This window comes from Pseudomonas sp. GQ91 (assembly GCF_059758795.1).
In genome coordinates, this window is record NZ_JCAXED010000004.1 from 57672 (window position 1) to 286960 (window position 229289).

The 229289-nt window shown below is 60.3% G+C and carries 210 protein-coding genes, 1 tRNA gene and 7 pseudogenes (2 of these 218 cut by a window edge); 98 read left to right on the forward strand and 120 right to left on the reverse strand.

Features of this window, described 5'->3' with window-relative positions; genetic code table 11:
• Positions 1-438, forward strand: the 3' portion of a protein-coding gene (locus AC6CIA_RS07125) for a MarR family winged helix-turn-helix transcriptional regulator (protein WP_498311249.1). Its footprint begins 51 nt before the window's first position; only the last 438 of its 489 coding nucleotides appear in the window; its start codon lies off the left edge, out of view; the stop codon is at positions 436-438.
• A 21-nt stretch (positions 439-459) separates the two neighbouring features.
• Here the strand turns inward: AC6CIA_RS07125 and AC6CIA_RS07130 are convergent, their stop codons facing one another.
• Positions 460-1782 (reverse strand): OprD family porin, encoded by a 1323-nt coding sequence (locus AC6CIA_RS07130; RefSeq protein ID WP_498311250.1) that lies wholly within the window; start codon positions 1780-1782, stop codon positions 460-462.
• A gap of 331 nt (positions 1783-2113) precedes the next feature.
• Here AC6CIA_RS07130 and mhpT point away from each other — a divergent pair, with 331 nt between their 5' ends.
• The gene (mhpT, locus tag AC6CIA_RS07135; protein ID WP_498311251.1) at positions 2114-3331 is read left to right on the forward strand and encodes a 3-(3-hydroxy-phenyl)propionate transporter MhpT; all 1218 of its coding nucleotides are present in this window, start codon (positions 2114-2116) and stop codon (positions 3329-3331) included.
• A 132-nt stretch (positions 3332-3463) separates the two neighbouring features.
• On the opposite strand, the gene AC6CIA_RS07140 is transcribed toward mhpT, so the two are convergent.
• The gene (locus tag AC6CIA_RS07140) at positions 3464-3859 is read right to left on the reverse strand and encodes a RidA family protein (RefSeq protein WP_498311252.1); all 396 of its coding nucleotides are present in this window, start codon (positions 3857-3859) and stop codon (positions 3464-3466) included.
• Between the two features lie 115 nt (positions 3860-3974).
• Between AC6CIA_RS07140 and AC6CIA_RS07145 the strand changes: the two genes are divergently transcribed.
• Positions 3975-4913 carry a LysR family transcriptional regulator gene (locus tag AC6CIA_RS07145; RefSeq protein ID WP_498311253.1) on the forward strand — a complete coding sequence of 313 codons (939 nt, stop codon included), beginning with the start codon at positions 3975-3977 and terminating at the stop codon, positions 4911-4913.
• A 75-nt stretch (positions 4914-4988) separates the two neighbouring features.
• Here the strand turns inward: AC6CIA_RS07145 and hpaR (AC6CIA_RS07150) are convergent, their stop codons facing one another.
• Complete coding sequence (gene hpaR / locus AC6CIA_RS07150; protein ID WP_498311254.1) at positions 4989-5411, reverse strand: homoprotocatechuate degradation operon regulator HpaR; 423 nt, start codon at positions 5409-5411, stop codon at positions 4989-4991.
• 185 nt (positions 5412-5596) lie between these two features.
• The gene (gene hpaA, locus AC6CIA_RS07155; protein WP_498311255.1) at positions 5597-6499 is read right to left on the reverse strand and encodes a 4-hydroxyphenylacetate catabolism regulatory protein HpaA; all 903 of its coding nucleotides are present in this window, start codon (positions 6497-6499) and stop codon (positions 5597-5599) included.
• Positions 6500-6688: 189 nt separating this feature from the next.
• Here hpaA and AC6CIA_RS07160 point away from each other — a divergent pair, with 189 nt between their 5' ends.
• The 8 genes from AC6CIA_RS07160 (at position 6689) to hpaI (ending at position 13988) form a co-directional block, all read left to right on the forward strand.
• Positions 6689-7345 carry a fumarylacetoacetate hydrolase family protein gene (locus AC6CIA_RS07160; RefSeq protein ID WP_498311256.1) on the forward strand — a complete coding sequence of 219 codons (657 nt, stop codon included), beginning with the start codon at positions 6689-6691 and terminating at the stop codon, positions 7343-7345.
• Between the two features lie 11 nt (positions 7346-7356).
• Positions 7357-8127, forward strand: a complete 771-nt coding sequence (locus AC6CIA_RS07165) for a fumarylacetoacetate hydrolase family protein (protein ID WP_498311257.1) — start codon at positions 7357-7359, stop codon at positions 8125-8127.
• Between the two features lie 5 nt (positions 8128-8132).
• A complete protein-coding gene (gene hpaE / locus AC6CIA_RS07170) occupies positions 8133-9593 on the forward strand; it encodes a 5-carboxymethyl-2-hydroxymuconate semialdehyde dehydrogenase (RefSeq protein WP_498311258.1) in 1461 nt (486 codons plus the stop codon).
• Between the two features lie 108 nt (positions 9594-9701).
• Positions 9702-10559, forward strand: a complete 858-nt coding sequence (gene hpaD / locus AC6CIA_RS07175; protein WP_498311259.1) for a 3,4-dihydroxyphenylacetate 2,3-dioxygenase — start codon at positions 9702-9704, stop codon at positions 10557-10559.
• 49 nt (positions 10560-10608) lie between these two features.
• On the forward strand, positions 10609-11001 hold the full coding sequence (locus AC6CIA_RS07180) for a tautomerase family protein (protein WP_339529971.1): 393 nt from the start codon (positions 10609-10611) through the stop codon (positions 10999-11001).
• A gap of 50 nt (positions 11002-11051) precedes the next feature.
• Complete coding sequence (locus tag AC6CIA_RS07185; RefSeq protein ID WP_498311260.1) at positions 11052-12356, forward strand: MFS transporter; 1305 nt, start codon at positions 11052-11054, stop codon at positions 12354-12356.
• A 12-nt stretch (positions 12357-12368) separates the two neighbouring features.
• Complete coding sequence (hpaH, locus tag AC6CIA_RS07190) at positions 12369-13172, forward strand: 2-oxo-hept-4-ene-1,7-dioate hydratase (RefSeq protein ID WP_498311261.1); 804 nt, start codon at positions 12369-12371, stop codon at positions 13170-13172.
• Between the two features lie 15 nt (positions 13173-13187).
• On the forward strand, positions 13188-13988 hold the full coding sequence (gene hpaI, locus AC6CIA_RS07195) for a 4-hydroxy-2-oxoheptanedioate aldolase (protein ID WP_339529967.1): 801 nt from the start codon (positions 13188-13190) through the stop codon (positions 13986-13988).
• Positions 13989-14079: 91 nt separating this feature from the next.
• Here hpaI and hpaR (AC6CIA_RS07200) read toward each other — a convergent pair whose 3' ends face one another.
• Positions 14080-14502 (reverse strand): homoprotocatechuate degradation operon regulator HpaR, encoded by a 423-nt coding sequence (hpaR, locus tag AC6CIA_RS07200; RefSeq protein ID WP_339529965.1) that lies wholly within the window; start codon positions 14500-14502, stop codon positions 14080-14082.
• Between the two features lie 284 nt (positions 14503-14786).
• On the opposite strand from hpaR (AC6CIA_RS07200), the gene AC6CIA_RS07205 reads away from it, so the two are divergent.
• The 6 genes from AC6CIA_RS07205 to AC6CIA_RS07230 all read left to right on the forward strand — a co-directional run bounded on the left by AC6CIA_RS07205 (position 14787) and on the right by AC6CIA_RS07230 (position 19659).
• Positions 14787-16085, forward strand: coding sequence for an NAD(P)/FAD-dependent oxidoreductase (locus AC6CIA_RS07205; protein ID WP_498311262.1), 1299 nt, complete (start codon positions 14787-14789; stop codon positions 16083-16085).
• Positions 16086-16116: 31 nt separating this feature from the next.
• Complete coding sequence (locus tag AC6CIA_RS07210) at positions 16117-16482, forward strand: cupin domain-containing protein (RefSeq protein WP_498311263.1); 366 nt, start codon at positions 16117-16119, stop codon at positions 16480-16482.
• A gap of 54 nt (positions 16483-16536) precedes the next feature.
• A complete protein-coding gene (locus AC6CIA_RS07215; protein ID WP_498311264.1) occupies positions 16537-17196 on the forward strand; it encodes a helix-turn-helix transcriptional regulator in 660 nt (219 codons plus the stop codon).
• A gap of 85 nt (positions 17197-17281) precedes the next feature.
• Positions 17282-18103, forward strand: a complete 822-nt coding sequence (locus AC6CIA_RS07220; RefSeq protein WP_498311265.1) for a molybdenum cofactor biosynthesis F family protein — start codon at positions 17282-17284, stop codon at positions 18101-18103.
• A complete protein-coding gene (locus tag AC6CIA_RS07225) occupies positions 18096-18896 on the forward strand; it encodes an SDR family NAD(P)-dependent oxidoreductase (RefSeq protein ID WP_498311266.1) in 801 nt (266 codons plus the stop codon). The genes AC6CIA_RS07220 and AC6CIA_RS07225 overlap by 8 nt, the downstream gene beginning before the upstream one ends.
• Complete coding sequence (locus tag AC6CIA_RS07230) at positions 18889-19659, forward strand: SDR family oxidoreductase (RefSeq protein ID WP_498311267.1); 771 nt, start codon at positions 18889-18891, stop codon at positions 19657-19659. Before AC6CIA_RS07225 ends, AC6CIA_RS07230 begins: the two co-directional genes overlap by 8 nt.
• Before the next feature lie 52 nt (positions 19660-19711).
• On the opposite strand, the gene feaR (AC6CIA_RS07235) is transcribed toward AC6CIA_RS07230, so the two are convergent.
• The 3 genes from feaR (AC6CIA_RS07235) to AC6CIA_RS07245 all read right to left on the reverse strand — a co-directional run bounded on the left by feaR (AC6CIA_RS07235) (position 19712) and on the right by AC6CIA_RS07245 (position 22851).
• Positions 19712-20674 (reverse strand): transcriptional regulator FeaR, encoded by a 963-nt coding sequence (feaR, locus tag AC6CIA_RS07235; RefSeq protein WP_498311268.1) that lies wholly within the window; start codon positions 20672-20674, stop codon positions 19712-19714.
• A 115-nt stretch (positions 20675-20789) separates the two neighbouring features.
• Positions 20790-21410, reverse strand: a complete 621-nt coding sequence (locus AC6CIA_RS07240) for a DUF3156 family protein (protein ID WP_498311269.1) — start codon at positions 21408-21410, stop codon at positions 20790-20792.
• Positions 21355-22851 carry an APC family permease gene (locus tag AC6CIA_RS07245; RefSeq protein ID WP_498311506.1) on the reverse strand — a complete coding sequence of 499 codons (1497 nt, stop codon included), beginning with the start codon at positions 22849-22851 and terminating at the stop codon, positions 21355-21357. The genes AC6CIA_RS07240 and AC6CIA_RS07245 overlap by 56 nt, the downstream gene beginning before the upstream one ends.
• A 305-nt stretch (positions 22852-23156) precedes the next feature.
• Between AC6CIA_RS07245 and AC6CIA_RS07250 the strand changes: the two genes are divergently transcribed.
• Positions 23157-24485, forward strand: a complete 1329-nt coding sequence (locus AC6CIA_RS07250) for an alginate export family protein (protein ID WP_498311270.1) — start codon at positions 23157-23159, stop codon at positions 24483-24485.
• A 39-nt stretch (positions 24486-24524) separates the two neighbouring features.
• On the opposite strand, the gene AC6CIA_RS07255 is transcribed toward AC6CIA_RS07250, so the two are convergent.
• From AC6CIA_RS07255 to AC6CIA_RS07265, 3 genes are all read right to left on the reverse strand, one after another.
• Positions 24525-25430 (reverse strand): methyl-accepting chemotaxis protein, encoded by a 906-nt coding sequence (locus tag AC6CIA_RS07255; RefSeq protein WP_498311271.1) that lies wholly within the window; start codon positions 25428-25430, stop codon positions 24525-24527.
• A 147-nt stretch (positions 25431-25577) separates the two neighbouring features.
• The gene (locus AC6CIA_RS07260; RefSeq protein WP_498311272.1) at positions 25578-26534 is read right to left on the reverse strand and encodes a p-hydroxyphenylacetate 3-hydroxylase reductase component; all 957 of its coding nucleotides are present in this window, start codon (positions 26532-26534) and stop codon (positions 25578-25580) included.
• Positions 26535-26601: 67 nt separating this feature from the next.
• Entirely contained in the window at positions 26602-27771 is a 1170-nt protein-coding gene (locus AC6CIA_RS07265; protein WP_498311273.1) for a p-hydroxyphenylacetate 3-hydroxylase oxygenase component, read from the reverse strand.
• A gap of 272 nt (positions 27772-28043) precedes the next feature.
• On the opposite strand from AC6CIA_RS07265, the gene AC6CIA_RS07270 reads away from it, so the two are divergent.
• Positions 28044-29531 (forward strand): aldehyde dehydrogenase family protein, encoded by a 1488-nt coding sequence (locus AC6CIA_RS07270; RefSeq protein WP_498311274.1) that lies wholly within the window; start codon positions 28044-28046, stop codon positions 29529-29531.
• A 177-nt stretch (positions 29532-29708) separates the two neighbouring features.
• Here AC6CIA_RS07270 and AC6CIA_RS07275 read toward each other — a convergent pair whose 3' ends face one another.
• From AC6CIA_RS07275 to AC6CIA_RS07290, 4 genes are all read right to left on the reverse strand, one after another.
• Positions 29709-31187, reverse strand: a complete 1479-nt coding sequence (locus AC6CIA_RS07275) for an amidase (protein WP_498311275.1) — start codon at positions 31185-31187, stop codon at positions 29709-29711.
• A gap of 16 nt (positions 31188-31203) precedes the next feature.
• Positions 31204-32451 (reverse strand): MFS transporter, encoded by a 1248-nt coding sequence (locus AC6CIA_RS07280; RefSeq protein ID WP_498311276.1) that lies wholly within the window; start codon positions 32449-32451, stop codon positions 31204-31206.
• Between the two features lie 10 nt (positions 32452-32461).
• On the reverse strand, positions 32462-33394 hold the full coding sequence (locus AC6CIA_RS07285) for a SphA family protein (protein WP_339529941.1): 933 nt from the start codon (positions 33392-33394) through the stop codon (positions 32462-32464).
• Between the two features lie 77 nt (positions 33395-33471).
• On the reverse strand, positions 33472-34455 hold the full coding sequence (locus AC6CIA_RS07290; RefSeq protein ID WP_498311277.1) for a helix-turn-helix domain-containing protein: 984 nt from the start codon (positions 34453-34455) through the stop codon (positions 33472-33474).
• Positions 34456-34729: 274 nt separating this feature from the next.
• On the opposite strand from AC6CIA_RS07290, the gene AC6CIA_RS07295 reads away from it, so the two are divergent.
• Together AC6CIA_RS07295 and AC6CIA_RS07300 are read left to right on the forward strand one after the other, a co-directional pair.
• Positions 34730-36535 (forward strand): asparagine synthase-related protein, encoded by a 1806-nt coding sequence (locus AC6CIA_RS07295; RefSeq protein ID WP_498311278.1) that lies wholly within the window; start codon positions 34730-34732, stop codon positions 36533-36535.
• A 30-nt stretch (positions 36536-36565) separates the two neighbouring features.
• Complete coding sequence (locus AC6CIA_RS07300) at positions 36566-37891, forward strand: CapA family protein (protein ID WP_498311279.1); 1326 nt, start codon at positions 36566-36568, stop codon at positions 37889-37891.
• Here the strand turns inward: AC6CIA_RS07300 and AC6CIA_RS07305 are convergent.
• The 8 genes from AC6CIA_RS07305 to AC6CIA_RS07340 form a co-directional block, all read right to left on the reverse strand.
• Positions 37820-40096: a S9 family peptidase gene (locus AC6CIA_RS07305; protein ID WP_498311280.1), complete on the reverse strand. Its 2277-nt coding sequence runs from the start codon at positions 40094-40096 to the stop codon at positions 37820-37822. The genes AC6CIA_RS07300 and AC6CIA_RS07305 overlap by 72 nt on opposite strands.
• Positions 40086-41237 carry a radical SAM protein gene (locus AC6CIA_RS07310; protein ID WP_498311281.1) on the reverse strand — a complete coding sequence of 384 codons (1152 nt, stop codon included), beginning with the start codon at positions 41235-41237 and terminating at the stop codon, positions 40086-40088. The genes AC6CIA_RS07305 and AC6CIA_RS07310 overlap by 11 nt, the downstream gene beginning before the upstream one ends.
• Positions 41238-41246: 9 nt before the next feature.
• Entirely contained in the window at positions 41247-41879 is a 633-nt protein-coding gene (locus AC6CIA_RS07315) for a TIGR02466 family protein (protein ID WP_498311282.1), read from the reverse strand.
• Entirely contained in the window at positions 41876-42763 is an 888-nt protein-coding gene (locus tag AC6CIA_RS07320; protein WP_498311283.1) for a cupin-like domain-containing protein, read from the reverse strand. Before AC6CIA_RS07320 ends, AC6CIA_RS07315 begins: the two co-directional genes overlap by 4 nt.
• A gap of 128 nt (positions 42764-42891) precedes the next feature.
• A complete protein-coding gene (locus tag AC6CIA_RS07325; RefSeq protein WP_498311284.1) occupies positions 42892-43113 on the reverse strand; it encodes a hypothetical protein in 222 nt (73 codons plus the stop codon).
• Positions 43114-43593: 480 nt separating this feature from the next.
• Positions 43594-44541: a SphA family protein gene (locus AC6CIA_RS07330; RefSeq protein ID WP_498311285.1), complete on the reverse strand. Its 948-nt coding sequence runs from the start codon at positions 44539-44541 to the stop codon at positions 43594-43596.
• Positions 44542-44624: 83 nt separating this feature from the next.
• On the reverse strand, positions 44625-45392 hold the full coding sequence (locus tag AC6CIA_RS07335; protein WP_498311286.1) for a coniferyl-alcohol dehydrogenase: 768 nt from the start codon (positions 45390-45392) through the stop codon (positions 44625-44627).
• Positions 45393-45449: 57 nt separating this feature from the next.
• The gene (locus tag AC6CIA_RS07340; RefSeq protein ID WP_498311287.1) at positions 45450-46925 is read right to left on the reverse strand and encodes a benzaldehyde dehydrogenase; all 1476 of its coding nucleotides are present in this window, start codon (positions 46923-46925) and stop codon (positions 45450-45452) included.
• 281 nt (positions 46926-47206) lie between these two features.
• On the opposite strand from AC6CIA_RS07340, the gene AC6CIA_RS07345 reads away from it, so the two are divergent.
• The gene (locus tag AC6CIA_RS07345; RefSeq protein ID WP_498311288.1) at positions 47207-48997 is read left to right on the forward strand and encodes a sigma 54-interacting transcriptional regulator; all 1791 of its coding nucleotides are present in this window, start codon (positions 47207-47209) and stop codon (positions 48995-48997) included.
• A 64-nt stretch (positions 48998-49061) separates the two neighbouring features.
• Here AC6CIA_RS07345 and AC6CIA_RS07350 read toward each other — a convergent pair whose 3' ends face one another.
• The 5 genes and pseudogenes from AC6CIA_RS07350 to AC6CIA_RS07370 all read right to left on the reverse strand — a co-directional run bounded on the left by AC6CIA_RS07350 (position 49062) and on the right by AC6CIA_RS07370 (position 51898).
• A complete protein-coding gene (locus AC6CIA_RS07350; RefSeq protein WP_498311507.1) occupies positions 49062-49559 on the reverse strand; it encodes a flavin reductase in 498 nt (165 codons plus the stop codon).
• Between the two features lie 11 nt (positions 49560-49570).
• Positions 49571-50530 (reverse strand): PDR/VanB family oxidoreductase, encoded by a 960-nt coding sequence (locus tag AC6CIA_RS07355; RefSeq protein WP_498311289.1) that lies wholly within the window; start codon positions 50528-50530, stop codon positions 49571-49573.
• A 62-nt stretch (positions 50531-50592) separates the two neighbouring features.
• A pseudogene (locus tag AC6CIA_RS07360) lies at positions 50593-50802 on the reverse strand (SDR family NAD(P)-dependent oxidoreductase); the annotation flags it as partial.
• Positions 50803-50813: 11 nt separating this feature from the next.
• A pseudogene (locus tag AC6CIA_RS07365) lies at positions 50814-50912 on the reverse strand (aromatic-ring-hydroxylating dioxygenase subunit beta); the annotation flags it as partial.
• A 362-nt stretch (positions 50913-51274) separates the two neighbouring features.
• On the reverse strand, positions 51275-51898 hold the full coding sequence (locus AC6CIA_RS07370; RefSeq protein WP_498311290.1) for an NIPSNAP family protein: 624 nt from the start codon (positions 51896-51898) through the stop codon (positions 51275-51277).
• A gap of 184 nt (positions 51899-52082) precedes the next feature.
• On the opposite strand from AC6CIA_RS07370, the gene AC6CIA_RS07375 reads away from it, so the two are divergent.
• Positions 52083-52559 carry a MarR family winged helix-turn-helix transcriptional regulator gene (locus tag AC6CIA_RS07375; RefSeq protein WP_498311291.1) on the forward strand — a complete coding sequence of 159 codons (477 nt, stop codon included), beginning with the start codon at positions 52083-52085 and terminating at the stop codon, positions 52557-52559.
• A 139-nt stretch (positions 52560-52698) separates the two neighbouring features.
• Positions 52699-54183 (forward strand): aldehyde dehydrogenase family protein, encoded by a 1485-nt coding sequence (locus tag AC6CIA_RS07380; RefSeq protein WP_498311292.1) that lies wholly within the window; start codon positions 52699-52701, stop codon positions 54181-54183.
• Between the two features lie 95 nt (positions 54184-54278).
• Here AC6CIA_RS07380 and feaR (AC6CIA_RS07385) read toward each other — a convergent pair whose 3' ends face one another.
• Positions 54279-55178 carry a transcriptional regulator FeaR gene (gene feaR / locus AC6CIA_RS07385; protein WP_498311293.1) on the reverse strand — a complete coding sequence of 300 codons (900 nt, stop codon included), beginning with the start codon at positions 55176-55178 and terminating at the stop codon, positions 54279-54281.
• A 1367-nt stretch (positions 55179-56545) separates the two neighbouring features.
• Here feaR (AC6CIA_RS07385) and AC6CIA_RS07390 point away from each other — a divergent pair.
• The 3 genes and pseudogenes from AC6CIA_RS07390 to AC6CIA_RS07400 form a co-directional block, all read left to right on the forward strand.
• Positions 56546-56701 (forward strand): annotated as a pseudogene (locus AC6CIA_RS07390) (HAMP domain-containing protein); the annotation flags it as partial.
• Positions 56702-56833: 132 nt separating this feature from the next.
• Positions 56834-57559, forward strand: coding sequence for a methyl-accepting chemotaxis protein (locus AC6CIA_RS07395; protein ID WP_498311508.1), 726 nt, complete (start codon positions 56834-56836; stop codon positions 57557-57559).
• Positions 57560-57709: 150 nt separating this feature from the next.
• The gene (locus AC6CIA_RS07400; RefSeq protein ID WP_498311294.1) at positions 57710-58210 is read left to right on the forward strand and encodes a hypothetical protein; all 501 of its coding nucleotides are present in this window, start codon (positions 57710-57712) and stop codon (positions 58208-58210) included.
• Between the two features lie 6 nt (positions 58211-58216).
• Here AC6CIA_RS07400 and AC6CIA_RS07405 read toward each other — a convergent pair whose 3' ends face one another.
• The 6 genes from AC6CIA_RS07405 to AC6CIA_RS07430 form a co-directional block, all read right to left on the reverse strand.
• Positions 58217-59428, reverse strand: a complete 1212-nt coding sequence (locus tag AC6CIA_RS07405) for an MFS transporter (protein WP_498311295.1) — start codon at positions 59426-59428, stop codon at positions 58217-58219.
• Between the two features lie 408 nt (positions 59429-59836).
• Positions 59837-61033, reverse strand: coding sequence for a multidrug effflux MFS transporter (locus AC6CIA_RS07410; protein WP_498311297.1), 1197 nt, complete (start codon positions 61031-61033; stop codon positions 59837-59839).
• Positions 61030-61878 (reverse strand): alpha/beta fold hydrolase, encoded by an 849-nt coding sequence (locus AC6CIA_RS07415; protein ID WP_498311298.1) that lies wholly within the window; start codon positions 61876-61878, stop codon positions 61030-61032. The genes AC6CIA_RS07410 and AC6CIA_RS07415 overlap by 4 nt, the downstream gene beginning before the upstream one ends.
• A gap of 146 nt (positions 61879-62024) precedes the next feature.
• Positions 62025-63317, reverse strand: coding sequence for an NAD(P)/FAD-dependent oxidoreductase (locus AC6CIA_RS07420; RefSeq protein ID WP_498311299.1), 1293 nt, complete (start codon positions 63315-63317; stop codon positions 62025-62027).
• 57 nt (positions 63318-63374) lie between these two features.
• Positions 63375-63797, reverse strand: coding sequence for a RidA family protein (locus AC6CIA_RS07425; RefSeq protein WP_498311300.1), 423 nt, complete (start codon positions 63795-63797; stop codon positions 63375-63377).
• A gap of 33 nt (positions 63798-63830) precedes the next feature.
• Positions 63831-64970, reverse strand: coding sequence for an ornithine cyclodeaminase family protein (locus AC6CIA_RS07430; protein WP_498311302.1), 1140 nt, complete (start codon positions 64968-64970; stop codon positions 63831-63833).
• A 184-nt stretch (positions 64971-65154) separates the two neighbouring features.
• Here AC6CIA_RS07430 and AC6CIA_RS07435 point away from each other — a divergent pair, with 184 nt between their 5' ends.
• Positions 65155-65982 (forward strand): AraC family transcriptional regulator, encoded by an 828-nt coding sequence (locus tag AC6CIA_RS07435; RefSeq protein ID WP_498311509.1) that lies wholly within the window; start codon positions 65155-65157, stop codon positions 65980-65982.
• 84 nt (positions 65983-66066) lie between these two features.
• Here AC6CIA_RS07435 and AC6CIA_RS07440 read toward each other — a convergent pair whose 3' ends face one another.
• The 9 genes from AC6CIA_RS07440 to AC6CIA_RS07480 all read right to left on the reverse strand — a co-directional run bounded on the left by AC6CIA_RS07440 (position 66067) and on the right by AC6CIA_RS07480 (position 75536).
• Entirely contained in the window at positions 66067-67008 is a 942-nt protein-coding gene (locus tag AC6CIA_RS07440; RefSeq protein ID WP_498311303.1) for a helix-turn-helix domain-containing protein, read from the reverse strand.
• A 49-nt stretch (positions 67009-67057) separates the two neighbouring features.
• Positions 67058-67864, reverse strand: a complete 807-nt coding sequence (locus tag AC6CIA_RS07445) for a 2-keto-4-pentenoate hydratase (RefSeq protein WP_498311304.1) — start codon at positions 67862-67864, stop codon at positions 67058-67060.
• Positions 67861-69468 carry a bifunctional 3-(3-hydroxy-phenyl)propionate/3-hydroxycinnamic acid hydroxylase gene (locus AC6CIA_RS07450; protein WP_498311305.1) on the reverse strand — a complete coding sequence of 536 codons (1608 nt, stop codon included), beginning with the start codon at positions 69466-69468 and terminating at the stop codon, positions 67861-67863. Before AC6CIA_RS07450 ends, AC6CIA_RS07445 begins: the two co-directional genes overlap by 4 nt.
• Positions 69469-69530: 62 nt before the next feature.
• On the reverse strand, positions 69531-70133 hold the full coding sequence (locus tag AC6CIA_RS07455; RefSeq protein WP_498311306.1) for an amino acid synthesis family protein: 603 nt from the start codon (positions 70131-70133) through the stop codon (positions 69531-69533).
• A 15-nt stretch (positions 70134-70148) separates the two neighbouring features.
• Positions 70149-70607, reverse strand: coding sequence for a VOC family protein (locus tag AC6CIA_RS07460; RefSeq protein ID WP_339529894.1), 459 nt, complete (start codon positions 70605-70607; stop codon positions 70149-70151).
• 11 nt (positions 70608-70618) lie between these two features.
• The gene (locus tag AC6CIA_RS07465; RefSeq protein ID WP_339529892.1) at positions 70619-71659 is read right to left on the reverse strand and encodes a YCF48-related protein; all 1041 of its coding nucleotides are present in this window, start codon (positions 71657-71659) and stop codon (positions 70619-70621) included.
• A gap of 12 nt (positions 71660-71671) precedes the next feature.
• Positions 71672-72466, reverse strand: a complete 795-nt coding sequence (locus AC6CIA_RS07470; protein WP_339529891.1) for an SDR family NAD(P)-dependent oxidoreductase — start codon at positions 72464-72466, stop codon at positions 71672-71674.
• A 26-nt stretch (positions 72467-72492) separates the two neighbouring features.
• Positions 72493-73983: an aldehyde dehydrogenase family protein gene (locus tag AC6CIA_RS07475; protein WP_498311307.1), complete on the reverse strand. Its 1491-nt coding sequence runs from the start codon at positions 73981-73983 to the stop codon at positions 72493-72495.
• 11 nt (positions 73984-73994) lie between these two features.
• Positions 73995-75536, reverse strand: coding sequence for an acetolactate synthase large subunit (locus AC6CIA_RS07480; protein ID WP_498311308.1), 1542 nt, complete (start codon positions 75534-75536; stop codon positions 73995-73997).
• Positions 75537-75844: 308 nt separating this feature from the next.
• On the opposite strand from AC6CIA_RS07480, the gene AC6CIA_RS07485 reads away from it, so the two are divergent.
• On the forward strand, positions 75845-76603 hold the full coding sequence (locus AC6CIA_RS07485) for an IclR family transcriptional regulator (protein ID WP_498311309.1): 759 nt from the start codon (positions 75845-75847) through the stop codon (positions 76601-76603).
• Positions 76604-76629: 26 nt separating this feature from the next.
• Here the strand turns inward: AC6CIA_RS07485 and AC6CIA_RS07490 are convergent, their stop codons facing one another.
• The 3 genes from AC6CIA_RS07490 to AC6CIA_RS07500 all read right to left on the reverse strand — a co-directional run bounded on the left by AC6CIA_RS07490 (position 76630) and on the right by AC6CIA_RS07500 (position 80975).
• Positions 76630-77952, reverse strand: a complete 1323-nt coding sequence (locus tag AC6CIA_RS07490; protein WP_498311310.1) for an alginate export family protein — start codon at positions 77950-77952, stop codon at positions 76630-76632.
• 69 nt (positions 77953-78021) lie between these two features.
• Entirely contained in the window at positions 78022-79443 is a 1422-nt protein-coding gene (locus AC6CIA_RS07495; RefSeq protein WP_498311311.1) for an aldehyde dehydrogenase family protein, read from the reverse strand.
• 83 nt (positions 79444-79526) lie between these two features.
• The gene (locus AC6CIA_RS07500; protein WP_498311312.1) at positions 79527-80975 is read right to left on the reverse strand and encodes an APC family permease; all 1449 of its coding nucleotides are present in this window, start codon (positions 80973-80975) and stop codon (positions 79527-79529) included.
• An 887-nt stretch (positions 80976-81862) separates the two neighbouring features.
• On the opposite strand from AC6CIA_RS07500, the pseudogene AC6CIA_RS07505 reads away from it, so the two are divergent.
• Both AC6CIA_RS07505 and AC6CIA_RS07510 read left to right on the forward strand, forming a co-directional pair.
• Positions 81863-82870: pseudogene (locus AC6CIA_RS07505) on the forward strand (methyl-accepting chemotaxis protein); the annotation flags it as partial.
• Between the two features lie 342 nt (positions 82871-83212).
• Positions 83213-83728: pseudogene (locus AC6CIA_RS07510) on the forward strand (methyl-accepting chemotaxis protein); the annotation flags it as partial.
• A 187-nt stretch (positions 83729-83915) separates the two neighbouring features.
• Here AC6CIA_RS07510 and AC6CIA_RS07515 read toward each other — a convergent pair.
• Complete coding sequence (locus AC6CIA_RS07515; protein WP_498311313.1) at positions 83916-84878, reverse strand: helix-turn-helix domain-containing protein; 963 nt, start codon at positions 84876-84878, stop codon at positions 83916-83918.
• A 216-nt stretch (positions 84879-85094) separates the two neighbouring features.
• On the opposite strand from AC6CIA_RS07515, the gene AC6CIA_RS07520 reads away from it, so the two are divergent.
• The 3 genes from AC6CIA_RS07520 to AC6CIA_RS07530 all read left to right on the forward strand — a co-directional run bounded on the left by AC6CIA_RS07520 (position 85095) and on the right by AC6CIA_RS07530 (position 88639).
• Complete coding sequence (locus AC6CIA_RS07520; protein WP_498311314.1) at positions 85095-86471, forward strand: aspartate aminotransferase family protein; 1377 nt, start codon at positions 85095-85097, stop codon at positions 86469-86471.
• A gap of 43 nt (positions 86472-86514) precedes the next feature.
• The gene (locus AC6CIA_RS07525) at positions 86515-87969 is read left to right on the forward strand and encodes an aldehyde dehydrogenase family protein (protein WP_498311316.1); all 1455 of its coding nucleotides are present in this window, start codon (positions 86515-86517) and stop codon (positions 87967-87969) included.
• Between the two features lie 106 nt (positions 87970-88075).
• A complete protein-coding gene (locus AC6CIA_RS07530; RefSeq protein ID WP_498311317.1) occupies positions 88076-88639 on the forward strand; it encodes a cytochrome b in 564 nt (187 codons plus the stop codon).
• A 117-nt stretch (positions 88640-88756) separates the two neighbouring features.
• Here AC6CIA_RS07530 and AC6CIA_RS07535 read toward each other — a convergent pair whose 3' ends face one another.
• Positions 88757-90094 (reverse strand): alginate export family protein, encoded by a 1338-nt coding sequence (locus AC6CIA_RS07535; protein ID WP_498311318.1) that lies wholly within the window; start codon positions 90092-90094, stop codon positions 88757-88759.
• Between the two features lie 237 nt (positions 90095-90331).
• On the opposite strand from AC6CIA_RS07535, the gene AC6CIA_RS07540 reads away from it, so the two are divergent.
• The 12 genes from AC6CIA_RS07540 (at position 90332) to AC6CIA_RS07595 (ending at position 99599) form a co-directional block, all read left to right on the forward strand.
• A complete protein-coding gene (locus AC6CIA_RS07540; protein ID WP_498311319.1) occupies positions 90332-90724 on the forward strand; it encodes a DUF6152 family protein in 393 nt (130 codons plus the stop codon).
• A 62-nt stretch (positions 90725-90786) separates the two neighbouring features.
• A complete protein-coding gene (locus AC6CIA_RS07545) occupies positions 90787-91548 on the forward strand; it encodes a hypothetical protein (protein WP_498311321.1) in 762 nt (253 codons plus the stop codon).
• 39 nt (positions 91549-91587) lie between these two features.
• Positions 91588-93096 (forward strand): alpha/beta hydrolase domain-containing protein, encoded by a 1509-nt coding sequence (locus tag AC6CIA_RS07550; protein ID WP_498311322.1) that lies wholly within the window; start codon positions 91588-91590, stop codon positions 93094-93096.
• A gap of 21 nt (positions 93097-93117) precedes the next feature.
• Positions 93118-93606, forward strand: coding sequence for a DUF6644 family protein (locus AC6CIA_RS07555; protein ID WP_498311323.1), 489 nt, complete (start codon positions 93118-93120; stop codon positions 93604-93606).
• A gap of 32 nt (positions 93607-93638) precedes the next feature.
• Positions 93639-94127, forward strand: coding sequence for a DUF6644 family protein (locus AC6CIA_RS07560; protein WP_498311324.1), 489 nt, complete (start codon positions 93639-93641; stop codon positions 94125-94127).
• Positions 94128-94216: 89 nt separating this feature from the next.
• A complete protein-coding gene (locus AC6CIA_RS07565) occupies positions 94217-94894 on the forward strand; it encodes a DUF6162 family protein (protein ID WP_498311325.1) in 678 nt (225 codons plus the stop codon).
• Positions 94891-95823, forward strand: a complete 933-nt coding sequence (locus AC6CIA_RS07570; RefSeq protein WP_498311326.1) for a metal ABC transporter solute-binding protein, Zn/Mn family — start codon at positions 94891-94893, stop codon at positions 95821-95823. Before AC6CIA_RS07565 ends, AC6CIA_RS07570 begins: the two co-directional genes overlap by 4 nt.
• Positions 95820-96518 (forward strand): metal ABC transporter ATP-binding protein, encoded by a 699-nt coding sequence (locus AC6CIA_RS07575; protein WP_498311327.1) that lies wholly within the window; start codon positions 95820-95822, stop codon positions 96516-96518. The genes AC6CIA_RS07570 and AC6CIA_RS07575 overlap by 4 nt, the downstream gene beginning before the upstream one ends.
• On the forward strand, positions 96515-97420 hold the full coding sequence (locus AC6CIA_RS07580) for a metal ABC transporter permease (RefSeq protein WP_498311328.1): 906 nt from the start codon (positions 96515-96517) through the stop codon (positions 97418-97420). The genes AC6CIA_RS07575 and AC6CIA_RS07580 overlap by 4 nt, the downstream gene beginning before the upstream one ends.
• A complete protein-coding gene (locus AC6CIA_RS07585; protein ID WP_498311329.1) occupies positions 97417-98412 on the forward strand; it encodes a metal ABC transporter solute-binding protein, Zn/Mn family in 996 nt (331 codons plus the stop codon). Before AC6CIA_RS07580 ends, AC6CIA_RS07585 begins: the two co-directional genes overlap by 4 nt.
• A 210-nt stretch (positions 98413-98622) precedes the next feature.
• The gene (locus AC6CIA_RS07590; RefSeq protein WP_339529856.1) at positions 98623-98766 is read left to right on the forward strand and encodes a hypothetical protein; all 144 of its coding nucleotides are present in this window, start codon (positions 98623-98625) and stop codon (positions 98764-98766) included.
• Positions 98767-98774: 8 nt separating this feature from the next.
• Complete coding sequence (locus tag AC6CIA_RS07595) at positions 98775-99599, forward strand: DUF4198 domain-containing protein (protein WP_498311330.1); 825 nt, start codon at positions 98775-98777, stop codon at positions 99597-99599.
• A gap of 121 nt (positions 99600-99720) precedes the next feature.
• Here AC6CIA_RS07595 and AC6CIA_RS07600 read toward each other — a convergent pair whose 3' ends face one another.
• The 15 genes from AC6CIA_RS07600 to AC6CIA_RS07670 form a co-directional block, all read right to left on the reverse strand.
• Positions 99721-101673 (reverse strand): hybrid sensor histidine kinase/response regulator, encoded by a 1953-nt coding sequence (locus AC6CIA_RS07600; protein ID WP_498311510.1) that lies wholly within the window; start codon positions 101671-101673, stop codon positions 99721-99723.
• Positions 101674-102451: 778 nt separating this feature from the next.
• Positions 102452-105370 (reverse strand): type III effector HrpK domain-containing protein, encoded by a 2919-nt coding sequence (locus tag AC6CIA_RS07605; RefSeq protein WP_498311331.1) that lies wholly within the window; start codon positions 105368-105370, stop codon positions 102452-102454.
• A gap of 203 nt (positions 105371-105573) precedes the next feature.
• On the reverse strand, positions 105574-106620 hold the full coding sequence (locus tag AC6CIA_RS07610) for an EscU/YscU/HrcU family type III secretion system export apparatus switch protein (RefSeq protein WP_498311332.1): 1047 nt from the start codon (positions 106618-106620) through the stop codon (positions 105574-105576).
• A gap of 24 nt (positions 106621-106644) precedes the next feature.
• Positions 106645-107457 carry a type III secretion system export apparatus subunit SctT gene (gene sctT, locus AC6CIA_RS07615; RefSeq protein WP_498311333.1) on the reverse strand — a complete coding sequence of 271 codons (813 nt, stop codon included), beginning with the start codon at positions 107455-107457 and terminating at the stop codon, positions 106645-106647.
• A 5-nt stretch (positions 107458-107462) separates the two neighbouring features.
• Positions 107463-107732 (reverse strand): type III secretion system export apparatus subunit SctS, encoded by a 270-nt coding sequence (gene sctS, locus AC6CIA_RS07620; protein WP_498311334.1) that lies wholly within the window; start codon positions 107730-107732, stop codon positions 107463-107465.
• Complete coding sequence (gene sctR, locus AC6CIA_RS07625) at positions 107732-108391, reverse strand: type III secretion system export apparatus subunit SctR (protein ID WP_498311335.1); 660 nt, start codon at positions 108389-108391, stop codon at positions 107732-107734. Before sctR ends, sctS begins: the two co-directional genes overlap by 1 nt.
• Positions 108388-109443 (reverse strand): FliM/FliN family flagellar motor switch protein, encoded by a 1056-nt coding sequence (locus tag AC6CIA_RS07630; protein ID WP_498311336.1) that lies wholly within the window; start codon positions 109441-109443, stop codon positions 108388-108390. The genes sctR and AC6CIA_RS07630 overlap by 4 nt, the downstream gene beginning before the upstream one ends.
• A complete protein-coding gene (locus tag AC6CIA_RS07635) occupies positions 109440-109916 on the reverse strand; it encodes a hypothetical protein (RefSeq protein ID WP_498311337.1) in 477 nt (158 codons plus the stop codon). Before AC6CIA_RS07635 ends, AC6CIA_RS07630 begins: the two co-directional genes overlap by 4 nt.
• Before the next feature lie 16 nt (positions 109917-109932).
• Positions 109933-111246 (reverse strand): FliI/YscN family ATPase, encoded by a 1314-nt coding sequence (locus AC6CIA_RS07640; RefSeq protein ID WP_498311511.1) that lies wholly within the window; start codon positions 111244-111246, stop codon positions 109933-109935.
• Positions 111247-111251: 5 nt separating this feature from the next.
• Positions 111252-111845: a type III secretion system stator protein SctL gene (gene sctL / locus AC6CIA_RS07645; protein WP_084378705.1), complete on the reverse strand. Its 594-nt coding sequence runs from the start codon at positions 111843-111845 to the stop codon at positions 111252-111254.
• Complete coding sequence (locus AC6CIA_RS07650) at positions 111842-112483, reverse strand: type III secretion protein (protein ID WP_498311339.1); 642 nt, start codon at positions 112481-112483, stop codon at positions 111842-111844. The genes sctL and AC6CIA_RS07650 overlap by 4 nt, the downstream gene beginning before the upstream one ends.
• Positions 112480-113262, reverse strand: coding sequence for a type III secretion system inner membrane ring lipoprotein SctJ (gene sctJ / locus AC6CIA_RS07655; RefSeq protein WP_498311341.1), 783 nt, complete (start codon positions 113260-113262; stop codon positions 112480-112482). Before sctJ ends, AC6CIA_RS07650 begins: the two co-directional genes overlap by 4 nt.
• Positions 113263-113266: 4 nt before the next feature.
• Positions 113267-113719: a hypothetical protein gene (locus tag AC6CIA_RS07660; RefSeq protein ID WP_498311342.1), complete on the reverse strand. Its 453-nt coding sequence runs from the start codon at positions 113717-113719 to the stop codon at positions 113267-113269.
• Positions 113720-113728: 9 nt separating this feature from the next.
• A complete protein-coding gene (locus tag AC6CIA_RS07665) occupies positions 113729-113941 on the reverse strand; it encodes a hypothetical protein (protein WP_186653841.1) in 213 nt (70 codons plus the stop codon).
• Between the two features lie 65 nt (positions 113942-114006).
• Positions 114007-114606 carry a type III secretion protein gene (locus AC6CIA_RS07670; RefSeq protein WP_498311344.1) on the reverse strand — a complete coding sequence of 200 codons (600 nt, stop codon included), beginning with the start codon at positions 114604-114606 and terminating at the stop codon, positions 114007-114009.
• A gap of 166 nt (positions 114607-114772) precedes the next feature.
• Between AC6CIA_RS07670 and AC6CIA_RS07675 the strand changes: the two genes are divergently transcribed.
• Positions 114773-115555 carry a tetratricopeptide repeat protein gene (locus AC6CIA_RS07675; RefSeq protein WP_498311346.1) on the forward strand — a complete coding sequence of 261 codons (783 nt, stop codon included), beginning with the start codon at positions 114773-114775 and terminating at the stop codon, positions 115553-115555.
• An 11-nt stretch (positions 115556-115566) separates the two neighbouring features.
• Here AC6CIA_RS07675 and AC6CIA_RS07680 read toward each other — a convergent pair whose 3' ends face one another.
• The 11 genes from AC6CIA_RS07680 to AC6CIA_RS07730 all read right to left on the reverse strand — a co-directional run bounded on the left by AC6CIA_RS07680 (position 115567) and on the right by AC6CIA_RS07730 (position 128715).
• Positions 115567-115992 (reverse strand): hypothetical protein, encoded by a 426-nt coding sequence (locus AC6CIA_RS07680; RefSeq protein ID WP_498311348.1) that lies wholly within the window; start codon positions 115990-115992, stop codon positions 115567-115569.
• A gap of 13 nt (positions 115993-116005) precedes the next feature.
• Complete coding sequence (locus AC6CIA_RS07685; protein ID WP_498311350.1) at positions 116006-117340, reverse strand: type II and III secretion system protein family protein; 1335 nt, start codon at positions 117338-117340, stop codon at positions 116006-116008.
• Complete coding sequence (gene sctV, locus AC6CIA_RS07690) at positions 117340-119478, reverse strand: type III secretion system export apparatus subunit SctV (RefSeq protein ID WP_498311512.1); 2139 nt, start codon at positions 119476-119478, stop codon at positions 117340-117342. The genes AC6CIA_RS07685 and sctV overlap by 1 nt, the downstream gene beginning before the upstream one ends.
• Positions 119475-119810 carry a type III secretion apparatus assembly chaperone SctY gene (sctY, locus tag AC6CIA_RS07695; protein ID WP_498311351.1) on the reverse strand — a complete coding sequence of 112 codons (336 nt, stop codon included), beginning with the start codon at positions 119808-119810 and terminating at the stop codon, positions 119475-119477. Before sctY ends, sctV begins: the two co-directional genes overlap by 4 nt.
• On the reverse strand, positions 119807-120169 hold the full coding sequence (locus AC6CIA_RS07700) for a hypothetical protein (protein WP_165447467.1): 363 nt from the start codon (positions 120167-120169) through the stop codon (positions 119807-119809). The genes sctY and AC6CIA_RS07700 overlap by 4 nt, the downstream gene beginning before the upstream one ends.
• Positions 120166-121113 carry a SctD/MshK family protein gene (locus AC6CIA_RS07705; protein WP_498311352.1) on the reverse strand — a complete coding sequence of 316 codons (948 nt, stop codon included), beginning with the start codon at positions 121111-121113 and terminating at the stop codon, positions 120166-120168. Before AC6CIA_RS07705 ends, AC6CIA_RS07700 begins: the two co-directional genes overlap by 4 nt.
• Positions 121114-121242: 129 nt before the next feature.
• Complete coding sequence (locus AC6CIA_RS07710) at positions 121243-121404, reverse strand: hypothetical protein (RefSeq protein WP_163006721.1); 162 nt, start codon at positions 121402-121404, stop codon at positions 121243-121245.
• Positions 121405-121850: 446 nt separating this feature from the next.
• The gene (locus AC6CIA_RS07715) at positions 121851-125207 is read right to left on the reverse strand and encodes a type III effector HrpK domain-containing protein (RefSeq protein ID WP_498311353.1); all 3357 of its coding nucleotides are present in this window, start codon (positions 125205-125207) and stop codon (positions 121851-121853) included.
• A 298-nt stretch (positions 125208-125505) separates the two neighbouring features.
• Positions 125506-125970: a hypothetical protein gene (locus tag AC6CIA_RS07720; protein ID WP_498311354.1), complete on the reverse strand. Its 465-nt coding sequence runs from the start codon at positions 125968-125970 to the stop codon at positions 125506-125508.
• Positions 125971-126148: 178 nt separating this feature from the next.
• Positions 126149-126508 carry a response regulator gene (locus tag AC6CIA_RS07725; RefSeq protein ID WP_498311355.1) on the reverse strand — a complete coding sequence of 120 codons (360 nt, stop codon included), beginning with the start codon at positions 126506-126508 and terminating at the stop codon, positions 126149-126151.
• A 2-nt stretch (positions 126509-126510) separates the two neighbouring features.
• Positions 126511-128715, reverse strand: a complete 2205-nt coding sequence (locus tag AC6CIA_RS07730) for a PAS domain-containing sensor histidine kinase (RefSeq protein WP_498311356.1) — start codon at positions 128713-128715, stop codon at positions 126511-126513.
• 347 nt (positions 128716-129062) lie between these two features.
• On the opposite strand from AC6CIA_RS07730, the gene AC6CIA_RS07735 reads away from it, so the two are divergent.
• Together AC6CIA_RS07735 and AC6CIA_RS07740 are read left to right on the forward strand one after the other, a co-directional pair.
• On the forward strand, positions 129063-129896 hold the full coding sequence (locus tag AC6CIA_RS07735) for an oxidoreductase (protein ID WP_498311357.1): 834 nt from the start codon (positions 129063-129065) through the stop codon (positions 129894-129896).
• A 22-nt stretch (positions 129897-129918) separates the two neighbouring features.
• Positions 129919-130857, forward strand: coding sequence for an AraC family transcriptional regulator (locus AC6CIA_RS07740; protein ID WP_498311358.1), 939 nt, complete (start codon positions 129919-129921; stop codon positions 130855-130857).
• Positions 130858-131092: 235 nt separating this feature from the next.
• On the opposite strand, the gene AC6CIA_RS07745 is transcribed toward AC6CIA_RS07740, so the two are convergent.
• Positions 131093-134071, reverse strand: a complete 2979-nt coding sequence (locus AC6CIA_RS07745) for an autotransporter family protein (protein ID WP_498311513.1) — start codon at positions 134069-134071, stop codon at positions 131093-131095.
• A gap of 450 nt (positions 134072-134521) precedes the next feature.
• Between AC6CIA_RS07745 and AC6CIA_RS07750 the strand changes: the two genes are divergently transcribed.
• Positions 134522-134668 carry a hypothetical protein gene (locus AC6CIA_RS07750; protein ID WP_498311359.1) on the forward strand — a complete coding sequence of 49 codons (147 nt, stop codon included), beginning with the start codon at positions 134522-134524 and terminating at the stop codon, positions 134666-134668.
• A 4-nt stretch (positions 134669-134672) separates the two neighbouring features.
• Here AC6CIA_RS07750 and AC6CIA_RS07755 read toward each other — a convergent pair whose 3' ends face one another.
• The 3 genes from AC6CIA_RS07755 to AC6CIA_RS07765 form a co-directional block, all read right to left on the reverse strand.
• The gene (locus AC6CIA_RS07755) at positions 134673-136865 is read right to left on the reverse strand and encodes a TonB-dependent receptor (protein WP_498311360.1); all 2193 of its coding nucleotides are present in this window, start codon (positions 136863-136865) and stop codon (positions 134673-134675) included.
• Between the two features lie 494 nt (positions 136866-137359).
• On the reverse strand, positions 137360-138418 hold the full coding sequence (locus tag AC6CIA_RS07760) for a Rieske 2Fe-2S domain-containing protein (protein WP_498311361.1): 1059 nt from the start codon (positions 138416-138418) through the stop codon (positions 137360-137362).
• Positions 138419-138446: 28 nt separating this feature from the next.
• Entirely contained in the window at positions 138447-139406 is a 960-nt protein-coding gene (locus AC6CIA_RS07765) for a PDR/VanB family oxidoreductase (protein WP_498311362.1), read from the reverse strand.
• Between the two features lie 173 nt (positions 139407-139579).
• Between AC6CIA_RS07765 and AC6CIA_RS07770 the strand changes: the two genes are divergently transcribed.
• Positions 139580-140350: a helix-turn-helix transcriptional regulator gene (locus AC6CIA_RS07770; RefSeq protein WP_498311363.1), complete on the forward strand. Its 771-nt coding sequence runs from the start codon at positions 139580-139582 to the stop codon at positions 140348-140350.
• A gap of 111 nt (positions 140351-140461) precedes the next feature.
• Here the strand turns inward: AC6CIA_RS07770 and AC6CIA_RS07775 are convergent, their stop codons facing one another.
• Positions 140462-140761 (reverse strand): hypothetical protein, encoded by a 300-nt coding sequence (locus AC6CIA_RS07775; protein ID WP_498311364.1) that lies wholly within the window; start codon positions 140759-140761, stop codon positions 140462-140464.
• A 655-nt stretch (positions 140762-141416) separates the two neighbouring features.
• Here AC6CIA_RS07775 and AC6CIA_RS07780 point away from each other — a divergent pair.
• Positions 141417-142364, forward strand: coding sequence for an EamA family transporter (locus AC6CIA_RS07780; protein WP_498311365.1), 948 nt, complete (start codon positions 141417-141419; stop codon positions 142362-142364).
• 21 nt (positions 142365-142385) lie between these two features.
• On the opposite strand, the gene AC6CIA_RS07785 is transcribed toward AC6CIA_RS07780, so the two are convergent.
• On the reverse strand, positions 142386-143000 hold the full coding sequence (locus tag AC6CIA_RS07785) for an FMN-dependent NADH-azoreductase (RefSeq protein ID WP_498311366.1): 615 nt from the start codon (positions 142998-143000) through the stop codon (positions 142386-142388).
• 139 nt (positions 143001-143139) lie between these two features.
• On the opposite strand from AC6CIA_RS07785, the gene AC6CIA_RS07790 reads away from it, so the two are divergent.
• Together AC6CIA_RS07790 and AC6CIA_RS07795 are read left to right on the forward strand one after the other, a co-directional pair.
• Positions 143140-144039: a LysR family transcriptional regulator gene (locus tag AC6CIA_RS07790; RefSeq protein ID WP_498311367.1), complete on the forward strand. Its 900-nt coding sequence runs from the start codon at positions 143140-143142 to the stop codon at positions 144037-144039.
• Positions 144040-144180: 141 nt separating this feature from the next.
• Positions 144181-145026: an AraC family transcriptional regulator gene (locus AC6CIA_RS07795; RefSeq protein ID WP_498311368.1), complete on the forward strand. Its 846-nt coding sequence runs from the start codon at positions 144181-144183 to the stop codon at positions 145024-145026.
• 48 nt (positions 145027-145074) lie between these two features.
• Here AC6CIA_RS07795 and AC6CIA_RS07800 read toward each other — a convergent pair whose 3' ends face one another.
• From AC6CIA_RS07800 to AC6CIA_RS07815, 4 genes are all read right to left on the reverse strand, one after another.
• A complete protein-coding gene (locus AC6CIA_RS07800; RefSeq protein ID WP_498311369.1) occupies positions 145075-145581 on the reverse strand; it encodes a YkgB family protein in 507 nt (168 codons plus the stop codon).
• Positions 145582-145783: 202 nt separating this feature from the next.
• On the reverse strand, positions 145784-147016 hold the full coding sequence (locus tag AC6CIA_RS07805) for a nucleoside permease (protein WP_498311370.1): 1233 nt from the start codon (positions 147014-147016) through the stop codon (positions 145784-145786).
• 42 nt (positions 147017-147058) lie between these two features.
• A complete protein-coding gene (locus AC6CIA_RS07810; protein ID WP_498311371.1) occupies positions 147059-148162 on the reverse strand; it encodes a sugar phosphate isomerase/epimerase family protein in 1104 nt (367 codons plus the stop codon).
• Entirely contained in the window at positions 148159-149325 is a 1167-nt protein-coding gene (locus tag AC6CIA_RS07815) for a Gfo/Idh/MocA family protein (protein WP_498311372.1), read from the reverse strand. The genes AC6CIA_RS07810 and AC6CIA_RS07815 overlap by 4 nt, the downstream gene beginning before the upstream one ends.
• Before the next feature lie 182 nt (positions 149326-149507).
• Between AC6CIA_RS07815 and AC6CIA_RS07820 the strand changes: the two genes are divergently transcribed.
• Complete coding sequence (locus tag AC6CIA_RS07820) at positions 149508-150509, forward strand: LacI family DNA-binding transcriptional regulator (RefSeq protein WP_498311373.1); 1002 nt, start codon at positions 149508-149510, stop codon at positions 150507-150509.
• 222 nt (positions 150510-150731) lie between these two features.
• Here AC6CIA_RS07820 and glcC read toward each other — a convergent pair whose 3' ends face one another.
• The gene (gene glcC / locus AC6CIA_RS07825; protein WP_498311374.1) at positions 150732-151499 is read right to left on the reverse strand and encodes a transcriptional regulator GlcC; all 768 of its coding nucleotides are present in this window, start codon (positions 151497-151499) and stop codon (positions 150732-150734) included.
• Positions 151500-151730: 231 nt separating this feature from the next.
• Here glcC and glcD point away from each other — a divergent pair, with 231 nt between their 5' ends.
• The 4 genes from glcD to AC6CIA_RS07845 are packed head-to-tail and all read left to right on the forward strand — an operon-like array spanning position 151731 to position 155934.
• The gene (gene glcD, locus AC6CIA_RS07830) at positions 151731-153230 is read left to right on the forward strand and encodes a glycolate oxidase subunit GlcD (RefSeq protein WP_498311375.1); all 1500 of its coding nucleotides are present in this window, start codon (positions 151731-151733) and stop codon (positions 153228-153230) included.
• Positions 153230-154291, forward strand: a complete 1062-nt coding sequence (gene glcE / locus AC6CIA_RS07835) for a glycolate oxidase subunit GlcE (RefSeq protein WP_498311376.1) — start codon at positions 153230-153232, stop codon at positions 154289-154291. Before glcD ends, glcE begins: the two co-directional genes overlap by 1 nt.
• Before the next feature lie 3 nt (positions 154292-154294).
• A complete protein-coding gene (glcF, locus tag AC6CIA_RS07840) occupies positions 154295-155536 on the forward strand; it encodes a glycolate oxidase subunit GlcF (RefSeq protein WP_498311377.1) in 1242 nt (413 codons plus the stop codon).
• On the forward strand, positions 155533-155934 hold the full coding sequence (locus AC6CIA_RS07845) for a heme-binding protein (protein ID WP_498311378.1): 402 nt from the start codon (positions 155533-155535) through the stop codon (positions 155932-155934). Before glcF ends, AC6CIA_RS07845 begins: the two co-directional genes overlap by 4 nt.
• Before the next feature lie 142 nt (positions 155935-156076).
• On the opposite strand, the gene AC6CIA_RS07850 is transcribed toward AC6CIA_RS07845, so the two are convergent.
• Positions 156077-157429 carry an MFS transporter gene (locus tag AC6CIA_RS07850; protein ID WP_498311379.1) on the reverse strand — a complete coding sequence of 451 codons (1353 nt, stop codon included), beginning with the start codon at positions 157427-157429 and terminating at the stop codon, positions 156077-156079.
• A gap of 180 nt (positions 157430-157609) precedes the next feature.
• A complete protein-coding gene (locus AC6CIA_RS07855; protein ID WP_498311380.1) occupies positions 157610-158647 on the reverse strand; it encodes a LacI family DNA-binding transcriptional regulator in 1038 nt (345 codons plus the stop codon).
• Positions 158648-158915: 268 nt separating this feature from the next.
• On the opposite strand from AC6CIA_RS07855, the gene AC6CIA_RS07860 reads away from it, so the two are divergent.
• From AC6CIA_RS07860 to AC6CIA_RS07870, 3 genes are read left to right on the forward strand one after another with little or no spacing between them, the layout of a single operon-like run.
• On the forward strand, positions 158916-160700 hold the full coding sequence (locus AC6CIA_RS07860; protein ID WP_498311381.1) for an IlvD/Edd family dehydratase: 1785 nt from the start codon (positions 158916-158918) through the stop codon (positions 160698-160700).
• Positions 160701-160727: 27 nt separating this feature from the next.
• Entirely contained in the window at positions 160728-161945 is a 1218-nt protein-coding gene (locus tag AC6CIA_RS07865; protein ID WP_498311382.1) for a fumarylacetoacetate hydrolase family protein, read from the forward strand.
• Positions 161946-161962: 17 nt separating this feature from the next.
• The gene (locus AC6CIA_RS07870) at positions 161963-163546 is read left to right on the forward strand and encodes an aldehyde dehydrogenase (NADP(+)) (protein ID WP_498311383.1); all 1584 of its coding nucleotides are present in this window, start codon (positions 161963-161965) and stop codon (positions 163544-163546) included.
• An 814-nt stretch (positions 163547-164360) separates the two neighbouring features.
• Here the strand turns inward: AC6CIA_RS07870 and kdgD are convergent.
• A complete protein-coding gene (gene kdgD / locus AC6CIA_RS07875) occupies positions 164361-165272 on the reverse strand; it encodes a 5-dehydro-4-deoxyglucarate dehydratase (protein ID WP_498311384.1) in 912 nt (303 codons plus the stop codon).
• 378 nt (positions 165273-165650) lie between these two features.
• Between kdgD and AC6CIA_RS07880 the strand changes: the two genes are divergently transcribed.
• From AC6CIA_RS07880 to AC6CIA_RS07900, 5 genes are all read left to right on the forward strand, one after another.
• A complete protein-coding gene (locus tag AC6CIA_RS07880) occupies positions 165651-166157 on the forward strand; it encodes a TRAP transporter small permease (protein WP_498311385.1) in 507 nt (168 codons plus the stop codon).
• A complete protein-coding gene (locus AC6CIA_RS07885; RefSeq protein WP_498311386.1) occupies positions 166157-167440 on the forward strand; it encodes a TRAP transporter large permease subunit in 1284 nt (427 codons plus the stop codon). Before AC6CIA_RS07880 ends, AC6CIA_RS07885 begins: the two co-directional genes overlap by 1 nt.
• Positions 167441-167468: 28 nt before the next feature.
• Complete coding sequence (locus AC6CIA_RS07890) at positions 167469-168467, forward strand: TRAP transporter substrate-binding protein (protein WP_498311387.1); 999 nt, start codon at positions 167469-167471, stop codon at positions 168465-168467.
• A gap of 81 nt (positions 168468-168548) precedes the next feature.
• Positions 168549-169352: a carbon-nitrogen hydrolase family protein gene (locus tag AC6CIA_RS07895; RefSeq protein WP_498311388.1), complete on the forward strand. Its 804-nt coding sequence runs from the start codon at positions 168549-168551 to the stop codon at positions 169350-169352.
• Between the two features lie 37 nt (positions 169353-169389).
• Entirely contained in the window at positions 169390-170190 is an 801-nt protein-coding gene (locus tag AC6CIA_RS07900; RefSeq protein ID WP_498311389.1) for an HpcH/HpaI aldolase family protein, read from the forward strand.
• Positions 170191-170276: 86 nt separating this feature from the next.
• On the opposite strand, the gene AC6CIA_RS07905 is transcribed toward AC6CIA_RS07900, so the two are convergent.
• Positions 170277-171176 carry a LysR family transcriptional regulator gene (locus tag AC6CIA_RS07905; protein WP_498311390.1) on the reverse strand — a complete coding sequence of 300 codons (900 nt, stop codon included), beginning with the start codon at positions 171174-171176 and terminating at the stop codon, positions 170277-170279.
• A gap of 112 nt (positions 171177-171288) precedes the next feature.
• On the opposite strand from AC6CIA_RS07905, the gene AC6CIA_RS07910 reads away from it, so the two are divergent.
• From AC6CIA_RS07910 to AC6CIA_RS07925, 4 genes are all read left to right on the forward strand, one after another.
• Entirely contained in the window at positions 171289-171960 is a 672-nt protein-coding gene (locus tag AC6CIA_RS07910; RefSeq protein ID WP_498311391.1) for an RraA family protein, read from the forward strand.
• Between the two features lie 73 nt (positions 171961-172033).
• The gene (locus tag AC6CIA_RS07915; protein WP_498311392.1) at positions 172034-173089 is read left to right on the forward strand and encodes a TRAP transporter substrate-binding protein; all 1056 of its coding nucleotides are present in this window, start codon (positions 172034-172036) and stop codon (positions 173087-173089) included.
• Positions 173090-173151: 62 nt separating this feature from the next.
• A complete protein-coding gene (locus AC6CIA_RS07920) occupies positions 173152-173769 on the forward strand; it encodes a TRAP transporter small permease subunit (protein ID WP_498311393.1) in 618 nt (205 codons plus the stop codon).
• Positions 173770-175050 (forward strand): TRAP transporter large permease, encoded by a 1281-nt coding sequence (locus AC6CIA_RS07925; protein ID WP_498311394.1) that lies wholly within the window; start codon positions 173770-173772, stop codon positions 175048-175050.
• 16 nt (positions 175051-175066) lie between these two features.
• Here the strand turns inward: AC6CIA_RS07925 and AC6CIA_RS07930 are convergent.
• Positions 175067-175288 (reverse strand): annotated as a pseudogene (locus AC6CIA_RS07930) (Arm DNA-binding domain-containing protein); the annotation flags it as partial.
• A gap of 551 nt (positions 175289-175839) precedes the next feature.
• Between AC6CIA_RS07930 and AC6CIA_RS07935 the strand changes: the two are divergent.
• Positions 175840-176226, forward strand: coding sequence for an IclR family transcriptional regulator domain-containing protein (locus tag AC6CIA_RS07935; RefSeq protein WP_498311395.1), 387 nt, complete (start codon positions 175840-175842; stop codon positions 176224-176226).
• Positions 176227-176367: 141 nt separating this feature from the next.
• Here the strand turns inward: AC6CIA_RS07935 and AC6CIA_RS07940 are convergent, their stop codons facing one another.
• Genes AC6CIA_RS07940 through AC6CIA_RS07970 form a run of 7 tightly spaced genes read right to left on the reverse strand, consistent with a single transcriptional unit; the run spans position 176368 to position 181862 of the window.
• On the reverse strand, positions 176368-176862 hold the full coding sequence (locus AC6CIA_RS07940) for an acyl-homoserine-lactone synthase (RefSeq protein ID WP_498311396.1): 495 nt from the start codon (positions 176860-176862) through the stop codon (positions 176368-176370).
• Positions 176850-177758, reverse strand: a complete 909-nt coding sequence (locus tag AC6CIA_RS07945; RefSeq protein WP_498311397.1) for an alpha/beta fold hydrolase — start codon at positions 177756-177758, stop codon at positions 176850-176852. The genes AC6CIA_RS07940 and AC6CIA_RS07945 overlap by 13 nt, the downstream gene beginning before the upstream one ends.
• Entirely contained in the window at positions 177745-178650 is a 906-nt protein-coding gene (locus tag AC6CIA_RS07950) for a DMT family transporter (protein WP_498311398.1), read from the reverse strand. Before AC6CIA_RS07950 ends, AC6CIA_RS07945 begins: the two co-directional genes overlap by 14 nt.
• Positions 178651-178655: 5 nt before the next feature.
• Positions 178656-179267: a flavodoxin family protein gene (locus AC6CIA_RS07955; protein ID WP_498311399.1), complete on the reverse strand. Its 612-nt coding sequence runs from the start codon at positions 179265-179267 to the stop codon at positions 178656-178658.
• Between the two features lie 3 nt (positions 179268-179270).
• Complete coding sequence (locus tag AC6CIA_RS07960) at positions 179271-179954, reverse strand: iron-containing redox enzyme family protein (protein WP_498311400.1); 684 nt, start codon at positions 179952-179954, stop codon at positions 179271-179273.
• Between the two features lies 1 nt (position 179955).
• On the reverse strand, positions 179956-180501 hold the full coding sequence (locus tag AC6CIA_RS07965; protein WP_214509251.1) for a GNAT family N-acetyltransferase: 546 nt from the start codon (positions 180499-180501) through the stop codon (positions 179956-179958).
• 8 nt (positions 180502-180509) lie between these two features.
• On the reverse strand, positions 180510-181862 hold the full coding sequence (locus tag AC6CIA_RS07970; protein WP_498311401.1) for a phenylacetate--CoA ligase family protein: 1353 nt from the start codon (positions 181860-181862) through the stop codon (positions 180510-180512).
• Positions 181863-182507: 645 nt separating this feature from the next.
• Between AC6CIA_RS07970 and AC6CIA_RS07975 the strand changes: the two genes are divergently transcribed.
• The 3 genes from AC6CIA_RS07975 (at position 182508) to AC6CIA_RS07985 (ending at position 185451) form a co-directional block, all read left to right on the forward strand.
• On the forward strand, positions 182508-183989 hold the full coding sequence (locus AC6CIA_RS07975; protein ID WP_498311514.1) for an anthranilate synthase component I family protein: 1482 nt from the start codon (positions 182508-182510) through the stop codon (positions 183987-183989).
• Positions 183986-184570 (forward strand): anthranilate synthase component II, encoded by a 585-nt coding sequence (locus AC6CIA_RS07980; protein ID WP_498311402.1) that lies wholly within the window; start codon positions 183986-183988, stop codon positions 184568-184570. Before AC6CIA_RS07975 ends, AC6CIA_RS07980 begins: the two co-directional genes overlap by 4 nt.
• Before the next feature lie 80 nt (positions 184571-184650).
• Positions 184651-185451 (forward strand): helix-turn-helix transcriptional regulator, encoded by an 801-nt coding sequence (locus AC6CIA_RS07985; RefSeq protein WP_498311403.1) that lies wholly within the window; start codon positions 184651-184653, stop codon positions 185449-185451.
• Here the strand turns inward: AC6CIA_RS07985 and AC6CIA_RS07990 are convergent.
• Entirely contained in the window at positions 185433-186050 is a 618-nt protein-coding gene (locus AC6CIA_RS07990) for a nucleotide sugar dehydrogenase (RefSeq protein ID WP_498311515.1), read from the reverse strand. The two genes, AC6CIA_RS07985 and AC6CIA_RS07990, sit on opposite strands and share 19 nt — an antisense overlap.
• Complete coding sequence (locus AC6CIA_RS07995) at positions 186051-186326, reverse strand: hypothetical protein (protein ID WP_498311404.1); 276 nt, start codon at positions 186324-186326, stop codon at positions 186051-186053. It lies immediately after the preceding gene.
• A gap of 50 nt (positions 186327-186376) precedes the next feature.
• Between AC6CIA_RS07995 and AC6CIA_RS08000 the strand changes: the two genes are divergently transcribed.
• Positions 186377-187063: a 3-phosphoshikimate 1-carboxyvinyltransferase gene (locus AC6CIA_RS08000; RefSeq protein WP_498311405.1), complete on the forward strand. Its 687-nt coding sequence runs from the start codon at positions 186377-186379 to the stop codon at positions 187061-187063.
• A gap of 142 nt (positions 187064-187205) precedes the next feature.
• On the opposite strand, the pseudogene AC6CIA_RS08005 reads toward AC6CIA_RS08000, so the two are convergent.
• The 6 genes and pseudogenes from AC6CIA_RS08005 to AC6CIA_RS08030 form a co-directional block, all read right to left on the reverse strand.
• Positions 187206-187334, reverse strand: a pseudogene (locus AC6CIA_RS08005) (Arm DNA-binding domain-containing protein); the annotation flags it as partial.
• Positions 187335-187547: 213 nt separating this feature from the next.
• A tRNA-Gly gene (locus tag AC6CIA_RS08010) sits at positions 187548-187623 on the reverse strand.
• A 63-nt stretch (positions 187624-187686) separates the two neighbouring features.
• The gene (gene pgsA, locus AC6CIA_RS08015; protein WP_084378800.1) at positions 187687-188247 is read right to left on the reverse strand and encodes a CDP-diacylglycerol--glycerol-3-phosphate 3-phosphatidyltransferase; all 561 of its coding nucleotides are present in this window, start codon (positions 188245-188247) and stop codon (positions 187687-187689) included.
• Between the two features lie 32 nt (positions 188248-188279).
• On the reverse strand, positions 188280-190103 hold the full coding sequence (gene uvrC, locus AC6CIA_RS08020) for an excinuclease ABC subunit UvrC (RefSeq protein ID WP_498311516.1): 1824 nt from the start codon (positions 190101-190103) through the stop codon (positions 188280-188282).
• A 16-nt stretch (positions 190104-190119) separates the two neighbouring features.
• Positions 190120-190761 carry a response regulator transcription factor GacA gene (gene gacA, locus AC6CIA_RS08025; protein ID WP_084378801.1) on the reverse strand — a complete coding sequence of 214 codons (642 nt, stop codon included), beginning with the start codon at positions 190759-190761 and terminating at the stop codon, positions 190120-190122.
• Positions 190762-190913: 152 nt separating this feature from the next.
• The gene (locus tag AC6CIA_RS08030) at positions 190914-191279 is read right to left on the reverse strand and encodes a helix-turn-helix domain-containing protein (protein ID WP_498311406.1); all 366 of its coding nucleotides are present in this window, start codon (positions 191277-191279) and stop codon (positions 190914-190916) included.
• A gap of 82 nt (positions 191280-191361) precedes the next feature.
• On the opposite strand from AC6CIA_RS08030, the gene AC6CIA_RS08035 reads away from it, so the two are divergent.
• A complete protein-coding gene (locus AC6CIA_RS08035) occupies positions 191362-191631 on the forward strand; it encodes a DNA-binding protein (protein ID WP_084378803.1) in 270 nt (89 codons plus the stop codon).
• Positions 191632-191657: 26 nt separating this feature from the next.
• Here the strand turns inward: AC6CIA_RS08035 and AC6CIA_RS08040 are convergent, their stop codons facing one another.
• Entirely contained in the window at positions 191658-192104 is a 447-nt protein-coding gene (locus AC6CIA_RS08040; protein WP_498311407.1) for a GNAT family N-acetyltransferase, read from the reverse strand.
• A gap of 15 nt (positions 192105-192119) precedes the next feature.
• The gene (locus tag AC6CIA_RS08045) at positions 192120-192869 is read right to left on the reverse strand and encodes a carbon-nitrogen hydrolase family protein (protein ID WP_498311408.1); all 750 of its coding nucleotides are present in this window, start codon (positions 192867-192869) and stop codon (positions 192120-192122) included.
• Positions 192870-193485: 616 nt separating this feature from the next.
• Here AC6CIA_RS08045 and AC6CIA_RS08050 point away from each other — a divergent pair.
• The 12 genes from AC6CIA_RS08050 (at position 193486) to AC6CIA_RS08105 (ending at position 209153) form a co-directional block, all read left to right on the forward strand.
• Entirely contained in the window at positions 193486-194574 is a 1089-nt protein-coding gene (locus AC6CIA_RS08050; RefSeq protein WP_498311409.1) for a 3-deoxy-7-phosphoheptulonate synthase, read from the forward strand.
• A gap of 49 nt (positions 194575-194623) precedes the next feature.
• Entirely contained in the window at positions 194624-194905 is a 282-nt protein-coding gene (locus AC6CIA_RS08055; protein ID WP_032861429.1) for a peptidylprolyl isomerase, read from the forward strand.
• A 135-nt stretch (positions 194906-195040) separates the two neighbouring features.
• Complete coding sequence (locus AC6CIA_RS08060) at positions 195041-196915, forward strand: extracellular solute-binding protein (RefSeq protein WP_498311410.1); 1875 nt, start codon at positions 195041-195043, stop codon at positions 196913-196915.
• Positions 196915-197976, forward strand: a complete 1062-nt coding sequence (locus AC6CIA_RS08065) for a microcin C ABC transporter permease YejB (RefSeq protein WP_498311411.1) — start codon at positions 196915-196917, stop codon at positions 197974-197976. Before AC6CIA_RS08060 ends, AC6CIA_RS08065 begins: the two co-directional genes overlap by 1 nt.
• On the forward strand, positions 197976-198998 hold the full coding sequence (locus AC6CIA_RS08070) for an ABC transporter permease (RefSeq protein ID WP_498311412.1): 1023 nt from the start codon (positions 197976-197978) through the stop codon (positions 198996-198998). The genes AC6CIA_RS08065 and AC6CIA_RS08070 overlap by 1 nt, the downstream gene beginning before the upstream one ends.
• A gap of 10 nt (positions 198999-199008) precedes the next feature.
• Complete coding sequence (locus AC6CIA_RS08075) at positions 199009-200580, forward strand: ABC transporter ATP-binding protein (RefSeq protein WP_498311413.1); 1572 nt, start codon at positions 199009-199011, stop codon at positions 200578-200580.
• Between the two features lie 14 nt (positions 200581-200594).
• On the forward strand, positions 200595-202001 hold the full coding sequence (locus AC6CIA_RS08080) for a sigma-54 interaction domain-containing protein (RefSeq protein ID WP_498311414.1): 1407 nt from the start codon (positions 200595-200597) through the stop codon (positions 201999-202001).
• 276 nt (positions 202002-202277) lie between these two features.
• On the forward strand, positions 202278-203669 hold the full coding sequence (locus tag AC6CIA_RS08085; RefSeq protein WP_498311415.1) for a GntP family permease: 1392 nt from the start codon (positions 202278-202280) through the stop codon (positions 203667-203669).
• Between the two features lie 7 nt (positions 203670-203676).
• Positions 203677-204450, forward strand: a complete 774-nt coding sequence (locus AC6CIA_RS08090) for a 3-hydroxybutyrate dehydrogenase (RefSeq protein WP_498311416.1) — start codon at positions 203677-203679, stop codon at positions 204448-204450.
• A gap of 116 nt (positions 204451-204566) precedes the next feature.
• The gene (locus AC6CIA_RS08095) at positions 204567-206519 is read left to right on the forward strand and encodes an acetoacetate--CoA ligase (RefSeq protein WP_498311417.1); all 1953 of its coding nucleotides are present in this window, start codon (positions 204567-204569) and stop codon (positions 206517-206519) included.
• A gap of 143 nt (positions 206520-206662) precedes the next feature.
• Complete coding sequence (locus AC6CIA_RS08100; RefSeq protein WP_498311418.1) at positions 206663-208837, forward strand: hybrid sensor histidine kinase/response regulator; 2175 nt, start codon at positions 206663-206665, stop codon at positions 208835-208837.
• A gap of 40 nt (positions 208838-208877) precedes the next feature.
• Positions 208878-209153 carry a peptidylprolyl isomerase gene (locus AC6CIA_RS08105; protein ID WP_007898282.1) on the forward strand — a complete coding sequence of 92 codons (276 nt, stop codon included), beginning with the start codon at positions 208878-208880 and terminating at the stop codon, positions 209151-209153.
• Positions 209154-209206: 53 nt separating this feature from the next.
• Here the strand turns inward: AC6CIA_RS08105 and AC6CIA_RS08110 are convergent, their stop codons facing one another.
• The 8 genes from AC6CIA_RS08110 to AC6CIA_RS08145 all read right to left on the reverse strand — a co-directional run bounded on the left by AC6CIA_RS08110 (position 209207) and on the right by AC6CIA_RS08145 (position 215884).
• Positions 209207-210139 (reverse strand): sugar kinase, encoded by a 933-nt coding sequence (locus tag AC6CIA_RS08110; RefSeq protein ID WP_498311419.1) that lies wholly within the window; start codon positions 210137-210139, stop codon positions 209207-209209.
• A 40-nt stretch (positions 210140-210179) separates the two neighbouring features.
• Positions 210180-211388 (reverse strand): amino acid deaminase, encoded by a 1209-nt coding sequence (locus AC6CIA_RS08115; RefSeq protein WP_498311420.1) that lies wholly within the window; start codon positions 211386-211388, stop codon positions 210180-210182.
• 17 nt (positions 211389-211405) lie between these two features.
• Entirely contained in the window at positions 211406-212170 is a 765-nt protein-coding gene (locus tag AC6CIA_RS08120; RefSeq protein ID WP_498311421.1) for an IclR family transcriptional regulator, read from the reverse strand.
• Positions 212171-212449: 279 nt separating this feature from the next.
• Positions 212450-212836, reverse strand: coding sequence for a RidA family protein (locus tag AC6CIA_RS08125; RefSeq protein ID WP_084378816.1), 387 nt, complete (start codon positions 212834-212836; stop codon positions 212450-212452).
• Between the two features lie 28 nt (positions 212837-212864).
• Positions 212865-213650, reverse strand: coding sequence for an amino acid ABC transporter ATP-binding protein (locus AC6CIA_RS08130; RefSeq protein WP_498311422.1), 786 nt, complete (start codon positions 213648-213650; stop codon positions 212865-212867).
• Positions 213647-214309 carry an amino acid ABC transporter permease gene (locus AC6CIA_RS08135; RefSeq protein WP_339532313.1) on the reverse strand — a complete coding sequence of 221 codons (663 nt, stop codon included), beginning with the start codon at positions 214307-214309 and terminating at the stop codon, positions 213647-213649. The genes AC6CIA_RS08130 and AC6CIA_RS08135 overlap by 4 nt, the downstream gene beginning before the upstream one ends.
• A gap of 11 nt (positions 214310-214320) precedes the next feature.
• Positions 214321-214983: an amino acid ABC transporter permease gene (locus AC6CIA_RS08140; RefSeq protein ID WP_498311423.1), complete on the reverse strand. Its 663-nt coding sequence runs from the start codon at positions 214981-214983 to the stop codon at positions 214321-214323.
• Positions 214984-215035: 52 nt separating this feature from the next.
• Entirely contained in the window at positions 215036-215884 is an 849-nt protein-coding gene (locus AC6CIA_RS08145) for a transporter substrate-binding protein (protein WP_498311424.1), read from the reverse strand.
• Positions 215885-216234: 350 nt separating this feature from the next.
• On the opposite strand from AC6CIA_RS08145, the gene AC6CIA_RS08150 reads away from it, so the two are divergent.
• The gene (locus tag AC6CIA_RS08150; RefSeq protein ID WP_498311425.1) at positions 216235-216597 is read left to right on the forward strand and encodes a thioredoxin family protein; all 363 of its coding nucleotides are present in this window, start codon (positions 216235-216237) and stop codon (positions 216595-216597) included.
• Between the two features lie 16 nt (positions 216598-216613).
• On the opposite strand, the gene AC6CIA_RS08155 is transcribed toward AC6CIA_RS08150, so the two are convergent.
• The 3 genes from AC6CIA_RS08155 to rpiB form a co-directional block, all read right to left on the reverse strand.
• Positions 216614-218176 carry a TerC family protein gene (locus AC6CIA_RS08155; protein ID WP_498311426.1) on the reverse strand — a complete coding sequence of 521 codons (1563 nt, stop codon included), beginning with the start codon at positions 218174-218176 and terminating at the stop codon, positions 216614-216616.
• Positions 218177-218445: 269 nt separating this feature from the next.
• Positions 218446-219426 (reverse strand): sugar-binding transcriptional regulator, encoded by a 981-nt coding sequence (locus tag AC6CIA_RS08160; RefSeq protein ID WP_084378823.1) that lies wholly within the window; start codon positions 219424-219426, stop codon positions 218446-218448.
• A 63-nt stretch (positions 219427-219489) separates the two neighbouring features.
• Positions 219490-219951, reverse strand: a complete 462-nt coding sequence (gene rpiB, locus AC6CIA_RS08165) for a ribose 5-phosphate isomerase B (protein WP_084378824.1) — start codon at positions 219949-219951, stop codon at positions 219490-219492.
• 274 nt (positions 219952-220225) lie between these two features.
• On the opposite strand from rpiB, the gene AC6CIA_RS08170 reads away from it, so the two are divergent.
• The 7 genes from AC6CIA_RS08170 to dhaL all read left to right on the forward strand — a co-directional run bounded on the left by AC6CIA_RS08170 (position 220226) and on the right by dhaL (position 227526).
• Complete coding sequence (locus AC6CIA_RS08170) at positions 220226-221713, forward strand: sugar ABC transporter ATP-binding protein (RefSeq protein WP_498311427.1); 1488 nt, start codon at positions 220226-220228, stop codon at positions 221711-221713.
• Positions 221710-222714 carry an ABC transporter permease gene (locus AC6CIA_RS08175; protein WP_084378826.1) on the forward strand — a complete coding sequence of 335 codons (1005 nt, stop codon included), beginning with the start codon at positions 221710-221712 and terminating at the stop codon, positions 222712-222714. The genes AC6CIA_RS08170 and AC6CIA_RS08175 overlap by 4 nt, the downstream gene beginning before the upstream one ends.
• Positions 222715-222769: 55 nt before the next feature.
• Positions 222770-223780, forward strand: a complete 1011-nt coding sequence (locus AC6CIA_RS08180; RefSeq protein WP_339532319.1) for a substrate-binding domain-containing protein — start codon at positions 222770-222772, stop codon at positions 223778-223780.
• Between the two features lie 152 nt (positions 223781-223932).
• Positions 223933-224688 carry an SDR family oxidoreductase gene (locus tag AC6CIA_RS08185; protein ID WP_498311428.1) on the forward strand — a complete coding sequence of 252 codons (756 nt, stop codon included), beginning with the start codon at positions 223933-223935 and terminating at the stop codon, positions 224686-224688.
• 26 nt (positions 224689-224714) lie between these two features.
• Positions 224715-225830 (forward strand): MDR/zinc-dependent alcohol dehydrogenase-like family protein, encoded by a 1116-nt coding sequence (locus AC6CIA_RS08190; RefSeq protein WP_498311429.1) that lies wholly within the window; start codon positions 224715-224717, stop codon positions 225828-225830.
• Between the two features lie 46 nt (positions 225831-225876).
• Positions 225877-226878, forward strand: coding sequence for a dihydroxyacetone kinase subunit DhaK (locus AC6CIA_RS08195; protein ID WP_498311430.1), 1002 nt, complete (start codon positions 225877-225879; stop codon positions 226876-226878).
• Positions 226879-226881: 3 nt separating this feature from the next.
• Positions 226882-227526: a dihydroxyacetone kinase subunit DhaL gene (gene dhaL, locus AC6CIA_RS08200; RefSeq protein WP_498311431.1), complete on the forward strand. Its 645-nt coding sequence runs from the start codon at positions 226882-226884 to the stop codon at positions 227524-227526.
• Positions 227527-227764: 238 nt separating this feature from the next.
• Here dhaL and sohB read toward each other — a convergent pair whose 3' ends face one another.
• Positions 227765-228787 (reverse strand): protease SohB, encoded by a 1023-nt coding sequence (gene sohB, locus AC6CIA_RS08205; protein WP_498311432.1) that lies wholly within the window; start codon positions 228785-228787, stop codon positions 227765-227767.
• A 193-nt stretch (positions 228788-228980) separates the two neighbouring features.
• On the opposite strand from sohB, the gene AC6CIA_RS08210 reads away from it, so the two are divergent.
• A protein-coding gene (locus tag AC6CIA_RS08210; protein ID WP_339532325.1) for a histidine phosphatase family protein crosses the window boundary here: on the forward strand, positions 228981-229289 show its start. It continues 402 nt past the right edge of the window; only the first 309 of its 711 coding nucleotides appear in the window; the start codon lies at positions 228981-228983; the stop codon falls past the right edge of the window.

Here is a 229289-nt window from a genome sequence, read left to right on the forward strand (position 1 = left end):
AGCGAAGCGCAGCCGCCGCTGAATTCAGCCCTGGACGAGCTGATCGGTTATGCCATGCGTCGCGCCCAGCTCAAGCTGTTCCAGAACCTGATCGGTCGCCTCTCGGCCCACGATCTGCGCCCCGCGCAGTTCTCGGCCCTGGCGATCATCGAGCAGAACCCCGGCCTGATGCAGGCCGATCTGGCCCGGGCCTTGGCCATCGAGCCGCCCCAAGTGGTGCCCTTGCTGAACAAACTGGAGAGCCGCGCCCTCGCGGTACGGGTGCGCTGCAAGCCGGACAAGCGCTCCTACGGGATCTTCCTCAGCAAGACCGGCGAGACCCTGCTCAAGGAGCTAAAGGAAATCGCCGTGCAGAGCGACCTCGACGCCACGGCTGCGCTGGATGGCCAGGAACGTGAAGAACTGCTGCGCTTGCTGAAGAAGGTGTATCAGGACTGACCGCCGCTCAACCCACGACGTTTACCAGATCGGCAGGGTGTAGAGCACCAGGAAGCGGGTCTGGTTTTCATCGCGAAAGGCTGCGCCGCCAGGAAAATCGTTACGGTAGATCGACTTGCGCGCCAGCAGCCCGAGGTTCTTCAAGGGGCCACTCTGGATCACATACCCCAGCTCCATCTGGAACTCGCGCTCCTTGCGGTCGTCGGCATTGAAGGCCGCCAGCTCGATATTGTCGCCGCGCACGTAACGCAACCGCCCCTTCAGGCCCGGCACGCCGGCCGCCGCGAAATCATAGTCGTAGATGGCTTGCCAGGTGCGTTCCTTGGCGTTGAGAAAGTCCGAACTCATGGTCAGCTCGCTCATGCCCATCAGCTCGGTTCCGGAAATGTACGGCGTCGCCGTATCCCCGCTGGAATGCATGTAGCCCACGCTGAATCGGTGCCCGCCCAGGCGGTAGCCGAACAGTGCCGAGAGATTACGGTTATCGACCGGCCCGGCCTTGGCGCTGCCATCCTCGCGGCTGAAGAAACTGCGCAGATCGCTGGTCAGCACGCCATCGCCCAGCGGCAGGTCATGCAGCAGCGCAAAGGTGTCCTGCTGGTAGAGGTCAGCGACTTCTGAGTGATAGACGCGCAGACTGAGGTGCTTATCGACCTGATAATCACCGCCCACGTAAGCCAGGTGCGAGGTGGTTGCCGTGGCGTTGAAGCGCCGGTTCGGCGAGGCAATGCCCATCGCTTGATAGTCTGTGGAATCACGCCTGTTGATGCGATCGATATAGCCGGTATTGAGGGTCAGGCCATCGATGTCCTTGGAGCTCAGGGTGATGCCACGAAAGGTCTGCGGCAGCAGGCGCGACGGGCTGGCAAAGGCGAATGGCAGAAAGATCGAGACGTCGCCGGCCTTCACGGTGGTTTGCGCGAACCGCAACTTGGCGGTGGGCGCCAGGCGCGAGTACTCATCGGCGGCGCGCTTGTCGCTGGTCGACACCGGCAACAGCTCAGTGCCGCTGCGCTCGGGCGCGGAATCGAGCTTGACCCCCAGCAACCCGCGCACATCCAGGCCAAACCCCAGCGGGCCTGGGGTATATCCCGACTCCAGGTTCAAGATGAACCCCTGGGCCCATTCCCGCGCGGCGGTCTTGGCCCCATCATCCTTGTAGTCGCGGTCCAGATAGTAATTGCGCAGGGTCAAGGTGCCGTGGCTGTCTTCGACAAACCCCGCGGCCCACGACTGGTCGGGTAGAACACTGCACCCCAGCAGTGCCAGGACCAGACCCGGGAGAGTGTTCGATACGCGAGAACCTGACGCAGCCGCAACGGCGTCCGTGGGTAGTTTTGGCATGTTCGATGTCCATTTTTTGTTGTTGTTTTGGGTATGGCTTCCGCGCAGCAGCAGTGGCTGCGCGAACAAAGAATGGAAACAGCCAAGGGCTGTCGTCAACTGTACCTGATCGATAATCGAACATTAATAACATTATCTATTTTTACAATCCTTCCGAATAAAACGCCCAACCCATTGTATTAAATACAGTTATTGTATTTTTTAAGCACATTTATCATGAAATTCACTTTTTAGTTATTTTTGTTATCTTAATATCCAGCCACCAGAGTAGCTCGCACCCACCGACGGTTCTGGTTTGCCACCACAACAAAAACAACAATGAGGTTTGCCCATGGACAGTCCATCGCGTCGTTCGACGCTGACCATCGCTTTGTGCTTTATCGTGGCCTTGATCGAAGGATTCGATCTGCAGGCCGCGGGAACGGCCGCCGCCGGGTTGCGCCAGACCTTTGCCCTGGATCCCAGGATGCTCGGATGGGTGTTCAGCGTCGGGATCATCGGCCTGCTGCCCGGGGCGTTTTTCGGCGGTTGGTTCGCCGACCGTATCGGCCGCAAGAAAATCCTGGTCGGCGCGGTGCTGCTGTTCGGTGTGTTCTCGTTGTGCACGGCCTTTGTCGAAAGCTATTCCAGCCTGCTGCTGGTGCGTTTCATGACCGGCCTCGGACTTGGCGCCGCATTGCCCAACCTGATCGCCCTGTGTGCCGAAACCGTCAGTGAGCGCAACCGCGGCACCGCCATCAGCGTGATGTATTGCGGCGTGCCGCTGGGCGGCGCACTGGCGGCGGTGGTGGCGATGTTTTCCAGTGAGCATTGGCAGACCACCTTTATCATCGGTGGCCTGGCGCCCCTGCTCGTGGCCCCCCTGATGATCCTGCTGCTGCCGGAGTCCACGGACTTTCGCCAACAGCACCAAAACCCCGGCAGCCCTCGCCCGTCCACCCGTCAGGCACTCTTCAGCGACGGTCGCGCACGCACGACCCTGGCGTTGTGGCTGAGCTATTTTTTCACCCTGACGGTGATGTACATGCTGCTCAACTGGCTGCCGTCGCTGCTCCTGGAACAAGGTTTCAGCAAACCCCAGGCAGGCATGGTGCAGATGCTGTTCAACATCGGCGGCGCCCTCGGTTCGCTGCTCGGTGGTCTGCTGTTGGACCGCTGCAATGGCCTCAAGGTGGTGCTGTTCGTCTATAGCGGATTGCTGGCGGCATTGGCCGGGGTCGGCTTGTCGGTGGGCATTGTGCCCATGGCCATCGCGGGCTTCGCCGCCGGCCTGTTTGTAATGGCCGCGCAACTGGTGCTCTATGCCCTCGCGCCACCCTCCTACCCCACTGCGGTGCGCGCCACCGGCGTCGGAGCGGCGGTGGCCATCGGTCGGCTGGGCTCGGTGGCCGGCCCGTTGGCTGCGGGACAGATTCTGGCGGCCGGGGCCGGCACCACTGGCGTGTTGCTGGCGACTTCACCGGGCCTGGTGATTGCAGCACTGGCCATCCTTAGCGTGATCACCCGTGCGACCCCGATGACCGTCGCCATGAAAAAGGCCAAGGCATAATGTCGATCATGGGAGCGGCTGCAGACAGTCGCTGCGCATCGGTCGACGCTGGGTGAAGGCCGCGGTTGATCCAGGATTTTGCGTCAAGATCACCCTACCGATTCGGGTGTCTTGACGTGAACTGGCATGGATTCAAACCTCAGGCAGTTTAGCCACAACCTTGATCTCAAAATCGAAACCGTACAGCCAGGTCACCCCTACCGCCGTAATCGTTGGAAAAGGCGCCTCGCCCCAATACTCAGGCACAACCTCCCAGACCTGCTCGAAGATCGTCTGCGGCTCAACCATGAATACGGTTACATCCTGGACATCATCAAAGCTGCAACCGGCGGCGGCCAGCACCGCGTTGAGATTCTCGAAAGCGCGTCGAACTTGTGCCTTGAGTTCCGGTTCCGGAGATCCATCTTCACGGCTGCCCACTTGGCCGGAAACGAAGAGCAAGCCATTGCTGCGCACCGCCGGTGAATAACGGTTGCGCTGGTAAAGAGCCTGCCGGCCCACAGGGAATACAACATCTCGTTGGTTCATGAAAAACTCCAGCGGTTAGAAGGCGACGTGGACACTTTATGCCGCTTGCCCGGGACGGATAAACAGGCAATGCTGACCATGACTGTTTGTGATTCCCAAACAATACGGAGTCCCCATGGATCGTTTCGATGCCATGCAAGCCTTTGCGCGGGTGGTAGAAACCGGCAGCTTTACCCGAGCCGCTCACACCTTGCACATGAGCAAAACCACGGTTACCCAGCTCGTCCAGCAACTGGAGGCGCGCTTGCGTGTGAAGTTGCTCAATCGCACGACCCGCAAAGTCAAGGTCACCGCCGATGGCGCGGTCTACTACGAGCGGGTGCAATCCTTGCTGGCAGCTCTGGATGACGCTGAAACCGCGCTATCGAGCGCCGCGGCAGCACCGCGCGGGCGGCTGCGGGTGGACGTGCCCAGTCCATTGGCGCGTTTTATATTGATTCCGGCGTTACCGGACTTCCAGCAGCGATACCCGGACATCCAGTTGGACTTGGGCGTGAGCGACCGTCACGTGAGCCTGATAGATGAGAGCGTTGATTGTGTGATTCGCGGCGGAGAGATCACCGACACCTCCCTGGTGGCGCGGCACATCGCCGACCTGCCGCTGGGCGTGTATGCAGCGCCCGCGTACCTGGCTCGCTACGGTGTGCCAGCACATCCGCGCGAATTGCAGGAAGGTGAGCACCGTGTCGTGGGATATCGTTGGGCACGAACCGGTAAAGCGCTCTCTTATGCCTTGCGGCGCCTGGGCGAGCAGTTGGAGGTGCATGGCCGGCATGTGCTGACCGTCGACGATGGCAATGCTTATCTGGCAGCCGGACAGGCAGGTCTGGGGATACTGTGGCTACCGCGATATATGACCTTGCAACCCGTGGCGAACGGCGAACTGGTGCCGCTGTTCGAAGACTGGCACATCGCGTCGATGCCGCTCTACATGGCCTATGCGCCGAACCGCCATGTCAGTCGAAAATTACGGGTATTCATGGACTGGGTGGTGGAGTTGATGACCACGCATGTACCACAGATTGCTCTGCCCACACGCCCTGACACTCCATAGACCCGCGAAAAGGTCGCGTTTGATCCTGTGAACAGCGGCCAGCGAGGTCGGTGAACACCTCAAGCAGTGCGCCGCTCAGGGTTTGATGTTCTTGAGCTGGTTGAGCAACTCCAGCAACTGCGCAAGCGACTCCTCGCCGAACTGTTCCTGAATCTTCAGGTAGTTGCTTTCCATTCCCGCGCTCATATCGACAAAACGCTGCTGCCCCTGTTCGGTGAGGGCGACAAACACCCGGCGCTGGTCTTCGGACGACTTCCTGCGCCGCACGATGCCGTCGCGTTCCAGCCGGGACAGAACGCCGGTCATGCTCGGCTTGAGGATACAGGCCAGATGGGCCAGTTGATGGCTTTCCAGTTCGCCGTGCTGACGCAAGATGCGAATCACCCGCCACTGCTGTTCAGTCAGAGCATGTTCGTTGAGCAGCGGCCGGAAAAACGCCATGGTCGCTTCACGGGCCTGTAGCAAGGTGAGCGTAAGGGACGGTCTGGGAGTCTGCATGGTTCACGCACAAGAGAGGTCGAAGCGTCGAAGCTTAGAGTCGGCATCGTGTGTATGCAACACGGTGGCGCTGAGCCGCTGTGAAAAGTGCAATCGGTTCCCTGTAAAAGCCATTTTTCAGCGTGTCGACAGCGGCCATGATTGCTTCACAACAGCCGACGCCTATCGAGAAGAAAATGGCTGCCTCACCGCAAACCCGATTGTCGCTGACGGTATTCCCCTGGCGTCATCTGCGCATAACGTTGGAAGAACCGGCTGAAATAGGCCGGGTCCTTGAAACCCAGCTGGTAGCAGATTTCATTCGCCGAACTGCCGGTGAACAGCAGCAGGCGCTTGGCTTCCTGCATCATGCGCTCAAGGATCAGGCGTTTCGAGGGCAGGTCGGCAATCCGCCGGCAGACATCGTTGAGCCGCGCCTCGGTGACCCCAATCCCCTCCGCATAGCGCGCCAGCGGCCAATGCTGCAGGTAATGGTGTTCGATCAACTCGTTGAAACGGTGGAAAATCCGCAAATCTTCATGGCGGGCCGGGCGAGCTTGCAGCGAGTTGGCGCACAGCCGGAGCAGGCTGATCATGATCAATCGCGTCAGGCTGTCGAGTGCCGAACCTCGTCCAGCGCCCTCGGCGTTGATTTCGCTGCACAGCTCTTCGAACAGAAATTCGAGCCTGCGGATCTCCGGCTGAAATGCCGGTGCGAGCCGCGCCAGCGCGACGCAAGCGGCCGGCAATTGCGAGCCGGGTGCCAGGCTCGGATCAGCCTCGACCAACTGCCAGACCAATTGCTGTCGCACTGTCAGCACATGGCCGTCAGCATCTGCTTCAGTCACGAAAGAATGAGCCACCGTCGGGGGCGTCAGGAAAAACATCGGCCCCGAGTCGAGGTACTGCTGGTCATCCAGATAGACCCGCACCGTGCCGCTCTTCACGTAGTGCACTTGGAAGAACCGGTCGTGTCGATGCACCGGCATGTTGCGGCCGAAGAATTCCGCCAGATTGCCGAGTTTGTCGTAATGCACTTCGGCATCGCTGTAGCGCTGGTCGTAGACCTGCCCGATGTTGATGTTAGGGATCGGCTGACGATCGATCATCGCTGCATTCTCTTTCTTATTTGGGTGTTGGCCGTGCCAGGGATTTCAGCCTGCGCCGGTTTGCGATGGTTTACCACGGCCGGAAGATTTTGCCACGCTTGACGATAGTTAACATATTAATTATAACGTTAATAGGTTAACGAATATTTTACGGAGCAGTCACTGCTCTGCCACTGCCAGGAGAAAAGCATGAGCCGTGCCCTGCATGATGTTGCGAACGGCACCCTGTTCGGCGTCGCGCTGAACTACCAGGGGTTGCTGAACCAACGTATCGCCGAATTCGAGCAAGCGCCTTACCAGAAACCGCCGGTCAAACCGGTGTTGTTCATCAAGACGCCCAATACGCGCAGCAGCCATGACCGCGTGGTGGTTCATCCGCACGGTGAACGTCTGCAACCGGGCCCGGCGCTGGGGGTGGTGATGGGCAAGTCGGCCAGCCGCGTCAGCGCCGCAGACGCACTGGACTACGTTGCCGGCTACACCATCGTCAATGAGTTCAGCCTGCCGGAAGACAGCTATTACCGCCCGGCGGTGAAAGCCAAGTGCCGTGACGGCTTCTGCTCGCTGGGCCCTGAACTGGTGGCCCGTGACCAGATTGCGAACCCGCATCAGTTGAGCCTGAAACTGTTCGTCAACGGAGAACTGCGCCAGCAAAACTCCACGGCCAACTTGGTGCGCAGCATTCCCCAGCTGATCGCCGAGATCAGTGAGTTCATGACCCTGCACGAAGGTGATGTACTGATCACCGGCACCCCGGAAGGTCGTGTCGATGTGCAACCGGGCGACACCGTCGAAGTCGAAATCAGCGGCCTGGGCCGCCTCGTCAACCACATCGTGGTCGAGTAACAGGAGCCTCCATGAAACACGCCCGTATCCACTTTGAAGGCGAAGTTCACCGCGTCCAGGTAGAAGAGCACAACGCCGTGCGCCTGACCGATGGTCGCCTGCTGGCCGAAGACCAAGTGCAGTGGTTGCCTCCGGCCACCGGCAGCATGTTCGCCTTGGGCCTGAACTACGCCGATCATGCCGCCGAACTGGCGTTCAAGCCGCCGACCGAGCCTTTGGCGTTCATCAAGTCCCCCGGTACTTACACCGGGCATAACCAGACCACTTGGCGTCCGGATAACGTCGCCTACATGCATTACGAGTGTGAACTGGTGGCTGTCATCGGCAAGCCAGCGCGTAACGTCAAGCGTGAAAATGCCCTGGAATACCTGGCCGGCTACACCGTGTGCAACGACTACGCGATCCGTGATTACCTGGAAAACTACTACCGGCCCAACCTGCGGGTGAAAAATCGCGATGCCACAACACCCGTCGGGCCGTGGATCGTTGACGTCGCCGACGTGCCGGATCCGAGCAACCTGAAGCTACGCACCTGGATCAACGGTGAGTTACGCCAGGAAGGCAGCACCAAGGACATGATTTTCGATATCCCTTACCTGATCGAATACCTGTCCGGTTTCATGACCCTGCAACCCGGCGACATGATCGCCACGGGCACGCCGGAAGGTCTCGCCGATGTAGTACCAGGCGATGAAGTGATTGTGGAAGTGGAAGGCGTCGGTCGCCTGGTCAATCGTATTGTCAGCGAAGCGGAGTTCTTCTCCGCCCGTAAAGAGGCTTGAGCAGCATGATCAAACACTGGATCAACGGCCGCGAGGTCGAAAGCAAAGACACCTTCGTCAACTACAACCCGGCTACCGGCGAGGCCATCGGCGAAGTCGCCAGCGGCGGCGCCGAAGAAGTCGCGCAGGCGGTGGCAGCGGCCAAGGAAGCCTTTCCGAAGTGGGCCAACACCCCGGCCAAAGAGCGTGCCCGGCTGATGCGCAAGCTCGGTGAACTGATCGAGCAGAACGTGCCGAAGCTGGCCGAACTGGAAACCCTCGACACCGGCCTGCCGATCCACCAGACCAAAAACGTACTGATTCCACGCGCCTCGCACAACTTCGATTTCTTCGCCGAAGTCTGCACCCGCATGGACGGTCACAGTTACCCGGTCGACGACCAGATGCTCAACTACACCCTGTACCAACCGGTGGGTGTCTGTGCGCTGGTATCGCCCTGGAACGTACCGTTCATGACCGCGACCTGGAAGACCGCGCCATGCCTGGCGCTGGGCAACACCGCCGTGCTGAAGATGTCCGAGCTGTCGCCGCTGACCGCCAACGAACTGGGTCGCCTGGCCGTCGAAGCCGGCATTCCCAAGGGCGTGCTCAACGTTATCCAGGGCTACGGCGCCACCGCCGGTGACGCGTTGGTTCGCCACCCGGATGTACGGGCGATTTCCTTCACTGGCGGCACCGCCACCGGCAAGAAAATCATGCAGACCGCGGGCCTGAAAAAGTACTCCATGGAACTGGGCGGCAAATCGCCAGTACTGATCTTCGAAGACGCCGACCTGGAACGCGCCCTCGATGCGGCACTGTTCACCATCTTCTCGCTCAACGGTGAACGCTGCACCGCCGGCAGCCGGATTTTCATTCAGGAAAGCGTCTACCCGCAGTTTGTCGCCGAGTTTGCCGCACGCGCCAAACGCCTGATCGTCGGTGACCCGCAGGACCCGAACACCCAGGTCGGCTCGATGATCACCCAGGCTCACTACGACAAGGTCACCGGCTACATCAAGATCGGCATCGAAGAAGGCGCCACCCTCCTCGCTGGCGGCCTGGAACGCCCGGCCAGCTTGCCGGCACACCTGAGTCGCGGCCAGTTCATCCAGCCGACGGTGTTTGCCGATGTGAACAACAAGATGCGCATCGCCCAGGAAGAAATTTTCGGCCCGGTGGTGTGCCTGATCCCGTTCAAGGACGAAGCCGAGGCCCTGCAGCTGGCCAACGACACGGAATACGGCCTGGCGTCCTATATCTGGACTCAGGACATCGGCAAAGCCCATCGTCTGGCCTACGGCATCGAAGCCGGCATGGTGTTCATCAACAGCCAGAACGTCCGGGACCTGCGTCAACCGTTCGGGGGCGTGAAAGGCTCCGGTACCGGGCGCGAAGGCGGCCAATACAGCTTCGAGGTATTCGCCGAGATCAAGAACGTATGCATTTCCATGGGCAGTCATCACATCCCGCGTTGGGGCATCTAAACCGCGGGTAATAGCCGCCGAAGGCCGCGATGGGCCGCACATCGGCCCGTTGCTGGCGTCCACCGGCAACCGACTGAAGCAAACAACAACAATTTCAGGAGAATCATCATGGGCGAAGTCGTCCTGGCCGCGAAGATCTGCCACGTACCTTCGATGTACCTGTCGGAACTGCCCGGCAAGCATCACGGTTGTCGCGAAGCAGCGATTGCCGGACACAAGGAAATTGGCCGCCGCGCCCGTGAACTCGGGGCCGATACCGCCGTGGTGTTCGACGTTCACTGGCTGGTGAACAGCGGTTATCACGTCAATTGCGGCGAGCATTTCAAGGGTATCTACACCAGCAACGAACTGCCGCACTTCATCAAGGACATGCAGTACGAATACCCGGGTTGTCCGGATCTGGGTCAATTGATAGCGACCGAAGCCAACCTTGCCGGGGTCCGCACCATGGCTCATGACATCCCGAGCCTGGAGCTGGAATACGGCACGCTGGTGCCGATGCGCTACATGCACATGAACGTTCCCGACGAGCAGAAATTCAATGTGATTTCCATTGCTGCCTGGTGCGCCTGGCATCGCCTGGAGGACAGCTTCGCGTTCGGCGCTGCGGTACGCCGCGCCATCGAGAAGAGCGACCGCAAGGTGTTGGTACTGGCTTCGGGCTCATTGTCCCATCGTTTCTCGGACGACCGCGAAGCCGAAGCCAACATCCACAACTGGACCCGCGAATTCGACAAGCAGATGGACTTGCACGTGGTGCAGATGTGGAAGCAAGGCCGCTTCAAGGAGTTCTGCGCGATGCTCCCGGATTACGCCGAGCATTGCTTCGGCGAGGGCAAAATGCACGATACCGCGATGTTGCTGGGGCTGCTCGGCGGGCCGGACTACAACCAGCCTGCCGAAATTATCACCGAGCCTTTCGGCAGTTCCGGCACCGGCCAGATCAACGCCATTTTCCCCCTCTGACATACGCTCGCGGGCAACCTGGAGGTTGCCCGACGCCCCGGAGACTCATATGCCGCATTTCCTCGCCGAATACACCGACAACATCGAACAGCAGGCGAACTTGCCCGAGCTGTTCGAAAAGGTTCACACCGTACTGGGAGACAGCGGGGTGTTCCCCCTGGGCGGCATTCGTAGCCGCGGGGTGCGCCTGGACACCTGGCGCATGGCCGATGGCAAGCACGACTACGCCTTTGTCCATATGACGCTGAAGGTCGGCCATGGTCGTGATCTGGCAACGCGCCAGAAAGTCGCCGAACGCCTGTTCGAGGTCATCACCCAGCACTTCGCGGCACTTCAGGCCCAACGCCTGCTGGCGCTGTCATTCGAAATGATCGAACTGCACGAGCACCTCAACTTCAAGAACAACAACGTACACGCCTTCCTCAAGGCCCAGGCCCGCTAAGGCAGTTGTCCGTTCGTTTTATCGGCCTCTCAGACAAAAAGTATAAAACCATGAGCACAGCCAGTTCTGCCGAAGCAATCGATACCGTCGCCCGCGACCGTACCCATAGCCTCATCACTTGGCGGCTGATGCCGCTGCTGTTGATCTGCTACCTCTTCGCCCACCTCGACCGGATCAATATCGGCTTCGCCAAGATGCAGATGAGCGCTGACTTGAATTTCAGCGACACGGTGTATGGTCTTGGCGCCGGGCTGTTCTTCGTCGCCTACGCGCTGTTCGGGGTGCCCAGCAACATGGCGCTGGATCGCGTGGGCCCACGGCGCTGGATTGCCACGTTGATGGTGGTGTGGGGCGTGCTGTCGACTGGCATGTTCCTGATCGAAAGCGCTGTCGGTTTCTATGTGTTGCGCTTCCTGCTGGGGGCTGCCGAGGCGGGTTTCTTTCCCGGGATCCTGGTGTTCCTGAATCGCTGGTATCCGGCCGGCCGGCGCGCGCAAATCACTGCATTGTTTGCGATTGCCGTACCGATGGCGGGCGTGGTGGGCGGTCCGTTGTCCGGCGGCATCCTCGAAAGCTTCCACGATTTTGCGGGACTGCGCGGCTGGCAGTGGATGTTTGTCATCGAGGGTGTGCCGGTGATCCTGCTCGGGCTGGTGGTGCTCAAGTGTCTGCCGGACAGCTTTGAAACGGTGAAGTGGCTGGCCCCCGGGCAGAAACAAGCGTTGCGCGAACAGTTACACCAAGAAGAGCAGCGCAAATCGATCACCTCATTCTCCGCCATTCTACGCAACCCCCAGGTGTGGCTGCTGGTGGCGGTGTATTTCGCGGTGATGCTGGCGGTCAATACCCTGGCGTTCTGGATGCCGACGCTGATCCACACAGCGGGGGTTGGCAGCGACGGCAAGGTCGGCCTGCTCAGCGCCGTGCCGTACCTGGCCGGGTGTTTTTTCATGATCGGCTGCGGGCGCTCTTCCGATCGTCATCGTGAACGCCGTTGGCACCTCTGCGTGCCGTTGCTGATGTCGGCCGCCGGTATTGCCATCGCCGGGCTCTCACCCACCAGTCCGACGCTGGTTCTGGGCGGACTGATCGTCGCCGGCATGGGTGCCAGTGCTGCGTTGCCGATGTTCTGGCAGTTCCCACCGGCCTTTCTTTCCACCAGCACCCAAGCCGCGGGGATTGCCCTGATCAGTTCCTTCGGCAGTATCGCCGCGTTCTTCGCGCCCTATCTGATCGGCTGGATGCGCGACACCACCCAGAGTGCCAGCCTGGCCCTCTACGTCCTGGCGCTGCTGATCGCACTCGGTGGCTTTCTGGTGCTGCGCACCCGGGCCGCCATCGTCAACCCACAGTAAGAGATTATTGTCATGCTTGATCAATCACTCATTCAGCAAGCTGCTGCCCGCCTCGACCGCGCCGAACGCTCACGCGAGCAAATACCTCAGTTTTCCCTGGAGCACCCAGAGATCACCCTCGAAGACGCGTATGCCATTCAACGCGCCTGGGTAGAACAGAAGATCAAGGACGGTCGCAAGTTGGTGGGGCATAAGATCGGCCTGACCTCCAGGGCCATGCAAGTGTCGTCGAACATCACCGAGCCGGATTTCGGCGCGCTGCTGGATGACATGTTCTTCGACGAAGGCACCGACATTCCCTTCGAGCGCTTCATCGTGCCGCGAGTCGAGGTTGAGCTGGCGTTCATCCTGGGCAAGCCCTTGAAAGGTCCGAACGTGACGGTTTTTGACGTGCTGGACGCCACCGAATGGGTGATCCCGGCGCTGGAAATCATCGATGCGCGCATCCAGCAAGTTGACCCACGCACCAAAGCGACCCGCAAAGTGTTCGACACCATCTCCGACAATGCCGCGAATGCCGGCGTCGTCATGGGTGGTCGCGCGGTGCGCCCCACCGAGATCGACCTGCGCAAGGTGCCTGCCGTGCTTTATCGCAACGGCGTGATCGAGGAGTCCGGCGTTTCCGCGGCCGTACTCAACCACCCGGCGAAGGGCGTGGCCTGGCTCGCAAATAAGCTGGCGGCGTATGACGTCACCCTGCAACCTGGGCAAATCATCCTCGGTGGTTCCTTCACCCGCCCTGTGGCCGCCAACCCTGGCGATACCTTCCATGTCGATTACGACATGCTGGGTTCCATCGCCTGTCGTTTCGTTTAACCGGAGAGCTTTTCGATGGAAATGCCTATCAACACGTTCAAGCTTCGCCTGCAAAGCGGTGAAACGCAGATCGGCCTCTGGCTGGGCCTGGCTGATGCCTACTGCGCCGAACTGGCCGCCAACGCCGGATTTGATTGGCTATTGATCGACGGTGAACATGCACCCAACGACCTGCGCGGGATGCTCGGTCAGTTGCAGGCTATAGCGCCCTACCCGAGTCATCCGGTGATTCGCCCGGTGATTGGCGACCCGGCGCTGATCAAACAAGTGCTCGATCTCGGTGTACAGACGTTGTTAGTGCCGATGGTGGAAAGCGCGGACCAGGCGCGGGAACTGGTGAAAGCCATCCACTACCCACCCCATGGCGTTCGCGGGGTTGGCAGTGCGCTGGCACGCGCATCGCGCTGGAACAGCATTCCCGGTTACCTCGACAAAGCCGATGAACAAATGTGCCTGCTGGTGCAGATTGAAAATCGTGAGGGCCTGGCCAATCTGGATGCCATCGTCGCGGTAGACGGGGTCGACGGGGTCTTTATAGGGCCGGCGGACTTGAGTGCCTCGATGGGCTACCGCGGCAACCCGGCGCATCCAGAGGTGCAGGCAGCTATCGAGGATGCCATCGCACGCGTCCGCAAAGCCGGCAAAGCGGCCGGCATTCTCAGTGCCGACCAGACGCTGGCCAAGCGTTACATCGAACTGGGCGCGGCGTTCGTTGCCGTTGGCGTTGACACCACGATCCTGATGCGTGGCCTGCAAAGCCTCGCCGCCACCTTCAAAGATAGTGTGGTAACCACCGGCGGCGGCGGTGTGTACTGATTTGTCCGAGAAGCCCGAGGCAATTCCACGAGCTGAAACCGCTGCGCGTCCAGCCTCACACCTACGGCCAATGAGTCGACGCCGAGGGTGATTAGCGCTTGAGCGTTTTCAGCTCGTTGAGCAACGTCAACAATGTCTGCAATTTTTCCTCGCCAAACCCAGCCTGCAACCGCTGATAATTCGCTTCCATGCACTGACTCATTGAGTTGAAGCAGGCCTGCCCCGTCTCTGCCAGGCGCACCAGTACCCGCCGCTGGTCTTGTACCGCCTTGCGACGCTCGACCATGCCGAGCGCCTCCATGCGCACCAGCACACCGGTCATGCTCGGTTTGAGGATGCACGCCAGTTCAGCCAGGCGATTGATCTCCAGTTCATCGTGCTGACTGAGGATGCGAATGACCCGCCATTGTTGTTCGGTCAAGCCGTGCTGATTCAAGGAAGGACGGAAAAAACCCATCGCTGCTTCGCGAGCCTGGAGCAATGTGAGCGTCAATGATTGGCGTGGCCTGGACATCGGAATAGTTTCGATCCGGTAATTGGTTAATAGATTAACAAATTCTATCATCCCACGTTGAGCATTGCGCCCCCCTTCTGAGTTCGCGGCGCTGGAGAATCAGCCGTGCTTGATCGATCGCTCACGCGAATCTGGGGCAACTACACTCCTGGCAGGCTCGATCAAGACCGGCGGCATACAGGATCAAGACACCTACCGCTCGGAAGGCACTTAATACACCCCTGAGGTACAGAGCTTATTGCAAGCCCTGCAGTTGGTTTTCCTTCACTTTTCCAGGCTGCGCCATGATCAATATCGAAACGCCTACCTACTACTCAGCAACCAAAAAATACAATCTCAGCTTCCCGACCCTTGAACAGGATGTGGAAGCGGATGTTGTGGTGATTGGTGGCGGTTTCTCCGGTATCAATACCGCGCTGGAACTCGCTGAAAAAGGCATTACCAATATCGTGGTGCTGGAAGCACGCTATCTGGGGTTTGGTGGCACTGGCCGCAACGGCGGACAGATCATGGCGGGTATCGGCCACGACCTGGAAAAGATCAAGAAACACGTCGGTGCCGACGGCCTGCGCCAGATCTTTGAAATCAGTGAGCTGGGCGCCGGCATCATCAAGGATCGAATTGCCAAGTACTCGATCGACGCTGACTTCTGCAACGGCTATGGCTACATGGGCTTCAATGCCCGCCAGGCAAAAACCCTGCGCGCCTGGGAGAAGGACTTCAAGTCGATCAACAACAAAGACGAAATCCGTTTTATGGCCGGTTCCGAGGTCAAGCAGATCATTGGCTCCGATGCCTATACCAGTGCCTTGCTGCACATGGGCGGTGGGCATGTTCACTCACTGAATCTGCTGCTGGGCGAAGCCAAGGCGCTGGTCGGACACGGTGTGCGCATCTACGAACACAGCCCGGCCCTGGAAGTCAGCTATGGCGAACGCATCACCGTACGTACCGGCCGGGGCTCGGTGAAAGCCTCCAAGTTGTTGTGGGCCTGCGATAGCTTCCTCAACAAGCTGGAACCAGAGCTGCACAAGACCACGCTCAATACCTATGCCTTCCAGTTGATGACCGAACCGCTGTCGGACGAAATGATCAACCGCATCAGCCCGATACGCGGCGCTTATAGCGATATTCGACCGGTGATCGACTACTACCGCGTCACCAACGAAAACCGCCTGCTTTTCGGCGCCGCGACGCCCTTCGTCGAGCACATCCCCTTGGACCTCAAGGCCTGGAACCGCAACCTGATGCTAAAAATTTTCCCGTACCTGAAAAACGTGAAAATCGACCTGGCCTGGGGCGGTCCGATGGCGACCGGGGCCAACCTGTTTCCGCAAATCGGCACGCTCAGCGGCCGCCCCAACGCCTTTTACGTCCAGGGCTATGCCGGTTTTGGCGTCACGCCAAGCCACATCATCTGCAAGGTGCTGGCCGAAGGCATGAGCGAGGGTTCGTCGCGTTATGACCTGATCAGTTCGGTCAAGCATGCGCAGATCCTGGGCAAGGATCACATCCGGCCATTGCTGCTGACGGCTGGTAAAAGCCTGCATCAACTGTCGGGTTACTTCAACGGTCGCCGTTGATTCCCACCGTATCAATCACAGGAGAACCGCCATGCCCGTTACTACTCTCAAGAAAGACATCCAACTGTCCGAACTCGATGCCTGGGGCACCGTTGCCGACCTCGGCTCGGAGATCCTCGAAGGCGAAGTCAAAGCCTTCGGAAAAATGACCTTCGGTGCCCCCACCGATGCGGTCAGCAGTGCTTATTTCGGCACCACCAAAGGCAAGTTCCGCATGGTCTACCCGTTCGCCGAACAAGCTACCGTGGTGACGGGCGAAGTGGTCCTGACTGACGAGTCCACCGGTCAACGTACGCACTACAAGGCCGGTGACAGCTGGTTCGTGACCAAGGGCACAGCTGTACATTGGGAGGTTGTCAGTGAGAGCTTCGTGAAGCATTATTTCGCTGTCGTCTGACCACCGCGCTGCCGGCTCCCGCCGGCAGCCTTTCCCTGGCGAGGGTTACTGACCATGAACGCCATTCCCGCCCAGGAAGTCGCGGGCCGTTGCCTGCAGGCTTTCACACAACTCGTGCCTGCCAGCCAGGCGGCGTTCTATTGTGTCGATCGACAACTGCAAGCCCGCGATTTCCGCCTGCACTGCATGAGCGGTGAGATGCATCGCGACTATCTGGACAACTACCGTCAATTCGATCCCCTGCAGCCGCGCAATTGTCTCTCGAGCGGGCTGGCGGTGGTGCCGCTGGGTTTTGCCATGGCCCGCCAGCCAACGCGTGACAGTCGCCGCTATCAAGACTTCCTGCAACGCTATGGGGTGGTCGACGTGGTGGAGATACTTGCGCATCACGCCGGTCGCCCTCAGGCTGCCATCTCATTGCTGCGCACCGCTGAACAAGGTGCTTTCACCAGCGACCAAATGGCCCAGCTCAGTGCCTTGCAGTCGCTCCTGCAGATGGCCGTTGCGAATATGCAGCCTTATGAAGACACGCTCAGCGGACTGACGCCCAAAGAACGTCAGATCGCGTTGCTGTTGCGCCAGGGCGCGAGCAACAAACAACTGGCCCTGGAGCTGGAAGTCGGTCTGCCCACCATCAAGACCCACCTGATCAACGTGTTCCGCAAAGCCGGCGTGACCAGTCGTACCGAGCTGGTTGGCAGACTGTTTCTCTAAGCCGCTTCAACCATCCGGTTGATAGGCGCCCCCCTGCACCGACGGCATGATCCAGGTGGTTACTTCAATCAACCGGAGCCATGCAATGACCACATCATCTGACTGGATCACCGTAGGCGCGCTTGCCGACGGCTTTGCCCCAGAGGCCTTTATCCTGCCCAACCTTGCCGATCTGACCGGCAAGTCCTTCACTCTCTACTTCGCCAACGGCTGGCAGATCGAGCATCGCTTTGAAACGGAAACACTCAGCTGGAACGCCGCCGACGGTCATTCCAGCGGATCTGCCGCCTACCGCGCCACGTCCGTGCGCCCCGGCCTGTATCTGGTGGATTTCATCAAGCGCGAAGCCGCGCAAGCCTGGTCGGTGAGCCTGGTCCTGGATACCACGACATCCTCGTTCACCGCGGTGATCGGACGCATGCCGTCCCAGGCACAAACTCAGGAAGGTCTCTACAGCCGTGCGCTTGCCGGTAAACAGCTGACGTCGGTTGAAGTGGATTTCCTGCATGGCAGCCTGGATCGCCCCTGGCAGCCAGGCCAATGCCCGCACGCGCCGACCCAGGAACTGACCGGGTTGCGCAACCTGTATCGCTACAGCCCCAGCGAAGTCTACGAGCACATTTATCTCAACGATCAGTTCTATGCCTGGCAGTGTCTCAAAGGTGTCGAGCAAGGTCTGTGCGATACCGACCGCTGCCATTACTACAAGATTGCCGACCATCTGTATTTGTTCGTCTGGCGCGAAAAGATCATCCCGACCCTCGGCCTGGTCTTGATCGACCTGCAACAGCACCGCAGCGACGGCAAGATCTTCGGGTATGCCGGTTCGTCCTTCGATGAACTGTCGAACTTCCCGGTCAGCTCCTATTGCGAGGTCCTCAACCACACGGAATATCCCGATGCGTGATTCACGTACCGTGGTCATCACCGGTGCCGGAACGGGCATCGGTGCCGCTTGCGCCCGGCTGTACGCAGCCGAAGGAGCCAACCTGGTACTGATTGGCCGGCGTCGCGAGTATCTGGAGCAGGTCGCCGGGGAAACCGGCGGCCTGGTTCTGGTCGGCGATGCAGCGTGTCCAGACACCTGGGAAGGCTTTGTGACGCAGATCAGTGAACGTTACGGCCGGCTCGATGTGCTGCTGGCCTGTGCCGGTGGCCATGGCATGGGCAGCGCCACCCAGACCAGTCCGCAGACCTGGGAGGCGTCGTTGCGCAGCAATCTGGACAGCGCGTTCTACAGCGCCCGGGCCTGCCTGCCGTTGCTGGTCGCAAGTGCCGGCAACATCGTGCTGATCGGTTCCATTGCTTCCTTGGCGGCCGGGCCGCAGGTCTGCGGCTACACCACCGCCAAGCACGCCCTGCTCGGGCTCAACCGTTCCCTGGCGCGGGACTACGGACCGCGCGGTGTACGCGTGAACACGGTGTGTCCAGGGTGGGTCACCACGCCGATGGCCGACGAGGAAATGCAGCCGCTGATGAGGTTCCATGGCGACACGCTGCTGCAAGCCTATGCCCGGGTATGCGCCGATGTCCCCTTGCGTCGGCCCGCCAGCGCCGAAGAAATCGCCAGGGTTTGTCGCTTCCTTGCCAGCCCCGACGCCTCGATCATCACGGGCGCGACCGTAGTCGCCGACGGCGGTTCGAGCATCGTCGATGTGCCCACACTGGCCTACGCCCACATGGAGACCGCTCATGTCTGAAGACTTTGATTTCAGCGGGAAAACAGTGCTGGTAACGGGGGGCGCACAGGGTATCGGGCGGGCCATCGTCGAGGCATTCGCGGTGCGCGGTGCACGCGTGATGATCGCTGACCTGCGCCTGGCGCAAGCCCAGGCGCTTGCCGAAGACTTGACGGCGCGCGGGTGTCACGTCGAAACCGTCGAGATTGATCTGGCTGATGCGCCAGCCGTATTCGAACGGGTTCAGTGGTTGGAACGAGACTGGGGACGACTGGATATTCTGGTGCATAACGCCGGCTACTTTCCGTTGACCCCATTCTGCGCAATCACCCCTTCCATTCTCGAGCGCACACTGGCAGTCAACCTCTCGGCCCTGTTCTGGTTGACCCAGGCGGCCTTGCCGATGTTCCTGCGTCAGGGCAGTGGCTGTGTGCTGGTCACCTCATCCGTCACAGGTCCGCGGGTAGCCTATCCGGGGCTCAGCCACTATGCGGCCTCGAAGGCCGGGGTCAACGGTTTTATTCGCAGCGCCGCGCTGGAGCTGGCCGACTACCGTGTACGCGTGAATGGTGTCGAGCCTGGGATGATTGCCACACCCGCCATGGACAATCTCGGCGATGCTCAGGTCAATGACGACATCGCCAGCCGAGTGCCACTGGGACGCCTCGGCACCGCAGAAGATATTGCCGGCGCCATGCTTTTCCTGGCATCTGACCTGGCGGCTTATATCACCGGTCAGACCATCGTGGTCGATGGTGGATCGACCTTGCCCGAGGTGAAATGACGCAGCTGCTTCATCACCTTGGCCAGGGTCAATGCATTAACAGATTAATAAACTACACTGCACCGACCGCTGGCTGTAGGTGAGAAGAACGATAATCCTTGGGCGACAAATCAAACTGCTTCTTGAACGATCGGCTGAAGTGGGCGGAATCAGTGAAGCCCCACTTATAAGCGATCGACGTAATCGACTCACTCTTCAGGAACGGATTGATCAAGTCATCCGCACTGCGCTTGAGTCGCGCACGCTGGATATAGCGGCAGACACTGTCGTCCTGTTCTTCAAACAACCGATACAAATGCCGCACCGAGATGTTCAAGCGGCTGGCCAGCCCCACCGGGCTCAGGCCAGGCTGGGTCAGAGACTCGTCGATGACTTTCTGGACATAGCTACGCAGGTTATTGCCCTGCCAGCATACGCGGCCGTCATCCGGCACCTCATTCATTTCGAAAGCAGACCCCAGTAACGAGACAAAAGCCGATTGCAGAGCCTCGCCCTCTCCCATGGAATCCTGGCCGTTTAAATCGTCCCGGCACAGTTGATCCATCAACACATGGAGCATCCGCCCACAGGCCTTGCTGGAGGAAATCTTGCCGAAGGTCTTCGACTGACTTCCCACGTGCTTGCAGACCTCGTTCCGTGAAAGCGACAGGGAAGCATGTTCGATCAGCCCAAAAGGGCTTATCTCTATCGACCCTGTCGAGTCCATGAGCAACATATCGCCCGGCGCCAACTGAATGACCTGGCCGTTCTGGGTGATTTGGCAATACCCACTACGCTGGCTGACAAGGAAGCAATGCTGGTCGTTGTCGTGATCGGCGTTGGGCCGCTCGCGCCTGATCAAACCGGCATTAGTGCGCAGGCTTGCCAGTGACAGGCCGCCCCGGGACAGTTTCAAAACCTCACCGATGAATAGGGAACGGTTGTAGGCCATTTCAGTGTCGAAATGACCACATGCCGCTCGCAAATCCCGAGTCCAGGTTTCCAATCCATATTGCGCAGACTGATAGGTGCTCATGGCATCTCCATCGTGGCTTCTTGTTTTTGTCGGACAATAGTTAACATGTTATCTATATGTGCGCAACAAGTACATGAGACCCACAGGAGAAGCATTAATGATGCCAAAGCTTAAATCAGAGCATGCGCAAGGTACGCTGCAAGCCCGCCAGGACGTTTAAAAGCGTTTCGCGCTGTATGTCGCTCAGGGCGATGTAACGCCGAAACGCAGGCATTCGGTTGACCACCTCGCTACCGCCCATATGCTCAAGCCGGACATGCCATTCCCGCCCGCTCAAAGTGAACTGTAAGCGCTTGAAATCCAGCACCATCAGCGACTGGTGCAAGGCTTGATCAGCCTGCAGCCGAGCCTGGAGCTTGAGCAACAAAGCCGGCGCTCCAGTCCGTTGCCTGCACCTCAGCCCTGTCCGTCGAATTGACCCGCTGTGGTGCAGATCGAAGCGCGCGCTGCCCTCCTCCGAGGCAGGTACGCTGAACGAGAACTCGGTCATAACCAGATGCATCAGCAGTTGCGCTTGCGTGCATTCCACGACGTCGACCTGAACGTCGCTCTCGCCCAGAAAAAAATCCGCCTTGGCCGGCCCCGTCAAAGCGAAGCCCGCCACGCCCAGGTTGCGCCGCAGGTACTCCAGCGTGACCCCAGGCCTGTAACCCGCTGGTGCACGGCGTGCGCTGAACAGTTCAGAGAGTTTTTGCAGCATGGTCGAGATAACCGTCGTGAGGAGTGCCAGGCTCATGGGAAAACTCCTTGGCCAGGACTTCTTCTACCGAAGCCGGCTTGAATGGATTGACCTTCTGCACCACCAGGGTCCAGAACAAGGCATATGCCGCCGTGCCGCCCAGCATCACCGCGAAGGGAACGTAAATGTCCGCCGGGTTCATGCCTGGTGGGGTGATGAACCACATACCGAGGACGATGCCGATACTGGAGAGGATTTGTGGTAGCGGGAAAAACGGCGAGCGATAGGCCCGTGGCAGATCCGGACGACGAATCCGCAGGCTCACCACCGAAACGGTTACCAGCAGATAGGCAAAACTCCACGCGCATACCGCGGCCAACACCAGGTGCATGATGTTGTCGGGATTGCCACCGAGCCACAATGCGTGCAGGCACGGGATCAACATCGCCACGAGGATGCACAGCAATGGGGTCTTGAAACGCGGATGCAGGTAGGTGAAGACCTTGGGCAATGCACCGTCCACCGCCATTCCGTACAGAATCCGCGGGACGCCGGCCATCAGCGTATTAATGGTTGCCGCACCGGCGAACAGAAAGCCGATGCCCAGCCACATCGGACCAATGTCGCCCATGACCTGCTCGGCAAACCGCGGAATCGCCATCGGCGTGTCCAACAAATGCACACCACTGGCGGCATCCAGCAGCACGTTTTCTACCTGGCGCTTCATCGCCGCGCCATAAATGAACATGCAGGTAGCGACACTCAGCAACCCCAGGATCATCGCCCGGGGCATGGTGCTGGCCGAGCGGCGCAGATCCGGCGCCAGCGGCGTGACGAATTCGCACCCGACGAACATGAACATAGCCATGCCCACCAGCGACAACACGGTAACCAGGTCGGTGCCCACCACGGAGGCACCGAACCAGCCTTCCAGCTCCACTGCTGGCGCGGCGATCAGCCCCAACACACCAAACACCATCAAGGTGGTCCACATGCCAAACGTGAGGATGATCTCGGCACGTCCAAAGGCGCTGACACCGAACGCATTCAGCACGCCAAAAACCACGACGAACCCCACCCCGAGCAACCAGGAACCACCCGCCGACTCGGCCAGGGTATTGAGGTGTTCGAAGTTCACCAGGGCCATCACACCGGCCAGGATGGTTTCGGCGGTACCGGCAAACACATGGACAATCAGATAGGCCGACAGCGTGCCGGTAATCGCGAAGAAGCGCCCCATGCCACAGTTGATGTAGTCGTAGACCGAGCCGGTGGTGGGCAGGATCGACGCGGCCTCGGCGAAGGTGGTCGCCTGGGCCAGCATCATCACCACGGCAATCAGCATGGCCACGGCAAAGGCGCTACCGCCGATACCGAAGCCCATGGTCGCGGTGAGAATCACCGGGCTCGCCATGATCAGGCCGATGGTACTGGCCAGCGCGGTGGGAAAACCGACCGAGCCCCGGTTCAAATGCTCGGTGAGCCTGTCATTGATCAACATGGTGCAGATCCTCGAAAGCGGATTTTTTATAGGTTAGTAGCGAACCATCCAAGGAACCGGCGATAACGCCTGCCCCAGCCAGTCCCTGATCGGAACGGCCCTTGAACACCACTACTCTGCGCCCCTTGCGTCCTGATCGTCTTGCCCGTGTCTGCCGACGGTTTTGTTGCTGCCTGCCAAGGAGCACTGCTTGGCTGACAGGAACAATTGCGTGGCACGCAGGTGAAAGACTTCTGCCTTTCACGATAGCTCTAATGAGTGCTCGAACTATTGGCTGTCCAACACGTGCGGGGAAAATAAAAATGGAGCAAATACGCAAAAAACACTCGCTGTCCAAGGCGGTTGGTCTGGGAATCGCGCTCTTGATCGCGGATTCTTCGGTCCAGGCCTACGAGCTTTATGGCGATGACGACACCCATCTCAATGCTGACTTTCTTGCGGTATACGGGATGTTTAACAGCCGTAACAACTACGACGGGACGCAGGGCGGTTCAACCTGGCGCGAGGGCTTCATCAAGTATGGATTAAGCGCCGATCAAGGCTTGGCAGGTTACGGCACCGGCTACGGTGCGCTGAACTGGGTCAGTTCCGGTACCTGGGGCGACGGCGACGCAGCGGGTAACACCGACGGCTCAGAGCGTACGACTAAGCTCGAAGACGCTTACTTGGGGTGGCGCTCGGCGGATCTGTTCCCGGCGCTTGGCAAGGACGGCGTGGACTTCTCCGTCGGCCGGCAAGTGGTCAAGATCGGCAGAGGCTTCCTGATTAATGATGATGGCCCCAATCTGGGCAAGGGACCGGCGGACGGCGCGCTGAATCGCGGCGGTGCCTACTACCTCGCGGCGCGACACGCCTTTGATCGCACCGCCATGCTCCGCCTGGGTGGGCAGGATGGCTTGCACGGCTCGCTAGTGTGGCTCAAGTCGGACAACCGGGCCCAAGCCGAGACAGCGCTGGCGGCAGGTACGCTGGACTACACGACCGCCGCCGGAACGCTGGGCCTGACCTGGGTACACGGCATCGATGTCACCGACCAGTGGGCCAGTGACTTCCAGAAACAACGCGAACATATGGATACTTACAGCCTGCGGGGCGAAGGCAACGCCGGCATCGAGAACGCCAGTTTCGCATTCGAATACGCCTGGCAGGACAAGGATGCCGGACCTGAAAAAGCCTGGTATGCCGAAGCTGGCTACACCTTCGCTGATGTGACCTGGTCTCCCACGCTGACCTATCGCTATACGCGCTACTCGCAAAAATGGGACCCGCTGTTCACGGGGCTCAGCACCGGCTACGGCACGTGGTTTCAAGGTGAAGTCGCGTCCAATTACGCCGGTCCTTTCAATAGTAATACCGGTATCCAGCATGTCGGCTTCAAGGTGACGCCATTGGAAAACCTCACGGTCGGTGCGTTGTATTTCGACTTCAACACCCTGCGCAAGAGCGACGCGCTCAATCTTGATGCTCGCGAACTGGATGTGTATGCCGAATGGGCGGTCAACAGCCACCTGATCATCAGTCCCTTGATCGGCCTCTACCAGCCCAAAAAGGATGCGACCACGGGGGGTAACCAGGTAGGTGGCAATGGCACCAACCTCTACAGCCAGCTCACGGTGGCCGTGCCTTTCTGACACCACTCAGGAGCTGCCCTGCGCAGCTCCTGAACCGGTTTATTGCTTGTGCTGGTGCAACATCGTCTGAATCTGATGCGTGGCCTGGCGAGTATTTTCCGCCAGTTTGCGCACTTCATCGGCCACCACTGAGAACCCGCGCCCGACCTCACCCGCCCTGGCCGCTTCAATGGCCGCGTTCAGGGCCAACAGATTGGTCTGGTCGGCAATGCCCTTGATGACCCCAACCACCGTTGCGATCTGGCCGTAGGTCGCCTGATTCTGTTCAAGCATTTGATGATGAGTTGCCTTGGCCGAACGCTCATCGCTGATGTCACGAACCGCGCCTATCACACGGATCAAACAGCCTCGTTCATCACGGACCGCGCGGCCGCGCTCGCGACACCATATATAGCCAGCGGTCTTGTGGCGCATCCGGTATTCAAAGACATATTCGCCACTGCCGTGGCTGTCGAGGATTTCCCGGTCGAAGATCGCCATGATTTTCGGCAGATCGTCCGGATGTGTGATGCTGACCTGAGCCTCCCAACCGTCGGGCAACTCCTGGGAGGCATACCCCATCAGGAGACGGAACTGATTGGAAAAGCGCATACAACTGGCAGGGTCTTGAACATTGCCGTTGACCACGGTGATATCCCAGCAGCCTTCGGTCAGCGTCGACTGCAACAACTCCCAGATCTGCGATTCCTGTTGGTGCTGGCGAGATCGTTGAACGAGCTGACTCACCTCGATTTCAAGCGCATGCTCGCGGCTACGCGCCTGTTCCGCTTGCCGACGCAGTGTTTCGAGGGATTGCTCGCAGCTTTCCAATTGGCAGGCCTGATCCTTGAGCAGTTGCTCAGTGTCTTGCAAGCGCTGCACGAGCTGGGCTTTTTCCAGCGTGAGCTGTTCCAGTTGCAAGGCTTCAATGAACGCCTGTTCCCGTCTATGTTTATTGAAGAACATAAGCCCGCCCTTTGTTCGTCGCGTCTAGATACGGGGATCTGATCGCAAACGGGCAACGATTGCTTGCACGACACTGCTACCGCACTTGCTTCTGCCTGCCATGGGTGAAAACGGCGCCCTGTGGCGCCGTAACCAACCGATGGGCCATCAGCATTGGCTGATCAGTTGCTTCAACACAGTCTTGAAGGTTTCAATCTGCTCTTCGCTGAACTCGGCAAAGACCTTGTCTTGCTGCTGCCGGGCAATCGCCCACAAGTCTTCAGTCTGTTCGATACCGGCCGCGGTCAGGCGTACGCGATGCTCATCATCGTTGACCAATCCTTTGCGCTTGAGATTGGCCACGGCTTCGTCGATTTCCCGGACGGGCATCGCCACCTCCCGCAACAAATCATGCGTACACAGGCCGGCGTCGCTTTCCAGCACCATCAGCATCCGCGCCTCGCTGGTGCGCAGGCCGGTGGATAACTGCCGAGGCTGGTAGCTGGATTGATAGGCCCGCACCGCCTGGGTCATCAGGTAATACAGGTTGTGGCTGAGACGCCCCTGAAAGTGGCTGCTCGGCGATTGATTTTCGTCGCGTCGAGTCATGCGGGTGTGGGGCAGGACCATGGAATAGGCGCCCTGGTGATAGAGCAATGGCGAGCGACCAAAATCGTCGAAGGCCACCACCTTGCCGATCATAATCCAATGATCACCACCATCCACCTGCTGGTATTTTTCGCAGTGAAACCGCGCCGCACAATCGGCGAATACCGGCGAACCGCCCGCGCCCGACTCGAACTCGATCTCGGCGAAGCGATCCTCCCTGGGGCGGGCGAAATTGTTGGAGAGATCGATCTGATCCGCTGCCAGCACGTTGACCGCAAAATGGCTGGCCTGCTCGAATACGTCGTGGCTGCTGGAGCGTTTGTCGAGACTCCACAGCACCAGCGGCGGATCAAGGGATACCGAATTGAAGCTGTTGGCCGTGACACCGACCTTGCGCCCACAGGCAGTGGCGGCGGTCACCACCGTGACCCCAGTGGCAAAGTTGCCCAGGGCCCGACGAAAAGCCCTCGGGTCGAAGCTCGTTTCGGTGGCTGGGCAAGCGCTGTTCTCAGACATGCAAGACTCCCGGACTGCTTCCGGGAGCAGCCCTGATTGTTGTTATGGGGTTTGGGGACGGTTCGACTCAGATCATGCTCGGATCGGGTTCCAGGCCCATCAGCTCTCGACCCAGGATCTGCGCACAGACGTCGTAGTCGGTATAGGCGTGGGCGCCGGTCATGTGCGAGTCGCGGAACAGGCGCTGCATCTCGTTGTGCTCAAACCAGGCATTGCCACCGGCCGCCTCGAACAAACGGTCCACGGCCTGGATGCACATCTTGGTGGCATACGCCTGATTGGTGCGCCAAAACGCCAGGGTTTCTCGGCTTGGATAACGCTGCTGTTCGCTGTGCTCGGCATGTTCCTGCCAGGTCTTCTCGAGAAAAGCGCGAGCGGCTGCCACCTGATGAGTCGACTCCGCCAGGCGCATCAACGCCGGGGTCGCGGCACCCACCGCGGCACCGGTGTAGGCGCGTACCCGAGTTTTGGTTTTTTCGCGGAACACCTCGAGCATCCGCTCGGCCACGCCCAGGCTCACGGTGGAAAAGCCGCTGGCGAAGTACGGGCGATACGGCGAGTAGAAAATCTTGCTGTCCGGGTATAGACCAAAGCCTGCGGACTTGCCTTCCATCATGTCCTTGGCTTTCTGGATACGGTGTTCCGGCACCCGCACGCGATCGATGATCAGGGTCTTGGTGCCGCTGCCTTTCATGCCCGCAGCGAACCAGTCGTCGCGGATCTGATAGTCGCGACGCGGCAGTACCGCGAAACAATAGTCCTGGGTGCCTTCGGCATTTTTGCGGCGGAAACCGACAATCGCCCACTCGGCGTGATCGCAACCGCTGCTCCAGCCCATTTCACCGCTGAACAGGACGCCACCTTCGACCTCCTCCGTACGACCAAACGGCGCGATGCTGCTGCTGGCGGTGGCATCCGGATCAGCGCCCCAGACTTCCTGCTGCAGCTCGGCCGAGAACAACGCCAATTGATGGCTATGCGTGCAGAGCAGGCTCATGGCCCAGGCGGTACTGGCACAAGCCCCCGCCAGCAAGGCGATGCAGTCGGCAAACTGCGGCAGCGACAGCTCCATGCCACCGAACGCCTTCGGTTGAAAAGCACGGTGCATGCCAATGCTTTTGAGCAGCGCGATGTTCTCATCGGGGACCTTGCGATCCTGCTCGGCCTGGAAAGCGTTGGCAGCGATGCTCGGCAGAATGGACTTGAGGTCTTCAAGAAGCGGGTTTGGCTTTTTCATGGATGGCCCTGCTTATTATTGGATGTCCAGGTAGTGCCCAAGAAATGAAGGACAGCGCTGGATGCAGGGTCAGTATGGATCGAGCCATTAACCTAGAAAATGCACCTTTCAGAGTCAAGATTGCACTTTTCAGAGGCAATGAGCCAAACCTCGTGCACAAACCTCGATCGATTTTGGCAGCCACAGACATAGGCATCGGCAGCCACAGTCAAGCTGCTGCCGCAACCTTTGATTAACCTTGGGCTTTTCTTTGTTCGCGGTAAGGAAAACCCATGAGCGATATTCCACTGCTACCTCAAGTTGAAGCGTTCCTTAGTCGAAGCCATGCATTGTTCATCGACGGTGGCTACGTCCAGAGTCATTCCGACCAGACCCTGGAGGTGATCAACCCCGCCACTGGCCAGGTCATAGCCCGAGTCGCCGACGCCGATCCGGTCGATATCGATGCGGCAGTCGAGTCAGCTAACCGCGGTTTCAAGCAATGGTCACAGGCTGCGCCGGCGACGCGCGGCAACGTGTTGCTGAAACTGGCGGAGCTGTTGGAGCAGCACCGCGAAGAGCTGGCGCAGATCGAAACCTGTCAATCGGGCAAGATCATCCAGATTTCCCGTGCCTTCGAAGTTGACCAGGCCGCCCACTTCCTGCGTTATTACGCCGGCTGGGCAACCAAGATCAGCGGCCAGACCATCACGCCATCACTGCCCTCCTTCGCCGGCGAACGTTACACCGCCTTCACCCTGCGAGAACCCGTAGGCGTGGTAGTCGGCATCGTGCCGTGGAATTTTTCAACGATGATCGCCATCTGGAAACTCGCCTCGGCCCTGGTGACCGGTTGCAGCATCATCATTAAACCGAGTGAATTCACCCCGCTGACCATCCTGCGGATCGCCGAACTGGCCATCGAAGCCGGCCTGCCAGCGGGCGCATTGAACGTATTGACCGGGGGTGGGCTGGTTGGCAAAGAGCTGATTGAACATCCCGGAACCGACAAGGTTTCATTCACCGGTTCGGTGCCGACCGGGGTGGCCGTCGGCCGCAGCGCCATGGCGGCCGGGCTGACCCGCGCCACCCTGGAACTGGGCGGCAAGAATTCGGCGGGTTTCCTGCGCGATGTGGACCTGGACAAGGCCGTCAACGGCATCATCGAAGCCGGGTTCCTGCATTCCGGACAAATTTGCGCTGCCGCCGAACGTTTCTTCTTCCATCGCTCACAGATCGAAACGGTCATGGACAAACTGGCGCAACGCCTGAGTAAACTGAACATCGGCTCGCCATTGGATGAGCGCACCGAGTTTGGCCCGGTCAGCAATCGCCAGCATCAACTCAAACTCAACGAGTTTTTCGCCAAGGCCCGCGCCGAAAACAACACGATCGTGCACGGCGGCAACTTGATCGCCCGCCCGGGCTGCTATGTCGAACCGACGGTCATTCTCGCGAACACCGTCAACGACACGTTGCTCAACGAGGAAACATTCGGCCCGATTGCGACCTTTTTTCCTTACGACAGCGAAGAAGAACTGTTGGCGTTGATGAACAATACGCCCTATGGCTTGAGCGCCAGCCTCTGGACCAATGATCTGAGCAAGGCCCTGCGCATCGTGCCCGCCATCGAGGCCGGAACGGTATGGGTGAACATGCACACCCTGCTGGATCCGGCGGTGCCGTTTGGCGGCAGTAAGTCGTCTGGGGTGGGACGCGAGTTTGGCGCGGCGTTCATTGACGACTACACCGAGCTCAAGTCGGTGATGATTCGCTATTGATCGCGAATGGGCCGTGCTGCGCTCAATCTTGCGCAGCAGCTCCGGCCGATACTGCCAGGGATCGTGGCGTGCCGTTGAGGGCAACGTAGCCGTCAGAGGCAGACCGTTGAGCGCGTCATACCTGTCAGTGACGCCCCCAACGATCTTTTGTGCACCTTAAACGCCGATCACTGACACTTATCGACTGTGTGGGCCCCCTGCGCCCGATGTCTGACAGGCATTGACCAGCGGTAGACGACCCCGCCATGGCCGGGCGCCTTCCAACTGCGCAGCGAGTGCCAACAAGGTACTTTCCTCGCCAAAACGGCCGGCGAAGTGCGCGCCCATGGGCAAGCCTCGCGCGCTCCAGTGAAGCGGCACCGACATCGCCGGCTGCCCGCTGGCATTGAACAACGCGGTAAACGGCGAGTAGCTGTGGAAACGTTCGATCAATTCATCGAGGTTCAAGCGGTCGTCCTGCAGATCCAGTTCGCCGATCGGTACCGGTTCACGGGTCAGGGTCGGGCTGAGGATCACATCGTAATCACGCATGAACAGCGCCAACTGTCGGCCCAGTGCATGGATCCACTCCACCGCTGCCGCATAGCACGCGCCACTCACTCCGCCCTTGGCGCGCAGAATGATCCGCGTACGGGCTTCCAGCTCCTCGGGCTGCACCCGCGCGCCGCGTAATTGTCCCAACAGGTCGAGGTAATTTCGCGTGCTGGCGCCAATAATGGTGAACACCTGGTCGAGGAATTCCGGCAGCACGACCGGCAATCGTGCAGGCTCTACCCGATGTCCCAGGGACTCACAGAGGCTCGCGGCCTGGCGTACTGCATCCAGGCTTTGTGCAGAAGTCGGCCAGGGTCCCAGCTGTTCCACCAAGGCAATCCGCAGAGGCCGCGGCGCTTGGTGCAAGGCCGCCACGTAGGGCTGCGCCGGCAGCGGAGCAGCATAGGGAGCGCCCAAATCGATCCCGGCCGTGGCGTCGAGCAAGGCCGCGCTGTCACGTACCGATAAGGTAATGCAATGGCTGGTACCCATGCCCGCCCAGCCCTCGCCCACCATCGGCCCGGAAGGCAGCAAGCCACGGCTGGGCTTGAGGCCGAAGACCCCGCAACAGGACGCCGGTACGCGCAACGAACCGCCGCCGTCATTGCCATGGGCAAAAGGCACCACCCGCGCGGCCACCAGGGCCGCCGCCCCACCGCTGGAGCCGCCGGCGCTGTGCTCGGTGTTCCACGGATTGCGGGTGGCACCGAAGCGTGTCGATTCGGTGGAATAGGAGGTGCCGAATTCCGGTGCCGTGCTGGTGCCAACGATCAGGCAACCGGCGCGACGCAGGCGCGTCACCACCTCGGACTCGAAATCGGCGCGGGCCGTGCCCAGCGCCAGCGAACCATTGGTCATTGCGGCGCCCCGCACCGGCGTGAACAGGTCCTTGATCAGGGTCGGCACCCCGGCAAACAGTCCGCCCCGCGTCTGCGGATCCAGCGCTGCATCGCGGGCCTCGTCATAGAGACGCTCGGCCACTGCGTTCAGTTGCGGTTCAACCCGCTCCAGGCGCTCGATCACCGCCTCGACCAGTTCCACGGGCTGCACATCACCGCGCCTGACCCACGCGGCCAGGCCGGTGGCGTCTTCCTTGTCCAACAACTGCTGGATGTCTTGCATGAGGGGTACTCCGGGGTTATTTCAATGACGAATGGGTAGATGACTCGGGAGCGTTCGAACTGCGTCGCGATAACGCGGTGATCCCCCAAAGCAGCGCGGCGGCAAGGCTGGCAAAGGCCAGCCACTCGATGGTGTGATGCAAGTCACCGGCAAACGCGCCCAGCCCCGCCACCACCAGGGGACTGACGAACTGGCCGAGATACAGGCACGCGGTGAAGCCTCCCAACCCCCGGCCACGGGTGCGAGCTGTCAGGGCTTCCATCACCGGCGCCATCACATTCGGCACCAGCAGTCCTGCGCCCAGGCCATGGATCACCACCGCCAATAACACCTGGTTGTAGCTCTGCCCGCGCATCAGCAACCATAATCCCAGCCCTAGCAACAGCAGCAACACCGCATTGGTGCCGACGCTCCCCAGGCTTCGACGCAGCAGCGGCCAGGCCAGGGAACCGCCCAGGGTGGCCAGCAGCCCCAAGCCGATGGACACCCCAATCAGCGTGCTGGACGTGACCCCGAGACCCACCAGCAAAATGGGTGCCTGCACCGGCACCACAAAGCTCAACAGCATGCCGCCGAAGATCAGCAAATAACCCAGCACCAGCGGCAGGATCGCGACCCGCCGCGGTCCCTCCAGCTCAACGCACGACTGACTGCGAGCCGGCTCCCAGAGCACTTTCATCATGACCGGCACCAGCAGCAGCGGCAGCAGATAGAGAAGAAACGGCAAACGCCAGGAGTGCTCCCCCAGAGCGCCGCCCAGGACGAAGAACAAGGCACCGACCAGACCGATAGTGACCACCTGGCGATTGATGTAGCGCAGCCGCTCCTCGCCCTGCCAATAATCGGCGATCAGGGCCGCGCAACAGGTCATCACCGCTGCTTCGGTCACCCCGAACAACAGGCGTACAGCAACGATGGACAGCAGATCCCCGAGCACTGCGGGCACTGCGCCGAGCAGCGCATAAAGCAAGGTGGCGACCACCAGAAGCATCTTGCGCCCCACCCGGTCGGCGACCCAGCCGGCCAGCGGCGCGCACACAGCAATTGCCAGCGCCGGCCCGGTCACGGCCAATGGCAACAGCAGATCGGCGCGAGGCGTGAGGGGGCCGAACTCGGCACCCAGTTTGGGCAGGATCGGCGCGACCATCACCGCCCCCATAACGGTCAGACTACTGCCCAACATCAGCACCAGTCCTTCACGGCGTCCCGTGGCCTGACGCGCGACAGGCGTCGTCAGGGTCGAAGCAGAATGCACAGACGTCATGATCCAGCCCTCAGAAGCTTTGGGAAACGCGCAAGGCGACGGTGTAGCCTTCGGCGCGGTTGCGCGCGCCATGTTCTTTGTAAAGATGCAGCCAGACAGGCGGCAGCCCCGGCTTGAAGTAACTTACCGCCGGCCCCACGGCCAGCACCCGGGCACGATTACCGCGGGTCAAGCCCGGCGCATCGTCATCGGTGATCTGGCGGTAGTAGTACCCGCCAATGCCAGCGGTCCAGGGACCGAAGTGCTGACCCACGGCGAACTCGTGGCGGTACTCCACGCCGCTCTTGTAGTGGGTATCCGGGTTGCGCGTGTTGACGTCCACCTCGAAACTCGACGACACCTCGAAGCCGGTGTCGCTGATGTAGGTCGCGTTGACGATGGGAGAAAACGTCCAGTGGTTGAGCCCAGGCGAAATCAGGCGGTTCTTGTCATAGTCACCGGTGGGCGCCTGGATCTGAAACTGGGTGTTGATGAACAGGTTGGGCGATAGGTTCCACTGCAGGATCAACGGGAGTAACTGCACATCAGCCAGGCGAAACGGATCAGCCGCCAGCTTCAATGGGCCGCCCGGCGTCGGCACCTCCAGGGAAGCGTCCATCTTGAAAAAAGGCACGACGGCGCCGAAGCCATATTTGGCGCCCAACACGCTGTAGTCGGTCATGCGCATGTAGGCCAGGCCGATCGATAGCACGTCCAGGGAGAAGTGGTTGTCCAGGGAACGCCCGTGGCGATCTTTCTGCACGGTGGCCGAATAGAACGCCGTGCGCAGGCCCAGTGTGCCGAACGGCGTGGCCGGCGGCATCATCCCGGCGCCGAAGTCATAAACGCCCACAGCGGTGGTCGGCGCCCCGTTTTCAGTGGCCTGTGCGGCGGTACACAGGCTGAACAGGCCCAGGGTGAACAAGGTGACGCGACTGACGTTGGCTTTGTTGTTGTAAATCATCGGATGTCCCTCCCAACCAAATGGTGTGGGTCATCCTAGTAACGCCCCGGCAGGTGGGTTATCCGTTTTCAGCACAGTTAATGGCGACGCAATGTCTGCGAGGGAGATTCCCCGAACAGGGTACGGTAATCGCTGGCAAAACGACTCAGGTGCCAAAACCCCCAACGCGCCGCCACCTTTTGCACGCCGTGTTCGTCAAGGCTGTCTCGCAGTTCACGGCGCACCGCATTGAGGCGCAAGGCGCGCAAGTACGCCACCGGATTGATGCCCAGGGTTTCCTGGAAACAGTATTGGAGTTTGCGGCGGCTGGCGCCGATGTGATTGCACAAATCAAGGATCGACAACGGTTCATCCAGATGCCCCAACGCGTATTCCCTGGCGCGATCGACCATGCGTTTGCGCGCGGTCGGACTGAGGGGCGGCGCCGGGTCCGGCGCTACCAGTTCCAATAGATGCACCATCACCGCATCGCGGATGCCATGACGGATCGCTTCATAACCCAGCAGGCTGTCGCGTGCCTGATCGGCAGTGGCAAACTCATCGAACAGTGCCGTCAGCTCGGCCTGCACCGAGGAATTCCTCAAACGGTAACACTTGGGAAGATCGGTAATTCTAAAACGAGCGCCCTGGCGTTCCAGCACATGCTCCAGGGCCTGGATTTCCACCGCCATTCCCAACAAATCCAAGTGTTCGGGAGTACGCAGATCGGGCAGATGGTCACCATGGGCCACCAACAGGCTCTGCTCATGAATCGGATGCCCCGCGCAAAACACCGGCCCTTGCGCGCTCAACGGCACGCTAAAGGTAATCGCCCCTTTCCAGGCGCTGCCACTCTTGAGCATGGACTGATTGGAGCGATCCCGTACCAGCTGCATCCAGCCCGCGCGGAACTCGATCAATTCGCCTTCGAAGCGCCCGGGGGTCAGTTGGTCATAGCGTACCTCCCAGCCACCCATGTTCTGTGCGTGCTGATCGATATCGTTGGTGCTATGGCGGTGAATCACTGCAGTCATGTCCGGTATGCCGGTCGTACTTTCGACGACTTTATTATGGTTATTCATCGACCTGTCCTGATGGGCACACAACGCTTACAGACAGTTGAGAAGGCAAATTTCATTCCGCTACGCCAGGCACCAGCACAATTGTGCCGAAAACGGCTAATCGCGAAAGGCCGGCCAGCCGCATGGAGGCCCATCCTGCCGGCTGGCATTCGGCAAGGCTTGAGCGTCATGGGCACACTCAAACTATCTGTTCCAGGATCAGTGGCCACAATTCACCGCCGGGGTCTACGCTTGCAGAGGCTTGAGCTAAAACGCCACCTCATCGGAGCAGCCATTGAACGCAAGAATCTGCGGGTTTCTCGACTTCTGCGGCCAATCGAACTTGACGCACCTGCGACAGATGGGCGAACGCCCCGCAGTGACGCAGGCCGCCGAGCTGTGGTTCACGCAACAGCCCGGGGTTTCCTGCGGCCTCGCGGCCACGCGGGTGCATCCGGCAGCCAGGGCGCAAACCGCGACCCACTGGGTGATTGCCTGTGAGGGTTGGCTGGAACAACAAGACACGGGCCGGCAGCCGCAAGCATCAGTCGATTCGCCCGAGGCGGGACTGGTTGCCATACTGGAGGGCGGCGTTGAGCACTTCGCGCAGTTGAACGGCGAATTCGCGTTGGCTGCGCTCAACCTTTGCAGCCAGAAAGGCTACCTCATCCGAGACCGCTGGGGCACCAAACCGCTTTATTACAGCTGGGTCGGATCACTGCTGGTATTCGCGGCGGACCTGCGCTCGCTGACCGGGCACCCGAGCCTGAACGTCCAGTTGGACCGCGACCAGCTCGCCGCCTATTTTGCCTACGATGCGGTCCCTACGCCCTTCAGCCTAGTGAAGAATGTCCGCAAGCTGAACCCTGGTCATGCCCTGGTAATCGATTTCAAGCGGGGCTGCGCCCAAGAGGTGAGCTACTGGCATCTCGCCGATGGCCTCAACGAGCCCGCCGAGCACCTTGACGAACAGACGGCCAGGCAGTCGCTGCATGAACTGTTCGCGCAAGCGGTACAGCGCCGGCAGCGGCGCTACCCCGATGCAGGTGTGTTCCTCACCAGCGGTTATGACAGCAGCCTGATCGCCGCCTTGCTGCAGCGTGAAAGCGCCGCGCCGATCAATACGTTCTGCGTGGGCTTCAATATGCCCTCGCTGGATGAAACAGCCCGTGCCGAAGCCATTGCCGCGCGGCTCGGTTGCCGTCACACAACCTTGCTCTGCCAGAGTGAGGATGTGCTGCGCCTGACCGCTGAGTTGCCCTATGCCTACGACGAGCCGATGGGCGTGCACTCACTGGTGCCGACCTTGTTCGGTTGGCTGGCGGCGTCCGAGCAGGTTGCCGGCGTGTACTCGGGAGACGGTTCTTCAACCCTCATCGGCCCCGGCGACCCGCATCGACTCTTCGGGCCCAACGCCCTGCCGGACTGGCCCGCCGGCCACGGCATCGACGCCGATACGTTGCAGATCCAGCGCGCACGGCGAGGCGCGGCCTTGCGTTACACCGAAGACACTGAACTCGCCGCCCTGCTGAACTTCGCCTACGTGCTGCCCGCCGGGCATTACCGAAGCCTGGACCGTCTGCTGCCGGCCGCCAATCGCCTGCAACACGCCAGCAATCTGATCCACCATGGCGAACAGGCGCCCTCAGCGGCAGACCGAATGTTCCCGCGTGTCGACAAAGCCGCGCACTGGTGTCGATCAAGCGCCCTGTACCCATTTACCGACAACGCTCTGCTGGACTTCGCCCTGCGTCTGCCGGCGCGTTTCAAATACCGTGACGGCGAAAACAAATACCTGTTCAAGCAAGTGGTACGCGAGGTGGTCGGTGCCGACATCATGAACAATCCGAAAATGGGTTTCGAAAGTCCTAACTGGCAATGGCTCAACAGCAGTTGCCGAACCCTGCTTGACGATTACCTCTGCGAGAACAAGCTGGCCGACCACGGGCTGTTCAACATCGGCGAGGTCAATCGCTTGCGCCAGACCTTGACCCACTCCGCTGATCTGGCTCTGCAAAAGCGCAGCGCCAGTCGCCTGCGCCAGCTCCTTTACGTGCAACTGTGGATCGAACACTGGCAGCGCTACGGCCTGCGTACCTGATCACTGCCGGTCCTACTGCGAGCATTCGCCATGTTATACGAAGCGGAACAGGGTAATTTTTGTCTGATGGCAACCGGCGATCTGCTGGTATCGCGCCGTCTTGGCGTGTTCAGGGAGCCGGCCTACCTCGCCTTGCGAGAGTTGCTGCGGGGTGCCGATATGACGCTGGGCAACCTCGAAACGGTGCTGCACCGTTTCGAGCACTGGCCGGGTATCGCCGGGGGAACTTTCACGGGATGCCCTCCCGAGATTCTCGCCGACCTGAGATGGCTCGGCTTCGGATTATTGTCGGTGGCAAACAACCATGCCTCGGACTACGGTATCCCCGGCCTGCTGGGCACCCTGGAGCACCTCGAGCGTGCCGGATTTGCGTATGCCGGCGCTGGCACCGATCTGTTCGACGCCTCGGAGCCGACCTACGTGGAGACCGCTGCCGGTCGGGTCGCGCTGCTGGCCTGCAGCGCGAGCTTCGCCCCCGGCAGCGAGGCCATGACGCAACACCACGGCCATTGCGGCCGACCTGGGATCAATCCGCTGCTTTACCAGCGGCGCTACCAGGTTGATGAAGCGTCGATTCTGGCACTGGCCCGGTTGCGCCACCAACTGGGGCTGGATACCGCTGAACCGCAGCGCAGAAACCTCGTCGACCCGTGCCCGCCGGCGGCCGAAGCGCCTCAACGCCTGGAAGTGTTTGGCCAGTCCTTCGAGCTGTCCGAGGGCTTTTCCCTCCATACAGAACTGGATCAGACTGACGCTCGACGGCACACGCGCCGGGTTGGCGAAGCCAAGGCCATGGCCGACTGGGTCATCGTTTCCTGTCACTGGCACGAACGAGGCACTTCAGCCGATGAGCCGCCCGCGTTCCTGCGGGATTTCGCCCGGCGCTGCATCGACGCGGGCGCCGATGTGTTCGTGGCCCACGGCCCGCATACGATCCGCGGCATCGAAATATACAAAGATCGCCCGATCTTTTATTCCATGGGCAATTTCGTGTTCCAGAACGAAACCGTGATCAGGCAACCTTCAGCCAGCTACCAGGCGTTCAACCTCGGTCCGGACGCCAGCATCAGTGATCTGCAAAACGCCAAAACGCGCCACGGCACCACCGGCTTCGCGCATTTCGAAGAGTATTGGCGCAGTTTTATCGCCCAGGTCTCGTTCCGCAAAGGCGCCCTGGCCGGCGTGCGGCTACACCCCATCGATCTAGGATTCGGCCTGCCACGCAGCCAGCATGGACGTCCGGTATTGGCCGCGGGCGACGTCGCGGCAAAGACCCTCGCAGAGCTACAAGCGCTGTCCAGCCGCTATGGCACCGTGATCATCAGTGACCGCAACGTGGGTGAGGTACGCCTTTAGATCTGCCGCCACGACCCGGCCCTTGCCCCCTCTCACCTGCTGTTCCAGAAAGCGTCCCAGGTCGCCAGCCACCCGTGCCAGCCCTACCGCGCCTTCGCTCATGGCGTGACTGCTGCCCTGGTAAATCTTCAGTTCAGGCAAGGCGTGTGAGTCGTTGAAGCGTTGCCAATAGTCAGTCGAATGTTGCAGGTGAACGTGATCATCCGCGTCGCCATGCAGGATCAACAGCGTGTCTTGCGCCAGGGTGGGGGAAAATTGCGGACTGCCTGCCTGGTAGGCCGAGGCATGGGTACTCAACAGCCCACGATAGCGCTCCTGGTAAATGCCGTAGTGCAGCAGCGGGTTGGCCATCGGCGCCACGGCAATCCCGGCGCGGAACAGGCCGGGATTGGCCGCCAGCAGATTCAACACCATCGTGCCGCCCTCACTCCAGCCGAATACCGCTATCCGCTCTGGATCAACCTGTGGCCACGTCGCTACGCGACGGCAGATATCAGCCTGATCGGCACAATTGTCCACGCCCAGGCGGTGCTTTATCCCTTTGCGCCAGCTGCGTCCCTTCAAACAGGGTGTACCGAGGGGATCGGAGACCACCACGAGGTAACCGAGATCGGCAAGAAAACGACTCCAGCGTGAAGGATAGCCATCGCTCACTTGCTGCGTCATGGGGTAGCCGTAGACCAGAAATACCAGTGGATACGCGTATCCAGCCTCAAACCCCGGGGGAAGCAGGCACCTGACATCGCGATACACCCCTTCCCTGCCCCCTAATTGCGCCGCCAGAACACGTGCGCCCAGGGGTTGAGCATCGACACCCGCCCCGCGCACCGGAGGGCTGAGCGCCGCATGGGACGGCAAACCAATCAACGCGGTACAGGCACCACTGTCCGGGGAGGAAAACCGGTGGACGGCGAAGCGCCCGCCGGGCCCGATCTCATAGTGATTGACCCCGACACATCGCTGCGGGGTGATCCGTCGCAGCGCATGCGCCTGCGCGAGGTCCAGCGCATACAGGTAACGCTGGCCGGCGGCATGGGGAGACGCGCAAAAGTACAGCAGACGGCATTCGCCGCCGATACCGTAGAGTCTTGCCACATCAAAGCCGACCGGAGAAACAGCTTCAGCGCTGCCGTCCGACAGGCACACGCGATAGATGCGTCGCCACCCGTCCTGATCGGAAAGCCGATACACCGCCGTCCCGTCGGGGTTCACGGGCAGTTCGTCGGCGGCCCATTTGTCCGTCACCATGTCGTAGGCAATCATGTCGATCCAGGCCGGATCGTACTCGTGATAAATGCACTCGAGCCGCTCGACGGGCAACCGCCACCTCAGCAGTCGGTAATCCTGCTGCGTTCGATCCAGGGCCTGGATCAGCAGCGTCTCGTTATCCAGCCACTGCATCCGTGGCAGATAATACGGATGCGCGAGTCGCGGCATCCAGCGTATCGCCCCGGTATCGACCTCCACCACACCGATTCGCCACCGGGAGACAGGATCCGCCGGACGCGAATAGGCCAATGCGAACTTGCCGGGTGGTGCTTCACCGGCTCGCTTGGCTATCTCGTACCGAGGCACATCGGCACTATCGAACTGCCAGAACGCAATGTGCCGGCCGTCCGGCGCCCAACGAAAGCCATCACGGCAGCCGAAGCCTTCTTCGTGACCCCAGTCAAACTCGCCGTTCCACCGGTTGCCATCGCCGTCCCACGTCAAGCGCCAGGCGGGAGTGACGCCCGGCTCTTCGCAATAGATATCGTGATCGCGGACATAGGCGACCCGCTGCCCTCGAGGTGACATTTTTGCGAATGCGATCATCCTTTCCGGCTGATCCCGGGCCACGCGCACCAGCCGTTGCGTTGGCCTGTCGAACAGCCAATAGCGTCCATTGCAAGCCGAGCGCCACAGCCGTTGCGCGTCAGTGAACAGCAGCACTCGTTCATGCTCGAACTGGACTTGCACACTCTCCACGGCCAGCGGTACACCTTCGGCATCGCGCAATTGCCGCGCCGCAACCCAGGTCTCCCTGGCAGCGCGCCCAATAGCGTAACGCTCCAGGGCACAGCCGCTGTCAGTCACCACCAGCCGAACATAGTGCTCGCCGTCGGGATCCCAATGAACCTGGTTAGCGCCGCCGGGCCGCTGCGTGGGAGGTGGAAAATACCGCTGCACCGCAGCGTCCACCCGTTGCTCCCGGCTATCGGACATGGGCCGCGGCCTGTACAGGTGCGCTGAAGACGCCCGATGCCAACAGCCGCCGCTCCAGATACTCATGCATGGGCCGGGCGATGCCGCAACGCAACTGCTCATCAGCATCGACATAGCGTTCTTCTTCAGTGGCTTCGCCCATGATGAAGCCCGAACACGGTCCATGGAATTCGCAGCGCTGACAGGTCTTGTGCATACGCTCCCGGGCTTGCGCCACGACGCGGGCATACACCGCTCCCGACTGCATCTCCTGAAGTGAAGTGGTGAACAGGTTGCCGTGGCAAAGCGGCTCGAAATAGGCATCGGCAATCGAATACAACGACCCGTCCGTACCCACGATATAGACCACTTCATCCATACGCTTGTCGTAGACGGCATGTCCCTGCGTGCCCAGGGTGAGCTTGCGCACGACATGCGTCAGGTAATCTTCCAGCGGCCGTACGCGCAACACGCGATCAGAGTTCAGCCACAGATCGGCCACCCGCGTGAAGGCCGCGACAATCTCCTCGGCAGACAACGCGAGTTGGTCTTGCTGCCCGGAAAACGCCTTGCGATAGATTGGCAGCAACCGCAGGCTGTAGCCGTGTTCCGCGACGTAGCGATAAATATCTTCGACATGCTCCACGTTCGAGCGCGACAGTACCGAGATGCAGCCGAAGCGGATACCTTCCTGCTTCAGCCGCGCCATATTGCGCTTGACCAGATCCTCTATCGGACGGCCAGCGCGACTCACGCGGTGATCGCCGAAAAAATCGATGGATACGCTCATGCCGTGAAAGAAGCCGTTGATCAGTCCCAGGGTTGTCTGCGTCAACGTGGTGAGGTTGGTTTGCAAGCTATTACGATATTCAATCCCGGCGCAGACAAAGATTTGCTGTTGCAGACGCGCAATCTGCCTGTAGTAATCGGCCTCTATCAACAACGGCTCGCCACCGTGCCAGACGAAGTTCATCAGCTTGCCTGAGTCCCGATAGTGCAAGGCGATATGACGAAACATCTTTTCGATGTCGGCCAGCGACATTCTGGCCTTTTCGCCCAGATGTTCGAATTCATAGCAATAGTGGCAACGTAAATTGCAATAGCGGGAGATCTTGATCACCCAGTCGACCGACGGGGTGGACCACAAGGCATGATTCGTCATACAGCCTCCTTATGTTCTGGCAGCAAGTCCGTCAGCGCCATCGTCAACCCGCATATTCCAGGCAATACTCAGGCGTGGGCGTTCGCTCAGGTTGCAATCCACGTGATGGTTGGTCTCGGAAGAAAAGAGCACCATCTGGCCACGACGGGGCTTTATCGAGTGACCGAGGAAGTTATTTCCTTCGGCATCGCGCGCCTTCTTCACCAACGGATTGCTGATGTAGAACGCCGCTGTCGAACCGAGGACGAGATCGCCACATCCGTCCGCCACCTCCAGGAAATACACACCACTGAGATGCCCGCCATGACGGTGAGTGACATTGAAATCGCGATGAAAGTTGATGTTGGCCCACATCGTGGTGAACACCAGTTCCTGAAACGTTAACCCATAGCTGCCGAGCAGCCCCCTCGCCACCTGCTCGATCGCGGATATCACCGGCACGAAGGGTGTCCTGTCGACAATTTCGGCCTGCCAGCCCGCGCCACGATTGGAGACGCTGCGCCCTTCACGGTTCGCTTCATGCAGCCGCCATACAGCCTGGGACATCGTCTCGCGATCAGCCTCGACGATGGGCAGTTGGGCCTCGCAGGCCAGATGCGGCAGCAGGTGCGTCAGTAAGTTGATGCCTGGGGGATTAATCATGGTTGCGCCCTGCTGCGCAGCGCTTCGACCCCGTTGCGCAGCAGTTCGGTCACCGTACGCCCTGGCAGGTCGGCGGCCGTTCGATACCAGTAGCGGCCTCTCAGGCACTCCCAGCCTTGGGCCGCCGCCTGGGAAAAATACTCAAGCGGGCCGACCTTGAAACGGCGGTTGAAACCAATCGAAAACGACAGTGCTTCGACTTCGTGCCACCACCGGCACGGCAGGTAGAGCATGTCGCCGGGCTGCAAGACGATTTCAATGCCAGAAGACAGGCGACGGGCCAATGGAAAGCGCTGATAGTCCGGGGCGCGCACATCCACCCGCGATCGTCTCGAAAACCCACTTTCCAGGTGATGGATCGGATAAAGAAAACTGTAGTCCGAGGGAGGATAGAGTCTGACCCGCTTCTGTCCGTGGACTTGCAGCAAGAACGCCTGCCACAAGTCGTAGTGCAGGCGGGCGCGGATACCGGCCGAGGCGATGTAGTTGGACGAACCGCAGTAGTCATAGCCGCCAGGCCAGAAAGCCTCGTCGAGGAACGCCGGGGGTGTCTGACCGCCGAAAACGTAGATATTTTCCGGCCCCGCGGTGCTCGATGCCGCTTGCGCTGACTGCAACTGGAACACATCAGTCACAGGCATGGTCGTGGTCGCGCCCATCTCGCGAAGCCTGAACGAGGCCACCGCGACATCGCTTGAGTCGGCCGGTAAACGACAGACTTCAACGTTGTGCCCAGTCCAGCCGGGATGAGCCGGGCCCAGCGCCGCCGGATCGCTCAGCCACCCCCGACAGATGAACGGGCGTACCGGAACGGCTCCATGACGGACCTGGCCGGGTTCCAGGACCTGCAGGGAGGACCTGTCCATGAATGCTTGGGTCGACATGAGCGCACTGGCTCCCCTGGGGGAAAGAGTGCCGGCGTTCGTACTCAATCACCGCTTGCACGCACGCCGGACATAGGATGGAGCGGCCCAGTCAACGGGTGCGTCGACCGGGTCCCTCGGCCAGTGACTCAGTTGCTGACGTCTTGCTCGGTCCAGCCCGGCAGGACGATCTGCGCTGAAATATCCTGCTCAGTCCAACCGGGTCGGGCCACTTCAGCGCAAATATCCTGCTCGCCCCAGCCGTCCCTCGCCAACACGGGCCCAGACGCCCGTGATTGTTCGCCGAGGAGTAAGGATTGGAGTTGCAGAAGGTGTTTGCTTGCACTTTCGGAAATAGCGAAGTTAGTCATTGCCGTTCTTCCTTAATAGTTTATCCAACCGGTCCATGGCAGCGTCTCAGCCAACTTCGCCCAGTGTACTGCCAGGCCCTACGCGCAACACTTTTACCGCACCTCATAGAGTTCGGCCGGGCCGCCCCCTATGTCCTTGACCCGGGCCTGCCAGGCCGTCTCGTCGGCGCCCGTGAAGACTGCGTTGAAGGGGCCTGGAGGCAGGTCGAAAGCAATGAGCGCCCTCGACGATACTTGAACCCGTCACCGTCGAAGAATGAAACCCGGCAGGGAAACATGTGGCTCTTGCAGGAGACGATAGCCCCTATTTTTACGACCGCAAGGAAATCAACTTTAAATAGCCGCATCGCTTTATAAAGAAAAGCAACATACTTAATCGCATTTCGAAATTAATAAATCTCGAGACTGCCCGGCGGATTCAAGGTGATTGCCTTGGCTCGCTGAGCAAGCGCCGCAGCTTACCCAGCCAGGCACGCCAGCCTAGAATTTGTGAAGCCAATTGAGCACCAGTTTACTGCCCTCGGAGCGATTCTCGGCCTGTTGTTCGAAGTAGGTGTTCAGCGTCAGGAGGTTTTCCCGGCTGAAGGTGTAAATCAGTCCCGGCCCAATCGCCCAGACCTTTTCCCGGCGGCCGCTGACGGCGTGCCCCTCAACCTCGGTGTCGGTAATCTGCCTCAACCAGTAGCCATTCAACCCCACGCTCAATTGCTCAGTGAGCGCGTATTGCAGGGTCAGGTTGGCATGCAAGGCCTGGCCGGCCTGGGTATCGGAGACATCACCAAAGGCCGCTTGCGGATCATCGTTCTTGCCGTTCCACAGATACATGAAACGCCCACTCGCCGACCATTTGGGGCTGAACCAGTAAGTCGCTGCGTAATAGGGGTTGAACGACCAGAAGTGACTGCCCGGGTTGATCGAACGCTGGCGATCATAGGCGCCTAGCGGTATCGCTACATCAGCCTCGATACGTTGAGTCAGCAGTGGGCTGCCGTCGGCCCGGGTCAGGGTCGGCAGTTGCAGAAAAGCGCCAAGCACCAGGTCGCCCAATCCCGAACGGGAACTGAGTGCCGCATTGTTCAAACCATCATCGACATCGACCTGGGCCAGCGATGTATTGATCAGGGTAAAGCCGGGCATCGCGCCATTCGCCCAGGGCTGGCCGACATAAATAATTTGCGTGGTCGGCGCGATGACCTCCAGATCCTGCCGGGGCAAGGGCAGTTTGTTGCCATTGGCATCATTGAAACGGCTGGCCCGGGAGTACGTCAGGTATTGCTCCAGATACCAGCCGGGCCCCGCTGGAGCCGGGGAGCCATCATAGAAACTGGTGGTGCCCAGGTTCATCCCGGGCAGGTCATAAGCGTGCGCGATAGACGACAGTGCGACAAAAACAGTGGCCGCAGCCACCCGCAAGATTGGCTTGAGCATCTTGTAAGTCCTGTATTTTTTATTGTTGTTCAAGATCCCCGGCGCGTTGGCGCCGACACCGGGGTTTGCCGCAGGGGCAACCGCTACACGTAGGTGGCCGCCAAGCCTCCGTCCACCGGCAGATTGACCCCGTTGATCCAGCGCGCGGCGTCCGAGCAAAGGAAGGCGATCACCGCCGCCACCTCATCAGCCAGCGCGGGACGCGTCATACGCAGACTGTCCTGGGCCACCCGTTCTGGCCCGAGCATGTTGACAAAGTCCCCGAGGATCGGCGTGAACACCGGACCTGGCGCCACGCAGTTGATACGCACCGCGTGATCACGAAACCAGCGGCATGCTTGCTGAAAGCTCCAGACGATCAGCGCTTCCTTGAAGTACTGATAACAACTGGCCTGTTCCACTGGATTGGACGCCAGCCACTGGCGACCTGCCGCATAGCTTTCGGTGGCTGCCAGCGCCTTGTGCAGTTCCAGGCGTTGTGGCCATTGCGCGCCAAGGATCGAGGCGACATTCACGACACTGCCGCCCGCCGGCATACGCGGCAGCAGCCTGTGCGTGAGATGGCGCAACCCCAGATAGTTGACGTCGGCCACGGCCTGTACCGATGCAGTACCGGGCACGCCAGCGACGTTGCACAGGGCATCGACTCGCGCCGGCAAACACGCCACCAAGGCATCGATACTGGCAGGGTCGCCGAGGTCGGCCTGGAAGAAACCATCCAGGGTCAACTGCGGCTCATGACGATCGACACCGATCACCGTGGCCCCCTGGAAACGTGCCAGACGCGCCAATTCGGCGCCGATGCCGGATGCGACGCCGGTGACGATCAGGGTTTTATTCTGCAGGTTCATGTTCAAGCCCTCTTATTGTTGTATAGGCACGCGCATAGCAATCCAATGAGCCCCGGCTCAGAAGGGGTAAGCCGGCGGCGTATTTTTCACGGTGACCCATTGCCACTGGCTGTACTCGTCCCAGTCGGCCGGACCGCCCACACTGCCACCATTGCCCGACGCGCCGCGCCCGCCGAACGGGTTGACGCATTCGTCGGCCACGGTCTGGTCGTTGATGTGCAGCAGGCCGCAATCCAACCGCTCGCCAATCGCCATGGCGCGCCCCACCGACGGCGAGATGATCGCTGCCGAGAGCCCGTATTCAGTACGATTGGCCAGTTCGACGGCCTCCTCGTCACTGGAAAAACTCACCACCGTCGCGACCGGCCCGAAGATTTCGTCCTCAAAGGCGCGCATCCCCGGGCGTACACCGCTGAGCACGGTTGGTTGATAGAACAGTCGGTCAAATTCGCCGCCCGCTTCCAGACGTGCACCGGCCTGCACGCTGTCGTTGACAATGTCATGCACTCGCTGCAATTGCCGTTGGTTAATCAACGGACCAAGCACCGCTTCACCACGGGCGGCATTGCCCACGGTCAGGGCCCGGGCCTTGTCCACCAGCTTGCGGGTCAGGCTGGCGACGATGGACTCGTGGGCGAGAATCAACCCGGTCGCCATGCAGATCTGTCCCTGGTGCAGCCAGGCGCCCCAAGCCGCATTGCTCGCGGCCAGGTCCAGGTCGGCATCCTCGAGAATGATCAGCGGGTTTTTCCCACCCAGTTCAAGCGCGACTTTTTTCAGATGCCGTCCGGCTACCTCCGCCACCTTGCGCCCGGCCCCCGTGGAACCGGTAAAGGCGATCATCCGCACATTCGGATCGCGACACAGCGCCTCGCCGACAGGGGCCGGGCCAGGCAATACCTGCAGCAGCCCCTTGGGCAGACCCGCCGCCTCGAACAGCCGGGCGATGATGAAGCCGCCGCTGACGGGGGTCTGCGGGTCGGGCTTGAGCACCACGGCATTGCCCGTGGCCAAGGCCGGCGCCACCGAGCGCAGCGACAACACCAAGGGGAAATTAAACGGCGAGATCACCCCCACCACCCCGTGGGGCTGACGCCGTGCATAGGACAAGCGCCCCGCTGCGCTCGGCAGCACCACCCCGTGGGCTTGCGAAAGCAGGCCGGCGGCCTGATGCAACAGGACGATCGCTTCGCGGACTTCATGCTCGCCCTTGAACAGCGCGGCTCCCGTTTCCCGGGCGACGTACAACGCCAGTTCGGCAAACGACTGCTGGGCCCATCCCGCGGCCCGGCGAAACACCTCGGCTCGCTCTCGAGGGCCAAGCGCGGCCCACGCTGGCTGGGCCAACGCCGCACTGCGGCAGGCCGTGGCCATATCGACTACATCGGCCATCGCGCAACGCATCAAGCGCTCGCCAGTGGCAGGTTCGATCACCGGTATCACGGAACCCGAGGCAGGTACCCAGTCACCATTGAAGATGCATTCGGACTCAAGCGCCCGTGGCAATAGAGGGATAGTTTCAGACACTGACATTGCGCACTCCCGGTTCTTGTAATTGTCATCGCTTGCACGGCACATGGGCCGGCGCAAACGCCGCACCCAGGCTTGAGCAAAGGCTGTGCCGATTGTCGGGAGTGGCCCACAGATAAAATGCCAAAGGCTCTAACCCGTGGCCTGCCGGCACAAGGTCGCAGACAGTGCGCGCCTCGATGGCAGAAACCCCACAGCGGGCACTTGTTCAATTGATAAGGTTATGTTTAATAACTATCTGCACAGTTGCTCATAACGTTCATTCGCTTTCCAGGGGCATAACAATGACTAATCCCCACAGCTTTCCGTCTGAGCGCTCGGTTACCTGCGAGCCATTCCATCCGCGCGGTGACAGCCGTCAGCTCAGCGACAGCAGTTCGCCGACATCGGCAGAGCTGACCGACTGCCTGTTCTTTTCTCCCGAAGACGGGCGTATCTGGCTCAACGACCAACGCATGGTGTTATTGCATAGCGCTTCCTTCGGTGCCCTGCGTGCGGAGATCATTGAACGCCTGGGGTTGGAGCAGGCCCGTGGACTGTTTACCCGTGCGGGTTACGCGTGCGGCGCGCGGGATGCCCGACTGATACGCGAACGCTGGCCGCAGGCCGATGCCGCCGCCGTGTTTCGCGCCGGGACGCACCTGCATACCCTGGAAGGCATGACCAAAGTCGAACCCTTGCACTTTAAATTCGACGCCGACTCAGGTTTCTATGAGGGCGAGTTTCTCTGGCACCACTCCTGCGAGGCCGATGAACACGTCGCCACCTATGGCACCGGCCAGGACCCGGTATGCTGGACCGAGACCGGTTATGCCATGGGTTTTGTCAGCGGTCTGTTCGGGCAGATGGTGATCTTCCGTGAGGTGGAATGCCGGGGCATGGGCCACAGGTGTTGCCGGGTGATAGGCAAGACGTGCGCACAATGGGGCGACGTTGAGCAAGACCTGAGTTATCTGAACGTCTCCCAAACCGTCACCCGCCCCGCCGCCGCGCCCTTGCCCGACAGCCCAGTGAGCTGCGGCGCCCAGGGCGGCCAGCAGCAACCATTGATTGGTGCCAGCGCAGCCTTCAATGCCGCGACTCAGGCCTTGCAACGGGTCGCGCTGACCTCCGCCACCGTGCTGATCAGTGGTGAGTCCGGGGTCGGCAAGGAAATGTTCGCGCGCCAGCTGCACCAACTCAGCGGCCGCCACGACCGCCCCTTTATCGCACTCAATTGCGCGGCAATCCCGGATAACCTGATCGAAGCCGAACTCTTTGGCGTCGAGCGCGGTGCCTATACTGGCGCAACTCAATCGCGCCCCGGACGGTTTGAGCGGGCTCAGGGCGGGACGCTGTTTCTCGATGAAATCACCTGCCTCAGCCTGGCCGGACAAAGCAAGCTGCTACGCGCCTTGCAGGAGCGGGAAATCGAACGGGTCGGCGGCGTGCGCGGGATCAAAGTCGATGTGCGGGTGGTGGCGGCAACCAATATTGATCTGCGCAAGGCCGTGGCGGACGGTTCGTTTCGCGAAGACCTTTTCTACCGTCTCAATGTCTACCCCATCGCCCTGCCCCCGCTACGCGAACGCCGCGATGACATCCCACTGCTGATCAACGCGTTCCTCACGCGCTTCTGCCGGGAATATGCCCGCACTCCGGCAGGCCTGACCATGCGCGCCCTGAAGGTACTGCTGCGCTATGACTACGCGGGCAACGTGCGGGAGCTGCAAAACCTGATCGAGCGCGGCCTGATCGCCAGTGACGAAGGTCAGGCCATCGACCTGGTGCATCTGTTTCGCAATGAAGCCATGCCAGCGGATCCCTATGGCCTGGACGACCAAGGAGGCCTGTCGACCACCGATCTACGCCCACCCCACCCCGATAAACCATCGGCGTTGCTGGAAACCCTGGGCCAGCTGGATCAAGGGTTTTCCATCGACGGCCTCGAATCCCGCCTGATCAACGAAGCCTTGCAACAGAGTGCGGGAAATCTTGCAGCCGCGTCGAGACTGCTGGGGTTGAGTCGGGCACAGTTCGCCTATCGATTGAAGAAGCATCAGCGCCACCTACCTCAACGCTCCCAAGCGTCTTGATCCTCGAGGTCAGAGCCCGCGCCTCGGCTTGGCTACGGGGCACGCCGAGCACCAGTGGCGAGGCTCAGCAGGCCTTCGATGCTTCGCCCAGCCGGTGGTAGGCACGATTGAAATACACCAGGCCCTCGTCCGCGCCGCTCTGGCGAATGGTCTGGATTTCGCAGTAAAAAATACTGTGGGAGCCCACCTCGTGGACCTGCGCGATGCGGCAGTCGAAATTCACCAGCGCTTCGAGCATCACCGGCGCACCGCTTTCCAGGGTGGTCCACTCTGTGACGGCGAAGCGTTCATCCATCGTCAGCGTACGGTCGGCGAAGGCACCGGACAGCTGTTGATGATCGCCGCACAGCGTGTTCACGCACACCGAGCCGTTACGCTTGAAATGCTCGTTGGAATGGGAAGAACGGTTCATGCACACCAGCAGCGTGGGTGGTGAATCGGTCACGCTGCACACCGCCGAGGCGGTAAACCCGAACCGGCCTGCCGCGCCATCGGTGGTGATGACCGACACGGCACCGCCAAGCATGGCCATTGCATTGCGAAAGTTGCCTACGTCTACCATGGTCATTCCCCTTAGATATCCAGCACGAGTTTTTTGGATTTGGCTCGTGAACAGCACACTAGAATTTGCTCATTGCCGGCCTTTTCATCGTCCGTGAGGTACACGTCACGATGGTCCGGCTCGCCCTCGAGCACATCGCACAGGCAGGTCCCGCACACACCCTGCTCGCAGGAAATCTCGATCTTGATGCCGACCTGCGCCAGTGCGGCGAGAATGCTCTGCCCTTCCGCCACCTGGACGGTCTTGCCGCTGCGTGCGGCAACCACTTCAAAGCTGCTGCCAGAGCTGTCCACTTCCACCTGGAAATATTCCTTGTGGATGTGCGCCTCGGTATAGCCCTGGTCGCGTGCGCCCTGGATCACCCAGTCCATGAAACCTGCGGGGCCGCAGGTATACATGTGTACCCCGGCCTCGCCCTGGCCCAGCACCTTGGCCAGGTCAAGCTTCTGTTCGGCACCTTCATCATCGAAGTGGGTGAACACCTGCGCGGCAAACGGAGCGCTGGCCAGTTCTGCCAGAAACGCACTGCGGCCGCGCTCACGCCCGCAGTAATGCAGTTCGAAGGTTTTGCCGGCCGCGTGCAGCGCATAAGCCATGGAGATCATCGGCGTGATGCCGATCCCGCCGCCCAGCAGCACCGAACGCCGCGCCTCGACCGCCAGCGGGAACAGATTGCGTGGCACGCTGATCAGCAACTCGCGGCCTTCGAGCAGGGTGTCGTGCACCCCGACCGATCCGCCACGTGAGGCAGGGTCCTTGAGCACACCCAAGCGATACAGGCTCGGGTCGGCGGGGTTGCTGCACAGCGAGTACTGGCGCACCAGCCCCGGGCCAATATGGATATCCACGTGTGCACCGGCATCGAACACCGGCAGCGGCGTGCCGTCGCGCCGGATCAGGTCCAGGACGACAACGCCGTCCCCTTGCAGCTCGCGCTTGCGCACGACGACGTCCAACAGTTCTTCAGTCATGGTCGTTATTCCATGGAGTTCGCAAAGGCCGCTGTGGCGGCCGCTTTCAGTCAGCGCATGAACAAGCCCACTTCGAAATCGGCCTTGCTGCCGGCGTCCAATTGCAGCGCAAGCGTGTGCTCTGCGCCTGGGTCCAACTGTTTGGCGCACGCTTGTGCGGCTTCAAGCTCGAGGTCGGTAATCACCGCCGAGTACCCGGCCCGCAGCAGGCTGGCGCAGAAATGCTGGCCCAGGCCCTGCCCCGCACCCGTCACCAATGCGATCTGGCTCATGTCGACGCTCCTTAAAGGATGTAGCCGATACCGGCGAGGGCATCGTCACTGTTGATAAGGCTGACCACCTTGCGTTGGATCTTGAAGCCACCTTCGCCACGGATCAGCTCGGGGCTTCGGCGTGAAGGGCTGCTGCGCGGGCAGCGCGAGCGGGAGGAGTCGGCATGGTGGTGACCTTTGTTTTTGTGGGTGTCGCCGGGATAAATCTGACCCTATTCACGTGAATTGTCAATTTATTTACCCCAACAAAAAACAACACTAATCACGTATTTTTTCATAGACAAAACCCACAAAAAACCAAATAACACTTTGTTTTAAATTAATAAAATAGTCATTCCTGGCTAAAAAATTTTCAGCCTAACGATAAAAAATTATCTATTTTTTATGAAAATAAATAGCCAATATCTGAGCAGGCCTGATAGAAAAACCAAGCCGCATGACGGAAGGGTATGAAAGCGCGCCGCACGTGCCTTTAGCGCAACGGCGAGAAAGGCGCCGGCAAGTACACGGTGGAGTGCATCTGCAGCAGCTGCGGTGCGGAATTTTCCGGTGGCCAGGCGCCGTCGGCCACAGCGCGGCCGCGCACCTCAATACGCTGCTCCAGCGACCTGTAGGGCCAGATGTGCAGGTAGCGCGGAATCTGCCCGCTGGTGGCATAGAACGCGGCATACACCTGGGAGTACTCCGCGCCGGTGCGTCGCTCCACGGCCTTGCGCCAACCCTGCAGTGTCGGCGCCAGCCCACTGGGTACCAGATTGTATTCGCGCAACTCATAGAACGGACCATGAGCCCCGGCAGGTAGAGGCTCGACAAAAGCGAAGGCGGTGTAATCGCCCACTTGCTGATCAAGCAGAAATTCGCCAATCGCGAACCCATCGGCCGCCGCCAGATAACGTTCGCGCTCGCGTTCGCGGCAGCCGCCATCATCGAACCCGCGCAGGACCGCGATACGATTCTGCGCGCCTATTTCCGACACCCAGCAGCCCAGCAAATGAACCCCCTCGCCCGCCTCCCGCAGGCTCTGTTCAAGGCGCGGCAAGGCTTGAGGCACGGTTCGTACACGCAGGGTAAAGGTCAACAATTCGAACAGTTTCATGGCAGTCTCCAGGGGCGATGCGCACGCCGCGACCGCCTTTTCACACTCACCGAAAATTACGTGAATTGTCAATCAAATTTCAGACTCTTCATGCAACCCTCAGCGCACCGCCAGTCTTTCAATAATCGCACCGAAATCACGAGAAAAGTCTATGATTAGCCGCCTCCCCTGACATGAGCACGCCATGACTTCTGCAAAAAAAACCGCAAACCGCTACGACCCCGGCAGCGAAAACTTTCACAAGGAAGACTTTCCGTTCTATTGGCTGGCGATGGTGCATGGCCGCTACAGCCAGTACATGGAAAAGGCGCTGAAGAAAATCGGCCTGGATATCCCGCGCTGGCGCGTGCTGCTCATCCTCAAGGAGAACGGCCAGTCGAGCATTTCCGAAATTTCCACCCACGCGATCGCCAAGCTGTCGACCATCACCAAGACGGTCTATCGCATGAAGGAAGACGGCCTGGTGGATACCGCGCCTTGCGCGGACGACGGCCGGGTCACCCAGGTGCGGATTACCGCCGAGGGCCGCGCGGCGATCGAACGCATCCAGGTGGCGACCCGTGACGTATTCAAACGCAGCTTCGCCGGCATGACGCAAGCACAGATTCAACGCTTGAGCCGCTTGCTCGAAACGGTGTTCGATAACCTCGGCGAACCCTGAGCCAGGGCCGGCGGATGGCTGTCCGGCATATCCAAACCCCTGGCAGGCTCGCACAAGCAGCCATGCGTGCATCAGCTTTTAATGCAGAGGTCTTTCGAGCGCCCTATGGGCGCGACGATCCTTTCATTGGAGCGCCGCCATGCACATTGCCTTACTGCCCTCAGTCCTTGCCTTCCTGGGACGCGATCATTCCAACTTCATCGATGGCGCCGTGCACACCAGCGCGTCTGCCCAGCGCATCGGCCTGGTCGACCCCGGTACCGGCGAGACCGTCGCGCACCTGCGTGAGGCTCAGGCCGAGGATGTAAACCTGGCCGTCGACAGCGCCGCCGCCGCCTTCAAGGGCGCCTGGGCTCAGGTCACGCCCTACCAGCGCGGCGTGTTGCTCAATCGCCTGGCCGATCTGATCGAGGCCAACGGCGAAGAGCTGGCGCAATTGGAAACCGTGAGTTCCGGCAAGTCGATCAATCTGTCGCGCCATATCGAAGTAGGCCAAAGCGCAGTGTTCCTGCGTTATTTCGCCGGCTGGGCGACCAAGATCGGCGGCCAGACCATGACCCCTTCGTTTCCCTCGATGGACGGCGAGCAGTACAGCGCCTACACCCTGCGTGAGCCAGTGGGTGTGGTGGCGGCCATCGTGCCGTGGAACTTCTCGCTGATGATCGGTGTATGGAAGCTGGGCGCCGCGCTGACCACCGGCTGCACCGTAGTGCTCAAACCCAGCGAATACACACCGTTGTCCCTGCTGCGTCTGGCTGAACTGGCGATCGAGGCCGGGATTCCGGCTGGCGTGATCAACGTGGTCAACGGCCGCGGCCAGATTGGCCAGCAGTTGATCGAACACCCTGGCGTGCGCAAGGTCTCGTTCACCGGTTCGGTGCCCACCGGCATTGCCGTGGGCAAGGCCGCGATGGCCGCCGACCTGACCCGGGTCACCCTGGAACTGGGCGGCAAGAATGCCGCCGCGCTGCTGGCCGACGCGAATGTGGACGACGCCGTGGCGCGCTTCGTGCAGGCGGCCTATGTGCACCAGGGCCAAGTGTGCGCGTCGCCCGAGCGCCTGTACGTGCACCGCTCCCTTGTCGAGCCAGTGACACAGAAGATGGCGGCGATGTTGTCGCAGATGGTCATCGGTTCGCCCCTGGATGAGCACGCCCAGTTCGGACCGCTGTCGAACAAGCCGCACTTCGACAAAATCCTCGGTTTTTTCGACCGCGCCCTGCAGGGCAACCAAGTGGTGTGCGGTGGGCGTGCCGTGGACCGTGCCGGTTACTACGTGGAACCGACGCTGATCGTGGCCACCGGCAAGGACGATCCACTGCTGCACGAGGAAACCTTCGGCCCGGTGGTGTGCGTGCTCGCGTTCGACGATGAAGAAGAATTGCTCACGCTGATGAACGACAGTCCGTTCGGCCTTACCGCCAGCATCTGGACCAACGACCTGTCCAAGGCATTGCGCCTGATCCCGCGAATCGAAGCGGGCACGGTGTGGGTCAACATGCACACGTTCGTTGACCCCAGCGTGCCATTTGGCGGGATCAAGGCTTCGGGGGTCGGTCGCGAATTCGGCAGTGCATTTATCGACGATTACACCGAACTGAAATCCGTGATCATCCGCTACTAAAAAGCTTCAATAGCGACGCTGTTCGCGACAGCGCGGACTGGGCAGTCTTGCAAATGCAGGCTGCCAAGCCGTCACTCAACCGGTGGGTGTCAGGATCAGTGCCCCCTACTTCTGTAGATACTCGGTGTGAGGCCCATTTGTTTCTTGAACGTCTTGGAAAAATGCGCCGAGTCGGCAAACCCCCAATAGCTGCCGATATCGGTAATTGAGCGATGTGCGCAAACGGGATCACGAAGATCCTGCGCAGCCTTCAACAGCCTCTCACGCAGGATGTAACGGCAGACACTATCGCCACTCGCCTCGAACAGCCTGTACAGCTGGCGGCTGGAAATGCCCAGCTCCTCGGACAGCAACGCGGGTGACAATCGCGGAGAGTCAAGCCTTTGCTGGATGACGGATTGCACTTCATGCAACTGCCAACCCGGCGAATGGTCGCTCGCCCGGTACTCCAGCACCGACTCAAGCAAGGCAACCAACGCCCTTTGCACACCATCACCATCCTGCGGGCAAGACCACTGAGCCAGCTCGCCGCCAGCGACCTGACGCACCAGCGTGCCAAGCAGTTGGCCACAGACACCCGTGGTCGACAGCTTGCCGAAACGGCTACGGTCCAGGCCTTTGAACAACTCAAGCGGCAAAGGGATCGACACATGGGAGAACAACCCCTTGGGGGTCATTTTCACCGCGTCGGTGAAATCGAGCAAAGCGAGATCACCTGCCCGCAGGTCAACGACCCGATCACCCAGCTCGATAGCCATCGAGCCCTGCTGCTGTAACACAAGGAAACACCGGGCCAATGAGTCGCGTGGACTTGAGCGACTTGCCTTGGCAATCACATTGGCATTGCTACGAATGTGGGCGACAGCTGTGCTGCCCACCTGCGTTTGTTTAATTTCTCCAATGAAAAGGCTCTGGCAGTGGTCATAGCGCGTTTCGAAACGACCGCAGGCCGCGCGCACACTTTCGTTCCATGCCGACAATGCTTGACCACTCATAGATATTCTCCCCGGGGCACGCCCGAAATTAGTGCTCTTTTCACGTGATTTCGGTAACAAAACAGATCAGTGAAAGGGGATAAGCACAGAGCGGGCCAACTCGAGAATGAAATTACTGGGTGGACGTTATCCTTGTCTGCCGTTGCCAAGCCTTTGTGCCAGAGCGCCAGCCCATATAGTTTGCGGCCCAAGCCCGATAGCCTGCGGTGTCAACCCAGCGCCGCGGAATCGAACACACTATGACCCTCGCATTGAGCATTCAAAACAAGATCGCCCTGCTGGCCAGTGTCTGCCTGGCTACCGTACTGGCACTCGTCGTGGGGCTCTCCCTTGAGCAACGTCAGACCAGTGAGGACTTGATCGTCGATGCCTCCGGCCAACTGTTGCTCACGGCGGCCCAAAACAACTTGCAGGCCGAAGGCCAGTCCCAGGCCCTGGCTATTCAACAGGGGTTCAGCCGAGCCTACGAGTTCGGTCAAGGGCTCAGTCGCCAGGTGATGCACCTGCGCGATCGCGCCGACAAGGACCCTGCGGCGTCCCGCGCCTTGAGGCAGGAACTGGCGCAGGTACTGCACCAGGCAATTACCGGACGCCCTGAATTGCTGGGTCTGTTCGTTGCTTTCGAACCTGATGCATTGGATGGGCACGATGCCGACTTCATCGGCCAGAACGCGCTGGCCAGCAACGATAGCGGGCGCTTCTCGATGTACTGGCTGCAGCCCTCGCCCGGCCAGCTGGAAATGGTCCCGGGCGATGAAAAGCTCCTGGCCGATACCTCTCCAGGCCCCAGTGGCGCGCCGTTCAATATATTTTTCACCTGCGCCCGCGACCACGCCAAAGCGTGCTTGCTCGACCCCTACGTCGACCATTCGAGCGCACCGGCGCGGCTGGTCACCACTATTGCCTTGCCACTGATTGAAAACGGCAAAGTCGTGGCGGTACTGGGCCTGGACATCAGCCTGGAGACCTTGCAACAGGATGCTCGAAAAGCGAGCGCCACTCTTTATGACGGCCAGGGCGGCATCTCGATTGTGAGTGCGGCGGGCGTGATCGCCGGCAACAGCCTTCACCCGGAGCAACTGGGCAAGCAGTTGCAGGCAACCCTTCCCGCCCAGGCCGCAGATGTGCTTGAGGCCATGCGCAAGGCACAGGTTCGAACCCTTGAAACCGACCAGCGGATCAGCGTGATCGTGCCGATTCGCCCCTTTGCCGATGCAACGCCGTGGGGCGTGATGGTCAACGTCGCAAAAGAGGTACTGGCCGCCCCGGTGGTCACCTTGAAGGACCAAATGCAGGCACAGCGGGTAAGAAGCCTGCTGCTTGAACTCGCCCTGGGCTTTGCCGCGGCGATACTGGGGGTCGCAATGATGTGGCTGACGGCCCGCAGCGTAACCCGCCCCCTGCTGCGGGTGGCTCGACTGCTGGAGGACATCGCCGATGGCGAAGGAGACCTCACCCGGCGCCTGGCATACCCGGCCAAGGATGAGCTGGGCCGATTGTGCAACGCCTTTGATCGGTTTCTGGACCAATTGCAACCGGTGATCGCCGCGGTACAGGGGGCCGTACACAACGCTCGCGAGACGGCCGATCAGTCGGCCCAAGTCGCCAGCCTCACACACGCCGGCATGCAGCAGCAGATTCGCGAGTTCGAACAAATGGCCACCGCCCTGCATGAAATGTCAGCGACTTCGCAGGATGCCGCCCAGAGCGCCGCGCAGGCAGCGGATGCCGCGCGGCATGCCGACCAGGCCACCAGCAATGGGGTGCGCGTGATCGAAAACACCACCCAGGGCATCCAGGCGCTGGCCGCAGGCATGAGCGAAGGCATGATGCGCCTGCAAGCGTTGGCGTCGAGCAGTCAACAGATAGGCACAGTCATGGAGGTCATCCTCTCGATTGCCCGGCAGACCAACCTGCTCGCCCTCAATGCCGCGATTGAAGCCGCGCGCGCCGGTGATGCCGGTCGCGGGTTTGCGGTCGTGGCCGATGAAGTCCGCAGCCTGGCCCAGCGCACTCAGGCGTCGGTCGAAGAGATCGGCGCCGTGATCAAAAACCTGCACAACGGCACCCACGATGTGACGGCGGCGATGCAGCGAAGCCATGACCTGGCCCAACATAATGCCATCGAGGCGCGCCAGGCCCTTGAAGCGCTGGGGCAGATTCGCCAGGCCGTCAGCATCATCACCGACATGAACGTGCAGATCGCCTGCGCCACGGAAGAACAGAGCAGCGTCGCCGAGGAGATCAATCGCAACGTCGTAGCGGTGCGCGATGTCACGGCCTCGCTGTCGACCCAGGCCGAACGCTCGGCGAGCATCAGCCAGCAACTGAACGGGCTGGCCACGGAGCAACAAGCGCTGGTGCAGAAGTTCAAGACCTGAAACAGGCCAGGCAGGCGCATGAGGTCATTCAGCGCCTGCGCGCGTGCGCGATGGCCACGCCCTTTTTCCATCACCCAGGATGCACTTATGTTCAAGATCGCTGTGCTGGCGTTATCACTCACATGCACCTCTGTACTTGCCGAGACGAATATGAATTCAGACGTCGATGAAACCGCGTTTGCGGCACTGATGCAGAAGGAAATCACCAACCGCGCCACGGCGCGCCACGCCATCGGAGCCATTCTGGAGCGGGATCAGCCACAGGCGGCCAGACAGTTCTGGGGCAGCTATCACGCGCTGGAGGTATTGAACGAGGAAGTCTATGCGGCGCCGACGGCACAATTGGGTGTGGCGCCCAACCGTTTCAACGCGTGGCTCAAAGGCCAGTCAGCGGCGCTGTACTACTGGCTGGCACCCAAGCGCATGATCAGCACCATGGCGCAGGCAACCGAGGAGTATTACCAGGCGCTACGCGCCGATGCCGCGCAGGTACCTGCACGGCATCAAGACTTCTATCAGTACGTGTTGCGCCAGGAGAACGTCCAGGTTGAAGCATTTACCCTGGCCGACAAGGATGATTACGCCACCGCCAGTGAGCGCCTGGCGGCGTTCATCGAAGCTCAGCGCAACAGCATGGTGCGCGCTGAGTAGCTGGCGTCACAGCCTGGAAAGGACTGCGGTGCCTGAATCCCGGGTACGCTTGAACGCAAGCTGGGCTCTCAACACCGCAGCGCCATAGATAGCCAGGGTCGCCACCGAACAAGCGCCAGAGAACACCAATACCGCTGAGTAGCCAAATTCCTCGATCAGGAACCCACCAATGGCCGGCCCGAATGCCGCACCGAGTGACAGGCACAGCGCACCCAGCGCGACGAGTTTGCCCGACAGGTCGAACTCAGCCATGACGCCAAAGGTATAAGCCAGCACGAAGCCGATCGAAAACAGAAAGCAGATAGCCCCAGCGACGTAAGTGGTAAGAGAAGAGAACTGCGCCAGCGCCACCAGGCCCAGCAGCTCCGCCAGGATGATCACGGCCACCGGCATGAAGCGCCCCACTTTCAGGCCGATCGCCGACGCGATGAAGCCACCGCCTGCATTGATCAAAAAGCCCAATGCCAGCACCATCCCGATGGTATCGGAGGTCAGTCCGGTCTTTTTCCCCATGAGTTCAAGGAACGCCCATACAGACATGATGCCGGTCAGGAACACCAGGCTGGCAACCAGGCTCAACCACACGATGGCTCGACTCTCGGCGGTAGCAATCGGCACCGAGGCATCGCACGCATCCAATTGCCGTTCGCTGCGGCGCGGCACCCAAGGCAGCGGCAGGATACCCATCACCACCATGGCAATGGCGATGGTGACCAGCATCCCTTCAAAGCCCCAGACCGGCGCCACCGCCACCGGCAGCAGGATGAGCAGTAAAGCCCCCGGCACGGTCTCGATCCCCAGCTTGAAACCAAACGCACGCTCGGGCTGCGAGCTGTCACCGAAAATCGTCATGGCCAGGGCATACAAAGCGCCTGTCCCGGCGCCGGCCAGGGCCATGATCATCAGCAGCATTTCATAGGAAGGGTCGCGTAAAACAGACAACACCGCGCCCACCACCACCGCCGACGACAGTGCCGAAATAATCCGCCAACTGAGCCGGTGGATCCACAGCAAGGATGCCAGCCCGAGCGCCCCAAACCCCAGGTTCATGGCCATGGCGAGGTTGCCCAGTTGATGCTCGCCGAGCCCGAAACGCTCCGAAAGCGCGCCAAACAGCACGGGTAGCACGTTCAATAACAGTGCGCCCGCGCCCGAGACCAGCCCTGCACACAGGTAAACGGATATTTTATCGATCGGATTTTTTTTTGTAGTTTTCATTTCAGTATCCTGGCTTGATAAACAGAGGCTCAAGTTTGCTTAACGACGACCTACGCGGTAGGCATTGAGTTGGCGAGAAACCTTGCACATAAAACACATTCGAATCCCCTTCCAGCGTGCCGGCCTGCGGGAGCAAGTCCACCGAGCAATCCACCGGAGCGTCTCATGCCAAATCAAGTCTGGGATTGGCAAAGTAGGGAAACCGCCTCAACATTTTCTTGTGGTTCCAGGCTTTCACGATGGCCACCCCGGAGGCATCGATAACCAATATTGCATTGGCCGCGTAATGCGCATCCGAACGACACCGCTCTGCTGATCACGCCTACAGTGTGTAGCGGATTGGCCTGGCTGGCATGTCCAATATTGCCGGATTTTTGGTCAAGGCTGACAACACACCCGCAAGCGGGCTCACGCCTGCACCGCGACCGAGCAGGCAGACAGGCGAAGAATGACAGCATAGGCGAGGAGACAACCCAAGCCGCAACATCCCACCACCAGGCACAGGGGCCACGCGGTGCCATCGGCCAAGTGGCTGACCCACAGACTGGCCAGCGCCCCGGTGGCGAATTGCACCGAGATCCCCAGCGCGACGCTCGCCCCGGCCTGGCGTGGAAACAACGTCATCAGGCTGGCCGTGCAATTGGCCCCGAGCAAGCCGGTCACGCCCATGTAAAGCACCATGCAACACACGATGCTCGCCAGCCCGCCCCATTCGGTGAACCCGACGACCATCAGCACCAGCCCGGCCCCGCCCGCCAGTACGGCGCCCACGCCCAGCATACGTTGCGGCCCGTAACGGCCCACCCGGCGGGCGTTGATGAAGGTCACCAGGATAATGCCGAGGATGTTCAGCGCGAACAATCCACTGAACAGCCGTGGCGACACCCCGAAGTACACGACATACACAAACGGCGAAGCGGTGATAAAGGCGAACATGCCACCAAACGCCAGGGACATGCACAGGATCAGTGCCACCGCCCTGGGCTGCCGGGCGATGGCGAGGTAGGCCGCGAAGGCCGCCTTCACTGACGCACCACGTTCCTGCACCGGCAGGCTCTCCTTCAAACCCAGCGCAACCATCAACAGGCACAGGCTGGACAGGATGAACAACGCGGCGAAGATCGTACGCCAGCCCTGGATCAGCACCAGCCAGGTGCCGATCATCGGCGCGACCAGCGTCGCCATCATGGTCAGCAGGTGCATCCACGACAATACCTTGGCCGCCTGCGCCAGGCCCACCAGATCTCTGGCGACAGTGCGGGCCAGCACCAGTGCGCCCGCCCCGCCCAGCGCCTGGAGAAAGCGCCAGGCAATCAACTGCTCGACGCTGCCGGCAAACAGGCAGCCCAAGGTCGCCACCACGTAAACCCCGAGACTGCCGAGCAGCAGTGGGCGGCGACCATAACGGTCAGACAGCGGACCGTAGAACAACATGCCCAGGCACAGCCCGGCGAGAAAGGCGCTGATGGTGTGTTGCACCTGCGCGGTGCTACTCGATAGATCCTCGGCGATTTGCGGGAGGCTGGGCAGGTAAGTGTCGATCGAAAACGGCACGAAGGCCGTCAGCGATGACAGCAAGGCAATCAGCCGCGCCCGCGCATTCATCGCCCGGGGATCGCGAGGCTTTCAAGAAACTCGATGACCAGCCGGTTGAAGATCTCGCCCTGGTCGTCGTGCACATAATGGCTGGCGTCCGCGACTTCGGCCGTGCGCACCTGCGCATTGCTGTCGCGCATGGCTTGCAGCGTCGCCTCCGGCAGAAAGTCCGAGCGCGCGCCGCGAATGAACAAGGTCGGACAATCCAGGGCCCGCACCGCCGGCCACAGGTCAGTCGGTTCGATGCTCAGGCGCGCCTCGGCGATGCCTTGCTGATCGTGGCGCCAGGTGATCGCGCCCGCGCTTTGCATCATCGAATGAGCCAGCCGGGAGGCCAGGCCCTGCTCCGACAAACCAGGGCGTGACGCCCGCCAGAAAGCGCGCGCGGCTTGCCAGTCGTCGAACCGCAAGGGGGTCTGGTTCATCTCGCGGCGGATGCGCGCCGCACCGTCGCCCTGGCTCGAAGACCCGGGCCCGATGTCTTCGATGATCAGCCCCATCAGGCGCCCCGGTGTCTGCCGTGCGTATTCAAGCGCATTGGCGCCGCCCAGCGAATGCCCCAGCAACACGAAGCGCTGCAAGCCGGCATGGGCGACGAAATCCTGCAGATCCTCGACATAGGACTGCGTGTGATAACTGGCGGCCGGGGCCCAGTCACTCAGTCCACGACCGCGCTGGTCCAGGGCGTAGATGCAATAACCATCACCCAGTGCCTCGACCAGCGACTCCCAGGTCTGTGCATAGGCGCGCAAACCATGCAACAGCAGCAAGGGCACGCCGCTCGGGTCGCCCCACCGTAGAAAATGCAGACGCAAGCCTGCGCGATTGGTGAAAAAGCGGCTGTCTGGGAACATCGTTTTTTGCTCCGTAAGTGCAGTTAAGGCTCTGCCGCAGGAGCGGGCCTGCTCGCGAAAGACGTCAACGATGACGCGTATTTCGGCTCGCCCTCGGGCTCTTCGCGAGCAAGCTCGCTCCTACAGTGGCAAAGGCCAGGCTCGATTTAGAAACGATCGAAGCGATAAGGGCTGGGATCGATGATCGGCATTTGCCCGCTGACGATATCGGCCGCCAGGTGACCAGCCGCCGGCGAAGTACCGAAGCCGTGTCCGGAAAAACCGGTGGCCACGGTCAGGCCGGGGATTTGCGCGACCGGCCCTATTACCGGGTTCGAATCCGGGGTCACATCGATGGTGCCTGCCCAGGCCTGGGCGATCCGGGCCTGCTCGAATACCGGCCAGGCTGCCTTGAGGTTGTTCATCGCATCGTTATTGAGTCGCGGGTTGGCGGCCGGGTCCTGCACGCGCACGCGCTCGAACGGGCTGACGCTGTCAGCCGACCAGCGCCGGGACAACGCCAGGTCGTTGAAAAAATACTTGCCCAGCGACACGTTCAACACGCTGCGCTGCGCACGGAATTGCGGCATGTATTGCTTGGCAAGCAACAAATGGTCGAGGGTCAGGAAGGCGTCCAGTTTGCCGCGCTGGGTCACGATGAAGCCGCCGTCCTGGTGTTTGCGAAACGAAAAATCCGGCGCGCCCACGGCAATTTCAGTGGGGCCTTGCATCGGATGCGTACGCAGCACCGAGCAGGTCAAGGCCAACGTCGGCAACGACACACCGAGGTTGCCCAGAAAGCGCCGCGACCACATCCCACCTGCCAGCAATACCTGGTCGCAGCGAATCTCGCCGTTCTCAGTGACCACGCCACTGACCTTGCCGGCGGACATCTGCAGCGTGCGCACCGCACACTGCTCGATGATCACGACACCCAGGGCCATGGCGGCCTTGGCAATCGCACTGCTGGCCAGCGTCGGTTCCGCACGCGCGTCGGACGGCGTGTAGATCCCGCCGGCCCAGTCGCCCTCGCCCCCCGGCACAAGCTCCGCGATCTCGCGCTTGCTCAGTAATCGCGAATCAAGGGACAGAGGCTCGACCGATTTGAGCCAGCCTTCATGCATCGCCATCTGCGCTTCGTTGCGGGCGACGAACATGATGCCCTCTTGCCGGTAGCCCACATCCGCGCCCACCCGCTCAGGCATTTGTGCCCACAAGCGGTCCGCGGCCAGGGCCAGCGGAATATCGTGCGCGTGACGGCTGGTCTTGCGTACCCAGCCCAGGTTGCGCGAGGACTGCTCGCCGGCGATACGGCCCTTTTCCAGCACCACCACCGGGATATTGCGTTCGGCCAGTGTCAACGCAGCGGTCAAGCCAATAATCCCGCCGCCGATGATGACGACGGAGGTCGCGCTGGGAAACTCGGTAGACGTATTCACGGGCGCAATAGTCGGGGCCATGATCAAGACTCGGTAAGCAATTGAGGTTGGCCGCGCATACGCACGGCCGCGAACGGGTTACTGCGACAGGCGAATGACTTCGACCTGCGCCTTGGAGGCGTTGCGATAAGCCGTCACTTCCAGTTCGACCTTGTAGACCGTCGAACCCAATGGCGGGCACGTCACCGTGCTGGCCGGGTCAACGCCGCGAAACTTCTCGCCGATCAGGGCCATCACCGCCGGCACATCCTTGGGGTCCTGGATGAACACCCGCGAGCACACCACATCGGCCAGGCTCGCATCGACGGCAGCCAGGGCGGTTTCGATGTTGGCGAACACCTGGTGCGTCTGCTCCAGTATGTCTTCGGGGATCAGTTTGGTTTGCGGATTGCGGCCAGCGGTGTTGGACACATAGATCCAATTGTCCACGACCACCAGGCGCGAATAGCTGGCCTGGTCTTCAAACGGCGAACCGGTCTTGAGCTTGATGATTTTTGTCATGTCGAAGGTCTCGTCAGTTGGGTAAGGAATGGCTCAGCGCAGCACCGGGGTTTCCCACAGGTTCAATGTGACGCCGATGCCTTTTTCGATGGCATTGCGATACACCACCGTGCCCCACGCCACGTCTTCGACCGGCATGCCGCCCACCGACATGATGATGATTTCTTCATCGTTGCGACGGCCCTGGGCATCGCCGGCGACGATCTTGCCGATATCTTCGAGCTCATCGGCCTGCATCTTGCCTTCGGCGATCATGTCCATGAACCGCACCCCAATCACCGGCACGCAGTGGTGCGCAGGCTTGGGCAATTCGTCGAACCAGGCTTCGTAAAGGCCGGTGTTGTCCAGCACCTTGCGCACCTCGACGCGTTCCATCCCCTCGTCCAGCGAGCAGGATGCCGGCATCGCCATGAAGCAACCCGGCTTGACCCATTCGCGCTTCACAATTGGGTAGTTTGAGGGATCGCCCACCTCACCGGAGCTACAATAAGTAACAAGGTCGGAATCACGGACCACCTCTTCGAGACTGTCGACCACTTTAATCGTGGTCACCTGCGGGTAGGTTTCCTTCACCCAGCCAAGAAAATCATTCAGGCTTTTCTCGCCACGGCCCTTGATCTTCAACGTGTCGATGTGCGGGCAAACGGCGATGAAAGCGGCGAGCGTGGTCTTGCCCATCACGCCCGGACCGAGCAGGCCGACCACTTTGGAGTCTTTGCGAGCCAGGTGGCGCGCGCCAACGCCGGGGATCGCACCGGTGCGATACGCCGACAACAGGTTGGCGGACATGTGTGCCAATGGGGCACCGGTGTCAGGGTCATTGAGGGTGAACATCAGGATCGAGCGTGGCAGGCCTTTGTCGCGGTTGGCGATATTGGAGCCGTACCATTTGACGCCCGCCGTGCAGAAGCTGCCGCCCAGATAGGCCGGCATCGCCATCATGCGGCGGTCAGCGGTCGGCTTGGGCATGTTCGGGAACGGCGAATCCTTCGGGAACATCAACATCGCGCCGTGTGAATCATTGTTCGGGCCGGCCATGCGGTAGTCGCCGCTATACAGCAGGCCGAACATCTCTTCCATGGTATTCACACAGGCGAGCATGTCGGTTACGCCAGCACGGATCATGTCCTGCTCGGACAAGTAGATGAAGTCTATTTTTGTAGTAGTGGACATTATTATTCTCGACTGAAAGGGATATCGCTGCGGTAGCCGCTGCTCCCACGCTATCGAGGTCGAGTATCAGGGCGCGGTTTTCGGCGGTATTGTAAATTTCGGACATCCAGGTTTGGCCCGCACGTAAGAGTTGGCGCGAAAAATGCGTGAATATTCCCGTATATATCCACTCGAAGGTCCGGTCATGGTCAACCTGTGCGCGCCGACGCTGCGGCACCACACCGCGTACGAACAACCCTGGTTCGTACTCAACTCGTCGCGGTATTCGGTAATGCCTTCCGCACACCCGGCGATTTCGCATTTCTATGCCTTCGATGTCGCGCACTCGGCCGACCTGCTGGCAGTGCCGGACGGCTGCGTGGACATCGTGTTCGACTGTGATGCCACGCGCCCCGGCGTGAGAATTTGTGGCACCCCGCTGGAGGCACAACGGGTCGAGCTGCTCCAGGGTCATCATTACTTCGGCGTGCGCTTCTCGCCGGGGGTGATTCCGGGCTTCATCACCGTATTGGCCGAGGACCTGACCGAACAGGAATGGGACCTGCTGGAGGTCTCTGCGTTTGCCCAGCGCATTTTCGAGAGCATCGTCCAGGCCCCGCAGTTGCAGGAGCAGATGAAGCTGTTCAACGACTATCTGAGCCCGCGCCTGATGGGCAGGACCTCAAAGTTGACGAGCATGGTCATTCAACAGGCGCTTGCCCATCGCGGCGACCTGCGCATCCAGCAACTTGAAGACCTCAGTGGCTACACCAGCCGCACCATTCATCGCCAGTTCAGCCAGGACACCGGCCTGTCGCCCAAGACCTTTTGCCGGATCATCCGCTGCCAGGCGGCCCTCGAAACCCTGAATACCCAGCACGATGTGTCGTTCTCGGAACTGGCCCTGGACCTGGGTTTTTCCGATCAGTCGCACTTCCTGCGCGACTTCAAGAAGCTGGTGAGTACAACGCCCTGCGATTACCAGCGCAAAATGCTGCAGAACGCCTATTCCGAGCGCATCTGCTTCGCCTGAGTCGCGGCTCCCTGCACGTCGGAAAAATCAATTATCGGTTGGAAAAGGACATCGGCAAGCGTGCGGAGCCAGGCCTGGCGTGATTCAGCGCGCGGCCCTGCGCGTTTCGGACGGCGATTCGCCAAACAGCTCTCGGTAATGCGTCGCAAAATGGCTCAGGTGAAAAAAACCCATGGCCACGGCGATCTCACCGACGTTTTTCTCGCTCGTGGAGGTTGCGATCAGGCGTCGCCTGACCGCATTGAGGCGCAAGTTGCGCAAGTACTCAACCGGGCGCATGCCGGTCACTGCCTGAAAGCTGTTCTGCAGGGTCCTGCGACTGACGCGCAACTGCTCGCAGAGGTCCAGAATGCTCAACGGGGTATCGCCACTGGCAATGATCAATTCCTGGCTGCGTCTGACCAGATACGCGCTGACGGCGAAATTGCCACGCCGGCAACGTACTTCATCGCTGGCGTGACTGAACAGATCGAGGAATGCGCCGAGCAACTCGTCTTCCAGCATTTTTTCCGACGCGGGGTTGATTGCGTCCGCATGTTCCAGAAAGTGACGAAACAGCAGGTGGATGCGCTGGCGAATGCGCAACAGTAACGCTTCATCCACGCTAAGCGCAGGCACGCTGCTCATGCGCTTGAGTTGATCATTGGATAACTCGAAGGCCGCCAGTTTGGCGAAACGCACGGCATCGACGTTGAATGCGAAAAAATGCGTGCCTTCCGGTGCATGCAGAACGAACTCTTCGGAGTCCCGCAGCAGCACCACGCTTTGCGCACCCACCTGCTGCCCCTGGACCACCGGCGGGCTGCCCAATGACATGGCCGCGCACAAGCGGCCCTGGGGCGAGCGGCCATGCTGCACCACCCGCTTGTCCAACACTTCCTGGAAGATCTGAAAACGCTCACCGGACAGCTGCCGCAGCTCACTGGTCAGGCAGCCGCGACCGAGCTGGTCATAGACCTGTTGCCAGCCCTGGATCGAGCCGGCGTGCTGTTGAGAGTCATTGAAGGTTCGGACTTCTGCGAGCATATTCGTCGTTCCTCGGCGGCCGGGTTATTGTCGTTGGCCTGAAGGGGGATCAGTCATCCGTGACGTCAGTCGGCGTTTGCACCGGTGCAATGCCCGCCTGGAAAACCAAAGCCAGTTCCGTGCCAAGCATGTGCAGACGATAAGTTCCCGGCTGAATGTCCATCGGGGCCAATAGCGCGCCAGAGAGCACCACCTGCCCGGCTTCCACGCGATGACCATCGGCCAGCAAGCGCCGCACCAGCCAGCACAGGTTGAACAGGGGACTGTCTTCACGGTCCTGGGTATCGCCGCTGCCGAGAGACACGCCCGCATGCTCCAGGCGATAGCTCACGCAGGCATGCCGAGCACGCTCGAACGGCACGCGCGGCCCGACGCAGTAAAGCCCCGCGGCGGCGTTATCGGCCAGGAACGCACCCAGCCCGAAACGCCAGCCTTGCCAGCGGCAGTCGGCAATCTCGAACGCTGGCGCCACCTCGGCGATGGCCGCCAGAATATCCTCGTCACGGTAGTCGCCCGGCACCAGCGTGCGCCCGAAGACGAGCGCCAGTTCGACCTCGAGCTTGGGCTGGATCAGCCGCTCGAACGACACCGTACCGCCCGGCTCGACCTCCATGGCAGCCGTAAGGCCGCCATACACCGGTTCGTCGAGGCCAAAGCGTGCTTGCGCCGCGCGGCCTGCAAAGGCGACCTTCCAACCGCTCAACCGCTCGCCGCCTGCCTGGCGCCGTGCCAACCCCTGAAGCAGTAGCGTGTAGCCTTCCAGCCGGTCCAGCGCGTCGATCGGCAACGGTGCGATGGGCTGAGCGGTGCGCTCGGCTTCGTACAGTTGGCCGAGCAGCGCGTTGGCGCCGCTCATGAAAGTTGCTCCGCCAGCTTGCGCAGTACCCCATCCAGCCGTTCGGGGGTGGTAATCGCGGCGACAAACCGGTCTGGACGCACCACGACGATGCAGTCACGCACCCTGGAGAACCATTCGCCCAGGCGGTTATCCACGTCCTCCACGCTCACTGCGTCGGTGGCCGTCAACGGCTGGTTGCGCCCCACGCCGCTGCGCGAACGATTGACCTGGATGAAACGCGTGCCCCAGCGTGCCCAGTATTCAGCCATGGGTGCGCTGAGCTGCTCGCGCGGATTCACCCGATAACCCAGCACGGCATAGCCATTGCCGAGGACTTCGTCCAGGCGTCGACGCTGGCCCTGGGCGTCTTCGATATTCGGCTGGATGAACAGTTGCCCGACCAGATCATCTTCACGCAACTCGGCCCGCTCGTGATAGACCAGCCCCTTGGTGATGGTGGCCTTGGGTTTGAACTTGAACTCCAGCAAATGCGAGCGCAGGTTGTCGACGCTGTTGACCGCCTGGAACAGCCAGTCGCGCACGCCGGCCATCAGCGGGTTGGTCAAGCCGAGGACCGCGCCCATGTTGTCGGCCAGGGCCACCAGTTCGGTGGCGTGGCCACGGCGTTCCTGGTCGTAACTGGCCAGGATCGACGGCGCCGCGCGGCCCTGAATGATCGCGGCGAGTTTCCAGGCCACGTTGGCCACGTCGCGCAGGCCCGAATTGAGGCCTTGCCCAGCCCAGGGAGGGGAAATGTGCGCGGCATCGCCCACCAGCGCCACACGCCCTTCGACAAACCGCGCCGCGACCCGAGAATGGTGGGTATAGGCGCGAATGCGGATAACGTTGAGCTGGTCGACGGCGTCGCCGATATGACCGTGGATCAGCGTGCGAATAGTCGCCTCTTCGCACATTTTCGCTTCGTCTTCGCCCTCCATCAGCATGAATTCCCAGCGCCGTTGCTGGTAAGGCAGGTAGATGCACACGAAGGGTCGCTGCGGATCGGCATGCAGGGCGGTATAGGGCGCGTCCAGGGTGTCGTTGGCCGTATCGACCACCACCCATTTGCGTGGATGGGTCAGCCCCAGCAGTTCGATACCGAGTTTTTTGCGCACCGTGGAACGCCCGCCGTCGGCGCCGACCACGTAGTCGGCCTGGAGCTGGTAGATCTCGCCGCCGGCATCGCGCACCTGCAAGGTCACGCCCTGCCCGTCCTGCGCAAGTTCGAGCAGTTCATGGCCTTGGCGCAACTCGACGCTGGCGTGCTGCCCAAGGTGCTCGCGCAAGGTGCCTTCGAGCAGTTGCTGCATGAAAATATTGCGCATCGGCCAGCCGTAATGCGCGGCACTCGGCTTGACCTCGGCGAAACACACGCCGCGCGCATTGTAATAACGCAGCGGCACATCGCAAATCATGTCGCGTACCGCCAGTTCGGCGATGCCGATGCCCTGCAACACACGCAAGGCCTCATCGTCCATGCCCACCGCACGGGGATAAGGCAGTATGCCGTCGGCCAGTTCAAGGACGACGCAGTCGATACCGTACATTCCCATATAGTGCGCGGCCGTGATGCCGTTGGGGCCACCGCCCACGATGACAACCTGGGTCTTCTCCTGCTTCATCGCTATTCACCGCTTTCTTGTTGTGATTTTGATACAGCACCGCGCAAGCCTGCGCCTTTTTATCAGTGCAGCCCGTCAATGCCTTCTACATCCTCGGCCCGCAGGCCGCCCAGCCGCGCATGCAGACGACCGCGGGTGGCGAATGCCCAAATCACCACCACCTCATCCGCCGAGGGGCCGTCACCGAACATCAGGGAAAAACTATCGTAATGCGAACGCACGTACAGCGCGTCCTTATGAGCCAGGGGCACGTCGATGGTCGACCCGGGGCCACCGCGCTTGCCGGTGGACGGCACCCACGATTTGCCACCGCCCAGGGCGACGCGGACCGGGTCGGCGGCCGGGTTGGTCAGGAACGCGTTGCCGTGCTCGTACTCGCCCTCGCTGCCCACCAGGATAGCCTTGCCATAACTGACGATCTCACGGGAACCGGCCAATGCCTTGATGCGCCGGCCGAACTCTTCGCCCAACAGCGGCGACGGCTCGATCAATTGCGCGAGGTCCTCGCTGTAGCGCCCCGCATAGGGGTTGGCGATCACGGCAGCCACGGCATATTTGAACAACGGCTCGCCATCGGCCAGTTGGCCACTTTCGTTGGCCAGGGTTTCTTCGACGAAGCTGTACCATTTGCGGATGTGATAGGTGGCGAAGTTTGCGCTTTTCATCAGGTGTTCCTCTGCTCAAATGGGGTCAAGTGGGTCGAGCGTGAAGTTGCGGCTCGGCGCGCCGGCAGCCTTGAAGCGCGCCTTGCCGCGCGCATCGTCGTGCTCGGTCTCGAGAAAGAATTCCATGCGGTTGCAATCCGGGTCGTTGAAATACAGGCCGTTGCCGATTTCGTGATCGGTGATTTTCACCACCTCGACGCCCTTCTTCAGCAACATGCCGTAGAGCTGGCGCAAGGTGGTCATGTCTCCGGCGATTTCCAATCCGTAGTGCTGCAACCCCAGCCCGCCCTGGTGGGCGCCGGGCTCTGCACGAATCAACGCAATGTCATGATGTTTGGTGCCAAACGCCATCATCACCCAGCTCTCGCCGCGGGCGCTTTCGTGCATGCCCAGGATGTCGGCATACCAGCGCGCCGACACATCAGGATCACTCACCCATAGCGACAAGTGAGTGCGAAGGATTTCGACTTTCATCGCGCGATACCTCAGCTCTTTTTGACGATGGATTGATGCCCTGCCTTGATCTGTGCCACTGCGGGGGTCCAGAGCACATCAGCGATCTCACTGAACTCCCGCCATTGCTTCTGCCAGCCATCACCGCCGTTCTCGGAGGTGAAAAGGTGGCCGTACTTGGTGCCTGCAACGATCTGGCGAGGCTCGACCGGGTTGACCGCGATGGCCCACACGCAGGAATTGGGTTGTTGCGGCAGCGGCAACACTTCCCAACTGATGGCGGCATCACGGGAAACAAGGATCTTGCTGGTAGTGCCAGGCGTGCCGTCGGAAATGCTCAGGTACAGCGTGTCCTGTGTGCCTAGCGGCGCGTTCATGGCGCGGATGTAGTACAGGCCAAAAGCTTCCCGGCCGATAATCCCGGTCCAGGTCAGGCCTTCGTCCAGGCTGCGGTAGACCGCGTTGACGCACACCACCACGATGACTTTCTCGCCATGGTTGGGCAGTACCAGGATGTTGTGGATGTCCGAGTTAAAGTCCCACAGCAGGCGGTCATCGACTCGAGTCCAACTGTCACCACCGTCACGGGAGTGGAATAACCCACCTTCTTCCAGGCCGAACCACACCTGGTTGCGGTCGGTAGGGTCGTAGGCGAAGGCCAGCAAGCGTGGGCGACTGACGCCGTCACAGAACTCCGGTATCTGCACCGGCGCGCGATCCCAGCTCACGCCACCGTCCAGGGTACGCCACAGCACGGCGCGCGAAGGCGCACCGGTGCCGACGAAAATCCGCTGGGCATCCTGCGGGTCCACCGCTACCTTCCACACCGTCTCGCCGTTGAACGGGGAGTCGACCTGCTGCCAGCGCCCGCCCGTGTCATGGCTGACGCACAAGCCGATGTCAGTGCCGGCGTAGATCACTTCCGGCGTGCCGGGGTGCACGCTCAACGAGCGGGTGATCGCGTCGAACTCCAGGTCTTGCCCCAGGCCCAGACGATGCCAGGTCTTGCCATCGTCGGCGCTGCGAATCACCGCCTGGCCGACGGTGGCGACTAAAAGGGTTCCGTTACTCATCGCAGTTGCTCCTCAGATGAAGATGCCACGGGTCAGGCCGCCGTCGATGCCGATGGATTCACCGGTGACCGCGCCGGCCTTGGGGGACGCCAGGAAGCCGATCAGCCAGCCCATTTCAATCGGCGCCAGGGTCCGACGAATCGGGGTGGCGTCGATGTAGGCCTGCTCGACCTGTTCCGGGGTCTTGCCCTGCTTGATCCCTTCGCGCTCGTACAGCTCGCGGATGTGCGGGGTATCCACCACGCCAGGGTGGATCAGGTTGACCGTGATGCCGAACGCGCCCAACTGGTCGGACAGGGTCTTGGTCATGTGTGCAATGGCCAGGTTGCGCATGCCCGACAACACTTTGCTGCTGCGTCCGGTGAGGCCGCCGATATTGATGATGCGCCCGAAGCCAGCGGCCTTCATGTGCGGGGTTACGGCCTTGGCGCAACGGAAGTAGCCGATCACCTTGGTGTTGAGGTCCGACAGCAGTTCGTCGTCGCCGGCATGTTCGATGTCATTGCGCACCACGCCGGACGGCGCCGCAGCACCATTGACCAGGATGTCGATGCGGCCAAAGTGTGTGTGTGCGGCGGCGACCATTTCCGACACGGCCGACATCTCGTTGGTGTCACAGAACAGTGGCAGCACTTCGTTGCCGGTCTGCTCGCTGATCTCTTGCGCGGCTTGCTGCAGGAATTCCATACGCCGTGCACAGATCACCACCTTGCAGCCTTCCTGGGACAGAAAACGCGCAACTTCCTTGCCGATGCCCATGCCACCACCGGTGACGATTGCCACGCGGCCTTTCAATTCCAGATCCATAGCAGTTCCTCTTGTGATTGTTCGGTTCAGCCGAGATCGACAAACACACTTTTGGTCTCGGTGTAGGCATCGATAACGTTCTTGCCCATTTCCCGGCCCCAGCCGGATTGCTTGTAGCCGCCGAACGGCGAGGCCGCGTCGACGACATTCCAACAGTTGATCCACACCGAGCCGGCCTTGAGCTGCGCGGCCAGGCGGTGTGCCGAGCGCAGGTCACGGGTCCACAAGCCGGCGGCGAGGCCATACGGCGAATCGTTGGCGCGCAGCACCAGGTCATCGACTTCGGTCCAACTCATCACGGTCAGTACCGGGCCGAAGATCTCTTCGCGAGCCACGCAGGCACGCTCGGCGCGGTCCAGGAATACGCTGGGCTGAATGAAGTGACCGCGCTCCAGGTGCTCGGGGCGGCCGCCGCCGCACACCAGCTCGGCGCCCTCCTCCTGGCCCCGCTGCAGGTAGCCCTTGACCGTGCTCAACTGACGCCCGGACACCAGCGGGCCCATGCTGCTGGCCGGGTCCAGGCCGTTGCCGAGGACATGGGCGGCGGCATGGCGTTGCAGTTCTTCGAGTACCTGGTCGAGCACACTGGTGTGCACATACAGACGCGAGGCCGCGGTGCACACCTGGCCCTGGTTGTAGAAAATGCCATCCGCGGCGCCCTTGGCGGCGCGCACGATGTCGGCGTCGGGCAGGATGATGTTCGGCGACTTGCCGCCCAGCTCCAGCGAGACCTTCTTCATATTGCGCGTGGCTGCCTGGGCGATCAGCCGCCCGACCTGGGTCGAGCCGGTGAAGGCGATCTTGTCGACGTGCGGATGCTGCGCCAGCGGCGCGCCGGTTTCAGCGCCCAGGCCGGTGATCAGGTTGACCACGCCCGCCGGAAAGCCCGCGGCCTCGATCAGTTGCACCAGACGGATCGCCACCAGCGGTGTCTGTTCGGCAGGCTTGAGCACCGCCACACAACCGGTCGCCAGTGCCGGGCCGAGCTTCCACACGCACATGTTCAATGGGAAGTTCCACGGCACGATCAGTGCGCAGACGCCCACCGGCTCGCGCAGGGTGTAGTTGAGCATCGGCGCGCCACTGGCCGGCGATACGGGCAGTGTGCTGCCTTCGATCTTGGTCGGCCAGCCGGCGAAGTAGCGAATGATCGTCGCCGCGCTGGCCGCTTCGCCACGGGCGGTGGCGATGGGCTTGCCGTTTTCCAGGGTAATCAGTTGCGCCAGCTCTTCGCGGTGCTGGTCCAAGAGGTCGGCCAGGCGAAACAGCAACAGGCCGCGCTGGGCCGGCGACTGCAAGGCCCAGGCTCCGGTAAAGGCCGTGCGGGCGGCCGCGACGGCCGCGTCTACATCGCGCTCGTCGCTGCGCGCGACTTCCGTGAGCGTCTCTTCCGTGGCGGGGTTTTCCACCGCAAAGCCGCGGCCGCTGGCGGCGTCCTGCCAGGTACCGCCGATGAACAGGCGGCCGGGTTGAGACAGGAACGCCTGGACTGCGGGCAACACGTCAAACTGATTCATCATCGACTCCTTCACAGTGCCATTTCGATCAGGCAAGGCCCCGCGTCGGCGGCGGCATTGGCCAACGCCCGTTGCAGTTCGGCATTGGTGTGTACGGTGCAGGACGGCACGCCATACCCCTTGGCCAGGGCCTTCCAGTCGATGCGCGGACGGTCGAGCACGGTCAACTTGAGAGCCTGCGGGTCGAGTTCGGTCATGCCGAAACGGCGCAATTCGTTTTGCAGAATCGCGTAGCGGTGGTTGGCGGCAATCAGGATCACCACCGGCAATTGCTCGCGGGCGATGCTCCACAGCGTCTGGATGGTGTATTGGGCGCTGCCGTCGGATTGCAGGCAGAACACCCGGTTGCCACGTTCGGCCAGGGCCGCGCCGAACCCCACCGGAATGCCCTGGCCGATGGCGCCGCCGGTATTGGTCAATACACGGTGCCGCGCGGCACGAGCAGAAGCGGTGAAAAACGGATAGCCGCAGGTACCGCCTTCCACCGAGACAATGCAGTCGTCCGGCAGCGCGGCGGCCAACACTTGCCCCACCGACTGCGGGCTCAGTGCGGCCTCGCCAGGGGGCAACTGGATGTCCTGCGGCGTCGGTACATAGGCGGGCGCATTCAGCGCATCGGCCAGCGCGTTCAGCGCCCCGGCCACGTCGTCGCCCACTTCGGCCAGCGACAGCAGGCGCTCACGCTCGGCCAGCCGTGACGGGATACCTTCGTAACCGAAATAACTGATGGGCTCCGTGACACCGGCACACACGACCTTGTCGTACTGCTCGAGGATCTCGATGGCCACTTCCGGGAAATACGGCAGGCGATCCAGGTCGGGCAAGCCGCCACCCCGGTAGCTGAGGCGCGGGAAAGTCTCGGCAAACAGACGCACGCCGGGTAGCTGCGCCAGGCGTCCCGCGGCCTCCAGGCCGGCCACCGACAAACCTTGGTCACCGACGATGAACACCAGGCGCTGCCCATCGCGTAGCGCCTGGGCCACGGCTTCGATACGGTCGCCGGCAAAGCGCCGAACCGGTGCGCGCAACGGGCTGAACTGGCCGTTGTGGGTCACCGCATTGGCTTGCAGGTCCATGGGCAAAATCAGGCTGGCGATCTGGCCTTTGGCTTGCCAGGCAGAACGCATGGCTTCCTGCAGGTCGTCACCCACCCCCGACGCGGTACGCGAGGTGCGGACCCAGCCGGAAACGGTGCCGGCCAGGGCCTGGATGTCGCTGGCCAAAGGCGGGTCGTAATTGACGTGCCACGACGCGTGGTCGCCAATCACATTGACGATGGGCGTGTTGGCGCGCCGTGCGTTGTGCAGGTTGGCAATGCCATTGGCAAAGCCCGGGCCCAGGTGCGTCAGGGTCATCGCCGGCTTGCCGGCGATGCGGCCGTAACCGTCCGCCGCACCGGTGCACACCCCTTCGAACAACGACAGCACCGGCTTGAGGGCAGGTGCACTGGCCATGGCCGCCACCAGCGGAATCTCGGTGGTTCCCGGATTGGCGAAGCAGTATTCGATACCGCTTGCCGCTGCCGCATTCACTATCAGTTGCGCGCCATTCATTGCCAGCCCTCTCGCTTGAGCGTTTTCTTTGGTGAGATTTATCACACACAAAATCACATCAAACAAGTATTTATTTACTATAAATCTCTTATTTTGATATTTTTGAATAATTAATGACTTTATTGGGATAGAGTGATGACCTGTGGGAGCGGGCTTGCTCGCGATGACGGTAGATCAGTCAACCTTTCAGTGGCTGACACACCGCCATCGCGAGCAAGCCCGCTCCCACACTTGAGGTCCACATTGGATCTGGGCCGTTTTCGCTTATAGTGCTTACCCGCGTGCCATCCCCCTTCTCTAGGAACGAAATGAGCAGTCTGAGCAAATTGTTGGGTGTCCTGGACCTGTTCGGTCCACAGATGCTGAAGATCGACCCGGACACCATCGCCGAGCGCATGGGCCTGTCGCGCGCCACGGCGTATCGCTACGTCAAGGATCTGTGTGACGCCGGGCTGCTGACTCGCGTGGATGCCGGCAGCTACGGCCTGGGGCCACGCGTGATTGAGCTGGACTGGATGATGCGCCAGTACGACCCGATCCTTCTCGCCGGACGCGAATTGATGCACGAACTGTCGGCGCAGACCGGCCTCGCGGTGTTCGCCAGCGTTTTCTACGACGGACGCATTATCAACACCTACATCGCCGAACCGACCGATACCTATCACTTTTCCTTCGGGCGCGGGCACCCGTTGCCGTTTTTTCGCGGCGCGCAATCCAAGGTGTTGATCGCCTTTCAGAAAGGTCGGCGCCTGCAACGCCTGTTCGAAGAACATATGGCCGGCGATCCGGACAGCCCCTATGACTGGGCGAGCTTCGCCAAGGCCACGAAGAAGATTCGCAAGGATGGCTATTGCCTGACCCACGATGAACTCAACCTGGGCCTGACCGGCATCGCGGCGCCTATCATCCCCCCGGACATGGACGAGGTGGTGGGCAGCTTGTCCGCTGTCGGCAGTACCCAGAGCTTCAAGCTGCTACGCCAGGAAACCGTGATCGAAATGGTGATGGACACCACGCGGCGGATTGCCGAAAACATGCGCAATCAGCCGGGCACCGTTACGCCTTGAGGTTCTGGCGCGACGGCCGTGGTGGGTCAGAACGGTACGGCGATGGTCAGTTGGCTGTAGAGGTTGGTGCCGTTGCCGACGGCCTGGTTGCCGCCGCTGGTGGAGTCCCGTTTCGGCTGGTAGAGGCCGATCAGCGGCGTGATGATCAGATGCGGGTTGACGGCCCACTCGGCGTACACGTCCAGTTCCCGCGCACTGAGGTTCAGCGCGTGGCTTTTGCGCACCGTGTCGAAGTCGAAGTACAACGCGCCCAGGGTCAGGTTTTCCAGCGGCATGGCTTTGAGGCCCACATGCTGGATACGGGTGTTGCTGTTGAACGGCCCGGCATAGTTGCCGGCGACTTCGCCTTGCAGCCAGGTGCCGTAGCCTGTGCTCAAGCCGGTGAACAGCGAATCCCACTGCTGTGAGTAGCGGGCATAGCGATAGGTGACTTTCGGCGTCCAGGCGACATCGGCGAAGGTATAACCGGCTTCGCCATACCAGGCTTTCTCAGGCCCGCTGTCCTTGTCCTGCCAGGCATATTCGAACGCCAGGCTGACGTTCGGCAGGCCCGCATCGCCTTCACCGCGCACGCTGTAGACATTCATGCCCTTGCGCTGGCGCTGAAAGTCGCTGGCCCAGTGTTCGTTCACATCGATGCCATGCACCCAGGTCAACCCGAGGGTGCCGGCTGTGGTGGTGTAATCGAGGGTACCGGCGGCCACTTCGGTTTCAGCCTGGGCGCGGTTGTCGGACTTGAGCCACACCAGGCTGCCATGCAGGCCATCCTGGCCACCCAGGCGCAGGAGCGCGGTTTGATCGAAAGCATGCCGCGCCGCCAGGTAGTACGCACCGCCCCGGTTCAGCGCGCCATCGGCCGGGCCCTTGCCCAGGTTCGGCCCGTCGTCGTTGATCAGGAAGCCACTGCCGAGCTTGACCACCTGGCGCCCACCGGAAATATCCACACCGTCCTGGCCCAATGCCGGGAACAGGTCGCCGGAGCGCCACCCCAGGTAGGCGTCTTCGATTTTGGTGGTGCGTTCGGTACCGAGGGTATTGCCGGCCGGATCGCCGTCGCCCCAGGTGGCGGAGCTGACCAGGGCGAATGCACCGTAGGCGGTGCCGTTGCCCGCAAGGGACTGATCGCCGCTCAAGCCATACTTGATAAAGCCTTCGCGCCAGGTCGAACCGCCCGAAGTAGCGTCATAGTTCTTGCGGCTGTTGAACATACCGAATACGGCGGTCATGTCCGCGTTGAGATGGCGGCTCTCATCGCTGTACAGTTCATAGGCCTGAGCCTGGCTGATGGCGCAGAGCGTCAGGGTACACGCCAAGGTGCCGCTGAGAAATGAAGGGGATGGATACCGCATGATCGAAGCTCCTTGAGGTGCGCCTTTAAAGGCTGTCTTGGGTATTGGCAAAAGGGCCGCAGCGGGGCCTTATTGGGCTGCGCGCTTATTGACGAACAGCAACTGCTGGCCGGTGAACTCCAACAGCCCTTCGAGGCCGAACTCGACGCCGAAGCCGGACATCTTGCTGCCGCCGAACGGCGTGTTCGGTTGAATCCGGGCGTGGCAGTTGACCCAGGCCACGCCACTTTCCAGGCGGCAGGCCAAAGCCTGGGCCTGCTCGACGTCCGGGCCCCAAACCGAGCCACCCAGGCCCATGTCGCCGGCATTTGCGCGGCGCAGCACATCCTCGACATCGCTGTAAGCGATCAACGGCAATACGGGGCCGAATTGTTCCTCGTCAACCAGGCGCTGGCCATCGCTCACATCCGCGACCAACGTAGGCGGGTAAAAGAACCCAGGCCGGTCCAGGCGTGCGCCGCCGCATAAAACCCGTGCACCCTGGGCCCGTGCATCGACGACCAGGGCGTCAACCAGTTGCAGTTGATCGAGGTTCTGCACCGGGCCAAAGTTGACCCCAGGCTCCAGGCCATCACCGACCACCTGGCGCTCGGCAATCAGCGTCAGTGCATCGGCAAAGGCTTGGTACTGGGATTCGTGAATGTACAAACGCTTGAGGGCAGCGCAGGTCTGGCCCATGTTGAGGAAGGCTGCCTGGAAAATCTCTTCGGCCACCTCCTCCACCGGCGTATCGGGCAATACAATCGCGGCGTCGTTGCCGCCCAGTTCCAGGGTCAGGCGCTTGAGGTTGCTGGCGGCGCCGCGCATCACGCTCTGGCCGGTGGCGGTGGAACCGGTGAACACAATCTTCTGGATCCCCGAGTGCGAGGTGATCGCGCTGCCAAAACCCTGTTCGCCGGTCACGCAATTGATCACACCGTCGGGCACGTGACGTGCAATGATCTCCACCAGGCGCAAGGTACTCAACGGCGTCAGGCTCGATGGCTTGCTGATCACGCAGTTGCCAGCACGCAGCGCCGGCATGATGTGCCACACAGCAATCATGAAGGGCCAGTTCCAGGGTGTGATGGAGGCCACTACCCCCAGGGGCTTGCGGTGCAGTTCGATGCGCTGGGTCGGGGTTTCTTCCACAAGTTCAACGGGGATTTGTTGTTCAGCGGCATAGCGGGTCCAGGCGGCGGCGCCCATGACTTCGGAAAACGCCAGTGCCAGCGGTTTACCTTGCTCCAGCACGATCAACCGGGCCAGTTCACTGGCGTCCTGCTCGATCCCTTCGGCGATGGCCAGCAGACGCTCGCAACGCAGCACATGCGAGGTGTTGCGCCACTCCTTGAAGGCTGCCTGGGCGGCGGCTACCGCTTCGTCCAATTGGCTCAACGAGCCGGCCGGGCACTGCGCGAATGCGGCGCCGGTGGCTGGATTGATCACGTCAAACTGCCCGTTTTCACCGGCAACCTGAGCCCCGTTGATTAGCATCTTGTAATGGTGCATGTGGAATCTTCCTTTAATGCTGACGAGCCTTGCCGGACACCGGCAAGCAAACAGTTCGCAGTGCGGTGGTATCGGTGGATGCCTTAGAGCTTGTGGCTACCCAGCGCCAGAAACCGCTGTGGCGAAGCCTTGCGCAGTCGCGCGGCAAGGAAAACGCCGCCCAGCAGCGCGGCGGGAATGACTGCGCACAAGGCGTAGGACAAGGACTGGCTAGCGCCGGTGAGTACATCGAAATGCGCCACCGCCAGCACCAGCACCATCAGCAAGGCCAGGCAGGAGAAAACCGGCAGTATGCGCCCCCGCCAGATGCCGACCTTGAGCTCGGGATGCCGGTGGAAATACACGCACACCGCGACCGAAGTCATTGCCATCAGCAAAATCACGCAAAGGGTGGCGAGGTTGGAGAACCAGGCGAACAACTGCAGGATCGGATCCGCGTCCATGGCGGCGAAGATCAGCACCACGACCGCGGCAATCAGGCTCTGCAGCGCCGAGCCCATGTGCGGGCTTTGGTGCACACGGTGGGTAGTGCCCAACAGGCTGTGCAGCAGACCGTCACGCCCGATGGCGTAGAAGTAGCGTGCCGCGGCGTTATGAAATGCCAGCAGTCCGGCATAGATGCTGATCATGAACAGCACCCGGATAATCTGCGTCAGATACGGGCCGACAAAGTGATCGGACATGCCGTAGATAAAGGTGGTGGGGTCCTGCAACGACTGCAGCATCGGCACGATTTTATCCGCCCCGACCCCCACGACCATCGACCACACCGACAGCGCGTAGAACCCACCGATCAGCAGCACCGAGCTGTAGGTGGCAATCGGGATAGTGCGCTGCGGATTTTTCGCTTCTTCGCCGTAGATCGTGGTGGCCTCAAAGCCGATAAAGGCCGCGAAGCAGAACAGCAGCCCGATCGACGGGGTACCGCTGAAGACATGCTGGCTGCTGAACGAGTCGAGATTGACGCCACTGTCGCCACCGGTCTTGAGAATGGCGACATCCAGGGTCAGGATCGCCAGGTATTCGGCAATCACCACCACCGACAATACTCGGGCGGACAGATCGATCTTGCGGTAGCCGAGGATCGCGATGCTGAACATCGCCATCAGCGAGTAGGACCACCAGGGCAACACCAAGCCCGACACGCTCTCCATGGTGCCGCTGACCACGCCGCCGAACATGCCATAGAGGCCAACTTGAAGAATGTTATAGGCAAACATCGCCAACACCCCCGCTGCTCCCCCGGCCAGGCCGCCCAGGCCACGCGAGGTGAAGGCGTAGAAACCACCGGCGTTGGTGATGTGCCGGGCCATAGTGGTGTAGCCGACCGAAAACGCTATCAGCACCAGCAAGGCCAGCACCAACAAGGCCGGGGTGCCGGCGCCGTTGCCGAGCATGATGCCAATCGGGAAACCACCGGCGATGACACTGAGCGGGCTCGCCGCCGAAATCACGAAGAAGATGATAAAGCCGACACCCAAGGCGCCACGCTTGAGCTCCGTGGAGCTGTTGACCGGGATAGATACACTCATGTTTTTTGACCTTATTGTATGAGGCAGTCGCTGTGGGTCGGGTCCGATCAAGGCGCTATCGGTACCAGATCGCGCTTTTATTTTTAGGGTTGCACGCTGTATTTGATGCTATGCCCGCCCACGAACAACTCGCTATCCCAAATCGGTAACATCGCCCCAACATGTCAGATCCGTGCATTCCTGGCCGATATGGGATAACGGCTCGGTTCGCCTGTCCTGCACGCTAGGCTCACCGGTTCTATGCTTGGATGCCGACCCTCGATAAATAACGATGGTGCACGCCCCGCTGGCCCTGGCGCGGTTGACGTTTACCGACCGGAGCTGCATTCAGCCCGGTGGCTTTGCTGCTCGGGGCGGGTAATACCCAAAGACGTCGGGACGGGCTAGGTTCGTTGCTGATCAAGTTGAGCGCAGCAGCACCCGCGGCGTTGCGGCTGATCTGACTGAGCCAATTGCCGACACGCAACTCAGTGGAGTCAACACCCGTAAGGCCGTCGCGAATTTTCGTTATGAAAACCTGACACAAGCCGATATAGCGACATACCCAACAAGAAATCGGTGGCCAAGACCAACCGATGATCGACCAACACGCTGTTTACCTGTGAGATAGCCAAATGCTCGACGCCCTTTCCATCCGTTTGAAAATCATCCTTTTGTCCGGTTTGTGCCTGCTTGGCGTGATCGGCCTGATCGTCAGCATGAATCTCTACCAGAGCAACCAGAACAACCGGTTGATCAGCACCTCGAGCAGCGAGATGCTGACTGAAAGCGGCGAAACCCTGCTGCAGGCCAAGGCCGCGGAGCAGGCAACAAACCTGCAGAGAACCTTCGGCGACAGCCTGCTGATCATCACCGCCTTTTCCGACCAGGCCGCCAACTTGCGCAACATGGCCGCCCAGCACGGGTTGGCGGCCGCTACGTTGCGTGAAGAACTCAACCGGGCGCTCAAGACAACCTTCGACCGCAATCCGCAGGTATTGGGGCTTTGGCTGGTTTACGAACCTGACGCGCTGGATGGTAAAGACCGTGAGTTCGCCAACGACAGCGCACGCGCCTCCAATGAAAACGGACGTTTTGCCAGTGCCTGGAATCGGGGCGCGGGCCCATCGGTGAATATTCTGATCCCCGAAGGCGATTTGCAGAAAACCGAACTGAGCATCAGCGGCACGCCTTACAACAGTTGGTACACTTGCCCGCGAGACACGCGACGCACTTGCCTGATGGCCCCTTATGCCGACACCCAGGCCGGGCAAGTTCAACTGATGACCACGCTGTCGATGCCCTTGATCGCCGATGGCAAGGTCATCGGCACCCTTGGCGTGGACCTCGCGCTCGGCGCCCTGCAAGCTGCCGCAAGCGATGCCCAGCGTACGCTGTTCAACGGTTCAGGGCGCATGTTGATTGTTTCCGACAGTGGTGTACTCGCCGCTTACAGCACGGATGCGAGTCAGATCGGTAAACCTATCAGCGTCCCTTTGGCGGAAGAGGGCCAGGCCGTGCTCACGGCATTGAAGCAACAAAAGCCGGTAGTGCTGGCCCATGATGAACTGATTCGCGCGGTCTACCCCGTTGCGCCCATCCCGGAAGCGGCGGCGTGGGGGGTGGCCATCGACCTGCCAAGGAGCGTATTGCTGGCCGACTCAATGAAGCTTCAGGCCTTGCTTGACCAGACGCAAACACGCGACACACTGGAATCGCTGCTGGTCGCCGTAGGCGCGGGGTTGCTGGGCCTGCTGCTCATCTGGTTCAGCGCCTCTGGCGTGACACGCCCCATCAACAGTGTCGCGCAGATGCTCAAGGCGATTGCCAGCGGCGACGGTGACCTGACCCAACGGCTGGACTACCGCAAGAAAGATGAACTGGGCGAACTGGTCGACTGGTTCAACCGTTTCCTCGACAAACTGCAGCCCACCATCGCGCAGATCAAGCAGAGCATTAGCGATGCGCGCGGCACCGCCGACCAGTCTTCGCACATCGCGCGCCAGACCAGCGAAGGGATGCAAGTGCAATTTCGCGAGATCGATCAATTGGCGACCGCGTCCAACGAAATGAGCGCCACCGCGCACCAAGTCGCCAATAGCGCGTCAAGCGCGGCCCTGGCGGCCCGCGGTGCCGACCAAGCGTCCCGGGACGGGATTACTATCATCGAACGCAGCACCCGTGACATCAACGCCCTGGCCAGTGAGGTCAGCAAAGCCGTAACAGAAGTCGAAGCCCTGGCGGTCAACAGCGAGCAGATCGGCTCGGTGCTGGAAGTGATCCGCAGCATTGCCGAACAAACCAACCTGCTGGCCCTCAACGCCGCGATCGAGGCAGCGCGGGCCGGGGAAAGCGGCCGAGGTTTTGCGGTGGTTGCCGACGAAGTACGCAATCTGGCCAAGCGAACCCAGGATTCGGTAGAGGAAATCCGCCTGGTGATCGAGCGTATCCAGACAAGTACGCGTGACGTGGTGGCAACCATGCACTCGAGCCAGACCCAGGCCCAGAGCAACGCCAGTCAAATCCATCAGGCCGTGGAGGCGCTCGGTAAAATCAGCGATGCGGTGACGGTGATCAATGACATGAACCTGCAGATCGCCAGTGCGGCAGAGGAGCAAAGCGCGGTGGCCGAGGAGGTCAATCGCAACGTCTCGACCATCCGCGGTGTGACCGAAACACTGACCGAACAGGCCGCCGAGTCGGCGCAGATCAGCAGTCAGCTCAACGAACGGGCCAATCATCAAATGCAACTGATGGACCAGTTCCGCGCGTAGAAGGCGGCGGCTATCGACCTCACTGCAAGGCCAGGCGCGCGGTCAGTTGCGCCATCGCGCCGGTAATCAGCTCACACAGGTAGCTGCGCTGAAACGCGCATTGCGGCCGAGCAGGGTCATACTGCCGATGACCCGCTGCTTTTCGTCGACGCTCGACGCCGCGACGCCGGATACAGCGGGCTGATGTTCAGGCGTGCGCGCAATCGGGGATGGCAGCGCGGGCGGTTTGGGAAGGCAACTCTGCAAACAGCGCGTGGTACTCCTCGGCGAAATGGCTGAGATGGTAGAAGCCCCATTGGGCGGCGGCATCGCCAATCGAGAGATGGGACGCGGGGGTGGCCATCAAGGCGCGGCGCACACCGTTGAGTCGGACCGAGCGCAAGTAGTTCAGCGGTGTGGTCTCGGCCACCGAGCGGAAGCTGTTCTGCACGGTGCGTCGACTCACCTGGAGGCGCTGGCACAACTCGATCACACTGGGCACGTTGATCATCTCGGCAGTCGTCAGCCGGTGGCATTTTTCGACAATGAAGCTGCGCGTTGAACTCGGACTGCGCTGGTGCTTGTCGCAGGCCGGGTCGCTGAGCAGTTGCAACAACTCACCGAGCATGGCCTGTTCCAGCCCCTGCTCGCGCACGCTGTCGAGTTCGTCGTCGACAACGGCCAGGGCGAGTACCGCCAGCAATCGACGTCGAGCCTGGGCGAAGCGCTGCGCGGACACCCGGATCACGGGCTGGCGCAGCAACTGGCTGATATCCCTGGCCGTCGCCGTTTGCGCCAGCACCTGCTCGAACCATTCGCGCTCGAAGGTGACGGACAGCAGCTCCATCCCCATCGGCATATGGAACATGAACTCCTCACCACCCTGCAGAAAGAACAGGCTGCTGTTGTCCACCTCGCGACCCTGCATGCGCGTCGAGCCCGGGACGCTGATCGGCACGGCAAAGCACATCTTGCCTCGCGGCGCCACACCGTGCTGCACCACCCGCTGGTTGATCTGCTCGCGAAACACGTGGCAACGCGCAGTGGTCAACTGCATCAGCGAACTCTCGGCCAGGCCGGCGGTTAACTGGCTGTAGTCCTGGCTCCACTCCTGGACGGTGGCCGCATGAAGATGGATATCGCGAAAATGGGTGACCTGGTGATTTCTCATAATGTGCGAAAGCCTCTGCCAATATTCTTGTTTTTAGCGCGCATTTACTTGCGATATTCTCACATAGATCAAATTCTGCAAAATTGCTTCTCAAAACCTCCATTTGTCGGAACCGGCGGGCGGACCGGTTCACCTATTTGCCGATTCGGGCTAACGGTCAGGAACACTCCATGAGAATGATCGGCACACTGAAAATCGCCATCCAGAGTGTTCGTCATGAGTGAGTCCAAACTAGAATCCCTGCATTTCGCGGATGCCCCGCGGATTACCTCCAGTTCCCTTCCCGGCCCCAGGACTACCGAGGCCCTGGCCTTGTCAGCGCGTACCGAGTCGATGGCGCGCGGCGGCGGGCGCATGCCGGTGGCCATGGACCGCGCCTTCGGCGCGACCTTCATGGACCCGGATGGCAACACCTATATTGACCTGTCCGCTGGCGTCGGCGTCAGCAGCGTAGGCCGCTGCCACCCGAAAGTGGTGCAGGCCATCCGCGAACAGTCCGAGGTACTGATGCATGCCTTGGAAGTCAACAGTACCCGGCGCACCGAACTGGCCGCCAAGCTCTCCGAAATCGCGCCCGACGGCTTGCGCGGGGACTGCATCACTTTCTTCACGCAAAGCGGCAGCGATGCGCTGGAGGCCGCCATCAAGTTCGCCAAACGCATCACCGGGCGGCACCAGATCATCGCGTTCCACGGCGGCTACCACGGCGTATGGAATGCCTCGGGATCCCTGACGACAGGCACGGCCTACCGCAAGGGCTACGGTGCCCAGATGGGTGGCGTCATTCACGCCCCCTACCCTTATGCCTACCGTTTTCCCTTCGACACCACGCACAAAAGCGCCGAGCAGATCGCCGGCGAGTACGTGGACTACCTGCTGAACACCCCCTACACCGCCGCCGATGACGTGGCCGCAGTGATCGTGGAGCCGGTGCAAGGCGAAGGTGGTTATGTGCCGCCCTCGCCAGAGTTCCTGCAGCTTTTGCGCAAGGCTTGCGATCGCAGCGGTACGCTGCTGATCGTCGATGAAGTGCAGTCCGGCGCCGGGCGCACCGGCAAGATGTGGGCGGTCGAGCACTCGGGCGTAAAACCCGACATGCTCACCTTCGGCAAGGGTATCGGCAGCGACCTGCCGATGGCGGGCCTGATCATGCGTTCGGACCTGGCGGCCGCGATTCCTGACGGATCGATGCCCAACACCTTCGCCGCCAACTCGTTGTCCGCGGCAGTGGCCCTGACCAACATCGGTATCTTGCAGGATCCAGAGCTCGATCTGCTCAATCGCGCTCACGCGCTGGGGATCGAGGCGCAGGAGCGTATCCGTGGTTTCGCCAGCCCATTCGTTGGCGAGGTACGCGGTCGCGGCCTGATGATCGGTATCGAGCTGGTCGAAGACCCGGTCACCAAGGCGCCCCTGGAACCGCAAAAGATTGGCCAACTCATGGGCTATTTGCTGAACCACGGCGTACTGATGATTCCTTGCGGGCGCTACAGCAACGTAATGCGTGTCATGCCCTCGCTGACTATCTCACGCTCGCTGTTCTTCAAGGCACTGGACATCTTCGGCGATGCCCTGGCCTCCCTCAAGGCATGAGGTGTGTATAGCCGCCCCCTTCACATCACTCATGGACCCTAAAATGACTCAGCACCTGAATCACTTCATCGCCGGCACGTTCTTCGAAGCCTCCGACGGCCGTCGCATAGCCCTCGTCAACCCCGTGACAGAACAGGTGTACGGTAGCTCCGCGCGCGGCACGGCTGAGGACGTGGACCGCGCAGTGGCGGCGGCGTTCAGCCAACTCGAGGGTGGCGCCTGGAGCCAGCTTGACGGCGCCCAACGCGGCCGACTGCTGTCAAAACTGGCTGACTTGGTCGAGCGCGATACAGAATTACTGGCCGATCTGGACGCCAACGCCATCGGTCGCTCACCGCTCGAACCGCGCCGGATGGACCTGCCCAACGCGGTCGCCAACCTGCGCGCCTCCGCTGGCTGGGCCAACCAGCTCGAAGGCCGGACCATTCCCACCGGCGGCTACTTCGGCACCCAGACCCTTTCGTATACGGTACGCGAGCCGGTGGGCGTAGTCGGCGCCATCGTTCCCTGGAACTCACCGCTGATGATCACGGTCTGGAAGCTCGCCGCTTTACTGGCAGCAGGCTGCACCGTGGTCATCAAACCGTCGGAGGAGACGCCGCAATCTGCCCTGCACCTGGCGGCGCTGGCTCAGGAGGCGGGCTTCCCTGACGGCGTGATCAATGTGGTCACCGGCTACGGCGAAGAGGTGGGTCGTGCCTTGTGCGAACACCCGCACGTCGCCAAGATCAGCTTCACCGGCAGCCCCGAGGCCGGACGCGAGATCCAGCGCACCGCCGGGGTGCTGTTCAAGCGCGTGGCACTGGAGCTGGGCGGCAAGAGCCCGCAGATTATCTTCGACGATGCGCCCTTCGACGATGCACTGCGCGGCTGCGCGCTCGGCCTGTTCGTCAACCAGGGTCAGGTCTGTGCCGCCGGCTCGCGCATCCTGGTACAACGCAGCATCGCCGATCGCTTCGCTGCGGCGCTTGCCGACGCCGCGCAAGCGGTCAAGGTGGGTGACCCTCGGCTACCCGACGTACAGATGGGCCCGGTGGCCAAGAAAGCCCAATTCGAGCGCGTTAACCGCTACATCCAACTGGGCATCGAACAAGGCGCCTCGCTCCTGGCCGGCGGTGTATCGAACCCTGAGCAGGGCTGGTTTGTGCGGCCGACGATCTTCGCCAACGCCCGCAATGACATGGCAATCGCCCGAGACGAGATCTTCGGTCCGGTCGGCACGCTGATCACTTTCGACAGCGAAGACGAGGCTGTCGCCCTGGCCAACGATTCCACCTACGGCCTGGCGGCCACGGTCTGGACGACCGACCTGGCGCGAGCGCACCGCGTAGCCGCTGCGGTGAAGGTCGGCGCCGTGGGCATCAACTGCTGGAGCCCGCTGGACGCCAACCTGCCCTGGGGCGGAGTCAAGACCAGCGGCATTGGCCGTGAAGGCGGGTTTGGCGGCGCGCTGGCCTATACCGAGGAAAAGGTCATCACCGTGCTGCTGCCCACCTGAGAACAGTCCCCGCACTGACCGAACCACCCTCGACGCCTTGTCGTAGAGGGTGACCACTCAAGCGTGCAGTGCTTGATGCTTTTGATGGATCACTGGAGAGACTACGATGAACCCGGCAAATCAAGAGACAATTGATAGGTATCCGACGTCCCTGCGAATTTTGCACTGGGTACGCGCCGCCCTCATAGCAGGCCTGCTCTGGGCAGGTTGGCATATGACCGGGCTGGATGATGAAGTGGCGAACAAATACGAACTCTATTACCCATGGCACAAATCCTTTGGGGTGTTGGCGTTACTGGTGGTCCTGGTTCAGATCGCCCTGCGCTGGCGGAGCCCGGCGCTGCCGAAGCCGCTGCAAACGCTGGCCGGGCATGAACGGTTGTTGTCCCAACTTGTGCAACGGGCCATGTACGCACTTATCGTGATAGTGCCGTTGATGGGGTATTCGATGTCGAGCACCTACACCATGAGCGACGGGGTTTTCTTTTTTGGGGTGAACCTCCCGGAGCTCCTGGCGAAAAATGACGATTGGTTCGTCATCTTCCAATGGCTACACAAAGTGCTCGCCTATGCCCTGCTCGGACTGATTCTGTTGCATGTCGCGGGCGCCCTCAAGCACCGCTTCTTCGACCCCGACCCTCGGAATAACGTCTTGCGCCGCATGCTCTGACTGGACAAGGCGTGGGCGCCTTCATGGTTTTGACCGGAGGGACCCGGTAACGCTCGCCTTATGCGATGTTGCCCGTCATGCCGGCATGCGCCACCTCGGGTGGCGCCCCTGGTCAAGTCAGAAAGTCACCCACACGATGAACTGGAAGTAAGTATTCGTTGATGCGCTCCCACTCTGCAGGCCACCGTTCCCCAGCCACTTATCAGGTTTATAGAACCCGATGAGCGGCGACAGTGTGATGTTGTCCGTCATCATCCAATCCAGATAAAGGTCGACCTCGCGCGCGCTGAAGTCCTGCGCCTGCCGATCAGAGAGCTGGTGGTAGTCGAAGAACATCGCGTTAACGGTCAACTTGTCGGTCGGTTGAACCGAAAAGAGCACGTCGTTGATCTGCATGTTCGAGGTCACCGAGCCGGCGTAATTCGCGGCGATTTCACCCTGGTAGCGTTTGCGGTAGCCTCCCTGGAACAGAAAGTCCCAACCTTTGGCATAGCGCGCATATCGATAGCTCACCGTCGGTTGCCATTTGATCTCGGCGAAGGTGTAGCCTGCGTCGAAGAACAGCGCCCGCGGCGACCCCGAACGTTTTTCCTGACGTGCCACCTCGAACGCGAAGTCGGCATTTTCGATACCCGCGTTGCCCTGTCCACGAATGCTGTAGAGGTTCATGCCCTTGCGCTCAAACCGATCACCAAAGGCGTAACGCTCGTTGACATCCAGGCCGCGCACGTACGTCGAACCAATCGAGCCGAGGGGCGTCGTGTAGTCGAGCGTGGCGGCAGCCACTTCGGTCTCGGACTGTCCGGGGTTATCCGATTTCAGCCACATCAGGCTACCGTGAAGGCCTTCCGTCCCCCCCAGTTTCAAGACTGCCGTATTCCCAAACGCCAAGCGCGGGCCAAGGTAAAAGGCGCCACCGCGATCGAATCGGCCATCCGCAACGCCTTGGATGGGGCTGAAGGACTTCCCGGGGGCGAACCCATCGTCGGTGATCAGGAAACCGTCCACCGAAACGAGCTGCCGGCCAAAAGAGAAATCAACGCCGTCCATGCCCAGGGCAGGAATCAGATCACCTGACTTCCAACCCAGGTAGGCATCTTCCACCGCCGTTCTTCTTTCATTTCCGGCGGTGACCGCTCCCGCATCCCCATCCCCCCATGACCCCGTGCTGATCAAGCTGAATCCGCCGTAGATCGAGCCGGCATCGATCTTATCCGTCGTGCCGCTGACACCATACTTGGCAAAGCCTTCTTGCCATCGCATCGTGCCGGGCGCTCTCTGCGGATCGGCGAGGTAGTTCTTGTCGGTGCCGAACCAGCCGAACCCCGCCCACAGCTCGGCGTTCAGGACGGTTCCACCATCACTTTCGTTGTAGAGCTCGTAACCGTGTGCCTGCGGCTCAAAGGTGCAGAGTGCAACCAGTGAAAGTAATGGGGCGTAATGGGGGGTGCGCATGACGTCTCTCCTGTTTTTATATTTATGAGGCGAGCCACGAGTGTTTCGGCCTGGGCTGCGCATGCGGTAACCCAAATCAGCACTTGCAAGAGGTTGGCCGCCATCGCCGTCGCGCGATATGTCCCCCGCTGCAGAATTTTTCCAGAGTCTTGAATGGTTGCCGTTTTGGGCTATGGCCTCCGAACGCACCCGCCCTATGCTCGGCCCATAAGAACGCATAAGAACCGAGGCACCGTCATGACCCCTTTGTCACGCTCCCCGCTGTTACGCCAGGGGCTTTGCCTGCTGACCATCGTCGCCTGCAGCGCCCTGCCATCGGTGGTCGCTGCCCACCATTCCTTCGCGATTTTCGACCAAACCAAAACGATCACGCTCAAGGGTGTCGTTGAGCGTTTTGCGTGGACCAATCCTCACGTCGCGATTTACCTCGATACCCCCGGCTCGCCGCCCCAGCGATTCAAGATCGAGACTGGCAGCGTCAACGCGTTGAAGCGCATGGGCTGGAGAGCTGACTCGATCAAGGCCGGCGAGAACGCGGAGATCTCCTTCAAACCGCTAAAAAACGGTGAGCCAGGAGGGCTGCTCGTGGAGATCAAGATCGGTGATGTCGTGCTCTCGGGTGGTGGATGAGAACGCCCTTCCCTGCTTCATCAGTACCCAACTGAACAGCCCCACGGGATGGAGACGCTTCAATGAAACCGACACGAACCTTAAACCCGGCAATGATCTTCCTGAGCATCATCCTCATGACCCACGCAGGGATGAGCATCGCGACAACGTCGAAAGCCCAGGGCACACGTCCCGACATCAGCGGAACCTGGGAAAGAACCCCGGACAACTGGTTCGGCGAGGACCCGGACGATCCGGTGCACCCGGGCGGCCCCATGGACCTGAAAGAGCCCTATGCCAGCCAATACACCGCGCTGCAGAAGAGGCAAGCCGCAGCGAACGAAGCCGGGACGCCACTGGCCACAACGAGCGCCAGGTGCCTGCCCGAGGGAATGCCAACGTTGATGGCGGCGCTCTTTCCGATCCAGATCATTCACGATGACAAGCAAGTGGTCGTCCTCGGCGAATATCTCCAGCAGGTACGCCGAATCCTCCTGGACAAAGCCATGCCTGCGAAGGAGGCGCTGGACCCTGCCTATCAGGGCCATTCACGCGGGCGCTGGGAAGGCGACACGCTCGTCGTGGAAACACAAGGCGTGCGAACCGACGTGACGTTCTACGACGTGCCGCATGGTCAGGACATGAAGATCACGGAACGCATCAGGCTACGGGGACCGGATCACTTGGAGAACCAGGTCGTGATCGAGGACCCGCAGGTGCTCAACACCCCCTATCGCTTCACCTTCGACTACAAGCGTTCCGACTACGGCATTCAAGAGTACGTCTGCGAGAACAATCAGATCGTGATCGACAGCGAGGGGAAAGCGAGCCTCAGCCGCGACTGAAACCACGTCCCCCTCGATAACCACTTGGAGTTCGACCGGATGGAACGACTGACAACATTCGACGTCCTGCGACCGCTGATACAAGGCGCCATTCTGTCGCTGATGCTCACGTCGAACACGTTCGCGCAGGTGCCCCGCATGCCCACGGCCATCGCGGTGCCGGCGTCCGGAAAACCAGCGCTCTCATCGGCGAAACGCCCGGGTACCGAATACAGCGACCTGGACAAGTACGGCTACGTCGAGGAGGAGTTTTACCTGCAAGGCGTCGCCCCGGCCATAACCGCCGCGGGCAAAAACCTCTTCGAGGCGCCTTACACCACACGCATTCTGGTTCGCAAGCCGGCGGATCCCGCGCGCTTCAATGGCACGGTCGTGATCGAGCCGTTCAGTTGGTTCGGCGAACGCGGCGCCGGATGGATTCTGACCCGGGACTATTTGCTGCGGCGCGGCTATGCGTACATCGGGTACACGCTAAGCATCAACACGCCGGCAGTCGACCCCAAGTTCATCTCGGACAACCCGACCGCCGAGGCCGAGGCGATCGCTCAGTACGGACGGATCGTGAACTTCGACTTTATGCGCCGCTTCGACTATGCACGCTATGCGCCGCTGGGCACCTATTACGACCCGGAACGCTTCACCCGCGGGAACGGCCCCGATCCGTTCGCCCCACAATCCCAGGGCATCGCGGCACAGCTGGCGTTGCTGCTGAAGACCAATGCGGCGCAAAGCCCGTTGGCAGGACTCGATGTGCGACGCGTCTATGTCAATAGCTGGGCCGTGACCGCGCAAGTCTGGATGGACTACCTCGACCAGGGACGGCACCAGCAATGGCGCATGCCCGACGCAAGCCCGCTGATCGATGCCTATATGACGGGCCGCATGGCCTATGGCGAGGTGGGCGGTGACGTCATCCGGCTGCCGCGGCAAATGCCCGACGGCGTGCCGTTCGTGACCGTCTACAGCCAGTCCGAAGTGATGCACGACGTGATCGAAGGCATCAACCTGCCGCCGGACACCGACAGCCCGCAGGTTCGTTATTACGAAGTGACCGGCATGCCGCACCTGCGGCTGGCCGACCTCGGTACGGAGCATACCGAACAGCTCGCTGCCGACATCGGCAAGGGCGACGATCCTCGGTGCCGGACGCTGTACGACGAACCGGCGGAACTGGTGGTTTCGGCGCTCCTGGATGGCATGGACCGATGGGTACGCGAGGCCACGCCCATGCCGAAGGCCCCACGGGTCGCACGCGAAGGCAAGGCCGCCGTGCGCGACCCCGCTACCGGCAACCTGCAAGGGGGCGTCCGCCCGCCGTGGGTCCAGGTGCCAAGCGCGACCTACCTCACGGAACAGGAGACCGGCTGCGGCCTGATCTACGACACCAAGGTGGCTTATTCCAAGGACGCGCTTCGCCAGCGCTATGGCAGCTTCAGCCACTACGAACAGGCATTCGAAGAGGCCAAAAACGTTTCGATCAAGGAAGGGTATCTGCTTCCAGAAGACGCGGTGGGCCTGCGTTCGATCGCAAAACCTCAAGACTTCTAACCCAATGCGGGAGAAACACAGATGTCATCGGAACTCATTATTGCCTGGATCTACGCGTCACCGTTGAGCACCGCCATCCGGGACATGCTCTGGGTCGTGCCCTCGGTCCAGAGCATACATATCCTGGCCATCGCGGTGATCTTCGGCTCCGCCGTCATCTCCGACCTGCGGCTGGCAGGTGTGATCGCCACCGACGTGCCCGTGCGCGGCGTGGTTCGCCGTTACTACCCGTGGATGCGCAACGCGCTCATCGTCCTTCTCGCCACGGGGCTGGTCATGATCATCGGCGAGCCGGACCGCGTGCTCGTCAACTCGACGTTCTGGCTGAAGATGGCTCTGGTCATGGGGGTGTTCAGCCTGGCCTGGATGGTCCGTCGTCCCTTGCTGCGGCCAGCCGGCCCTGACCAACCCGATGAGGTTAATCCGCAGATCAAGGCGCTCGCCTGGCTGTCGATCGCTTTGTGGTGCGTCGTGATCATCTGCGGTCGCTGGATCGCCTACGCGATCTAAGCGTTTTCAACCAAAGCTCTCAGGTGTACGCCATGGATATTCAATCAACACTGCAAGCCATCGAGGCAACCTCTGCCGCCATCTTGATCCGTGAGTCGGAGTCCGCTTTCCCGACCCTGGAATCGGTGCATGTAATCGGAATCGCCTTGGTCCTCGGAACCATTGCGGTGGTGGACTTGCGTCTGCTCGGCATTGCCTCCCATCGCAAAAGCGCGCTACGGCTGATTCAGGAATTGCTGCCGTACACCTGGGTCGCCTTCGCGGCTTGCGTCATCACCGGCGCGTTGATGTTCTCCGCCAATGCCATCACCTATGCAAACAACCCGGTTTTCTGGTGGAAGATGGGCCTGCTGGCGCTGGCGGGATTCAACATGGGGATATTCCACCTCGGCGCCTTTCGCCGCATCGACGAATGGGACACGACGCTACCGCCCCCCAACCGAGCGCGCGTCGCCGGCTTCAGCTCGTTGGCATTGTGGACGGGCGCGGTAGTCCTCGGCCGCTGGATCGCGTTTTTCTAATGGCTCGCCTCTCGCCAAGTGGGCATCGCCCACCTCCCGCGGATATGCCGGGCGATGCCCCAGACGGCGCAATCAAGGTTGTGCGCCCGGTGTCCGGCCGCTGGGAATCACTGGTCATGCTGCTGGTGGCCTTGGCCGTCATCGCCAGCGTGAGCGGTTATGTGATGCTACGCCCACAGAAAGCCGGCCCTCCGCCCCCCTTGAGCTGGCAGGTGCGGTCCTTCGATGGCCTGGGCCCGACCGATCAAGCCATACATAGCGCGCTGTTGCCTGCCGGAGAAGAAATTATCTGGTTCAACAACGATACCGGCGGCTGGATCACGCTGGAGCAGGCCCAGAAGATCGTGCTCCCCCCCTTCTACCAAGACGCATTCTGGAAGACCAATGGCGAGGTGCACTGGCAATTGATTCTGCCTGGCGCCCACCAGCCCCATGCTTCTCCAGTCGACGAATCAGTCGACACGACTGTCGCCCCAACGGGCCAGACAGCCAACGAAGTGTCGCAAGGCACCCAGGGCCAGGGCGCTACGGTCTACTACGGAACTGCCGGCCGCGTGCCGGGCCAGAGCGCCTACCTGCTCATCATCGGGCATGCACATGCCGGTGTCATGTGGGCCAACCAGGCGACGATCTGGGTCCACGCCGACCCGAACGCGCCCTACCCTGGCATCGTCAAGCCCGAATCGCTGGTTGGCAAAGGCTGGCGCCAGGTCATCCCTTACGACGGCGCCAGCGAAGTCGAACGCGTAAAAGGAACTCAGCCATGACCGCTTCCGTAAACCACCGCACACGGCGGCGCCGCTGCATCGCGCTTCTGCTGCTGATCCCCTCCATCATACTCGCCGGACAGGCGCACGCCGTGAACAAGAAACTCAAAGTCGGCGTCACACTGCATCCCTACTACAGCTTCGTGGCAAACATCGTCGGTGATCGGGCCGAGGTCGTTGCACTCATTCCGGGGGAGGCGAATCCGCATAATTACCAGCCGCACGCCGACGACATCACGCGCGCGATGAGTCTCGATGCCTTGGTAGTCAACGGCATCGGACACGATGAATGGGCCTTCGAGATCATCAAGGCCGCCGGCCGCGGGGCGACACTGCCGCTCATCCAGGCCAATGCCTCGGTTGCGCTCATTCCTGTCGGCGGCGACCAGGGCGACGCCAAGGTGGCCAACCCCCATACCTTTGTATCCACCACGGCAGCGATACAACAGGTATTCGAGATCACTCGCCGGTTGGGCGAGCTGGACCCGGACAACGCTGGTGCGTATCGACACAACGCGCTGGCGTATGCCGCGCGCATCCGGGCACTACGGGCTCGTTTCATGACCCGCTTCGCCGTGCTGGATCTGTCTTCATTCCGCTGCGCCACAACGCACGCCGGCTACGACTACCTGATGCAGGAGTTCGGCCTGTTTGTGAGCGCGGTCATTGAGCCGCGCCATGGCGTCGCGCCGACTGCGCGCCAGTTGGCCAACACCATCGAAGCAATCAAGAAGGCCAATGTGCGCGTGCTGTTCGCCGAGAAAAACTTCTCCATCGACTTGGCCAAACCTATCGAGGCCGCCACCGGCGTGAAGGTCTTCGCGCTATCGCACATCACCGGCAGCGCCTACAACGCGGACGAATTCGAGGTGGCAATGCGTGAAAACCTCGAGACCTTGGCCGCGGCCGTCGAGTTTACGCAGCAATGAATAAGAACGCAGCGATGCGCGGACCCGCCGTAGTGTTTGATAACGTCTCACTGCAACTGGGAGGTGCGCCCGTGCTCGACGCGGTGAGCTTTCGCGTGGAAGCCGGCGCGCTGCACTGCCTGGTAGGCCCGAACGGCGGCGGCAAGACCTCGCTGGTGCGCGCGCTGCTGGGACAAATGCCGCATTCGGGGGCCATCCGCTTCGAGGGCGAGGTCACAGGGCCGGTGGGGTATGTCCCGCAATTGCCGGACTTCGACCGCAACGTGCCGATGACGGTCAAGGATGTCATGGCCCTTCTCGGTCAACGCAGGCCGGCCTTCCTCGGTTCGAACCGCTCCGCCAGGACGGCCTATGCCGAAGCCCTGGAACGTACCGGGGTTGCCGGCATGGGCGGAAAACCCTTCGGTAGCTTGTCCGGAGGCCAGCGCCAGCGCGTGCTGCTGGCCCAGGCGATCAGCCCGGCGCCCTGGCTGCTGATCCTCGATGAACCTACCGCGGGTATCGATGAGCCGGGTGTGCGCCTGGTGGAAGCGCTGGTGGCCGAACTGCACGGCCGCGGCGTCACCATTCTCTGGATCAATCACGACCTCGAGCAGGTCAGGCGCGTCGCGCAATCCGTGACCGCGATCAACCGGCGGGTGCTGTTCCACGGCTCCCTCGACCAGGTCGCCGGTCAACTGGAGGACATCCGATGAACGCCCTGTACGACTTCATTCGCGACCACCTCCAGGCGCTCGCCGCGAGACACATTCTGCCGCAACCGTTCGAGTACGAGTTCGTGATCAATGCGCTGCTCTGCGCACTGCTCATCGGCCCCTTGCTGGGGGTGCTGGGCTCGATGGTGATGATCAAGCGCATGGCGTTTTTCAGCCAGTCCGTCGGCAATGCGGCGATGACCGGCGTTGCGATTGGCGTGCTGATCGGCGAATCCTACACCTCCCCCTATCTGTCGATGTTCGGCTTCTGCCTGCTGTTCGCCCTGACCCTGAAGTACACGCAACACCGCACGACGTTGTCCAACGACACGCTGATCGGCGTGTTCCTGTCTATCTCCCTGGCGGTCGGGGCCTCGTTGCTGCTGTTCGTGTCGGCAAAGATCAATACCCACGTGATGGAAAGCGTGCTGTTCGGCTCCATCCTGGCGGTGGACTACACCGACATGAACGTGCTGCTGGGCGTCTCGGTGGTGTGCGCGCTCGTCGGGCTGCCACTGTACAACGGCATGCTGCTGGCCAGCCTCAATCCCAGCCTGGCGCAGGCTCGCGGCGTGCCGGTGCGCGCCGTTGAATACTTGTTCGTCGTACTGGTGACCTTGGTGACGGTGGCCTGCCTGAAGATCATCGGCGCGGTGCTCGTCGAAGCCCTGCTGCTGATACCGGCGGCGGCGGCACGCAACGTCAGCCGTTCACTCCCGGGGCTGGTCGCGCTCGCGATGCTGATTGCGACGTTTTCCTGCGTGATCGGCATCCTGGCCCCCATGCAATTTCACCTACCGGTGCCGACAGGTGGCGCAATCGTGATAGTCGCCGCGTTGGTGTTCGTCGCGACTACCGTCATCCGCGCCACCGCGTCCCGCTTCAGAGGTGCCAGCCTATGAAGGCGCGTTGGTCACATCGATCCTGGCTGGCGATACTGGCCCTGCTGTTGGGCGGCCAGCTGTCTGCCTTCGCGGATTCCGCCAGGCAACGGGTACTTGTCGCCCTGCCGTCGGTGTATGCGCTGACCGCGGCGCTCAGCGAGGGCACCCATATCGACGCCGTGCGTCTTCCCCCGGATGGCGCCGTGCCCATGGAAAGCCAGGCCAACGCATTGTCGCGCCTGGATGCCGCCGTGTTCCAGCACGCCGACGCGGTGGTCACCCTGGGCAGCCTGTGGCGCGCGGACCCGCTGTTTGCGACGGCACGTCGACACAATCTGCGGATCATCGAGATCGATGCCTCGCGCTCATGGGACAGCATCAAGCCCGGCGTAGCCGTGGTTCGCGTACCCTCGAACGACGTTCCCTGGGCCGTCACGCGCGATGTCGATACGGGCTTGTCGCCCTACGCCTGGCTCGGCCCCATCAACGCCATGCGCATGTCGGCGCTTATCGCGGCCGACCTGGCACGCCTGTCCCCTGCCGATGCGCCGCGCATGGAGCGCAACCTCGCCACCCTCGAAGGCCGCTTGCGCCGGATCAAGGCCGACTACGGTGCCCGGCTGGTGGAGCTGGCGGATCCGCGCGTGCTGTCGCTGGCCAATGAGTTCATTTACCTGTTCGGCGAGTTCGGGATCTTCGTCGACGGCTGGTTCGTGCGCCAGGACATCGAATGGAGCGAGGCTGACCGCGCCGCGCTGACCCGATACCTGCGCGAGCGGGACATCCGCGTGGTGGTCCATAAATGGGCGCCGGACGCCAAGATCGCCCAGGCCATCCAGGACGCAGGCGCACGGCTGCTGATTCTGGATACCGGCAACCCGGGAATACTCGCCGACGCGGCCAGCGGATACGACGCACTCCTGCGCTCGAACCTGGAAGCCTTGCTGGCAGCCTTCGCCGCGGCTGACAACGGTCATACGAACGACGATGGCCATTCGCCCGGTCAATGATCAACCTCGACGGTGGAGACCGAAGACCTTATGAAACCGATAGGATCAGCACATCGGATAACACTGGCAGGCGCCCTTTTGTTCTGCCAGGCAGCCTTGGCCCATGCCCCCGTTTTCGACTGCTACATCGAACGCGATGACGGGGTGAAGTGCGAGGCGGGTTTTACCGACGGTAGCTCAGCCGCGGGCCGAAAGATCCATGTCCGAGACATGAGCGACAAAGTGTTGCTCGAAGGCAATGTCGGCGAGGACAACACTTACAGCTTCCAGCCGCCCGCCGACACCTACTCCGTGGTGTTCCTCGGGGGCAACGGGCATGACGTCACGATCCAGTCCTCCGACATTACAAGGTGAAACCAACCATGGCGATCAAACCAAGACTGCTCCAAGCCGTTGCCGCGGCGTCGCTCATCTGCCTGACCGGCCCGGCGCAGGCCCATTTCCAGATGATCTACCTCAAGGATACGGCGTTGCAGCGCGCGGAAAAACTGGAGTTCGCGCTAGTGTTCACGCACCCCTTCTCCGGCGGCCCCACCCTGGTCATGGATGAACCCCGCAGCTTCAGCCATACCACCTCGCAGAACGGCGGGAAAACCGATCTGCGCCAATACTTGCGCCCGGTCGAATGGCAGAGCCGCGAGAACCGAGCGACCGCCTATCGCGCGTCAATTCCACGGGAGTTGATGCGCGCGCTGGGCGACCATATTTTCGTACTCGAACCCGAGCCCTACCTGGAAGCCGAGGAAGGCCTGTACATCCAGCAATTCACCAAGTTGGTGATGAACGTCGGCGGCGTACCCGGCAACTGGGCCGAACCGCAGGGATTGCCGGTTGAGATCCAACCCCTCAGCAAGCCTTATGCAAACTGGACGGGCGGAGTGTTCCGCGCCGTGGTGCTGGCCGACGGCAAGCCCGTTCCGTTCGCAGAGTTCGAAATCGAATACCTCAACCATTCCGTCGATATCGAGAAAAACGCCTTCGGCCAGCAAGAATATGTAACGGCACCTCAAGCCTCCTTCAAAACCCTGAGCACCTACGCGGATTCCGCAGGCATCGTGACCATCGGACTGCCTCGGGCCGGCTGGTGGGGCATCGCAGCGCTCAACATCGGTGCAACGAAAACCCATAAGGGCAAGCCCCTGTCGCAGGACGCCGTGCTGTGGGTGCAGGCCAGGGATATGCAATGACACCAAACGGCTATTGCCGATCACGGCATCTTGCATACGACAGAACCCGCGGGCTGAATCGCAGGTCGCATGAGACCTCCTGCGTGTGGACCAGGTCCGGCAAACCCGGCTTGGCAATCAATCACGGGTTGCCTTGCTTTTCCATCCTGGCCCGCATGGTTCCGGCGATAACCTTCGCCAATGCGGACTGGTCAAATGGTTTTGGCAATCGCGTCAATGTGGATTTGAGATCGAGAGAAATTTCCGCAAATCCTGAGGAAAGAATGATAGGAAGTTCAGGAAACAGCGGCTCGATCTTGTTGGCAAGTTCAATCCCCGTCATGTCCGGCATTGCCATGTCCGTGATAACCAGGTCGAAGTGCTCGCCTTGCGTCAACAAAGCCAACGCATCCTGCCCGCCCGCCGCCGGAACGACATGATGCCCCAGGTCTTCGAGCATCGCTCCAGTGCTGATCAGCACTAGCGGATCGTCATCTACCAGCAGAATGTCGAGGCTTCGCTGATGGGGCGGACCGGGCGTGTATGGGGTTGATGCCAGTTGCGTTGACTGCGTGGTATCCATCACCGCCACAGGCAGCCAAAGCTCTGCGGTCGTGCCTTCGCCGAGGGCACTTTTCAACACAAAGTGGCCTTGGGATTGTGCAGCCAGGCCATGCACCATCGAAAGGCCAAGCCCCGTGCCTTTCCCTGCGCCTTTCGTGGTGAAAAACGGCTCCATTGCCCGTTGCAAGATTGCCTCACTCATCCCGGGCCCGGTGTCGATGACAGAGATGCAAATCAGCCTTTCTGACGCATTCGGGCTGTCGGGAAACGAATCCTCCCGCGCCGAAATCAGAATCCTTCCCTGACCGTCCATTGCGTCCCGGGCGTTGATGACCAGATTCATTACGGCCATTTCCAGTTGGCTCATGTCGACCAACACCGGGTGCATGACCAACGGGAATTGGGTGTCTACCCTGATGCCAACCCCCAACATACGGGACAGCAGGTCGGACATGTTTCTGATCAGGTTTCCCACATCCACCGGCTGCGGATCAAGTTCCTGGCGACGAGCAAAGGCCAGCATTCGCTGAGTAAGCGACGTGCCCCGCTGGGCGCCAGCGATGGCGTTATTGAGCAATGAATAGGTTCTTGAGTCCTGGGGTACATGCTTCTTGGCAAGTTCAAGACTTCCAAGGATCACCATGAGGAGATTGTTGAAATCATGCGCGATACCGCCCGTAAGCTGACCCAGAGACTCCATTTTCTGAGCGTGGAATAAAGCTTCCCTGGTTTCCTTGATCTCCTGTTGTGCCTGGACGCTTTCGGTAACGTCCCTGGTGATCTTCGCGAAACCAATGAACTCGCCCAGCTCATTCTTGATCGGGTCGATAACGACATGAGCCAGGAAACTCGTGCCGTCTTTGCGCAAGCGCCAGCCCTGGCCCTCGTAGCGCCCTTCTCTGATAACCGTTTCAAGGGCACGCTGGGGGACCTTGTTGTCTACGTCCTCACGCTGGAAAAACATTGAATAATGCTTCCCTATGACTTCTGCGGGCTCATAACCCTTGATGCGCTGGGCACCCATGTTCCAGGTTGTGATGACGCCAGAGGCATCCAGCATATAGAGCGCGTAGTCGGTCACGCCTTGGACAAGCAGACTGAATTGCTGCTCGCTTTGGCGTAGCGCCTGCTCCGCTGCCTTACGTTCGGTCAGGTCCCGTGTGACTTTTGCGAAGCCTATCAGCGTGCCATCGGCGGCGCGTATCGGGTCGATGATCACCAACGCCCAGAAACGCGTGCCGTCCTTCCTGACGCGCCAGCCTTCGCCTTCGAAGCGTCCGGACTCATCAGCGCTCTTGAGCGCTCGGTTTGGTAAATCCGATGCCAAATCTTCCGCGGTGTAAAACAGCGAAAAATGCTTGCCCAGTACTTCACTTTGATCGTACTGCTTAATCCGCCTGGCACCTGGATTCCAGCTACGAATTAACCCATTCGCATCAAGCATATAGATGGCGTAGTCGACCACCGCTTCTACGAGCAGTCGATACCGGTCGTCCTGATTGAAAGACCCCTGTGTCGGTGCGGATGGCATCAGGACAGCCTCGAGCAAAAATGAGTGATTCGATCCGGAAGTATGTCGAAAAAGCCTCCGCACCAACCAGCTTAATCTGAATGGCTTCTGCAGATTGACCATCATCAGACACGCGGTTTGCGGGTGTGTTCAGGCGGCTCGCCAGCAATTCTGCAAAGCTGACAGCCCCTAGGCTCCGCAAAAAATACTCCATTTTTTCGACCGAATGAACAGACATGCAAGGTGATCTAGGTTTCCAGCCTTTATTCACGCTCAATGGCCAGCGGCGAGACGTGATGCCCGCCACTCTACCTGTATATTTTTTGATCGCCGGCTAAAACGCCTTGGCCACTTGGCATCAGCACGGTTATCCACAGACATACTCACGGATTTCGTGGATAACTCGTTCGATATAGGTCTGCCGGAGAAGTGGACCCTGTGGTGTCCGATTTGAAAATGCCGCGTTGGCATCAAAGTTGGCAGTCTGGAGCACCGCCCCCCATCCGCCATAGGTACCTACACAACTTTGCCTCAACGCTTAAATCCAGGCAGATAGGACTGTTGTGGCGAGCGGGCTTGCCCCGCGCTGGGGCTGCGAAGCAGCCCCAAAACCAGCCGCTACCGAGTATCTGATACACCGCATTCGGCTTACTCGGGCTGCTTCGCAGCCCAGCGCGGGACAAGCCCGCTCGCCACAAGGAAAGTCGTCAGTTTTTGAAACTTGTGTAGATACCTATGCCCATCCGGACAGGGATTCCGGTGGAGGGCAAGAGCGTACCTGGCACGCTTGGGACGGGTCTCAGTCGGTTTGCGGCCAATCCTCGTCGGGAACGTCGTAGATATCACCGCCCTCCACGCCATCGATTTCGTACTGTGTCAGATAGTCGCCGAGCAGGTCGCCGAAGTGGTCCTGCTGCGTCTGTCGCTTGCCCTCCGCGATAAGGCCTGGAAGCAAGAGCGCAACCGCGCCGACGCCCGCCGCCACGGTGCCTAGGACTCCAGCCAGCGGGGCCATCGCCGCCCTGACTGCCAGATGGCCTAAAAGGCCTGCGCCGCCCTCGATCGCTGATGCCAGGCCCGCCAACGACGCCAGTGCGCCTGAAGTGATGCCGATACCACCACTGACGAGGTCGCCCTTGCGAATCGACTGAACCCCATCAAAGATTCCGTACGCACCCGCAACTATGCCGGCCAAACCGCCAATACCCTTGGCACCGCTTTCAAACTTGTCGGCAGTGCCAGTGAGAGATTTTATGGGGTCGTCGAAAAAGGCCCTGATTTTCGGATCAAGATCAATGTTTCCTTTGTTTTTCAGGTAGTTTTTCAGGTTCTTGGCACCACCCTCGGTGAGCAGGGTCGTGGTCATGACCGATCCTGTGGTGATGTCTATGATGTTTCGTTCGGTCAGGTTTGCACCATTCTGAGCGCCTTTGGCGATCGTCACACCAGCCATGAAGATGCCGCTCATGCCATGCAGTACCCCTTTGTCGGACAAGTTCTTGAGGTCGGGGTTGAGCCAGGACGACTTCAATTCCGCAAGCGACTTGGTGCCTTGGCGCAGGATGTCCCAATTCGAACGGATACCCGCGACGATCTGGTCGGCCGTTGCGACGGTGCCATCCGGATTGGTCACCAGTTCCGGATTGGACTGGATAAGCGTCTCGGCCATCGTCCTGACTTTTGCCTCGTCAAGCTCGTCACCGCCATTGATACCCAGGGCTTGCTTGACATCCTCGAAGGTGCCGTCTTTCATGGCGTTGTCACGCCCGATCCGGCTGAAATTGTCGTTCAACTGCGGGTCGAAACCTGCGGTGACGCTGGGATCCAGCGCCGCGTTGTAGAGCGCAACCTCCGCGGAGAAGGTGCCGACCGCTTCTTCGAAGGTGCCCGTTTGCATCAGTTCTTCCAGTCGCGTCCCGGAAGCAAGCGAGTGCTCGTAATAATCCTGGAACGCCTGGGCATGCTGAGAGGCAGCGAGCCCCTTCTGAATTTCTGCCCGATCATTGATGCCGAGCGCTTCCTGATAAAGCGTTGCCGTGGAGAAGTATTCGGCCAGCACCGCCTGTTGGTCAGTGCTGCCGTCTTTCGTATGCTTGTCCCATAGCGCATCAAGAGCTGCACCGGACTTGATGTCTTCGTAGTTTTTTTGCACCGAGTCCTTTAACCCAGGAACTGCCTCAAATAGATTGGCCATCTGCGTCGAGGTGGTTTCATTAAGAAACTTGACCACCTCGGGATCACTTTGTAGCTGCTCAATGTGGCTGTTGACATCGGCAAGCAGCTTGTTGGGATCCGGATGGCTGCGCACAGCGTTGGCGATGGACACCTTACCGTAGTCATCACTCCACATACCTGCAGCCGCACCGTCGATGATCAACTGTTGGGCCTTGAGCAGATCCTGTAACACCGCGGCCCGCTGTTCGACGGAATAGTTGCCTGGATTTTCGAAGACGTCCTTGCCCAGGTCACGGGTATCGATGCCGGAGACCGAGTTGCTATTCGCTACCTGGTTAAGGAATAGCAGTGCGTCCCCAGAGGTCTTGGGGCTGGCGGTCTTCAGCCAGTTTTGGATATCGTTCTTGCCGAGCTTCCCATCAGGTCTGCTCTCCAATGGTTTCCCAGCGGTTTCAAGCATTTCGAACGCCCCCGTCTGCGACCAGAAAGTCAGGGCTTGCTTCAAGTCATCGCTGATGTTCGGGTTTTCATCCAGGTATTTCTGCAAGGCCTCGCGCGACAAATGTTTACCGCTATCGGTCCGATCGCTGATCTCGTCAAAGTTCTCCAGCAGCAGCGCCGAATGCTTCGCAAGCTCCAGGGAGGTTGCGTCAGCATTCGGGGAAGCTTTCAGAAAGTCGTTATAGGCGCCGATGTCGTCGGCTTTGACTGCAACAGGGCGTAGCCACGCATTCAAATCGTTGCTGCTGATTTTGCCGTCGGCCTTGTTGTTGTGTGCCTTGGTATCAAGCAGGTCAAAAAACCCTTTGTTATCGAGCAGGAACTGGGCCGCCTCGCGCTCTTGCGCGCTTCGATTATCATCGGCAGCGAACTTCCTCAAATCCTTATCACTGACAATACTGTCGGAGCCATTCCAGTCGTCCCATCGATCACGGACCGTTTCGATGATCTCGCTGTTCTGTTCGTAAAACTTGTTCTGGTAGCCTTCCTGCTTCCAAACCACCTGATTGTAGAGGTCAGGCGTCACATCCTTCGAGACATTGATCTTTTCGCCATTGATGGTCAGGCGGATAAAGCCAGTGTGTTCATCCGGGGGCAGGATGTCTGCGCTCGCCAGCTCTTCTGCTGATAGAAGCGCGCCATCGCCGCGCAATGCAAAGCCTTCGTCGTTGCCCTTTTGCAACGCATCAACCTTGTCGAAGTAATCAGGTGTCGCTTCCTTGCTGATAGTGATTTCTTTGCCCTCTTCGTCCCGGGCTGTGTAGGCCACCACCTCGTCATTTACCAGCCATGCCGTGAGGTTCTCGAGATCCTGGAGCGGTACGGTTTCGTCGTTACGCAGCGTGCGTCCGTGTTGCTGCTTCAGCGCTTCGATCAAGGTGCCAACCGTTTCTTGCACCGCCACGCCTACCGCACCGCCCAGGTCAGACTTTTTATCGCTGACGTGCTTGCGAGCCGCGCCCAGTATTTTCTCAAAGCGCTGACCCACTCCAGAATCAGGGAATTGGTTATCTGTTGGGCGGGCGTTGCTGTCGATTCGCAAGGGGGCGTCCTCCTGATCATAGAGCCGATAGAGCTAGGGAAATCAACTATTACCGTTGAACATTACAGGGGGATGACTTGGCCGGGCGGATACCACGCAAAGGTGGACGCAGGGAGAGAACCGGCGTTACAGCCGCTCTAGCGCAGCGCTTGCTCTCCATTTCGTAACACTTGCCACGTTTGTACCGCCCCCCGCAGCCACCCTCAAATCAACCGTGCGGCCACCAGGATATCCGCCACGGCCTGGAAGGTATTGTCCGGCACCGGGTCCCCCGGCACGGCCCGTCGGGCGATTTCATTGGCCAGGACGCTATCAAGGCTATGGGCGATCCCCAGGCCCGAGGCCTGCGCGAGCATCTGCGCCGCCTCCTCGAACTCGGCCTTGCACACCACGACCGGCACCGGGGTTTCACCGCGCACGTAACGTATGCCCACCACCCAGCCACCCGCGGAGCCGACCATCAACGATGCACGGTTCACCCCCAGCTTGGTGGCCAGGGCTTGCATTTCGCGGCGTTGGCGCTGGCGTTCCTGCTTGATCATCGGATCGCCGTCGCTGTCCTTGCGTTCGCGCTTCTGTTCGCTGAGGGTCATTTTCATGTCGCGGCCGAACAACCAGCGTTGCATCAGCACGTCTGCCGCGCCGACCAGCAAGAAGGCGGCCAGCACCGTGAATACCAGCGGCTTAAGCACCAGATAGAAGGTCGATTCGATGCAGCCAGCACCGCAGCGCGATGACTCCATCAGCGCCTGTAACGCCATGCGCCCGACCACGTAGAAGGCCAGGCCCAGGAGCACGACCTTGACCACGCCCTTCAGGAATTCGACGAAGCTGCGCATCGAAAAAATGCGTTTGAAGCCTTCGGACGGGTTGATGCGCTTGATGTCTGGCTTGATCGGCTCGACCGAGAACACCACGCCACGCATGGTGATGATGTTGGTCAGGATCACCGTCCCCACGGTCACGGCCACCACCGGCAGGGTGAGGTTGATCAGCAATTGCTCGGCGGTGTCCAGCACGCGTGGCCAGACGCTGTGAAAGGGCTCGATGTAGATCAGCGCGATCAGGTCCAGCAACGCGGTGATCTGTGCCTGGGCCTTGGGTACCATGATCGAGATGCACAGCGTGCAGAACAGGATGACCATGCCCGAGACCAGGTCCTGACTCTTCGACACCTGGCCTTTCTTGCGCGCTTCACGAAGCTTCTTGTCCGTTGCCGGCTGGGATTTCTCCTCGCTGCTATCGCTCATCGGCGCGTCGCCCGATAAAGACGCTCATGCCGAGCCCGCCAGGGTCTTGAGAAGCTCCACGATGCCGCGAAACTCGCCAAGCTGATCGAGCATCACCGGGATCAGGAAACTGATGTAGACCACCATCAAGATACTGAAGAACAGATTCTTCACCGGCAACGACAGGTCGAAGATGTGCAGGTTGGGCGCCATGCGCGACAGATAGGCGAGCATCAGGTCGGTGACCAGCATGCAGATGATCAGCGGCCCGACCATGATCACGCCGATGCGCATCACCTGGTCAAGGATCTGCAGCACCGCCATCAGCGCCGAACTGGCGAACAACGGTGTGAACGCGGTAACCGGCCATAAAAGGTAACTGTGGTAATAGCCGTCGACCATCATTATGAAACCGCTGGACATGAAAAACAGGGCGATCAGCATCACCGTCAGCAAAGTGGCCATGACACTGGACTCGCCCGATGACAACGGGTCGAGCAGTTGGGCCATGGTCGAGCCACGCTGCAGGTCGACCAACTCACCAGCCACTTCCGCGGCCCAAAACGGAATGCCGAACAGCAGGCCGATGAGGATACCGATCAGGAATTCCTTGACCAGTAAACCCGCCAGGAAAAACCCACCATGCTCTGGCAATGCCGTGAAAGCGCCGTACACCGGAACGAACATGGGAATCGCAATGGACACCGCGACGCAGCTGCGAATCATGCCGGTCAGGCCCAGGCGGTTGAAGGCCGGGGTGATCACCACCACGCCCATGGCGCGGCTGGCGGACAGCGCCGCCGAGCTGATGACTGGATAGGCGACTTCGATGAACTGGTTGGCAAGCTCTATATTCATGCCATTCAGCGCGTCCACAACGGGAAGTTGTCCAGCACCTGGTTACCCAGTTCAATCACCTGGCTGGCCAGGAGCGGCCCAACGAACACGATCGTCAGCAGCACCGCCACCAGCTTGACCGCCTGCGGCAGGGTCTGGTCCTGGATCTGGGTCAGGGCCTGCAGCAAACCCACTCCCAAGCCCACGATAATCGCGACAGCCAGCGCCGGGGCGGACAGAAGCAGCACCGTCATCAGCGCCTGATTCATCAATGAAAGAAAGACATCCTGGCCCATTATGTCCCCCCATAGCTGAGAATCAGGCCATGCATCAAGCGCGACCAGCCGCTCAAGGCGACAAAAAGAAAGAGCTTCAGCGGTATGGAGATCAGCGTCGGCGAGACCATGGACATGCCCATGGCCATCAGCACATTGGCCACCAGCAAATCCACCACCAGAAACGGCACATACAGCAGAAAACCGATTTCGAACGCGCGGGTCAGCTCGGAGCTGACGAACGCCGGCACCAGCACCACCAGATCATCGTCGCGCAGGTCGGCCCGGGCTTCGGGGGACCAGATGGTCTCAGTGGCCTTGATAAAAAAACCGCGCTCGCTTTCGTTGGCGAAGCGCGCCAGGTGCGCCTGCAATGGCGGCCTCAGGGCATCACCAAAGGCGGTAAGCTGCTCGATACTCTCGATGTTGAGATCGCGGCCCTGGACCTGCCGGTACATGTCACCGATCAACGGCGTGGTGACGTAGACCGACAGGATCAGGGCGATGCCGTACAGCACCATATTGGGCGGTGTCTGTTGCACGCCCAGGGCGTTACGGATCAGGAACAGCACCACGGAGATTTTCATGAAACCGGTCAGGGTCACCACCGCCAGCGGAATCAAACCGATGGTGGCGACGACCACGATGATTTCAATCAAGTTGGGCTGGTAGCCATTCATGATGTGGCAATACTCAACACACGTACGCCGAGGCCGGGACCGATCTTGACCAGTTGTCCCTGGCCGACGCGACGCCCGTTGACCATCAGGTCGACGCTGTCCTGGCGTTGCTCGGTGAACGACAGCAGGCTGCCCTCGCCCAGTTCACGCAGTTGCGCCAGGGTCAATTCGACGCTGCCGGCCTGGCAGACCAGTTTCAGTGGCAATTCGTCCAGACACGAATCCAGGCTCCGCCCGTCCGGTGCTTCATTCATGGTGGGTGCTTCGCTCACAGGGAATTCCTTGGGAAAGTTGACGCACATCGGTGTTTCAAGCAGTTTCAGCGTGGTGCGGTCCTGGCCAGCCCGAGCGTACAGACGCTGGTTCACCGCCAGCCGCACCTGGGCCGTAGGCCAAGGATCGAGCATCACCACGTCACCCGGGTTGAGGCTGTACAGCTCGCCGACGCTCAGCTCGGCTTCGCCGGCCTCGACCGCCAGCCACAGACGCAGGTCTGTCAGTGCATGGGGAGCCGGCGATGCATGCTGGTCGAGCCATTGCGCGATCTGTTCGCCGGCCTTGGCGCTCAGGTGCAGCGCTACCGGCATCGACGAACCGCCGAGTTCAACCCGGGTTGCCAGATGCAACGGGCAGGGTTGCGCGGCCAGGACGGCATGGGCCGGGTCGGCGCGGTCAATCAAATGGAGGGATTGCCCGGTCAGGTGCTCCAGGGGTTCGATCAGGCTCAGCAGCGCCAACTCCAGCAGCATGGCGCCAGGCAAGGTCTGCACGTCCAGGGCAACGGGCACGCCCAGAATCTGCAGCGCCTGCGTTGGCAGGTGCAGCCTGACCGAAGCATCGCCCTCTTCGCCCAGCGCCAGCAACAGTTCAATCGCCGTGGCGTCAGGCTCGGCAGCGGAGCCCCAGTGCACGCCGATGGCCTGGCCTGCACATTCACCATGCCAGGCTTCGCGGTTGCGATGCAGGCGGTTGTGCACGTCCAACCATCGGCGGTCGACAGAAGGCAGATGCTCGGCAAAAGGTGTCCAGGATGAGTCCTGGCGACAGTTCACGTACGCCCTCCAGTGGCCACACGAGGAATTTCGTCGGCCTCCAGGCGGTGTTCGTCGACACGCCGCTCCTGGCGCTCGCGGCCATCGAGCAAAGTGTCGCAAGCTTCGCTCTGGCGCTGTCGAGCCACATGGGCCACCCGGAACACTTCACGCGTGTGCTCGTGGGCTTCCAGGGTGCGAGCGACTTCGCCGACGCTCACTTCCAGCTTTCTCTGACCGCCCTCGTACAACGCCTCCAAGTGGTCCTGGGCCGCCTGCCAGTCGCTGACCGACACGCCTTGGCTGATCAACCCGAAGATGCGTTCGGCTTCGCGGGCCAGGGCCTCACGATGCAGGCGCAGCGTTTCCTTGGCCTCGTCCAACGCGACGTGGGTTTCCCGACAGCGCTGCTGCTGGGCGACCAGTTGGCTGGACGCACGTTGTTCACGTAACTGGCGCAAGGCTTGAAGGTTGCGCATGTCATTGGTTTTCATCGGGCCTCCAGGGTTGTCATGCCATGACCCTGCGCATGTGCTTCAGGGTTTCATCGGGGCTGCTTGGCTCGTTGGCGCCTTGGCGCAAGAACGCTTCGATAGCGGCATGCCGCGCAATCGCCTCGTCGGCCAGCGGGTCGCTCCCGGCCGCGTATTCGCCGACGCGGATCAGCATTTCGATCTCGTTACGCCGCGCCATCAACTCGCGCATACGCATGGCCAGGTGGCGCTGCTCGTCGCCACACACCTGGTCCATCAGTCGGCTACGGCTTTGCAGCACATCCACCGCCGGAAAAAAGTTGCGTTGCGCCAGGTCGGCGCTGAGCACGATGTGCCCGTCGAGAATTGAGCGGGTTTCCTCGGCCACCGGGTCCATCGAAGCGTCGCCTTCGGTAAGCACGGTATACAATCCGGTGATGCTGCCGGTCTCGCCGGGGCCGGCGCGTTCAAGCAAGCGCGGCAAGGCCGAGAAGAAGGACGGCGGGTAACCGCGACGGGTCGGTGGCTCGCCCACCGCCAGGCCGATTTCGCGCTGGGCCCGGGCAAAGCGGGTCAGGCTATCCATCAGCAACAGCACGTGGCGGCCCTGGTCACGGTGATATTCGGCCAACGCGGTGGCAACGAAGGCCGCACGCACCCGCTCGGCGGCCGGGCGGTCGGAGGTGGCGACCACGGCAACGGTACGCCGCCGGGCCTCGGCGCCCATCTGCACATCGAGCAGTTCACGCACTTCACGGCCTCGCTCACCGATCAGGGCGATGATGATCACGTCGGCATTGGTATTGCGCACGATGCTGGCCAGCAGCGACGACTTGCCCACCCCCGGCTCACCGAAGATGCCCATGCGCTGGCCCTGGGCCAGGGTCAGCATGCCGTCGATGCTGCGCACCCCCAGGGACATCGGGTGGGCGATCAGTTGACGGCTGAACGGCGCGGGAGGCTCCGCATGCAAGGGATAACGCAACAACCCACCCAGCGGCGGGCTGCCATCGAGAAACTCACCCATGGGGCTGATCACCCGGCCCAACTGCGCATCGCCGACGCTCACCCCAAGGGTCTCGCCGGTGGCGATGATTTCGGTGCGGGTCGATAACCCGTCCATCGAACCGATGGGCGAAAGGATCGCCTCGTCATCCTCGAATCCGATGACTTCGGCAGCCAGGCTGCGGCCGCTGCCGGGTTCGCGCAGTTGGCACAGTTCGCCAATGTGCACACCGGCAACGCTGGCGCGCAGCAGCACGCCGCGGATACTGCGGATGGTGCCTTTCATGGGGCGCGGCCGGGCATTGACCAAGCGTTCGGCCAGGCGCGGCAGCAGATCATGGGGGATCACGCTCACGGTTGTGCCTCGTCGGCAAACGGCAGCAGGTTGCGGCGCAGATTGAGCAACTGGGCTTCGAGCCCCAGTTCTACCGAACCTACCGGGCTGCTCAAGCGTGCCTGGCCACCTTGCAAGCGATCGTCCGGCTCCACGGCAATCGCCGGCAGCTCACGCGCTTGCAGCTTGAGCTGCTGGCGCACGGCTTCGGCGTCCTGGCGCGAGACAAACAGGGTCAAGGCCTGGTCCTGGCGGAACGCCCCCAACGCCTTGCGGGTACAGCGCACCACACGCTCGGCATCGTTCATGTCATCGAGTATTTCGCGCACAATGCCCAGCGCCAGGTCAGCCAGGGACGTTTCCAGCCCGGCCAGCCAGGCATCGACCTTCAGCGAGGTTTCGCCCAGCAGCGCGCTGACCTGTTCGGCACCCTCCTGGCGACCGCTTTCAAACCCTTCGGCATGGGCTTGTTGCAACCAGCGCTCGCTGTCTTGCCGGATGGCCTCGGCCTGGTCACGGGCGGCCTGCAGGAAGGCGTAACCGTCGATCCACAGGTCAGCCTGCTCGGCGCGCAGGATCCGGACGGCAGGACGGGTTGGGAGTTCGCTCATCGGGCGCCCTGCTCTTCAAGCTGGTGGAGATTCAAAGCGGCGCTGCGCACAATGGCCAGGGCATTCGCCGCAGGTGCGCGAGTCACCGGCTCGCCCTCGGCTTGCAGCTCGGCAAAACGCAGGCACAGCCAAGGCCGTAGACTGGCAGGCTGCGCCTGCAGCCAGGCGGCTATACATCGGGCGCCATCGCGGTCGATGGTTTCCAGCAGTTCGGCCGGCTGGCGCAGTAAGTCGGCGCTGCTGCCCAAGGCACGGTTTGCCAACGCCAAGGCAAACACATCGCTGCCCAGCAAATCGCGCAGTTGGTTGACTGCATCGCCACGGATTTCGCGGCTCAGGGTAGTGCTATGCAAGATCGCGCCACACAGGCGCGGCAAACGCTGGAAGACTTCGCGGGGCAGCAGCAGGACCGGCAGATCGACGGCATCGGGCAGTGGCAGGCGATCGGGGGCTTGCAGTTCATGACTGCTGAGCAGCAAACGCAACAAACGCGCCCGGAAACGCGGCTGTGCGCGCAATGCACCCAGTTGCGCGCTGCCGAGGGTATCCGCAAAGCACGCCGCAAGAGAGTGGGTGCCGACGAACTCCAGTGGCTGCTCGATCAGCTCCTGCCATTGCTGCAACACGGCCTCACTCATTTAACCTCCTCCAGCGCATACAAGGCTTGAGAGGAGCGACGCTGCCAGTACTGCCAGCCCAACACGCCGGCCATCGACAGCACAGCCAACAACAGGACCCCGAACAACATCCATGCGCGGGTCAGGTTGTCTTCGAGGATCCATATCCCCAGGAAGCTGGCCAGGCGCGGCTGTGCATCGGCGCGACTGCTGACGGACGCAGCTTTGATCACCGTGACCGAGACGCCTTCGTAACTCAAACCGGAAATGCCGTTGGCCACCAGGGTTTTGATCTGAGGGATCAACGGGTTGATGTCGGTATTGGGGTCGTAGCGCACCAGCACTGAAGCCGACGACGGGGAAATCACCCGTTTGAGCAGGTCATTGTCGGGCAACACCACATGCACCCGGGCAGAGACCACACCGTCGATCAGCGAAACACTGTGCGAGAGTTCTTCACTGAGCGCATAGACCATCTGCGCCCTTTCCTGCACCGGGGAAGATACCAGGCCATTATTCTTGAACACCGCCCCCATGTTAGAAAAGGTCTGGCCCGGCAAGCCCGCTTCCTCGAGCAGGCTCATGGCTTCGGCAAAGCGCTTTTCGTCCACCACCACGCTGAGCTGGCCGTTTTCCTGGACCTTGCGAGAGGCCGGCACACCATCGCGCAGCAGCACTGCAACCATGGCGTTGGCCTCGCGTTCGCTGAGGTTGGTGTACAGGTCGATATCGCAGCCCTGCAGCAAGCTGGCAAAGGTCAGGACAATCATCAGGCGCACGGCATGGCAACGGCGGAACATGGCTTTATTGACCTTTCAAGAGCGTGTTGGCTGCGCCGGAAATCTGCGTCGCGCCACGAACGACCATCTGAGTTTCAATGGAGTAATCGAACATGCGGCCCAGTGACTGGACGATATGGTCGATCTGTTGATCTCCGACCTTTTTTGCCGGTTCGCCCGCTCCGGCACCCGTGGGTAGCGAAGCCAGTTGTTGGCTGCCGGCAGGCGCCACGGCGCTGCCCGTCATCGGCCCATTGGTCAGCGCATCGGCACGCTTGGCGAAGCTCTGCGAACGGTCAATGAAGCCGTTCAGGCGCTCCATCAGGCCTTCGCCGATTTGCTGTGGGCCGGCCCCGGCAGGCATGCCCTTGGCGCTGTCAGTCATGTGTTCAAACAGATTCTGGGAGGCCTGCAGATCGACCTGCCCCCCCGACGGCGGCTGGGCCGCCGTGGCTGTTGCTGCGAGACTTACAGTCATGGCGTGGGCCTATTCGTCGTCGTCCGACTGGGCTTCGTTGAGGATTTCCTGGGCACGCGGCATGATGATGAACTGGCCCCCGATAGTGACGGCCTGGGTGATCAGGGCCTCGGTGAGTTCTGCATCGCTCAGTTCGCTCTTGGCGTTGTCCACAGCGGCATTGAACCGCGCTTCGGAGGGGGCAGTAACAGCGTTGTTGTCGCTGATGGGGGTGACTGACATGGTGACTCTCCTTTACTGGGCTGATGAAACATCGAACGGATAATTGAGCCTACAGGCGCGTGCTTTCATTCTTGTGTCACTGCACCGCCCCTGAATACACGCACGCCGCGCTCGCGGGTCGCCGCCATCGGCGTCGACGTAAGCTGCTGGTCGTGGTACTGCCCGACCATCGCCAGCCAGGCCGGCGGTCCGGAGATGAACAACTCATCGCCATCGGGCCCGACACGCACTGACATAGGCTTGCCATAGACATCCCGGCTGGCGAGGTAATCCTGTAATTGCTCCAGTTGCCGACCCTGGACCTTGAATATTCGCGTCTCGGTTTCGGCGTCGGCTGAGAGGTAAAGCACATTGCCATCGAAGTACCAGGCCAGGCCGTTGAAGTCGCACAGCGCGGTGAGGAAATCCCCAGCAGTTTCAGCGCGTACCCGGCTACGCGACTGGCCGCGCACCTTGTCCGACATGACCACGGTCAGGCCCATGTTGTGGCCGAACTCTTCCAGCGCGTCGCGCACGTCCTGCGCGACCAGCACATAGGCATAGGGCCGAGTGAACCAGCTCGGCTGCTGGTCGGCGGGATCCGCGTCAGTTGGACTGGCGGCCAGCGAGTTAAGCGCCGCCAGCACCAGCGCCAGACCGATAGCAGCCAGTTTCAGGTTACCCATGCAATTGCTCCCCGCGACCGGCCGGATGGCACGAACCCACAAAAAAACGTGCATGTTTACGGATCATGTCAAGAAGATGACTTAAACGTCGGGCAACCTGTCGGGTCTGAGAGGTCAACACCCCTTGGTTTTGTGCCCTGCAAAATCCGCCGAAAGAGCTCTGTTCATGCCAAATCGTTTTGCCTACACATCGTTGTTGCTTGCCAGCGTCATTCTTGCTTCCTGCGCCAACCAGCCGAACGCCGATGGCAGCTACCAGCGCTACATGCAACTGGCCGGCGACCTGCAACAACGCGGTGATGCAGGATCTGCCGCGGCCTTGTACGAAAAAGCCAGCCAGGAACCGGACGCTAAGATCGAGGCCTGGTTGAAGCTGGGCGAGGCGCGCCTGGCCAGCGGCGATGCACGTGCCGCCGAGCGCGCCTATCAGCAAGCGCTGGAGCGCGACCCCGAGAGTGCCGCGGCATTGCTCGGCGTCGGCACTGCCCAACTGCACCAGGGCAAACTGGAACGCGCAGTCACCGCCCTGACCCAAGCCAGCGCGGGCAACGCTTCCCCCGAAGCATTCAACCGCCAGGGGGTGGCGCAGATGCTGCGTGGCCAGCCAGCGGCGGCCCAGGCGGCGTTCGCCCAAAGCCTGGTCCTGGCCCCCGCCAACCTGGATACCCAATGCAACCTGGCCCTCGCCTACGCCTTGGGCGGCCAGCCGCAACGGGCGCTGCAAACCATCAAGGCGGTACACGAGTCGCCCCGCGCCCAGGCCAGTCACCAACGCAACGCCCTGCTGGTCATGGTGTTGAGCGGCCGCGAAAAGGATCTCAAGACCCAGAACCTGGAAGACATCACGCCCCAGCAATACACCCGGTTGCTGACCGAGGCCCGACGCATCAAGGCCATCCAAGACCCGGCGATCCAGGCCCGTGAGCTGGGGCTGGTCGACAGCCGCTGAGCCAGAATGCTTCATTGACCCTCCTGCTTGTCGGCCTTGGCCTGCTGCTCGGCCAACCGCCGACGCAGCTCTTCCCGATCGTAACCTTCGATGTAGACCTGGGCTGCCCGGCCAACCGGCGCGGCCATGGTAGGGCCAGTCGCCCGGCCCTCGATCAGATCCGAAGGCTGCTCGACCATCTGCAGCAGTATCAGGTTATTCGCACAACCCGGCGGCAGCAGGCGCGAGTAGGTCCCAGCATCGGTATAGAAGCTGTCTTCGACCGGTGGTTCAAGGCACGCCACCGGCACCCGCTCAAGGCGACCATCGGCACGGATGAAGGCCTGGTAGTCCGGCGAATAGCTCACCGGATCAAGCTGGGTTTTGCAGGCAGTCAGTAGCCAGAGCACGCCGAACAGCAGAGCGGCCAGGGACCGGTGAGACGATTGAGGGTTCATGCTCGCTCCTGGCTCAATTGATGTAGAAACCAAACATGTCGCTGCTGCGCGGTCCGCCAGACGTGTTGCTTGCGCCCGTGAGCTGGACATCAAGCGGCGTGGCCAGGGCGCGTGTGCGAACCGGTTCTACCAGGTACGGAGTGATCAGGATCACCAATTCGGTTTCGTTGCGCTGAAAGCGCTTGGAGCGAAACAGATTGCCGAGGATCGGCATCTCGCCCAGCATCGGTACTTTCTCGATGTCCTGGGTGCTCTCGCGCTGGAACAATCCGGCAATCGCGAAGGTCTGGCCGCTGCCGACCTCGACACGGGTATCGGCACGCCGCACCCGGAACGACGGGACCTGATAGCCGCCGACCGACACGCTGCTGGAGCCCATCAGGCTGCTGACTTCCGGGCGCACTTGCAGGGCGATGCGGCCGTTGGGCAGCAGGGTCGGGTTGAACATCAGCGAAACACCGTAGGCCTTGTATTCGATCCCTACCGTGTCGCGGTTGACCGGCACCGGCACCGCGACCTCGCCTCCGGCGAGGAAGCTGGCGGTCTGGCCGGTCATGGCGGTGATGTTCGGCTCGGCGAGGATTTCCAGGATGCCATTGCTTTGCAACGCTTCGAGCATCGCATCGATGTTGACATTGCCCGAAGCCAACCCGGCGCTGACCACATTGGAGGCGCCGGCAGCCGCGCCGGACGCGAGGGCACCGCCCGTCAACAGGCCAAAGGAAAAGGTGCCGTTGTCGAACAGGGCATTCCAATTCACACCGTAGCGCAGCAATTCCGAGCGCGAGACTTCGGCGAAGCGTACCCGCAGGTTGACCTGGGCCGAGCCTGAGTAGGAGGTCGTGTTGAGGGCTGAGCCAAAGTCCTGGTCTTCAGTGTCGAGCAGGCTGTTGAGGTCGGTTGCTTCGCCGACGCTGTTGACCATGCCGCGGGTCACCATGCGATTGCCGACGGCGCTCACCTGGACATTGCTGCCGGGGTGCAGATCCCGCAACGGCCGGGTCACTGCCTGGGTGCCACGGTTGACCGCCAGACTCAGGCTGGCCAGCTCTTCACCCTCGGCGCCCAGGGCAATCAGGCTGGTTTGCCCAGGCGTCTTGCCAAACACATAGATCACACCAGGCGAAACCACCTGAAGATCAGCGATGCCAGGCTCTGCGACCAGCACCGACTCGACCGGATCCTGAAAATGCAGGATTCGGCCTTCGCCCTGAGCCAGATCCAGGGTGGCCCTGCTGCCCGGGGCGATGGCCTGCGCACGCGCCAGTTGCGGCAGCAGTACGACTGACGCGACAGCGATCCAGAAACCGAAATACACAGGCACACGCAACAGCGCAAAACACATCATTAAGCAGTCGCCATTGAAGTAAGGGAAGCACCACCGGTTGTCCGGCGATCGGTAATTTCAGTCAAGCTGATGGAGCCGATGGCCTGCAGGTTGTACTCACCGGCCAGCTCGCGGAACGACAGCACCGCCAACTCCAGCTCGCCACGCACCACCAGCCGACGCAGGCTGCGACGCAAATCGGGGTGGACCAACAGGACGCTGCGATCACCCTCGGCCAGGTGCCCGCACACGGTGCGCAATTGGGTCAGCAATGAACGGCTGGCATGCTCGTTGAGCAACTCGCGCGGGTTGTCGGCTCGGCGCAGATAAGCACGCAACTGCTCTTCAACCGCGGGGGTCAGCACAAAGGCGGTGATGACACGGTTACGGTCGGCGTACTGGTGGCTGATCTGCCGCGCCAGACTGGCGCGCAGGTGATCGGCCAGGCGCGCGGCGTCCGACTCGCGGGCGCCCCACTCGACCATGGCTTCGAGCAAGGCGCGCTGGTTGCGGATCGACACGCCTTCGGCGATCAACAGACGCAGGGTTTCCGCCAGGCGCTGCAAGGGCACGTTGCGCAATACTTCCTTGATCAACTCGTCATAGCTGGCTTCCATGCGCTCCAGAATCCTGCGGGTTTCCTGAATGCCCAGGAAGCTCGCGGCATTCCGGCGCAGGCTGCGCTCGAGGATCGCTCGCAGGACTTCAGCGACGCTGAGAAAACCGATACCGGCCTCCTCCAGTAGCCCCTGATGGGCGCGCTCGATCCATTGCGCCGGGCGACTGTGCAACGGCGACGGTGCCTCCAACGCTTGGATTTCCAGCAGTTGTACGTGCACCAGGTCGTCCTTGAGCATCAAGCAGCCGACCGGTATCTCGCCCTCGCTGATCGGCACGCCCTCGAGCTCGACCACGAAGCCATTGGCGGGCAAATTGCGATCGATGTAGAGGTCCGGCACCGGCACCTCGATACCCAGGTCGCCGCGAAGCTCATGGCACAAGGCCTCGATACGCTGGCGCAGCGGCAGTTCGGGTGCCACCTGCGCCACTTCCAGGCCGATGCTCAGCAGCACCCGGCAGTCCAATGGCTTGGCCAGGGGTGCGTACTGTTCAGTCGGTTCGTCTGCAAGCACCGCGACGTCGCTGGCCCCTTCGGCAATCTCGGGCTGGGGCGCTTTGTCGCGGCGGTAGATCGTGAATGCAGCAACCCCCAGCAACGCCGACAAGCCGATAAATACCAGGGCGGGAAAACCCGGTAGCAACGCCACGCCCAGCAGGATCAAAGCAGTCAAGCCCAGGGCCTGGGCGCTGTAACCCAACTGGTGAAGGATCTCGCTGCCCAGGTTGCCTTCGGTAGTGCCACTGTTGACCCGGGTCACCACCATACCGGCCGCGACCGAGATCAGCAGCGCCGGGATCTGGGCGATCAGGCCGTCGCCGACGGTCAGCAGCGAATAGGTGTGCGCCGCATCGGCGAACGACATATTCCGTTCGACCATGCCGATCATCATGCCGCCCAGCAGGTTGACCGCCAGGATCACCAGACTGGCAATCGCATCGCCCTTGACGAATTTCATGGCGCCATCCATCGCACCGAACATCTGGCTTTCACGCTCCAGGCGCGAGCGTCGACGGCGCGCTTCATGCTGATCGATATCGCCGTTGCGCAAGTCGTTGTCGATGCTCATCTGCTTGCCTGGCATGGCATCCAGGGTGAAGCGCGCCGCCACTTCGGCCACGCGCTCGGCACCTTTGGTGATCACCACGAACTGGGCCACGGTGATGATCAGGAATACCACCAACCCCACCACGACCTGGCCTGCGATGACAAAATCGCCAAACGCCTTGACGATGTGCCCGGCGTTGCCGTCGAGCAGGATCAGACGCGTGGTGGTGATCGACAGGGACAGACGAAACAGCGTGCTTAACAGGATCAGCGGCGGCAGTGCCGAGAACTCCACCGAGTGCTTGATGTAGAAGGCGACGATAAGGATCAGGATGCTCAGCGAGATGTTCAGGCCGATCAGCGTATCCACCAGCCAGGTTGGCAGCGGAATAATCATCATCACGATAGCCATCAGCATGAAGGCGACGACGATCACGTCGCTGCGCTGGGCGGCGATGCGGGCCAATGCGTTGAGGCGGTCGAAGAACATTATTGCGCCGCTCTGCGGGCGGTCAGATAACGTTTGAAACACTGGCGCGCCTCATCCTTGCGCCCGCCGCTCCACAACGCACGGCTGCGCAACAGCCAGAGGCCAGAGGACTCGCCGTCCAGTTCGACCAGGCGGTCCAGCGCCGACAGGGCGCGCTCGGCCTGGCCGCTGTCGGTAAAGGCCATGACCAGATTGCGCAGCAACGCAGTGTCGCCGGGCGCCATCTGCACCGCGATCAACAGCAGCACCAAGGCACGCTGCGACTGGCCGCTACGGCGATACAACTCGCCCATGCCCTTGAGCAGATCGACGCAGTCCTGTTCTTGACGATTCATGACTCGATCACCTCGGCGCGTTGCTCTTCGAGCAAGCGGCGCAGGGCGATTTCTTCGCTGATCAGTTCATGGGCCAACACCTTGATGTCGGGCTCGGCATCCAGGGTGGGAATCACGTTGTCCAAGACGTATTCGAGAATCTCCATCGAGCGGCGACTGCCGAACAGCTCGGCCGTCATGCCCTCAACGATGCCCGACTGCTCAATCTCGGCACGCAGCGAACGGCGTGCCAACACCGCGCGCTGGCCCAGCACCGCCTCGAAGCGCCCACCTTGGCGCGCCTTGGCCGGCTGGACGCTGTCTACCGCCGGGGTTCTTTCGGCGGTTGTCGGTAAGGGCGCACCCGGATCAATTCTCATAAGGTGAGCGTGAACCGTTCTTCACCACGGGCGAGAATCACCTGATGGTTTTCGATGCGTTCGAGTGTCCAGTTATCGGCCAGCGCAGCCCCTGGAAACAGGCGTTCGCCGTCGTTGTTGATCACATACGGGTTATCGCCGAACCAAACCGCCTGAAAACGCACACGGGGCTTGGCGATTTCGTTGCGGGCCACCACGCCGGGGAGCAACATCACCTGTTGGCCGAAGTGGCTATCAAAGGCTTGCTGCACGTCAAGCCACTGGCTTTTCTGGGTGGGGCCATAAGTCCCCTGGGCACTGAGCTGGCCATCGACCTCGCTGACCTTGATCTGGTGCAGGTCTGACCTGGCAAGCTGCTGTTCGAGCCAAGCCTTGGCCTGCGCGGTGGTTGGCGTCGGTTCATCGGGCACGGCCAGCGCAGCGGCCTTGTCAGCGTCGTTCAACGCCTGCGGCGAGACCGGCTCGCCCCGGAAGGCAAAGGCGCCCACGCACAAAAACATCAGCAGCAAGGCAATGATCCACCGCGGCTTGCGCTGCCAGGCAGGTGTTATAGCTGGAGCCGCTATCGACTCCAGGCATGCGGTGTCGCGACTGAGGGTCAGGCGGGCTTCGCCGATGCGAATATCCACGGGCAAATGCGCACGATGCCCCTTGCCGGCGGGAATGCGCATTTCCCGGGCATGGGGGGCGCACACAAACACGTCGCCGCCAATCGCTTCGACGGCCACCTGGCCAGCGCTGAAACGCAGCGCCAGATGACGTTCGGCAATGCCTGCGTCGCTGAGCAACAGATCAGCACTTGCGGCACAGCCAAGAATATAGACGGGCTTGTCCAGGGGCAGGCAACCCCCCTGATGCAGACCGTGGGTGATACCAAGCACCGGCAGCCCTTTGCCCGTAGCGGCTACGGCTGGGACCGCGGCGAAGAAAGTCAAGGCCGTCATGGTTGTATTACCGGAATAAGACCTGCGGACAAATACCTATGAGGCGCAGATAACGCTGTCATGTATTCAAGGCTTGGCGCGGCAACGAACAGACATGCAGGCAGCCATGAGGCTGCCTGCATGACGACATCAGTTCTGAGGCCGTTGTTTGGTAGCGTCAAGCTCAGCTTTCTTAGCGGTGGACAGCTCGGTGATCTTGGCCGACTTTTCGATCGCCATGTTGAAAGTGGCTTCCATTTTAGCGATAGCCGAGTCAGCGTTGCCGGAACTTACTGGGGGAGTCGTGCTCATGGTGGTTCTCCTAATCGATGAGAGATACTTGCGCCGCCAAGCGGCCCACTAATGTTGCCAATCGAAGAATAGGGACCGAACATTACAGTTCAACATCTAACAAGTGTTTTAATCTCAAAGCCAACTATTATCTTGATCGGACCAGCCTCATAAACACCGGCCATGCGGTCCCTATCAGCCTTGGCAGGCAACATAAGCTGCTCTTGCCGCTGATACCAGAGGGTCGGATCAACTATTCCCCCTACGTAAAAGACGAATAGAAAGAACAAATAACCCATAAATACCTATGGATCTTCTCTGAATAGAACATCCATTTTTATCAACTAAGCATTGATGGCCAGTTGCAATCAACTCTACCTAGTCTTATTGGATTCCACCTGCAAAAACGGGCATAACTGAAACAGTTACGCCCGTTTTTACAAACTTGCTATCTGCGCGTGTCAGGTTCAGGAAGCGATGGTGCTCTCTTCACCCGGCCACTCCTCATAAGGGATATCCCAGATATCACCGTGCGGTACACCGTCGATCTCATACTGGGTCAGGTAATCGCTCAGGGCATCCGCGAACTTACCCACCCGCTTCTCCTGCTTGACTTCCTCGATCAGGCCCGGGACCAGCAATGCCAGCGCAGCCACCCCCGCCGCCGCGAAGCCCAGGCCACCCGCGATCATCGAGATCCGCGAAGCGGCAACCGCCGAGACGCTCATCGCGCTGGCGCCCACTTCAGCCACCGAAGCCAAGCCTGCCATGACCCCCAGCGAACCGGCCGTGATGTTCATGCCACCGGCTACCGTATCGCCTTTCCTGAGCGCTTTGACGCCATCGAAAATGCCGTAGGCGCCCGCAGTGATGGCCGCGATGCCACCGATCCCCTTCGCCGCGTTTTCCATACCTTTGAGGTTGGCGGTCACGCTTTTGAGCGGATCGTCCATCTTTTTGCCCAGGTCGCCGAGGCGGTCACCGGTCAGCTTGCCTTTCACATCCTTGAGGTAGTCCTGATAGTTTTTCAGGCCCCCTTCAGCCAGGAGCGTGGCGGACTGTACCGAACCGGTGGCGATGTCGACGATCTGCCGCTCGGTCAACTTACCGGCGTTGTTGGCGCCTTTGGCGATGGTAACGCCGGCCATGAACAGCCCGCTCACACCGTGCAGGACGCCTTTGTTGGATGCATCCTTGATCGACGAGTCCTTACCGAATACATCCAACGCATCCAGGGTCTTGGTGCCCTGGCGAAGCAGGTCCCAGTCTCCCCTGAAGTTAGCCAGGATCTGGTCTGGCGTAGCGACGGTGCCGTCGGCATTGACGAGCATCTGCGGGTTTTCCTCGCTGATCTGCTCGATGATTTTCTTGACCTTCTCCTCATCCAGCTCATTACCGCCATCGACGCCGAAGGCCGCCTTCATATCGTCAAAGGACGCATCCTTGAAGACGTTGTCCTTGGCGATGCTGGTGAAGTTATCGTTGAGCTTCGTGTCGAGCTTGCCGGTGAACTCGGGGTCCAGCGCCGAGTTGTAAAGCGCGACTTCGAGACTGAAGGAACTCATGGCTTCGTCAGGGGTATGGTCCTTGAGCAGTTCATTCAGGCGATCACCTGAAACCAGTGACTTCTCGTAATAGCTTTCCAACTCGGCATTGGCCTTGGAGCCTTTGACCGCGGCCTGGATCTCACCGGCATTATTGATGCCCAGCGCGCCCTGGAGGATCTGCGCCGTACCAAAGAACTCGGCAAGAATTTCCGTGTGGGTAGTCTTGCCATCCTTGGACTTGGCCTCCCACAGTGTATCGAGTGACTTGCCGGACTTGATTTGGTCGTCGTAGGTTTTTTGCAGGGACTCCTTGAGCCCCTTGTTGTCTTCCACCAGCTTGGTCAACTCGCTGGAGCCGTGCTCGCTCATGTACTTACTGACCTCAGGGTCGCTTTGCAGGATCTCGATGTGCGTGTTGACATCGTCAAGCAGCTTCTGGGCATCGGGATGGCTGCGCACCTTGTTGGCAATCGTGACCTGCGACTTGTCGTCCTTCCACATTCCGGCGGCACTGCCCTGGATGATCAGTTGCTGGGCGGCCTTGAGATCCTGCAGAACCGCGGCTTTTTCTTCTGCCGAATATTTATCCGGGTGATCGAACACGTCCTTGTTCAAGCCTGCGGTATCGACCCTGGCCAAGGCATTGCTGCCGGCGATCCCCGAGAGCAGCGTGATAGCGGAGGTCGCATCCTTGGGTACATTGGCGCTCTTGAGCCAGCCCTGGACATCGGCCCTGCTCAGATCGCCATCAGGATTATTGTCCAATGGGTTCTTGGCGTTGTCGATGACCTTGAAAGCACCTGGCTGAGACCAGAAATCCAGTGCCTGCTTGGTCTCCTCGTTCAACTGTGAATTCTGGTTCTTGTACTCCTTGATGTCGTCGGCAGTCAGGTACTTGCCCGCACCGGTCTTGCCCTTGATCGCATCGAAGTTTTCATCGAGGATCGCTGCGTACTTGGCGATCTGCTGCGACGCTGGGTCGGCATCCGGATTGGTCTTGAGGTAATCCTTGTAGCTGGCGATATCATCGGTTTTCTTGAGATCCGGCAGGGCCGAAAAACCTTGCTTGCCGAAGTCCTGCAAGCGACCAGCCTCGGTGCCGTGCTTGGCTTCGCCGCTCTTGGTGAAACCGTCCACACTGCTGTTGAACAGATCACCACCGGACTGGGTATTGCCCTTGTCATCGAACATCGTGATGCGGTCCATGACCTGCGCGGCCCGGTAGGCGGCATCAGCATCGCTCTCGTAATCGCCGACCTGGTCCTTGAGCATGTCCTTGACACCACTCTGATTCCCCAGGTTCTTGAGCATCGGGTTGTCTTCGATGATGTCTTGCGCCGAACGCTTATCCTCTTCCGGGCGATTCCATACGATGCCGATCTTTTCGGCCTGCTCGCGGGCTTCCTTGTTGTCGCCAGCCGACGCAGAGTCCTTGATTTCACCGTTGAGGGCAGAGAAACCCTGCTTGCCGAAGTCCTGCAGGCGACCGGCTTCGGTGCCATTTTTCGCTTCGCCGCTTTTGGTGAAGCCATCGACCCTGCCGTTGCCGACGTCTTTGCCGGCAATCTTGTCGCCCTCGCCATTGAGGGTCTCGATGTGCTCAAGCACTTGGGTCGCACGATAGGCGGCGTCCGGGTCATTTTCGAAATCGCCGACCCGCTCCTTGAGCATGTCCTTGACGCTGCTCTGGTTGCCCAGATTCTTGAGCAAGGCATTGTCATCGATAATGTCCTGCGCGGAGCGATCATCCCCTTCAGGGCGCTCCCACTTGATACCCAAGGCCTCGGCCTGTTCACGTGCCTGGGGATCATCACCGGGCTTGGACAGGTCCTTGAGCTCACCTTTAAGGTGCGAGAACCCTTGCCGGCCAAAGTCCTGCAGGCGACCTGCTTCGGTGCCATGCTTGGCATCACCGCCCTTTGTGAAACCATCGACCCGACCATTGTCGATGTCCTTGCTGGCGATCCGTTCACCCCCCTCATCATATTTTTCCACGTGCTCAAGCACCTGCTTGGCGCGGTAGGCCGCATCGGGGTCAGTCTCGAAATCGCCGACGCGGTCCTTGAGGTTATCCTTCACATCGCTCTGGTTGCCCAGGTTCTTGAGTACCGGCGTGTCATCAATGATGTCCTGGGCCGAGCGGTCGTCGCCTTCTGGCCGCTCCCATTCAATGCCCGCCTCCTTGGCCTGCTTGATCGCCTGGTCCCAGGCTTCGGCGAGCTTGGGGTCTTGTGGCTTGGACGTTACGCCTACAAAACTGACATCTTGAACGGACATTGATGACTCCTTTTTCTAGAGCATAAATGAGTGCAACGCCGGCGCGAGCCCGTACGGGAGGCACCATTCGCGACAGATCAGCCAGCATGAATATGCATAAACCTGCCATCAGCAGGGTCTTAACCGGATGATCGAATCTGCATGCGCCAACAGGGTGAAAAATGAGTATCGCCGCATAGTGTTACAACCTAACGTATGCGCCAGTCACCCGTTCATCAGGGCCGGATGCGCAGTCGAAGAGTCAGGCGGATGTGCGGAGGGATCAGCCTGGAGGAGCCAGGCTGATGGTGAGAAGGGATCAGTTCTGAGGACGCTGTTTGGACGAATCCAGCACGGTCTTGGCAACGGTGGTCAACTCAGTGATTTGAGCAGACTTGGCAATGGCGGAGTCGAACACGTCGCTCATCTTGGCGAGGGCTTCAGTGGCCGTACCCTTGAGGCCGCCGTCTGCCGCCCACTCGAAGTTCCACGCGCCGCTGTAACTGTCGGCACCGGCCACATCGTGAGTTTCGATGGCGGTGAAGACGTCCGAATGGCGCGTCATATAGTCCGCGGCTGCCGAAACTTCGGCAGGCACCTCTTTGGACGGAGCGTTGGCCAGCGACGAGAGTTCATTACCGCTGATCGCGCCCTTGCCTTGTTCTTTCATGTAGTCGGCCAGAATCCGACTGGACTTGGCGATGTCCAATTTAGCATCGAATGCAGAGGCGGAATTCTTCTGCGATGAAGGCGTTGCGCTGCTTGAAGGCGTGACGGTGGTCATGGAGAAGCTTCCTTGGCAGGGATTTCAGGTCCTCAATAATTGCTTAATGCCATGACCGTAATATTAAAGGCTTCACGCTGAGTGCCCAAGCAGGAGAAGAGTTTGGCGATCTGGCTCACCAGCATAAAACTGATCGAGCGCCTGTTGGTACAGAGGGGATTCGGCCTGGACACTCATGTCATTTCAGCGCAATGCCGATCTTGCCCTCCAGGTCACTTTGCGAAAACGGTTTATGCAACACGGGACGCAATGCGAACTCGTCCTGCAGCCCCGTGACGCCGTATCCTGTACTGAAGATGAAGGGAATATTGCGCTCGCGCAAAATCTCGGCGACGGGGAAGACGAGCTCGCCGGCCAGGTTCACATCCAGTATCGCCAGATCGACCTCTATCACCCGCGAAACCTCACGCGCCTTCGCGAGCCGGGCAACGGATGCCACCACCACGCATCCGAAGTCTTCCAGCATCTCCTCGATCAACATGGCAACGGCGCCCTCGTCCTCGACAACCAGCACTCTGAGTCCATTCAAACAGGTCATTGCTACTGCGCTCCGATGACGAATGAGAGGCGGCAGACAACACCTTCTGGAGCGAACGAGAGCTCGAAGTTCCCATCCAGGTCGCGCTCAATGCAACGCGCCATCAAACGCAGACCCAGGCCGCGCGTTGTGGGTTCTGATGTCTTCGGCCCGCCATGCTCGCGCCAGTCTAATGAAAGAATGATTCCATCCGCATGCGGCTGCGTGCTCCAGAGAATGGAAAGACTGCCCGTCTCGACCCTCATGGCCCCATGCTTCAACGCGTTGATCGCAAGCTCGTTGAGCGTCATGGTGAGATTGAGCGCGACACGAGAATTGACATCGATTGATGGCCCCTTAATCAACAAGCGGCTGGGGTCATGCCCGAACACTGGCGCGACCACCTCACGCACCAGGGACTCCAGGGGTGATTGCCCCCAATGGCGCTTGGTCAAGAGATTGTGCGCTCTGGACAACGCCAGCAGCCTGGTTTCGAACCGCTGGTAACCCTCTTCTGCACTGCCTGCATTGCGCGCCGTTTGGCCAGCGATGGACTGCACGGTAACAAGCGTGTTCTTGACCCGATGATTGAGTTCGTCGATCAGGGTCTTCTGCCGGTTTTCCGCCTGCTTTCGCTCGGTAATGTCGACCAGCATGTTGATTGCGCCCACCAACTCGCCATTGGCGTCATGGAGCGGTGTCGGATACGGAATGAAGGGTACACGCGTGCCATCGGGCCGTTCCGCAATCGCCTCGACGCCCCGTATCGGTCGGTTTTCCTTCAACGCCACCGCCATTGGACATTGATCATGAGGAAGGGGAGACTCATCGACATTCAACAGGCGCCACGTGACGCACCACATATCGCCCAACTGAGGCGTTTGCCCCGCCAGTTCGACGGCAGCTCGATTGTAGAAGGTGATCCGTCCTTCGGCGTCTGTTGTGTACACCGCGGCAGGCAATGCTTCGAGAAGCGCGCGCATATGCCGCTCGCTTTCCCGGACTTGCTTCTCCATCCGATGTGCCGCTGTGACATCCTGAATCACCCGTACGCCGTAGCGGAAGTTGCCGGACGAGTCCCTCACCGATGAACTATGGATGTCCAGGTAGACGATTTCGCCACCCGGCTTGAACGCTCGCTTGCGCAGTACGTAGTTCTCAAGCTCGCCAGCAACCTGGCGTGCGTAAAGACCGGCTTCCTGCTCTACGGAATCCGCATGGGTGTATTCAAAGAAGGTCATCGCCAGCAGCTGTTCGCGCGTACGCCCCAGCATGTCGCAGAGGGCGTCGTTAACACGGAGTAAACGCCCTTCTGAATCGGCCTCGGCAATGCCAATCGTCGCCGCCTCGTAAGTTGCCGAAAGTCTGCTGTCACTCTCGCGGCGCGCCATTTCTGCTGCATGTACATCCGATATGTCAACGGTGAAGCAGCGGGTATTAAAGAGTTTCCCTTCCTTGATGCGCGCATTAGACGTGATGAGCACATGCTTGAGGGATCCGTTCTTGGCGCGTAATCGCGCGGGGTAGCTTTCCAGACTTTCGCCGCTGCCAAGCTTATTGAGAATGTCATCAATAACATGCGCATCCGCATGGAAATCCGTGACAGGGCGCCCGATGTATTCGTGCGCTGCGTATCCCAAGAGAGCGAGTTCGGCCGTGTTAGCGCGCACGATAATGCCCTCGCCGCTGACGATATGAAGACCGACGACGCTGTTGTCGAAAAAATCTTCAAGGTCAGCGCTTTTAAGCTGGAGTTCCTGCGCCATGGCATGGTGCGCCGAGACATCTTGAAAGCAGTTGATGGCCCCTTGGATTGCGCCGTGTGTGTCTCTAAGTGCGCGGATATTTACCAGGGCAACGAAACGCGAGCCGTCCGGGCGCTGGATTATTACGTCAGCATTTCTTGATTCGACGCCCGTGTTCAGGGTCGACGCCATCGGGCAGTCTTGCGCCGCGAGCGGCGTCCCATCCGGCAAGAAAAGCTGATACGACCCGCAGAATCGGTCTCCACCGCGTCCAAGTACGGGAGTCCTTCCCCATAGCCGCGCCGCCTCTGTGTTGTAACTGACGAGCCAGCCGTCCTGATCGCAGAGATAGACGGCGCCCGGAAAGGCATCAAGGGTGTCTATGCTCATCGAGAGCAGACGCTCGTACTCACTGAGTTCGGCGGGAAGTTCCTGGATATTTGTCACGGTGTTTTCCTGCCCCTCACCCGGATAGAACGTCATGGTAGGCGACAGTTCAAGACTCTACCGTTTGCGGCGGTTCGTAGATTGGGCAAACTTTCGAACCTGTTGGAGAGTAAACCAACGATGCGGTGAAAGTTCAAAATGGCCTTTCAATAGGCTGGAAACGGGCCTACTACCCAGCATAGCAGACAGGTCGCAAGATACCCACTCTATCAGAACCGGACCACGCCCCACGCACGCCGGCCAGTGACTGACGGCAGTTATCTCAACCTGCTCGCGTAACTGTTGACTCTGATAGGAATAGGCAATGCTCCAAGACGAACCGGCATAGGTGACCAGGTTTTCGATAGATATCATCGCCTCGAACCTACTTATTGGAACTCGCCATGCACAGCAGGAAAACCCTATTCATCACGGGGGTGAGCAGTGGCTTCGGCAACGCGCTGGCGCAAGAAGCGCTGGCAGCGGGCCACCACGTCATAGGTACCGTGCGCAGTGAAGCCGCCTTGCGGGTCTTTCAGGCGCTCTGCGTGGATCATGCTCATGGCGTAATCCTGGATGTCACTGACTTCGCCCGGATCGACAGCGCAGTAGCGGCCATTGAAGCAACCCACGGTCCGGTCGACGTGTTGGTTAACAACGCCGGCTACGGTCATGAGGGCATCTTCGAAGAGTCGCCGCTGGAAGAGATGCGGCGCCAATTCGACGTCAATGTGTTCGGCGCGGTAGCGGTGACCAAGGCTTTCCTGCCTTATTTTCGCAAGCGCCGTGCCGGTCACATCCTCAATATCACCTCCATGGGCGGCACAATCACCCTGCCGGGTATCGCGTACTATTGCGGGAGCAAGTTTGCTCTGGAAGGTATTTCCGATACCTTGAGCAAAGAGCTGCTGCCTTTCAACATCTTCGTGACCGCTGTGGCACCGGGCTCGTTTCGCACTGACTGGGCCGGTCGTTCGATGCGGCGTACCCCACGGAGCATTGCCGACTACGACGCCAGCTTCAATCCGGTGCGCAAAGCGCGCGAAGACAAGAGCGGAAAGCAGCTTGGCGACCCACAGAAGGCCGCGCAAGCAATGTTGCAGATAATTGCCAACCCGACGCCGCCGGCACACTTACTGTTGGGCAGTGATGCGCTGGCTCTGGTACGTGAAAAGCTGAAGCGCACGACCAGTGAGATTGATCAGTGGGAAGCCCTGACCCGCTCAACCGACGGTTGAGCGGCAAGCAGAGGGGACATCAATGACTCAGGCCGATTCACGCACCTCGCGCATGTTGCATTTGATGGAACAGCTCGCGCCGGTCGAGGGTTACAATCTCAGCGCACTAGAGGATGTCCGCTTTTTGCGTGCGAATCGGCCACTGACGCGTACCCCAGTGCTCTACGACCCGGGTATCGTGATCCTGTGCCAAGGGTGCAAGCGTGGTTATCTGGGCGACGACGTATACGTCTATGACGCCCAACACTATCTGGTGGTGTCCGTCCCTGTGCCTTTCACCATGGAGACCGATGCCAGCGAGACGGAGCCAATGCTGGCGGTCTACATGCGCCTTGACTTACAACTGGCCAGCGAGGTGATGCTACAAGTGGATGAAGCTCTCGGGCCAAGTGATGCCTCGCCCAAGGGCATGTATGCCTCGCCAATGGACGCTTTGCTGCGTGCCTCGACACTGCGCTTTCTCGAGGCGATGAGCAGGCCGGGCGAAGCGCAAATACTGGGGCCGTCGCTGGTACGGGAGATCTATTACCGCATCCTCACTGGCGAGCAGGGTGGCTCAATGCGCGCCGCGCTCAATCGCCAGGGTCATTTCGGCAAAATCACTCGCGCGATCCGCAAGATCCACAGTTGCTACCAGGAACGCCTGAGTGTGGTGTCCCTTGCCCAAGAAGCGAGCATGAGTGTGCCCAATTTTCATCTGCACTTTCGCAATGTGACGGACTTGTCACCGATGCAGTACCTGAAGTCGACGCGCTTGCACCAGGCGAGATTACTGATGCTGCACAACGCCATGACTGCTTCGACGGCAGCGGTCAATGTAGGTTACGAAAGCGCCTCGCAATTCAGCCGCGAATTCAAACGTTTCTTCGGCCGCACGCCCCACGCAGAGATCGAATGGATGAAGGCGACCTATGCACTGCCCGCGCCGTCCACACCCTCTATGTACGTCTCGTCGCATTAGCAATGAGTCTACCCACTGATGCCGCGGCAGTTGGTCGATCTTGCTTGAACGAGAGCCTGGACAAATCCGTAACTGGACATCAATAGGAACGGTGCTGCTGAACCCGGATCGGGAACAGCAGAGAGATACTCCTTGCCAGTGCTCCAGGCCGAGAGGCCGATCAGTGAAGCCGAGCTGGATGTCGCTCGTGGCAAAGCTGCCCGAACGATCATTCAGCCCGAGACTGTAAGCCTGGTCAGAAGCGCACCGTCACCCCCGCGTTCACCGAATGGAAGCGGGTGTCGGAACCGAACTGCCCCTGGTAGGACAGTCCCACATCGGTCTGCCGATTCAACCGTAGTTTCGCACCCACTTCAGTCAAGGCTGTGTCGCGGGCCTGGGGTACGCCCTGCACTTCGAAGTTTGGACCGCCGGAAAAGGCCTGAACGTTTCGTGGGTCCAGGTCACCATAGGCGCGCCGCCATCCCAGTGAGCCGTAAACTTGAGTATCGAGATTCGCCACACGCGTATTCGTTGAGGCGCGCAGACCCAGCGTCGAGAAGAAGGTGTCTTGCTTATCGCTGGACACGTCCAGAGCAGCGGCTCCGCCTTTTTCGTGCAGGTCTTTGGCATCGTAGCGTACGTAGGACAGGCCAGCGAAAGGTTCCAGAGCCATACGGCCAATCGGTATGCGGTAGGCCGCTTCGCCACTGGCCTGCAGGGATTCGGCGTTGCGTTTACCGGTCAGGTGATCACTGAATCCGGCAAAAGCCACGGTCCGCTCGCTCTCCAGCCGGTGCCAGGTGTAACCGACGTCGGCGCTCAGACGCAGGGCATCGATCTGACCGCCGGTATAGAGACCGACATGATAGTTGTCGCTGTGGCCGCTGGCATCGCGGTCATCGGCATCGAACGTCGAGCGGCTGTAGCCGCCATAGAGGCCACCGCGCCAATCCGGGTTGAAGCTACCGTCGGCCCCGACCAGCACGCCGCCGGTTTTCTGGTGCAGGCCACTGGCGCCGTTACTGCTGCCCAGTTGAGTCCAGTTGCCGAAAGGCTGCACCCAGGCGCCGTTTTCCGTGGGCGGCGAGCTGGGCATCAGATTGAGTGCCATGGCTGGCATGCGCAACGTTCCGGTATCCAGCAGATTGCGCATACGCGTCCCCAGCACCCCGGACACCGCTTGGCTATTGGCGATCAGGGCGGTCGAGGTACTGCTGTGATAGTCGCCGGAGAGTTGATCGGCGGCGTTACGAGCGCTTTCGGCATCCAGAATCAGCAGATTATTGTAGAGGCGCAGGGATTCGCCGCTCTGCTCGAGTACGCTTAGCGCACTAGCGGTATTCCACTGGTTTTGGGTCACCATGACCGTTTGAAAGATGCCCGGAGTTGGGGTTGGTGTAGGCGTTGGCGTTGGTGTAGGCGTTGGTGTGGGCGTTGGCGTTGGCGTTGGCGTTGGCGTTGGCGTTGGTGTAGGCGTTGGTGTGGGCGTTGGCGTTGGCGTTGGCGTTGGCGTAGGCGTAGGTGTGGGCGTTGGTGTGGGCGTAGGTGTAGGCGTTGGTGTTGGTGTTGGATTTGAGTTTTTTTGCTCGATGGTCAGGTTCAGATCGTTGGCAGTGCGCTGCAGTCCGACATTCAGGAACGCCGAATTGGTAAACGCCTGGGCGTAGGCCGTTCCCTGGTTAGCGCCGTCGACCACACCACCTTGGGCGGAGAGCAAGGTGTAGGTCTTGCCGCTCTGATAACTCTGCGCTGGATCCAGAGCGGTCACGTCGACTCGCGTACCGCGCAGCGTGGCAGTGCCGCTCACGTTGATCCGGTCTCCAGCGCCGTTGCCGGCGATGTCCGCAGCGTAGCGTGAGCCGGCTGCCATCTCCAGATCGCCCTGGATGGCCAGCGTACCTACGGCGCTTTCACCCGGCGAAAGAGTGCCGCCGGCGGCTACCTGGGTGCTGCCCATTTGGCCGACGCCAGCCAGTATGCCACCGTCCAGCACCTGAGCCCTGTTGGTATAGGTACCGAATTGACTGCGCCCCACGGTGCCGTTGATGACCAGGGTGCCATTTCCTACGTTCAACCGTGAGTAACTCTGGGAAGCGTTGCTATTGCCGCCCTGATTGATCTGGTCCACGTCCCCCGACAGCACGAGGCGACCACCGCGTACCACCACGCCACCGGAGACCCCCTTGAGGTCACCGTTCAAAGTGGTATTCCCGTTAAAGGCGTAGATACGGCCCGATCCGCTCAAGGTATTACCGAGCTGGAGATCGCTGTCGGTATGGTTGAACGCCAGGGCCCCATTTCCGGCGCCGAAGCGAATGGCCGTCTGCGGGTCCAGTCGACCTGCCGCCTGCGCTGTTCCGGCAGTAACTGAGTCGGCATCGGTACGGCTATCGTCCACCACAACCGGCCCGCCCAGTGTGAACGTGCCTCGCGCCGCGCTGTTGACGCTGGTCAAGGTGCTGATGAGGATGCCGTTAGTGGCGCTCAGCTCGGCGCCATCGGCGAGCATCAGGTTAGTGCTGGAGGCGGTGGTGCCGAGCGTGAACGTTTGCGCGGCAAGGCGCGTGCCCTGTCCGGAAACGCTCACTTGAGTGTTGCGGTCGATATGGGCCGAACCCAAGGAGAGGGAGTTGGTCGTGAGTACCGCGCCGTTCTCGAGGGTGAGATCGTTCTTGGTCTTGAAGGCGCCGCTATTATCCCAACGGGTTCCGTTACCGGAAAGTTTGGTGACGGAGTCAATAGCTACCTGCTGGCTGTTAATTTTACCGCCATCGTTGACAGTGATGCGCGAGTCATAAAGAAAAACCCCACCGGCGTTGACGTTGACCGTGTCGACCAAGGCGTTCTGACCACTCACCAGCAGCTCCGCTCGCGAGAACGCGTTGCCATGGGAACCATTGTCACTCAACTGGAGATCTCGCACAGATACCTGCCCTCCATTGCGGACGGTCAGCTCGCCCTGCCCGGCACCGCCGATGAGAATTGAGTTGCCGAGTACGGCCGTGGTACGAGGCACGACCCAGCTCGTTCCTGCCCTTTCGACTACTACGCTGCCTTTGCCGGCGTTGGCGGCGGAATTGCTGGATTGGCTGCCGATCTCGCCGCCGCGGCTCGTCACGGTCGCGCCGCCATTTATAGTGAGGCTGGCGGTGTTGCCGTTATTTGGCCGGACGACGACCGCGCCATTGACTGTGTGGTCGCTGCTCCAGGTTTCCTGACCATTGTTGAGAATGTAGTCCGCTGCTTGCGCCTCGTGGAGCAGTGAGAGGGTGATCGCAAAAGTAAGGGGGGACTTTCTGAATAAGGGGTTCATAGCGACTCCAGATACTCCATAAAAGGCCACTGTTGTGGCCGCCAGCCCTGAGGGCTTCTGCGTTTCCGTTCGGTGGGTTGCCAGCGGCCGAAGTATCTGGAGATAAAACTGGAATGGAAATAGCACGCATGTACTAGCGCCCCCTATGGCTATTTCTTGAGCGCCTTGTGTATTTGCCGTGCTCTCTAGTCAACAGTCGCTTACCCGCCACGCAATTGGCAAACCGGAGAAAGAAGCGCGAGCTCGGTATTCGGGGGGATGATCTCCACACTCGCTGCCACCCTCCCCGCGCGCGCGAAACATTGAGCATGCCGCGGTACCGGATTCCAACGCGGCGCGCGCCAGGCCTACCTGCAAGTGACCCGTGGCATGAGCCAATACCAGGCTCTCAAGCAGGCGCTGAAATCCAGCAAGGTCAACCTCGCCTCCGTGACACACGGCTTCGAAGCCGGTGCGCGCATCCACACCGAGGTGCTGGATGCCCAACAACGCGATATTCAAGCCTTCCTCAAATGAATACTCAGAAATCGATAGTTCCCGAGAATTTCACCAAGCGTGGGTCACCCTGCGAGAGGTAGCCGCCGTTTGCCGAGGCCCAGTAGTTCTTGTCGGTAATGTTTTCCAGGTTGACGCGCAACGTCAGGTCTTTCTCCACGAGTTTCATTTTATAACGTGCGCCAGCGTCGAAACGGTTCCATGTAGGCAAGCTCAGGTTGTTAGCCTGATCAGCGTACTGCCCGCCAGTGCGCAACATCCTTGCGCTGAGAGCGGCACCTTCGATACCCGGAATATCCCAATCTACGCTGGCATTGAGCTGAAACGTTGGCACGCCAATGGCGTGATTGCCATCGTTGAGACCGCCTGCGGTTTTTTTGAGTTCAGACGTCATGCGGGTACCGCCGGCCATCAACCGGAGGCCTTCGATTGGCTCGCCGAAAACGCTGATCTCTAGCCCCTTGTTGACCTGTTCCCCATCACGCACATAGAGCTTCCGCGCGTTGTCGACGTAACCATCGGAAGGTTTCTCGATGCGGAAAACCCCCAAGTTGGCACCGAAGGTTTGCATGTCCAGCTTGATACCCGCTTCCAACTGTTTTGTGCGGCCAGGGGGAAAGGCTTCGCCCAGGTTCGTGATATCTGTACCGGACGCCACTGGCCCTTTTGCAAGGCCTTCGATTCTGTTGGCGTAGAGCGACACGCTCTCCACAGGCTTGTACACGATGCCGTAAACAGGCGTGGTAATGGCTTCATCGTAGATAGTGCTACGACTGCCATCGTTTGCTGGATTGGCTACACCGTTTGAAGTGCTGCCATCGTACTTATAGTTTTCGACACGCAACTGCTGACGGCGGACACCATAGGTGACCAGCAATTTGTCATCGAACAAGCCCAGCGTGTCGGAAATCGCCAGGCTACGGTTGCGGGTTTTGCCGGTCACCCCGGGATCACCCATTTTACCGCCAGTGCTGGACACCGCAGTCGGCTTAGGAAGCGCCGGGGTGTTGTAAATATTGCTGTTCCCGGTAACGGGACGATAGAACGTGTACGCGTTTTCCTGCTCGGTCCAGATCGTTGAGCCCCCGATCGCAATCTGGTGGGAAATAGGGCCAGTGTTAAAGCGCCCGTTCAACCCGCCATTGAACGTTGTATTGTCTTCATTGTGAGGAATTTCTGAGCCACCGATCGTAGCTACGCCGTTATTGCCCACCAGTGTCGGTGTGGCGTATACCCCAGTTTCTCGGGTGTGCTTTGCTCCACCAGCCAGGTATGCCGTCCAGTTTTCGTTCAGATCCCAATCGCCACGAACCATGCCGAAGGTGTCTTCAGTTTCGGAGTAGGTCCAGTCCTGTCCATAATTGTGGCTAGCGCTTGGAGCAGTGGGAATACGAGTGACGTTCCCGATATTCACAGAATTACGCAGTCCATTGACACGCTGTTTCTGATACCCGAAATCGGTGGAAACGCGGAAGTTATCACCTCGATAGTCCAAGCCCGCAACGAACAACTTTGTGCGCTGATCCTGGTTATCGATTGCTGTTTCACCTTCCCGCTGGCTCAGGTTTAACCTGGCGCCAAACCGGTTATCCTCGCCGAATCGCTGCCCGATATCCAAATGCTCGCCAATGCGGCCATCGCTGCTGATGTCCTGCGTGTAACGACGAGTCGGCACATCCTCCGCGCGCTTGGGCTGCAAGTTGACTCCGCCCCCAAGACCCGAGCCCGTCGGACTGACACCGTTGATAAACGCGTTAGGGCCTTTGAATACCTCGACACGCTCGATAGCATCCGTCGACAGAATTTGACGTGGTAAAACGCCATACAGCCCGTTGTAGGAAATGTCGTCGCTGCTAAGCGGCAAGCCTCGAATCACGAACACTTGAGATTGGTTACCAAACCCATAGGATTGACGTACCGACGGATCGTTGAGAAGCACATCACCCACGTCTTCAGCTTGTTGATCTTCAATCAGCGTCGAGGTGTAACTGGTCATCACGAACGGGACATCCATGTTGTCCTGATTTCCCAGCACGCCCATCTGGCCTCCCCTCGCCACCTGACCACCCGCATAGGGCGTGGGCAACGTGTTGGAATTAGGGTTGATCACCTCGGCAGTAATGTCGGTCACTCCCAATTCAATAGGTCCTGCCGCCTGGGTAAGAAAACTGACTGAGCAGCATGCAGCAAGCAACGTAAGGCGAGATGGAAATAGCATCGAGTGAGTACCTGCGGAAAAACGGTAAGCCAATAGCGTGAATGCTAATGATTCGCAGATATATTATCCTTAACCAAGGAGCACATTGCCATAAAAGATTTGGAAAGCGGTTTCGTCGCGTCGAGCGCATCAGCGTCTGATCCTCACGCACGTTGGCTACCTTGGGCATTTCGGGTCGGTCGAGTTTTAAGCAGTTGGAGGAGTAGCCAAGAAACGCTCTTGGCTACTACCGGCCAAGAACGGATATACCGCCGCTAAGAAGCTACTGCACCATTGGCTTGAACCGAGATCACACAACGGCTCGCAGACCATTTATTCCCCATCGGGAAACACTCGCGGGCTAATCCGTTCGCTTTTTGGTACTGCAGGAGCCAGTTTATTTTGAACCGCCTTGGGGCGGTTCTTCGATGAGAGGGCGTCGTCGATAACGGTTTGGCGAGATCATTGTCCCGCCTTTTGGTCGCGTCGTTGCTGTTCGACGTCGGCGCGTTTTTTCAGTAAATGCGGGTAGCGACAGCGGGGGCATCACTGGCCACGGATATCTCGTAATGTTGCTCGTCGCGGTCGTTGAGCGCCGTCTCCAGGGCCCCGAGACCCTCGACATCCTCATTGAAGGCGGCGAAGAGCTGCTCGTGCATGAACTCGCCGAGGGCTTCATCACGCTGAGCGAAGTCGCGCCCGTGGACGATGAAGTAATGCAAGCTGTTGTTGGTTTCCGGAGTCAGGATGTGCGCAGTGCGAATGTGAAACAGCTCACGGCGTTCGAGCGGTTGGGCGCTGTCGTAGAAGGTCACACTGACGCGGTGCAAGGCCGGCGATAGAAACTCTGAGGTGGCAATGCGTGCCGCCGTTGTGCAGCCTTCCAGGCCAGTCGTCTTGCCCCAGACGGGCGACAGGGTGGTCGGCACCACTTCGCGAATCAGCGTGTAATGGCCTTCCTTGAGGTCGAGCTTGTAGGGCGCGCTGGCATAGTCTGGCGTACCAATGGTGTTCGCATGAAGAAAGCTCAGGTGGGTCAAGTCCATGAGGTTTTCGTGCAGGCTGACATAGTTACCCGGATGATGAAAATAACCGGAGCTGCAGGCCCAGGCCGGATCGTCGATCCACTCCTGATGGGGGATTTTGGCGGTATCGGCCAGGGCTTCTTCGCCCAGCCATATCCACAACAGGAGACCTCGTTGCACCAGCGGATAGCGACGTACGCCAACACCGCGCGGACAGCTCTTTTGCGAGGGCACCTCTGTCAGGTCACCGGCCTGGTTGTAGCGGAAACCGTGGTAACCACAGACGATGCCGTCGCCTTCCAGGTGACTGCGTGAGAGCGGGAATGAACGGTGCGCGCAACGGTCTTCCAAGGCAATCGGCTCACCGGCCTGGGTCCGGTACATCACCACTCGACGGTCCAGCAGGCGGCGCGCCAGCAAGTGCCGGCCAACTTCATGATCGAAGGCGGCGACGTACCAGTCGTTGTAGATGAACGGCGTTTCGCGATTGGCCATGGGCTCGCTGGCTTTACGGGCCAGGGCGATCAAGTTGCTGGTCGCAAGTGTCATCGAAAATACCTCTTGGGATTGCGGTGGGTCAGAGATCCAATTCCAGGCTTTCGCTCAGGGCTCGCGAGACACAGACCATAAGGCTGCGTCCCCCGGCCTTGTCGGCATCAGAGAGGATCAGGTCGCGATGCTCGGGGAGTCCGGCGCAGATGGCGGTTTCGCAACTGCCGCAGATGCCGGACCGACAAGAAAACGGCAAGTCGATGCCATGCTGCTCAAGGACCTCGAGAATGCTTTGCTCAGGGGCTACCCAGAGGCTGAGGCCGCTGCGGCGCAAGCGCAGGGTGAAACCTTCGTTGCCTTTATTGCCTTCGGCGCAGGTTGGCGGGGCGTTGAAACGTTCGACATGCAGACGATCGCTGCGTGGGCCGGCAGCGGCTTGCAAAGCGTCGAGCAAAGGTGCAGGCCCGCAGGCGTAAAGGTGCTCGCCGTCGCGCAGTGAATTGAGTAATTCAGCAGTATCGAGATGGCCGCCGGCCTCGTCGGTGACGTGCAATCGCACCCGTTCGGGATCCAGCTGGCGCAGGGTTTCGTAGAAAGCTGCTCGTTGCCTGTTACGCACGCAGTAGACCAGGCGCCAGTCCTTTTCATGCGCCTGGCACCAGTGCAGCATGGCAAGGATGGGAGTAATGCCGATCCCACCGGCGACCATGCAGTAGCGCTGTAATTGCTCATCCAGAGAGAAATGGTTGCGTGGCAGGCTGCTGCTGAGGGTATCGCCCAAGCGCAACTGCTGATGCAGGAAACGAGAACCGCCACGGCTCTGCGCGGCCAGCCCCACAGCGATCAAGTAACGGTCACGCTCACGTGGATCATTGAGCAGCGAGTAGTGGCGTGGCTGGGTCTCGGCGACCAGGATCTCCAGATGCGAGCCTGCCGTGAATGGCGGTAGCGGTTGAGCATCGGTGGCGCGCAGTTCGATCAGGACGACGTCCTTGGCTTCGGCGGCGAGGTGGGTGACCCGCAGGTTCAGGGGGTGAAGGTCCATGGGCAAATCCGGTCATTATTGTCGTCCCAGCTTACGCACGAGCGCATGGAGCGACTGTCCTCCGTGAGGTGGACAAGAAATGATTGTTTGCACAGTTATCTTTAATAAGTTAACTATAAGAGCGTGATTCAGTCGCCAACCCCACAACGATAATAATTGTCCCAACGAGCGCCATGATTCGTCTCAGTACTCCGCAGGTTTCAACCCTGCCTCAGGACATTCGTCATTTCAGCGAGCTGGCCTGTACCCTCGGCACGCCTGCTTTCCCCGGTGCGCTGCTAGCGTGTCTTGGTCAGTGGGCGGACTGTCAGCATTTTTCCGTCCTGCGCATGACTGGCGAGCGGCCGCAGTTGCTGGCGGCCGGTACTCGTCACCATGATGCGGGATTGGTGCTGCGTTGCGGCCAAGCCTATATCGAGCGCTACCATCGACACGATCCCTTGTTCGAACAGTTACGAGTGTGCCCTGGACAGTTCGGCCACCTCTTGGCTCAAGACATCCGTTTCATGCCGTACCGGGAAGAGATCTACCAGCCTCACGGTATGATCGAACGGGTATCGAGCCTTTACTTGGACGAACGGGGTAGCCCTGTAATGTTCAACCTCTACCGGCATCGAGACCAAGGCTTTTTCAGCGACATCGAGTTGCAGATGTGCGAAGCCCTCAGCCCAGCATTATTGCAACTGCTGCGGGGCCACTTGGCGCTGAGTGGCTTGAACCGTATTCGTACCGAGAGTCACCCGCAACGACTGCTCCAGCATTGTCCTGAGCTGACAACACAAGAGTTGAACATATGTAGTCGCCTGCTTCAGGGCATGACCCATGCCGGTATAGCCGCAGATCTGGGAATCAAGGAAAGTACTGTGAAAACCTACCGCAACCGGGCATTTGCTCGGCTCGGTATCAATTTTCGCAGCCAGTTGTTCGCGCTCTTGTCGACTTAGGGCTGAACGCTGTTCAGGGCCACAGGTTCCCGTGTAAAGGGCAGTTACGCACACCCGAATCACCGGTTAGGTAGCCGATACTCCCTTTCTTTTATCAGAACTGCAGAGCGACTATTGATGGGTGTCCGCCTCCTCAGCCGGATAAAACTCGCCCTCCTTCCCCATCTTTTTCAGCCGTTCGCGCGCAATTGACTCAACGCGGGCCACTGCGGCCTGATCGTCAGGGTTGACCAACTGCAAGCACAGACGTCGAACATTCTGATCGTGGGTGCCCTCGCTGAGCATTTCGTGAGTGAAGACTTGTTCACCACGCCATAGGCATAGCTGGGTATGAGTCCCGCCGATCCATATCTCGTTGATTGATCTAAGGTCAGTGGTAGCCAGTTGATCCACGGTGATTGTCTTATCCATTGCGCTGTACCTTACCAATGATTAGATACAGATAGACTTACAGGCACAGCGGGTCGTTCCCAGCATCGTCCTTTCCTGGACACCGGGTCATGTCGAGCTAGTGGCCGTGTTTGAGCAACATTATAAACAGCATCGTGCGCTAACCATTGATGCCGCTGTCCCGGCCGGGATAAGCGGCGTTTTTCGTTGTTTGAGCGGCATCGCACCGTTGCCGAATTGCGAAGAGTGATCTGGTCAGTGGCTCACTGCATCTACGAACATTCAGAAGCGTCTGGTACTGATCAATTCATCAAGCACCCGAGTAGGTACACGAAACATTGACCGGCCCGAGAAACCATAGGGCCGCCCTCGCGACTGTTCTGCAACGCCCCCATATCAAGACATCTGTGATCCCAGCCTGAGCAACCCCATGCCGGATGTGAATCCGCTACTCGCGAAGGGTTCTGATCTAGCCCTGCGAAATCAGGTCATACGACCTCAACACTTCAACCAATGCACCCAAAAACTGCCCTGAAGCCCAGTACCAGAGCCTACAACCCTCCCCATCGCTCTTGCCCGGCCTAGCCGAATACGGTACAAACAGACTAGGTTGTACGACAACATAATAAAAATCCCACGCCATCCCGAGTTGGCCTATCACTCTTCGAGACCTGCCATGCCCCGCCCTACCTCTGCGCAAACCCTACCGCCGCCCTTCCCCCGCCATCTCGCCGTGATCATTCTTTTGTGCATGGGCTGTGCGTTCGCCGGTAACCATGTGATGGCGCGGGTCGCTTTTGATGATGGCGCGGGTGTGTTGCTGGCGATCTTGATGCGTTCTGGCGGGACTTTGCTGGTGCTCGCCATCCTGGTGCTGTGGCAAAGACAAAGTCTGCGTCTGCCGACGGGTGCCTGGCGCTGGCAATTGCTGTTGGGTCTGCTGATTACCGCGCAGAGCCTGTGTCTGTACTCCGCCGTCGCACGGGTCCCGGTGGCGCTCGCGCTGCTGGTGGCTAACGTGTTTCCCATCCTGCTGGCGTTGCTCACCTGGGCCGTAGGCGGCCCTAGACCGACCGCACGTACTGCGACGTTGATGGGTTTGATTCTGGTGGGGCTGGTGTTTGTACTGGACGTGCCCGGGCGTCTTTCGACCACGACCAACGTCGGTCCGGAATGGCTGCTGGGCGTCGCGCTCGCGTTCTGCGCCGCCAGCGTGTTCGCCTGCGCTCTGTGGATCACCGACCACAAGTTGTCTCAGGTACGCGGTTCGGTGCGCAGTCTGTTAACCATTTTTATCGTCTTCAGCAGCGTCAATCTGGCGGGACTGACTGGGGCCCTGCCAGGCGGACTCAACCTGCCCGCGACCTCGACCGGATGGCTGGCCCTCGCCGCCTTGGTGGTGCTGTACGGCACCGGTTTTATCGTGCTGTTCATTTCGGTGCCCCGGCTGGACATGCCACGCAATGCGCCGGTAATGAACATCGAGCCGTTGGCGACGTTGCTGATGGGCTGGTTTGTGCTGGATCAAATGCTCAGTGCGGGGCAGGTGCTGGGCGGGGTTATTGTGGTCACCGGCATCGTTTTGCTGACGCATCGCAAATCAGCTGGCAAGCCGGTTACTTGACAGGCGAAAAACCTATGCTGTCTAAGCGAGCAGTTTCTGAATTTGATCATCAAAGGTATCTAGAAATTCGTGCATGCTGACTTCTCCGAGATCTACGGCTTTAGCGCCGCCAGCCGCAATAAAGGTCACGTCGGTGATACCCAGGACGTTCAGGATCAGTTTCAAATACTGGGTCGCAATGTCACGGTCTCTAATCGGTGAGCCGCTGGTGTATACGCCTCCCGAGGCGAGCAGCACGGTGGCCTTTTTATCGGCCACCAGGCCTTTACCGTCAAAGCCCAAGGTCAAGCCTTTACGTACCACGTGATCCACCCAAGCCTTGAGTGCCGCAGGGACGTTATAGTTGTAGACAGGCGTTGAAATAACCAGATGATCGGTTTCCAGCAACTCAGCCACAAGCTCATCGGACAGCCCTAGCATGGCTTTCATTTCAGGCGAATGCTGGGTGTCCGGAGTGAAGTAAGCCTGTAACCAGGGAGCGCTCACGAACGCAAGAGGCGTCTGCGTCAGATCGCGTATTTTGATGGCCCCCCCAGGGTGTGCAGCTTCCCACGCTGCCACAAATCTGCGCGTGAGCTGCCGGGAGATTGAAGCGTCCCCACGTGGGCTGGTTTCAATGGTAAGAAGTCTGGACATGGCAGTAGCTCCTGCGCGGTCACGCCGCGGTGTGTTTTGCGTTGTCGCTTCAGGCGATGTGCGACACACTCTACCCAACGCGACCTTTCTGCAGGAGTGATGTAAATATGATCGAGTCCATCTATATAAGTGATGGGTCGTGATCGGAAATCTCAGTCTGGATCAGTTGCGCATTCTTGTGACCATTGCCGATACCGGCAGTTTCTCGGCCACGGGACGTCACCTGCGGCGCGCCCAATCCGCGATTAGCCAGTCGATCGCCACACTTGAGTCAGTTCAGGGCGTGACGCTGTTCGATCGCAGCGGCCATCGTCCCACGCTGACCGAGGTAGGTCGGGTGCTCGTGGTTCAAGCACGCGCGGTGCTAGAGAGCGCTGCCCAGTTTGAAGCAATGGCGGCAAGCACAGTAGCAGGGGTCGAACCGGAACTCGCCCTCGCTATAGACCCTTTAGTGCCTAGTGCGCCGCTTATCGAGAGCCTCAGCGCGATACGTGAAGCGTTTCCTCACCTGGCGGTGAGTTTCTCTACGGAGGGCCTGGGTGGCGCAGAGCGCCGATTGCGCAACGGTGAGGCGGCATTGGCGCTGTGTACGTTGATTCCGACAGTGCCCGACGATGTCACCGCACTGCCGCTGCTCAGCGTCAGGCTGTGGCCAGTAGTCGCCAGCGAACATCCGTTGGCCAAGTTAGACCGCCGGGTCACGATTGCTGACCTCAAGCCTTACGTGCAACTGGTACTTTCCGATCCGGTTTCTCCCGGCGGCCCAAGCTATGGGGTGACGGGCTGTCACCCGTGGCGGTTTGTAGATTTGGCACGACGCCTGGACTTTTTGCTCGCGGGGTTCGGTTGGTGTCGAATGCCAGAGCATCTTATTGCGGATCATCTGGCTTCAGGACGCCTCGTGCCGCTTGAGTTGACAGCCGAACTTCAGAGCACACCGGACTCACTTCCGATCTACGCAGCGCACATGCAAAATCGCGCTTTAGGGAAAGCCGGCCGATGGCTGCTGAATGATCTGACTCGGCGTCTTTGTATGTGATGAGGCGAAGACAATCAACGGGAGATGCACTGAATAGCGCGCCCATGACCAGCCCTTGGAGCAGCGGCAAATGCGGCCAGATCGAGCCACAAATCGTCGGTGATATGATCTGAGCGTTTATAGTTCGCCAAGAGAGTGCCCATGGATCGCTTGTCCACGTTGTTGTCGCAGTTCGGAGTGCGCGCAAACCTGTTTTACAATGGCAAACTGTGCGGCTTGGCGTCCTACACCGGCACTGAACGGCGTGGTTATATCCATCTGCTGCAGGCGGGTAGCGTCACGTTGTTGGGGCCGGATCGCAAGGACTTGCTGCTGACCCGCCCCAGCCTGATTTTCATGCCACGTCCCAGCCGGCATCAACTCTTCGCTGATGAATCCGAGAGCGCTCAACTGCTGTGTGCGTCGGTGGAGTTCGAGGGCGGGGTAAATAACCCATTGTCGGCTTCGTTACCCGATTGTCTGGTGCTGTCCCTGGATGAGCTGCCAATGTTGGCCGATACGCTGAAATGGATGTTCGACGAGGCGGCAGACGGACATTGTGGCAGGGAGGCCGCGCTGAATTGCTTGTTCGAACTATTGATCATTTTGTTGTTTCGGCACCTGCTCGACCATCAACAGTTGCGTAGCGGAATGATGGCTGGATTGGCCGACGTGCGGCTGGCGCGATCTCTTGTACAGATTCACAATGCACCTCATCGTGCCTGGTCGATCGCGGAACTGGCGAGCGAGTCGAACATGTCGCGTGCAGCCTATGCGGTGCATTTTCGGGCGGTTGTCGGGCAAACACCTGCGGATTATCTGTTGAGTTGGCGTATCAGCCTGGCGCAAAAACGTCTGCGTGAAGGACGCTCGATTACGCTGATCGCCGCCGAAGTCGGTTATGAAAGCCCTTCGGCACTTGCACGCGCATTTCGACGCAAGACGGGTTATAGCCCTCGGGACTGGATGAAAGATCTGTCAGGAGAATGTGACGGGGCAATGGCCTGAAGAGAGCATCGAACTGCTTCAGGCCACTCCAAGAGGACAACCATCGGTTTAACGGCTTTCCAATTCGGTCAAAGAGTGACCGGCCACAAATATCGAAGCGGCAAGCAACCCGATGTCTTTAAGAAGAAACTGACCCGGCGCAACCGAAATGCCTGGAAAACCGAGGCTGGGCTCAATCACACCAGGGGTTGAGAACATAAAGCTCAGGGTTGTGAAGAACAATCCGGCAGACAGCGCACCACCGATCAATGAGAGCTTTGGTGACAGCAAGCGACCTGCGATCAGAACACCGATCGAGACCTCCAGCACGCCGAGCAGGCTGGAGAAGGTATCGACACTGAAAATGCCATAAACCCAACCCAGGAAAGGGCTATTGCTCACCAGCGGAACCAGTCCGACTGCTTCGTAGTGGGTGAACTTCATACCGCCGAACCAGAAGTAAATCACGGTCAGTGCAAAGTAAGCACCGTAGGTGCCTATTGCCATGGTTCGGCCCCCGAGCGTTGAAGGGTTTTCTACGCGGGTTCTAGGGTTCTTGAGACTTAAGGTTTTCATGGTCACGGCTTCCAAGAGTGGGGTGAGGAACGCTAATCAGCAACCTAACGCGGTGTGCGTTGGGAACGGAGACAGTGTTGCCTTTGCTTCCACTCTCGTGGCTTCCGAACGTATTGCGTTCAGTGCAGATCGTCTTGACTCATTGCAGCTCTTCAACGCTGTCAGGAAGGGCTGCAAAGGCCCCCTAGCTGCCGACTGGCGGTCACTTGGCTGATGCCAGTTCCACCGCTCGCTCATCGCGGAAGGCAAACAGGAACACCAGCACCACGCCCAGGGAAAAGCAGGCAGGGAACAACCAGATGCTCTGCCACTGATGACCCGCGGGAGTGGCGTAGTAGTCGGAGACATGGCCCGCGACCCAAAAACCGATCAGCATGCCAAAACCATAGGTGGCCAGGGTAATCAGGCCTTGAGCCGAGCTTCTGAAGCGCTCTGGAGTTTTGGCGTCGGTGTAGATCTGCCCGGACACAAAGAAAAAGTCGTAGCAGATGCCGTGCAAGGCAATACCGGTGAACAGCATGAAGGCCAGGTCCGCGTTATTGCCGTAGGCGAACAGCACGTAGCGCAAGGCCCAGGCCAACATGCCCATCAATAATGCGATCTTGATGCCGAAGCGGTGAATGAACAGAGGCAACAGGAGCATGAACAGAACTTCGGAGACCTGTCCGACGGCCATCTTCGCCGTGGGATTGGTCACGCCGATTTCCGCGAGGAACGGATTGGCATTCTGGTAATAGAACGCCAGCGGAATGCAGATCAGGATCGAGGCAATGAAAAACACCAGGTAACTGCGGTCTTTCAGCAGGCCCAAGGCATCCAGACCGAGCATCTGCTTGAAGCCGCTGCGGCGGGTTTCAGACTTCAACGGTGCGGTGCCCGGCAGGGTGAAGCTGTACAAACCCAGCACCAGGGACGCCAGCGCCGCCATCAGGAAGGTGTTGCGCAGACCACCGGAAGCAATCGCGGCTTTCGAGTCCCAGGCGAAGACAAAACTGATCACCACACCGGCGACGATCCAACCCACTGTGCCCCACACCCGAATACGCGAGAACTCCAGCGCGGGGTCGCGCATCTGCCGAAAGGCCACGGAGTTGACCAACGCCAGGGTCGGCATATAGATCATCATGTAGGCCAGCACGTAGGGATAGAAAGCGCCGAAGTCCGGCGCCTGGTAAAGCTGATAGAGCAACACCGCGCCCACCAGATGCAGCACCGCCAGAATACGTTCGGCGTTGAAGAAACGGTCCGCAATCAACCCGATCACAAACGGGGCGATGATCGCGCCCCAGGACTGGGTCGAGAACGCCATGCCAATCTGGCTACCGCTGGCACCCAACTGGCTGGAAAGGAATGTGCCCAGGGTCACGAACCAGCCACCCCAGATAAAGAACTGCAGAAACATCATGGCGCTCAAGCGCGCAGTCATCCACGTCATAACAGTCACCGTCTTATTGTTATTGAGAAGAACAGGTGAAACTCAAGCGTCAGGCAAGCCCAATAAACGCCTGTTGGAAACCGCATCGCTGGCCACGCTGACGAAATCGTCAAAGGCCTTTTGACTTCGGGTAATCATGTGTTCGCGGATGAACGCCGCGCCTTCGGCGGCGCCTTGCGCGGAGTCTTTCAGGCAGCATTCCCACTCCAGCACGGCCCAGCCGGTGAAGCCATATTGGGTCAGTTTGCTGAAAATCGACTTGAAATCGATCTGGCCGTCACCCAGCGAGCGAAAACGTCCAGGGCGCTCGACCCAGCCCTGGTAACCCCCATAGACACCGGAGCGCGCGTCGGGACGGAACTCCGCGTCCTTGACGTGGAACATGCGGATGCGCGCGTGATAACGATCGATAAAACCCAGGTAGTCCATTTGCTGAAGCAGCAGGTGGCTGGGGTCATAGAGGATTGCCGCGCGCGGATGGTGATCGACGGCATCGAGGAAACGCTCGAATGTGGCGCCGTCGTGCAGGTCCTCACCGGGATGAATTTCGTAGCACAGGTCGACACCGGCCTCGTCAAAGCAGTCGAGGATCGGCAGCCAGCGCTTGGCCAGCTCGGCAAAACCTTGCTCCACCAACCCCGCGGGACGCTGCGGCCAGGGGTACATATAGGGCCACAGCAAGGCCCCGGAAAAGGTCGCGTGCGCCGTCAGCCCCAGACGCTGACTGGCCCGCGCCGCCAGCTTCAATTGCTCGGTCGCCCACTCGGTGCGCGCCTGGGGTTGGCCACGCAGATGAGCCGGCGCGAAGTCATCGAACACCGCATCGAACGCCGGGTGCACGGCCACCAACTGCCCTTGCAGGTGGGTGGACAGCTCGCTGATTTCAACCCCGGCGCTGGCGCACACGGCTTTCAATTCATCGCAATAGCTCTGGCTTTCAGCAGCCCGCTCAAGGTCGATATAGCGCGTGCCAAGGGTCGGCAGTTGAATGGCTTTGTAGCCTTGGGATGCCGCCCACTGGGCAATATTGGCCAAGGTGTCAAAAGGCGCGTCATCAGCGATGAACTGCGCCAGAAATATCCCTGGGCCGCGCAGGCCTTGATGGGCCAGGGCGTTCTGGGTCACGGCAGGCGTCTGCTGTTTCATACGGAGCACTCCAGCGGGGTCCATTTGGCGTGGCTGTTATGACTGGCAATGGCGGTCTCGATAAAGGCCATGCCACGCAGGCCAACCTCAATTCCCGGCACGCCGGGTGCAGCGTTGCCTGTCACCTCACTACGAATGGCCTTGGCAAAATCGCCATACAGATTGGCCATGGCTTCCAGGTAGCCTTCAGGATGGCCGGCGGGCAAGCGCATACGCTGGGTCGCGGCCTCGCACAACCACGGCTGCCCGATGCCGGAGCGCAAGACGCGCAGCGGTTGATCCAATGCGCGATGAATCAGGCTGGCGGGTTGTTCCTGGCGCCATTCAAGGCCGCCCTTGTCGCCGTAGACACGAATGCTCAGCGGGTTCTCTTCCCCCGCGCAGACCTGGCTGGCGATCAGCACGCCACTGGCGCCCTGCTCCATCTTGAACAACATAGCGGCGTCGTCATCCAGTTGACGGCCCTCGATGTGCACACCCAGGGCGGCACACAGGTGGGTGACTGCTTGATCGGCAACAAACTCCGCCAGGGAAAAGGCATGGGTGCCGATATCGCCGATGCAACCACCCAACCCAGACAACGCCGGCTGCCCCCGCCACTCGGCCTGCTTGTTGCCTTGCCCGGACAGATCCTCGCTGAGCCAGCCCTGGGGATACTCCACCAGCACCTTGCGCACGGCACCGATCACGCCGCTGCGCACCATTTCACGCGCTTGCCAGACCATGGGGTAGCCGAGGTAGGTATGGGCCAGGCCATACAGACCGGCGCTGGCGTCCAACACGTTCTTCAGGGCCCGCAGTTCAGCCAGATTCAGCGCAGCGGGCTTTTCGCTGAAAACATGGAAGCCTGCGGCCAACGCCTCGCTGGCCACTGGCGCATGCAGATGATTGGGGGTGACGATCACCAGCAACTCCATGCGCTGCTCAGCCGGTAGCGCACGCTCGGCCTCAAGCAACAATTGCCAAGTGCTGTAGCAGCGCGATTGCGGCAGGCCCAGGTGGCTACCCGTACGCAGGTTGTTCTGCGCGTCTCGACTGAACGCACCGCAGACCAGTTCAAAGCGTCCATCAAGCCCCGCGGCCTGACGATGAGCCTGGGCAATAAAAGCACCTTCGCCCCCACCGACGAAGCCCATTCTTATTTTAGGTATCACTGTGCTCATTACTGATCTTCTCTGTTCGGGCCGGTTGCTGTATGAAGCAGAAATGTAACCGGTTACATTTCAACAGAAATTTATGCGCTGCCGCGCCCGCTGTCAAATCGATAATCCGTACTCGCGAGGATTTCGGCGCAGACGGACCTGCTGTAAGCTCGCCCCACGTACAGTTTGAAGATGAGGTGATTTTGTCCAATATTCGTGAAGTCGCCCGCCTCGCCGGCGTCTCGGTGGCCACCGTCTCGCGTACCCTGAAATCACCCGACTGCGTGCGCCAGGCCACTCGGGACAAGGTCAATGCCGCGGTCGAACAAGCGGGTTATCGCCCCAACCTGATGGCCGTGCAGTTCCGCTCACGGCGAACCGCCAACCTGGTTATCCTCGTCCCGAAAATTGCCAACACGTTTTTTGCGCGCGTGATCAGCGGCGCCCAACTGGCCGCCCAAGCCGCCGGGTACCGACTGTTGCTGTGCGATACCCAGGGGCGCGAAGACATCGAGCGTGAGTTTGCCAACCTGGTCTACGCCCACCAGGCCGATGGCGTGATTCAGTTGCGCGCCTACGATCCTTTCCCAGCTGACCGCGTTGATCCCCCGCCGATGGTCAATGCCTGCGAAGTGACCAGGGGCGGACGCCACCCCACCATCAGTCTCGACAACCACGCGGCGGCCAAGGCCATGACCGAGCATCTGATCAGTCTGGGCCATCGCCGGATCGGCCTGATCAAGGGCCCTCAAAGCAGCCCTCTGACGCAAGATCGGGTCGCCGGCTACCAGGCTGCATTGGATCAGTCAGGCATCCCCAGCGACCCGGCGATTATTTGCCACGGTGACTTCAGCTTGCGCGCCGGCTATGACGGCGCCGCGACCCTGCTGGCGATGCCCGAGCGCCCTACAGCGCTGTTTTGTGAGAACGATGAGATGGCCATTGGCGCGCTCAAGCGCATCAAGGAAGCGGGCCTGCGCGTGCCCGAGGATATTTCGTTGGTGGGGTTCGATGACATTCCACTGGCGCAGTATTGCGATCCACCGCTCACTACCATCGCCCAGCCTTGCGAAACATTTGGGCGAAAATCGGTAGAAATGCTGATCGACCTGATCGAGAAAAAATCGGCCGTCCAGCAGACTGTGATACTGCCTTTCAAGCTAACGATACGCGAGAGCACTGCCCCACCAAGCGGGTCAAACTGACCACGTCCCTGATTGCCAAACAGTTGCATACGTCTTGCAAGCAGCCGCTGCGAGACGAGTGGCTAAGTCAGATGCTCCCCACTCAAGCGGCTAATCAAAATAGGGTTCCAATACACTCTCAATGTCGGAAATACGTTTACTGACCGCCGATGGCGCGTGCAAGGGTGCCTTCCTCGCAAACCAGAATGAACACGTGCAAGGACAAAGGATCCAGGTGCTGCATTACGCCCATCCCTCAAGTCTCAACGTGGCCCGAACCAAACGTTGTTCTTCGCCTTCAATTTCCTTGAGGTTTTCGCAGATGCTCTGGATATGTGCAATGGCCGCCTTGCGTGCCTGCTCCGGCAGGCGTCCGGTCACGGCGTTGTACAGACGCGCATGGTGGCGGTCAATCTGACGCTTTTGCGGTTCGCGGTGATAGAGGTTGTTGACCGAAGCAAATACCGTGCTGAGTAGCAAATCCGTCAGCGAACGCAAGGTTTGCACCAGCACAGGATTGTGCGAAGCCTCGCAGATTGCGAGATGGAAGGCATGATCGAGCCGAGCGTGTTCGGATGCTTCCAACGATCGCGAGTGTGCATCGACCAAGGCTTCGTAGCTGCGGGTGATAAGGACAAAATCAGCGTCCGTGCCGCGCAGGGCCGCCAGACGAGCAGACTCTCCTTCCAGCAAGCTACGGACCTCGAACAAATCATAAAGTGTTCGAGGCTGTGAACTGAACAAGTGCATCAATGGTGATGCCGCCCTATGCCCCGAAAGACTGGCGACAAATGACCCTTTACCCTGCTCCGTCTCGATAATCCCGCGAGCGCGTAGCAGCTTTAGCCCCTCGCGAAGCGCCGTGCGGGAAACGCCAAGCTTTTCCGTAAGACGACGCTCCGATGGCAACAGCTGTCCAGTCTTGAGCACACCGTCCACGATCAGACGTTCAATACGCTCACAGACCACATCGGCCACTTGCAGATTACGGGCGATACCTTCGCTGTCCATAAAACTCCCAACTGGTATGACCAGTAACGCAAGTCCGACCACATGCAATTAGTCTTAATTACATACCTTTGTTTATTAACATTTTTTTATGAAACAACACAAAACAACCCTAAAAAAACTGGTTCGACCACGCAAACAATACATAGACAGTAGATCGCCTCAGTCCAATGATGCAAGTCAGCTACATACGCAAACAGACCTCTTATAAAAACAAGCGAGTGTCGTGCAACGATGAACATTCTCTACGACGAACGCGTTGACGGAGTCCTGCCTGACGTCGACAAAAATGCGCTGCTGCAGGCCCTGAACACGCGATGGCCGGATCTGGAAGTCCTACATCAGCAGGAAGCACTCAAGCCGTACGAATGCGACGGACTCTCTGCGTATCGCACGACCCCCATGCTGGTGGTATTGCCGCGAACCATTGACCAGGTTCAGGGCGTGCTTCGCGTCTGTCATGAAAGGCAAGTGTCGGTAGTCGCTCGCGGCGCCGGGACTGGATTGTCCGGCGGCGCATTGCCGTTGGAAAAAGGCGTGCTGCTGGTGATGGCGCGCTTCAACAACATCCTGCATATCGACGCCGCCGCCCGCACCGCGCGCGTCCAACCAGGTGTTCGTAACCTGGCGATTTCCCAGGCTGCCGCGCCGTTTGGCCTGTACTACGCGCCGGACCCTTCCTCGCAGATCGCCTGCTCCATCGGCGGCAACGTGGCGGAAAACGCCGGGGGCGTGCATTGCCTGAAGTACGGTCTGACCGTGCACAACCTGCTCAAGGTCGACATCCTGACCGTCGACGGTGAACACCTGACATTAGGCTCAGAAGCCCTTGACTCACCGGGTTTCGATCTACTCGCGCTGTTCACCGGTTCCGAAGGCATGCTTGGGGTGATCATCGAAGTCACGGTCAAACTGCTGCCCAAACCGCAAACCGCCAAGGTGCTGCTCGCGGCGTTCGATTCTGTGGAGAAGGCCGGTCGTGCCGTCGGTGACATTATTGCCGCCGGGATCATCCCGGGTGGCCTGGAAATGATGGATAACCTGGCCATTCGCGCCGCCGAAGGCTTCATCCACGCGGGGTACCCGGTCGACGCCGAAGCCATTCTGCTGTGCGAGCTCGATGGTGTAGAGGCGGATGTTCATGATGACTGCGACCGCGTGCGCCAGGTGCTGGAACAGGCCGGTGCCACCGAAGTGCGCCTGGCCCGCGATGAAGCCGAACGTGTGCGCTTTTGGGCCGGACGCAAGAATGCCTTTCCGGCCGTGGGGCGTCTCTCGCCGGATTATTACTGTATGGACGGGACGATCCCGCGCCGCGAGCTACCTGGCGTGCTGCACGCCATTACCGAACTGTCGGCTGAGTACAACCTGCGAGTGGCCAACGTGTTCCACGCCGGTGACGGCAACATGCACCCGCTGATTCTGTTCGATGCCAACCAACCGGGAGAGCTCGATCGCGCTGAGGCCCTGGGCGGCAAGATCCTCGAATTGTGCGTGAAGGTCGGCGGCAGCATTACCGGTGAACACGGTGTGGGCCGCGAGAAAATCAATCAGATGTGCGCGCAGTTCAATAGCGATGAGTTGACCGTGTTCCATGCCGTCAAAGCTGCCTTCGATCCGAGTGGCCTGCTAAATCCCGGCAAGAACATTCCGACGCTGCACCGCTGCGCCGAGTTTGGCGCCATGCACGTTCATATGGGGCAAATGCCCTTCCCTGAACTGGAGCGTTTCTGATGAGCGAACACGATTTCGACAACAGCGCCTCGCTGCTGGAGCAGGTCAACCGGGCACTCCAGAATGTCACGCCACTGCGCATCCAAGGCTCCAACAGCAAAGCATTTCTTGGACGCAGCGTGGCGGGAGAAGTGCTCGACACACGCAGCCACCGAGGCATCGTCAGCTACGACCCGACTGAACTGGTGATCACTGCCCGCTGCGGCACCCCGTTGGCAGAACTGGCTGAAGTGTTGGACGCGGCGCAGCAGATGTTGCCGTGCGAACCACCGTCCTTCGGTGACGATGCGACGGTGGGCGGCATGATCGCAAGTGGGCTGTCGGGACCTCGGCGTCCCTGGTCCGGATCCGTCAGGGACTTCGTCCTTGGAACACGGGTCATTACCGGGCATGGCAAGCATTTGCGTTTCGGTGGTGAGGTCATGAAAAACGTCGCCGGCTACGATGTGTCGCGCTTGATGGCTGGCAGCCATGGCTCGCTTGGCGTGGTGACGGAAGTCTCACTCAAGGTCCTGCCCAAACCGCGTCAATGCTTGAGTATCAGCCTGGATATCGACAGCGATCGTGCCTTGCTGCGCCTGGCGGAATGGGGCCAGCAGCCGCTGCCGATCAGCGCCGCGTGTCACGACGGACGACTCCTGCACCTGCGGCTTGAGGGTGGCGAAGGCTCGGTAGCAGCCGCCCATGACCGTTTGGGCGGCGAGTTACTGGACGCCTCGTATTGGGATGATCTTAACGAACATCGATTGGGTTTTTTTGATGAAGACCAGCCGCTCTGGCGCCTGGCGCTGCCGAACAACACACCGACGCTGTCGCTGCCAGGCCGTCAGCTTATAGATTGGGGCGGCGCCCAGCGCTGGCTCAAATCTGACGCAGAGGCAACGTCTATTCGCTCGATTGTGGAAGCAGTTGGCGGGCACGTGACCTGCTACCACCATGGCCTGATCGACAGCCCGTTCCAACCGTTGCCCAGCGCATTGATGCGCTACCACCGGAATCTGAAGCAACAACTCGATCCCAAGGGCATCTTCAATCCTGGGCGCCTGTACGCGGAGCTTTGACCCATGCAGACCACCTTAAGCGAACACGCTCGTCAACTGCCTCGCGCCGAAGAAGCTGAACGTATTTTGCGCACCTGTGTGCACTGTGGTTTCTGCAATGCCACCTGCCCGACCTATCAATTGCTGGGCGATGAACTGGATGGACCGCGAGGTCGCATTTACCTGATCAAGCAGGTGCTGGAGGGCAACGAAGTCACGCAAAAGACTCAACAACATCTGGATCGTTGCCTGTCGTGTCGTAACTGCGAAACCACCTGTCCTTCGGGTGTCGACTACCACAACCTACTGGACATCGGTCGGGCAGTGGTCGATGCGGCGGTGCCACGCCCGCTCGGTCAACGAATATTGCGCGATGGATTACGCAGCGTCATCCCCAATCCGGGACTGTTCAAAGGGCTAGTTGGCAGCGGCCAGGTTTTTCGCGCCTTGCTGCCCAACACCCTGCAAGCCAAATTGCCGCGCAACGTGCAACCGGCCAAGGCGCGACCGGCCACCCGCCATATCAGGCAAGTGCTGATGCTTGAAGGTTGCGTGCAGCCGAGTTTGTCGCCAAATACCAACGCGGCGGCGGCGCGTGTACTGGATCGCCTGGGGATCAGCGTCACTGCTGCTCGCGAAGCCGGTTGCTGCGGCGCCGTGGACTATCACCTTGACGCCCAGGCCGTCGGCCTGGATCGCGCCCGCCGCAACATCGATCAGTGGTGGCCGAGCATTCAACAAGGTGCCGAAGCGATTGTGCAGACCGCCAGCGGTTGTGGTGCGTTTATCAAAGAGTACGGTCACCTGCTCAGCAGTGATCCGGCCTATGCGGAAAAAGCCAAAAAGGTCAGTGATCTGGCTAAGGATCTGGTCGAAGTGCTGCGCGATGAGCCGTTGGAAAAACTCGGCGTACACAGCAACCAGCGCCTGGCCTTCCATTGCCCCTGCACCTTGCAGCACGCGCAAAAACTCGGCGGCGCGGTTGAAGCGATCCTGACAAGTCTGGGCTTCAACCTCACGCCTGTTGCCGACAGCCACCTGTGCTGCGGCTCAGCGGGCACCTATTCGCTGACCCAACCCGAACTGTCCCGGCAATTGCGCGACAACAAGCTCAAAGCGCTGGAGAGCGGACACCCCGACGTTATTGTCACCGCCAATATCGGCTGTCAGTCCCACCTCGACGGTGCGGGCCGAACCCCTGTCCGGCACTGGATCGAACTGGTCGAAGCCGCGTTACCTGAACCGAACGCTGGAGAATCCCCATGAAAAGCAAAGCAGTACTGAGCCAGACCGAAGTCAGCGAAATCCTCGCCGCCGCACGCACCGAAGCACTGAACAATCAATGGGCCGTGACCATCGTGATCGTCGATGACGGTGGTCATCCCTTGGCTCTTGAACGCCTCGACGGCTGCGCCCCGATTGGCGCCTACATCGCCACCGAAAAGGCCCGCACTTCAGCCTTAGGCCAACGTGAGTCGAAAGGGTATGAGGACATGGTCAATGGCGGTCGCCACGCGTTTTTGTCGGCGCCCTTGCTGACCTCCCTTGAGGGTGGCGTGCCGATCATCGCTGACCATCAGGTGATCGGTGCGATCGGCGTATCTGGGGTCAAGGCCGAGCAAGATGCCCAAGTGGCGAAGGCCGGCGCGCAATGCCTGAAGTGAACAGAACGCGACGCTGTCAACGCTCGATAAACCCTGTGTAATGGAGATAAAAAGTGACCGAGAAGGAATCAAAACGTCTCTCGCTGCACTCTTGCGCCATCGACCCTGTTCATCGAACAGGGTCGACCCCATCGGCAGTCAATCAGCCCTTGCTGTCTTTGGAAAGCATCGATTTAGGAATCAACAGGATCAGCACGCAGCTGACGAGCAGGCAACCACCCAGGACATAGGTGCCGTTGTTCATATCGCCTGTCAGCGTTTCCGCCATGGCCGTAATCATGGAACCGGTGAACCCGGAAAGGTTGCCGATCGCGTTGATCATGCCGATGCCCGCCGCGGCCGCCACACCGGATAAAACCGTGCCCGGCAAGGTCCAGAAAATCGGCATCAGGCTCAACAATCCCGAGGCTGAGATGCTCAGGAAGAAAATCGACACCGGCAGGTTATGCGCAAAGATGGCGCTGAAAATCAGCCCCACGCCGCCGATGAACGCTGGAATGGCCGCATGCAGTCGACGCTCGCCGGTTTTGTTGGAGTGCCAGGCATTGAGGGTCATGGCCACGATGGCGGTGGAGTACGGGATTGCCGTCAGCAAACCAATGTGCAGGGTATTGGAAACCCCCGTGGCCTTGATGATCGTCGGCATCCAAAATGCCAGCCCGTAAAAACCGGTGTTGAATGTGAGCAGGATCAGCACCAGCAACCACACTCGACCATTGAAGATCACATCGCGAAGGCTCGACGCCTTGGTGGTGTTTTCTCGATCGAGGTTGTTTTTGAGCATGTTCTTTTCGGCGGTGGTCAGCCACTTGGCGTTGTCGATTTTATCCACCAGCAACGTCACCACAATAACGGCCATGATCAACGACGGAATGCCTTCGATGATCAGCATCCACTGCCAGCCGGCCATATCGTGGACACCCTGCATCGCCTCCATCAGCCAGCCTGACAAAATCCCGCCCAGGGTCAGGCTGATCGGCATGGCCATCAGAAAGCCCGCCATGACCCGGCTCTGCCGGTGCGTCGGAAACCAGTAATTGAGGTAGAGAATCACCCCCGGGAAGAAACCGGCTTCGCAGATCCCCAACAGGAAGCGCAGCACGTAGAACATGGTTTCCGATTCGATGTGAAAGAACTTGGCCAGCGGTACGGTGAACGCCACCGCCATGGAGACAATGCTCCAGCTGATCATGATGCGGGCGATCCAGAGGCGCGCGCCAAAACGATGCAGCAATAGATTGCTGGGAACTTCGAAGAGGAAATAACCCCAGAAGAAAATGCTCGCACCCAGCGCGTAGACGGTGTTGCTGAATTGCAGATCGTTAAGCATGTCCAGCTTGGCAAAGCCGATATTCACCCTGTCCAGGTACGCCGCCATGTAGCAAAACAGCAGGATGGGCAGAATACGCAGGATGACTTTGCGGTAGGTGCGGTCCTCGGAGGTAAGCGCCGCCGAGCCCTCTCCTTCGAGAGGGCGCTGAGATACTGATTCCATGTGTAGACCTCAAGGCATGTCGTCATGCCGATTGTTTTTGTTTTGGCTTGCGACCTTGAGTGCCCTGGGCTGACCTGAGCCAATCGACAGGGAAAGGAATCTGCAAGTGAGTCTGTTACCGGTAACATTTTTAGTTTAGCCATTAATTTCGGAGCAAAGCAAGCGGGCCCGTTTAAAAATTCAGGTACTTTCGCGCGCTATGATTTTGAATTCGACGACATCGGACGCCCGTGGCCGTGGCCGCCCAAGGCGCTGTGCCGCGGCGCTGGCCACCAGCAATTCACCGGCGCGCCGGCCGATTCGATAGGGATCGACCGAGACGGTGGTGATGGTCGGCGTGCAGTAGCGTGAGACTTCGAAATCACCGAACCCGGCGATCGCAATGTCCTCGGGCACGCGGCGCCCCTGTCGATGGCACTCCATGATGGCGCCGAACGCCGACAGGTCACTGACGCACATTACCGCTTCGGTGTCCGGCCACTTTTCCAGCAGCCGTTTAACGGACTCTCCGCCGTGGCTCATGGTGATAGGCGACTCGCCATACTCCATCACTCGGGGCTCCCCTGCTCCCGACGCCGCGACGGCCTGAAGGTAGCCTCGCTGACGTTGCTGCCCACGGTGGTCGAGTACCGACGCCCCGCCGATGTAGCCTATGCGTCGATAGCCTTGCCGGTACAGGTGTTCATACAGCGCGGCGGCGGCGGCGGCGTTACTGAACCCGACCGATTGCTCGATGGGATCGTCTGGAATGTCCCATGTCTCGACCACCGGCACCTGCGCCTGGCGCAGCAGCCTGCGGGTTTCGTCCAGGTGCGCGCTGCCCGTCAGCATCACGCCCACCGGTCGATGGCGCAGCAGTGTACGCACCAGCAATGCCTCCTGCTCCAGGTGGTAATCCGTGTCCCCCAGCAGCAGGCACAGGCCGTGTTCGCTGACGGCATCATTCAGGCCGCGCACGGTGTCGGCAAAGTTCGAGCTGGCGAGTGAGGGCACCAGCGCCACGATAAATTCCGAACGCCCGGTGGCCAGGGTTCCCGCAGACGCATCAGGCAGATAGCCGAGCTTTTCAATCGCAGCGTGGACCAGCTTTTGCGTGCGCTCCGACGCGTCGCGACCGGCCAGGACCCGGGAAACCGTCATCTTCGAAACACCGGCCAGCTTGGCAACGTCGGCCATGCGCGGCGGCGGAGTGGTTTTGCCTGAATCCTCGTAACTCATGAACGTCGTGTTTTCCTGAAAATGACCGGCGGACCCTGGAGATCAGCGCGCCCAACGCGAATGGAGGCTGATTATACATGGGTGGCGACAGGCCGACCTCTGCTCCTTACAAGTGCACGCAATGCCCATTCGAGTATCGATATTGGGTCTTTACAAAATTACTGTTACCGGTAACATCGAGTCATTCGAACGCCCTTGAGCCTTCCTCTCCAGCGTCTCCCGCGGATGTTCACCTTCCGTTGATGTGCCCCTAACAAGAGATAAAACCATGCCTGAAACCACTCCTCTGCCCCTGCGAAGTCAACAATGGTTTGACGACCCCAGTCATGCCGACATGACCGCGCTCTACGTCGAACGCTTCATGAACTACGGCATGACCCGCGAGGAGTTGCAATCGGGCCGCCCCATCATCGGTATCGCTCAAACCGGCAGCGATCTCGCGCCGTGCAACCGCCACCATCTCGAACTTTCGCAGCGCACCAAAGCGGGCATTCGCGATGCCGGGGGCATTCCGATGGAGTTCCCCGTGCACCCGATGGCCGAACAAACCCGGCGCCCCACCGCCGCGCTGGATCGCAACCTGGCTTACCTGGGCCTGGTCGAGATTCTGCATGGATACCCGCTGGATGGCGTGGTGCTGACCACGGGCTGCGACAAAACCACGCCCGCCTGTCTCATGGCGGCGGCGACGGTGGATATGCCGGCGATCGTATTGTCGGGCGGCCCCATGCTCGATGGGCACCACAAGGGCCAGTTGATCGGCTCCGGCACCGTGCTGTGGCATGCGCGCAACCTGCTGGCCAGCGGTGAAATCGACTACGAAGGCTTCATGGAGATGACCACCGCGGCCTCGCCTTCGATCGGTCACTGCAACACCATGGGCACCGCGTTGTCGATGAATGCGCTGGCCGAAGCGCTGGGCATGTCGCTGCCAGGCTGCGCGAGCATTCCGGCGGCCTATCGTGAACGCGGCCAGATGGCCTATGCCACCGGCAAGCGCATCGTCGACATGGTGCGCCAGGATATTCGGCCTTCGCACATCATGACTCGCGAAGCCTTCGAGAATGCCATCGCCGTGGCGTCGGCACTGGGTGCCTCGACCAATTGCCCACCGCACCTCATCGCTATCGCGCGGCACACCGGCGTCGACCTCAGCCTGGAAGACTGGCAACGCGTCGGTGAAGACGTACCCCTGCTGGTCAACTGTATGCCCGCCGGCAAATACCTCGGCGAAGGTTTCCACCGTGCGGGCGGTGTGCCGGCGGTGATGCACGAACTGAAGAACGCCGGCCGCTTGCATGAAGCATGCGCCACAGTCTCGGGCAAGACCATTGGCGAGATCGTCAGCCACACCGCCGCCAGCGACACGGATGTCATCCATGCGTATGAAGACCCGTTGATCCAACGCGCGGGGTTTATCGTGTTGAGCGGTAATTTCTTCGACAGCGCCATCATGAAGATGTCGGTGGTGGGCGAAGCGTTCCGTAAAACCTACCTGTCCGAACCCGGCGCGGAGAACAGCTTCGAAGCCCGCGCCATCGTGTTTGAAGGCCCCGAGGACTATCAAGCGCGCATCAACGATCCGGCCCTGGACATCGACGAGCGTTGCATCCTGGTCATTCGAGGCTGCGGCACCGTGGGTTATCCGGGCAGCGCCGAAGTGGTCAACATGGCACCACCCGCTGCACTGATCAAACGCGGCATCGACTCCCTGCCCTGCCTCGGTGACGGGCGCCAAAGCGGGACCTCGGCAAGCCCCTCGATTCTCAACATGTCGCCTGAAGCCGCTGTGGGCGGCGGGATAGGTTTGCTGGAAACCAATGACCGTCTGCGCGTCGACCTCAATGCGCGCCGAGTCGATCTGCTGGTGGATGAAAGCGAAATCGCACGCCGCCAGGCGGCGTACACACCCTCCATTCCAGCCTCGCAAACGCCGTGGCAGGAAATCTACCGACAGCAGGTTGGCCAGCTCTCGACCGGTGGCTGCCTGGAACCCGCGACCTTGCACTTGCGCGTCATCGCACGCAGCGGCGACCCACGCCATTCCCATTGATTCGTTCTTTTACAGAGGGTAATGCCCATGTCCCAACCATCCGCTGTAACGACATTGTCGGCGTTGAACGTTCCGGCCCAAGACCTGGCGCAAGGCACCTGGATCAGCCGCGCCTGGGTGCCCGGTGCAGCTGCAGGGCCCGCCGTCGTGTTGCTCAGAGATGCGCAGGTCTATGACATCAGCGCCCGAGTGGCGACCGTTTCAGCGCTGCTTGAGCTGGATGATCCCGTCGCCTACCTGCGCAACTTACCGCTGGAGGCGCCATTGATCAGCTTTGACGCACTGCTCATCAACAGTGATGCATCCGTTCGCGACGAAACACGGCCCTGGCTGCTGGCTCCGATCGACTTGCAAGCCGTGAAAGCGGCTGGCGTTACCTTCGCCACCAGCATGCTTGAGCGGGTGGTCGAAGAGCAGGCCAAGGGCGACCCGGCCAAGGCCGACAGCATTCGTGCCACGCTGGTCGAGAGCATCGGTGCCGACCTTGGAGAAATCGTACCGGGCTCCTCCCAGGCCGCCGTGCTCAAGGAAGTGCTGATCAGCCAGGGCATGTGGTCACAGTATCTCGAAGTCGGCATCGGCCCGGACGCCGAGATATTCACCAAGGCCCAGCCGCTGTCAGCGGTGGGTTACGGATCGGACGTGGGTATTCACCCGAAATCCGGTTGGAACAATCCCGAGCCGGAAGTGGTACTGGCGGTTTCCAGTCGGGGCAAGGTCCAAGGCGCTACGCTGGGCAATGACGTCAACCTTCGCGATTTCGAAGGACGCAGTGCGTTGTTGCTGTCCAAAGCCAAGGACAACAACGCGTCGACCGCGCTGGGGCCATTTATCCGGCTGTTCGATGAAACCTTCGGCATCGAGGACGTGCGTTCGGCGGAAGTCGCACTGCGTGTGGTCGGCGAAGACGGTTTCGTCATGGACGGCAGCAGCTCCATGAACCAGATCAGCCGCGACCCGTTGGACCTGGTCGCTCAAACACTTAACGAGAACCACCAGTACCCGGACGGCTTTGTGCTGTTTCTCGGCACCCTGTTTGCGCCCAAGCAAGACCGCGACCTGCCCGGCGCAGGCTTTACCCATAAAGAAGGTGACATTGTCGCCATCAGCAGCGCCAAGTTCGGCACGCTGGTCAACCGGGTCACCACCAGTGATCGCGCGCCCGCCTGGCAGATGGGTTATCGCGCCCTGCTCGACAACTTGAACGCCCGTGGCCTGGTTTCTGCCGCGATCAAGCCACGCTAGCCAAAGTGAGCACTTCCATGAATGCATTGACCGGCCATAACTTCATCAATGGCGCGCGCAGCGCCGAAGGTCACTCGCGCCTGCGCAGTTTCGACGCCACCACGGGTGATGAACTTGCGGGCGTCTTTACCGAAGCCACTCGTGAGGAAGTGGACGCTGCCGCCCAGGCGGCTTCGGCTGCGTACCAAGCGTATCGCACACTGCCCGCCACGCGACGGGCGGAGTTCCTCGACGCCATCGCCGATGAACTCGACGCCCTGGGTGACGCATTCATTGCCACGGTCTGCCGCGAAACGGCACTGCCGGCCGCACGTATTCAAGGCGAGCGCGCCCGTACCAGCGGTCAAATGCGACTGTTTGCCACGGTGCTGCGACGCGGAGATTTCTACGGTGCACGTATCGATCGCGCCTTGCCTGACCGTCAGCCCCTGCCCCGTCCCGACCTGCGCCAGTACCACATCGGCATCGGCCCGGTCGCCGTGTTCGGCGCCAGCAATTTCCCCCTGGCCTTCTCCACGGCGGGCGGCGATACCGCCGCTGCGCTCGCGGCGGGTTGCCCGGTGGTCTTCAAGGCGCACCCAGGCCACATGGCTACGGCGGAATGGGTCGCTTCGGCAATCATGCGCGCCGCCGAACAGACCCAAATGCCGTCCGGCGTGTTCAACATGATTTACGGCGGCACGGTCGGCGCCTGGTTGGTCCAGCATCCTGCGATCAAGGCCGTGGGTTTTACCGGCTCGCTCAAGGGTGGCCGAGCCCTGTGTGACATGGCGGCGGCGCGGCCGGAACCTATCCCGGTGTTCGCGGAGATGTCGAGCGTCAATCCGGTGCTGGTGCTGCCAGAGGCGCTCAAGACGCGCGGCGCGAACATCGCCGCCGAGCTCAGTGCCTCGGTGGTCCAGGGTGCGGGGCAGTTCTGCACGAAGCCTGGGCTGCTGATTGGAATACGCTCGCCCGACTTCGATGCGTTCCTCGATGAGCTGACCCGGCAGATCAACGCCCAGCCGACACATACCCTGCTCAACGCCGGCGGGCTGTGCAACTACGCCGATGGCCTGGCCCGCTGGCAGGACCATCCGCAGCTCCACCATCGAGCAGGCAACCCTCAAACAGGCGGTCAGGCTCACCCACAGCTGTTCGAAGCGGACGCCGAATTGCTGATCAATAATGACGAACTGCTTCAGCATGAAGTGTTTGGCCCGGCAGTCGTGGTCGTAGCGGTAAATGACCGGCCACAGCTGCTGCAAGCCCTGCAAGGTTTGCAAGGACAATTGACGGCGACCCTGATTGCCGAACCGCAGGATCTGGAGGTCTTTGCCGAGTTGATTCCCTTGCTGGAACTGAAGGCGGGTCGCCTTTTGCTCAACGGCTACCCGACCGGCGTCGAAGTCTGCGATGCGATGATGCATGGCGGCCCCTACCCGGCCACCTCGGATGCCCGTGGCTCGTCCGTGGGCACCCTGTCAATCAACCGTTTCCTGCGGCCGATATGCTTCCAGAACCACCCTGACAGTTTGCTTCCACAAGCGCTGAAAAACGCTAATCCACTCGGCATTCTGCGCCTGGTAGACGGCGTTGGCACACGCGAGCGTTTGCTTTAATTTCGGCGTACAGGTGGTCGCGTCGCCTCAAGCCCCCTGGCCGGTCCACAGTTGGCTATGCGCAATCGTCACTTTGCGTGCTGACGACGACATACGACCGATCAGTAGGCGGTAAAACCGCGCGCTACATTGATCGATTTTTGACTCTTTATAAACTTGGACGGGAGCAGTTCGCATCTCTCCAAAGAAAGTCAAATTGACGGCGGATGTTCACCGTCGAGCGATACCCACTTCAGATTGAACGACTGCTTTGGCCGACGTCTGTCGGTCACGGCAGGCCGGAGTCGCCCCATAGTTGGCGCTTGCCGCCCCGCCTTAAACATCAGCCAAAAACCGTGATAATTCTTGAAAGCTTGGTGCTGTTGTTTGGCAGAGCCTACGGATATATCGAATCGCTCCGTGACACCAAGATTTTGCCCCACGCAGCATTTGCAAACATGGAGAAGCAAGCGCGGGTGAATTTCGAAACGATCAATACCCGGCTAGCAGCCAACGCCCGAAGGCCTGATCTCGTCGCCCCATCGTGGAAAGCGAAAGAGTAAGGCCAGGATCTATATATCTAAAGGGGAGATCGGTGAACGCATTACAGGCGATCACCGGCGAGCAATGAGCCACGGCATTGGGCTGCGCATTACCGCTACAGGTGTTGCGCCGTTCGCGACAACAACGGTACAACTGTCGTGCGAATAAAGACGTGTTCGAAAACTCCTACAGCTGAAAAAGCAAAAAGCCATGCAAGAGCTTCACCCTTGCATGGCGTCGCGTAACGATCTCAAAGACGGCTGAAAGATCGCGGTTTGGAGATCATGAGCGGTTATCGATTGCGTTGCTTATCCATCAGCGCCGCGAGCATTTCGTACTCTTGCGGCGTCAGGTCTGTAAGCGGTGTGCGCACCGGGCCGGCGTCATAACCAGCAATTTTTGCCCCGGCCTTGACGATACTGACGGCGTAACCGGCTTTGCGATTACGGATGTCCAGGTAGGGCAGGAAGAAGTCGTCGATCATTTTGCCGACGGCGACCTGATCTTCCCTGGCAATCGCGTGATAGAAATCCATCGCCAGTTGGGGCACGAAGTTGAACACCGCCGACGAGTACACCGGCACCCCTAGCGCCTTGTAGGCCGCCGCGTAAACTTCAGCGGTCGGCAGACCGCCCAGGTAGGAGAAGCGATCACCGAGGCGACGGCGGATCGAGACCATCAACTCAACATCGCCCAAGCCATCCTTATAGCCGATCAGGTTCTCGCAGCGCTCTGCCAGTTGTTCAAGCAGCGGAGCGGTCAGGCGGCAGACGTTGCGGTTGTAGACCACCACGCCGATCTTGACCGATTTGCACACGGCCTCGACGTGGGCCGCCACGCCTTCCTGACTCGCCTCGGTCAAATAGTGCGGAAGCAGCAACAGGCCCTTGGCACCCAGCCGCTCGGCCTCTTGCGCATACTCGATCGCCTGGCGTGTGGAGCCACCGACACCCGCCAGGATCGGCACACTGCTGGCGCAGGTGTCGACTGCGGTTTTGACCACCGAACTGTACTCGTCAGCCGCCAGGGAAAAGAATTCGCCGGTGCCGCCTGCAGCAAAAAGCGCACTGGTGCCATAAGGCGCGAGCCACTCCAGACGGCGCGCATAACCCGCGGCGTTGAATTCACCCTGGTGGTCAAAGTCGGTCAGCGGGAAAGAAAGCAGCCCCGAGGAAAGAACGGATTGGAGCTCAGAGGGAGTCATGATTTGTCACCTGTTATTGTCATTGGAGAAACAATTGAAGTCATACGACATCATATAACAGCAAAAAAAACAACTCTTTCGCCCATTTAAGAACCGACAAGCGCGGGTATGAAAAATCAACTTCACCGCACTGATTACTATCTCTTATCTCAGTAATAAGAAGATTGACTCAGCTAAAGGCGTTAATCCGTTGACATAATCAGGACACAAATGAAGACTCATTAAAGGTCATACGACGACGTATAACTAATAATAAAAGGTGGTCTTACTTATGCTCCGTTTGCATTTTCTTGCAACGCGCTCCTATCGGTTCAGGAGCGCGCCAGCAACAACACCTCGCTTGCGCCCCGCCCCCGCGACCCACGGAGGGCATGCCTCATGAAAGAGCTCCTGAGACTGTACTTTCTGACACTTAAAGTGTTGATCGTGGCGTGCCTGATTTGCATCACCGGGCTGATATTCACCAACGTGGTGTTGCGCTACGGCTTCAATTCCGGACTGTTCTTCAGTGAAGAAATCTCCAGGCTGGCATTTGTCTGGCTGGTCTTCGCCGGCTCTCAACTCATGCTGCACGAGAACGGACATATCGGCGTCGACATCCTGACCAGTCGTGCCTCGCCCAAAGTTGCCAAACACCTGTTGACCCTGACATACCTGCTCATGCTGTTCGCCACCAGTTTGTTTCTCCAGGGCAGTTGGAAACAGACATTGATCAACCTGAATGTCGGAGCGCCTTCCACCGGTATCTCCATGGGCCTGTTCTACGGCGCAGGGTTGGTATTTTCGGTGTTCAGTACTGTTCTGCTGTGTGCGCAATTATTCAAACACCTGGTCACACCCGCTGGCGCATCGCTGTCGGTCACCGCACAAGGGGTAGCTGAATAATGGCCCTGGGCGTATTTGTCGGCGTGCTGATGGCCGCCATTCTCGTGGGCGTACCGATCGCCTACTCACTGATTCTCTGCGGCGTCGCCCTGATGTGGCTGCTCGGGCTGTTCGATGGCCAGATCATTGCGCAGAACATCATCAACTCGGCAGGCAGTTTCCCGCTGCTGGCCATTCCCCTGTTCATCATCGCCGGCGAGGTCATGAACAGCGGCGGCCTGTCCAAACGCATCATTAACCTGGCGATTTCTCTGGTCGGGCACCTGAGGGGCGGGCTGGGCTACGTCACCATTTTTGCCGGCGTGCTGCTTTCCAGCCTGTCCGGTTCGGCGCTGGCCGACGCCGCGTCACTGACTGCACTGTTGTTGCCGATGATGGTCATCGCCGGATACAACCGTAATCGATCCGGCGGTCTGATCGCTTCGGTCTCGGTGCTGGGTTCGATAATTCCGCCGAGCATTGGCTTTGTGGTACTGGGAGTCGCCTCTGGGTTGTCGATCACCAAGTTGTTTCTCGCGGGGATCGTACCGGGGTTGATGATTGCCATGGCGCTGGTCATCGCCTGGTGGCTGGTATCGCGCCGTGACAACGACGTGCAACTGAGCCCCAAGGCCTCCGGCAAGGAGCGCATGAAGACGTTCGTCGACAGCATCTGGGCGCTCATGCTGCCGGTGATCATCGTGGCGGGCCTGCGCTTTGGCGTGGTGACGCCCACCGAAGCCGGGGCCGTGGCGAGTGTCTATGCGCTGCTGGTGTCGTCGCTGATCTACCGTGAGCTGAGCCTGAAATCCTTTGCCGAACTGTTGCTGCGCGCCGGAAAAACCACTGCCGCCGTGATGTTCCTGGTGGCTGCGGCATCGATCCCGGCCTGGATGATCACTATCGCCGACATCCCCGGACAGATCATCGACCTGATTCAGCCGGTCATGGACAACCCGAAATTGTTGATCGTGGTCCTGATGCTCCTGATCCTGGTGATCTCCATGGTCATGGACCTGACACCGACGGCGCTGCTGCTGGCACCGATTCTGGTACCCGTGGTCACTGCCGCAAACATCGACCCGATCTACTTTGGCGTCCTGTTCATGATCAATTGCTCCATCGGCCTGATAACGCCGCCCGTGGGCACGGTGCTCAACGTGGTCTGCGGCATTGGCAAGATGCGTTACGAAGCGCTGCTCAAAGGCACTTTCCCTTTCCTGATTGCCGAAATCATCGTGCTCTTCCTGCTGGTGATGTTTCCTCAACTGGTCACGGTTCCAGCCCAATGGTTCGCCCACTAAAACATCAAACAAGAAGAGAGGAATAACCATGAAAAAGCACCTGAGCGTGATGGCTGCCCTGCTGCTGGCCAGCAGCGTAAGCTTCGCCGCCGAGTACAGCGCCCGCACCATCAAATTCGCGGCCACCAGCCCCAAAGGCACGCCACCGGCGATCGGCATGGAGCTGTTTGCCAAGAAGGTCAATGAACGCAGCGGCGGCAAGATCAAGGTTCGCACCTTCCCCAATGGCGTGTTGGGCGGTGACGTCCAGGTGCTCTCCTCGTTACAGGGCGGCGTGGTGGAAATGATGACTTGGAATGCCGGCCTGATGCTCAATCACGTGACCGATTTCGGCATTCTCGATTTCCCGTTCATCTACACCGATACCGCCAAGGTCGATGCGATGCTCGATGGCGAAGTCGGCAAAATGCTGATCGATCAGTTGCCGGAGAAGAAGCTCGTGGGCCTGGCGTTCTGGGAACTGGGCGTGCGCAACCTGACCAACAACGTGCGACCGGTGCAGAAGCTCGAAGACTTCGCCGGCCTGAAGATTCGCGCTCAACAATCGCCGTTGTTCCTTGACGTGTGGTCGGCGCTTGGGGCAAACCCGACGCCCCTGCCCTTCACCGAAGTTCACACCGCACTGGAGACCCACACCGTGGACGGCCAGGAAAACCCGGCGGCGTTGATCCTCGCCTCGAAGTTCAACGAAGTGCAGAAATACCTGAGCCTGACGCGTCACAACTACAACCCGCAGATCGTGCTGATCGGCAAGCCTTTCTGGGACACGCTGAACCCCGACGAGAGAGCGCTGCTGACGGAGGTCGCCCTGGAAGTGCGGATTGAACAGCGGCAGATCTCCCGCGCCGCGGACAGCAAGGCGATTGCCGAGCTTGAAAGCTCCGGCATGAAGGTCAACGACCTGCCCCCTGAAGAAATCGCCCGCGTTCAGCAAAAAGTCCGTCCGGTGATCGAAAAATACGCCGCACAGATCAACCCCCAACTGCTGAAAAAAGTCTACGAGGCGGTGGATTACCAGGCGCAATAACGACCCTCGTCCCACGCTCGGCCCCGCGCTGAGCGTCGCATTGCACCGACGCACACCTACCAATCAAGAGGAACCAAACCCATGAAGATTTCCGTCGCACAGATCCACCCGGTTGCCGGCAACCCGACACAAACCATCGAGAAAGTCGCCGAGCTGTCGCGCCAGGCAGCAAACGAAGGCTCGCGTCTGATCGCCTTCGCCGAATGTCTGTTGACCGGAGGCTCTTTCGACAGCCGCGAAGACCTGGAGAAAGGCGCCATCAGCCTTGATGCTCTCGACCCTCTGCTCGCGGTCAGCGCTGAAACCGGCATCTACCTGGTCGTCGGCTTCTACGAGAAACACGACGACCTGATCTTCAACACCGCTGCGCTGATCGGTCCCAAAGGCGTCGTCGGCCTGCATCGCAAGCGCCACCTGCCGTTCATGATTGGCGACCGTTTCACTGACCGGCCGCAGGAATGGACAGCACCGGTTTTCACCACAGATATCGGGCGTATCGGCCTGGCAATCTGCTACGAAATCCGCTTTCCCGAGGTCATTCGCACCCTGGCCCTGGAAGGTGCCGATATCGTCATCCTACCGGCCGCCTGGCCCGAGCAGGCGCGCCTACTGCCGGACATTTTCAGCACCGTGCGCGCGGCTGAAAACATCGTCTACTTCGTCGCGCCAAACCGTAACGACATGGACGGTGGCATGCAGTTTATCGGCATGAGCCACATCATCGAACCTTCCGGCAAAACCTTGATCCGCGCGGGCGAGGAAGACGGGGTATACAGCGTCGAGATCGACCTAGCCAAGGCACGCGACAAGTCGTTGATACGCGACCCTGGGGTGTTCGAGATCCATCCCTTCCGCGACCGTATGCCAGAAACCTATCGCCTTTGAAGCGCCAGCCACCGATAACGCAGGTCAGGTAATTGCAATGCACAACAAGATCGCGTCACTGAAAAATCGAATGGCGGAAGGTCCGACGTTCGGCATGAACATCTACAGCACCTCCTGCATGGCCATCGAGGTCGCTGGCAACTGGGGGCTGGACTTCGTTTTTATTGATGCCGAACACACCGCCCTGGGTGTCGACCGGGACATGGAGAAATTGATTCTGGCGGCTAACCACGCGCGCATTCATAGCCTGGTACGGGTGCGTGGCACCCTTGAATGGGACATCCGCAAAGCTCTGGAGATGGGCGCTTCGGGGGTCATCGTGCCGCAGGTACACACTGCCGTGCAGATGCGCGACATCATCCGCTGCAGCAAATTTCCACCGCTTGGACGTCGTGGCGGTGACAGCTCGGTTCGCTCGGCGAACTACGCGGGTCCGGGGTTTGACTGGGCCCTTTACACCGAGGCCGAGAACGCCCGCAGCGTGATAGTGCCCATGGCCGAGAGCTACGAGTTCTTCGACAATATCGATGAAATTCTCGATGTCGAAGGCATTGACGCCGTGCATTTTGGCCCGGCGGATTACTCGTTGTCCCGCCAGTTGCCGGTGGACTATCGATTGGGCCATCCGGAAGTCCAGCAACGCCTGGCACTCCTGATCGAGAAATGTCATCAGCGTTCGATCCAGGTCATGGTGCCCTGCTTCCCCGCCGACGCAGAAACATCCCGGCGGCTTTTGGAGATGGGCGTAGACATGTTGCTGATGGGCAGCGATCTGTCCTGGCTGAACCGGGCCGGGCAGCAGATCGCCGATATTCAAAAGTTGCTGCGAGCGGAATAACCCGGCGGCCACGTTCATCAACTGCGATTAAACCAAAGGCCGAATCAATTAACCTGATTCGGTCTTTATGATCTGCCTGCAAGTTATTAGTTGACCAGAAAGTTCTGACGCAACAAGGTCTCCCGGGCAAGCGCAACTAACTCGTCAAGTTGCACATCAGGCCTTTCCGTTACATAAGACAAACAGAACCGCGCCGGTTCAATCGGCGGATTGCACGGCAATATCTTCAGCAAATCAACCGCCAACATATCCCGGATCAATGGCACGGGAAGAATGCCAATCGCGTACCCGGCCGAGATCATTTTCGCGATAAACGCCAGGGAATTACTCGAATGGAACGCCTCGGACACATTACCGCCCTCTTTCAACCATCGCTCAACCACCGAGTACAGGGTCGAGGGGGCGGAATGCGTGACGATGGGGTAAGCACAGGCATGTTCCGGTAGAAACGCACCCTCTTCGATGTCCAATTGCGCGGCAGCCACCCACTGAAATGTCATCCAGCCTAAAAAGATGTCGGTGACCTCATCTTTCGTCATCGGGTTAGTCAACAGCGCCAGATCCAGCTCGTGGTCATTGAGCTTCTGATTGAGCACCGCCCCCACATCAATGGTGATTTCGAGGGTGATTTCTGGGAAATGTGCCTTGATCTCGGCAATCACCGCCGTCAGCCCGACCATCGCCGAACACTCATCGGCCCCCAGACGCAAGCGGCGATTCTGCTTTTGTTTGGCAGCGAACTGCTCGAGCTTGACGCTGTTGTTCAGCGCCAGCTCAGCATGTTGCAGGGCGATCAGGCCATCGGCGGTGATGATCATGCGTTGCTTGCTGCGGTCGAACAGTTTGACGCTCAACAAAGACTCCATTTCCCGTATTCGCGAGGAAATGGCCGGTTGCGTTAGATGTAGATGGCGAGACGCGGCATGCACGCCTCCTAACCGGGCAGTCCAATAGAACGCCTCGATCTGCATCAGGGTAATTCTCATGATAAAAATTGTCCTGGACTTGTCGCGTTGATTTTTATTATCGCCTCAAAATCCTGCTTGTTAGGATGGACTCAATGTATCAGACATTCATCAAAAACAAGTAAATGAGCGCATGTATATTATTGAAGAACTGCCACAGCAAATCACCAGCGAAGAACTTTCAGTTCTTCTAGACGCCGAACCCGCCACCATCGGCCATTTCATTACCAACGGCATCTTGGATACCCGGATAAAGGCTCACTTCCAGGATGTTAGAGCGGTGGGCACGGCCATCACTGTAAGAATGCCCGGGGCGGATGGCGGGATTCTGCATTACGCCATGGGCTGCGCGCGGCCCGGTGATTTCCTCGTAGTGGATCGCTGCGGCGAACGGGTGACCGCCGCCATGGGCGGTGCAATGGCTTACGCCGCGAGGCAGGCCGGCATCGCCGGGATCATCATTGATGGTTTCGTCACCGATCTGGGGGAGTTGCGCGAACAGGGTGTGCCGATCTGGTCCTGGGGTGCCAGCGCCATCACTACGCGGGTCAAGGGTGAGGAAGGCGAGTTTTGTACGACGATCCAGTGCGGCGGTGTGGTGGTGCATCCCGGTGATGCAGTGGTCGCCGATGAGAACGGCATTGTGGTGATTACCCCCGGGCAGGTGCTCGCCCTGGCACGGCGGGCCATCGAATTTCAGGCACATGAAAAAATCACCCTGGCGCGCCTGGCAAACGGCGAGAAGTTCCCGGATGTCGTAGGCTCGCGCTCCATCATCGACGCTGCCATTCAGCGCCGATCCTGAACAACAAAATTCCCGTTCATGTTGCTGTTCCGTTTCTGCCATGTAGCCACCTCAAAAAAACAAAAGGACTACCATGAAACCGTATCAGATGGGACCCTGGATTCTGGCCATGCTCAGTGGCCTGCTCCCCTGCGCCGCGCTGGCGGAAACCGTGCCACCCACTCACTTCAATGTGGTTGGCGGCGGCAGCCACAACTACACCTTCCGCGCGGTGGAAAAGCCGTTCTGGAACGTCGCGCTGTCCGACAGTTCTGGCGGGATGCTCACGGCTCGGGTCAGAGGCCTTTCGGAAAGCGGCCTGAAAGGTCCCGAGATGGTGCGCCTGATTCGCTCCGGCGCGGTTGAAATCGGCATGGGGGTGTTTGCCTTCGTCGCCGGCGATGACCCGTTTTTCGAAGGCATCGATCTGCCGGGCATGGCGGCCGATATCGACACCGCCCATCGCGTCTCGACGGCCTTCAAACCGGTGCTGGCCGAACGCATGGCCGAGCGTCATGGCATCAAACTGTTGGCGACCATTCCCTACACGGCGCAGGTGTTTTTCTGCCGCACGCCTGTGTCATCGATCGACGACCTCAAGGGCCGCAAGATTCGGGTTCGCGGCCGCAACATGTCCGACATGGTCAAGGCACTCGGCGGCTCGCCCATGACGTTGCCATTCGCCGAAGTCGTGACCGCCATGCAGACCGGCGTCATTGACTGCGCGGTGAGCGGCATTGGCTCAGGCAATGCCGCTCGCTGGTACGACGTGGCCAACCATCTCTACAACCTGCCGGTGGACTGGTCGATCGGTTTTTATGCCATCGGCCTCAAGCGCTGGCAAGCGTTGCCCGAGCCGGTACAACGCTTGCTCGAAGAACAATCCCGAGTGTTGGAAGCGCGCGCGTGGGAAGAAACCGGCACAGAAAATCGCTTTGCCCTGGCCTGCAACATCGGCGCCCCTGACTGCCAGATTCATCACCCCGCAAACATGCAAGTTCAAACCCCGACGCCCGCCGAAAGGCAGGTGCTTCAGGACGCCGTGCTCAACATCGCCAACAACTGGGGCAAACGCTGCGGGACGCCCTGCGTCGAGCGCTGGAACGCCACCGCCGGCAAGGCCATGGGCGTGCGCCTGGAAACGCCCTGACCGCGCCTGCGAAACCTGCCTTTTCGCGCCATGAACTCATCCCGCTTGCGGAGAACCGCGTTATGAAACCTTCCGAATCGTCTGGTATCAGGCTTGTAAACAGCGTCGCCCGGCTCAGCTCCTGGGTCGGCGGAATCGCGCTGATGGGCACCGCGTTGATGATCGGCATCGACCTGATCCTGCGCAAAACCATCGGCGTGTCCATGGGTGGCGCCGACGAAATAGCCGGTTATGTCCTGGCCATTGTCAGCACTTGGGCCTTTCCCGTCGCCCTGCTGAAACGCTCGCACATCCGGGTCGACATTCTCTACGCGCGACTCTCGCTCAAAAAAAGGGTCTCGCTGGACCTGCTGGCCTTGGGCGGCATGGCGCTTTTCGTCGGCACCCTGCTATTCCACGCCGGCGGCGTGCTGTGGAATTCCATCCAGTACCGTTCGATCTCCACCACCCCGCTGCAGATTCCTCAGTGGCTGCCGCAATCCATCTGGTTCGCAGGCTATGTTTTTTTTGCCCTGACCATTGTGGTGTTGGCCTGCACCAGCCTCAGCCGGCTGCACCAGCAACGATGGGCGGCGGTCAGCACCCTGATCGGGATCAATTCCGTCGAAGAGGATATTCAGGAAGAAACTCACCACCCCGTCCCGGGGTTCACGACTTCGCCGTCCACTGGAGAACGTTAGATGCTGGCCTTTACTCTTTTCACTCTTTTGGCCCTGCTAGGCCTGAGCGTGGCCGCGGCTGTCAGCGTCGGCCTGCTGGGCATGTCGTTGTCTGAGCTGTTTTCGACGTTGCCGCTGAGCAACGCCATGGGCGAAATCGCCTGGAGTACCAGCGCCGAATTTCTCCTGGTGGCCATTCCGCTGTACATCCTCATGGGCGAGCTGCTGGTGTGCTCAGGCGTTGCCGGGCGTATGTATGGCGCCGTCTCCAAGTGGCTATCGTGGCTGCCCGGCGGCTTGATGAACGCGAACATTGGCGCCTCGGCGCTGTTTTCGGCCACCAGCGGTTCCAGCGTGGCCACCGCCGCGACCATCTCGACCCTTGCCCTGCCGGAGCAGGAACGCAAAGGCTACTCCGCCCCGCTATTCCTTGGCTCGATCGCCGCTGGTGGCACCCTGGGTATTTTGATTCCGCCGTCGATCAACATGATTCTGTTCGCGCTGATCGCCAATCTGTCGGTGCCCAAGCTGTACCTCGCCGCGACGATACCGGGGATTCTGCTCAGCTTGATGTTCGTGACGATGATCGTGGTGGCCTGCCTGGTCCGACCAGGACTGGGTGGCAGGAAGGAACATTCAACCTGGGCAGAACGACGGGCGAGCATTCCGGACCTGCTGCCACCGCTGCTGATTTTCGTGCTGGTCGTCGGCGCGATCTACAGTGGCTTCGCGACCGCCAGCGAGTCGGCCGCGTTAGGCGTCATCGCCGCGTTTTCCCTGGGCCTGTGGCGCCGCGCATTCACCTGGCAGAGTCTGGGTCGGGCGTTTGAATCCACCCTGCGCACCACCGGAATGATCCTGTTCATTACCCTGTCGGCGTTCTTCCTCAATTTCGTGCTGTCGTCCATCGGGTTGACCGCCACCCTGGTCAGCTTTGTGACCGACCTCAATATGTCACCGATGGGCACGCTACTGGCCATCATCCTGTTCTACATTATCCTGGGCTGCTTCATGGATACGCTGGCCATGTTGATCACCACAGCACCGCTGGTGGTACCGGTCATCGTGGCACTGGGCTTTGATCCCCTGTGGTTTGGCGTGATCCTCATCATCCTGTGCGAAATGGGCCAGATAACTCCGCCATTCGGGATGAACCTGTTTGTGGTGCAGAGCATCCGCAACAAAGGCAACTTCCTTGACGTCGTGTACGGGGCCCTGCCTTTCTGTGTCGTGTTGCTACTGTTGATCGCACTATTGATCCTGTTTCCGCAGCTCGCACTTTGGCTTCCGCAGTTTGCTTGAGGCCGCAGGACAACGCTATGGCGAGCGCCTCGTCACGTCGAGTACGTGCTTTTTTGTGGGAGATTTGTGGGTAACGGCCCAAGGACATGCGTTGCTGCTTGCCTGCCCAGTAGTAGCGGAAGAGCCAGACTTTTCCGCCGCTGGCCGTCACATTGAGTGCGAGACCATCACTGTCACCGAGGATGTAGTCGTTACCAGTGATTCGGGCGTGCCGAACTGTCATTTCTGAGAGTGCCATCGCGAGCGCCTGAACAGAGTCAGGGCAAGATGCTCGTCTCGCAATCCAAGCTGCTCCAGCAAAAAACCGATTCAGTGCACATCCAAATCCAAGATCCTCATTCTGGACTTAAATCGGGACTTAAAAGCACTGGATGGAACTGGATTCCAGTGGGTCCCGCTGGAACGAAAAAAGGACCCGAAGGTCCTGATTTCAATCGCTTACAGAATTATGTGGAACTCTGCAGCGCAATATTTGGAGCGGGAAACGAGACTCGCATCTGGCGTCCGACTCGTTGAAATTTAAGGGGCTTCTTTTCTTGCCGAGGCAGGAAAAGACTTAATTCTGGACTTGTTCTTTGGGTCTATCAAGAGCAAAAAAAGAAATTCCAAGGCAAGCCATCGCGTTCTGGCGCACCGGATTTCGTCCTGCAGTCCATCATCTAAGCTCACTGAAGGCTCTTAATACGGAGAGTCGAATCGACATCGCAGGTACTCAATCGATGACCGAGCGAAAGCTATGGCTGGTCGGTTATGGTGATTGGACAGGTTCAGCCTCGGCCACCTTGATCGGTGTTACCGGGACGGCAAGAAGTACTGCTCTGGAAATCGAGGCGTTTCTTTCCGCTCACCGACTCGCAGATTTCCGGTACGTTCCGGCAAAGTCTGAAGCACTTTGTTGATGCGCGCACGGCCAACACCCTGACCAGCGTCGAAGCGTATCTGGAAGAACTGCAAACCGTTCGCCGACAAGGCTATGCAGAAGACCATGAAGAGTTCGAAGACAACATGCGCTGCCTGGCGGCGCCGATTCGAGACCGCTTTGGGCACGTGATCGGCGGCATGAGCGTTTCATTCCCCTGTTTTGCCTTCAGGGAAGAATTGAAGCAGGACTACGTCAAGCAACTGATGGAAGCCACGCAGCAGATTTCAGCTCAGTTGGGCTGGCACCTGCGTTGAGTCGTTCCCAAGTCCCGCCGCAGAGCGCATGAACACCGGATCGCGACCTAGGCTCGGGCGGACACTTCGCTCTTTCTCGGCGCTGCCGCTATACGGTTACTGTAGCCCGTTACATTGATCCAGAAAGGCACCACTGGTAAGTCATCGACCATCTGCGGCCCCGCAATCCTGTGAGTGCTGACCCCCATGCGCCTGAGCAGGCGCTCGTTTCCCGGCGCGCTGAATGCAATCAACCGACGTGCGCCAAGGGTCTGCGCGGCTCATCAGCCATATTGTGTCGTGCCAGGCCCGATGTGCGCGTCGCGACAAAAGATGCCCGCTGGCGAACCGGGATAGCTCCCAGACGGTACTTGAGGACGGCAACGGAATGTCGCCCATCAACTGGGGGAACACCTCCCCCAACAAAAAGGGACGATCGGTAGGAATCAAGCGCGCACATCCGACGATTTCCTGCCTGCTGTCGCGGGCCAGGACATACACCGTATCCGGTCGATCGAAAGCATCCACCTCTAAGCCCTCGGCGCAGGGCAACGCCCAGCCGAGGTCCTTGACGAACACTTCATACCGGTAGCGAGCCAGTGCCTTGAACAGGGCCGGGGACATATCACTGCGGGTGCTGGCAATCACTTCGAGCATGATCCAGCCTCCCCGGTACAGGACGTTGATATGAACCCTGTGATGGCCGCGGCGACCTCGGTCCCCCGTTCAAGATAGGGCACATGCCCGGAATCCTCGATGACCTGGCCACGGGCGTCGGGCAGTTGCTGGAGCAGGGTCTCCAGGGCTGCAGGCAGGAACACCTGGTCATGCCGCCCCCAGATCACCAGCGTCCTCGAAGCGATCTGCGGAAGCCGTTCGAGAAGCACGTCCAGGCCTTCGCGGCGAAAATCCTCGACGACCCGCTGCACCGCAGCAAACCTCGACCTGCCGCTGGCCGCCATGGCCTGGGCCAAGCGCCCTCCTACCTTGGGCGGCGCCATGAACACCAGGCTCCAGAAGCGCTTCATCTCCTCGACCGTACGATAGCCAAACACCGTCCCCGCCCCTTGCAGGCTGGCTTTGAGCATGGGGCCTAGCGCTTGCTCGCCCAGACCGGCCGGTGCCAGCAAGACCAAGTGACTGACACGCTGCGGGTGTTTGGCGGCATACAGGCCGGCCACGCACCCGCCCAAAGAGCTGCCGACCAGCACGAAGGGACCGTCGACGAGCGTTCCCAGCAAGCCTTCGAGTTCCGCCAGCATTGCCTGGGGTCCAAAGCCAGCCCCCGCCTCGTACACGGATTGGCCATGCCCCGGCAAATCGACGAAAACGCAAGGATGATGGCGCGCCATGCCCAGCATCGCAGGGCCCCACTGATCCTTGCTGGCGCCTAAGCCATGGAGCATGACCAGCGTCCTGCGCTGTTGCCGTGCGGGGCTTTGCAGATAAGCCAAGCGTCCATGTGTACCGGTGTGCCAGCGCAGCTTCAAACCGAACTGCCAGCGGTGGACCAGGCGCAAGGTGCCGAGCAGCAGTCGATCAACGCGGTTCATCCGCCACTCCTTGTCCTTTGTTAGCCGCCTTGAGGAAGAATCTTGCCGGCAGGCGCAGTTGGCACAGCGCCACACCTGACAGCGTCAACACGGCGCCGATCACCAGGCGCTGGCTGAAGCCTTCGGCGAGCATGACTTGACTGACCGCGATCGCGAACACCGGCACCAGGAGCAGGTAAGGGCTCAGTTGCTGCATTGAGTTGCGACCGAGCAACCAGAACCACAGGCCGAACCCCAGCAAACCACCACTGAGCGCGGTGTAGAGCACCGCCCACCACGCCTGGGCGCTGGCCGTGTAGACGCGTGTCCATTGCTCGCCTTCCTGGACGAACGACCACAGCAACAGTTGCGGTGCGGCGATGACCGCCGTCCAGGCACTCAAGGCCAGCGGATCCAGGGGCCCGAGACGCTTGGTCAACACTGACCCTGTAGCGAATGCCAAGGCCGCCAGCGCCACCAGCAACATGCCGATGAACGTCCCGCCCGCCGATGGCGTGGCCAGTAGCACCAGGACACCGGCGAACGCCAGCATGATGCCCGCCAGAAGTCGCGGTTTCAGGACTTCCCCCAATAACGCGAATGCCAGGACGAGGGTAAACGGTGCCGCCAATTGATAAATGATCGCCGAAGTCGAGGCATCAACCCGGGCGATACCGCAATACAGCAAACCGAAATGCAAGGTCCCGGTAATCGTGGCGATCAGGGCCACGGACGCCAACTGTTCACGCTTGACGCGCTTGAGCAGCGGCAGGAGAAACAGCGCCATGATCGCGTAGCGCATCGCGACCATGAGGATAGGCGGCAACTCGGCGCCGCCGATTTTCACTGCGGTAACCTGCGCGCCCCAGAGAAACGCGACCAGTAACGCGAGCAATGAATCTTTCAATGGCATGTCAGTTATCCCTTCTGAAATTGAATGGGCCGCAGGATTCTTTCCGGCTTGCCTGTCGCAAGAGCTGGTGGGTTAAGTCGACAGTGATGCTCACAGAGCCGGTCCAATGTCTCGCGCAGGGCCTGTTCCGCTTCAGGATCGTGGGCCAGTTGGGTCTGGAAGCACGGCGGAAACCCCGAGCCGACCAGAATCATTTTGTTGAGCAGGACATTCAGCGCGACCTGGGAGAAAACCGCCGTGTGTCCATAGCGTCGGCCGACGACCGCAATCGCCGCGAGCTTGTCGCGCAGCGGACGCTCCCGTGGCCGCAGGAAGCCATAGCCGACTCGCTCCAGAAACGCCTGGAAGCGACTGTTGATGCCGTAGGCATGCATGACGGGGAGATAGAGCACCGCATCGGCGCGGTCCAGCCGCGCCACCAACTGCCCGACGTCGTCCTGCACTTGGCAGTCCTGATCGGAGCAGGCGTTGTCGGCGTCGCAGTAGTCGATCCGGTAATCCTTGAGCCAGATGTCATCGACCGCGACCTCCTCGCCCAGGTGGCGGCGCACCAGCGCCACCACCCGTGCACTGACACCACAAGGTCGGCTTGACCCGACAATGATTGTCAGATTCATGATTCAGGACGCCTCCCGCAACCCTTCTTCGCCAGCCAGGTAGGCGCGCAACGCCTCTTCCATCAACTGTCCGGTCAGCCACAGCGTGACCCGGGCCACTTCCTTGATCTGACGACGATCTTCTTCGGTCTTCACCGCACGCTGCATCGCCACACGCACTTCCTCGGCGTGCTTCTCGTCGATGGTCGAGTGGGCGACGAAGAAGGTCATCTGCTCATCCTTCAAGCCCAGGTCGGCGCGGAACCGCTCCAGGATCGGTTGGATGTGCTCGTAGACGTCCTCGGCCCAGTAGCTGTAGCCCAGGCGAGCGATCGGCCCCTTGCGGATAGCCACATCGTTGAGAAAGGCGATCAGTGCCTGGGTCGGCGCCAGGGGTGCCGGCATGGCCTGCGGCAGCAGCCCGACCGACTCCAGGTCACGCAGCACCATGCGCTCGTGGCCCAGCTCTTCCAAGGCGTGCTTGTAGACGAAGCGCAACAGCGTCGTGTCCTCTGGATTGGCACTGTAGGCGCAGGCGGCCTGGTTCACCGAGTTGTAGCGGGTGTAGTGGTAGACCTGCAGCATGAGCTGTTGGTAGAGGGCTGGCGGCGTCGGGTTGTCCAGGCTGAATTTCCAGTAGGCGCCCTGCTTGATCTGGGCCCAGCCCGCTTCGACGATAGTGTCCAGTTCCTTGAAGAATGCTTGCATTTCAATTGGCTCCTTTAACATTGAGGTAAACACTTTCGAGTTCCAGGTACACGAGGCTGTAGCGCCGCTCGACCTGTTCCCCGGTCCAGGTAACGTCGTCCACCAGCACGCGCCCGCCCAGGCCGACATAGAGCGCAGCCAATTGGCCGCGGCACAGTGCCGAGATGAATCGCAGGTGGGTGTTGGCTTTCAGCCAAATGGCCGCTTGCAGGAGAAACATGCGCAGGTGCCGACCGCCGCGGTATCGCTCATCCAGCACCAGGCGGTTGGCATCGAAAGCATCCGTCGATTGTTCGAAATAGGCCTGCACGTCGACCGCTCGCTCGACGAAGCTCAAGCCATGACCCAGCGGCGTGACGCGCAACGTCCCGACCACTTCGTCCTTGTCCAGGTAGACCAGGTGATAGGACAAGGCGTCGCGCACCTGCTCCCTGCGCTCGAAGTCATCCTCCCGTGCCGGATTGGTCCCCAGGTAGCGACTCCTGAGTTGCCGGACGGACTCGAACAGTTCATTGGCGTGGTCGATCACGCGAACAGACAGGCTCATCGCTGACCTCACAGGCCTTGACGCTGATCGACTATGCGCGCTTCTTTCCAACTGAACCAACTGCCAAGGTTCACGTGCTCGGCCAGATCGCCCACCACCATGATCGTCGCATCGACCCCCAGCCGTTCGCGCAGGCGCTCCTTGATCAGCAGCACCAGACGCCCACGATCGCCCTCGAAGAAGCGCGACATTTCCAGCTTGGCGATGACGGTGTCGCGATCATTGGCGCGACTGAGGATGATCTGGTAACCAAGGCATTGTTCGACGCCTTCAAGCAGCGCCTGCTCGATCTGTGCGGCCGAGAAGGCGCGATCGTTCAGTTGCACGGCATCCTTCACCCGACCGACGACCTTGACGGTCTGGCGCATCGATTGCCCATAGCCGGGGCGCGACTGGATCGAGACCAGGTCGCCCGTGCGGTAGCGAATCAACGGCTTGCTGCCAGGAATCAGCATGGTCACGCACAACTCACCGTCGCCGGTGCAGCCCAGGCTTTCCCCGGACTTGGGATCGAGCACTTCGATGATGTAGTTGAGACGGTGCGGCACCAACTGGTCGTTGGCGTTGCAGGCCGCGATGATCATCGCCTCCTGGGAGCCATACAGGCTGTTGTAGGCCTGTGCGCCCCACAGGCTGTAGAGGTTGTTCTTCAACGCAGGCGTGCACAGCTCGCCGCTCATCATGAACGCGCGCAGGGCGAAGTCCTCGCGTGGGTTCAAGCCTTGGCGCTCGGCTTCCTTGGCCATGGCCAGCAACAGCCCCGGCGCCGATGCGAGCACGCCGATCCGCAGGTCCTTGAGCAGTTGCAGTGCCTTGGGCCAGCCGATCACCGGTGAATGCGGCCAGATTTTGGCATTGCACAGGTCGAGCTGGGTGCAGACATCGCCCAGGGTGTCACCGAAGGAATGGACCTCAGTAGGTCCCATGATGCCGACCACGGTCTTTTCGCCCGGGAAATGCTTTTCCATCACGGCCTGGTAGGCCATCGCCAGCTGGCGATTGCTCGCGTAGCTTTCCTTGCGGTCCCGCGGGCATGGCGTGGCGGGCCCGGTGGTCCCCGTGGTCTCGTAATAGAAGATGCTGTCTTCCAGCGGGCCGGACAAGATGTCGAAGCCTGCCTCGCGCAGATCATCCTTGGTCGTGAATGGCAAGGTAGCGAGGTCATCCAAGGTCAGCGAACGCTCGTCGACTTGGGCAAGGTGCCTGGAATAAAACGGCGAAGACCGCTTCACGTGGCCGACCACTTCCCGCAACTGTGCCTGGTGCCAGGCCGCCAGCTCGGTGTCACTGAGGACGTCGGTCCAATAGGCCTGATGAATCGGATCGTATCGTTTCTTGAATGTCTCTAAATGCTCTTTCATTTCAGCCGCTCAAGTTTGATGGGTTACTGGAACTCAACGGCCGCTACGTTAGTAACAAAACTTATAAATACCCAGCTGCGCTATCCCACAGTTGTGCGCGCACGAGTTTCTTGTTAAAAGCACGCGCGGTTACATACGCGTAGGAATAGCGCTTCGCCCCGCCGACATTCAGAAGTGAATGAAGGATTAATATTCCCTCAGCAGTTGACAGCCCCAGGGCACGCTGGTAATTTCGCCGCACTGCCCATTATTCCCGCAGTGCTTAGCCAAGACTGGGATGTCTAAAAATGTACTATCACCTTTCTGCTATCAGTTCCTCCCACAGCTATCCCGACAGCTGTTCCCGGGCCATTCTGGCCATCTTCAAAAGCAATATCTGGCGTCGCTAATCTAGCGAAGACCAGAGCCTGTCTGCTGCCTGCCAGCAACGTCCTGATCTTTCCCCTCTGAAATCGAAGGCGCTCGCGCCTTGTGCCCTGCGCAACAATTGGCTGCAATCCATTGCAAGCTTTTTAGTGCGCGCGACATGAACAGCGTCCGCCCCGTCTATTCAGAATATCCGTCAACACCTATTTAAAGTGCCTGCGCGCTTTATATTCCCGTGGCGCTCTCTTAATCGAGTGCCTGAATCGTTGCACCTTGAAAATGGTATTAACCGTGAATAAAAATTTAATTGCCGTGAATGTTCTTCGCCGCGAAGAACGTCGACCTACGGATGCACTTGGCATATATGCGAATGCACTGGAACAACTGGGTCGCGAGTCTGTTTTCATTCTTGAATCACTGTCCGGCCCAAGCCGTGATCGCCGGGCGACGATCATCGGCCTCGAACCGCTTTTCGAAGTGTGTATCGATGAGGGCCAGGCCCAACTGCGAGGCTGCGCCGCCCTGTGTGAACATTTGTCCGCCAGCCTGCGGCAAGCGGGCATGCAGGTCGACTGGGAACACAAGATCCATCTACCCGACAGCGAGGTGGCGTGGAATCTGCTCCGGGCTATCCAGGCAACGTTCCAGCCTGCCTCCAATGCCCCTGTCAGCCTGGCCTTCTTCGGCTATTTCTCCTACGACTGCGTTCGCCTGATCGAGCGACTTCCCGATCTGGCCAAACAGACCTACGACTACCCGCTCATTGCCCTGTCGGTCTATCAGACCCTGGTTTATTTCTACAACAATGGCATCGTCGAAACCCTGATCAACAACCACGATCTGTGGTCGCCCCGTACGTTGGAGGACTACCCCTTCCTGAGCACAACCCCGGCAGCCGAGGCGCTGGCTCCGCTACCGTACCCTGAGGGCTTCGAGGAAGAACGCACGGTGACCCCGGAGCAATTCGTCGAGCGTGTCGAAGTGGCGATGGAGCACATTCGCGCCGGCGACGTCTACCAGATCCAGCTCGGCCATGAGATTCGCATCCGCTCGCAGGTTTCGCCGTTCGATGTGTACCAGAACCTGCGCCTGCGCAACCCTTCCCCCTACATGTACCTGGCCCACATAGGCGGCATCGACCTGATCGGCGCCAGTCCCGAGCTGTTCGTGCGGATCAAGGACGACTTGATCGAGATGCGCCCGATCGCCGGCACCGTGGGCAAGAAGCCTGGCGTCGATCCGACTGAGTTGGTCCTGGAGCTGACCCGCTCCGAGAAGGAGCGCGCCGAGCACCTGATGCTCATCGACCTGTGTCGCAACGATATCGGTCGCGTGTGCCAGGCCGGTTCGCTGGAGGTCGATGAGTTCATGCTGGTGGAAGAGTACTCGCACCTCTACCACATGGTGTCGAACGTTCGCGGCTTGCTGCGCCCGGGCCTGGATGCCTACGACGTGATCAAGGCCTCGTTCCCTGCGGGCACCATGTCCGGCGCGCCCAAGGTCAGGGCGATGGAGCTGATCGAGGGGATGGAGAGCAACCGCCGGGGCATTTATGCCGGGGCCCTTGGCCTGGTCGGCTTCGATGGCAGCGTCAACACCGCGTTGTGCATTCGCTCGACGGTTTTCGACGAGGGCACGTACCACTTACGTGCATCCGCCGGCGTGGTGGCCGATTCGGTGCCTGAACTTGAATGGAAAGAGACGCTGTACAAGATGGGTTCCGTCTATCGGGCAGTGACCGGCCAGGAGATCGCACTGTGAAAGTATTCTTGATCGACGCCTACGACAGCTTCGTCTTCATCATCAGCCAGTACCTGGAACAACTGGGGCTGGAAACCCACGTCGAGCGTCACGACGTCCCGGACCTCATCCAGCGCATTGAAGCGTTCTCGCCGGACTTCTGCGTGCTGGGCCCTGGGCCTGGGCATCCGGCCGACGTGGGCTACATCAAAGTGATCAGGCATTTTCAGGGACGCCTGCCGCTGTTGGGTGTGTGCCTGGGTCACCAGGCCATCGGCCTGGCCTTCGGTGCCCAGGTTTGCCGGGCCCCGCACGTGATGCACGGCAAGGTGAGCACGATCGAGAACGATGGCAAGGGCGTCTATGACCACACCCAGGCACATGCGATTCGGGCGACCCGCTACCACTCGTTGATGATCAGCGACCAGCCGTTACCCGACTGCCTGGAGATCACCTCCAGATCCACGGACGACGGCTATGTCATGGGCGTGCGCCATCGCCACCTGCCGGTGGAGGGCGTGCAGTTCCACCCTGAAAGCATCCTCACCGAAAACGGCCTGGACCTGTTCCGCAGTTTCATCCGGTGTTACGTGCATAAGTGATCCCCTCGGAAGGGGCGTGCGCCCCTTCTTTCCCCGTACTGCGACTGCTTCATTCCTGCTAGAACTAGAGCGATCCGTTTATGGACAAACACCACTCCCCCGCCTGCGGCCGGACCCAGGCCGAGCGTGCCGCTACGCTGACCGCCTTCACGAGCCTCGCCAAGGATGCCAACCGTTGCGATTGGGAGCGCCTGTTGAACAAAGTGCTGCGCCAACTCGGCTTCGGCAGCTACCTCATCAGCCTGGGGCCGCCAGCGCCTAGAGATACCGACCCTCTCGCCGGCCTCATCACCACCTTTCCCAAACACTGGCTGGAACACTACCGCTGCGACGGGCTGATCGAGATCGACCCGATACTCAGGCACTGTCGACGCGAACTGCTACCTTTTTTCTGGGACAGCGAGCGCAGGCGCGCCCGTGGAAGTTCCCGGCACTTCTGGCAACAACGCGAGCAACACGGCCTGCGCAGCGGCCTGAGCATCCCACTGCGCTACGAGCTGCTCAGGGGAACACTGAGTGTGGCTTCCGATGACACCCAGATCACCGAACAGGAGGGCTTTTCCAACCCTGCCGTTTATCAACTGTTCATGCTCATCCCCTACCTGCTCGCCGGAATGCGCCATCAGTTGCAGGTTCCTGCCCAACCCCGCCAGGACCTCACGCCCAAGGAGTTGGACTGCCTGTATTGGGCCTGCGTCGGCAAGACCACTTGGGAGATCAGCCACATCCTGAGCTGTTCCGAGCGCACCATCGACTTCCACCTGCTCAATGCCCGACGCAAGCTGGGTTCGGTGAGTCGCCAACAGGCCGTCAGTGCTGCAGTGGCCTGCGGCCTGGTCATGCCGACGGTTGCCCCACCGGATTACAGACGCCAGAAATGATAACCCTCGGCCTCGTAGGACTCCCGATCCAGGACAGCCTTGACATCAATCACACACGCCCCGGGCAATAACTTGGTGCGCATTTGCTGCAATGAGGTGCGCCGATAGGCCTCATGCGGCACAGCCACGATCACCGCATCGCCTGCGGGCAGCTGTTCCCAACTGCTCAATGCGCAGTCGTACTGACGCATGACCGTCGCCGGGTCGGCCAGTGGGTCATGCACATGGACGTTGACGCCATAGGCTCGCAATTCGACGATGATGTCGTGAACCATCGAATTGCGCACATCTGCGCAATTTTCCTTGAACGTGATCCCCAGCACATTGATCGTCGAACCCTTCACCACACGGTTGGAGGCGATCAGCAGCTTGATGGTTTTCTCGACGATCCACTTGCCCATGCCATCGTTGATCCGCCGTCCGGCAAGGATCACCTGGGGATGGTAGCCATGGGACTCGGCCTTGTAGGTGAGGTAATAGGGATCTACACCAATGCAGTGGCTACCTACCAGCCCTGGCTTGAAATCCAGGAAGTTCCACTTGGTATTCGCGGCTTCCAGCACCTGGCATGTGTCGATCTTCAGTTCCGAGAAGATCAGCTATAACTCATTCATCAGGGCGATGTTCAGATCGCGCTGGGTATTCTCGATGACCTTGGCAGCTTCGGCCACCTTGATCGAAGGAGCACAGTGCACCCCCGGCCGGACAATCAACTCGTACAACGCGGCCACGGTCTGCAAGCTCTGCGGACCGTCGCCGGACACGACTTTGACGATGTCGCAAAGCGTGTGAGTACGATCCCCGGGAGTGATGCGCTCAGGCGAGTAGCCGACAGTGAAGTCCTCTTTCCAGACCAGACCCGAAGCCTCCTGCAAGGCGGGAATGCACCGCTCCTCGGTCGCACCCGGGTAAGGGCTACGTCGAGTTGACCTCGCAAATGGCGGCAACTTTCGGTGGGCAAATTGAGCAGGAGGGTAACATTCTGCGAGTCAAGGCCGTTGGAAGCTATCGGCCATGCACTTATGTTGTAGAGCCGGACGCTTGTTCAGCGAGTTACGCATTCGCGCTTGCTGCTGGGAGCGGTACTGTGATCAGCGTGCCTCGGCTGGGGAGCTGTTCTGTGCAGTCAGATGCTCGCTTCGTAGATATTTTGGAGCTTGCAGGTGCTCACGTACAGCGAGAAATTGACGCGACCACTGTCACAGGAACGGGCCATTTGCGAGGTGTTGACGTGGACATGCGTGACATCCCGGACTGCGTAGCAACGTGGGCCGCACTGGCTCCGCTTGCAGAAGGTCCGACCGTGATTCGCAATGTCGGAGACCTCAGGGTTAAGTCCTTCGACCGCCTAGAAGCAATTGCGACAGCATTGGCCTCGCTCGGGCAAGACGTGGTCGCGGACGGCAACGATCTATATATCACTCCTCGCCCGCTCGTCCATACCACGATTGCGACTCAAGGGGACCATCAGCTAGGGAGGAGTTTCGCCGTGCTCGGAGCCCTGCGAGGAGGAGTCACAATCGATGCGCCTCGCTGCATCGCCAAAAGCTATCCGCGTTTTTGGCTGGACCTTGGTAGATACTACCAAGCTGCCGGTGTTGAACAGCTGTAAGCTGTCCGGCCAAGTCATCTTCCGAAATCCAGCATTAAGGGCGATGGTGTCCGCGTACACAATCGCCCTTATCGGCCTGGCTCGGAAGGTGTGTTCGCCCTGGGACTGATATTTGTTTCGCATCGACGCTAAACAACGCTCAGGAAAAGCGGAACTGCCAGCTCCTGGTGCCGTTCGTATTCACGAAAAGCGCGAGCCCATCAAAGTCAGGAAGGGTGTAGTCCTTGGCACAGGGTTTGGCGTGCCGGACTGCGGTATCGGTGAGAGCCATCGTACAACCTCCATCTCGTTTGAATAGAGGAAATTTGTACGGCTTCCGATGAGATAAATACCACGAAAAAGTGATCTGCCAAACGCCGGATTAATGTACTAAAAAAACGTGGATGGCAGTGCTTTCGAGTGAAACTTACTGGAACGAAAAAAGAGGCCGAAGCCTCTTTTTTCAATTTCTGCAGACTTCAATAGAAGCCTATAGAACAATATTTGGAGCGGGAAACGAGACTCGAACTCGCGACCCCGACCTTGGCAAGGTCGTGCTCTACCAACTGAGCTATTCCCGCGTCTTGGTGATGCGCATTCTATAGAATCCTGATCACACGTCAACCCTTTGATTCAAAAAAGCTTTATTTCTTTTCAACGGTGGTCCGCAGGTGGGGCCAGGCGGCGCGCAGGTATTGCAGCATCGACCACAAGGTCAGGCCGGCGGCGACCAGAAGCAAGGCGTAGCCCAGCAGCACCCAGAACGTGAAGTTCGCGGGGTTGCCCAGCAGAATGACCAGGGCGAGCATCTGCGCGGCGGTTTTCCATTTGCCCATGTTGGAGACGGCCACATGGGCGCGCGCGCCAATCTCTGCCATCCACTCGCGCAAGGCGGAGACGACGATCTCGCGACCAATGATCACGGCAGCCGGCAATGTCAGCCAAAGGTTAGCGTGCTCCTGCACCAACAATACCAGGGCCACGGCCACCATCAGCTTGTCGGCCACAGGATCGAGGAACGCGCCAAACGGCGTGCTCTGCTCCAGGCGACGCGCCAGGTATCCATCCAGCCAGTCGGTCGCTGCCGCAAAGGCAAACACAGAACTTGAGGCTACGTAACTCCATTCATAAGGCAGATAAAACAGCAAAATGAAAATCGGGATAAGCAGGACACGTAAAACGGTGATCAGATTAGGGATATTCATCGGCACAACTGGCTACGAGGTGAGAAGGCATTCTACTCGCTGTGCAGATTTGCATAAATCAACTCAGCGAGCTTTTTACTGATACCCGGGGCTTTGGCAATTTCTTCGATGCTTGCACGAGACAGCTCCTGCAATCCACCAAAATGTTTTAACAGTTCCCGCCGCCGCTTCGGCCCGACCCCGGCAACCCCTTCCAGGGTTGAGGTCCGGCGGGTCTTGCCGCGTCGGGCGCGATGCCCGGTAATGGCAAAACGGTGGGCTTCGTCGCGGATCTGCTGAATCAGGTGCAGCGCCGGGGAGTCGCCCTTCAAGGTGAACTCATGGGCTGCGTCGTTCAAGTACAACGTTTCGAAACCGGCCTTGCGGGTCGCGCCCTTGGCCACGCCGAGCAGGATCAGGTCGGGCACCGCCAGTTCGTTGAGTACGTCGCGGGCCATGGAAAGCTGTCCCTTGCCGCCGTCCACCAACAGGATATCGGGCAGCTTGCCCTCGCCGTCTTTCAGCTTGCTGAAACGCCGGGTCAACGCCTGGTGCATGGCGGCATAGTCATCGCCAGCGATAATGCCTTCAATGTTATAGCGCCGATAATCGGACTTGATCGGCCCCTCCGGACCGAATACCACACAAGACGCCACGGTCGCCTCGCCACTGGAGTGACTGATGTCGTAACACTCCAGGCGCTGAGGGGGTTCGTCCAGTTTGAGCACATCGGCCAACGCTTCAAAACGCGCGGCCACATGCTGCCGATTGGCCAGACGCGCACTCAAGGCCTGCTCAGCATTGGTTACGGCCAATTGCTGCCAGCGTGCCCGTGTGCCACGCACCCGGTGGCTGATGTCCAGCTCGCGCCCGCGCAGTTCGTGAATCGCCTCGATCAGCGCTGGAAAGTCCTCATGAACCACGTTGACAATCAATTCTCCCGGCAGATCGCGCTCGGGACTGCTGACGTAGTACTGGCCCAGGAATGCAGCCATGACCTCGGCGACCTCTTCTTCAATACCCGTTTGGGGAAAGAAGTTCTTGCTGCCCAAGACGCGCCCGCCACGCACGCTGATCAAGTGTACGCAAGCGCCACCCGGATTGACGAAGGCCGCGATGACGTCAACGTCGCCAGTCCCCCCTTCCATGCTCTGCTGATCCTGAACCCGGCGCAGCAAAGACACCTGGTCCCGCAGTTCCGCGGCCCGCTCAAAATCCAGCGTACTGGCCGCCTGCTCCATGGCGCCGGACAGTTCGTCGGCCAGGGCATTGCTGCGTCCTTCGAGGAACATCACCGAATGACGCACATCCTCGGCATATTCCTGGGGTTCTACCAGGCCGACGCAGGGCGCCTTGCAACGCTTGATCTGGTATTGCAGGCACGGACGGGTGCGGTTTTTATAGAAGCTGTCTTCACACTGGCGCACGAAGAAGGTCTTTTGCAGCAGGCTCAGGCTTTCACGGATCGCGCCAGCGCTGGGGTAAGGACCAAAATACTTGCCCTTCTGCTTCTTCGCGCCGCGATGGATGCTCAGGCGCGGAAAATCACCGTCCGATAAAAATACGTATGGGTAGGACTTATCGTCACGCAGCAGAATGTTGTAGGGCGGCCGCCACTCCTTGATCAGCGTCTGCTCGAGCAGCAGCGCTTCGGTTTCATTGGCGGTGATGGTGGTTTCGATCTGGGCGATACGCCCCACCAGGGCAGCGGTTTTCGGCGCCAGGCCGGTCTTGCGAAAGTAGCTGGCCAGGCGCTTCTTGAGGTTCTTGGCCTTACCGACATAAAGCAGGCGCGCGTCTTCGTCGAACATGCGATAGACGCCAGGACGGCCGCTGCAGGTTGCGAGAAATGCGCTCGGATCAAACGAGGCTGTTATTTCAGAGGCTTGCATTTCAGGCGCTGGCATCCACCATGCCGTGGCGAACCGCCAGCAAGGTCAATTCAACATCACTGCTGATGGAGAGCTTCTCGAAGATTCGATAACGGTAGGTGTTCACGGTTTTCGGGGACAGGCAAAGCTTATCGGAGATCGCCTGGACCTTTTGGCAACCGACAATCATCAAGGCAATCTGAATTTCGCGCTCGGACAGCGCATCGAACGGTGAATCATTGACCGGTTGAAACGACTTGATGGCTAATTGCTGGGCAATCTGCGGGCTGATGTAGCGCTGGCCCGCAAATACCAGGCGTATTGCCTGCACCATCTCGGCCAGCCCGGCACCTTTTGTCAGGTAGCCGGCAGCGCCTGCTTGTAGAAGCCTGGTAGGGAAAGGGTCTTCCTCGCAGACGGTCACCACCACAACCTTGATGTCCGGATGGCTGCGTAAAAGTTTGCAGGTGGCCCCCAGGCCGCCGATTCCAGGCATCTTGACGTCCATCAACACCACATCGGGCTTCAACTCCCGGGCCTTGATCAGGGATTCCTCTCCCGATTCGGCCTGGCCGACTACTTGCAGGCCATCGATGTCAGCCAGCATTCGTGTAATGCCTGTACGAACGAGATCATGGTCATCGACTACTAGCACCCTAATCAAGCAGACACCTCGCGATATGGTCTTATAGGTTGCTGAACACCTTAGCAAAAAACCAAGGCACAGACCTAGCTGCAAGCGTCATATATATAGAGTTTCAATACGCCATGAGAGCCTTCGCGATAGCGTGCTGCCTGAAATTTCTGGTTTAAGGGTCAGGATTCCTTGGGCGTTGAAGGGATTTTTCCATTGGGGCCGGATGAGTGCTCGGCCAAACTCGACGTCAACCGCCGAATTGCATCCTGATCCTCCTTGAACATCGCACGAAAGTCACCCAGCACCTTTTCTTCGTTTCGGCTCAAGTTATCCAGCACCGCGGGCTTGTGGCTACCGGTCAGTACATACAGGACATCCACGCCTTTTTCTGCCACGCGGGACAAGTAGTCAGCTTTCGGCGCCCGGCCACCGCTCTCATAGTTGCCTTGTGCGTTTGCTTCGACGCCTCCTATTTCACCAAAATTCTTTTGCGACAGCCCCAGCCGCTCCCTTTCTTGCCTTAACCGCGAACCGATTCCACTCATTTGGATGTATGATCCTGTTTAGCGCCCCCCAAGAGGTGACACTCTCATCTCGTTTTTACACAAACTTGAACGGTTTTGAACTATGCCCGGAATCCGTACTGCTGCACAAGCCAAAGCCTGGCTGGATCATCAAGGAAAGTCTGTTCAAGCGTTCGCCCGGGAACATGGCGTAGACCCGGCAACCACTTATCAAGTGCTCGCTGGGCGTAAAAAGGGACGAAGGGGGGAGGCCCATAAAGTAGCGGTACTTTTGGGCATGAAAGAAGGGGTTGTCCTTAACGAGGTCGAAGGCCAGAGCAACGATCAGGAGCTCATCTCCCAAGGGCAGTATGCGCTTATTGAAACCGAGTAACCGCTTTTACACGATTTAGTCGCTTATCACTGCGCGGTTGCTGACCGACAGTCACGCTCCATGCGCCAGAAACAGTCTTCCTCACCGACGATATTCATGCCCAGGCGCTGATACAGGCTTTTCGCAGGATTGCTTTTGAATACCGTCAGTCGCAACTGCCGACTCCCCTCCGCCTGCGCCTTGGCGATCATCTGCTCCAGCACCCAACGGCCAGCGCCTTGACGGCGAAAGGCTTGCAGAATGTGCAACTCACGTACATATAACGCCCGAGCATGCCGACTCAGACTGATAAACCCCAGCAACGTGTCACCCTCGTAAATCAGCCAGTTTTCCCGGTCCGCCCACGCGCTGTCGAACCCTTTGTCGGACCACGCAAGACCGTACTGACGATAATAATCCCCCATCGCTTGCTGGGTGAGCGTGCGGGCAAACGCCAAGTGCTGATCCGACGCGGCCTTGAGTTGAAACGCCATATCCAACCACCTCCATCAAATCCCGACGTGCTGTCCGCTCCAGCGCCCCGCCTCACGGCGTGCGAGCACCAGCCCTTCGCCGGCGCCAGGTGCCGCAGCGAGCAAACCACCTCGGTCGTCCCAGATTGCGCTGCGCCCCGCACATCGCCAGCCACCGGAAGGACCGCCGTGGTTGGCCATGAGCACCATCATTGTGTGCTCGGCGGCATATCCCTGAAGCAAGGCAGTGTCCGCCGCGTAACCACCTTCGCTGATCAAAACGCCAGCGGCATACACCGTGGCCCCCAACGCAGCCGCGGCACCCGGGTGGCTGGCGTGGGAAAAGTCGGCGCATACGGCGAGTGCGATCCGCTCATCCCCACACATCAATGCCGCACCGCCCGCGCCTGGGGCGAACACGGCCTCCTCGCCCGGGTGCAGATGCTGCTTGCTATAGACCGCCAACGAGCCGTCCGCCCCAATCACCAGCGCACCAATCAACACCTGCGGTCCCGATGGCAGACGGATCGGCATGCCGACCACCGCTGTCAGGCGCAATTCGCGGGCCAGCTCCCGCAGGGGCGCCAATACGGCATCGTCTGGCGCGATCGCCAGTTCGGCGGCCAATGACGGCTCATAGCCGGTCAGCGACAGCTCGGGAAATACCAGCAGGTGTACGCCGTGCTCGGCCGCCACGCGCATGAACACCCGATGACGAGCGATATTCGCGGGCAGGTCGCCGGCGATGGAAGCAGTTTGAGCCGCAGCAAGGATCAAGGCGGTCATCGTCGCGTCCAGGCAATCATCAGGGTGACTTCGCACAGCATATCGGCAGTTGCCCATAGCGGTAAGTCCCCGCCGATGATAGAAATTACTGATTGAATCCTCCCGCACGCCTCTAGTAAGCTCCACCCATCATTTGGAGAAACACCATGTCGCAACTCACCTTGATCCAGGCGTGCCCCCGCACCAACGCGCAGCGTTCGGTCGTGGCTACCTGTGGGAACGGTTTGTGCGCACTGGTCAGTTTTTATTTTGGGTATTGGTTTAGCCACTGGCGCGCCTGATACCTGAAATCGGCGCCCACTACTCAAGGGGTCGCCTACCAGAGAAATCTAACCCCCGGTCGGCTCCCCGACCGGGGGTTTTGTTTTTTAAGCCCGTTTTTTCGCCACAGATCGAATACTTAAAGGAATCCACCCATGAACTACGCCACCTATTACCGCTACGACACCTGCACCGCCTGGCGATTTAGCAAGCTCCGTTCGGGACAGCCTGCCGCCTCCGATCGGTCACCTATCGGTGGCAAGCCAACACACGCAGCCAATCCGGCCAATTGTCGAACACCCCAGTAGGGCTGGCGCGCGGGAATAACCCGCCGTTTGCCCAGGAAGCCTTGAATATGAACTCCTCCATCGCCGCCCTGCCCGTTGCCACCCTGTCCAGCGCCAATGAAACGCTGACCCAGCGCTTGCCCAGCTCCCTCGAGCTCAAACATCAGTTGCCCCTGAGCCCGTTCCTCACTGAGCAAATCAACGCTCACCGCCAGGCGGTACGCGCCATTCTCAATGGCGAAGACTCCCGCTTGCTGGTCATCGTCGGGCCTTGTTCGATCCATGATCCCGAGTCCGCCATGGAATACGCGCGCAATCTGAAGAAACTGGCCAATGAGCTCAGTGACCAGATGCTGCTGGTGATCCGCGCCTACGTCGAAAAACCTCGCACCACGGTCGGTTGGAAAGGCCTGGCCTACGATCCGCACCTGGACGGCAGCGACGACATGGCCGCCGGTTTGACGCTGTCTCGGGAACTGATGCGCGAAATGCTGCGTCTTGGCTTGCCCGTTGCCACGGAGCTGCTGCAACCCATGGCGGCGGGCTACTTCGACGACCTGCTCAGTTGGGTCGCCATCGGCGCCCGCACGACCGAATCGCAGATCCACCGGGAAATGGCCAGCGGCCTCGGCATGCCGGTCGGCTTCAAGAATGGTACCGATGGCGGCGTCGCCATTGCCTGCGACGCCATGCGCTCGGCCGCCCATCCGCACCGCCACTTCGGCGTGGACAGCCAGGGCCATCCGGCGATCATCCAGACGCCAGGCAACGCCGATACCCATTTGGTATTGCGCGGCGGGCATCGTGGCCCGAACTACGACCGACACAGCGTTGCGCAAGTGCAGGCCGACCTGGCGAAAAGCAAAGTGGCACCGCGACTCATGGTCGATTGCAGCCATGCCAACAGCGGCAAGGACCCGCTGCGCCAACCCGCGGTATTCAATGATGTACTGGAGCAGCGCCTGCAAGGTGACACCTCGCTGATCGGCATGATGCTGGAAAGCCACCTCTTCGAAGGTTGCCAGCCGTTGAGTCCTTCGATGCGCTACGGCGTCTCGGTCACGGACGGCTGCCTGGGCTGGAACGGGACAGAACAGCTACTGCGCGAGGCGGCTCATCGGCTGCGTGAACATCATGGGAACTTTGCCGGGAAATAACCGACTGAATCCGGTAGGCTCACCTTTTTTATTCAAGGAGTTACCCCTCATGGCCAAAGCCACCGCCCGCCACATCCTGGTTGCCACTGAAGACAAGTGCAACGAACTGAAGGCCCAAATCGAAGGCGGCGCTGATTTCGCGGAAATCGCCAAAGCCAACTCCAGCTGCCCGTCGAGCCGTGACGGCGGTAACCTGGGTTCGTTCGGCCCTGGCCAGATGGTCAAGGAATTCGACACCGTCGTGTTCAGCGCACCGGTCAACACCGTGCAAGGCCCGGTGAAAACCCAGTTCGGTTATCACCTGCTGGAAGTGACCAGCCGCCAGGACTGATCACGCCCTCGGCATGACACAACGGCCCGCCTTTTGGTGGGCCGTTGTGTTTGTGTGGCGGCATGGTGACTGGCGGCACGTGCGCGGTTAGCGTACAAATCCCCTACCTTCTTCACCCGGCGCTCAAGGCTGATAATGCGACTGGACTTCCCCTGCTCATTTGTCTCGACCCTGCTTTGCTCCACCTTGGCCCTGTTGCTGGCGAATACGCCCGCGCTGGCAGCGCCACAACCCTCGCTCACCGTCTACGGCGAGCCGGCCAAATACCCCAGCGGCTTCAGCCACTTCGACTATGCCAACCCCAAGGCCCCGAAGGGTGGCAGCCTGAAACGCTCGGCCATCGAGATCGGGCGCTTCGATCACGTCCTGCCGTATATCGATAAAGGCATCGGTGTTTCCCAGATCGACGGCTGGGTGTACTCACCCCTGGCCCAGCGTTCCCTGGATGAGCCCTACAGCGTCTATGGCCTGGTGGCCGAACAAATGGAGCGCGCCGAGGACGGCCTGTCCCTGCGCTTCTATCTCAACCCCAAGGCGCGGTTTGCCGATGGCAAGCCCATCACCGCCGCAGACGTGCGCTACACCTTCAACCTGCTGATGACCCAGGGCAGCCTGCGTTTTCGCACGCTGTTTGCCGACGTCAAGCATGTCGAGGTAGAAGGCCCGCGCCGAGTGCGTTTTGACTTCTCCAGCAACCAGAATCGCACCCTGCCTCTGGACCTCGCGACCTTGCCGGTGTTTCCTGAACATTGGTGGAAGACCCGCGACTTCGCGAATGGCGGCGGGTACGAAGCGCCCTTGGGCAGCGGACCGTATAAAGTCAGCAAGATCAACGCCGGCAGCACCATCACCTTCCAGCGCGACCCCGATTGGTGGGGCAAGGACCTGCCCGTCAGCCGTGGCCTGTACAACTTCGATCAACTGAGCCTGGAGTATTTCGGCGACACCGAAGTCGCGCGCCAGGTCCTGCGCGGTGGTGCCTACGACTTCAATCGCGAATTCTCCGCCACCGGCTATACCATCGGTTACAACGGTCCGGCCCTGGATGACGGCCGCCTGCAGCGCGCCCATCTGGCTAAAGAAGCGCCCCAGATAGCCCAGGGCTACGTGTTCAACGTACAGAAGCCGGTGTTCCAGGACCGCCGCGTACGGCAGGCCCTGGCCATGCTCTGGGATTTCGAGTGGGCCAACCGGCAAATGATGCGCAACCTGTACATCCGCCAGCAAAGCTACTTTTCCAACAGCCCGTTGGCGGCCACGCAACTGCCGGACGCCCGGGAACTGGCGATTCTCGAACCCTTGCGCGGGCAGATTCCCGACGAGGTCTTCACCCAGGTATTCAAGGCGCCGACCACCGACGGCAGCGGCATGATCCGTGACAAACAGCTGCAAGCCCTGGCCTTGCTGGAAGACGCCGGCTGGAAGCCCAAAGGTGACAAGCTGGTGAATGCCGCGGGCGAGCCGCTGGAGTTCACCTTCCTGAATGCCCAGAACGGCCTGGAGCGTTTGCTGCTGCCTTACAAGCGCAACCTGGCGCAGATCGGCATTACCCTGAATATCCGCCGCATCGACTCCTCCCAGTACGTCAACCGGATAATGGCCCGCGACTACGACATGATCGTCACCGGTTTCCCCGTCACCCCCTCGCCGGGGATGGAGCTGTACAACTACTTTGGTTCGTCCGCCGCCTTCGACCCTGGCGCCAACAACTACATCGTCTTGAAAAACCCGGCGGTGGACACGCTGATAACCGGCCTGGTGCGCGCGACCACCCAGGAACAAATGCTCAGCTATGCCCACGCCCTGGACCGGGTACTGCAATGGAATTATTACTGGATTCCCAATTACTACCCACCAGGCACCTCCGCCGCCTGGTGGAACCGTTTCGGCCGCCCGGCCATCGAGGCGAGTAATGACGAAGCCCTGGAAACCTGGTGGGAAGTCAGCCCGACGCCACTGACCAACGAACAAATGAAAGCTCGCCTGAACACAGCGCGAGGTGCCCGCTGATGTTGGCCTATATCGTGCGCCGCCTGCTGCTGATCATTCCGACCCTGGTGATCATCCTGCTGGTGAACTTCGTCATCGTCCAGGCCGCACCGGGCGGGCCGGTGGAACAAGCCATCGCCCACCTGCAAGGGATCGGCGGCGGTGGCGTCGGCGCTTCCTCCGGGGACGCGGTCAGCAATGGCTCACGCGCCAGTCGTGGTCTTGACCCAAAACTGATCAAGGACATCGAAAAACAATACGGCTTCGATAAGTCCGCTCCGGAACGCTTGTGGCTGATGCTCAAAAACTACGCCCGGCTGGACTTTGGCAACAGCTTCTTTCGCGGCTCGACGGTAATCGACCTGATCCTCGAAAAGATGCCGGTGACCCTTTCCCTTGGACTCTGGGCCACGCTCATCACTTACTTGGTCTCGATTCCCCTGGGGATTCGCAAGGCGGTACGCCACGGCAGCAGTTTCGATGTGTGGAGCAGCACGGCCATTGTGATTGGCTACGCGATGCCGGCGTTCCTGTTCGCGATGTTCCTGATCGTGGTATTTGCCGGTGGCACGTCGCTGAACTGGTTTCCGGTGCGCGGCCTGGTCTCGGAAAACTTCGAGCAGTTGAGCACCGTCGGCAAGGTCGCCGACTATTTCTGGCACCTGGTCTTGCCGGTCAGCGCCTTGGTGATCGGCGGCTTCGCCACCTTGACCATCCTCACCAAAAACTCGTTCCTCAATGAAATCACGCGCCAATACGTGGTCACCGCACGCGCCAAGGGCCTGAGCGAGCGACGCGTGCTCTACGGCCATGTGTTTCGCAACGCCATGCTGCTGGTGATTTCCGGGATTCCCCAGGCGTTCATCAGTGTGTTTTTCGCAGGCTCCCTGCTGATCGAGGTGATCTTCTCCCTCGATGGCCTGGGCCGCATGAGTTACGAAGCGGCGGTGTCGCGGGATTATCCGGTGGTGTTCGGTTCGCTGTTTATCTTCACGCTGTTCGGCCTTTTGATAAAACTGATCGGCGACCTCTGCTACACCCTGGTGGACCCGCGAATCGACTTCGCCGCGAGGAACGCCTGATGTTCAAGCTGTCTCCCGTGGCGCAACGGCGCTTTGAACGCTTCAAGAAAAACCGCCGTGGCTGGTGGTCGCTGTGGCTGTTTATCGGCCTGTTCATCCTGACCCTGGGCGGCGAGCTGATCGCCAATGACAAGCCCTTGGTCCTCAGCTACCAGGACGAGTTGTATTTCCCGGTGTTCAAGCGCTACACCGAACAACAGTTCGGCGGGCAACTGCCGTTCCAGGCGGATTACCGCAGTGATTACGTGCAACGACTGATCAAGCAAGCCGGCGGCTGGATGCTGTTCCCGCCCATCCCCTTCAGCGATGACACACCCAATTACGAGTTGACCCGCCCTGCCCCGAGCCCGCCGTCTTCGGTGAATTGGCTGGGCACCGATGATCAGTCGCGCGACGTGCTGGCGCGGGTGATCTTTGGTGCCCGGGTGTCGATTCTGTTTGCGTTGGCCCTGACTGCCATCAGCGCGGCCATCGGCATTGCCGCCGGTGCCTTGCAGGGCTATTACGGCGGTTGGGTAGACTTGCTCGGACAGCGGATCCTGGAAGTATGGTCGGGGCTGCCGGTGTTGTACCTGCTGATCATTCTCTCGGGGTTCGTCGAGCCGAATTTCTGGTGGTTGCTGGGGATCATGGCGCTGTTTTCCTGGCTGGCCCTGGTGGACGTGGTGCGCGCCGAGTTCCTGCGCGGGCGCAACCTGGAATACGTCAAGGCGGCACGCGCGCTGGGCCTGGGCGACAGCAAGATCATCCGCCGACACATCCTGCCAAACGCCATGACCGCGACCCTGAGCTATCTGCCCTTTATCCTGACCGGGGCGATTTCCACCCTGAGCGCCCTGGACTTTCTCGGTTTCGGCATGCCGGCGGGCAGCGCCTCCCTGGGCGAGTTGATCGCCCAGGGCAAGCAAAACCTGCAAGCGCCGTGGCTGGGCCTGACCGCGTTTTTCAGCTTGGCGCTGATCCTGTCACTGTTGGTTTTTATCGGTGAGGCGTTGCGCGATGCCTTCGACCCACGTTCATGAGTGAATCCGTATGAGCGACAACCTGATCGAGATCCGCGACCTGTGCGTCGCCTTCAACGGCCAGACCGTGGTGCGTAATCTGTGCCTGGACGTGCGCCCCGGCGAGTGCCTGGCACTGGTGGGCGAGTCAGGTTCAGGCAAATCGGTAACCGCCCATTCGATCCTGCAATTGCTGCCGCAAGCCGGTACGCAAACCACCGGTTCGATAAAGCATCGCGGCCAGGAGTTGATCGGCGCTTCGGCGGCCCTCCTGCAAAAGCTGCGCGGCAATCGCATTGCAATGATCTTCCAGGAGCCGATGACCTCGCTCAATCCCTTGCACAGCATCGAAAAACAGATCGGCGAAAGCCTGCTGCTGCACAAGGGCCTCGGCGGCAAAGCCGCGCAAGCCCGCATCCTCGAGCTGCTGGAACTGGTGGGCATCCAGAACCCCCGGGAACGCCTCAAGGCCTATCCCCACCAGCTCTCCGGCGGCCAGCGCCAGCGGGTGATGATCGCCATGGCCCTGGCCTGTGAGCCGCAACTGCTGATTGCCGACGAACCGACCACGGCGCTGGATGTGACGGTGCAGCGCAAGATTCTGCTGCTGCTCAAATCCCTGCAGCAGCGCCTGGGTATGTCGCTGCTGCTGATCAGTCACGACCTCAATCTGGTACGCAGCATCGCCCAGCGGGTGTGCGTGATGCGTGCCGGGGAAATCGTCGAGCATGCCGACTGCCAAACCCTGTTCAACGCCCCGCAGCATCCCTACAGTCGCCTGCTGCTGGATGCCGAACCGGCGGGGGCCGCCCTGTGCCTGGACGAGCGCGAGACCGTGTTGCAGGTGGATGACCTGAACGTGCAATTCCCCCTTGGCGGTGGTCTGTTCCGCAGCAAGACGTACCTGCGCGCCGTGGACGGTATCAGCCTGAGCCTGCAACGCGGCAAGACCCTGGGCATCGTTGGCGAATCCGGCTCCGGCAAATCCACCTTGGGCCAGGCGATCCTGCGCCTGCTGGACTCCAGCGGCGGCATCCGGTTCCAGGGCGAGGCCCTCGACGGCCTGACGCAAAAACAGATGCGCCCGTGGCGCAAGCAGATGCAGGTGGTGTTCCAGGACCCGTTCGGCAGTCTCAGCCCGCGCATGTCGGTGCACCAGATCATCAGCGAGGGCCTGGAAGTCCACGCACCCTGCAACCTCGAGGAGCGTGACGCGCAGGTGATCAAGGTGCTGGAAGACGTCGGTCTCGATCCCGCCAGTCGCCACCGTTATCCTCACGAGTTCTCCGGTGGCCAGCGCCAACGCATCGCCATCGCCCGTGCGCTGGTGCTACGCCCGGCGCTGATGCTGCTCGACGAACCCACCTCCGCGCTCGACCGTACCGTGCAAAAGCAAGTGGTGGCGCTGCTGCGTGAACTCCAGGACAAGTACGGCTTGACCTACCTGTTTATCAGCCATGACCTGGCGGTGGTGCGCGCATTGGCCCATGACCTGATCGTGATCAAGGACGGCAAGGTGGTGGAACGCGGACCGAGTCGTGACGTGTTCGAATCGCCGCAACATCCCTATACCCAAGAACTCCTCGCCGCCGCCTGCGTGTAGAACGGACCGCCGCCATGAACCCGATTGAAAGCCTCAAGGACTACCCGCACGTTCGCGGCCTGGCAATCCAGTCGCTGTTCGAAATCATCGAGCAGTCCAGCGAAGGCACGGTCATTGTCGACCGCGACGCCAATATCGTCTGGATGAACGAACGCTACGCCAAGCGCTTTGGCCTGCAAAGCGCCGACCAGGCAATCGGCCAGCCGTGTGAGCAGGTGATCGCCAACAGCCGGCTACGCCAGGTGGTGCGCAGCGACCGGCCGATCCTGCTGGACATCCAGGACACCCCGAAAGGTCCGCTGGTGGTGATGCGCCTGCCGATCCACGACGACGCCGGCGCGGTAATCGGAGCGATTGGTTTTGCACTGTTCGATGAGTTGCGCAACCTCTCGCCACTGATCGAACGCTACCTGAGCATGCAACAGGAGCTGGCGTCCACGCGCTCGTTGCTGCGCTCGCGCCAGAGCAAATACAACTTCGCGCACTTTATCGGTACCAGCGCCGCCAGCCTGGAAGTCAAACGCCGCGCCCGGCGCAGTGCAAGTGCCGACTCGCCGGTATTGCTGCTGGGGGAAACCGGCACCGGCAAGGAATTGCTGGCCCAGGCGATCCATGGTGCGTCCCCACGCGCCAACAAAGCCTTCGTCAGCATCAACAGTGCCGCTATTCCTAATGACCTGCTCGAGGCCGAATTCTTTGGCACCGCGCCTGGCGCATTCACCGGCGCCGACCGCAAGGGTCGCCCCGGTAAGCTGCAGATCGCCCAAGGCGGCACGCTGTTTCTCGATGAGATCGGCGACATGCCGTTGCCATTGCAAAGCAAACTGCTGCGGGTGTTGCAGGAGAAAGAATTTGAACCCGTGGGCTCCAACGAGATGATCCACAGCGATGTGCGAGTGATCGCCGCAACCTCCACCGATCTTGAAGCGGCACTCAAGCGCGGCGAGTTTCGCGCAGACCTGTATTACCGCCTCAACGTGCTGCCGATCCAGGTACCGCCCCTGCGCGAACGCCTGGACGACCTGCCCGCCTTGAGCGAAGCGATTCTCGAGGAACTGCGCAGCCAGCATGAACTGGACAGCGAAGCCTTGGCGCTACTGGCGCAACATGCCTGGCCGGGGAATATCCGCGAACTGCGCAATGTACTGGAACGGGCGGCGCTGCTCAGTGATGACCTGGTACTGGACGCGCGCCAGATTCGTGCCGCGATTGGCACATTCAGCCCGGTGGCGCGCGGTGCCGTTGCGCCCGTCGAGGTCGAGACATTCAGCGCGGCGCGGGAGCGGTTTGATCGACAGTTGATTAACGCCGCGTTGAAGCAATGCGAGGGCAACGTGATCGAGGCCGCCAAACAGCTGGGGCTGGGCCGATCGACCCTGTACAAGAAAATGGTCGCGCTGGGCATCGAGCAGTCTCAATAAAGAGACAATCTCTCCATATAGAGATATTTCAAATGTGGGAGCGGGCTTGCTCGCGATAGCGGTGTACCGGACGATAAATCTGCTACAGATAAACCGCTATCGCGAGCAAGCCCGCTCCCACATTGGAGCTTCGTCTGTCTCTAAATAGAGATATCCTTTGTAGTAAATTAGATATTTTATATAGATATCAATAAGTTACTAACTTGGCACAGTTCCCGCTATAGCCCTTTCCAAACGCTTCACCCCACAAAAATAACAATCCGATGGAGACACACCATGAGTGTGATCATTGCCCTGGCAGCCCTCGTGCTGCTGATGCTCGCTGCCTACCGTGGCTACAGCGTCATCCTGTTCGCACCGATTGCCGCCCTTGGCGCCGTGCTGCTCACCGACCCGTCCGCCGTTGCCCCAGCCTTTACCGGGGTGTTCATGGAAAAAATGGTCGGTTTTATCAAGCTGTATTTCCCGGTATTCCTGCTGGGCGCGGTGTTCGGCAAGCTGATCGAACTGTCGGGCTTCTCGCGCTCTATCGTCGCCGCCGCGATTCGCTTGCTCGGCACGCGCCAGGCAATGCTGGTGATCGTGCTGGTCTGCGCCCTGCTGACCTACGGTGGCGTTTCGCTGTTCGTGGTGGTGTTCGCGGTGTATCCATTTGCCGCCGAGATGTTCCGCCAGAGCAATATCCCCAAACGCCTGATCCCGGCGACCATCGCCCTCGGCGCGTTTTCGTTCACCATGGACGCGCTGCCCGGCACACCACAGATCCAGAACATTATCCCCAGCACCTTCTTCAACACCACCGCCTGGGCCGCGCCTTGGCTGGGCCTGATCGGCAGCATTTTTGTATTCTGCGCCGGCATGCTCTATCTGGCGCGCCAGCGCAACAAGGCCCAGCGCGCCGGTGAAGGCTACGGCACCGAGCTGCGCAACGAACCGGAAACCGCTGAGAACCTGACGCTGCCCAACCCTTGGATCGCCGTGTCGCCGCTGTTGCTGGTGGGCCTGATGAACCTGCTGTTCACTCACTGGATTCCGCAGTGGTACGGCAAGACCCACAGCCTCAGCCTGCCAGGCATGAGCGCGCCGGTCACCACCGAAATCGCCAAGCTCACGGCGATCTGGGCGGTGCAGGCAGCGCTGCTGGTGGGGATCATCATGGTGCTGGTGTTTGGCTGGTCGGCGATTCGCAGCCAGTTGGCCGAAGGCAGTAAAAGTGCGGTCAGTGGCGCGCTGCTGGCGGCGATGAACACGGCCTCGGAATACGGTTTCGGCGCGGTGATCGCTTCGTTGCCGGGCTTTCTGGTGTTGTCGGACTGGCTCAAGGGCATCCCCAATCCGTTGGTCAACGAGGCAATTACCGTGACCTTGCTGGCCGGTATCACCGGCTCGGCGTCCGGCGGCATGAGCATCGCCCTGGCGGCCATGTCCGAGAGTTTCATTGCCGCGGCCCGCGCCGCCAACATCCCGCTTGACGTCCTGCACCGGGTCGCCGCCATGGCCAGCGGCGGTATGGACACCCTGCCCCACAACGGCGCCGTCATCACGCTGTTGGCGGTCACCGGGCTGACCCATCGCGAAGCCTACAAAGATATTTTCGGCATCACCCTGATCAAGACCCTCGCGGTATTCGTGGTGATCGGTACTTTCTACGCCACCGGCATTGTGTGAGGTTTTCATGACGACATTAACTGGCAAGACCGCCCTGGTTACCGGCTCCACCAGCGGCATCGGCCTGGGCATCGCCCTGAGCCTGGCCAAGGCCGGCGCGAACCTGATCCTCAATGGTTTCGGCGACGCCCGCGCAGTGATCGCCGAAGTCGAAGCCTTCGGCGGCAAGGTCGGCCATCACCCGGCGGACGTCAGCGACCCGGCGCAGATTGCCGACATGATCGCCTATGCCGAGCGCGAATTCGGCGGCGTCGACATTCTGGTGAACAACGCCGGTATCCAGCATGTGGCAGCCGTTGAAGACTTTCCGCTGGAGCGCTGGGACGCGATCATCGCGATCAACCTATCCTCGGTGTTCCACAGCACGCGCCTCAGTCTGCCGGGCATGAAACGCAAGGGCTGGGGGCGGATTATCAATATCGCATCGGTGCACGGCCAGGTCGGTTCAGTGGGCAAGGCAGCCTACGTCGCGGCCAAGCACGGGGTGATCGGATTGACCAAGGTCGTCGGCCTGGAAACCGCCGGCAGCCCTGTTACCTGCAATGCGATTTGCCCTGGCTGGGTGTTGACACCGCTGGTGCAAAAGCAGATTGATGAACGCATCGCCAGCGGCGTCGACCCGCAACAGGCCCAGCATGACCTGCTGGCCGAGAAGCAACCGTCGCTGGCGTTCGTCACGCCGCCGCAATTGGGGGAATTGGTCTTGTTCCTGTGCAGCGCAGCCGGCAGCCAGGTGCGCGGCGCGGCGTGGAATATCGATGGCGGCTGGCTGGCTCAATAACCCATGGCCTGAGTTATAACTATAGGTAGGGATGCTCAAGTGCCTATTCGGTGAGCCTCAACACGGTATCGCCAGTCAATCTACCGCTGTGACGCCTGATAACAAGAGAGTGCGCCATGTCCGAAATCCTCTGGCAACCCAGCCCCGAACGCATTCGCAAGACCCGCATGGATCAGTTCCGGCGCTTTATCAATGCTCGCCATGCCGTGCAGCTCGGTGACTACTCCGCCTTGCATCAGTGGAGCATCGAACAACGCCCGGACTTCTGGCAGGCGATTGTCGACTACTTCGACGTACAGTTCCGCACCCCGCCCAGCGCCGTGTTGATCGAAGGCCAAGAAATGCCCAGCGCGCGCTGGTTTCCCGGCGCCACGCTGAATTTTGCCGAGCACCTGCTGCGCCGCCGCGACGCACATGCAGCGGTGGTGGCCATCGCTGAAGACGGCCAGCGTGAACAACTGAGCTATGCCGAACTGGCTCGCCACGTCGCCGGCCTGCAACGCAGCTTGCGCGCCGCCGGCGTGGGCCGTGGCGATCGCGTGGCCGCGTGCATGCCTAACACCTGGCAGACGCTGGTCGGCATGTTGGCAACCACCAGCCTCGGCGCCATCTGGTCCTGTTCCTCGCCGGACTTCGGTACCCAGGGCGTCATCGACCGCTTCGGTCAGATCGAACCCAAGGTGCTGATCACCTGCGCGGGCTATCGCTACGCCGGCAAGCTCATCGACCAGAGCGCCAAGCTCAATGAAATCCTGGCACGCCTGCCCTCCCTGGAACAGTTGATCATCGTGCCTTATGCCCGCCCCGCAGCGCGCATCGACGACTATCAGACCCAGGCCAACGTCGCCCTCTGGGACACGTTCTACAGCGCCGGCGGCGAGCCCGAATTTGTCGCGGTGCCCTTCGATCACCCGCTGTATATCCTCTACTCCAGCGGCACCACCGGCGTGCCCAAATGCATCATCCACGGCACCGGCGGCGTGCTGCTGACCCACCTCAAGGAACATGGACTGCACGCCGATCTCTCGCGGGACGACTGTCTGTTTTACTACACCACCTGCGGCTGGATGATGTGGAACTGGCTGGTCTCGGTGCTGGCCATCGGCGCCACGGCGGTACTGTATGACGGTTCGCCGTTTCATCCAGGGCCCGAACGGTTGATGGATTTGATCGACCAAGAACAGATCAGCGTCTTCGGCACCAGCCCGAAATTCCTCACGACCCTGGAAAAAGTCGGCCTGCAACCGCGCTTGAGCCACCGCCTGAGCAGCCTCAAGGCCTTGATTTCCACCGGCTCGCCGTTATCACCCCAGAGCTACGACTATGTGTACCGCGAGATCAAACAAGAGCTGTGCCTGTCGTCAATGTCCGGCGGCACCGATATTGTCTCCTGCTTTGTGATTGGCAACCCGGTGCTGCCGGTACGGCGTGGCGAAATGCAATGCAAGAGCCTGGCGATGGCGGTCGAGGTGTGGGATGACCAGGGCCAGCCGCTGATTGGCGAAAAAGGCGAGTTGGTGTGTACCCGACACTTTCCGGCAATGCCCATCGGCCTGTGGAATGACCCACAGCAGGAAAAACTCCGCGCCTCTTACTTCAAGCAGTTCCCGGGCGTCTGGGCCCAGGGCGATTACGCTGAACAACGGCCCGACGGCAGCTTGCTGATCCATGGCCGCTCGGACGCGGTACTCAACCCTGGCGGCGTGCGTATTGGCACCGCGGAGATTTACCGCCAAGTGGAAAAAGTCCCGCAGGTCCTGGAAAGCCTGGCCATCGGCCAACGGTGGCAGGACGATGTGCGAGTGGTGCTGTTCGTGCGCTTGCAGGACGGCGTGGTGCTGGACGCGGCACTTGAACAACAGATTCGCGAGGTGATCCGCGCCAACACCACGCCCCGGCACGTTCCGGCGAAGATCCTCGGGGTCACGGACATTCCCCGTACCATCAGCGGCAAGATCGTCGAGCTGGCGGTAAGGCACGTGGTGCATGGCGAAACGCTGAAAAACACCGATGCGCTGGCCAACCCCGACGCCCTGGAGCAGTTTCGCAACCGTCCTGAACTCGCATGAAGATGAAAGGTTTCGGCGCTGACGCACTCATTTGAAGACAACCGCCTCAAGCATGCTATTTTTCGAGGGGTAGTCAGCCGTTCCCGCGCCACGGGAGAGTCGGCTTTGGTCAATTTTCAAAGCGTTACGCACAGAGCACGTATATGAACGGATCTCCCCTCGGCAGTGAAGCCGTAGCACTGATCGCACAGTTGGACTGGGCAAAAAGCCCCCTCGGTGATGCCTGCAACTGGCCGCAAAGCCTGCGCACGGCAATCGACATCGTGATCCACTCACCCATGCCCATGCTCCTGCTGTGGGGCGAGGAACTCACGCAGATCTACAATGATGGCTTCGCACTGCTGGCCGGCAATAAGCACCCGCAAGGTTTTGGCCAGCCAACCCATCTGATCTGGCCAGAACTTGAAGGCTTCACCGGCCCGATCTACAGCGCCGTGTTGGCCGGCCAGGTGCGCAGCTTCAGCGAGCAGCGCTTTGCCCTGCAACGCAACCATCGCGACACTGAGATCTGGCTTGACCTGACCTACAGCCCGATCCGTGACGAGCAAGGCCAGGTCGCGGGGATCCTGGTCACGGCCATCGAAACCAACGAGCGGCGGCAGTTTGCCCAAGAGCTGCAACAACGCACCGAAGAAATCCTCGAGGCCCAGCAGAATACCGAGCAACGCCTGCAATTGGCCTTGGCCGCGACAGATGCGGTAGGCACCTGGGACTGGGATATCGGCAGTGACCGCTTTATCGCCGACGCGCATTTCGCCCAGTTGCATGGCGTCGACCCCGAGCAGGCCGGCCGCTTGCCCATCAGCGACTATCTGCTCGGGGTCCATCCGGAAGACCGTGGCCTGGTGGCCCGCAGCATCAAACATTGCATCACCCATGGCACCGAGTACGCCGAGGAGTACCGCCTGCTCCAGGCCAACGGCCAGGTGCGCTGGGTATTTGCCCGTGGCCGCTGCTATAAGGATCACCATGGCCGGCCAGCACGTTTTCTCGGGGCCGCCGTGGACCTGACTGAACGCAAACACACCGAGCAGGCGCTACGCCACCTCAATGATACCCTCGAAGAGCGCGTGAACCAGCGCACCCAGGCGCTGGCCGAAGCCAACCAGCGCCTGCAAAACGAGATGTTCGAGCGCGAGCGTGCCGAAGAGGCCTTGCGTCACGCGCAGAAAATGGAAGCCGTGGGGCAACTTACCGGGGGTATCGCCCATGACTTCAACAACATGCTCACCGGCATAATCGGCAGCCTGGACTTGATGCAGCGCTACATCGCGGCAGGTCGCAGCGAAGATATCGGGCGTTTCGCCGCCGCCGCCGTGGCCTCGGCCCACCGTGCTGCCGCGCTGACCCACCGTCTGCTGGCGTTCTCCCGACGCCAATCCCTCGACCGCCGGCCGCTTGACCCCAATCAACTGGTCGCGTCGCTGGAAGAACTGTTCCGCCGCACCAAAGGCGCCCACATCGATCTCAAGGTGCAACTGGGCAACGACATCTGGCCAGTCAACACCGATGCCAGCCAACTGGAAAACGCCCTGCTCAACCTGGTGATCAACGCCCGCGATGCGATGCCCGAGGGTGGACAGCTGCGTATCGAGACGGCCAACAGCTACCTCGACGGTACCGACATCATCACCCTGGAACCGGTCAAGGCCGGTGATTACGTGATGTTGGGCGTCTGCGATAACGGCACCGGCATGACCCCGAAGGTACTGGCCAAGGTTTTCGACCCGTTCTTTACCACCAAGCCTATTGGCCAGGGTACAGGGCTGGGACTGTCGATGATTTACGGTTTTGCCCAGCAATCGGGTGGCCATGTCACGATTCAAAGTGAACCTGAGCGCGGCACGTGCGTACGCCTGTACTTGCCGCGCCTGCACGGCACCGCCCCGGAGAACACCCCGCCCGAAAGTCCCTCCGAGGCGCCGGTCGCACTCCACGGCGAAGCGGTGGTGGTAGTCGAGGAAGATGCCGCGGTGCGCATGCTGGTGGTCAACGTGCTCGGCGAACTGGGTTACACCGCCCACCAGGCCGCCGATGCCCGGACGGCGCTGACGTTACTGGAGTCTGATCTGCGCGTGGACTTGCTGGTCACCGATGTCGGCTTGCCCGGCATGAACGGTCGGCAATTGGCGGAGATTGCCCGCCAGCACCGCCCCGGACTCAAGGTATTGTTTATGACGGCATACGCCGAGAATGCCGTTGAACGTCAGGGTTTTCTCGAAGAAGGCATGGACATGGTGGGCAAGCCGTTCTCCATTGAGCTGCTGGCGACTAAAATTCGCAGCATGATCAACGCCACCGAGCGAGTTGATGCATAATCCCGCGCCTTCAAGCCCGACCGTTGCAAGGTAATTGCCGATGAAAGCCCAAGCCCGTCATATCCTGGTGAAGACCAGCGAAGAAGCCGAACAGCTCAAGCAGCGTATTGCCAAGGGCGAAGCCTTTGATGTGCTGGCCAAGAAGTATTCCACGTGCCCCTCCGGCAAGCGGGGTGGTGACTTGGGCGAGGTGCGGCCGGGGCAGATGGTCGGCGTGATCGATGCGGTGATTTTCAAGAAACCGCTGCGGGTGGTGCACGGGCCGATCAAGAGCAAGTTTGGCTATCATCTGGTGCAGGTGTTTTACCGCGACTGAATCGACGGCGTGCCGGGTTTTGGGGCTGCTTCACAGCCCCACGCGGCCGCATTCTACTCGCCCGCGGCTACGGGCGGTGCATCTCTGGGGATCAATGCGCCTGGCACCTGAATCACCCGGCTTGCCAAGCGATGGCCGGAACGGGCCGCCTGTTCCGGTGTGCCGCCTTGGAGCCGCCCAGCCAGATACGCCGCGCTGAACGAATCCCCCGCCGCCGTGGTGTCCAGCACCGTTTCGACCTTCAGCGCCGGCACGGCAAAGCGCTCGCCGGCGCAACGAATCAGGCAGTCCTCCGCGCCACGCTTGAGTACCACTTCCTCAATCGTCGGGTAAGCGGCAAATACTTGCTCGCTGTCGGCATAACCAAACAACGCGTGCTCGTCATCCTCGGTCAGCAAAGCCATATCCACCTGTGCCAGCACCTTCCGATACGCCGCGCGCGCGGCCTCGACACTGGTCCAGAGTCGCGCTCGGTAGTTATTGTCAAACACCACACGGGCGCCGCGCTGGCGCGCCTCCACCAGGCTTTCCAGCAAACGCTGGCGCCCTGCCTCACCCAGCACCGCCAGCGTGATACCACTGAAATACAGCACGTCGTAAGTCGGCAAGGCCGCCAGGATCGGCCCCGCCGTCGGCGTGGTGAAGCAATCGCGCACGGCAGCCTCATTGCGCCAGTAGAGAAATTTCCGCTCACCGCGAGCATCGACTTGAATGCAGTACAAGCCCGGCAAGCGGCCCGGCAGGCGCTGCACCCTGCTCAGGCCGAGGCCTTCTTCGGACCATTGCTGGCACATGGCGTCACTGAAGCTGTCATCGCCCAAGGCCGTGACGTAATCCACGACACTCTTGTCTCCCAGCTCGCGACGCAGATAGACCGCGGTGTTCAGGGTGTCGCCGCCGAAGCTTTGTTGCAGACTGCCGTCGGCACGCTGTTGCAGCTCGATCATGCATTCGCCGATCAGGGCGATGCGCAGGGGTGAATTCATGCTGAGATCTCTTGAGGGTCCGGGTACTTTCCTGCAGGCGCTAAAAGCGCGTCTGCAACGTTTCGATCACCTGCAATTGTTCATCCACCAGGCAGCCTACTTGCCACTTGTCGAAGGTCAGGCAAGGGTGGGAAGTACCGAAGGAAATGATGTCACCGATGCGCAATTCAACCCCCGGCGCCACGCTCATGAACGCGTGCTGGTCCATCACCGCCGTGACTTTGCACGCCCCGACATCATCCCCCACCGCCGGTAACACACCGGCGGTGTAGCGCTTGAGCGGCACCGGCAAGCCGGCGTCATAGGCCACGTCACGCTTGCCCAGGGCAATCACCGCAAAACCCGGTTCTGGCAGCGATTGCACATGGGCCCACACTTCCAGGGCCGGGCGCAGGCCTTCGTCGAGGTCATTGCGACGCTCGAGTACACAGCACTGCGCCTCTTTGTAGATGCCATGGTCATGCGCCACGTAGCTGCCGGGACGCAACACACTGAGAAAGCGGCCTGCTGCGTTTTGCGCTTCGAAGGACTCGGCGATCAGGTCGTACCAGGCCGATCCCGACGCGGTGATGATCGGCTTGTCAACGTCGAATGAGCCGCTGTCTTGCAGGTCCACCGCCAGACGCACCAGCGAGGCGGCGAATTCACGAATACCGCTGACGGCCTGCTCGCCGTGGATCACGCCCTCGTAACCTTCAATACCGGTCAAGGCCAATGCCGGCTGGGCCCGGATCGCTCTGGCCAACTCCAGCACCGCTTGCTCGCTGCGGCAACCACAACGCCCGCCGACCACGCCGTATTCGATCATCACGTTCAACCGCAGGCCACGGGCGGCGAAGAAAGCACCGAGGTCGGCGACATTGTCCGGATGATCGACCATGCAATAAAAGTCGAACGCGGGATCAGCCAGCAACTCAGCGATCAACGCCATGTTCGGCGCGCCCACCAGTTGATTGGCCATCAATATCCGGCGGACGCCACCCGCATAGGCCGCGCGGGTCTGCACCGCGCTGGCCAGGGTAATGCCCCAGGCACCTTGCGCCAACTGACGCTGGAACAACGCCGGCATCATGCTGGTCTTGCCGTGGGGGGCCAGTTGCGCGCCACTTTTGCTGACGAAATCCTGCATCCAGCGGATGTTGTGTTCCAGTGCGTCGCGGTGCAGCACCAGCGCGGGCAGGCTGACGTCGCGCACCAGATGCGCACCGAGGGCGGCGGCGCCTTTTTCAACGGCATTGAAGGCAGACATGGGGTTACTCCGTTTCGTTATTCGTTGATGCGACGGGCCAGGTTGTCGGCGCTTTCGATCAACACCCGGCGGTAGTCGTTGTAGTTATTCCTGGCATCGGCCCGTGGCGCAACAATGCACAGGGTCGCAATACTGACGCCTTGCGCGTCCCGCACCGGGGCGGCAAAGCAATGGGTAAAGGTGTCGGCGACACTGTCGAAGGAAAAGAAGCCGTCGAGGGTGGCCTGGCGGATTTGCTCGAGGAAGGTTTCCACGGGCAAACGCTGGCCGTCCGGGAGGATGAAGTCGTCAGGGTCGATCAGGTCGACGATTTGCTGGTCGCTCAGATGCCCCAACAGCAGACGTCCGGAGGCAGTCCAGGGAATCGGCGCGTTCTCGCCGATGTCCGAGGAAATCCGGAAGTGCCGCTCGCCCTCGCGCATCAGCGCAACCGTGTATTTACGGCCGTTGAGCAGGCACATCTGCGCGGTTTCGTGGGTCTGGCTGACGATTTCCTGCAGAGCGTGATCAGCCTCGCGTGTCAGGTCGAAATGGCGCAAGTGTGCCTGACCGAGAAAGTACAGCTGACGGCCCAGGTAAACGTGACCGTCCTTGCCCACGGTTTCGAGGATCCGCCGAGCCAGCAAGGAGGCGACCAATTCATACACCGTGGATTTAGGACTGCCGATGCCACTGGCAATATCGTTCGGGCGCAGGGGCTGGCCGACTTCCTTGAGAAAGTCGAGGATATCGAACGCCCGGTCGAGGCCTTTGGCGCGGCGCTTGATGGTGTCTTCGGTCATGGCAGTCTTGGGTCCCGTTGGAGAGGTTGGGAGGGTAGCTGGATGAGGGGTGGGTGTCAGTTGGAGCGCCCCCTCACCCTAACCCTCTCCCCAGAGGGGAGAGGGGACTGAACGGAGGATATTTGAGAAAATCCGCGACCTGGAAAACCAGCTTTGAATCCATAATCGATTCGGTTTTTCAGGTCGCAGAATTTCTTAAAACACTTCGGTCAGTCCCCTCTCCCCCCTGGGGAGAGGGTTAGGGTGAGGGGTGGCCCTCAATCCCCCCCATCCCACCCGTTATTTCTTCTTATAAGCCACGCAATCAATCTCAACCTTGCAATCAACCATCATGTTCGCCTGCACACAGGCCCGCGCCGGTGCATGTTCAGGGCTGAAGTATTCGCCGAAGACCTTGTTGAAACTCCAGAAATCCCGTGGGTCTTCCAGCCACACGCCGACCCGCACCACATCCTCGAGGGCATAGCCGGCTTCTTCGAGAATCGCCACCACATTCTTCATGGTCTGGCGGGTCTGTTCGACAATCCCGCCGCTGATGATTTCACCTTCCACCGCCGGCACCTGCCCGGAGACATACAACCAGCCGTCGGCCTCCACCGCGCGTGCAAAAGGACGAGGCTGACCGCCGCCGGCGGTGCTGCCGGTGCCGTAACGAGTAATGCTCATAATGTTTCTCCTGATATGAAGCTGAAAATCAAAACCGGATGTTCTTCAAAAATTCCGCCAGACGCGGCGATTGCGGGCGCTCGAACATGTCTTTCGGCGGTCCCTGCTCTTCGATACGCCCCTGGTTCATAAACACGATTTTGTCCGAGACCTCGTAGGCAAAGCGCATCTCGTGGGTCACCAGCAACATGGTCATGCCCTCTTCCGCCAGGCCCTTGATCACACTGAGCACTTCGCCGACCAACTCCGGGTCGAGTGCCGAGGTCACTTCGTCGAACAGCATCAAGCTCGGGTTCATCGCAATCGCCCGGGCAATCGCCACGCGCTGTTGCTGTCCGCCGGACAACTGACCGGGAAAATGATTGCGACGTTCCAGCAAGCCCACGCGATCCAGCCATTTTTCAGCCAGGGCGATGGCTTCGTCCCTGGCCAGTTTCTTGACCTTGAGCAAGCCGAGGGTGACGTTCTGCAACGCGGTCAAATGCGGGAACAGGTTGAACTGCTGGAACGCCATGCCGGTCATGGCCCGATGCTGGGCAATGAGCTTTTCCGGATGGCGGACACGCTTGCCGGCTACATCGCTGTAGCCAATGGACTCACCGTCAAGGGTGATCTGCCCGCCCTGAAACTCTTCCAGCAGGTTGACGCAACGCAGCAGCGTGGTCTTGCCCGAGCCGCTTGAGCCGATCAATGTCACCACGTTGCCGCGCTGCATTGACAGGTCGACGCCCTTGAGCACTTCCACCGCGCCGTATTGTTTGCGCAGGCCACGGATATTCAGCAGGGGCTGCGTTTCAGTAAGAAATTGAATCATGGCAAGGCCACCCGCTTTTCAATGTAGCGCCCGAATAATTCGATGGCGTAGTTGATGACAAAGAACAGAAATCCGGCGAACAGGTAGAACTCCAGGGTCATGAAAGTCCGCGCTATCACCTGTTGCGTGCTCAGCAGCAATTCGGCAACGCCAATCACCGAGAGCAAGGTCGAGGCCTTGACGATCTCCGTCGACGAGTTGACCCAGGTTGGCAGGATTTGCCGCAACGCCTGGGGCAGCAATACATAGCCCAACGACTGATAGAAGGTCAGCCCGATTGCCTTGCCGGCCTCCAGTTGGCCACTGGGAATGGCCTGCAGCGCACCCCGCACGATCTCGGCGACATGGGAACCGCAGAACAGCGTCAACCCGAGGACACCGGCCTGGAATGCGCTGATCGGCCAACCCAGCGCCGGCGCCATGTAGAAGCAGGCCAATACCAGCACAAACACCGGTGTGCCGCGGATCAGGTCAACGTACAAACGAAACGGCGCGCGCATCCAGAACTTGCCGTAGGTCAGCACCAGCCCGGCGACAATGCCGATCAAGGTGCCAAGGATAATCGCCAGCACCGAGCAATAAACGCTGGTCTGGAACCCGGCCCAGAGCGTGTCCCGGGCGATCCACAACTCATGCAGCCAGCTGGGGGATTCGTACATGGGAAGCTTCCTTAACGACGGATCGCCAAACGTTGTTCCAGGTAGCGGAGCAACAGCGCGATGAGGTAACAGGCAGCCACATAGAGCGCCGTCGTGACCAGCCAGGTTTCAATCACCCGATAGCTTTCGACGTTGATCTTGCGGGCGTAATAGGTCAGCTCCGGCACCGCAATCGCGGCCGCCAGGGAGGTGTCCTTGAACAGCGAGATGAAGTTGTTCGAGAGCGCCGGCAACACGTTGCGCAGCATGACCGGGACCGTGATGTAGGCACGAATCCGCCACTCGCCCAGGCCAATCGCCAAGCCCGCTTCACGCAAGCCCTTGGGAATGTTCAACAGGCCCGCGCGGAACACTTCGGTCAGGTAGGCACCGGCGTACAGCGACAGGGTGATGATGAACGAGGGAACCTTGTCCAGGCGAATGCCCAGGCCGGGCAAGGCGAAGTAGATCAACAGGATCAGCACCAGAATCGGCGTATTGCGCACCACTGTCACATACACCGAGGCGAGGATACGCAGCGCACGGTGCCTGGACAGCATCGCAAAGGCCATCAACAGGCCGATCACACAGCCGATGGCGATCGACAGCAATGCCAGTTGAAGCCCCAGGCCGAGCCCCGCCAGCAAGGTGTCGAAATCGCGCCAGACAGCGGCAAAGTTCAACTGATAGTTCATGGTCGGCAGCACCTGATTCGAGGCGCCTGCAGCGACGCCTCAGGTTGATACATCACTTGAATTCAACCGGGAAACCAATCGCCGGTTCAGGCAGGTCCACGCCGAACCATTGCTTGAACGAGGCTTTGTAGGTCGGGAATTCAACGCCGGTCATGGCTTCATGCAGGGCGGTATTGACGAAGTTCAGCCAGTCCTGATCGCCACGCTTGACGGCACACGCGTAGGTTTGCGGGCTCCAGGCATAGGCCGGGCTGCGGTAGCGCCCCGGGTTCTGCACCATCAGGTACTTGACCGAAGACTGATCGGTGGCGGCAGCGTCGGCGCGACCGGAATTCACTGCCTGGTACATCAGGTCGACACTGTCGTACTGGTCGACCTTGGCCTTGGGCAGCGCCTGGTGGACCAACTCTTCGGCGTAGACGTTTTGCAGCACCGCGACGGTCACGTCGTCACCTGCCGCTTGCAGGTCTTCGATTTCCTTGTACTTGCTGTTGGCCGGCAGCAGCAGGCCAACCCCTTCGCGGTAGTACGGCAAAGTAAACGCTACCTGCTGCGCCCGGCTGGCAGTCACGGTAATGAACTGGCAGCTCATGTCGACCTTGTCGGTCAGCAGGTTGGGAATGCGCGCATCGGAAGACTGCACCACAAACTCGACCTTGCTTGGGTCGTTGAACAACCCTTTAGCCACGACCCGGCCGATGTCGATATCAAAACCTTGCAACTTGCCATCCGCTCCCTGGAAGTGCCACGGCGCATTGGTACTGCCTGTACCCACGATCAGGTGCCCACGCTTGAGCACATCATCGAGCTTGCTGTCCGCCGCCTGCACGACGCTGGCGAGGGATGCTGATGCGGCGAAGAGAAAAACACACGCTTTAAACACGGAAGGTCGGTGATGCATGACAAGCACTCCAGAGGTTGTGTATTCCGCTATACCGGAACATGGTATGTAACAACGGAATAGACAGCAGAAAGTGTGCCACAGCCAGTCGCAAGAAAATATTGTTGGTGGGAATTTATTGAAAATCAGTCAGATACAGGCGCTTTCAGGAAGCGACCTGGCCTCAGCACCAGCAGCTGCATTGCTACCGTCGACCTCAATCGGGGGTGACAGGCCACATTCCGGTGCGCATGGGTACTCACAGTGCTCCCAATCGACGCTGTACCTGTGAACTCTGACAGTAGACCCGCTCGCCAGCCTGACTTAGCGTGGCTCAGAAGGTTGTGGGATTTTTAGCAAAGGAGATTGCCATGGGCCTGATCAACACCGTGCTTGAGGACGCGACAGCCTATAAAAAGGCGCTGGAGACACGGCGTACGGTATTCATGCTGTTTGTATCACCACACTGCCCGGCGTGCGGCGCCGCCAAACCGTTATTCAGCAAAGTGGCCGCTCGCTATCGCCGGCAGGCGGCTTTTTACCTGCTCGATACTACTCAGACGCCGCGCCACCCCGAGGTGACCGGCACGCCGACGCTGCTGATTTTGAAGAACGGCAAGCTGGTCGAACGACTCAAGGGGTTCGGCTCCTGGGAAACCCAGGAGCAGACCTTGAACAGAACCTTCGCACGGCACACGCGGCGCGTACCGACCAAGCGCGCAAAGCGAACTTGACCGCTGGCCCCTTGACTCAGGCAGCGGCCACCGGCACCAGCAGCACCTGGGTGACCCGGCGCTCCTCCACCGCCGCAACCGTCAGCCGCCAGCCCTCGTGTTCCAGGCTGTCACCCACCACGGGCAAGCGGTCCAACAGGCTCATGACCAGGCCGGCGAGGGTCTGGTAGTCCTCGGTAGCGACCGCCTTGAAACCGGTGCGCTGCCGAATCAGGTTCAGGTTCAACGCGCCATTGGCACGGAATCCGCCCTGCTCTTCGACAATATCCGGCCCTTCGACTTCGCTGGCATCCGGCAACTCACCGGCAATCGACTCAAGAATGTCGGTCATGCTCAACACCCCCATGAAATCGCCGAATTCGTTGATCACGAAAGCAATGTGCGTGGATTCCTGGCGCATCTGCTCCAGGGCATTGAGAATCGAAAAACTCTCCAGCAGGTTGATCGCCCGGCGCGCCAAGTGCTCCAGGTTCGGCTCGTTGCCCGCCAGGTACTCCTTGAGCAACTCTTTTTTGTGGACAAAACCCAAGGGCTCATCCACCGCGCCATTACGGATCAATGGCAAGCGCGAATAGGACGAGTGCATCAGTTTCAGGCGAATCGTCTCGGGATCGTCAGCCAGGTCGATAGAGTCGACGTTGGCGCGCGGCGTCATCAGGGTGCGGATCGGCCGCTCGGCCAGTTGCAACACGCCGCTGATCATTACCCGCTCACGCCGATCAAACAGCGGTCCTTGATTGCCATCCGCCTCACCCAACAGATCGGCAACCTCTTCGCCGACCTCTTCCACCGCCAGGCTGCGTCCACCCAACAGGCGCATCACCGCATGAGCGGTGCGCTCCCGGACTGGCCGCAGCCCTTGCGCCGATTTCTTGCGTCGGGCCCGGGCGATCTGGTTGAACACCTCGATCAGGATCGAAAAACCAATGGCCGCGTACAGGTAGCCCTTCGGAATATGGAAACCCAGGCCTTCGGCGGTCAGGGCAAACCCGATCATCATCAAGAAGCCCAGGCACAGCATGATCACCGTCGGGTGCGCATTGACGAAGCGGGTCAGCGGCTTGCTGGCCACGATCATCAGGCCGATGGAAATGATCACCGCGATCATCATCACTGCCAGCTCGTCCACCATGCCGACCGCGGTAATCACCGCATCGAGGGAGAACACCGCATCCAACACCACGATCTGCGCCACAATCGGCCAGAACAGTGCGTAGCCGGCGTTGCCGGAGCGCTGGGAAACATGCCCTTCCAAGCGTTCATGCAACTCCATGGTGGCCTTGAACAACAGGAACACACCCCCGAACAGCATGATCAGGTCGCGCCCGGAGAAGCTCTTGTCGAACACCTCGAACAACGGTTGGGTCAGGGTCACCAACCAGGAAATACTCGCCAACAGGCCCAGGCGCATCAGCAGCGCCAGGGACAGACCGATCAACCGCGCGCGGTCGCGCTGTTCCGGTGGCAGTTTGTCCGCCAGGATCGCAATAAACACCAGGTTATCAATGCCCAGCACCAGTTCCAGCACAATCAAGGTCAACAGGCCGAGCCAGGCCGTTGGATCCGCTATCCATTCCATATAAATGTCTCTGTCTCTTTATTGATTTGCAGAATGCCGGGCACGGCAAAGTGCGGTCAGGCGACCGGGGCAAGTCAGCGTTCGGAATACGGGATGTTTCAGCGGGAACAGCGGCAGCGAGGGTCTTGGGGAAAGACGACTGGGAGGCTCCGAGAGGGTGTTCATGCAAGTCCTGCAATGACAAAAGGACTTGAATCCTACAACTGAAAGCTAAATCCCTTACAACGCAAAACTATTACAAGATCTGTCTCCATTACCCCCGCGGTCCTTCAGCTTTTACGAGTCGCGTCGTCCAGCGCCAGGATGGTGTGGGCGTTGGTGACGGTGGTCGCCAGCGTATTGATCACTCCCGAACGCAGCGCTCCCAGGGTCGCCGCCGCCTTGGTGTTCTCGCTGGCAATCGCCACCACATCCGGAATACGAAACAACTCCTGCACCGTCAATCCGATCACACGGCCCTGAATGGCATTGACCGCGGGTTGGCCGTGGATGTCGATAAAGTCGTAGCCCATCATGTCACCCACGGTCCCGGAGAGGCGCGCCTGGGCGATTTCCTGAGGCGAGAACCAGCCCATGCGCACCATATTGCTGTTCTCGCTCATATCGCCAATACCGATCAAGGCCAGGTCCGCGCGGCGCGCGCGGTCCAGGGTCGAGCGCACCGTATCGTTGCTGATCAGCACACTGCGCAGCTCCGGGTTGGCCACCAGCGCCGGCGCATACAAGCTTTCACTTTCACCGCCAAAGCGCAGGGCCAGGCGTCGGCAGATGTGGTCGGGATTCATGTATTCACCGGCCTTGAGTGAACCGCCGATAGCGCACACAAACGTGCAATTGCGGGTCACCGGCAAAAACACGTTATCCGCCACCGCGCCGACGTTGCGCCCCATGCCCACCGCGACGATCATGCCGTCGCTCAAGGTTTTGTTCAGGTAGTTGGCCACCAGGCTCGCGACCGCCGAGCGCTGGGTATCGGGATCACTGTGATCGACCGCGATCAAGGCGCGATCCAGCTGGAAACGCTCGACCAGCGCCTGTTCCAGCTCATTGTTCATCGCTGGATGTTGCAGCACCCGCACCTCGACGATCCCTTCGTCCCGCGCGCGCTTGAGCAGCCGGCTGACTTTGGCCCGGGACAGGTCAAAGCGCTTGGCAATGGCTTCCTGAGTGACATTCTCAAGGTAATAGAGCATCGCCACTTCGGTCATCAGATCGATATCGCTGGCGATGCGCTGGGTACTGTCACTCATGGGCACGGGCTTCCGTTTCGGCGTCAAAGGCGCATTCTCCCGACTCTTGCCCCATCACGTCCACTACTGATGCCCATCGCGCTCAATGGCATTGATCCGCTCGACCTTGGCCCCGGAACGCGCCACTTCGAACTCCGACGCGAGGAACGCGGTGACGATGCTTTTGGCCAGTTCCGCACCGACCACCCGCGCGCCTATGGACAGGATCTGCGCATCATTGCTTTTGCGCGCGCGCTCAGCCGAATAGGTGTCATGGGCCTGGGCCGCGCGAATCCCCAACACTTTGTTGGCCGAAATCGCCATGCCGATCCCGGTACCACACACCAGCACGCCCAGACGCTGCTGCCCGGCATTAATGGCCGTAGCCACCGCCAGCGCAATGTCCGGATAAAGCACCGGCGCCGTGGAATGGGTACCGAAGTCAGTCACCGGGTAACCCAGGGCCTCGATGTGGCGCTTCAACAGCTCCTTGAGTTCATAACCCGCTTCATCGCACCCGATAGCTACCGGGAAAGGTGTGTTCATGGCATTAGGCTCCGCTGCCGTAGTGAAAACTCAGACTGATCATATGATCACATATTGAAATTATTCTCAGGCATTTCTCAGATATTAAACGCTCCCTGTCAAGCAAGTTTTAACTGACTCACCGGTCAAAGCCCTTTATCAGGGGCACGCTTGCGAAAATGAGCGCGCCTTTAACTTTAAAGTGAAAGAGATTGACTGATCAGAATTTCATTTGATACACATATGATCACACGACCGCAGACCTAATAAGAATTCACAGCACGAGGACACGCCAATGGCCACGCCATTACTGCTCCAGGCTGAACATGTCGCCAAGGCCTACGCCGGCATCCCCGCCCTGCGCGACGGCCGCCTCTCGCTGCGAGCCGGCAGCGTGCACGCCCTGTGCGGTGGCAACGGCGCAGGCAAATCCACCTTCCTCAGTATCTTGATGGGCATCACTCAACGAGATGCTGGCAGCATTCTGCTCAACGGCACGCCGGTGCAGTTCAATCGCCCGAGCGAAGCGTTGGCGGCAGGGATTGCGATGATCACCCAGGAGCTGGAGCCGATCCCCTACATGACCGTCGCCGAGAACATCTGGCTGGGCCGCGAGCCGCGCCGCGCCGGTTGCATCGTCGACAGCAAGGCACTCTATTCGCGCACTCGCGAACTGCTGGAAAACCTGGAGTTCGACGTCGACGCCAGCCTCCCCATGCACCGTTTGAGCGTGGCGCAGATTCAACTGGTGGAGATCGCCAAGGCGTTCAGCCATGACTGTCAGATCATGATCATGGACGAGCCGACCTCGGCCATCGGCGAGCGCGAAGCCGAAACCTTGTTCAAGGCCATCCGTCGCCTCACAGCCCGCGGCGCCGGCATCGTGTATGTGTCCCATCGCCTCAGCGAACTGGCGCAGATTGCCGACGACTACAGCATCTTTCGTGACGGCGCCTTCGTCGAAAGCGGGCGCATGGCCGATATCGACCACGCCCATCTGGTACGCGGCATCGTTGGCCAGGAATTGACGCGCATCGACCACAAGGTCGGTCGAGAATGCACCACCGATTACTGCCTCGATGTTAACGGCCTGAGCCGTGCCGGCGAGTTCCAGGACGTCAGCCTGCAACTGCGCCAGGGCGAAATCCTCGGCATTTATGGCTTGATGGGGTCGGGGCGCAGCGAATTTCTCAACTGCGTCTACGGCCTGACCACCCCGGACTCCGGCAGCATGACGCTGCAAGGCAAGCCAATGCCCATCGGCGAGCCCAAGGCAAGCATCCGCGCCGGCATGTCACTGGTCACCGAAGACCGCAAGGAAAGCGGCCTGGTGCTCAGCGCCAGCATTCTTTCGAACATCGCACTGTCGGCCTACAAACAACTGTCGAGTTGGTCGCTGATCAATGCCCGCAAGGAAAACCAGCTGGCCCAGGACATGGTCAAGCGCCTGCAGATCAAAACCACCTCGCTGGACCTGCCAGTGGCCTCCATGAGCGGCGGCAACCAACAGAAAGTCGTGCTCGCCAAATGCCTGTCGACCCAACCGATCTGCCTGCTGTGCGATGAACCTACCCGCGGCATCGATGAAGGCGCCAAGCAAGAGATCTACCACCTGCTGGACCAATTCGTGCGCGCCGGCGGCGCGGCCATCGTGGTGTCGTCGGAAGCGCCGGAGCTGCTGCACCTGAGCGACCGCATCGCGGTATTCAAAGGCGGCAGGCTGGTGACCATCAGCAGCGATACCGCCCTTTCCCAGGAAGCCTTGTTGAGTCTTGCCTCATGAATGCCAAAACCCTGTCTACGCCAAAAACCGCCACCCCACCCACCTCGCCTGTCGCTGCCGCCCCGCGCAGCCGTCTGCGCCTGTCCCTCGACCGCTTTGGCCTGCCGCTGGTGTTTATCCTGCTGTGCGTGGTGATGGCGTTTTCCAGCGAGTACTTCATGACCTGGCGCAACTGGATGGACATCCTGCGCCAGACCTCCATCAACGGCATCCTCGCCGTGGGCATGACCTATGTGATCCTGACCAAGGGCATCGATCTCTCGGTCGGCTCGATCCTGGCCTTCGCCGGCCTGTGCAGCGCGCTGGTGGTCACTCAAGGCCACGGTTTGCTGGCAGCCGTCAGCGCGGGAATGTTTGCCGGCGCCATGCTGGGGATGGTCAATGGCTTTATGGTCGCGAACCTGTCAATCCCACCGTTTGTCGCGACCCTGGGCATGCTCAGCATCGCCCGTGGCATGACCTTCATTCTCAACGACGGCAGCCCGGTCACCGACCTGCCCGACGCCTATCTCGCGCTGGGTATCGGCAAGCTCGGGCCGATTGGCGTACCGGTGATCATCTTCGCGGTGGTCGCGCTGATTTTCTGGATGGTGCTGCGCTACACCACGTACGGACGCTACATCTACGCGGTAGGCGGCAACGAGAAGAGCGCCCGCACCTCCGGGATCGGCGTGCGCAAGGTGACGTTCTCGGTGTACGTGGTCTCCGGGTTGCTGGCCGGCCTCGCGGGCGTGGTGCTGGCGGCACGCACCACCTCCGCCCTGCCCCAGGCCGGCATGTCTTATGAACTGGATGCGATTGCCGCCGTGGTGATTGGCGGCACCAGCCTGTCCGGTGGTACCGGCAGCATCGTCGGCACCTTGTTCGGCGCGCTGCTGATCGGGGTCATCAACAACGGCCTGAACCTGCTCGGCGTGTCCTCTTATTACCAGCAGGTCGCCAAGGGCCTGATCATCGTGCTCGCGGTGTTGATTGACGTGTGGCGCAAGAAAAAACGCTAGTCGCTTTTCCTCTGAAACGAACTGAACGACCACAACAATAAACGGAGTTCTCATCATGAAATTCGCTACATCCTTTGCCGCTGTCGCGGCCCTTACCCTGCTCGCCAGCAGCGTCACCCTGGCCGCCGAAGGCAAGCCTTACAAGATCGGCGCCGCCGTCTACGGGCTCAAGGGGCAATTCATGCAGAACTGGGTCCGCGAGCTCAAGGAGCACCCGGCGGTCAAGGACGGCAGCGTGCAAATCACCGTGTTCGACGGTAATTACGACGCGCTGACCCAGAACAACCAGATCGAAACCATGATCACCCAGCGCTTCGACGCGATCCTGTTCGTGCCCATCGATACCAAGGCCGGCATCGGCACCGTGAAACGCGCCATGGCCGAAGACATTCCGGTGATCGCCTCCAACGCCAAGCTGGCGGACCCAAAAGTGCCCTATGTGGGCAACGATGATGTCGAGGGCGGTCGCCTCCAGGCGCAGGCCATGGTCGACAAGCTCAAGGGCAAGGGCAACGTTGCGATCATTCAGGGGCCGATCGGCCAGTCAGCCCAGATCGACCGGGAACGCGGCGAGATGGAAGTGCTGAAAAAACACCCCGGCATCAAGATCATCGAGATGAAGACCGCCAACTGGTCCCGCGCCGAAGCCCTGTCCCTGACCGAGGATTGGCTCAATGCTCACCCCAATGGCGGCATCTCGGGCATCATCGCGCAAAACGACGACATGGCACTCGGCGCCCTGCAAGCGGTGAAATCCCGTGGCTTGACGCCTGCCGAAGTCCCGGTGACCTCCATCGACGGCATGCCGGATGCGATCCAGGCCGCGAAGAAAAATGAAGTCACCACCTTCCTGCAAGACGCCCAGGCTCAATCCCAGGGCGCCCTCGACGTCGCCCTGCGCCAACTGGCCGGCAAGGACTACAAGCCTCGCTCGGTGATCTGGGAGCGGTATGCGAAGGACGTGAAATGGGCTGACGGTACCGCCAACAGCTACATCCTGCCGTGGGTACCGGTGACCAACGCGAATGCGGATGCGCTGTATCAACAGGTCATCGGCGGCAAGTAACGGTTCCAACCTGTAAATGCACTCCAAATGTGTGCGGGCTTGCTCGCGATAGCAGTCGAACAGCCAACTGATCTGCCATCTGACACACCGTTTCGCGAGCAAGCCTGCTCCCACATTTGGTCGCCACTGTTTTTGAAAAGGGAGTCAACCCAATGTCTGGATTCTGGAATCAGGCCTTCGACCTCACCGGCCGCTGCGCGGTGATCACCGGCGGGGCCGCCGGAATTGGCCTGGCCTGCGCCAGCTTGCTGGCGGAACGCGGCGCGCGTGTCGCCCTGCTCGACCGTGATCCCGCCGTGGTCGACGTCGCGGCCAGCCTCGGCACCGGACATATCGGCATCGCCGTTGACCTGCGCCAGCTCGATCAGCTGCAAAGCAGCGTCGACTACGTGTTCGATCACTTCAAACGCCTGGATTACCTGGTCAACAGCGCCGGCGTGGTGGTGCTGGAAAAGGCCATCGATGTCAGCGAAAACGCCTGGGACACCACCTTGGATATCAACCTCAAGGCCAGCTTTTTCGTGGCCCAGGCCTGCGCCCGGCATATGTTGGCCCAGGGCAGCGGGCGCATCGTCAACCTCGCCTCCCAGGCCGCCGTTATCGGCCTGGATCGCCATGTCGCCTACTGCGCGAGCAAGGCGGCGATTGTCGGCATGACCAAAGTGCTCGCCATGGAGTGGGCGCCGCACATCAACGTCAACGCCATCTCCCCCACCATCGTTGAAACCGCCTTGGGTAAAAAAGCCTGGGCCGGCGAGGCAGGCGAACGCGCCAAGTTGCAGATCCCGGCGGGCCGCTTCGCCCAGCCGGACGAAATTGCCGGACTGGCGCTGTACCTGCTCAGTGACGCCGCAAAGATGATCACCGGCGAAAACGTGGTGATCGACGGCGGTTACAGCATTCAGTAATTCACCTTTTGTCGTGAGGGCCCGTCATGTCCAGCGCTACCGAACGCACTACCGAACAACTCAATCCGCTCATCCCCAAAACCATGCAGGCCGTGGTCTGCCATGGCCCGGAAGACTATCGCCTGGAAACCGTTGACGTACCGACGCCCGGCCCCGACGAAATCCTCACCAAAGTCGAGCTGTGCGGCATTTGCATGGGTGATATCAAGACTTATCGTGGCGCGCCCTCGTTCTGGGGCGACGCCGAGCAGCCCCGCTACGTCAAGCCACCGATGATTCCCGGCCACGAGTTCGTCTGCCGCGTGGTTGCCCTCGGCCCTGGCGCCGAAAAGCGCGGGGTGAAGATCGGTGATCGGGTAATCTCCGAGCAGATCGTACCCTGCTGGGGTTGCCGCTTCTGCAACCATGGCCAGTACTGGATGTGCCAGAAACACGATCTCTACGGCTTCCAGAACAACGTGCAGGGCGCCATGGCCCAATACATGATCTTCACCAAGGAAGGCATCATCCATCAGGTGCCGGACGCCATCGCCCCGGACGAAGCGATCCTGATCGAACCCCTGGCCTGCTCACTGCACGCCGCCGAGCGGGCGAATGTCGATTTCGATGACGTGGTGGTGGTTGCTGGGGCCGGCACCCTCGGGCTTGGGATCATCGGGGCGGTACGCATGCGCAACCCGAAACGACTGATCGTCCTCGACATGAAACCCGAGCGCGCGGAACTGGCGTTGCGCATGGGCGCCGACGAAGTGTGGAACCCGGCCGAAGTCGATGTGCTGGCGAAGATCCGTGCGATCACCGACGGTTATGGGTGCGACATTTATATCGAAGCCACCGGGCACCACAAGGCGGTGAACCAGGGTTTGGCCATGCTGCGCAAGCTCGGGCGTTTTGTCGAATTCAGCGTCTTCAACGACGAAGCCACTGTCGATTGGTCCATCATCGGCGACCGCAAGGAACTGGATGTTCTCGGCTCGCACCTGGGCCCGTACATGTACCCCAGGGCCATCGACTTTATCGCCAAGCGCAAGATCGACATGCGCGACGTGGTGACCCACACGTTTGCCTTGGCGGATTTCAAGGAGGCGTTTGCGGTGATGGAACGCGGGGACAAGTCGCTCAAAGTCGTCCTCGAACCTTGATGTGTCCAACATCCCCACTCAAAACAAGAACACAGGAACCCGCGTTATGAATCGAGTGATAAACGATCCGGATCAAGTGGTCGAGGACATGCTGCGCGGCATTCTGGTCGCACACCCCGAGCTGCGTCAAAGCGATACCAATCCACGGGTCATCAGCAAAGCCAAGCCTTCCCGTCGGGGCCAGGTGGGCATCGTGACCGGCGGCGGATCCGGTCATGAACCGGCCTTCCTCGGTTATGTCGGGCCCGGCCTGGTGGATGCGGTAGCCGTTGGCGAAATTTTCTCTTCGCCGACCGCCAAGAGTTTTTTCGACGCCTTCCGCGCCGCCGATCACGGTGCCGGCGTGGCCTGTCTGTACGGCAACTATGCCGGCGACAATATGAACGTGAAGCTGGCGATGAAAATGGCTGCCAGCAAGGACATGCAGATCCGTACCGTGGTCGCCAACGATGACGTGGCTTCGGCACCCAAGGCCGATATCGCCAAGCGTCGTGGCGTGGCCGGGGAGATCTTCATGTGGAAAGTCGGGGGGGCCGCCGCCGCACAGCACTACGACCTGGACGGAGTGATCCGGGTGGCCCAGAAAGCCGTCGATCATTGTCGCTCCATCGGCGTCGGCCTCACACCCTGCACCATTGCCGCGGTGGGCAAGCCGAACTTCCAGATCCCGGACGGCCAGATGGAGTTGGGCATCGGCCACCACGGCGAACCGGGAATCGAAGTAATCCCCATCGAATCCGCTGCCGCCATGGCCGAGCGCATGCTGGCGCCGATTCTCGCCGACCGCGACTTCAGCCAGGACGACAGCGTGGTGGTGCTGGTTTCAGGCTTGGGAGCGACGCCGGTGATGGAGCTGTACATCTTCTACGCGGAAGTCGAGCGCCAGCTCAAGACAAAGGGACTGAAGATTCATCGCTGTTATGTCGGCAACTACTTCACCTCCCTGGAAATGATGGGCGTCACCCTGACCCTGCTGGGCCTGGACGCCGAACTGAAGACCCTGATCGACCAACCCTGCCGCGCCATCGGCATGACCCAGGAGGACTGACCCATGAGCCAGCATTTCTCTACCCGAGACGGCAGCGCCATCGTGACTGATCTGGTGAGCGTGATTGTCGCCAACCGTGAATACCTCAGTGAAGTCGACGGCGCGATTGGCGACGGTGACCACGGCATCAATATGGCCAAGGGTTTTGCCCATTGCGGCCGCACCCTTGAAGGTCGGCAACTGACGCTGGCCGAAGCGCTGGATGAATTGACCTTGAGCCTGATGGAGGGCATCGGTGGCTCCATGGGACCGTTGTACGGCAGCCTGTTTATCGGCATGGCCGACGAAGTACGTGCCAGCGAAAATATCGACGCCGCGACCTTTGCCCGTTTGCTGCGCGGCGGCCTCACATCGTTGCAGGACATCACCGAAGCCGGCGTGGGCGACAAGTGCCTGATGGACACCTTGATTCCGGCGGTGGAGGCCTTTGAACAAGCACACGCCTCGGGTGCCCCCTTCAATGAGGCGCTGGAAAAGATGAAAAGCGCGGCTTCCCAAGGGCGCGACTCGACCAAGGATCTGGTGGCGAAAATCGGCCGGGCCAGCCGGCTGGGAGAGCGTTCATTGGGTGTATTGGATGCGGGGGCCGTGTCGTGCTGCTTGATCCTGACGCGGCTGGCGGATTCGGTGCAGCCGCGCTTACGTTAGTCGGCACCGCGCTCAGGCAGTGTGGTTTAACGGGGCGCCTAAGATCACGATCAAAAGCAGAGCCGCCTTCTGTAGGAGCGAGCTTGCTCGCGAAAAACCTGAGATCGCCTCGGGGTGTCAGATTTCCCGCGTCATCGTTAACGACCTTCGCGAGCAAGCTCGCTCCTACAGAAAGGAGGCACGCTCGCAAAGTCTGTCAGGCCGCCCCCCGTAAATACCGTCTTGAACTTGACCGGGCTTACCAGAAGCGCTGCTGGGTCAGGCGGCTCCACCAGCTCAACAACAGCCGGTCCACCGAGCCGCTGGCCGCCAGGCCCACCCGCTCTTGCAGGCTTTTACGCTCGGCATAGTGCAGGTGGAACAGTTCCGCGGTCTTGGCCTTGCTGGCCAGGTATTCGTCGCTGGTTTGCAGCTCGTCCACCAGTTGTTTGTCGAGTGCGGCGACGCCGAGCCAGACCTCGCCAGTAGCGACGTCATCAATCGCCAGTTGCGGGCGATAGCGTGACACAAAGTTCTTGAACAGTTGATGAGTGATGTCCAGGTCTTCCTGGAACTTCTCCCGGCCCTTCTCGGTGTTTTCGCCAAACACCGTCAGGGTGCGCTTGTATTCCCCGGCGGTCAGCACTTCGAAGTCGATGTCGTGCTTTTTCAGCAGCCGGTTGACGTTCGGCAATTGCGCCACCACCCCGATCGAACCGAGAATCGCAAACGGTGCACTGATGATCTTCTCGCCGATGCACGCCATCATGTAGCCGCCGCTGGCCGCGACCTTGTCGATGCACACCGTCAACGGCACACCCGCCTGGCGGATACGCGCCAGTTGCGACGACGCCAGGCCGTAGCTGTGGACCATGCCACCGCCGCTTTCCAGGCGCAGCACTACTTCATCCTTGGGCGTGGCCAGGCTCAGCAGCGCGGTGATTTCATGCCGCAGGCTCTCGGTGGCCGAGGCTTTGATATCACCGTCGAAATCCAGTACGAACACCCGGGGTTTGGTCTCGGGGGTTTTCTTCTGCTTTTTCTCGGACTTGCTTTGGGTCTTGCGCAAAGCCTTGAGTTGATCCTTGTCGAGCAAGGTCTGCTCCAGGCGCTCACGCAGGTCTTTGTAGAAATCGTTGAGCTTGCTCACCTGCAGTTGACCCGCATGCTTGCGGCGACCTTTGCTGCGCAGTGCGGCGAAACTGACCAGCACCACGAGGATGGCGACCACCAACGTGACGGTTTTAGCCAGAAAACTGGCGTACTCAGCCAAAAACTCCATAAGACTCCTTCAAGATGCGGTGCGCCAGGCGCGGATCGCCCAAGCATACCGACGGCATCGTCGGGGAGCCAGCGGTGAAACCCCTGGCAACGGGCCTCTAACGAGTTTTTAAAACAAGCGTATGTTTTTTCATTGACAGCTTCCCGGCATCCTCATAATCTCGCCAGACTTTCAACGTACCGGGTGAACGGACGTGGGCAGCATCTATTTGATTCGACATGGCCAGGCCTCCTTCGGTGCAGACGACTACGACGTGCTGTCGCCGATCGGCGTGCAGCAGGCGCAAGTGCTCGGCAGCCACCTGGCGGATCTGGGCCTGACGTTCGACCGCTGTGTGTCGGGTGATCTGCGTCGCCAGCAACACACGGCCAATGCAGCGTTCGAATCCTATAGTGCTCAAGGCCTGACGGTTCCCGAACTGGAAATCGACAGTGCGTTCAACGAATTCGACGCCGACGCAATTATCCGCGCGCTGCTTCCGGACTTGCTCGACAGCGAGCCC

Bases quoted from the DNA above. Each gene is read 5' to 3' on its own strand.
- AC6CIA_RS07130 (WP_498311250.1), bottom strand. From the start codon at position 1,782: ATGCCAAAACTACCCACGGACGCCGTTGCGGCTGCGTCAGGTTCTCGC.
- mhpT (WP_498311251.1), top strand. From the start codon at position 2,114: ATGGACAGTCCATCGCGTCGTTCGACGCTGACCATCGCTTTGTGCTTT.
- AC6CIA_RS07140 (WP_498311252.1), bottom strand. From the start codon at position 3,859: ATGAACCAACGAGATGTTGTATTCCCTGTGGGCCGGCAGGCTCTTTAC.
- AC6CIA_RS07145 (WP_498311253.1), top strand. From the start codon at position 3,975: ATGGATCGTTTCGATGCCATGCAAGCCTTTGCGCGGGTGGTAGAAACC.
- hpaR (WP_498311254.1), bottom strand. From the start codon at position 5,411: ATGCAGACTCCCAGACCGTCCCTTACGCTCACCTTGCTACAGGCCCGT.
- hpaA (WP_498311255.1), bottom strand. From the start codon at position 6,499: ATGATCGATCGTCAGCCGATCCCTAACATCAACATCGGGCAGGTCTAC.
- AC6CIA_RS07160 (WP_498311256.1), top strand. From the start codon at position 6,689: ATGAGCCGTGCCCTGCATGATGTTGCGAACGGCACCCTGTTCGGCGTC.
- AC6CIA_RS07165 (WP_498311257.1), top strand. From the start codon at position 7,357: ATGAAACACGCCCGTATCCACTTTGAAGGCGAAGTTCACCGCGTCCAG.
- hpaE (WP_498311258.1), top strand. From the start codon at position 8,133: ATGATCAAACACTGGATCAACGGCCGCGAGGTCGAAAGCAAAGACACC.
- hpaD (WP_498311259.1), top strand. From the start codon at position 9,702: ATGGGCGAAGTCGTCCTGGCCGCGAAGATCTGCCACGTACCTTCGATG.
- AC6CIA_RS07180 (WP_339529971.1), top strand. From the start codon at position 10,609: ATGCCGCATTTCCTCGCCGAATACACCGACAACATCGAACAGCAGGCG.
- AC6CIA_RS07185 (WP_498311260.1), top strand. From the start codon at position 11,052: ATGAGCACAGCCAGTTCTGCCGAAGCAATCGATACCGTCGCCCGCGAC.
- hpaH (WP_498311261.1), top strand. From the start codon at position 12,369: ATGCTTGATCAATCACTCATTCAGCAAGCTGCTGCCCGCCTCGACCGC.
- hpaI (WP_339529967.1), top strand. From the start codon at position 13,188: ATGGAAATGCCTATCAACACGTTCAAGCTTCGCCTGCAAAGCGGTGAA.
- hpaR (WP_339529965.1), bottom strand. From the start codon at position 14,502: ATGTCCAGGCCACGCCAATCATTGACGCTCACATTGCTCCAGGCTCGC.
- AC6CIA_RS07205 (WP_498311262.1), top strand. From the start codon at position 14,787: ATGATCAATATCGAAACGCCTACCTACTACTCAGCAACCAAAAAATAC.
- AC6CIA_RS07210 (WP_498311263.1), top strand. From the start codon at position 16,117: ATGCCCGTTACTACTCTCAAGAAAGACATCCAACTGTCCGAACTCGAT.
- AC6CIA_RS07215 (WP_498311264.1), top strand. From the start codon at position 16,537: ATGAACGCCATTCCCGCCCAGGAAGTCGCGGGCCGTTGCCTGCAGGCT.
- AC6CIA_RS07220 (WP_498311265.1), top strand. From the start codon at position 17,282: ATGACCACATCATCTGACTGGATCACCGTAGGCGCGCTTGCCGACGGC.
- AC6CIA_RS07225 (WP_498311266.1), top strand. From the start codon at position 18,096: ATGCGTGATTCACGTACCGTGGTCATCACCGGTGCCGGAACGGGCATC.
- AC6CIA_RS07230 (WP_498311267.1), top strand. From the start codon at position 18,889: ATGTCTGAAGACTTTGATTTCAGCGGGAAAACAGTGCTGGTAACGGGG.
- feaR (WP_498311268.1), bottom strand. From the start codon at position 20,674: ATGAGCACCTATCAGTCTGCGCAATATGGATTGGAAACCTGGACTCGG.
- AC6CIA_RS07240 (WP_498311269.1), bottom strand. From the start codon at position 21,410: ATGAGCCTGGCACTCCTCACGACGGTTATCTCGACCATGCTGCAAAAA.
- AC6CIA_RS07250 (WP_498311270.1), top strand. From the start codon at position 23,157: ATGGAGCAAATACGCAAAAAACACTCGCTGTCCAAGGCGGTTGGTCTG.
- AC6CIA_RS07255 (WP_498311271.1), bottom strand. From the start codon at position 25,430: ATGTTCTTCAATAAACATAGACGGGAACAGGCGTTCATTGAAGCCTTG.
- AC6CIA_RS07260 (WP_498311272.1), bottom strand. From the start codon at position 26,534: ATGTCTGAGAACAGCGCTTGCCCAGCCACCGAAACGAGCTTCGACCCG.
- AC6CIA_RS07265 (WP_498311273.1), bottom strand. From the start codon at position 27,771: ATGAAAAAGCCAAACCCGCTTCTTGAAGACCTCAAGTCCATTCTGCCG.
- AC6CIA_RS07270 (WP_498311274.1), top strand. From the start codon at position 28,044: ATGAGCGATATTCCACTGCTACCTCAAGTTGAAGCGTTCCTTAGTCGA.
- AC6CIA_RS07275 (WP_498311275.1), bottom strand. From the start codon at position 31,187: ATGCAAGACATCCAGCAGTTGTTGGACAAGGAAGACGCCACCGGCCTG.
- AC6CIA_RS07280 (WP_498311276.1), bottom strand. From the start codon at position 32,451: ATGACGTCTGTGCATTCTGCTTCGACCCTGACGACGCCTGTCGCGCGT.
- AC6CIA_RS07285 (WP_339529941.1), bottom strand. From the start codon at position 33,394: ATGATTTACAACAACAAAGCCAACGTCAGTCGCGTCACCTTGTTCACC.
- AC6CIA_RS07290 (WP_498311277.1), bottom strand. From the start codon at position 34,455: ATGAATAACCATAATAAAGTCGTCGAAAGTACGACCGGCATACCGGAC.
- AC6CIA_RS07300 (WP_498311279.1), top strand. From the start codon at position 36,566: ATGTTATACGAAGCGGAACAGGGTAATTTTTGTCTGATGGCAACCGGC.
- AC6CIA_RS07305 (WP_498311280.1), bottom strand. From the start codon at position 40,096: ATGTCCGATAGCCGGGAGCAACGGGTGGACGCTGCGGTGCAGCGGTAT.
- AC6CIA_RS07310 (WP_498311281.1), bottom strand. From the start codon at position 41,237: ATGACGAATCATGCCTTGTGGTCCACCCCGTCGGTCGACTGGGTGATC.
- AC6CIA_RS07315 (WP_498311282.1), bottom strand. From the start codon at position 41,879: ATGATTAATCCCCCAGGCATCAACTTACTGACGCACCTGCTGCCGCAT.
- AC6CIA_RS07320 (WP_498311283.1), bottom strand. From the start codon at position 42,763: ATGTCGACCCAAGCATTCATGGACAGGTCCTCCCTGCAGGTCCTGGAA.
- AC6CIA_RS07325 (WP_498311284.1), bottom strand. From the start codon at position 43,113: ATGACTAACTTCGCTATTTCCGAAAGTGCAAGCAAACACCTTCTGCAA.
- AC6CIA_RS07330 (WP_498311285.1), bottom strand. From the start codon at position 44,541: ATGCTCAAGCCAATCTTGCGGGTGGCTGCGGCCACTGTTTTTGTCGCA.
- AC6CIA_RS07335 (WP_498311286.1), bottom strand. From the start codon at position 45,392: ATGAACCTGCAGAATAAAACCCTGATCGTCACCGGCGTCGCATCCGGC.
- AC6CIA_RS07340 (WP_498311287.1), bottom strand. From the start codon at position 46,925: ATGTCAGTGTCTGAAACTATCCCTCTATTGCCACGGGCGCTTGAGTCC.
- AC6CIA_RS07345 (WP_498311288.1), top strand. From the start codon at position 47,207: ATGACTAATCCCCACAGCTTTCCGTCTGAGCGCTCGGTTACCTGCGAG.
- AC6CIA_RS07350 (WP_498311507.1), bottom strand. From the start codon at position 49,559: ATGGTAGACGTAGGCAACTTTCGCAATGCAATGGCCATGCTTGGCGGT.
- AC6CIA_RS07355 (WP_498311289.1), bottom strand. From the start codon at position 50,530: ATGACTGAAGAACTGTTGGACGTCGTCGTGCGCAAGCGCGAGCTGCAA.
- AC6CIA_RS07370 (WP_498311290.1), bottom strand. From the start codon at position 51,898: ATGAAACTGTTCGAATTGTTGACCTTTACCCTGCGTGTACGAACCGTG.
- AC6CIA_RS07375 (WP_498311291.1), top strand. From the start codon at position 52,083: ATGACTTCTGCAAAAAAAACCGCAAACCGCTACGACCCCGGCAGCGAA.
- AC6CIA_RS07380 (WP_498311292.1), top strand. From the start codon at position 52,699: ATGCACATTGCCTTACTGCCCTCAGTCCTTGCCTTCCTGGGACGCGAT.
- feaR (WP_498311293.1), bottom strand. From the start codon at position 55,178: ATGAGTGGTCAAGCATTGTCGGCATGGAACGAAAGTGTGCGCGCGGCC.
- AC6CIA_RS07395 (WP_498311508.1), top strand. From the start codon at position 56,834: ATGGCCACCGCCCTGCATGAAATGTCAGCGACTTCGCAGGATGCCGCC.
- AC6CIA_RS07400 (WP_498311294.1), top strand. From the start codon at position 57,710: ATGAATTCAGACGTCGATGAAACCGCGTTTGCGGCACTGATGCAGAAG.
- AC6CIA_RS07405 (WP_498311295.1), bottom strand. From the start codon at position 59,428: ATGAAAACTACAAAAAAAAATCCGATCGATAAAATATCCGTTTACCTG.
- AC6CIA_RS07410 (WP_498311297.1), bottom strand. From the start codon at position 61,033: ATGAATGCGCGGGCGCGGCTGATTGCCTTGCTGTCATCGCTGACGGCC.
- AC6CIA_RS07415 (WP_498311298.1), bottom strand. From the start codon at position 61,878: ATGTTCCCAGACAGCCGCTTTTTCACCAATCGCGCAGGCTTGCGTCTG.
- AC6CIA_RS07420 (WP_498311299.1), bottom strand. From the start codon at position 63,317: ATGGCCCCGACTATTGCGCCCGTGAATACGTCTACCGAGTTTCCCAGC.
- AC6CIA_RS07425 (WP_498311300.1), bottom strand. From the start codon at position 63,797: ATGACAAAAATCATCAAGCTCAAGACCGGTTCGCCGTTTGAAGACCAG.
- AC6CIA_RS07430 (WP_498311302.1), bottom strand. From the start codon at position 64,970: ATGTCCACTACTACAAAAATAGACTTCATCTACTTGTCCGAGCAGGAC.
- AC6CIA_RS07435 (WP_498311509.1), top strand. From the start codon at position 65,155: ATGGTCAACCTGTGCGCGCCGACGCTGCGGCACCACACCGCGTACGAA.
- AC6CIA_RS07440 (WP_498311303.1), bottom strand. From the start codon at position 67,008: ATGCTCGCAGAAGTCCGAACCTTCAATGACTCTCAACAGCACGCCGGC.
- AC6CIA_RS07445 (WP_498311304.1), bottom strand. From the start codon at position 67,864: ATGAGCGGCGCCAACGCGCTGCTCGGCCAACTGTACGAAGCCGAGCGC.
- AC6CIA_RS07450 (WP_498311305.1), bottom strand. From the start codon at position 69,468: ATGAAGCAGGAGAAGACCCAGGTTGTCATCGTGGGCGGTGGCCCCAAC.
- AC6CIA_RS07455 (WP_498311306.1), bottom strand. From the start codon at position 70,133: ATGAAAAGCGCAAACTTCGCCACCTATCACATCCGCAAATGGTACAGC.
- AC6CIA_RS07460 (WP_339529894.1), bottom strand. From the start codon at position 70,607: ATGAAAGTCGAAATCCTTCGCACTCACTTGTCGCTATGGGTGAGTGAT.
- AC6CIA_RS07465 (WP_339529892.1), bottom strand. From the start codon at position 71,659: ATGAGTAACGGAACCCTTTTAGTCGCCACCGTCGGCCAGGCGGTGATT.
- AC6CIA_RS07470 (WP_339529891.1), bottom strand. From the start codon at position 72,466: ATGGATCTGGAATTGAAAGGCCGCGTGGCAATCGTCACCGGTGGTGGC.
- AC6CIA_RS07475 (WP_498311307.1), bottom strand. From the start codon at position 73,983: ATGAATCAGTTTGACGTGTTGCCCGCAGTCCAGGCGTTCCTGTCTCAA.
- AC6CIA_RS07480 (WP_498311308.1), bottom strand. From the start codon at position 75,536: ATGAATGGCGCGCAACTGATAGTGAATGCGGCAGCGGCAAGCGGTATC.
- AC6CIA_RS07485 (WP_498311309.1), top strand. From the start codon at position 75,845: ATGAGCAGTCTGAGCAAATTGTTGGGTGTCCTGGACCTGTTCGGTCCA.
- AC6CIA_RS07490 (WP_498311310.1), bottom strand. From the start codon at position 77,952: ATGCGGTATCCATCCCCTTCATTTCTCAGCGGCACCTTGGCGTGTACC.
- AC6CIA_RS07495 (WP_498311311.1), bottom strand. From the start codon at position 79,443: ATGCACCATTACAAGATGCTAATCAACGGGGCTCAGGTTGCCGGTGAA.
- AC6CIA_RS07500 (WP_498311312.1), bottom strand. From the start codon at position 80,975: ATGAGTGTATCTATCCCGGTCAACAGCTCCACGGAGCTCAAGCGTGGC.
- AC6CIA_RS07515 (WP_498311313.1), bottom strand. From the start codon at position 84,878: ATGAGAAATCACCAGGTCACCCATTTTCGCGATATCCATCTTCATGCG.
- AC6CIA_RS07520 (WP_498311314.1), top strand. From the start codon at position 85,095: ATGAGTGAGTCCAAACTAGAATCCCTGCATTTCGCGGATGCCCCGCGG.
- AC6CIA_RS07525 (WP_498311316.1), top strand. From the start codon at position 86,515: ATGACTCAGCACCTGAATCACTTCATCGCCGGCACGTTCTTCGAAGCC.
- AC6CIA_RS07530 (WP_498311317.1), top strand. From the start codon at position 88,076: ATGAACCCGGCAAATCAAGAGACAATTGATAGGTATCCGACGTCCCTG.
- AC6CIA_RS07535 (WP_498311318.1), bottom strand. From the start codon at position 90,094: ATGCGCACCCCCCATTACGCCCCATTACTTTCACTGGTTGCACTCTGC.
- AC6CIA_RS07540 (WP_498311319.1), top strand. From the start codon at position 90,332: ATGACCCCTTTGTCACGCTCCCCGCTGTTACGCCAGGGGCTTTGCCTG.
- AC6CIA_RS07545 (WP_498311321.1), top strand. From the start codon at position 90,787: ATGAAACCGACACGAACCTTAAACCCGGCAATGATCTTCCTGAGCATC.
- AC6CIA_RS07550 (WP_498311322.1), top strand. From the start codon at position 91,588: ATGGAACGACTGACAACATTCGACGTCCTGCGACCGCTGATACAAGGC.
- AC6CIA_RS07555 (WP_498311323.1), top strand. From the start codon at position 93,118: ATGTCATCGGAACTCATTATTGCCTGGATCTACGCGTCACCGTTGAGC.
- AC6CIA_RS07560 (WP_498311324.1), top strand. From the start codon at position 93,639: ATGGATATTCAATCAACACTGCAAGCCATCGAGGCAACCTCTGCCGCC.
- AC6CIA_RS07570 (WP_498311326.1), top strand. From the start codon at position 94,891: ATGACCGCTTCCGTAAACCACCGCACACGGCGGCGCCGCTGCATCGCG.
- AC6CIA_RS07575 (WP_498311327.1), top strand. From the start codon at position 95,820: ATGAATAAGAACGCAGCGATGCGCGGACCCGCCGTAGTGTTTGATAAC.
- AC6CIA_RS07580 (WP_498311328.1), top strand. From the start codon at position 96,515: ATGAACGCCCTGTACGACTTCATTCGCGACCACCTCCAGGCGCTCGCC.
- AC6CIA_RS07585 (WP_498311329.1), top strand. From the start codon at position 97,417: ATGAAGGCGCGTTGGTCACATCGATCCTGGCTGGCGATACTGGCCCTG.
- AC6CIA_RS07590 (WP_339529856.1), top strand. From the start codon at position 98,623: ATGAGCGACAAAGTGTTGCTCGAAGGCAATGTCGGCGAGGACAACACT.
- AC6CIA_RS07595 (WP_498311330.1), top strand. From the start codon at position 98,775: ATGGCGATCAAACCAAGACTGCTCCAAGCCGTTGCCGCGGCGTCGCTC.
- AC6CIA_RS07600 (WP_498311510.1), bottom strand. From the start codon at position 101,673: ATGCCATCCGCACCGACACAGGGGTCTTTCAATCAGGACGACCGGTAT.
- AC6CIA_RS07610 (WP_498311332.1), bottom strand. From the start codon at position 106,620: ATGAGCGATAGCAGCGAGGAGAAATCCCAGCCGGCAACGGACAAGAAG.
- sctT (WP_498311333.1), bottom strand. From the start codon at position 107,457: ATGAATATAGAGCTTGCCAACCAGTTCATCGAAGTCGCCTATCCAGTC.
- sctS (WP_498311334.1), bottom strand. From the start codon at position 107,732: ATGGGCCAGGATGTCTTTCTTTCATTGATGAATCAGGCGCTGATGACG.
- sctR (WP_498311335.1), bottom strand. From the start codon at position 108,391: ATGAATGGCTACCAGCCCAACTTGATTGAAATCATCGTGGTCGTCGCC.
- AC6CIA_RS07635 (WP_498311337.1), bottom strand. From the start codon at position 109,916: ATGAAAACCAATGACATGCGCAACCTTCAAGCCTTGCGCCAGTTACGT.
- sctL (WP_084378705.1), bottom strand. From the start codon at position 111,845: ATGAGCGAACTCCCAACCCGTCCTGCCGTCCGGATCCTGCGCGCCGAG.
- AC6CIA_RS07650 (WP_498311339.1), bottom strand. From the start codon at position 112,483: ATGAGTGAGGCCGTGTTGCAGCAATGGCAGGAGCTGATCGAGCAGCCA.
- sctJ (WP_498311341.1), bottom strand. From the start codon at position 113,262: ATGTTCCGCCGTTGCCATGCCGTGCGCCTGATGATTGTCCTGACCTTT.
- AC6CIA_RS07660 (WP_498311342.1), bottom strand. From the start codon at position 113,719: ATGACTGTAAGTCTCGCAGCAACAGCCACGGCGGCCCAGCCGCCGTCG.
- AC6CIA_RS07665 (WP_186653841.1), bottom strand. From the start codon at position 113,941: ATGTCAGTCACCCCCATCAGCGACAACAACGCTGTTACTGCCCCCTCC.
- AC6CIA_RS07670 (WP_498311344.1), bottom strand. From the start codon at position 114,606: ATGGGTAACCTGAAACTGGCTGCTATCGGTCTGGCGCTGGTGCTGGCG.
- AC6CIA_RS07675 (WP_498311346.1), top strand. From the start codon at position 114,773: ATGCCAAATCGTTTTGCCTACACATCGTTGTTGCTTGCCAGCGTCATT.
- AC6CIA_RS07680 (WP_498311348.1), bottom strand. From the start codon at position 115,992: ATGAACCCTCAATCGTCTCACCGGTCCCTGGCCGCTCTGCTGTTCGGC.
- AC6CIA_RS07685 (WP_498311350.1), bottom strand. From the start codon at position 117,340: ATGATGTGTTTTGCGCTGTTGCGTGTGCCTGTGTATTTCGGTTTCTGG.
- sctY (WP_498311351.1), bottom strand. From the start codon at position 119,810: ATGAATCGTCAAGAACAGGACTGCGTCGATCTGCTCAAGGGCATGGGC.
- AC6CIA_RS07700 (WP_165447467.1), bottom strand. From the start codon at position 120,169: ATGAGAATTGATCCGGGTGCGCCCTTACCGACAACCGCCGAAAGAACC.
- AC6CIA_RS07705 (WP_498311352.1), bottom strand. From the start codon at position 121,113: ATGACGGCCTTGACTTTCTTCGCCGCGGTCCCAGCCGTAGCCGCTACG.
- AC6CIA_RS07710 (WP_163006721.1), bottom strand. From the start codon at position 121,404: ATGAGCACGACTCCCCCAGTAAGTTCCGGCAACGCTGACTCGGCTATC.
- AC6CIA_RS07715 (WP_498311353.1), bottom strand. From the start codon at position 125,207: ATGTCCGTTCAAGATGTCAGTTTTGTAGGCGTAACGTCCAAGCCACAA.
- AC6CIA_RS07720 (WP_498311354.1), bottom strand. From the start codon at position 125,970: ATGACCACCGTCACGCCTTCAAGCAGCGCAACGCCTTCATCGCAGAAG.
- AC6CIA_RS07725 (WP_498311355.1), bottom strand. From the start codon at position 126,508: ATGACCTGTTTGAATGGACTCAGAGTGCTGGTTGTCGAGGACGAGGGC.
- AC6CIA_RS07730 (WP_498311356.1), bottom strand. From the start codon at position 128,715: ATGACGTTCTATCCGGGTGAGGGGCAGGAAAACACCGTGACAAATATC.
- AC6CIA_RS07735 (WP_498311357.1), top strand. From the start codon at position 129,063: ATGCACAGCAGGAAAACCCTATTCATCACGGGGGTGAGCAGTGGCTTC.
- AC6CIA_RS07740 (WP_498311358.1), top strand. From the start codon at position 129,919: ATGACTCAGGCCGATTCACGCACCTCGCGCATGTTGCATTTGATGGAA.
- AC6CIA_RS07750 (WP_498311359.1), top strand. From the start codon at position 134,522: ATGAGCCAATACCAGGCTCTCAAGCAGGCGCTGAAATCCAGCAAGGTC.
- AC6CIA_RS07755 (WP_498311360.1), bottom strand. From the start codon at position 136,865: ATGCTATTTCCATCTCGCCTTACGTTGCTTGCTGCATGCTGCTCAGTC.
- AC6CIA_RS07760 (WP_498311361.1), bottom strand. From the start codon at position 138,418: ATGACACTTGCGACCAGCAACTTGATCGCCCTGGCCCGTAAAGCCAGC.
- AC6CIA_RS07765 (WP_498311362.1), bottom strand. From the start codon at position 139,406: ATGGACCTTCACCCCCTGAACCTGCGGGTCACCCACCTCGCCGCCGAA.
- AC6CIA_RS07770 (WP_498311363.1), top strand. From the start codon at position 139,580: ATGATTCGTCTCAGTACTCCGCAGGTTTCAACCCTGCCTCAGGACATT.
- AC6CIA_RS07775 (WP_498311364.1), bottom strand. From the start codon at position 140,761: ATGGATAAGACAATCACCGTGGATCAACTGGCTACCACTGACCTTAGA.
- AC6CIA_RS07780 (WP_498311365.1), top strand. From the start codon at position 141,417: ATGCCCCGCCCTACCTCTGCGCAAACCCTACCGCCGCCCTTCCCCCGC.
- AC6CIA_RS07785 (WP_498311366.1), bottom strand. From the start codon at position 143,000: ATGTCCAGACTTCTTACCATTGAAACCAGCCCACGTGGGGACGCTTCA.
- AC6CIA_RS07795 (WP_498311368.1), top strand. From the start codon at position 144,181: ATGGATCGCTTGTCCACGTTGTTGTCGCAGTTCGGAGTGCGCGCAAAC.
- AC6CIA_RS07800 (WP_498311369.1), bottom strand. From the start codon at position 145,581: ATGAAAACCTTAAGTCTCAAGAACCCTAGAACCCGCGTAGAAAACCCT.
- AC6CIA_RS07805 (WP_498311370.1), bottom strand. From the start codon at position 147,016: ATGACGTGGATGACTGCGCGCTTGAGCGCCATGATGTTTCTGCAGTTC.
- AC6CIA_RS07810 (WP_498311371.1), bottom strand. From the start codon at position 148,162: ATGAAACAGCAGACGCCTGCCGTGACCCAGAACGCCCTGGCCCATCAA.
- AC6CIA_RS07815 (WP_498311372.1), bottom strand. From the start codon at position 149,325: ATGAGCACAGTGATACCTAAAATAAGAATGGGCTTCGTCGGTGGGGGC.
- glcC (WP_498311374.1), bottom strand. From the start codon at position 151,499: ATGGACAGCGAAGGTATCGCCCGTAATCTGCAAGTGGCCGATGTGGTC.
- glcD (WP_498311375.1), top strand. From the start codon at position 151,731: ATGAACATTCTCTACGACGAACGCGTTGACGGAGTCCTGCCTGACGTC.
- glcE (WP_498311376.1), top strand. From the start codon at position 153,230: ATGAGCGAACACGATTTCGACAACAGCGCCTCGCTGCTGGAGCAGGTC.
- glcF (WP_498311377.1), top strand. From the start codon at position 154,295: ATGCAGACCACCTTAAGCGAACACGCTCGTCAACTGCCTCGCGCCGAA.
- AC6CIA_RS07845 (WP_498311378.1), top strand. From the start codon at position 155,533: ATGAAAAGCAAAGCAGTACTGAGCCAGACCGAAGTCAGCGAAATCCTC.
- AC6CIA_RS07850 (WP_498311379.1), bottom strand. From the start codon at position 157,429: ATGGAATCAGTATCTCAGCGCCCTCTCGAAGGAGAGGGCTCGGCGGCG.
- AC6CIA_RS07855 (WP_498311380.1), bottom strand. From the start codon at position 158,647: ATGAGTTACGAGGATTCAGGCAAAACCACTCCGCCGCCGCGCATGGCC.
- AC6CIA_RS07860 (WP_498311381.1), top strand. From the start codon at position 158,916: ATGCCTGAAACCACTCCTCTGCCCCTGCGAAGTCAACAATGGTTTGAC.
- AC6CIA_RS07865 (WP_498311382.1), top strand. From the start codon at position 160,728: ATGTCCCAACCATCCGCTGTAACGACATTGTCGGCGTTGAACGTTCCG.
- AC6CIA_RS07870 (WP_498311383.1), top strand. From the start codon at position 161,963: ATGAATGCATTGACCGGCCATAACTTCATCAATGGCGCGCGCAGCGCC.
- kdgD (WP_498311384.1), bottom strand. From the start codon at position 165,272: ATGACTCCCTCTGAGCTCCAATCCGTTCTTTCCTCGGGGCTGCTTTCT.
- AC6CIA_RS07880 (WP_498311385.1), top strand. From the start codon at position 165,651: ATGAAAGAGCTCCTGAGACTGTACTTTCTGACACTTAAAGTGTTGATC.
- AC6CIA_RS07885 (WP_498311386.1), top strand. From the start codon at position 166,157: ATGGCCCTGGGCGTATTTGTCGGCGTGCTGATGGCCGCCATTCTCGTG.
- AC6CIA_RS07890 (WP_498311387.1), top strand. From the start codon at position 167,469: ATGAAAAAGCACCTGAGCGTGATGGCTGCCCTGCTGCTGGCCAGCAGC.
- AC6CIA_RS07895 (WP_498311388.1), top strand. From the start codon at position 168,549: ATGAAGATTTCCGTCGCACAGATCCACCCGGTTGCCGGCAACCCGACA.
- AC6CIA_RS07900 (WP_498311389.1), top strand. From the start codon at position 169,390: ATGCACAACAAGATCGCGTCACTGAAAAATCGAATGGCGGAAGGTCCG.
- AC6CIA_RS07905 (WP_498311390.1), bottom strand. From the start codon at position 171,176: ATGAGAATTACCCTGATGCAGATCGAGGCGTTCTATTGGACTGCCCGG.
- AC6CIA_RS07910 (WP_498311391.1), top strand. From the start codon at position 171,289: ATGTATATTATTGAAGAACTGCCACAGCAAATCACCAGCGAAGAACTT.
- AC6CIA_RS07915 (WP_498311392.1), top strand. From the start codon at position 172,034: ATGAAACCGTATCAGATGGGACCCTGGATTCTGGCCATGCTCAGTGGC.
- AC6CIA_RS07920 (WP_498311393.1), top strand. From the start codon at position 173,152: ATGAAACCTTCCGAATCGTCTGGTATCAGGCTTGTAAACAGCGTCGCC.
- AC6CIA_RS07925 (WP_498311394.1), top strand. From the start codon at position 173,770: ATGCTGGCCTTTACTCTTTTCACTCTTTTGGCCCTGCTAGGCCTGAGC.
- AC6CIA_RS07940 (WP_498311396.1), bottom strand. From the start codon at position 176,862: ATGCTCGAAGTGATTGCCAGCACCCGCAGTGATATGTCCCCGGCCCTG.
- AC6CIA_RS07945 (WP_498311397.1), bottom strand. From the start codon at position 177,758: ATGAACCGCGTTGATCGACTGCTGCTCGGCACCTTGCGCCTGGTCCAC.
- AC6CIA_RS07950 (WP_498311398.1), bottom strand. From the start codon at position 178,650: ATGCCATTGAAAGATTCATTGCTCGCGTTACTGGTCGCGTTTCTCTGG.
- AC6CIA_RS07955 (WP_498311399.1), bottom strand. From the start codon at position 179,267: ATGAATCTGACAATCATTGTCGGGTCAAGCCGACCTTGTGGTGTCAGT.
- AC6CIA_RS07960 (WP_498311400.1), bottom strand. From the start codon at position 179,954: ATGCAAGCATTCTTCAAGGAACTGGACACTATCGTCGAAGCGGGCTGG.
- AC6CIA_RS07965 (WP_214509251.1), bottom strand. From the start codon at position 180,501: ATGAGCCTGTCTGTTCGCGTGATCGACCACGCCAATGAACTGTTCGAG.
- AC6CIA_RS07970 (WP_498311401.1), bottom strand. From the start codon at position 181,862: ATGAAAGAGCATTTAGAGACATTCAAGAAACGATACGATCCGATTCAT.
- AC6CIA_RS07975 (WP_498311514.1), top strand. From the start codon at position 182,508: ATGGTATTAACCGTGAATAAAAATTTAATTGCCGTGAATGTTCTTCGC.
- AC6CIA_RS07985 (WP_498311403.1), top strand. From the start codon at position 184,651: ATGGACAAACACCACTCCCCCGCCTGCGGCCGGACCCAGGCCGAGCGT.
- pgsA (WP_084378800.1), bottom strand. From the start codon at position 188,247: ATGAATATCCCTAATCTGATCACCGTTTTACGTGTCCTGCTTATCCCG.
- AC6CIA_RS08030 (WP_498311406.1), bottom strand. From the start codon at position 191,279: ATGAGTGGAATCGGTTCGCGGTTAAGGCAAGAAAGGGAGCGGCTGGGG.
- AC6CIA_RS08035 (WP_084378803.1), top strand. From the start codon at position 191,362: ATGCCCGGAATCCGTACTGCTGCACAAGCCAAAGCCTGGCTGGATCAT.
- AC6CIA_RS08040 (WP_498311407.1), bottom strand. From the start codon at position 192,104: ATGGCGTTTCAACTCAAGGCCGCGTCGGATCAGCACTTGGCGTTTGCC.
- AC6CIA_RS08045 (WP_498311408.1), bottom strand. From the start codon at position 192,869: ATGACCGCCTTGATCCTTGCTGCGGCTCAAACTGCTTCCATCGCCGGC.
- AC6CIA_RS08050 (WP_498311409.1), top strand. From the start codon at position 193,486: ATGAACTCCTCCATCGCCGCCCTGCCCGTTGCCACCCTGTCCAGCGCC.
- AC6CIA_RS08055 (WP_032861429.1), top strand. From the start codon at position 194,624: ATGGCCAAAGCCACCGCCCGCCACATCCTGGTTGCCACTGAAGACAAG.
- AC6CIA_RS08060 (WP_498311410.1), top strand. From the start codon at position 195,041: ATGCGACTGGACTTCCCCTGCTCATTTGTCTCGACCCTGCTTTGCTCC.
- AC6CIA_RS08065 (WP_498311411.1), top strand. From the start codon at position 196,915: ATGTTGGCCTATATCGTGCGCCGCCTGCTGCTGATCATTCCGACCCTG.
- AC6CIA_RS08070 (WP_498311412.1), top strand. From the start codon at position 197,976: ATGTTCAAGCTGTCTCCCGTGGCGCAACGGCGCTTTGAACGCTTCAAG.
- AC6CIA_RS08075 (WP_498311413.1), top strand. From the start codon at position 199,009: ATGAGCGACAACCTGATCGAGATCCGCGACCTGTGCGTCGCCTTCAAC.
- AC6CIA_RS08080 (WP_498311414.1), top strand. From the start codon at position 200,595: ATGAACCCGATTGAAAGCCTCAAGGACTACCCGCACGTTCGCGGCCTG.
- AC6CIA_RS08085 (WP_498311415.1), top strand. From the start codon at position 202,278: ATGAGTGTGATCATTGCCCTGGCAGCCCTCGTGCTGCTGATGCTCGCT.
- AC6CIA_RS08090 (WP_498311416.1), top strand. From the start codon at position 203,677: ATGACGACATTAACTGGCAAGACCGCCCTGGTTACCGGCTCCACCAGC.
- AC6CIA_RS08095 (WP_498311417.1), top strand. From the start codon at position 204,567: ATGTCCGAAATCCTCTGGCAACCCAGCCCCGAACGCATTCGCAAGACC.
- AC6CIA_RS08100 (WP_498311418.1), top strand. From the start codon at position 206,663: ATGAACGGATCTCCCCTCGGCAGTGAAGCCGTAGCACTGATCGCACAG.
- AC6CIA_RS08105 (WP_007898282.1), top strand. From the start codon at position 208,878: ATGAAAGCCCAAGCCCGTCATATCCTGGTGAAGACCAGCGAAGAAGCC.
- AC6CIA_RS08110 (WP_498311419.1), bottom strand. From the start codon at position 210,139: ATGAATTCACCCCTGCGCATCGCCCTGATCGGCGAATGCATGATCGAG.
- AC6CIA_RS08115 (WP_498311420.1), bottom strand. From the start codon at position 211,388: ATGTCTGCCTTCAATGCCGTTGAAAAAGGCGCCGCCGCCCTCGGTGCG.
- AC6CIA_RS08120 (WP_498311421.1), bottom strand. From the start codon at position 212,170: ATGACCGAAGACACCATCAAGCGCCGCGCCAAAGGCCTCGACCGGGCG.
- AC6CIA_RS08125 (WP_084378816.1), bottom strand. From the start codon at position 212,836: ATGAGCATTACTCGTTACGGCACCGGCAGCACCGCCGGCGGCGGTCAG.
- AC6CIA_RS08130 (WP_498311422.1), bottom strand. From the start codon at position 213,650: ATGATTCAATTTCTTACTGAAACGCAGCCCCTGCTGAATATCCGTGGC.
- AC6CIA_RS08135 (WP_339532313.1), bottom strand. From the start codon at position 214,309: ATGTACGAATCCCCCAGCTGGCTGCATGAGTTGTGGATCGCCCGGGAC.
- AC6CIA_RS08140 (WP_498311423.1), bottom strand. From the start codon at position 214,983: ATGAACTATCAGTTGAACTTTGCCGCTGTCTGGCGCGATTTCGACACC.
- AC6CIA_RS08145 (WP_498311424.1), bottom strand. From the start codon at position 215,884: ATGCATCACCGACCTTCCGTGTTTAAAGCGTGTGTTTTTCTCTTCGCC.
- AC6CIA_RS08150 (WP_498311425.1), top strand. From the start codon at position 216,235: ATGGGCCTGATCAACACCGTGCTTGAGGACGCGACAGCCTATAAAAAG.
- AC6CIA_RS08155 (WP_498311426.1), bottom strand. From the start codon at position 218,176: ATGGAATGGATAGCGGATCCAACGGCCTGGCTCGGCCTGTTGACCTTG.
- AC6CIA_RS08160 (WP_084378823.1), bottom strand. From the start codon at position 219,426: ATGAGTGACAGTACCCAGCGCATCGCCAGCGATATCGATCTGATGACC.
- rpiB (WP_084378824.1), bottom strand. From the start codon at position 219,951: ATGAACACACCTTTCCCGGTAGCTATCGGGTGCGATGAAGCGGGTTAT.
- AC6CIA_RS08170 (WP_498311427.1), top strand. From the start codon at position 220,226: ATGGCCACGCCATTACTGCTCCAGGCTGAACATGTCGCCAAGGCCTAC.
- AC6CIA_RS08175 (WP_084378826.1), top strand. From the start codon at position 221,710: ATGAATGCCAAAACCCTGTCTACGCCAAAAACCGCCACCCCACCCACC.
- AC6CIA_RS08180 (WP_339532319.1), top strand. From the start codon at position 222,770: ATGAAATTCGCTACATCCTTTGCCGCTGTCGCGGCCCTTACCCTGCTC.
- AC6CIA_RS08185 (WP_498311428.1), top strand. From the start codon at position 223,933: ATGTCTGGATTCTGGAATCAGGCCTTCGACCTCACCGGCCGCTGCGCG.
- AC6CIA_RS08190 (WP_498311429.1), top strand. From the start codon at position 224,715: ATGTCCAGCGCTACCGAACGCACTACCGAACAACTCAATCCGCTCATC.
- AC6CIA_RS08195 (WP_498311430.1), top strand. From the start codon at position 225,877: ATGAATCGAGTGATAAACGATCCGGATCAAGTGGTCGAGGACATGCTG.
- dhaL (WP_498311431.1), top strand. From the start codon at position 226,882: ATGAGCCAGCATTTCTCTACCCGAGACGGCAGCGCCATCGTGACTGAT.
- sohB (WP_498311432.1), bottom strand. From the start codon at position 228,787: ATGGAGTTTTTGGCTGAGTACGCCAGTTTTCTGGCTAAAACCGTCACG.